Source organism: Micromonospora sp. WMMD882, from assembly GCF_027497255.1.
Taxonomy (GTDB): Bacteria; Actinomycetota; Actinomycetes; order Mycobacteriales; family Micromonosporaceae; genus Micromonospora.
In genome coordinates, this window is the sequence record NZ_CP114903.1 from 1 (window position 1) to 230,686 (window position 230,686).

Annotated in this window: 193 protein-coding genes, 1 other RNA gene and 4 pseudogenes (1 of these 198 cut by a window edge); 94 read left to right on the forward strand and 104 right to left on the reverse strand. The window is 73.8% G+C overall.

Annotated elements, in window-relative coordinates; genetic code table 11:
• Positions 1-27: 27 nt before the first annotated feature.
• A pseudogene (locus O7606_RS00005) lies at positions 28-591 on the reverse strand (bifunctional DNA primase/polymerase); the annotation flags it as partial.
• Positions 592-894: 303 nt separating this feature from the next.
• On the opposite strand from O7606_RS00005, the gene O7606_RS00010 reads away from it, so the two are divergent.
• From O7606_RS00010 to O7606_RS00040, 7 genes are all read left to right on the forward strand, one after another.
• A complete protein-coding gene (locus O7606_RS00010; RefSeq protein ID WP_281596899.1) occupies positions 895-2,124 on the forward strand; it encodes a helix-turn-helix domain-containing protein in 1,230 nt (409 codons plus the stop codon).
• Entirely contained in the window at positions 2,121-2,693 is a 573-nt protein-coding gene (locus O7606_RS00015) for a flavoprotein (RefSeq protein ID WP_281596901.1), read from the forward strand. The genes O7606_RS00010 and O7606_RS00015 overlap by 4 nt, the downstream gene beginning before the upstream one ends.
• 693 nt (positions 2,694-3,386) lie before the next feature.
• Complete coding sequence (locus O7606_RS00020) at positions 3,387-4,370, forward strand: Nif3-like dinuclear metal center hexameric protein (protein WP_281596902.1); 984 nt, start codon at positions 3,387-3,389, stop codon at positions 4,368-4,370.
• A complete protein-coding gene (locus O7606_RS00025; protein ID WP_281596903.1) occupies positions 4,360-5,097 on the forward strand; it encodes a C4-type zinc ribbon domain-containing protein in 738 nt (245 codons plus the stop codon). The genes O7606_RS00020 and O7606_RS00025 overlap by 11 nt, the downstream gene beginning before the upstream one ends.
• Positions 5,094-6,416 carry a bifunctional RNase H/acid phosphatase gene (locus tag O7606_RS00030; protein ID WP_281596904.1) on the forward strand — a complete coding sequence of 441 codons (1,323 nt, stop codon included), beginning with the start codon at positions 5,094-5,096 and terminating at the stop codon, positions 6,414-6,416. The genes O7606_RS00025 and O7606_RS00030 overlap by 4 nt, the downstream gene beginning before the upstream one ends.
• Positions 6,417-6,563: 147 nt before the next feature.
• Complete coding sequence (locus O7606_RS00035) at positions 6,564-6,806, forward strand: DUF3311 domain-containing protein (RefSeq protein ID WP_281596905.1); 243 nt, start codon at positions 6,564-6,566, stop codon at positions 6,804-6,806.
• Positions 6,806-8,467, forward strand: coding sequence for a sodium:solute symporter (locus O7606_RS00040; RefSeq protein ID WP_281596906.1), 1,662 nt, complete (start codon positions 6,806-6,808; stop codon positions 8,465-8,467). The genes O7606_RS00035 and O7606_RS00040 overlap by 1 nt, the downstream gene beginning before the upstream one ends.
• Here O7606_RS00040 and O7606_RS00045 read toward each other — a convergent pair.
• The gene (locus O7606_RS00045) at positions 8,449-9,210 is read right to left on the reverse strand and encodes a sulfite exporter TauE/SafE family protein (RefSeq protein WP_281596907.1); all 762 of its coding nucleotides are present in this window, start codon (positions 9,208-9,210) and stop codon (positions 8,449-8,451) included. The genes O7606_RS00040 and O7606_RS00045 overlap by 19 nt on opposite strands.
• Positions 9,211-9,348: 138 nt before the next feature.
• On the opposite strand from O7606_RS00045, the gene O7606_RS00050 reads away from it, so the two are divergent.
• Together O7606_RS00050 and O7606_RS00055 are read left to right on the forward strand one after the other, a co-directional pair.
• Entirely contained in the window at positions 9,349-10,935 is a 1,587-nt protein-coding gene (locus O7606_RS00050; RefSeq protein ID WP_281596909.1) for a glycosyltransferase family 39 protein, read from the forward strand.
• Between the two features lie 312 nt (positions 10,936-11,247).
• Positions 11,248-12,510: an RHS repeat-associated core domain-containing protein gene (locus O7606_RS00055; protein ID WP_281596910.1), complete on the forward strand. Its 1,263-nt coding sequence runs from the start codon at positions 11,248-11,250 to the stop codon at positions 12,508-12,510.
• 695 nt (positions 12,511-13,205) lie between these two features.
• On the opposite strand, the gene O7606_RS00060 is transcribed toward O7606_RS00055, so the two are convergent.
• Together O7606_RS00060 and O7606_RS00065 are read right to left on the reverse strand one after the other, a co-directional pair.
• Positions 13,206-13,661, reverse strand: a complete 456-nt coding sequence (locus O7606_RS00060) for a hypothetical protein (protein WP_281596911.1) — start codon at positions 13,659-13,661, stop codon at positions 13,206-13,208.
• Between the two features lie 162 nt (positions 13,662-13,823).
• Positions 13,824-14,435 carry a GNAT family N-acetyltransferase gene (locus tag O7606_RS00065; RefSeq protein WP_281596912.1) on the reverse strand — a complete coding sequence of 204 codons (612 nt, stop codon included), beginning with the start codon at positions 14,433-14,435 and terminating at the stop codon, positions 13,824-13,826.
• A 222-nt stretch (positions 14,436-14,657) separates the two neighbouring features.
• On the opposite strand from O7606_RS00065, the gene O7606_RS00070 reads away from it, so the two are divergent.
• Both O7606_RS00070 and O7606_RS00075 read left to right on the forward strand, forming a co-directional pair.
• Complete coding sequence (locus O7606_RS00070; protein ID WP_281596913.1) at positions 14,658-16,304, forward strand: hypothetical protein; 1,647 nt, start codon at positions 14,658-14,660, stop codon at positions 16,302-16,304.
• A gap of 80 nt (positions 16,305-16,384) precedes the next feature.
• Positions 16,385-17,461, forward strand: a complete 1,077-nt coding sequence (locus O7606_RS00075) for a LacI family DNA-binding transcriptional regulator (RefSeq protein WP_281596914.1) — start codon at positions 16,385-16,387, stop codon at positions 17,459-17,461.
• 76 nt (positions 17,462-17,537) lie between these two features.
• On the opposite strand, the gene O7606_RS00080 is transcribed toward O7606_RS00075, so the two are convergent.
• Complete coding sequence (locus tag O7606_RS00080; RefSeq protein ID WP_281596915.1) at positions 17,538-20,000, reverse strand: glycoside hydrolase family 9 protein; 2,463 nt, start codon at positions 19,998-20,000, stop codon at positions 17,538-17,540.
• 481 nt (positions 20,001-20,481) lie between these two features.
• Here O7606_RS00080 and rnpB point away from each other — a divergent pair.
• Positions 20,482-20,899: RNase P RNA component class A (gene rnpB / locus O7606_RS00085), an RNA gene on the forward strand.
• 201 nt (positions 20,900-21,100) lie between these two features.
• Here rnpB and O7606_RS00090 read toward each other — a convergent pair.
• The 6 genes from O7606_RS00090 to O7606_RS00115 all read right to left on the reverse strand — a co-directional run bounded on the left by O7606_RS00090 (position 21,101) and on the right by O7606_RS00115 (position 27,677).
• Positions 21,101-21,361: a hypothetical protein gene (locus tag O7606_RS00090; protein WP_281596916.1), complete on the reverse strand. Its 261-nt coding sequence runs from the start codon at positions 21,359-21,361 to the stop codon at positions 21,101-21,103.
• Between the two features lie 138 nt (positions 21,362-21,499).
• Entirely contained in the window at positions 21,500-23,005 is a 1,506-nt protein-coding gene (locus tag O7606_RS00095) for a hypothetical protein (RefSeq protein ID WP_281596917.1), read from the reverse strand.
• A complete protein-coding gene (locus O7606_RS00100) occupies positions 23,005-24,840 on the reverse strand; it encodes an N-6 DNA methylase (protein ID WP_281596918.1) in 1,836 nt (611 codons plus the stop codon). Before O7606_RS00100 ends, O7606_RS00095 begins: the two co-directional genes overlap by 1 nt.
• Positions 24,841-25,616: 776 nt before the next feature.
• On the reverse strand, positions 25,617-25,826 hold the full coding sequence (locus O7606_RS00105) for a DUF397 domain-containing protein (protein WP_281596919.1): 210 nt from the start codon (positions 25,824-25,826) through the stop codon (positions 25,617-25,619).
• Positions 25,816-26,664 carry a helix-turn-helix transcriptional regulator gene (locus O7606_RS00110; protein ID WP_281596920.1) on the reverse strand — a complete coding sequence of 283 codons (849 nt, stop codon included), beginning with the start codon at positions 26,662-26,664 and terminating at the stop codon, positions 25,816-25,818. The genes O7606_RS00105 and O7606_RS00110 overlap by 11 nt, the downstream gene beginning before the upstream one ends.
• Before the next feature lie 422 nt (positions 26,665-27,086).
• Positions 27,087-27,677, reverse strand: coding sequence for a UTRA domain-containing protein (locus tag O7606_RS00115; RefSeq protein WP_281596921.1), 591 nt, complete (start codon positions 27,675-27,677; stop codon positions 27,087-27,089).
• 138 nt (positions 27,678-27,815) lie between these two features.
• Between O7606_RS00115 and O7606_RS00120 the strand changes: the two genes are divergently transcribed.
• From O7606_RS00120 to O7606_RS00145, 6 genes are all read left to right on the forward strand, one after another.
• Positions 27,816-27,962: a hypothetical protein gene (locus O7606_RS00120; RefSeq protein WP_281596922.1), complete on the forward strand. Its 147-nt coding sequence runs from the start codon at positions 27,816-27,818 to the stop codon at positions 27,960-27,962.
• Positions 27,959-29,185 carry a helix-turn-helix domain-containing protein gene (locus O7606_RS00125; RefSeq protein ID WP_281596923.1) on the forward strand — a complete coding sequence of 409 codons (1,227 nt, stop codon included), beginning with the start codon at positions 27,959-27,961 and terminating at the stop codon, positions 29,183-29,185. Before O7606_RS00120 ends, O7606_RS00125 begins: the two co-directional genes overlap by 4 nt.
• A gap of 160 nt (positions 29,186-29,345) precedes the next feature.
• A complete protein-coding gene (locus O7606_RS00130; RefSeq protein ID WP_281596924.1) occupies positions 29,346-29,636 on the forward strand; it encodes a hypothetical protein in 291 nt (96 codons plus the stop codon).
• A complete protein-coding gene (locus O7606_RS00135; RefSeq protein ID WP_281596925.1) occupies positions 29,633-30,040 on the forward strand; it encodes a hypothetical protein in 408 nt (135 codons plus the stop codon). Before O7606_RS00130 ends, O7606_RS00135 begins: the two co-directional genes overlap by 4 nt.
• A gap of 231 nt (positions 30,041-30,271) precedes the next feature.
• Positions 30,272-31,105: a hypothetical protein gene (locus O7606_RS00140; protein ID WP_348651127.1), complete on the forward strand. Its 834-nt coding sequence runs from the start codon at positions 30,272-30,274 to the stop codon at positions 31,103-31,105.
• A 167-nt stretch (positions 31,106-31,272) separates the two neighbouring features.
• Complete coding sequence (locus O7606_RS00145) at positions 31,273-31,917, forward strand: ElyC/SanA/YdcF family protein (RefSeq protein WP_281596926.1); 645 nt, start codon at positions 31,273-31,275, stop codon at positions 31,915-31,917.
• A 60-nt stretch (positions 31,918-31,977) separates the two neighbouring features.
• Here O7606_RS00145 and O7606_RS00150 read toward each other — a convergent pair whose 3' ends face one another.
• The 4 genes and pseudogenes from O7606_RS00150 to O7606_RS00160 form a co-directional block, all read right to left on the reverse strand.
• The gene (locus O7606_RS00150; protein WP_281596927.1) at positions 31,978-32,571 is read right to left on the reverse strand and encodes a hypothetical protein; all 594 of its coding nucleotides are present in this window, start codon (positions 32,569-32,571) and stop codon (positions 31,978-31,980) included.
• Positions 32,572-32,659: 88 nt separating this feature from the next.
• Positions 32,660-32,767, reverse strand: a pseudogene (locus tag O7606_RS27575) (phosphotransferase); the annotation flags it as partial.
• Positions 32,768-32,846: 79 nt separating this feature from the next.
• The gene (locus O7606_RS00155; RefSeq protein WP_281596929.1) at positions 32,847-33,323 is read right to left on the reverse strand and encodes a hypothetical protein; all 477 of its coding nucleotides are present in this window, start codon (positions 33,321-33,323) and stop codon (positions 32,847-32,849) included.
• Positions 33,324-33,382: 59 nt separating this feature from the next.
• Positions 33,383-33,880, reverse strand: coding sequence for a YcxB family protein (locus O7606_RS00160; RefSeq protein ID WP_281596930.1), 498 nt, complete (start codon positions 33,878-33,880; stop codon positions 33,383-33,385).
• Positions 33,881-34,019: 139 nt separating this feature from the next.
• Here O7606_RS00160 and O7606_RS00165 point away from each other — a divergent pair, with 139 nt between their 5' ends.
• On the forward strand, positions 34,020-34,358 hold the full coding sequence (locus tag O7606_RS00165; protein ID WP_281596931.1) for an immunity 51 family protein: 339 nt from the start codon (positions 34,020-34,022) through the stop codon (positions 34,356-34,358).
• 195 nt (positions 34,359-34,553) lie between these two features.
• Complete coding sequence (locus O7606_RS00170) at positions 34,554-34,742, forward strand: hypothetical protein (protein WP_281596932.1); 189 nt, start codon at positions 34,554-34,556, stop codon at positions 34,740-34,742.
• Positions 34,743-35,182: 440 nt separating this feature from the next.
• On the opposite strand, the gene O7606_RS00175 is transcribed toward O7606_RS00170, so the two are convergent.
• The 13 genes from O7606_RS00175 to O7606_RS00235 form a co-directional block, all read right to left on the reverse strand.
• Positions 35,183-36,472, reverse strand: coding sequence for a glycosyltransferase 87 family protein (locus O7606_RS00175; RefSeq protein WP_281596933.1), 1,290 nt, complete (start codon positions 36,470-36,472; stop codon positions 35,183-35,185).
• A 2-nt stretch (positions 36,473-36,474) separates the two neighbouring features.
• Positions 36,475-37,872, reverse strand: coding sequence for a glycosyltransferase family 4 protein (locus O7606_RS00180; protein WP_281596934.1), 1,398 nt, complete (start codon positions 37,870-37,872; stop codon positions 36,475-36,477).
• A complete protein-coding gene (locus O7606_RS00185; protein ID WP_281596935.1) occupies positions 37,869-38,639 on the reverse strand; it encodes a glycosyltransferase in 771 nt (256 codons plus the stop codon). The genes O7606_RS00180 and O7606_RS00185 overlap by 4 nt, the downstream gene beginning before the upstream one ends.
• Positions 38,639-39,331, reverse strand: coding sequence for a transglutaminase-like domain-containing protein (locus O7606_RS00190; RefSeq protein ID WP_281596936.1), 693 nt, complete (start codon positions 39,329-39,331; stop codon positions 38,639-38,641). Before O7606_RS00190 ends, O7606_RS00185 begins: the two co-directional genes overlap by 1 nt.
• Before the next feature lie 44 nt (positions 39,332-39,375).
• Positions 39,376-40,515: an acyl-CoA dehydrogenase family protein gene (locus O7606_RS00195; protein ID WP_281596937.1), complete on the reverse strand. Its 1,140-nt coding sequence runs from the start codon at positions 40,513-40,515 to the stop codon at positions 39,376-39,378.
• A 14-nt stretch (positions 40,516-40,529) separates the two neighbouring features.
• Positions 40,530-41,972: an AMP-binding protein gene (locus O7606_RS00200; RefSeq protein WP_281596938.1), complete on the reverse strand. Its 1,443-nt coding sequence runs from the start codon at positions 41,970-41,972 to the stop codon at positions 40,530-40,532.
• Positions 41,973-42,041: 69 nt separating this feature from the next.
• Positions 42,042-42,830, reverse strand: coding sequence for a hypothetical protein (locus O7606_RS00205; RefSeq protein WP_281596939.1), 789 nt, complete (start codon positions 42,828-42,830; stop codon positions 42,042-42,044).
• Complete coding sequence (locus O7606_RS00210; RefSeq protein ID WP_281596940.1) at positions 42,827-44,422, reverse strand: MDR family MFS transporter; 1,596 nt, start codon at positions 44,420-44,422, stop codon at positions 42,827-42,829. Before O7606_RS00210 ends, O7606_RS00205 begins: the two co-directional genes overlap by 4 nt.
• Positions 44,423-44,429: 7 nt before the next feature.
• Positions 44,430-45,125 (reverse strand): HAD family hydrolase, encoded by a 696-nt coding sequence (locus O7606_RS00215; protein ID WP_281596941.1) that lies wholly within the window; start codon positions 45,123-45,125, stop codon positions 44,430-44,432.
• Positions 45,122-46,036 (reverse strand): pseudouridine-5'-phosphate glycosidase, encoded by a 915-nt coding sequence (locus O7606_RS00220; RefSeq protein WP_281596942.1) that lies wholly within the window; start codon positions 46,034-46,036, stop codon positions 45,122-45,124. Before O7606_RS00220 ends, O7606_RS00215 begins: the two co-directional genes overlap by 4 nt.
• 86 nt (positions 46,037-46,122) lie before the next feature.
• Entirely contained in the window at positions 46,123-46,494 is a 372-nt protein-coding gene (locus O7606_RS00225; RefSeq protein WP_281596943.1) for an ectoine synthase, read from the reverse strand.
• Positions 46,495-46,590: 96 nt separating this feature from the next.
• Positions 46,591-46,842, reverse strand: a complete 252-nt coding sequence (locus O7606_RS00230; RefSeq protein ID WP_281596944.1) for a phosphopantetheine-binding protein — start codon at positions 46,840-46,842, stop codon at positions 46,591-46,593.
• A 122-nt stretch (positions 46,843-46,964) separates the two neighbouring features.
• A complete protein-coding gene (locus O7606_RS00235) occupies positions 46,965-47,795 on the reverse strand; it encodes a hypothetical protein (protein ID WP_281596945.1) in 831 nt (276 codons plus the stop codon).
• Between the two features lie 187 nt (positions 47,796-47,982).
• Between O7606_RS00235 and O7606_RS00240 the strand changes: the two genes are divergently transcribed.
• Positions 47,983-48,180, forward strand: coding sequence for a hypothetical protein (locus O7606_RS00240; protein WP_281596946.1), 198 nt, complete (start codon positions 47,983-47,985; stop codon positions 48,178-48,180).
• Positions 48,181-48,388: 208 nt separating this feature from the next.
• Here O7606_RS00240 and O7606_RS00245 read toward each other — a convergent pair whose 3' ends face one another.
• The 9 genes from O7606_RS00245 to O7606_RS00285 all read right to left on the reverse strand — a co-directional run bounded on the left by O7606_RS00245 (position 48,389) and on the right by O7606_RS00285 (position 61,798).
• Positions 48,389-51,427, reverse strand: a complete 3,039-nt coding sequence (locus O7606_RS00245) for an AfsR/SARP family transcriptional regulator (RefSeq protein ID WP_281596947.1) — start codon at positions 51,425-51,427, stop codon at positions 48,389-48,391.
• Between the two features lie 630 nt (positions 51,428-52,057).
• The gene (locus O7606_RS00250) at positions 52,058-53,134 is read right to left on the reverse strand and encodes a Gfo/Idh/MocA family oxidoreductase (protein ID WP_281596948.1); all 1,077 of its coding nucleotides are present in this window, start codon (positions 53,132-53,134) and stop codon (positions 52,058-52,060) included.
• Between the two features lies 1 nt (position 53,135).
• The gene (locus tag O7606_RS00255) at positions 53,136-54,197 is read right to left on the reverse strand and encodes a Gfo/Idh/MocA family oxidoreductase (RefSeq protein WP_281596949.1); all 1,062 of its coding nucleotides are present in this window, start codon (positions 54,195-54,197) and stop codon (positions 53,136-53,138) included.
• Positions 54,194-55,159 carry a sugar phosphate isomerase/epimerase family protein gene (locus O7606_RS00260; protein ID WP_281596950.1) on the reverse strand — a complete coding sequence of 322 codons (966 nt, stop codon included), beginning with the start codon at positions 55,157-55,159 and terminating at the stop codon, positions 54,194-54,196. Before O7606_RS00260 ends, O7606_RS00255 begins: the two co-directional genes overlap by 4 nt.
• Positions 55,160-55,189: 30 nt before the next feature.
• On the reverse strand, positions 55,190-56,092 hold the full coding sequence (locus O7606_RS00265; RefSeq protein WP_281596951.1) for an ATP-binding cassette domain-containing protein: 903 nt from the start codon (positions 56,090-56,092) through the stop codon (positions 55,190-55,192).
• Positions 56,089-57,897 (reverse strand): dipeptide/oligopeptide/nickel ABC transporter permease/ATP-binding protein, encoded by a 1,809-nt coding sequence (locus O7606_RS00270; protein WP_281596952.1) that lies wholly within the window; start codon positions 57,895-57,897, stop codon positions 56,089-56,091. Before O7606_RS00270 ends, O7606_RS00265 begins: the two co-directional genes overlap by 4 nt.
• Positions 57,894-58,835 (reverse strand): ABC transporter permease, encoded by a 942-nt coding sequence (locus tag O7606_RS00275; RefSeq protein ID WP_281596953.1) that lies wholly within the window; start codon positions 58,833-58,835, stop codon positions 57,894-57,896. The genes O7606_RS00270 and O7606_RS00275 overlap by 4 nt, the downstream gene beginning before the upstream one ends.
• Positions 58,836-58,907: 72 nt before the next feature.
• Positions 58,908-60,431: an ABC transporter substrate-binding protein gene (locus tag O7606_RS00280; protein ID WP_281596954.1), complete on the reverse strand. Its 1,524-nt coding sequence runs from the start codon at positions 60,429-60,431 to the stop codon at positions 58,908-58,910.
• A gap of 179 nt (positions 60,432-60,610) precedes the next feature.
• Positions 60,611-61,798 carry an ROK family transcriptional regulator gene (locus O7606_RS00285; protein WP_281596955.1) on the reverse strand — a complete coding sequence of 396 codons (1,188 nt, stop codon included), beginning with the start codon at positions 61,796-61,798 and terminating at the stop codon, positions 60,611-60,613.
• A 301-nt stretch (positions 61,799-62,099) separates the two neighbouring features.
• Here O7606_RS00285 and O7606_RS00290 point away from each other — a divergent pair, with 301 nt between their 5' ends.
• A complete protein-coding gene (locus tag O7606_RS00290; RefSeq protein ID WP_281596956.1) occupies positions 62,100-62,288 on the forward strand; it encodes a hypothetical protein in 189 nt (62 codons plus the stop codon).
• Between the two features lie 154 nt (positions 62,289-62,442).
• Positions 62,443-63,495, forward strand: coding sequence for a LacI family DNA-binding transcriptional regulator (locus O7606_RS00295; protein ID WP_281599410.1), 1,053 nt, complete (start codon positions 62,443-62,445; stop codon positions 63,493-63,495).
• Between the two features lie 353 nt (positions 63,496-63,848).
• On the opposite strand, the gene O7606_RS00300 is transcribed toward O7606_RS00295, so the two are convergent.
• From O7606_RS00300 to O7606_RS00310, 3 genes are all read right to left on the reverse strand, one after another.
• Complete coding sequence (locus O7606_RS00300; protein WP_281596957.1) at positions 63,849-64,319, reverse strand: OsmC family protein; 471 nt, start codon at positions 64,317-64,319, stop codon at positions 63,849-63,851.
• Positions 64,320-64,460: 141 nt separating this feature from the next.
• Positions 64,461-64,943 (reverse strand): roadblock/LC7 domain-containing protein, encoded by a 483-nt coding sequence (locus tag O7606_RS00305; RefSeq protein WP_281596958.1) that lies wholly within the window; start codon positions 64,941-64,943, stop codon positions 64,461-64,463.
• The gene (locus tag O7606_RS00310; RefSeq protein WP_281596959.1) at positions 64,940-65,311 is read right to left on the reverse strand and encodes a hypothetical protein; all 372 of its coding nucleotides are present in this window, start codon (positions 65,309-65,311) and stop codon (positions 64,940-64,942) included. The genes O7606_RS00305 and O7606_RS00310 overlap by 4 nt, the downstream gene beginning before the upstream one ends.
• A 379-nt stretch (positions 65,312-65,690) precedes the next feature.
• On the opposite strand from O7606_RS00310, the gene O7606_RS00315 reads away from it, so the two are divergent.
• From O7606_RS00315 to npdG, 5 genes are all read left to right on the forward strand, one after another.
• The gene (locus O7606_RS00315; protein ID WP_281596960.1) at positions 65,691-65,891 is read left to right on the forward strand and encodes a hypothetical protein; all 201 of its coding nucleotides are present in this window, start codon (positions 65,691-65,693) and stop codon (positions 65,889-65,891) included.
• Between the two features lie 80 nt (positions 65,892-65,971).
• The gene (locus O7606_RS00320; RefSeq protein WP_281596961.1) at positions 65,972-66,895 is read left to right on the forward strand and encodes a histone; all 924 of its coding nucleotides are present in this window, start codon (positions 65,972-65,974) and stop codon (positions 66,893-66,895) included.
• Between the two features lie 105 nt (positions 66,896-67,000).
• On the forward strand, positions 67,001-68,425 hold the full coding sequence (locus O7606_RS00325; protein WP_281596962.1) for an RNB domain-containing ribonuclease: 1,425 nt from the start codon (positions 67,001-67,003) through the stop codon (positions 68,423-68,425).
• Positions 68,426-68,813: 388 nt separating this feature from the next.
• Positions 68,814-69,347 (forward strand): hypothetical protein, encoded by a 534-nt coding sequence (locus O7606_RS00330; protein ID WP_281596964.1) that lies wholly within the window; start codon positions 68,814-68,816, stop codon positions 69,345-69,347.
• Positions 69,348-69,471: 124 nt separating this feature from the next.
• Positions 69,472-70,170: an NADPH-dependent F420 reductase gene (gene npdG, locus O7606_RS00335; protein WP_281596965.1), complete on the forward strand. Its 699-nt coding sequence runs from the start codon at positions 69,472-69,474 to the stop codon at positions 70,168-70,170.
• A gap of 79 nt (positions 70,171-70,249) precedes the next feature.
• On the opposite strand, the gene panB is transcribed toward npdG, so the two are convergent.
• Positions 70,250-71,086, reverse strand: a complete 837-nt coding sequence (gene panB, locus O7606_RS00340; protein ID WP_281596966.1) for a 3-methyl-2-oxobutanoate hydroxymethyltransferase — start codon at positions 71,084-71,086, stop codon at positions 70,250-70,252.
• A gap of 120 nt (positions 71,087-71,206) precedes the next feature.
• Positions 71,207-72,970: an NAD+ synthase gene (locus O7606_RS00345; protein ID WP_281596967.1), complete on the reverse strand. Its 1,764-nt coding sequence runs from the start codon at positions 72,968-72,970 to the stop codon at positions 71,207-71,209.
• 276 nt (positions 72,971-73,246) lie between these two features.
• On the opposite strand from O7606_RS00345, the gene glnA (O7606_RS00350) reads away from it, so the two are divergent.
• The 3 genes from glnA (O7606_RS00350) to O7606_RS00360 all read left to right on the forward strand — a co-directional run bounded on the left by glnA (O7606_RS00350) (position 73,247) and on the right by O7606_RS00360 (position 78,560).
• Positions 73,247-74,596: a type I glutamate--ammonia ligase gene (glnA, locus tag O7606_RS00350; protein WP_281599411.1), complete on the forward strand. Its 1,350-nt coding sequence runs from the start codon at positions 73,247-73,249 to the stop codon at positions 74,594-74,596.
• A gap of 79 nt (positions 74,597-74,675) precedes the next feature.
• Positions 74,676-75,101 (forward strand): DUF350 domain-containing protein, encoded by a 426-nt coding sequence (locus O7606_RS00355; protein WP_281596968.1) that lies wholly within the window; start codon positions 74,676-74,678, stop codon positions 75,099-75,101.
• Between the two features lie 108 nt (positions 75,102-75,209).
• Positions 75,210-78,560, forward strand: a complete 3,351-nt coding sequence (locus O7606_RS00360; protein ID WP_281596969.1) for an ATP-binding protein — start codon at positions 75,210-75,212, stop codon at positions 78,558-78,560.
• Positions 78,561-79,320: 760 nt separating this feature from the next.
• Here O7606_RS00360 and O7606_RS00365 read toward each other — a convergent pair.
• Both O7606_RS00365 and O7606_RS00370 read right to left on the reverse strand, forming a co-directional pair.
• Positions 79,321-79,788, reverse strand: a complete 468-nt coding sequence (locus O7606_RS00365) for a hypothetical protein (protein WP_281596970.1) — start codon at positions 79,786-79,788, stop codon at positions 79,321-79,323.
• A 212-nt stretch (positions 79,789-80,000) separates the two neighbouring features.
• Positions 80,001-80,903 carry an LD-carboxypeptidase gene (locus tag O7606_RS00370; protein ID WP_281599412.1) on the reverse strand — a complete coding sequence of 301 codons (903 nt, stop codon included), beginning with the start codon at positions 80,901-80,903 and terminating at the stop codon, positions 80,001-80,003.
• A gap of 243 nt (positions 80,904-81,146) precedes the next feature.
• Here O7606_RS00370 and O7606_RS00375 point away from each other — a divergent pair, with 243 nt between their 5' ends.
• From O7606_RS00375 to O7606_RS00400, 6 genes are all read left to right on the forward strand, one after another.
• Positions 81,147-81,917 (forward strand): type 1 glutamine amidotransferase, encoded by a 771-nt coding sequence (locus O7606_RS00375; protein ID WP_281596971.1) that lies wholly within the window; start codon positions 81,147-81,149, stop codon positions 81,915-81,917.
• A gap of 4 nt (positions 81,918-81,921) precedes the next feature.
• Positions 81,922-84,921 (forward strand): bifunctional [glutamine synthetase] adenylyltransferase/[glutamine synthetase]-adenylyl-L-tyrosine phosphorylase, encoded by a 3,000-nt coding sequence (locus tag O7606_RS00380; RefSeq protein ID WP_281596972.1) that lies wholly within the window; start codon positions 81,922-81,924, stop codon positions 84,919-84,921.
• Positions 84,914-86,587 carry a hypothetical protein gene (locus O7606_RS00385; RefSeq protein WP_281596973.1) on the forward strand — a complete coding sequence of 558 codons (1,674 nt, stop codon included), beginning with the start codon at positions 84,914-84,916 and terminating at the stop codon, positions 86,585-86,587. Before O7606_RS00380 ends, O7606_RS00385 begins: the two co-directional genes overlap by 8 nt.
• Before the next feature lie 4 nt (positions 86,588-86,591).
• A complete protein-coding gene (gene mptB, locus O7606_RS00390) occupies positions 86,592-88,169 on the forward strand; it encodes a polyprenol phosphomannose-dependent alpha 1,6 mannosyltransferase MptB (protein ID WP_281599413.1) in 1,578 nt (525 codons plus the stop codon).
• Positions 88,170-88,355: 186 nt separating this feature from the next.
• The gene (locus tag O7606_RS00395; RefSeq protein ID WP_281596974.1) at positions 88,356-88,865 is read left to right on the forward strand and encodes a SigE family RNA polymerase sigma factor; all 510 of its coding nucleotides are present in this window, start codon (positions 88,356-88,358) and stop codon (positions 88,863-88,865) included.
• Entirely contained in the window at positions 88,862-90,307 is a 1,446-nt protein-coding gene (locus O7606_RS00400; protein ID WP_281596975.1) for a hypothetical protein, read from the forward strand. Before O7606_RS00395 ends, O7606_RS00400 begins: the two co-directional genes overlap by 4 nt.
• A gap of 134 nt (positions 90,308-90,441) precedes the next feature.
• Here O7606_RS00400 and glnA (O7606_RS00405) read toward each other — a convergent pair whose 3' ends face one another.
• Positions 90,442-91,866, reverse strand: a complete 1,425-nt coding sequence (gene glnA / locus O7606_RS00405) for a type I glutamate--ammonia ligase (protein WP_281596976.1) — start codon at positions 91,864-91,866, stop codon at positions 90,442-90,444.
• Between the two features lie 271 nt (positions 91,867-92,137).
• Between glnA (O7606_RS00405) and O7606_RS00410 the strand changes: the two genes are divergently transcribed.
• Positions 92,138-92,533 carry an RDD family protein gene (locus O7606_RS00410; protein ID WP_281596977.1) on the forward strand — a complete coding sequence of 132 codons (396 nt, stop codon included), beginning with the start codon at positions 92,138-92,140 and terminating at the stop codon, positions 92,531-92,533.
• Between the two features lie 20 nt (positions 92,534-92,553).
• On the opposite strand, the gene O7606_RS00415 is transcribed toward O7606_RS00410, so the two are convergent.
• The 3 genes from O7606_RS00415 to lipA all read right to left on the reverse strand — a co-directional run bounded on the left by O7606_RS00415 (position 92,554) and on the right by lipA (position 96,049).
• On the reverse strand, positions 92,554-93,243 hold the full coding sequence (locus tag O7606_RS00415; RefSeq protein ID WP_281596978.1) for a DUF4191 domain-containing protein: 690 nt from the start codon (positions 93,241-93,243) through the stop codon (positions 92,554-92,556).
• 66 nt (positions 93,244-93,309) lie between these two features.
• Positions 93,310-94,776 (reverse strand): NAD(P)/FAD-dependent oxidoreductase, encoded by a 1,467-nt coding sequence (locus tag O7606_RS00420; RefSeq protein ID WP_281596979.1) that lies wholly within the window; start codon positions 94,774-94,776, stop codon positions 93,310-93,312.
• Positions 94,777-94,984: 208 nt separating this feature from the next.
• Positions 94,985-96,049 carry a lipoyl synthase gene (gene lipA, locus O7606_RS00425; protein ID WP_281596980.1) on the reverse strand — a complete coding sequence of 355 codons (1,065 nt, stop codon included), beginning with the start codon at positions 96,047-96,049 and terminating at the stop codon, positions 94,985-94,987.
• 437 nt (positions 96,050-96,486) lie between these two features.
• Here lipA and aspS point away from each other — a divergent pair, with 437 nt between their 5' ends.
• Positions 96,487-97,773, forward strand: coding sequence for an aspartate--tRNA(Asn) ligase (gene aspS / locus O7606_RS00430; protein WP_281596981.1), 1,287 nt, complete (start codon positions 96,487-96,489; stop codon positions 97,771-97,773).
• Positions 97,774-97,951: 178 nt separating this feature from the next.
• On the opposite strand, the gene lipB is transcribed toward aspS, so the two are convergent.
• Complete coding sequence (gene lipB / locus O7606_RS00435) at positions 97,952-98,593, reverse strand: lipoyl(octanoyl) transferase LipB (RefSeq protein ID WP_281599415.1); 642 nt, start codon at positions 98,591-98,593, stop codon at positions 97,952-97,954.
• A gap of 111 nt (positions 98,594-98,704) precedes the next feature.
• Positions 98,705-100,531, reverse strand: coding sequence for a DUF2079 domain-containing protein (locus O7606_RS00440; protein WP_281596982.1), 1,827 nt, complete (start codon positions 100,529-100,531; stop codon positions 98,705-98,707).
• Between the two features lie 203 nt (positions 100,532-100,734).
• Here O7606_RS00440 and O7606_RS00445 point away from each other — a divergent pair, with 203 nt between their 5' ends.
• Complete coding sequence (locus O7606_RS00445) at positions 100,735-101,964, forward strand: PHB depolymerase family esterase (RefSeq protein WP_281596983.1); 1,230 nt, start codon at positions 100,735-100,737, stop codon at positions 101,962-101,964.
• 36 nt (positions 101,965-102,000) lie between these two features.
• Here O7606_RS00445 and O7606_RS00450 read toward each other — a convergent pair whose 3' ends face one another.
• Positions 102,001-102,900: a TIGR01777 family oxidoreductase gene (locus O7606_RS00450; RefSeq protein ID WP_281596984.1), complete on the reverse strand. Its 900-nt coding sequence runs from the start codon at positions 102,898-102,900 to the stop codon at positions 102,001-102,003.
• Between the two features lie 457 nt (positions 102,901-103,357).
• On the opposite strand from O7606_RS00450, the gene O7606_RS00455 reads away from it, so the two are divergent.
• Positions 103,358-103,594, forward strand: coding sequence for a winged helix-turn-helix domain-containing protein (locus tag O7606_RS00455; RefSeq protein WP_281596985.1), 237 nt, complete (start codon positions 103,358-103,360; stop codon positions 103,592-103,594).
• A 491-nt stretch (positions 103,595-104,085) separates the two neighbouring features.
• Here O7606_RS00455 and O7606_RS00460 read toward each other — a convergent pair whose 3' ends face one another.
• The 3 genes from O7606_RS00460 to lpdA all read right to left on the reverse strand — a co-directional run bounded on the left by O7606_RS00460 (position 104,086) and on the right by lpdA (position 108,005).
• A complete protein-coding gene (locus O7606_RS00460) occupies positions 104,086-104,439 on the reverse strand; it encodes an antibiotic biosynthesis monooxygenase family protein (protein ID WP_281596986.1) in 354 nt (117 codons plus the stop codon).
• A 178-nt stretch (positions 104,440-104,617) separates the two neighbouring features.
• Positions 104,618-106,483, reverse strand: a complete 1,866-nt coding sequence (gene sucB / locus O7606_RS00465) for a 2-oxoglutarate dehydrogenase, E2 component, dihydrolipoamide succinyltransferase (protein WP_281596987.1) — start codon at positions 106,481-106,483, stop codon at positions 104,618-104,620.
• A gap of 73 nt (positions 106,484-106,556) precedes the next feature.
• Positions 106,557-108,005, reverse strand: a complete 1,449-nt coding sequence (lpdA, locus tag O7606_RS00470) for a dihydrolipoyl dehydrogenase (protein WP_281596988.1) — start codon at positions 108,003-108,005, stop codon at positions 106,557-106,559.
• Positions 108,006-108,125: 120 nt separating this feature from the next.
• On the opposite strand from lpdA, the gene O7606_RS00475 reads away from it, so the two are divergent.
• A complete protein-coding gene (locus tag O7606_RS00475; RefSeq protein WP_281596989.1) occupies positions 108,126-108,455 on the forward strand; it encodes a hypothetical protein in 330 nt (109 codons plus the stop codon).
• Between the two features lie 102 nt (positions 108,456-108,557).
• On the opposite strand, the gene O7606_RS00480 is transcribed toward O7606_RS00475, so the two are convergent.
• On the reverse strand, positions 108,558-110,207 hold the full coding sequence (locus O7606_RS00480) for a leucyl aminopeptidase (RefSeq protein WP_281596990.1): 1,650 nt from the start codon (positions 110,205-110,207) through the stop codon (positions 108,558-108,560).
• A gap of 159 nt (positions 110,208-110,366) precedes the next feature.
• Between O7606_RS00480 and gcvT the strand changes: the two genes are divergently transcribed.
• Entirely contained in the window at positions 110,367-111,497 is a 1,131-nt protein-coding gene (gene gcvT / locus O7606_RS00485; RefSeq protein ID WP_281596991.1) for a glycine cleavage system aminomethyltransferase GcvT, read from the forward strand.
• Between the two features lie 18 nt (positions 111,498-111,515).
• Here gcvT and O7606_RS00490 read toward each other — a convergent pair whose 3' ends face one another.
• From O7606_RS00490 to O7606_RS00505, 4 genes are all read right to left on the reverse strand, one after another.
• Positions 111,516-112,832 carry a DUF2314 domain-containing protein gene (locus tag O7606_RS00490; protein WP_281596992.1) on the reverse strand — a complete coding sequence of 439 codons (1,317 nt, stop codon included), beginning with the start codon at positions 112,830-112,832 and terminating at the stop codon, positions 111,516-111,518.
• A gap of 42 nt (positions 112,833-112,874) precedes the next feature.
• Positions 112,875-113,672, reverse strand: coding sequence for an adenosylcobinamide-GDP ribazoletransferase (gene cobS, locus O7606_RS00495; RefSeq protein WP_281596993.1), 798 nt, complete (start codon positions 113,670-113,672; stop codon positions 112,875-112,877).
• Positions 113,662-115,794 (reverse strand): bifunctional adenosylcobinamide kinase/adenosylcobinamide-phosphate guanylyltransferase, encoded by a 2,133-nt coding sequence (gene cobU, locus O7606_RS00500; RefSeq protein ID WP_281596994.1) that lies wholly within the window; start codon positions 115,792-115,794, stop codon positions 113,662-113,664. Before cobU ends, cobS begins: the two co-directional genes overlap by 11 nt.
• 62 nt (positions 115,795-115,856) lie before the next feature.
• Positions 115,857-117,749, reverse strand: a complete 1,893-nt coding sequence (locus O7606_RS00505; protein WP_281596995.1) for a long-chain fatty acid--CoA ligase — start codon at positions 117,747-117,749, stop codon at positions 115,857-115,859.
• 270 nt (positions 117,750-118,019) lie between these two features.
• Here O7606_RS00505 and O7606_RS00510 point away from each other — a divergent pair, with 270 nt between their 5' ends.
• Together O7606_RS00510 and O7606_RS00515 are read left to right on the forward strand one after the other, a co-directional pair.
• Complete coding sequence (locus tag O7606_RS00510; RefSeq protein ID WP_281596996.1) at positions 118,020-118,220, forward strand: hypothetical protein; 201 nt, start codon at positions 118,020-118,022, stop codon at positions 118,218-118,220.
• Positions 118,220-119,011, forward strand: a complete 792-nt coding sequence (locus tag O7606_RS00515; RefSeq protein WP_281596997.1) for a site-2 protease family protein — start codon at positions 118,220-118,222, stop codon at positions 119,009-119,011. Before O7606_RS00510 ends, O7606_RS00515 begins: the two co-directional genes overlap by 1 nt.
• A gap of 108 nt (positions 119,012-119,119) precedes the next feature.
• Here the strand turns inward: O7606_RS00515 and O7606_RS00520 are convergent, their stop codons facing one another.
• Both O7606_RS00520 and O7606_RS00525 read right to left on the reverse strand, forming a co-directional pair.
• Positions 119,120-120,118: an aldo/keto reductase family protein gene (locus O7606_RS00520; RefSeq protein WP_281596999.1), complete on the reverse strand. Its 999-nt coding sequence runs from the start codon at positions 120,116-120,118 to the stop codon at positions 119,120-119,122.
• A 115-nt stretch (positions 120,119-120,233) separates the two neighbouring features.
• Positions 120,234-124,910: a WG repeat-containing protein gene (locus O7606_RS00525; RefSeq protein ID WP_281597000.1), complete on the reverse strand. Its 4,677-nt coding sequence runs from the start codon at positions 124,908-124,910 to the stop codon at positions 120,234-120,236.
• A gap of 285 nt (positions 124,911-125,195) precedes the next feature.
• Here O7606_RS00525 and O7606_RS00530 point away from each other — a divergent pair, with 285 nt between their 5' ends.
• The 3 genes from O7606_RS00530 (at position 125,196) to O7606_RS00540 (ending at position 127,824) form a co-directional block, all read left to right on the forward strand.
• Positions 125,196-125,924 (forward strand): ABC-2 family transporter protein, encoded by a 729-nt coding sequence (locus O7606_RS00530; RefSeq protein WP_281597001.1) that lies wholly within the window; start codon positions 125,196-125,198, stop codon positions 125,922-125,924.
• An 89-nt stretch (positions 125,925-126,013) separates the two neighbouring features.
• A complete protein-coding gene (locus O7606_RS00535; RefSeq protein ID WP_281599417.1) occupies positions 126,014-126,805 on the forward strand; it encodes an ABC-2 family transporter protein in 792 nt (263 codons plus the stop codon).
• 2 nt (positions 126,806-126,807) lie between these two features.
• A complete protein-coding gene (locus O7606_RS00540; protein ID WP_281599418.1) occupies positions 126,808-127,824 on the forward strand; it encodes an ATP-binding cassette domain-containing protein in 1,017 nt (338 codons plus the stop codon).
• A 3-nt stretch (positions 127,825-127,827) separates the two neighbouring features.
• Here O7606_RS00540 and O7606_RS00545 read toward each other — a convergent pair whose 3' ends face one another.
• The 3 genes from O7606_RS00545 to nadA form a co-directional block, all read right to left on the reverse strand.
• Positions 127,828-128,427: a DUF3043 domain-containing protein gene (locus O7606_RS00545; RefSeq protein ID WP_281597002.1), complete on the reverse strand. Its 600-nt coding sequence runs from the start codon at positions 128,425-128,427 to the stop codon at positions 127,828-127,830.
• Positions 128,428-128,553: 126 nt separating this feature from the next.
• Positions 128,554-129,909 (reverse strand): UDP-N-acetylglucosamine 1-carboxyvinyltransferase, encoded by a 1,356-nt coding sequence (murA, locus tag O7606_RS00550; protein WP_348651128.1) that lies wholly within the window; start codon positions 129,907-129,909, stop codon positions 128,554-128,556.
• A 206-nt stretch (positions 129,910-130,115) separates the two neighbouring features.
• Positions 130,116-131,291, reverse strand: a complete 1,176-nt coding sequence (gene nadA / locus O7606_RS00555; RefSeq protein ID WP_281597003.1) for a quinolinate synthase NadA — start codon at positions 131,289-131,291, stop codon at positions 130,116-130,118.
• A gap of 94 nt (positions 131,292-131,385) precedes the next feature.
• Here nadA and O7606_RS00560 point away from each other — a divergent pair, with 94 nt between their 5' ends.
• The 3 genes from O7606_RS00560 (at position 131,386) to O7606_RS00570 (ending at position 134,171) form a co-directional block, all read left to right on the forward strand.
• Positions 131,386-132,522 carry a glycerate kinase gene (locus O7606_RS00560; protein ID WP_281597004.1) on the forward strand — a complete coding sequence of 379 codons (1,137 nt, stop codon included), beginning with the start codon at positions 131,386-131,388 and terminating at the stop codon, positions 132,520-132,522.
• 118 nt (positions 132,523-132,640) lie between these two features.
• The gene (gene erpA / locus O7606_RS00565) at positions 132,641-133,009 is read left to right on the forward strand and encodes an iron-sulfur cluster insertion protein ErpA (RefSeq protein WP_275031003.1); all 369 of its coding nucleotides are present in this window, start codon (positions 132,641-132,643) and stop codon (positions 133,007-133,009) included.
• 181 nt (positions 133,010-133,190) lie between these two features.
• Positions 133,191-134,171, forward strand: coding sequence for a carbohydrate kinase family protein (locus O7606_RS00570; protein WP_281597005.1), 981 nt, complete (start codon positions 133,191-133,193; stop codon positions 134,169-134,171).
• A gap of 170 nt (positions 134,172-134,341) precedes the next feature.
• On the opposite strand, the gene O7606_RS00575 is transcribed toward O7606_RS00570, so the two are convergent.
• Positions 134,342-134,566 (reverse strand): sulfurtransferase TusA family protein, encoded by a 225-nt coding sequence (locus tag O7606_RS00575; RefSeq protein ID WP_281599420.1) that lies wholly within the window; start codon positions 134,564-134,566, stop codon positions 134,342-134,344.
• Positions 134,567-134,607: 41 nt separating this feature from the next.
• Positions 134,608-135,759, reverse strand: a complete 1,152-nt coding sequence (locus O7606_RS00580; protein ID WP_281597006.1) for an aminotransferase class V-fold PLP-dependent enzyme — start codon at positions 135,757-135,759, stop codon at positions 134,608-134,610.
• A 193-nt stretch (positions 135,760-135,952) separates the two neighbouring features.
• Here O7606_RS00580 and coxB point away from each other — a divergent pair, with 193 nt between their 5' ends.
• Positions 135,953-136,927, forward strand: coding sequence for a cytochrome c oxidase subunit II (coxB, locus tag O7606_RS00585; RefSeq protein WP_281597007.1), 975 nt, complete (start codon positions 135,953-135,955; stop codon positions 136,925-136,927).
• 10 nt (positions 136,928-136,937) lie between these two features.
• A complete protein-coding gene (locus tag O7606_RS00590) occupies positions 136,938-137,363 on the forward strand; it encodes a cytochrome c oxidase subunit 4 (protein WP_281597008.1) in 426 nt (141 codons plus the stop codon).
• Positions 137,364-137,520: 157 nt separating this feature from the next.
• On the opposite strand, the gene O7606_RS00595 is transcribed toward O7606_RS00590, so the two are convergent.
• From O7606_RS00595 to O7606_RS00610, 4 genes are all read right to left on the reverse strand, one after another.
• Positions 137,521-137,733, reverse strand: a complete 213-nt coding sequence (locus O7606_RS00595) for a hypothetical protein (protein WP_281597009.1) — start codon at positions 137,731-137,733, stop codon at positions 137,521-137,523.
• A 284-nt stretch (positions 137,734-138,017) separates the two neighbouring features.
• A complete protein-coding gene (trpD, locus tag O7606_RS00600; RefSeq protein ID WP_281597010.1) occupies positions 138,018-139,064 on the reverse strand; it encodes an anthranilate phosphoribosyltransferase in 1,047 nt (348 codons plus the stop codon).
• A 114-nt stretch (positions 139,065-139,178) separates the two neighbouring features.
• Positions 139,179-139,589, reverse strand: coding sequence for a hypothetical protein (locus O7606_RS00605; RefSeq protein ID WP_281597011.1), 411 nt, complete (start codon positions 139,587-139,589; stop codon positions 139,179-139,181).
• A gap of 206 nt (positions 139,590-139,795) precedes the next feature.
• Positions 139,796-140,752 (reverse strand): cytochrome c oxidase assembly protein, encoded by a 957-nt coding sequence (locus O7606_RS00610; RefSeq protein WP_348651129.1) that lies wholly within the window; start codon positions 140,750-140,752, stop codon positions 139,796-139,798.
• 165 nt (positions 140,753-140,917) lie between these two features.
• Here O7606_RS00610 and O7606_RS00615 point away from each other — a divergent pair, with 165 nt between their 5' ends.
• The 5 genes from O7606_RS00615 to O7606_RS00635 all read left to right on the forward strand — a co-directional run bounded on the left by O7606_RS00615 (position 140,918) and on the right by O7606_RS00635 (position 146,082).
• Complete coding sequence (locus O7606_RS00615; protein ID WP_281597012.1) at positions 140,918-141,517, forward strand: heme-copper oxidase subunit III; 600 nt, start codon at positions 140,918-140,920, stop codon at positions 141,515-141,517.
• 63 nt (positions 141,518-141,580) lie between these two features.
• Complete coding sequence (locus O7606_RS00620; RefSeq protein ID WP_281597013.1) at positions 141,581-142,417, forward strand: cytochrome c; 837 nt, start codon at positions 141,581-141,583, stop codon at positions 142,415-142,417.
• Between the two features lie 67 nt (positions 142,418-142,484).
• Complete coding sequence (locus O7606_RS00625) at positions 142,485-143,564, forward strand: Rieske 2Fe-2S domain-containing protein (RefSeq protein ID WP_281597014.1); 1,080 nt, start codon at positions 142,485-142,487, stop codon at positions 143,562-143,564.
• Positions 143,561-145,192, forward strand: coding sequence for a ubiquinol-cytochrome c reductase cytochrome b subunit (locus O7606_RS00630; RefSeq protein WP_281597015.1), 1,632 nt, complete (start codon positions 143,561-143,563; stop codon positions 145,190-145,192). Before O7606_RS00625 ends, O7606_RS00630 begins: the two co-directional genes overlap by 4 nt.
• Positions 145,193-145,386: 194 nt before the next feature.
• Positions 145,387-146,082, forward strand: a complete 696-nt coding sequence (locus tag O7606_RS00635) for a DUF4142 domain-containing protein (RefSeq protein WP_281597016.1) — start codon at positions 145,387-145,389, stop codon at positions 146,080-146,082.
• Positions 146,083-146,598: 516 nt separating this feature from the next.
• On the opposite strand, the gene O7606_RS00640 is transcribed toward O7606_RS00635, so the two are convergent.
• The 5 genes from O7606_RS00640 to O7606_RS00660 form a co-directional block, all read right to left on the reverse strand.
• Entirely contained in the window at positions 146,599-146,886 is a 288-nt protein-coding gene (locus O7606_RS00640) for an Lrp/AsnC ligand binding domain-containing protein (protein ID WP_281597017.1), read from the reverse strand.
• 498 nt (positions 146,887-147,384) lie between these two features.
• Entirely contained in the window at positions 147,385-148,236 is an 852-nt protein-coding gene (locus O7606_RS00645; protein ID WP_281597018.1) for a sugar phosphate nucleotidyltransferase, read from the reverse strand.
• Positions 148,233-148,769, reverse strand: coding sequence for an NUDIX domain-containing protein (locus O7606_RS00650; protein WP_281597019.1), 537 nt, complete (start codon positions 148,767-148,769; stop codon positions 148,233-148,235). The genes O7606_RS00645 and O7606_RS00650 overlap by 4 nt, the downstream gene beginning before the upstream one ends.
• A gap of 54 nt (positions 148,770-148,823) precedes the next feature.
• Positions 148,824-150,605 carry an HD domain-containing protein gene (locus O7606_RS00655; protein WP_281599422.1) on the reverse strand — a complete coding sequence of 594 codons (1,782 nt, stop codon included), beginning with the start codon at positions 150,603-150,605 and terminating at the stop codon, positions 148,824-148,826.
• A 129-nt stretch (positions 150,606-150,734) separates the two neighbouring features.
• Positions 150,735-152,489 carry a DEDD exonuclease domain-containing protein gene (locus tag O7606_RS00660; protein WP_281597020.1) on the reverse strand — a complete coding sequence of 585 codons (1,755 nt, stop codon included), beginning with the start codon at positions 152,487-152,489 and terminating at the stop codon, positions 150,735-150,737.
• A gap of 135 nt (positions 152,490-152,624) precedes the next feature.
• Here O7606_RS00660 and O7606_RS00665 point away from each other — a divergent pair, with 135 nt between their 5' ends.
• A complete protein-coding gene (locus O7606_RS00665; RefSeq protein WP_281597021.1) occupies positions 152,625-154,109 on the forward strand; it encodes an NYN domain-containing protein in 1,485 nt (494 codons plus the stop codon).
• A gap of 24 nt (positions 154,110-154,133) precedes the next feature.
• On the opposite strand, the gene O7606_RS00670 is transcribed toward O7606_RS00665, so the two are convergent.
• Positions 154,134-154,979, reverse strand: a complete 846-nt coding sequence (locus O7606_RS00670) for a DUF4097 family beta strand repeat-containing protein (protein ID WP_281597022.1) — start codon at positions 154,977-154,979, stop codon at positions 154,134-154,136.
• Between the two features lie 90 nt (positions 154,980-155,069).
• Positions 155,070-155,579: a hypothetical protein gene (locus O7606_RS00675; protein ID WP_281597023.1), complete on the reverse strand. Its 510-nt coding sequence runs from the start codon at positions 155,577-155,579 to the stop codon at positions 155,070-155,072.
• A gap of 219 nt (positions 155,580-155,798) precedes the next feature.
• Between O7606_RS00675 and O7606_RS00680 the strand changes: the two genes are divergently transcribed.
• Together O7606_RS00680 and O7606_RS00685 are read left to right on the forward strand one after the other, a co-directional pair.
• A complete protein-coding gene (locus O7606_RS00680) occupies positions 155,799-157,058 on the forward strand; it encodes a M48 family metallopeptidase (protein WP_281597024.1) in 1,260 nt (419 codons plus the stop codon).
• Entirely contained in the window at positions 157,055-158,182 is a 1,128-nt protein-coding gene (locus O7606_RS00685; protein ID WP_281597026.1) for a glycosyltransferase family 4 protein, read from the forward strand. Before O7606_RS00680 ends, O7606_RS00685 begins: the two co-directional genes overlap by 4 nt.
• Positions 158,183-158,325: 143 nt before the next feature.
• On the opposite strand, the gene O7606_RS00690 is transcribed toward O7606_RS00685, so the two are convergent.
• From O7606_RS00690 to O7606_RS00710, 5 genes are all read right to left on the reverse strand, one after another.
• A complete protein-coding gene (locus O7606_RS00690) occupies positions 158,326-160,128 on the reverse strand; it encodes a bifunctional diguanylate cyclase/phosphodiesterase (protein ID WP_281597027.1) in 1,803 nt (600 codons plus the stop codon).
• Positions 160,121-160,930, reverse strand: a complete 810-nt coding sequence (locus O7606_RS00695; protein WP_281597028.1) for an SAM-dependent methyltransferase — start codon at positions 160,928-160,930, stop codon at positions 160,121-160,123. The genes O7606_RS00690 and O7606_RS00695 overlap by 8 nt, the downstream gene beginning before the upstream one ends.
• A 216-nt stretch (positions 160,931-161,146) precedes the next feature.
• Positions 161,147-161,815 carry a response regulator transcription factor gene (locus O7606_RS00700; protein ID WP_030337723.1) on the reverse strand — a complete coding sequence of 223 codons (669 nt, stop codon included), beginning with the start codon at positions 161,813-161,815 and terminating at the stop codon, positions 161,147-161,149.
• A 7-nt stretch (positions 161,816-161,822) separates the two neighbouring features.
• Entirely contained in the window at positions 161,823-163,517 is a 1,695-nt protein-coding gene (locus O7606_RS00705; RefSeq protein ID WP_281597029.1) for a GAF domain-containing sensor histidine kinase, read from the reverse strand.
• Between the two features lie 14 nt (positions 163,518-163,531).
• On the reverse strand, positions 163,532-165,343 hold the full coding sequence (locus O7606_RS00710) for a long-chain fatty acid--CoA ligase (RefSeq protein WP_281597030.1): 1,812 nt from the start codon (positions 165,341-165,343) through the stop codon (positions 163,532-163,534).
• Positions 165,344-165,498: 155 nt separating this feature from the next.
• On the opposite strand from O7606_RS00710, the gene O7606_RS00715 reads away from it, so the two are divergent.
• From O7606_RS00715 to O7606_RS00740, 6 genes are all read left to right on the forward strand, one after another.
• Positions 165,499-165,954, forward strand: a complete 456-nt coding sequence (locus O7606_RS00715) for an SRPBCC family protein (RefSeq protein ID WP_281597031.1) — start codon at positions 165,499-165,501, stop codon at positions 165,952-165,954.
• 40 nt (positions 165,955-165,994) lie between these two features.
• The gene (locus O7606_RS00720) at positions 165,995-166,609 is read left to right on the forward strand and encodes a hypothetical protein (protein WP_281597032.1); all 615 of its coding nucleotides are present in this window, start codon (positions 165,995-165,997) and stop codon (positions 166,607-166,609) included.
• A gap of 66 nt (positions 166,610-166,675) precedes the next feature.
• Entirely contained in the window at positions 166,676-167,632 is a 957-nt protein-coding gene (locus O7606_RS00725; RefSeq protein WP_281597033.1) for an ROK family glucokinase, read from the forward strand.
• A 57-nt stretch (positions 167,633-167,689) separates the two neighbouring features.
• Complete coding sequence (locus O7606_RS00730; RefSeq protein WP_281597034.1) at positions 167,690-168,388, forward strand: endonuclease/exonuclease/phosphatase family protein; 699 nt, start codon at positions 167,690-167,692, stop codon at positions 168,386-168,388.
• Between the two features lie 95 nt (positions 168,389-168,483).
• Complete coding sequence (locus O7606_RS00735) at positions 168,484-169,929, forward strand: NAD(P)-binding domain-containing protein (protein WP_281597035.1); 1,446 nt, start codon at positions 168,484-168,486, stop codon at positions 169,927-169,929.
• Positions 169,926-170,753, forward strand: coding sequence for an alpha/beta hydrolase (locus tag O7606_RS00740; protein WP_281597036.1), 828 nt, complete (start codon positions 169,926-169,928; stop codon positions 170,751-170,753). Before O7606_RS00735 ends, O7606_RS00740 begins: the two co-directional genes overlap by 4 nt.
• Positions 170,754-170,900: 147 nt before the next feature.
• On the opposite strand, the gene O7606_RS00745 is transcribed toward O7606_RS00740, so the two are convergent.
• The 3 genes from O7606_RS00745 to O7606_RS00755 all read right to left on the reverse strand — a co-directional run bounded on the left by O7606_RS00745 (position 170,901) and on the right by O7606_RS00755 (position 177,249).
• A complete protein-coding gene (locus tag O7606_RS00745; RefSeq protein WP_281599424.1) occupies positions 170,901-172,313 on the reverse strand; it encodes a trehalose-6-phosphate synthase in 1,413 nt (470 codons plus the stop codon).
• Positions 172,314-172,491: 178 nt separating this feature from the next.
• Complete coding sequence (locus O7606_RS00750; RefSeq protein WP_281597037.1) at positions 172,492-173,319, reverse strand: DUF308 domain-containing protein; 828 nt, start codon at positions 173,317-173,319, stop codon at positions 172,492-172,494.
• A gap of 273 nt (positions 173,320-173,592) precedes the next feature.
• Positions 173,593-177,249: an adenylate/guanylate cyclase domain-containing protein gene (locus O7606_RS00755; protein WP_281597038.1), complete on the reverse strand. Its 3,657-nt coding sequence runs from the start codon at positions 177,247-177,249 to the stop codon at positions 173,593-173,595.
• Between the two features lie 153 nt (positions 177,250-177,402).
• Between O7606_RS00755 and O7606_RS00760 the strand changes: the two genes are divergently transcribed.
• Entirely contained in the window at positions 177,403-177,594 is a 192-nt protein-coding gene (locus tag O7606_RS00760; protein ID WP_281597039.1) for a hypothetical protein, read from the forward strand.
• 162 nt (positions 177,595-177,756) lie between these two features.
• Here the strand turns inward: O7606_RS00760 and O7606_RS00765 are convergent, their stop codons facing one another.
• Entirely contained in the window at positions 177,757-178,449 is a 693-nt protein-coding gene (locus tag O7606_RS00765; RefSeq protein WP_281597040.1) for a Crp/Fnr family transcriptional regulator, read from the reverse strand.
• Positions 178,450-178,831: 382 nt separating this feature from the next.
• On the opposite strand from O7606_RS00765, the gene O7606_RS00770 reads away from it, so the two are divergent.
• The 5 genes from O7606_RS00770 to O7606_RS00790 all read left to right on the forward strand — a co-directional run bounded on the left by O7606_RS00770 (position 178,832) and on the right by O7606_RS00790 (position 183,054).
• Positions 178,832-179,329, forward strand: a complete 498-nt coding sequence (locus O7606_RS00770; RefSeq protein WP_281597041.1) for a polyadenylate-specific 3'-exoribonuclease AS — start codon at positions 178,832-178,834, stop codon at positions 179,327-179,329.
• Between the two features lie 380 nt (positions 179,330-179,709).
• The gene (locus O7606_RS00775; RefSeq protein ID WP_281597042.1) at positions 179,710-180,231 is read left to right on the forward strand and encodes a pyridoxamine 5'-phosphate oxidase family protein; all 522 of its coding nucleotides are present in this window, start codon (positions 179,710-179,712) and stop codon (positions 180,229-180,231) included.
• Positions 180,232-180,385: 154 nt separating this feature from the next.
• A complete protein-coding gene (locus O7606_RS00780) occupies positions 180,386-181,414 on the forward strand; it encodes a 6-phosphofructokinase (RefSeq protein WP_281597043.1) in 1,029 nt (342 codons plus the stop codon).
• Between the two features lie 139 nt (positions 181,415-181,553).
• Positions 181,554-182,372 carry a pyrroline-5-carboxylate reductase gene (proC, locus tag O7606_RS00785; RefSeq protein ID WP_281597044.1) on the forward strand — a complete coding sequence of 273 codons (819 nt, stop codon included), beginning with the start codon at positions 181,554-181,556 and terminating at the stop codon, positions 182,370-182,372.
• 244 nt (positions 182,373-182,616) lie between these two features.
• The gene (locus O7606_RS00790; protein ID WP_281597045.1) at positions 182,617-183,054 is read left to right on the forward strand and encodes a DoxX family protein; all 438 of its coding nucleotides are present in this window, start codon (positions 182,617-182,619) and stop codon (positions 183,052-183,054) included.
• 758 nt (positions 183,055-183,812) lie between these two features.
• On the opposite strand, the gene O7606_RS00795 is transcribed toward O7606_RS00790, so the two are convergent.
• The 3 genes from O7606_RS00795 to O7606_RS00805 all read right to left on the reverse strand — a co-directional run bounded on the left by O7606_RS00795 (position 183,813) and on the right by O7606_RS00805 (position 185,924).
• On the reverse strand, positions 183,813-184,115 hold the full coding sequence (locus O7606_RS00795) for a hypothetical protein (protein ID WP_281597046.1): 303 nt from the start codon (positions 184,113-184,115) through the stop codon (positions 183,813-183,815).
• A 153-nt stretch (positions 184,116-184,268) separates the two neighbouring features.
• Positions 184,269-185,102 carry an exonuclease domain-containing protein gene (locus tag O7606_RS00800; protein WP_281597047.1) on the reverse strand — a complete coding sequence of 278 codons (834 nt, stop codon included), beginning with the start codon at positions 185,100-185,102 and terminating at the stop codon, positions 184,269-184,271.
• 288 nt (positions 185,103-185,390) lie between these two features.
• The gene (locus tag O7606_RS00805) at positions 185,391-185,924 is read right to left on the reverse strand and encodes a hypothetical protein (RefSeq protein WP_281597048.1); all 534 of its coding nucleotides are present in this window, start codon (positions 185,922-185,924) and stop codon (positions 185,391-185,393) included.
• Between the two features lie 529 nt (positions 185,925-186,453).
• Between O7606_RS00805 and O7606_RS00810 the strand changes: the two genes are divergently transcribed.
• Positions 186,454-187,413 (forward strand): cyclase family protein, encoded by a 960-nt coding sequence (locus O7606_RS00810; protein WP_281597049.1) that lies wholly within the window; start codon positions 186,454-186,456, stop codon positions 187,411-187,413.
• A 145-nt stretch (positions 187,414-187,558) separates the two neighbouring features.
• Here the strand turns inward: O7606_RS00810 and O7606_RS00815 are convergent, their stop codons facing one another.
• The gene (locus O7606_RS00815) at positions 187,559-188,371 is read right to left on the reverse strand and encodes an NADPH-dependent F420 reductase (RefSeq protein WP_348651149.1); all 813 of its coding nucleotides are present in this window, start codon (positions 188,369-188,371) and stop codon (positions 187,559-187,561) included.
• A gap of 54 nt (positions 188,372-188,425) precedes the next feature.
• Here O7606_RS00815 and O7606_RS00820 point away from each other — a divergent pair, with 54 nt between their 5' ends.
• Positions 188,426-189,229 carry an SGNH/GDSL hydrolase family protein gene (locus tag O7606_RS00820; protein ID WP_281597050.1) on the forward strand — a complete coding sequence of 268 codons (804 nt, stop codon included), beginning with the start codon at positions 188,426-188,428 and terminating at the stop codon, positions 189,227-189,229.
• 314 nt (positions 189,230-189,543) lie between these two features.
• Complete coding sequence (locus tag O7606_RS00825) at positions 189,544-191,820, forward strand: glycoside hydrolase family 44 protein (protein ID WP_281597051.1); 2,277 nt, start codon at positions 189,544-189,546, stop codon at positions 191,818-191,820.
• Between the two features lie 60 nt (positions 191,821-191,880).
• Here the strand turns inward: O7606_RS00825 and O7606_RS00830 are convergent, their stop codons facing one another.
• Positions 191,881-192,375, reverse strand: coding sequence for a glutathione peroxidase (locus O7606_RS00830; protein WP_281597052.1), 495 nt, complete (start codon positions 192,373-192,375; stop codon positions 191,881-191,883).
• 209 nt (positions 192,376-192,584) lie between these two features.
• On the opposite strand from O7606_RS00830, the gene O7606_RS00835 reads away from it, so the two are divergent.
• The 4 genes from O7606_RS00835 to O7606_RS00850 all read left to right on the forward strand — a co-directional run bounded on the left by O7606_RS00835 (position 192,585) and on the right by O7606_RS00850 (position 197,567).
• Positions 192,585-194,216, forward strand: coding sequence for a glycosyl hydrolase family 18 protein (locus tag O7606_RS00835; RefSeq protein WP_281597053.1), 1,632 nt, complete (start codon positions 192,585-192,587; stop codon positions 194,214-194,216).
• Positions 194,217-194,440: 224 nt separating this feature from the next.
• Complete coding sequence (locus O7606_RS00840) at positions 194,441-194,926, forward strand: hypothetical protein (RefSeq protein WP_281597054.1); 486 nt, start codon at positions 194,441-194,443, stop codon at positions 194,924-194,926.
• A gap of 92 nt (positions 194,927-195,018) precedes the next feature.
• A complete protein-coding gene (locus O7606_RS00845) occupies positions 195,019-196,425 on the forward strand; it encodes a 3-deoxy-7-phosphoheptulonate synthase class II (RefSeq protein WP_281597056.1) in 1,407 nt (468 codons plus the stop codon).
• Positions 196,426-196,547: 122 nt separating this feature from the next.
• On the forward strand, positions 196,548-197,567 hold the full coding sequence (locus tag O7606_RS00850; RefSeq protein WP_281599426.1) for a GntG family PLP-dependent aldolase: 1,020 nt from the start codon (positions 196,548-196,550) through the stop codon (positions 197,565-197,567).
• Between the two features lie 257 nt (positions 197,568-197,824).
• On the opposite strand, the gene O7606_RS00855 is transcribed toward O7606_RS00850, so the two are convergent.
• Positions 197,825-198,745 carry a deoxyribonuclease IV gene (locus tag O7606_RS00855; RefSeq protein WP_281597057.1) on the reverse strand — a complete coding sequence of 307 codons (921 nt, stop codon included), beginning with the start codon at positions 198,743-198,745 and terminating at the stop codon, positions 197,825-197,827.
• A complete protein-coding gene (pknB, locus tag O7606_RS00860; RefSeq protein WP_281597058.1) occupies positions 198,746-200,734 on the reverse strand; it encodes a Stk1 family PASTA domain-containing Ser/Thr kinase in 1,989 nt (662 codons plus the stop codon).
• A gap of 132 nt (positions 200,735-200,866) precedes the next feature.
• Here pknB and O7606_RS00865 point away from each other — a divergent pair, with 132 nt between their 5' ends.
• From O7606_RS00865 to O7606_RS00875, 3 genes are read left to right on the forward strand one after another with little or no spacing between them, the layout of a single operon-like run.
• Positions 200,867-201,241: an Rv2175c family DNA-binding protein gene (locus O7606_RS00865; RefSeq protein WP_281597059.1), complete on the forward strand. Its 375-nt coding sequence runs from the start codon at positions 200,867-200,869 to the stop codon at positions 201,239-201,241.
• Positions 201,242-201,243: 2 nt separating this feature from the next.
• Positions 201,244-201,690, forward strand: coding sequence for a lycopene cyclase domain-containing protein (locus O7606_RS00870; protein ID WP_281597060.1), 447 nt, complete (start codon positions 201,244-201,246; stop codon positions 201,688-201,690).
• Positions 201,687-202,067 (forward strand): lycopene cyclase domain-containing protein, encoded by a 381-nt coding sequence (locus O7606_RS00875; protein WP_281597061.1) that lies wholly within the window; start codon positions 201,687-201,689, stop codon positions 202,065-202,067. The genes O7606_RS00870 and O7606_RS00875 overlap by 4 nt, the downstream gene beginning before the upstream one ends.
• Before the next feature lie 10 nt (positions 202,068-202,077).
• Here O7606_RS00875 and O7606_RS00880 read toward each other — a convergent pair whose 3' ends face one another.
• The gene (locus O7606_RS00880; protein WP_281597062.1) at positions 202,078-203,160 is read right to left on the reverse strand and encodes a polyprenyl synthetase family protein; all 1,083 of its coding nucleotides are present in this window, start codon (positions 203,158-203,160) and stop codon (positions 202,078-202,080) included.
• A gap of 213 nt (positions 203,161-203,373) precedes the next feature.
• On the opposite strand from O7606_RS00880, the gene metF reads away from it, so the two are divergent.
• Together metF and O7606_RS00890 are read left to right on the forward strand one after the other, a co-directional pair.
• Positions 203,374-204,291, forward strand: a complete 918-nt coding sequence (gene metF / locus O7606_RS00885) for a methylenetetrahydrofolate reductase [NAD(P)H] (RefSeq protein ID WP_281597063.1) — start codon at positions 203,374-203,376, stop codon at positions 204,289-204,291.
• Between the two features lie 43 nt (positions 204,292-204,334).
• Positions 204,335-205,024, forward strand: coding sequence for a CDP-alcohol phosphatidyltransferase family protein (locus O7606_RS00890; RefSeq protein WP_281597064.1), 690 nt, complete (start codon positions 204,335-204,337; stop codon positions 205,022-205,024).
• Between the two features lie 111 nt (positions 205,025-205,135).
• On the opposite strand, the gene crtI is transcribed toward O7606_RS00890, so the two are convergent.
• The 6 genes and pseudogenes from crtI to O7606_RS00920 form a co-directional block, all read right to left on the reverse strand.
• Entirely contained in the window at positions 205,136-206,641 is a 1,506-nt protein-coding gene (gene crtI, locus O7606_RS00895) for a phytoene desaturase family protein (protein ID WP_281597065.1), read from the reverse strand.
• A gap of 11 nt (positions 206,642-206,652) precedes the next feature.
• Positions 206,653-207,795: a glycosyltransferase family 2 protein gene (locus tag O7606_RS00900; RefSeq protein ID WP_281597066.1), complete on the reverse strand. Its 1,143-nt coding sequence runs from the start codon at positions 207,793-207,795 to the stop codon at positions 206,653-206,655.
• A gap of 116 nt (positions 207,796-207,911) precedes the next feature.
• A pseudogene (locus O7606_RS00905) lies at positions 207,912-208,676 on the reverse strand (carotenoid biosynthesis protein); the annotation flags it as partial.
• Positions 208,677-208,927: 251 nt separating this feature from the next.
• A pseudogene (locus O7606_RS00910) lies at positions 208,928-209,473 on the reverse strand (GNAT family N-acetyltransferase); the annotation flags it as partial.
• Positions 209,470-210,228: a monooxygenase gene (locus O7606_RS00915; protein ID WP_281597067.1), complete on the reverse strand. Its 759-nt coding sequence runs from the start codon at positions 210,226-210,228 to the stop codon at positions 209,470-209,472. The pseudogene O7606_RS00910 and the gene O7606_RS00915, both read right to left, overlap by 4 nt.
• A 128-nt stretch (positions 210,229-210,356) precedes the next feature.
• Positions 210,357-211,328: an EamA family transporter gene (locus tag O7606_RS00920; RefSeq protein ID WP_281597068.1), complete on the reverse strand. Its 972-nt coding sequence runs from the start codon at positions 211,326-211,328 to the stop codon at positions 210,357-210,359.
• A 430-nt stretch (positions 211,329-211,758) separates the two neighbouring features.
• On the opposite strand from O7606_RS00920, the gene O7606_RS00925 reads away from it, so the two are divergent.
• From O7606_RS00925 to O7606_RS00940, 4 genes are all read left to right on the forward strand, one after another.
• A complete protein-coding gene (locus O7606_RS00925) occupies positions 211,759-212,208 on the forward strand; it encodes an SAV_6107 family HEPN domain-containing protein (protein WP_281597069.1) in 450 nt (149 codons plus the stop codon).
• A 96-nt stretch (positions 212,209-212,304) separates the two neighbouring features.
• Positions 212,305-213,042, forward strand: coding sequence for a hypothetical protein (locus O7606_RS00930; protein ID WP_281597070.1), 738 nt, complete (start codon positions 212,305-212,307; stop codon positions 213,040-213,042).
• Positions 213,039-214,973 (forward strand): DNA polymerase Y family protein, encoded by a 1,935-nt coding sequence (locus O7606_RS00935; protein ID WP_281597071.1) that lies wholly within the window; start codon positions 213,039-213,041, stop codon positions 214,971-214,973. The genes O7606_RS00930 and O7606_RS00935 overlap by 4 nt, the downstream gene beginning before the upstream one ends.
• Before the next feature lie 42 nt (positions 214,974-215,015).
• A complete protein-coding gene (locus O7606_RS00940) occupies positions 215,016-218,369 on the forward strand; it encodes an error-prone DNA polymerase (RefSeq protein ID WP_281597072.1) in 3,354 nt (1,117 codons plus the stop codon).
• A gap of 150 nt (positions 218,370-218,519) precedes the next feature.
• Here O7606_RS00940 and O7606_RS00945 read toward each other — a convergent pair whose 3' ends face one another.
• The gene (locus tag O7606_RS00945; protein WP_281597073.1) at positions 218,520-219,239 is read right to left on the reverse strand and encodes a sulfite exporter TauE/SafE family protein; all 720 of its coding nucleotides are present in this window, start codon (positions 219,237-219,239) and stop codon (positions 218,520-218,522) included.
• Positions 219,240-219,420: 181 nt separating this feature from the next.
• On the opposite strand from O7606_RS00945, the gene O7606_RS00950 reads away from it, so the two are divergent.
• The 4 genes from O7606_RS00950 to O7606_RS00965 all read left to right on the forward strand — a co-directional run bounded on the left by O7606_RS00950 (position 219,421) and on the right by O7606_RS00965 (position 222,360).
• Positions 219,421-219,603: a hypothetical protein gene (locus O7606_RS00950; RefSeq protein ID WP_281597074.1), complete on the forward strand. Its 183-nt coding sequence runs from the start codon at positions 219,421-219,423 to the stop codon at positions 219,601-219,603.
• Positions 219,604-219,694: 91 nt separating this feature from the next.
• Positions 219,695-220,501: a methyltransferase domain-containing protein gene (locus O7606_RS00955; protein ID WP_281597075.1), complete on the forward strand. Its 807-nt coding sequence runs from the start codon at positions 219,695-219,697 to the stop codon at positions 220,499-220,501.
• A 61-nt stretch (positions 220,502-220,562) separates the two neighbouring features.
• Positions 220,563-221,822: a DNA polymerase IV gene (locus O7606_RS00960; protein ID WP_281597076.1), complete on the forward strand. Its 1,260-nt coding sequence runs from the start codon at positions 220,563-220,565 to the stop codon at positions 221,820-221,822.
• A 115-nt stretch (positions 221,823-221,937) separates the two neighbouring features.
• Complete coding sequence (locus tag O7606_RS00965) at positions 221,938-222,360, forward strand: DUF3040 domain-containing protein (RefSeq protein WP_281597077.1); 423 nt, start codon at positions 221,938-221,940, stop codon at positions 222,358-222,360.
• Between the two features lie 706 nt (positions 222,361-223,066).
• Here the strand turns inward: O7606_RS00965 and O7606_RS00970 are convergent.
• From O7606_RS00970 to O7606_RS00980, 3 genes are read right to left on the reverse strand one after another with little or no spacing between them, the layout of a single operon-like run.
• The gene (locus tag O7606_RS00970) at positions 223,067-225,544 is read right to left on the reverse strand and encodes a transglutaminaseTgpA domain-containing protein (RefSeq protein ID WP_281597078.1); all 2,478 of its coding nucleotides are present in this window, start codon (positions 225,542-225,544) and stop codon (positions 223,067-223,069) included.
• Between the two features lie 10 nt (positions 225,545-225,554).
• Positions 225,555-226,853: a DUF58 domain-containing protein gene (locus O7606_RS00975; protein ID WP_281597079.1), complete on the reverse strand. Its 1,299-nt coding sequence runs from the start codon at positions 226,851-226,853 to the stop codon at positions 225,555-225,557.
• A gap of 3 nt (positions 226,854-226,856) precedes the next feature.
• Positions 226,857-227,909 (reverse strand): MoxR family ATPase, encoded by a 1,053-nt coding sequence (locus O7606_RS00980; RefSeq protein ID WP_281597081.1) that lies wholly within the window; start codon positions 227,907-227,909, stop codon positions 226,857-226,859.
• 388 nt (positions 227,910-228,297) lie between these two features.
• On the opposite strand from O7606_RS00980, the gene leuS reads away from it, so the two are divergent.
• Positions 228,298-230,686 carry the 5' portion of a leucine--tRNA ligase gene (gene leuS, locus O7606_RS00985; protein WP_281597082.1) on the forward strand. Its footprint extends 446 nt past the window's final position, so 2,389 of the gene's 2,835 nt are visible here — the first part of the coding sequence; it begins with the start codon at positions 228,298-228,300; its stop codon lies beyond the right edge, outside the window.

Consider the following 230,686-nt stretch of genomic DNA (forward strand, 5'->3'; position numbering starts at 1 on the left):
CAGCAGCTCGACGAGCACCGTCTGCGCCAGGTACGCGTCGGGCAGCCGCCAGCGGGCCTGCTCCGGGGCGAGCGCCCAGCGCACCGGCCCCTCGGGCAGCCGGGTGGGCGGGGCGGGGATCCACGAGCCCAGCCCGTGCCGGATGACGTGGAAGCAGCGTTCCAGCTCCGGCCGCAGCGGCTCACCGGGGCTGACCAGGAACATCCACTGGCCGGTCGGGGTGACCGCGACCGGGCCCCGGGCCACCGGGACCGCGTCGACCGCGGCGCGGGCCGCCCGTCCCAGGTAGGCCGGCACCTCCAGCACGTCGAAGGCGCGGCCGGTGGGCAGCAGCAGCGCGTACGGGCGGCTGCGCCACCAGGTCGCCACCCGGGCCGGGTCGGTGCTGGCGGCGAGCTCCCACTCCGGCAGCGCGGGGTGGCAGCCGACGGTGGGGCAACCGGCCCGCCCGCAGACGAACCTGCTGCGGGCCAGGCAGGCGCCGGGGGTGACCGCCCAGCCGCGCAGCGCGTACCGGACCGCGATCCGGCGTAGCCGGACCCGTTCCAGTGGTGACAGATGGACGACGCGCGGTCCGACGGTCCGCCACATACTCCCTGACTCCTCTCGACACACCCGCCGTGTTCCACCGGCTGTGACGTGCGCTCCGGTCGGCTGGTCGAGACACGTCCGGGTCGTGGACGAAACCTCAGGTCCGCCGACGCCGTCACCGTGGGCCATCGATCGTCGTTGCTCCAGCCGACAACGATTCCATGCAAGTTGCACGAAAGCTACGTCCCGCTCTCGGCTGACCGACGTACTGGCTGTGCGATTAGGACGAACCGGGCGCTGACGGGCAACGCGGACCTGTGGTCCGCTGCCCCGGGAGACGCCCGGTCGGGGAGGAGTTACCAGATGGACGAGTTACCGATCGGACGGCGGGTCGCCTACTGGCGGGGGCGTCGCAAGATGTCACAGCAGGTGTTCGCCGACCGGCTGGGCAAGTCCAAGAGCTGGGTCGACAAGATCGAACGCGGGGTGCGTCGCCTCGACAAGTTCTCCGTCCTCTACGAGATCGCCGACATCCTCCAGTTGGACGTGCAGCTCCTGCTCGGCAAGGACCCGGAGCGCCGCAACGACGCGTTGAACTGCATCGACCAGGTCGAGGTCGACCAGATCCGGGCCGCCCTGGAGCGGTACGACGCGGTCAGCGCGTACTTCGACCAGGTGCCGTACCCGCCGCTGCTCAGCGACATGCGCAAGGCGGTCAACCACGCCTGGCTCACCTACCAGTACGGCCGGTACGGGATGCTCACCCGGGGCCTGCCCAAGCTGCTGCGCGACGCCCAGGCGGCCGACGCCGCGTACGACGGCGACGACCAGCGCCGGGAGGCCGCCCACCTGCTCGGGCAGGTCTACCAGATCGCCTCGTCGGTGCTGCGCAAACTCGGCGAGTGCGAGCTGGCCTGGCTGGCCGGCGACCGGGCGATGGCGGTCAGCCAGCGCGCCGACGACCAACTCCTCGCCGGCATCGCCACCACCCGGGTCGCCAGCGCGCTGCTCGCCATGGGTCGGGCCCGCTCCGCGCTGGAGCTGAACCTCCGCTTCGCCAACCGGCTCGCCCCCGACGGCGTCGACGACGTGCCCCCGCAGCGCCTGTCGGTCTACGGGATGCTGCTGTTGCAGGGCGCGATGGCCGCCGCCCGCACCGGCGACGCCGCCACCGTGGAGGAGCTGTTCCGGGGCGCGCAGGAGGCCGCCCACCGCCTCGGCGGCGACCACAACCACTACTGGACGTGTTTCGGCCCGACCAACGTCCTGCTGCACCGGGCCGCCGCCGCCGTCGAGCTGGGCGACGGCGGGCGGGCCGTGGAGACCCACCTCGCCATCGACCCGGTCGCGTTCGACGCGCTGCTGCCCGAGCGGCGCGCCCACCACATGCTCGACCTGGCCCGGGGCTTCGCCCAGATCGGCGACGTGACCAGCGCCGGCGAGATGCTGCTCAAGGGCGACCGCCTCGCCGCCCCGGAGATCCGCTGCCGACCGATCGCCCACGAGGTGATGTCGGACATCCTGCGGCGCACCCGGGGCGCGCCGTCCTCGTCGGTGGCGGAGCTGGCCGAGCAGATGGGAGTCGGCATATGACCGCGGTCGCGCCCCCGCCGGGCGACCGCCCGGTGCTGTACGTGATCGTCTGCGGCTCGCCGCTGGCCGGGCGGGTGGACCGCCTGGTCGACCTCGCCCACCGGGACGGCTGGCAGGTCTGCGTCGTCGCCACGCCCGACGGGGCGAAGTTCGTGGACCGGGCCGCGCTGGCCCGGCTGACCGGTCATCCGGTACGGACCACCTACAAGCACCCGGGCGACCCGGACGTGCTGCCCCCGGCGGACGCCATGGTGGTCTGCCCGGCCACCGTCAACTCGGTCAACAAGTGGACGGCCGGGATCACCGACACGCTCGCCCTCGGGCTGCTGGTCGAGGCGCAGGGCCGGGGCACGCCGATCGTGGCGGTGCCGTTCACCAACACCGCGATGGCGGCGCACCCGGCGTTCCGCGCCGGGCTGGACCGGCTGCGTGAGTGGGGCGTCACGGTGCTCTTCGGCGACGACGTGTACCCGCTGCACGCGCCCGGCACCGGTGACCGCCACCTGGACGCCTTCCCCTGGCAGCTCGCCCTGCGCGCGCTGCCCGCCCGTCCGCTGCCCACCCGCTGACCCCCGCCGCGGGGGCGTCCGGACGCTCCCGCCCGCCGTCCGGACGCCCCCGCCCGCCGTCCGGCGGGACCGATGGGGCAGCCACCGATCCCGCCCACCCATCTGCTCAGACGCTTTGCTCTGCTCCCATCGACGCGCCACCCACCGGTTGTGGCCTGGCGCGTCGACAGGCGCAGAGCAAAGCGTCGGGTCTGGTGTGCCGGGACGTGTGGCCTACGGGCCCGGTCGACCCGGCCGAGCTACGGGTGGCGTGTCTGGTGTGCCGGGGTTGTGGAGGGAGCTGGCCGCGACGGCGGCCTGCGTTTCCGCAGGGGCGCCTCACGTTCGGCGGGTGAGCCCGGCTCCACGGCGATCGCGGCGCGCCACCGTGAGGACGGCGTTCCGGCGACCGGTGTTTCGTTTCGGTGATAACGGTGGAACGTTCGTGGAGGAAAGGCCGTTTTCCGGGAGACGAAGACGATCTTGGCCCGCAGCCCGCAGCCCGCAGCCCGCAGCCCGCAGCCCGCAGCCGGCAGCCGGCAGCCGGCAGCCGGCAGCCGGCAGCCGGGAGTCGGGAGTCGGGGCCGGGGGCTGGCGGGGCGCAGGCGGGGTGCCCGTCGACCGTGGGCGGGACGTCCGCCGGGCGTCGTCCGGACGCTCCGGCGGGCCGGGTGTCACCGGCGGATCGGGCCGACGCCGGTAAGCTGGCCCGCCGTGAGCACAACCGGAAACCCGCCGCTGACGGTGGCCGACGTGGTGACCGCCCTGGAGCGGCGCTACCCGCCGTCCTGGGCCGAACAGTGGGACCGGGTGGGGCTGGTGCTCGGCGAGCCGACCGCCGAGGTCCGCCGGGTGGCCTGCGTGGTGGACGTGGTCCCGGAGACCGTCGCCGAGGCGCTCGCCGTCGGGGCCGACCTGATCGTCGCGCACCATCCGCTGCTGCTGCGGGGGGTCTCCTCGGTCGCGCCCACCACGTTCAAGGGGCGGATCGTGCACCAGCTCATCAAACGCGACGTCGCTCTGTACGTGGCGCACACCAACGCCGACGTGGCCCACCCGGGCGTCTCCGACGCGCTCGCCGCCCGGCTGGGCCTGACCGACCTGCGCCCGTTGCAGCCGGCCGCCCCGGGCAGCCCCGCGCACGGTGGCGGGCGGGGCATCGGCCGGATCGGCGAGCTGCCCGAGCCGACGACCCTGGCCGGGCTGACCCGGCACGTCGCCGCCGTGCTCCCGCCGACCGTCTGGGGGGTACGCGCGGCCGGCGACCCGGCCCGCGTCGTGCGCACCGTCGCGGTCACCGGCGGCTCCGGTGACGGTTTCCTCGCCGCCGCGACCGCCGCCGGAGTGGACGCCTACCTCACCGCCGACCTGCGTCACCATTCGGCCGGCGAGCACCTCGCCGAGGGCGGGCCGGCGCTGCTGGACGCCGCGCACTGGGCCACCGAACGCCCCTGGCTGGACGACCTGGCCGAGCACCTGCGGGCCACCCTGGGCGTCGAGACGCACGTCTCCGACCTGGACACCGACCCGTGGACCGGGCACGCCGCCAGCCCCACCCCGCCACGGCCCGGCGACGGGTCCGCCCGGCGCCCCGCCCCGCACTCCGCCCCCGCCCCGCACTCCGCCCCGGACGACGACAAGCCGTGGACGACGACCAAGCCGTGGACGACGACTAAGGAGCCCCGACGTGAAGGCTGAACCGGCAGTGCAGCGCCGCCTGCTCGACCTCCAGGCCATCGACACCGCCCTGGCCCAGCTCGCCCACCGTCGTCGTACCCTGCCGGAACACGCCGAGCTGGACGCGCTGGCCCGGGAGTTGTCCGCGTTGGAGGACCAGCGGGTCCGGGCCCAGGTGGCGGTGGACGACCTGGACCGGGACATCGCCCGCCTGGAGAAGGACGTCGACCAGGTCCGCGCCCGTAAGACCCGTAACGAGGACCGGCTGGCCGCCGGCAGCGGCCCGGCCCGCGAGCTGGAGGCGCTCCAGCACGAGCTGGCCTCGTTGCAGCGGCGGCAGAGCGACCTGGAGGACGCCGAGCTGGAGCTGATGGAGCAGCGGGAGGGCGCGCAGTCCGTACTCGACGGGATCGAGCAGCGGCTGACCGAGGCGCGCGACCGGCGCGCGGAGACCGAGCAGCGGCGCGACGGCACCCTCGCCGAGATCGCCAAGGAGGAGGAGTTCAAGCGCTCCGCCCGGCAGCCGCTCGCCGCCGACCTCCCCACCGACCTGGTCGTCCTCTACGACAAGATCCGTGAGTCCACCGGGCTGGGCGCGGCGCTGCTGCGCGGCGGACGCTGCGGCGGCTGCCGGCTCGACCTGTCCGGGGCCGACCGGGCCCGGATCGCCAAGGCCGCGCCGGACGAGGTGGTGCGCTGCGAGGACTGCCGCCGGATCATGGTCCGCACGAACGAATCCGGCCTGTGAGCCTGGCCAGCGTCGTCGTCGAGGCCGACGGGGGCTCCCGGGGCAACCCGGGCCCGGCCGGCTACGGCGCGGTGGTCCGGGAAGCCGACACCGGTGAGGTGCTGCTCGAACGCGCCGAGGCGATCGGCACCGCCACCAACAACGTCGCCGAGTACCGGGGGCTGATCGCCGGGCTCGCCGCCGCCGCCGAGCTGGGCGCGTCCCGGGTCGAGGCGAAGATGGACTCCAAGCTGGTCGTCGAGCAGATGTGCGGCCGGTGGCAGATCAAGAACCCGGGGCTGCGTCCGCTGGCCGCCGAGGCCGCCGCGCTGGTCCGCCGGTTCGACGCGGTGACCTTCACCTGGATTCCCCGGGAACGCAACCGGCACGCCGACGCGCTGGCCAACGCGGCGATGGACGCCGCCGCCGGCCGTACCCCGAAACGGTCGGTCGTCGAGCCGCCGCGGATCGTGGAGCCGCCGCGCGAGCTGGCCGCCCCCGACTCGCCGGCCCGCGCCGCCGCCCGGGAGGCCGCCGCCCGCGCCACCGCCGGCCGGACCGCCACCAGCGCCGACCCGGCCGCCGCGCCCACCGGCCCGGCCCCGGTCGCCGCGCCGACCGCGCCCGGTCCGACCGACGCCGCGCCGACCGCGCCGGGTCCGGCGGCGACCGGCGCCGACCCGACGACCGGGTCGGCCTCCTGGGAGCCGCGCGCCGCCGCCGAGGCGACCCGGCTGATCCTGGTCCGGCACGGCCAGACCGAGTGGACCGCGCAGCGCCGCTACTCCGGCCGGGGCGACGTGCCGCTGTCGCCGCGCGGCCGGGAGCAGGCGCGGGCCACCGCCGCGCGGGTGGCCGCCCTCGCCCCGGCCGTCGCGGCCGTGGTCAGCTCACCGCTGTCCCGGTGTACGGCCACCGCCCGGCCGATCGCCGCCGCGCTCGGCGGCGTCCCGCTGCGTACCTCCGACGACCTGGTCGAATGTGACTTCGGGGCCTGGGAGGGGCGCACCTTCGCCGAGGTACGCCAGGAGTGGCCGGGCGAGCTGGACGCCTGGCTGGCCTCCCCGGCGGTGGCCCCGCCGGACGGGGAGTCGTTCGTCGACGTGGCCGCCCGGGTCGGCCGGGCCCGGGACGCGCTGCTGGCCGGGCACCCCGGGCAGACCGTGGTGGTGGTCTCGCACGTCTCCCCGATCAAGCTGCTGCTGCGGGACGCGCTGGCCGCCGGGGACGCCTTCCTGCACCGCCTCTACCTGGACCCGGCCGGCATCTGCGTGCTGGACGTCTGGCCGGACGGCGGGGTGGCCGTCCGCTCCGTCAACGACACCGCCCACCTGACGTAGCCGTGCCCCCGCCCGCGCCGGGTGACGCCGCTCGGCGCAGGCGGGACGCCGCTGAGCGCAGAGATCCACAATGGTGGGTGACGCCGGTCACCGCGTCGATAACCTCCGGGCTGTTGCTGTCCGTCACGACCTTCCGGAGGTGGGCGCATGGCCGGGACCGGACCGGAGCCGCCGACCACGACGCGTTCCCGGGGCAGGGACCACAGCCCCTGGAACTGGCTGCTCCTCGTGCCGATCGTGGTGCCGTTGATCCCGGCGCTGTTCAACAGTGACGCGCCCCGGATCCTCGGCTTCCCGCGCTTCTACTGGCTTCAGCTGGCGTACATCCTGCTGGGCGTCGGCACCACGACGCTCGTCTACCAAATGACCAAGCGGCGGGGTGGTCGCTGATGTGGCGGGACAACCTCACCGAGATCGTCATCTTCACCGTGCTGTTCCTGCTGGTCAGCGCGATGGGTTTCGTCGCCGCCCGGTGGCGGGCCCCGAAGGACATGGCCCACCTGGACGAGTGGGGGCTGGGCGGGCGCAGCTTCGGCGGCTGGATCACCTGGTTCCTGATCGGCGGGGACCTCTACACCGCGTACACGTTCGTGGCGGTGCCGGCCCTGGTGTTCGGGGCCGGCGCGGCCGGGTTCTTCGCCGTGCCGTACACGATCGTGGTCTATCCGCTGGTGTTCCTGGTGCTGGTCCGGCTCTGGTCGGTGTCGCACCGGCACGGCTTCGTCACCCCGGCCGACTTCGTCCGTAAGCGCTTCGACTCGCCGGTGCTCGCCCTGATCATCGCGATCACCGGGATCGTCGCCACTATGCCGTACATCGCGTTGCAGCTCGTCGGCATCGAGGCGGTGCTCAAGACGATGGGGGTCACCGGGGAGAGCACCCTGGCCCGGCACCTGCCGATCATCGTTGCGTTCGCCATCCTCGCCGCCTACACGTACCAGTCGGGGCTGCGCGCGCCCGCGCTGATCGCGTTCGTCAAGGACACCCTGATCTACGTCGTCATCCTGGTCGTGGTGCTCTGGCTGCCGCAGAAGCTGGGCGGCTGGGGTGAGATCTTCGACGCCGCCGACGCCAAGTTCGCCGCCTCGGCCAACCCCAACGACGGGATCCTGCTGACCGCCAACAACCAGCTCCAGTACGTCACCCTGGCGTTCGGCTCGGCGCTGGCGCTGTTCCTCTACCCGCACAGCCTCACCGGCGTGCTGGCCAGCCGGAACCGGGACGTGATCAAGCGGAACATGTCGGCGCTGCCTGCGTACAGCCTGCTGCTCGGGCTGATCGCGCTGCTCGGGTTCATGGCCATCGCGGCCGACGTGACGCCGCTGCCCGGCGCGAGGGAGGGCACGGTCGACAGCAACACCGTCGTGCCCGTGCTGTTCGACCAGCAGTTCCCGGCCTGGTTCACCGGCGTGGCGTACGCGGCCATCGGCATCGGCGCGCTCGTCCCGGCGGCGATCATGTCGATCGCGGCGGCGAACCTGTTCACCCGCAACATCTACAAGGAGTACCTGCGCCGGGACGCCAGCCCCGCCCAGGAGGCCACCGTATCGAAGGTCACCTCGCTGGTGGTGAAGGTCGGCGCGGTCGCCTGCATCGTCTTCCTCGACCCGCAGTTCTCCATCGACCTGCAACTCATCGGCGGCGTGATCATCCTCCAGACGTTGCCGGCGGTGGCGCTGGGCCTCTACACCCGCTGGTTCCACCGGGGCGCGCTGATCGCCGGCTGGGCCGCCGGCATGGGGTTGGGCATGTGGATGCTCTACCAGATCCCCAACCCGGCGAACGGGCGGAAGCACTTCGGCGGCTCGGCGTTCCCGCTCTCCGAGTTCGGCGTCGACACCAAGAAGACCATCTACGTCGGGATCGTGGCGGTGCTGGTCAACCTGGTCGTCGCCGCGCTCGTCACCCTCGCGCTGCGGGCCGCGAAGGTCGACGAGGGCGTCGACGGCACCGAGCCGGACGACTACTTCGCCGACGAGGGCGACCCCCGGGTCGACCCCCTCCCCGAGCTGACGCCCGACCCGGTCGACCCTCAGCGCAGCGCGCGGTAGAGCAGGTAGCCGCCGATCACCGTGCCGAAGACCACGATCAGGGTCCTCAGCGCCACCGCCGGCAGCCGGCGCACCAGCCGCGCGCCCGCGTACCCGCCGACCAGGGTGGCCGGGGCGACCACCGCCACGGCCACCCAGTCGACCGGCCCGAACACCGCGAAGACCACCAGCGTGGTCACCCCGACCACCGCCGAGAGCAGGTTCTTCAACGCCGTCACCCGCACCAGCGGGTCGTCACGTACCAGCGCCAGTCCGGCGACCAGCATCACCCCGAGCGCCGCGCCGAAGTACCCCCCGTACACCGAGCCGACCAGCACCATCGCCTGGAGGGTGACCACCCGGCGGCGCAGCCCCACGTCGCGCGGATGCCCGACCAGCCGGCGCAGCGGCCCCTGGAACGCCAGCACCGCCGTCGCGCCCAGCACCAGGAACGGCACCACCAGCTCGAACGCCCGCGCCGGGGTGTTCAACAGCAGCAGCGTCCCGCCCACCGTGCCCAGCGCGGCGGTCGGGACCAGCGCCACCACCGTCCGCCGGGGCGGCAGGTCCCGCCAGCTCCCCGCCACGCTGGCCAGGTAGCCGGGGGCGACGGCCACCGAGTTGGAGACGTTCGCCGGCACCGGCGGCAGCCCGGCCGCGAGCAACGCCGGGAACGTGATCAGGGACCCGCCGCCGGCCGCCGCGTTGACCATGCCCGCGGCCAGACCGGCCGCGAGCAGCAGCAGAACAGCGGAAACGTCCATGATCTGCCGAGCCTACCCAGGCTGCCGCCCGGCGCCCCGGCGCCCGCCGCCCACCCGACGACCCCGCACGGCGGGCCGCAGCCGCGAACGATCCGCCCGGTGCGCGCTTCGGCGGCGTGGAAACGGGAAGAGCCCGGCATGCCCGCCCCAGCCCGCCGGGCCGCCCACGCCCGGGCCGCCCACGCCCGGGCCGCCCACGCCCGGGCCGCCCACGCCCGGGGCGTCTCCGCGAGCCCGGCCGGCGTCGGTATCCTGGCCGCCGCCGGGCTCGCCGCCGTGCTCCGGCTGCCGTTCGTCGGCGCCGGCCTCGGCATGGACGAGGGCGGGTACGCGCACGTCGCCCGGGAATGGTCCCGGGGCGTGCCGCTGTACCGCGAGGCGTGGCTGGACCGCCCCCAGGGGCTGCTCCTGACGTACCGGCTGCTGCTCGACCTGGACCCCGACGGCGGCGCGATCCGCCTCGGCGCGGTGGTCGCCGGCACGCTGATCACCCTGGCGGTCGGCGCGGCCGGCTGGCAGCTCGCCGGCCGCCGGGCCGGCGTGGTCGCGGCGGCCCTCTACGCGACCGTCGGGGTGGCCCCCCGACTGGAGGGGTTCACCCTCAACGGCGAGCTGCTGGCCGGCGTCCCGGCGACCGTCGCGGTGGTCGCCGCGCTGCGCTGGCGGCGGCACGGCGGGCCGGGCTGGCTGGTCGCCGCCGGCATCGCCGCCGGGGCCGCGCTCACCATGAAACCCTCGGGCGTCGACGGCCTCACCGCCACCCTGGCCGTCGCGGCCGTGACCACCGGCCGCCGCCTCTCCGGGTACGGCCCGGCGCTGGCCGGCGCGGCCGGGCCGCTCGCCCTGTGCGCCCTGCACGGGGTGACGGTCGGCTGGTCGGAGTACTGGCACGCGCTGGCCGGCTACCAGCTCGCCGCCCTGGGCGGCCCGCAGTCCGGTGACCGGGCCGCCGCCCTGCTGCGCAGCCTCGGCGCCGCCGCCCCGGAACTGGCCGCCCTCGCCCTGCCGGTAACGGTCGCCCTGTCCCTGCCGCGCGCCGGGCTGTCCCCGTCGCGTGCCGCCCCGCCGTCACCGCGCGCCGTCCCGGCCGCCCTGAGCCGGGTACGCCGGCCGGGGCCGACCGGGGTGATCATGGCCGGCTGGCTGGGCGGGGGAGTGGTCGGGGTGAACCTGGGCGGCGCGTACTGGCCGCACTACTGGGTGCAGCTCCTCCCGCCGCTGACCGTGCTCGCCGCCGTCGCGGTGACCCGGGTCGACCGCCCCGCGCTGCGGACCGGCCTGGTCGCCGTGGCGCTCCTGCCGCACCTGGTCTGGCTGGGCGCGCTGGCTCCGGCCACCCCGCAGCAGCGCCGGCAGGCCGTCCCGTACGCGGAGGCGGCCCGCCGGGACGCGGAGATCGCGGCGGTGATCCGCGCCGCGACCGGCCCCGACGACCGGATCTTCGTGCTGGTGTCCCAGGCCGACCTGTACTTCCTGACCGACCGGCGCACCGACTACCCGTACCTGTGGGGCAAGCCGATCGAGAAGATCCCGGCCGCGTTGCCCCGGCTGCGCGCCATGCTCGACGGCCCGGACCGCCCCCGGCTGGTGGTGCTCAACCACGATCCGGCCCGGGTCGACCCCACCGGCGCGACCAGCCGCATCCTCGCCACCCGCTACCGCCTGTGGCGCACCGTCGAGGGCGTGCCCCTGCTGCGTGCCGTGGACGAGCCGCCGGCGGGTTGACCCTGCTCCGGGCGCAACCCGACGGGGCCGCTCCGGCCGTTTCCGCTCCGTTCACATTTTCGGGCCGCATCTCGGTGACCCTGGTGGCACCTCGACGGTTTCCTGGCGAGTGAGTGAACTTTCGCTCCCGCAGGTCCAATGAAACAACGGTGGCGCAGATCACGTTTGAATGCGGCGCACCGGGTGCGAGCTGCCATTTCTTCAATTTGCGATAGTCCCCGAAAACGCTTGCCGTGGCCGACTGTTGACCGACGGCAAGGAAGCCTTATAGCCACGACGTACTACTACAACTCCCGCAACTGGCTGGTCCGGATGGACACCGCCGGCAACACCCGTTACAACTTCCAGTACGACAAGAGCGGCAACCGTACCCACACCTGGTTCGCGACGAACGACACCAACAGCGCGTGGGCGATGCGGACGGTCACCACGTACGACAAGTCCGACCGGGTCCGCCGGATCACCACCACCCGTGACTCGGCCAGCCCGGCGACGGTGTTCGACGTCAGCTACTGCTACGCCGGGTACGTCTCCGGTCAGCCCTGCTCCACCGCGTCAGCGGACGACACCGGTCTGCGGCAGTGGCAGAAGAACGAGGTCAGCGGTGAGATCAGCCGGTATGACTACGACGACGCCAACCGGTTGACCAAGGCCACCGACCACCACGGCAAGACCTACGAGTACACCTACGACGCCAACGGCAACCGCAAGACCGTCAAGGTGGACGGGGTCACCACCCAGACCCTGACCTACAACTCGGCGAACCAGGTCACCACCACCAACAACACGTACGACGGTCGGGGTAACCAGACCCGGGTGAGCGCACCGTCGGTGAACCCGGTGACGTACAACTCGATCAAGCAGATGGTGGGCGCGAACGCGGCCACCTACAGCTATGCCGGCACCGACCAGGTCGAGCTGGTCGGCACCGCCTGGGCCACCCTCCAGTACGGCATGGAGGACCAGCACGGGATGCCGTGGTTGCAGTCCTGGACGTACGGTGGGTCTACTGCCTATGTGGAGCGGGACGGCTTCGGCAGCCCGTTGGGGTTGCGGATCGGCGGTGTCGATCACGCGTACGTGCTCGACGGGTTGGGTTCGGTGGTGGCGATCGTGCGGGCGGACGGGTCGAAGGTCGCGTCGTACCAGTACGACCCGTACGGTACGGCGACGGCGGTGGACGAGTACTCGTTGGGTCAGACCAGTCTGATCCGGTACGCGGGTGGGACGTTCGACGCGACGACCGGGTTCACGAAGTTCGGGCAGCGGTGGTACAACCCGGTGCAGGGTCGCTTCACCCAGCAGGACAACCTCAGCTTCGTAGGCAGCCCGCGGCATGGCAACAGGTACGCGTACGCGGGGGGTAACCCCACCAACAATGTCGACCCGACAGGTATGTGGGGGCCGGACTGGTTGGAATGCGGCTTGGCGGCGGTTGGCCTTGCAGTCGCCATCGGTGCCATCTTCACGCCGATCGGTATGGTCGGCTTCTTCGTGGGGTACGGATTGGCTGCGGCCGGCGTAGTGACGGGCTGCTACGACGACAACGGTGATCCGATCGGCGGCACGTACTAGGCCGTCGCCCTCACAGCGAAAGGGGTTGATTTGCGTGAAGTTCCCACCGCGGCCTGCTCTTGCATTATTTTCTCTCGTTATGGTCTTAGTGTTTCTCAGTCAGGTCGTGGCCGGTTTCGCCGGTCCCGTGAGCATCGTTCTCGCAGTTCTCGCCGGTGTTTTCCTGATCTGGGCAGTCGTCGGTCTTTGGATGCAGCGAAGCTCACCCAGGAACAAGGAATCTTGATCTGGTTGTGAGGCGACAATAGTTCTACGCGGCCCCGTCAGTACCTAAGAACGCTGACGGGGCCGCCCCTGCGCGATGTTCGGCCTCGTCGGCGTCGCCATGCCCGTCGGCTACGTAGCTGCAGTCCTGGACGCGCCGGCCCTGAAGTCGGCTGACCAGTTGGCGGGAGCTCGTGGAGCCGAGGCCGTGCCACGGCCCCGGCTCCACGAGCAGCACCGCATGCCGTGGTTGTAATCGTGGACGTACGGTGGGGTCGTCCGGGCCCACGGGTCGAAGGTCGCGTCGTACCAGTACGACCCGTACGGTACGGCGACAGCGGTGGAGGAGTACCGTCCTTGCCATTCTGAATTTGGCTTTTGCGTTGGATCGAGGACCACACCAGCCTGCGACGCCGGTACCGACCAGCGCTTGTCCGACCGGCCCGGGAAGCGGAGTGAGCCCGCGTGGCCCGCAGGTCGGAGCGGGCCGGCTACTGCTCGACCCGGAGGTTCCAGGTCAGGCCGGGTGGGGCGGCCACCCGGATCCGGTAGGTGGCCGGCGCGTCGACGACGATCTGATGGGTGAACGGCACGCCCCGCAGGTCGTCACACCGTACGGGCAGCACCGCCAGCGGCTCGACGTGCAGCTCCAGGGTGCCGTGGGCGCATCGACCGGTCAGCCACAGATCACCCACGGCGACCCGGGCCTCGCCCACCTGGCGTGTGCCTTCGGTGGCGGCGACGACCAGGAGCGTCGGCCCGTCGCCGGTGGGCGGTGTGCCGACCACGGGCGCCGGCGCGGGCCGGCGGGACGGGCCGGTGGCCGGCACGCTGTCCGCCGTCACCGCCGTGTCCGTCGCCCGGTCACCTGCCGGGGTGCAGCCCACGAGCGTCAGGGCGCAGAGCGCGCCGACGACGAGAAACGGGAAGGAGATCCGCTGGGCCACCAGGACACCCTTTCAGCCGGCCGCGCGAACGGCCAGAGGCCGGGCAGCTCGAACGTCGTACGCCGCGTCGGCACCGGTTCCGCAGATCCGCTGACGGAATGACGGTCTTGCGCCCTGGCCCGCAGGTCGGGGCGGCGACGGTGTCACCCGTAGGGGGCCAGGTCAGCGCCCGCCGTCGGCCGGCACACGCCACATCCGGTGGAACGGCGTGCCGTCGCCGAGCCGGATCGCCGAGGGCGTCAGGTCGACGTAGCCGTGGCGGCGGTACAACCGCCGGTTGTCGTCGCCGGTGGCCTCCAGGTAGGCGGGGAGCCCCGCCCGATCGAGCCGGGCGTGGGTGATCCGCATGAGCGCGCTGCCGAGGCCGCGTTTCCATTGGGTCGGGTCGACCGCGAGGAAGGCCAGGTGCCAGTGCGGCTCGCCCGGGTGGTGGGCCTCGAAGAGGTCGTCGAGTTCGACGAAGCGGTCATGATGGGGTCCGGCGAGCTCGGCGAGGCGTTCCTCGTAGCGCTCCGGCGCGCCCGGCTCGGTCGTACGGTCGAACCACACCGCGGTCGCCGACCGGTCGGCGGTCAGCAGGACCTCGCCGGCCCCGGCCGCGGCGTGCGCGGCGAGCAGGTGGAAGAAGCCCCGCATGGTGGCCAACCGCCGGGCGGGATCCGGCACCAGGTAGTGGTTCGCGGCCAGGTGGTCGAAGGACCGGGCGATCAGGTCGGCGGCGACGGCCACCTCGTCCGCGCTGGTCACCTGCCGGACGCTCCCGGGCGTGGTCATCGTGGTCACCTCTCGTCGTGGGCGGGACCTGAACAGCGCACACCGCCGCTTCTTCCTTCGGCGCCGCGTTGACGCCGCTGGTCGTGGCGGTGGCCGCCGGCCCGGTCCTGCGCTGACCGTACGCCGGAACGGGTTTGTCGGCGTCGACGCCGGGTAGCCGCCGTCGGCCGGTCCGGGTGTTCCCGCCGTCCGATGGTCGCCATCCACCGTGGGAGAGACGTCATGACCGGGGACGAGCCGCCCGCCGAGGACCTCGCCTCGGTACGCGGACTGCTGCGCGGCTACGACCGGGCCCGGGCGGGGGCGGCGGAGCTACGGCCGGTGGTGTGGAGCCGCAGCCGACCGTGCGTGTGGTGGTCGTGGTGGCTGCCCCGGCCGACGCTGCTGACCCGCTTCTATCTGAGCCGGCACATCGAACGCAGCCTCGGCGCGCTGGAACGCGAGTACCACGCCCGCGAGGCGCTGGGCAAGCTGAATGACGCCGAGCGCGGCGACCGTGAGCTGTGCGCCGCCTACCACCGGTCGCTGCGGACGCCGCGTCAGCTCGTCGCGGTCCTCGCCTACGTGGTGGCGGCTCTCGTCGTCGCGCAGATCCTCGTGGTGAAGTCGGAGTACTTCGAGGACCTGGTCTCCAGGATCGTGTGGACGGAAGAGAACGCGGTGCGGGACAGCGAGGAGGACCGGGCGCGGGAGGCGCTCCGGCTGGTCGCGAAGACCTTCAGCGGAAGCCCCGCCACGTCGGTGGACGTCGTCGACCGCACCATGGGGATGACGGGCACGGCGGTGGTTGTCCTGTTCGCCGCGGTCATCTTCGTCGCGTACCTGAGCACCCGGATGCTCGTGCCGGCCTTCCGGCTCAAACGGCAACTGCTGTGTCTGGCCGACCAGACCGGGTGGGGTGTGCGGGACACCGCCGCCGGATGGTTCGTCAACAAGTCGGTAGGGGCCTACGCGCGGGAACGCGCCGTGTTCCAGAAGGCGGGGGCCCGACCGCCCGCCGAGTGGCCGATAGACCTGATCATCCTGGCCGCGCCCCCCGTGCTCCTGGTGAGCATCGCCGTGGGGTACGTCCGCTTCGCCGAAGGGTACGCGTACCCGCTCGCCCTCTCGGTCTGGTTCTTCGCGGCCTTCGCCCTGCGGGTCGGCTGGTTGTACTCGTGCAACAGGCGGCGTCACACGGCTCCCGAGCCGGGCGCGGACGACGGGTCGGACGGCTTCGGGCGGATTCCGCCGTTCGTGGCCCGTGGCGCGGACGGCAGCCGGGTCGAGGGCCGGACCGTTCTCGGGGTGGCCGCCTGGCCGGTGCTCGTGGTGATCCTCGCGCCGTTCCTGGACAACGTGGCCCCCTGGCTCTCCGGGCTGGGAACGGAGGTGATCAGCCTTACCTTCGATCTGGTTCTCGCCGCGTTGCCCTGGCTCGTCATCGGCATCTGGCACTGGCTGACCGTCACCACCGGGCGTATCGAGGAGGCGTTCCGCCGGGACCCGTCCCCTCGGGCGCCTCGACGGGTGTGGGTCTCGATGCTGCTCTTCGCCTCGGTGGTGCTGTCGCCGGTCGCCGTCACGAGGGACCTCCGGCGGCTCGGTGAACTCCTCGAAGACCCGTCGCGGCGGACGCGGCTGCGGCGGCTGGCCGGGCTCAGCGTCGTCGTACCGGTGCTGGTGTTGTCGTTCTGGGCGTCGCTGGGCGTACTGCTGTCCGATCCGGACGGCCCGGCGAGCGGCCTGCTGTACCCGGTCTTCGCGGTGACCGGCACCCTCATGGTGTTCGCGTACGGCGCCATCCTGGGGGCCGTCCAGTGGGCGCAGAACCTCCTGCTGCCCACCTGTGCGACCCTGACGCCCTTCGGCCGGTGCGACGAAGGCTGAGGGCGAGCGGATCCGGCGTACCGGTCGGGTGGTCGTCGATGTCGTAGGCTGCCCTGGTGACGGTGGCCGGGTCCGGTGCGATGACAGACGCCGGGGCGGCGACCGGGGACCGGCGGCGCGGTGACGTCTCGGTCACCCGGATCGCCCAGCTCGCCGGGGTGTCGGTGCCCACCGTCTCCAAGGTCCTCAACGGACGCGCCGGGGTCGCCGACAGCACCCGGCAGCGGGTCGAGGAGGTCATCCGGGAGAACGGCTACCGCCGGCCCGAGGCGGCCGGGCCGACGCCCGTGGTGGAGGTGCTGTTCCCGTCCCTGGACACCCCGTGGGCGCTGGAGATCCTGCGCGGCCTCACCGAGGTCGCCAACCCGCGCGGCCTCGCGGTCGCGGTGACCGAGATGCAGGGGCGCACGGTGCCGCCGCGCGCCTGGGCGCAGGACGTGCTGGCCCGCCGCCCGGTCGGGGTCATCGCCATCACCGCCCGGCTCACCGCCGGCCAGCAGGCCCAACTGGCCAGCCGCCGGATGCCCCTGGTCGCCCTGGACCCCACCGGCGACCCGCAGCACGAGACCCCGTCCGTCGGGGCGATGAACTGGAACGGCGGCCTCGCGGCGGCCCGGCACCTGCTGGAGCTGGGTCACCGGCGGATCGCGGTGCTCACCGGCCCGGCCGACCTGCTGTGCTGCCGGGCCCGCCTGGACGGCTTCCGCGCCGGCCTCGACGCCGCCGGGGTCGAGGCCGATCCGACCCTGGTACGCGCCGGGGAGCTGATCGCCGACGAGGGCGTACGGGTGGCCCGGGAGCTGCTGGCGCTGCCCGACCCACCGACGGCGATCTTCGCCGGCAACGACCTCCAGGCGTTCGGCGTGTACGCCGCCGCGCACGCCGCCGGGGTGCGGATCCCGGCCGACCTGAGCGTGGTCGGCTTCGACGACCTGTCGGTCGCGCAGTGGAGCGTGCCCGCGCTGACCACGGTCCGGCAGCCGCTGCTGCGGATGGGCGCGACCGCGATGGAGCTGCTGCTGACCCTGGCCGCCGGCCGGGAACCCACCTCGGACCGGATCGAGCTGCCGACCGTCCTGATCCCCCGCGCCAGCACCGCCCCGCCCGGCCACAGCGCCGCCCCGGGCGCCGCCGCCCGCGACAGCGCGTCCACCTGAGACACGACGGCAGCTCCGGACACGACGGTCGCCCCGACTCTCAGGAGCCGGGGCGACCGTCGACCTGTGCCCTACGTCAGGAGCAGGCGGCGCCGTTCACGGTGAACGCGCTCGGGTTGGTGTTCGTACCGGTGTGGGTGCCGTTGAAGCCGAAGCTGACCGACGCCCCGGCGGCCACCGTGCCGTTGTAGCTCTCGTTCCGCACGGTCACCTGGCTGCCCGACTGGCTGGCGATGCCGGACCACGCCTGGGCGACGGTCTGCCCGTTGGCGAACGCGAAGCCGACGGTCCAGCCCGACCAGGCGGCGCTGCCGGTGTTGGTGACGGTGACGTTAGCGGTGAACCCGTTGTTCCAGCTGTTGGCCGTGTAGACGACCTTGCAGCCGGCGTCGCCGGGCGGCGGGGTGCTGCCGTTGGCGGTGGTCACCTGCACGCTCGGCGACTGGGCGGAGACCAGCCCCGCGCCGTTCTTCGCCACCACCGCGAACGTGTACGCGGTGGCCGGGCTGAGCCCGGTGAGGGTCGCCGAGGCGGTGCTGGGGGAGGCGACCACGGTGGACGTGCCGCCGCTGATCCGCCGTACCTCGTAGCCGGTGACGCCGCTCTCCGCGTCGCTCGACGCGGCCCAGCTCAGGGTGACCCCGGTGGCGGTGACGTTCGACGCGGTCGGGGCGCCCGGCGTGGACGGGGCGGTGGTGTCCTGCGGGGGCGGCGGGGCGTCGCCGGCCTTCTCGGCGGCCCAGTTCGCCAGCCAGGCCAGCGCCGAGTTCCAGTTGATGGTGACCTCGTTGACCGAGTACGCGTCGATGTGGTCGATGTAGCACTTCTGCGGCCGGCAGCCGGCGAGCTGCGCCTGCGCGTACGGGTCCTGGAGCTCCTGGTTCGGGCCGCCCGCCAGCGAGCCGGGCGGCGCGGTCGGCAGCGACCCGTCGACCTGGTTGGCCCAGAACCGGTGGTGCACGTTACGGACGGCCCGCTCGCCGTACCCGGAGACGTACGACTGGTTGTACGGGTTGCGGCCGAACAGGTAGTCAAGCGTCTGGAACACGCCGACCCGGTACTTCTGCTGGCCGGTGAAGTCGTACGCCAGGGCGAGGACGTTACCGGCGTTGGCGACGATGCCGTTGGAGCCCCACACGAACAGCGGCTGGCTGTGCGTGGCGACCGGGTAGCCCTGCCGGTTGGCCTGCGTCAACAGTTGGTCGGCGTAGCTGGAGATCGCGTTACGGGTGGCGCTGACGTCCGAGGCGTTCAGCCCGTTCGGCACCATGGCCAGGGTGACGTCACCGAGGCCGGCGGTCCACCACCACTCGAAGCCATGCGTGCCGAAGCCGGTGCCCCGGAAGTGCGGGGAGCCGGTCACGTCGCTGCGGTAGTTGCTGGCCCCGGTGGTCGCGTACAGCTCCGCCGCCGCCCAGTAGAACTCGTCGGTGACGTTGTTGTCGGCGTACGTGCCGCTGCCGTTGGTGTCGTTCGCGTCGGCGTACCGGGTCGGGTTGGCCTTGGCCGCCGTGTAGGCCCGGGTCGCGGCGGTCAGCGCGCGGTCGGCGAACGCCGGGTCGATGGTCTTCCACACCCGGGCGGCCTGCGCGGCGGTCGCGGCCAGGTTGAGGGTGGCGGCGGTGCTCGGCGCGGCCAGCACCCGGGGCTGCGCGTCCTGCTCGGGCCGGGTCGGCAGGGCCGTCCAGTTCTCGTCGCTGACCTTGTGCCGCGCCATGCCGGCGTCGGCGCGGCCGGTGGGGATCTGCATCTTCATCAGGAACTCGACGCCCCAGCGGGCCTCGTCGAGGATGTCCGGCACGCCGTTGGCGCGCTCCGGGATCGCCAGGGTGCCGTCCGCCAGCGCGGCCCGGTCCGCGCCCGCCACGTGCAGCGTACGCTCGTACTGGTTGATCAACTGCCAGGCGGCGATGCCGGTGTTCACGCCGTACTTGCCGTGGTCACCGGCGTCGTACCAGCCGCCGCGCACGTCCATCGTGTAGCCGCAGGACACCCGGCAGGGCACGTTGTTGTCGCCCCGGTTCGGCGCGACGTTCAGGTGGGCGGCGGGCCGGGCGTAGGTGGCCCCGACGTACTGCGCCTCGATCGGGGTGCCGCTGCGCTGGTGGTAGAAGAACGCCAGCGAGTCGTACCGCAGCTTGCGCACCGCCGAGGCGGAGATGTCGAACGGGTAGCTCTGCGCCCCGCCGGCCGCCAGGACGTAGCCGGTGCCGACCGTGTCGTAGGCGGAGAAATCGGCGATGTGCACGTTGTCGCCGGAGAGCGAGTCCGCGCCGCGCACCGTGGTCTGCCCGGAGGCGACGGTGGCGCCCGCCGAGTTCCGCAGCGTCCAGGCGATCGGCGAGCCGGAGCCGCTGACGATGGTGGCCTGCTTCGGCAGCCCCGGCACGTAGGCGACCTGGTTGACCTTCACGATCGAACCGGGGTCGGGGGCGGCCTGGGCCGCCGGAGCGAGCACGGCCGTCGCGGCGAGCGCGACGACGACCGCCGCCGCTGCCGTACGGACCGGAGCACGGCGTCTGCCGGCTGGACGGGACACGGTTCCTCCTGGGAGAAGTGGGGCTGGTGGGTCTGGGCGGTGGGCCTGGGCGGGGCGACGGTGGGGGGCCGCGCGGTGCGTTTCGGCGTGGCGTGGCGCGGCCCGCAGGGCGGCGGCGTCCGGCGACGAGCGCCGGCACCGGCGAGGAAAAGATTTCTTCGGTACGCGCAGCGCGCGGACGGCGCTGGCGGATGGCGTGACGCCCGACGGCGGCGGGGTGCCCGGCCCCGCCCAGGGGTCACGCTCGGATGGTGGCCCGGAGCCAGATCCGATGAGCATCCTGCCAGCCACCGGTAACGCCCGTCAATGTTCCTTTCCTGGCCCGGAAACCTTTCCGTCACCCGGCCGCCTGCCGGGGTGCTGTCGGGGTGACCGCCCGGCCACCGCCGCCTGCCCCGGGTGGCGTCCGGCGTCGCCACGGCCGGTGACCGGGCCGGCAATAGCCGGGGAGATCACGTCGTTAGGATGGGGGAGCGACGGACGAGTCGACCGGGCGGTCGCGTCGGCGGGCCGGGTGCCCGCCGCCGAGGAACGTCCGGACTCCACAGGGCAGGGTGGTTGCTAACGGCAACCCGGGGCGACCCGCGGGACAGTGCCACAGAAAACAGACCGCCGTGCCGTAACGGCGCGGTAAGGGTGAAACGGTGGGGTAAGAGCCCACCAGCATCCCGGGTGACCGGGGTGGCTCGGTAAACCCCACCCGGAGCAAGGCCAAGAGGGCCGCCGGCCGAGAGGTCGGCGACCTGCGCAGACGTTCGAGGGCGGCCCGCCCGAGTCTGCGGGTAGGCCGCAGGAGCCTGCCGGCGACGGCAGGCCGAGATGGATGGCCGCCGCCGACGCGGACCCCCGCACGGGGTACGCGTCGGGCACAGAATCCGGCGTACAGGTCGACTCGTCCGTCGCCCACTCCGCGCAGGAGATCTGCAACAGGGCCTCGGAGCAGGGTGGGTGCGTAGGATGTCGCGGGCCCAGTCGACCAGACATTCGGCGAACCCGGAGTCAGCGAAACGCGGGTCGGGGTCGCCGCGTATGCGGCGAGCGGGGTGCTCTTGCCGGCTCTTGCCGCCTCACGGTCCTGCCGTGAGGCGGCCAGGACCCACTCAGAGAACTCGTCGAGGGGCGGTCCAGGAAGGAAGCCCTTCCTTCGTAACGACGCGACCGACGAGCCGTCCGGTGGTTGTGGAAAGGGCTACTACCCCCGTGTGACTCACTTCCACCATCGGCTGGTCCCCGCCGACGCCGGCCTCTATTGCAGCCTGACGGACGGCCTGCTCCGTGGCGCTGATCGCGTAGCTCCAGTTGTCCTCGTTCGAGTCAGCCGGGATCTCGAACACCGCTACCAACTTCTCTTCTTCGGTCACTCTCAGATCCTGCCACGGGAGGGATGGATGGCGCTGCCCTGCACAGCTCCGGTCAGCTTCCTTTCCGCGTAGGGCTTGCTCTGTGGTGTCCATGCTTGCCGTTTGGGCTGCTCGCAGGGGCCCATAGATAAGATGTCTCTAGCTGGACCGCTGGCGAGGAATCTTCTTTCCGAGCAGCTCGTTGCCGAGCTGGCCGACGGCGTACCTTAAGTCGGCTCGCTTCTCAACAAGATCCCGCATTAAGGAGGCAATGCCCGCCCGCACCTCAACACTGCGGGGGATTGGAAGACGCACCTCTTCAAACCGGCGTCCCAGAGTATCGATCACATCCCGGGTGAACTGCTTATTCCGCATTTGCCGTCCGGCGACCTGCGTGTTTAGCAAAGCGAGCAGTAGGTAGGGGTCGAGTGCTTCTGGTCTAGTGACGCGGATTCGATATAGTCCGCCACTGAACAACAATGGAAGATCGTAGCCGGTAACCATGGCGCTCGACCCAACAAGATACGTGCCGTCGCGGACGAGGAGAATATCCTCCGATCGCGCCGATTGCTTTCTGGCAAATTTCTCATAAACCTCAAGTGAGACCCTCTGCTTCGGATCTTGCTTGAGCTCCCAGTTGCCTAGGTCCGAGGTGCGGACGAACGGGATCTTCCCCGTCCCGTACGCCAACTTGCCGACCTCGTCACCCGTCGAAAGCTCCACCACCCCTGACTCGACGAGGTCTCCCATTGATACGAGTTCACATTCGCCGGACAGGTTGCTTAATGCATCTTCGGCAGCAGGGTCATAGTAGCGTGGTAGCAGAATATTGTTCCGCACCTGCCCGTCGGTAATCGTAAAGCTCTCAGCCTTGTAGGAAGACCCAAGGAAGCCAACGATGCCATGGTTGTTGGCGGTTTCAGGCGCCTCCTCCACCTCTTTGCGTAGTCCATTAAGATCTCCTGACTCAAGCGCTGCGTCGAGACCGCGCCTAAAAACAGCGAGTCTCAGCCGAGCCTCAGCTCTATCGCGGAATAGGCTGCGGGCGCGGGTTGTCAGCTCAGCGCGCCGCTGCTGTGACTTCGGGATGGGAATTCGAACTTCAGGAAAACGTCCTACAATGCTGTCGATTACATCTGCCGTAAATTGCTTACTTCGAATCTGGCTTTGAACTACGCTCGAAATTAGCGCGCACATGAGCAGAGGGCCGTTGATTCGAGTATCGTTAATGACCCGCAGGCGCGCAAGGTGGTGCTGATAGAGAATATCGGTGTCGAATTGAGTGATGAGGCATCCAGTGCCAATGAGGTACGTTCCCTCATGCACCAGCAGGACGTCGTCCGACCTAACGTTCTGCTTCTGTCGGAACACCTGAGCCACATTGTCACTGATCCCGTGTTTCGGGGATCCTCGAAGCTCCCAGTTGGCAATGTCCGACGTTCGGATGTATGGCACGCTGCCGGTCCCGTAATGCATCTTAGGGATGTAGTTCCCTTGGCGCATTTCCAGCTCACCGGAGGCCATTAACTCCGAAACGGGCACGAGATAATGCGTTTCGGAGTACGACTCAATCGTGGCTTCGATCTCCGGGTCGTAGTATTTCGGAACAAAAATGTCGTTACGAATTTGTCCTTCGGACACGACGAAGCCCAGTCTGCTCTCCATCACTTCTCCTGCCAGATATCCTGGCCCATTGCCCGCTTGAAGGCCGGTGATACCTTGGGCAGGTCGTCTAGTAGCTCTTCTCGGCCGTCCGGGTGGCGACGGATTGTTTCGTTGCCCCTTGAGTCGTGGCCACACCACTCAACGACCGACATGAAGATTTTACGGTCACGGTTGTTATCAGGGGGAACGTTTTTGATGAAGACGACACAGACCTTGGCATGCGTATGCGGCTGGAACAGCTCCTCCGGCATACTAACGATTCCAACGATTTGGCATCGAGCTCTGAGCCACTGGACGACATGGGTATAGGTAGGCATCCCGAAGATGCTCTCCGGCAGAACAATTCCCATACGGCCGCCCGGCCGAAGCAATTGCAGGCAACGTTCAATAAAGAGCAGCTGTGGGGACTGAGTCTCGACAAGTTTGCTGGACCTTACATAGCGTGCCTTGTCGCTCTTATCGCGGTCGAACTTGTGACCGAGGTCGTACTGCGCGAGCACTTCGCGACCTTTGATTGGGATACGTGTGCCGAAAGGCGGGTTGCTAAAAATTACGTCGACGCTGCCGAACTTGATGTCTTTAGCGAGAACAGGATCCCAACTCGACGGAGGCAGCAGGCTGTTATCGCAATAGATGCCGCTTCGACCGTCACCCACGATTGCCATGTAAGCCTTGGTGACCTTGGCTAAGAAGCGATCCTTCTCGATCCCCTTGAAAAATTGGGTGGCGATGTATCGCCTTTCTGTGTCGATACGGCTAGCGTCCCATCCGCGCTTAGCGCCATCCTCCTCTACGCGCCGCCATACATGCTCCAGCGCGACGAGGAGGAACCCACCGCTACCACAGGCTGGATCCATGATTCGCTCATGGGGCTTTGGCTGCAAGACGTCGACCATCATTCGCACGACATTGCGGGGCGTGAAGAACTGACCCTCCGCACCCTTCAAGCTGGGGCCGATAAAGACCTCGAAGGCATCACCAATCGCGTCGCGAGTTGATTCCGTAATCGAGTAATTTTGCAGTTCGCCGACCACGTATGCGAGGTTAATCGGGTCGATTTCAATCGAATCCGTCTTGGAGAATACGTCGCCGTAACGTTTTTTGACTGCGCTGAATAAGTCCAGGACCCGTTGGTGGATCGTTTCTGGGTCTTCGCCTACACCGGCGCGGAACTCGACGTATTCGTCAGCTCCCTTGTCCATCTCATCGTAAACCTTGCAAAACAGAATATTGATAATCTGTTGTGCAAGGGCCTCATCCCGCGTAATACCAGTGAGGTTTCCAGCGAGGTGGTTTCGGATGTCCCGGAAGACCGCGCGTAGTGCTTGAGTTGCAGCTAGATCGGACCGCTTGTACCGGCCGATATCCTCAACGCGTTGCCCGTGGCGTGGAAGGGCCGGAAGTTCGTGGAAAAGTACCTTGCCGCCTTCGACGTACCTCTTGTGGATATACAGGTGTTCTTCGCCATTGAACCAGACGCCAACATTGGCGTGTGACATAGAAAGATATAGTTCAAGCTGGCGTCGGCCGTCGCGTCGATTCTTTTTCTTGCACTCGACTACGATCGCAAGGTCTTCTTCCAGGCGGTCTGGGCTCGCGAAAACTGCAATGTCGACCGGGTAGGACCGGCCACTGGCGGAAGGGCTGCGCCTGACTGTGTGCTGAGGCCGCGTTTGGATATGACTCTTCGGGTATCCGAGGTCCTCCACCAGGCGTCGCGCAAATACTTGCACGGCGTCTACTTCCTCCGGAGTCGCCCGCACAGGCGTCTCACTGATGTAGTCCTTGATGTATCCGTCGCGGAGGGGCGCTTCGCTCGCCAGCACGTCCGTCATGCGACTCCTTCAGCTCATATCCAGAGGCTGAACCCAGTCCGACCCTAGGGCGGGGCAGCGCGCGCCAGCCGTCGACGCACTGCGGGGCTTCGTGACGGCATAACATATCGCCCTTCAATCACCGGCGCACACCCGGCACACGCAAGTGGGGCAACCGTCATCCCGTAGCCATCGACCCGCCTGTCCGGGGAGCGGGCCGCCGCCCGGCTCGCCACGTCAAGACGGCCTTGACGGCTCACGCGGACGCTGGCGGGTCGGGCGCGATCTGCTCGGCTCGCCAGCGTCGTCCGGCGGCGGGCGAGATGGCTCCCCACGGCCACCCTCAGACCGTGAGCCGCCGACGGTGCCTCAGCCATCCTGGAGCCGGAGGCACTCCCCGGAGGCGCAGTAGCCGCAACCCCGCTCACCACCCGGCAGCCGCCGACGGACCCGGCTTGCGCTCCCCTACGCTGCGCGGACTGCTGGCCGCGCGGCGCGGCGGGCGCCGGCCCACCACCCCACCGGACAACGGCCTCTCGTCATACGGCGGCCTAATGGGCTACCCGCCCTCTGCGTCAGCCGCCGGGCGCATGCCTTGACAGCGGCACGTGCGGCCCGTTCGGGGCCGCCCTGAGGCCTATAAAACGCACAGAAAGTGCTTTTAGTCTCCGGCGGCAGCCGGCTGTCTCCGTCGGCTGATGCGTGGCAACGCGTTCGCCAGGTGATCTGCGTCAGTGGTTCATTTCGGTACTCTGAGCTGGCGTTCTGCGGCGTAAGGCCTGACCTGAGCGTGAGGCCTAAAGGGCAGCGAAGGGACGATCAGATGCAGGGTTGTTTGTCTGCAAGGTTTCGGTGAAGATGGCCCAAGCAACGGGGGAAAAGCTGAGCATCCCCGAGGCGGGGGCCTTGGAGTCGCGTACGTCGACGTGGGTGCCCCGGTCGCGGACCTCGACGCACTGGCCGTTGTTGCCGGAGCGGGTGGAGGTGCGCCAGATGTTACGCTCCATGCTTGATCAGCTCCTTGATGAACTTGAGGGACTCGGCCGGCGACCTGGCGAGCATCCTCAGATTGTCGTACGCGGCGGTCACTCGCGCCAGGTCACGGCTCGACTCCAGGAACAGCTCACCGGCCAAGGTCTCTACGTAGCCCAGGGGCGGCTCGTCCTGCTCGAACGTGAGCAGGGCGAACCCGCTGGTGATCGCCAGGTGGGCGCCGGCCTCGAACCTCAACACCTGGATGGTGATGTTCGGCAGTCGGCTCACCGTGACCAGGTGTTCGAGCTGTTCGCGTAGCACCTCCGGGCCGCCGACCTCGTTGCGTAGCGATGCCTCGGAGAGGATCGCGTGCAGCCGCAGCGGGTTCGGCTGCCGGTGCAGCGCCTCTTGCCGGGTCATCCGGGCGGAAACCCGCTGCTCGATGCTCTCCTGGTCGGTCTCCCGGCCGATAATGTTCACCTCACGGGCGTAGCGCTCGGTTTGAAGTAGGCCGGGCACCAGCATGGGCTCGAAGTTCTTGAGTTCGACGGCTTCGTTCTCGTAGGCGATGTAGGTGGCGTACTTGCCGCCGATGCGTTGCCACCAGCCGTCTTCGCGCAGGTCGCGGGCCTGCTCCAACAACGCGGTGGCCGGCTCCTCGTCGATCCGCAGGCCGTACGCGACCAGCAGCTCCATGACGTCGCCGACGCGGAGCCTGATCTCGCCGGACTCGATCCGGCTGATCCGGGACGTCGAGCAGCGGATGATCTTCGCGGTCTCATCGCCGGTCAGACCCTTGGCTTCGCGGAGTTTGCGCAGCTCTCGGCCGAGGCGGCGGGATCGGGGCGTGGCGGGAAGGAATCGAGACATGCAGGAATTCTGCATCAAGGAACAGCACCGTGTCTGCCCCGGATCAAGTTCTGCCCATGTCGATCATGCGCATCATCTTGCGCTGGTATCACTTGATGCGGGACTCTGGTCGCGGCAAGCTACCGGGCAGCGTCGGAGCGTGCGGTGTGGACCGTCCTCGACGTGTCGCAGGTGGAACGTCTCTTGACCACCCTCGGAGGGGCGAACGGTCGTGGGTCGGGGTGCGGCAACACTCCGGCCTGCGACCTCGCCGAGAAGGTGAGCGTGTTCGTGGTACTCGTACTCGGGGTCTCGTTGATCGTGCTCGGTGGGTCGGCGTTGAGCTTCGCGCTCGGGCTCGGCGTCCAGGTGCGGTCCGCGTGGTGTTCGCGGTGTGGACGGTCCACCGCCGGGCTGCACCGGGCAGGGCGGCGATGACCAGGTCAGTCGGCCCCGGGTTGGTCGGACGGTGGCGTCCACGGGTCGACGGGGACTTCGTACACCAGGCGGTAGCGGTCGCCGGGGAAGGCGATGTCGGCGGTTTCGATGGCGGTCCGCCCGGCGTGGTAGGTGCGTTCGACGGCGATCACCCACCGGCCGCCGCGTCGGTCCAGGCCGAGGGCGTCGACCTCCTCGGGCAGCGCCGGGCGGGTGGTGACCTCCTCGGTAAACCGGTCGATCGCCACGCCGATGAAGTCCATCCGGGCGACGACCCCGACGACCGGCCCCCGCTCGGGATACTCCACGCGCGTGCCGCCGGTGAGGGCCAACGGCTCGTACGAGTCGGCGAGCTGGATCGGGGCGTCGTCGGCCAGGTAGCGGTAGCGGGTGTGCATCACCGGGTCGCCGGGCGGGATGCCCAGCCGGGCCGCCACCTGCGGCGGGGCCGGGATCTTCCGGCTCTCCGCCTCCCAGCTCGGCCGCTTCCCGGCGGCTTCGCTGTCCCGCGCGAACGGCGACGTGCTGCCGACCCGGTCACGCATGCCCCGGGAGTGCGCCCGCCGGATCAGCCGGGGCGGTTCCTCGTCGGTCATCGAATGTCCCTCCAGGGTGGCGCGTCCGCTCGCGTCCCGTCCGAGGATGGCCCGCGCCGAGCCGGGCGCGTCCTCGTCAATCGTCGTTCCGCCGCCCGTACCCATGATGGGTGGCCTGGTCAGAAGGTGGGTGTGTTCGTGGTTTCCGAGGTGGTCGTGTCGATCGTGTTCGGAGGGCTGGTGCCGGGGTTTCTGCTCGGGCTGCTGGCGTTCCGGGTCAAATCCCGGTGGTGTCCGCGCTGCGGCCAGTCCACCGAAAGCCTGCGCCGGGGGGTCGGCCGGTGAGCGTCCCGCCGCCCCGCGACAACCACCGTGAGCTGCCCATCGGCCGGCGGATCGCCCAGCTCCGCGCCCGCCGGGGCATGAACCAGCAGGTCTTCGCCGACCGCATCGGCCGCTCGAAGAGCTGGGTCGACAAGGTCGAACGCGGTGTCCGCCGCCTCGACCGCCTGCCGATGATCGAGGCCGTGGCCGCCGCGCTCGGCGTGACCCCGGCCGTGCTGCTCGGCCGCAACACCCGCCGCGCCCCGGCCGCCGGAGGCACGGCCGCCGCCGTCGAAGCCGTCCGGGAAGCCCTCGCCGACCATGACGCCCCCGCCGGCCGGGACTGGCCGCCGAGCGTCACCGAGCTGGACCGGCAGCTCCGGTACGCCGAGACCACCTACCGGCACGCCCACCACCAGCAGACCCTTCGCGTCCTGCCCGGCTTGCTCACCGCCACCCGCCACGCCCACCACACCGCGCAGATTCTCACCGGCCCGCTCCTGGCGCGGGTGCACCGGCTCACCGCGCTGACCATGGTCAAGCTCGGTGACCCGCACCTGGCCTGGCTCGCCGCCGACCGGGCGATGACCGCCGCTGCCGGCGACCCCCGCCGGGCCGGGTACGCCGCCGTCGCGCTCGCCCAGGCGTTACGCGCCATCGACCGGCCCCGGCTCGCGCTGCTCGCCGCCACCACCGCCGTACGCCCGCTCGACCTGGCCCCGTACCGCGAGCTGCCGGCCGACGGCCTGGCCCTGGCCGGGACGCTGCTCACCGAAGCCGCCATCGCCGCCGCCACCTGCGGCGACACCACCACCTGCGCGGAGTACGCCGACCGCGCGCACCACCTCGCCGTCACCCACGATGCCCGGGGCCACCACGACGACGACGGTTTCGCGCCCGTCACGGTGGACCTGGCCCGCGCGCTGGCCGCCGCCCGCCTCGGCGACCACGCCACCGCCGTCGCCCTGCACCACCGCGCCACCCGGGACGCCGGCTGGCCCCGGCTGCCCGCCGAACATCGGGCCGCCCACCTGATCGACATGGCCCGCGTCCACCTCGACACCGGCGACCATCATGCCGCCGGCCGGGCGCTGCTCGCCGCCGACCAGACCGCCCCCGCCGAGGTACGCCTCCGGCCCGCCGCCCACACCCTGCTCACCACCCTCGTCCGCGCCGGCCGCACCCCCGCCGACCTGACCCGCCTCGCCGCCACCATCGGCCTGACCCGGCCACCCCGGCAATGACGGTCCTGGTCGGCGGCGACGAGACGTTGGACGTGGCCGTCACACTCGCCGACATGCGGGGGCGGGGAGCGCTGGTGACTGTCCCTGGCCTGCGCGATCCTGCGGCGTGTCGCGGGGTCGTCACGCAGCGCTCAGGTATTCCGACGGTATACTGCGTCGCGTGGATACGACGATCAAGGTGGACGCCGCGACCCGGGACCGGCTCAGCCTGGTGGCCCGGGAACGGGGGATCACCATGCGCGAGCTGGTGGCTCGGCTCGCCTCGGAGACGCTGACCCGTGACGAGCTGCGACACCGTGGTGACCAGGCCGAAGAGTACGTGCGAACCAGGATCGCCCCCGACCTCAGTCACCAGGATCTCGCCGACGCCGAAAGTGTCTGGCGGGCCGTCGAGGCAGGGGAGGCCCCCGAGGGCCTGCCGCATCCCGACCGCCGTCCGAGAGCGGCATGAGCCCTGGTCTGCCAGCCGGTGTCGTGTTCGACCACAGCGCACTGCTGACCCTCGGCGTCGGGCATCCGGTGCTCTCCGCCCTGGTGGTGCAGGCCCATCGGGAGTCCGGTCGGCACGTCTTCGTGCCCGCTGTCTGCCTGGCAGCGGCCTCCTCGATGCGACCCGCGCTCGGGGAACATGTCGGCAGGTTGCCCGCCCTTGAGGTCGTGGAGCTGGGCTACGCGGGTGCCCTGTCGGTCGGTCGCCTGGTCGAGCAGGGCGTGGACTGGCAACTTGCCCACGCGGTGACCGTCGCCCGTCCCGACCCGGAGTGGCCCGCCGGGCGACCGGTGGTGACCGAGTCACCCAAGGCGTACGCCGGGCTGGGAGTGGTTACCATCCACATTCCTCCTTACCTGCGCTGAGATACCGCCATGGTCAAGCTTGGTGAACCGCACCTGGCCTGGCTCGTTGCCGACCAGACCGCCCCCGCCGCCACCATCGGCCTGACCCGCCCGCCCCGGGACTGACAGGCGGCCACCGGTACCGCCGGCCGTCCCACGCCCACCAGCTCAGCAGGCTGGCGACCTCCCATGATTCGTTCGTGCGCCGTTTCCGGGGCAACGTCCGGGTCGGTGGACCGATACCGTGGCCCGGTGAACGGGGTTCGGTTGCCGGCGCGTGGACCGTTGGTCAGGGCGGGGCGGCTGGCGGGTGAAGCGGGCGTACGTCGCCGTTTCGGGTTGCTGCGGTTGACCTGCGTGGCGGTGGCGGCGTGTCTGGTGGCCGGCGGTTGCTCGGCCTACCGCGAAGGCGACGCGCTCGCGCGGGACATGGTCGTGACCGCAGCGGCGCAGCTCGGGAAGGACCTCGGTCACCGCAACCGGGTGCGCACGGCGGAGCATGTCGCCGCCACCGAGATCCTCACGGACCCGGACGGGCTCGACTCGACAGTCCGGCGGGAGCCGTTGGCGTGGTCGGGTCGGACGGCCGGTGACGAGCAGGCCACCATCGACGTCCGGTTCGTCGTCACGGTGGACGAGCAGCCGCCGGTTTCCATCGGCGGTCGCGGTCACTCGGCTGGCCAGGCCGCGCGCTGTTACCGCTACGTGCTCGAACTCTATCGCTACACCTCGCACCAGGAGATCGACTGCCCGTCGCTGGTGGTTGCCCGGACGCCCACCGCCTCGCCGATCCCACGTGTGCCGGACGACGGGCGCGAACGGCTCGCCGCCGTGTTGCGCGCCGCCACGCCCGGGACGCTCGCCTGGGCGGTGCGGGCCGCGTTTCCCGAGCGGCACGTCACCGTCGACACGGTCGTCCACGAGGGCGCCCTCGTCGCGGCGGTGGGCGTGCCCGCCGAGCGGGACTGCCTCCTCATGGTCCGCACGCCCGGCGGCGCCATCGAGTCGCCCGGGTACGACCCGATCTGGCTGGAGCCGGGCGAGACGGGCTGCAAGACCGGGCTGTACGTCTCACCGCCGCGTTGAGCGCACGCCGGTCGTGAGCGCCATGCCCTACCAGGTCACACCGCCCGTGGCGGCTGCCGTACCACTGTCCGAAGGGGGTCGGGATGGGCTTCGGGATTCCCCGCGATGCCGCACCTGCGGGTGACCCACCGGAACCCGCTGGCCGTACGGACCGGCGACGCCGACGCGTGCGGCGACTGGTCGTCCTCGTGGGCGTCGCGCTGCTGCTCGTCAGCGCGCCGTGGATCTGGACGACGACCGCCGCGTACGGCCACCGCCACGACGCGGGCGGCGCGCCGACCGCGGAGGTCGTCATCGTCCTGGGTACCGCCGTGGCGGCGGACGGTCGCGAGCCGGGCGACCGCCTCGCGGGTCGACTGCGGACCGCCGCCGCGCTGGTGCACAGCGGGCGGGCGCGGGTGATCCTCGTCTCGGGGGACGGCGGCGGCGCCTCCGGCGACGAGCCCGCCGCGATGACCTCGTATCTGACCGGGCGGCTCGGAATCGATCCGCGCCGCGTCGTCGCCGATCCGTTCGGCTTGGACACCTACGACAGTTGTGCCCGGGCCCACCAGGTGTACGGCGTCGAACGGGCGCTGATCGTGACCCAGTCCTACCACCTGTCCCGGGCGGTGGCCCTGTGCCGACATCTTGGCGTGGCGGTCGACGGCGTCGCGGCCGACTGCGCTGAATGCTCTGCCGCGCTACTCGCCCGGAAGGCGGTCCGCGACTACTTCGCCAGCGGAAAGGCTGCCTGGGACGCGGTGCGACGGCGGCCACCGGCGGTCAGCTCAGCCAGGAGCCCGGCGGTGGACGACGCGCTCCGCGGCTGACTCCCGGTCGGTTCCCGCAGCCTGCTGCGCGAACTCCGGCAGCGACACGCGGATCCGTGCCTATCCGGCGGTGGTGCCTTCTCGCTCAGGCTCGACGTCGTAGGTGGTCCGCCAGTGCCATCGCGGACTGTCCGGCTCGTCGCAGGGACATTCGCCGTTGAAGAACGCCTCGATCCGGATGCCGGGGAACATCCCGCGCAGGACGATCTTCGCAGCTCCCTTCGGCTTGATCGTGCCTCTGGTCGCGAATCGCGCGCTGGGGGAGGGATGGTCGTTGCGGATCTCGTAGTCGTACGGTTGGCTGCCCTCGTTCCTCAGGACGACGGACAACTCGGGCGCCCTGCCGAGGCGTAGCTCGACCTGACGCAGCGTGAGGTCCTTGAGAGCGCCCGCGTTGTGCTGCCGGCGGGCTTCCATCCTTCTCGTCGCGTGCGCTTCGGCGGCGGACGTCTCCGCCGCCGCCTTCGCCTCAGCGGCGATGCTCGCCTGCCTCTCGGCCGCGTCGGCGGAGCGGCGCGCCTCCTCCTTGGCCGCCGCGGCGATGTGGGCCTGTCTGTGGCCGTAGAAGATCGAGACGACCACAGCGGCGACGGACACGAGGAGAGCGAGCACGGCGACGATGACGGCGGCCCGGTCGGCGTTGATCCAGTTCACGCGACTCTCCGGCTTCGACGGGTGGGTCAGTATACGAAGGGTGTCCGCGCGTCGTCGGCGTCGGCGAGGATCGCCTGGAGGCGGTCGCGGCGTGGCGTGCCGCGGGCGGCAGGTCCCACACCGGGGCGTGCTCGGCGTCGGGCAGGCCGATCGACAGCACACCGAAGTCGATGACGGCGTGCAGCCTGCCCGTCGCGTACCGGAGGGTTCGTGGCGAGCCTGCCTTGTCGGCGGTGCGGGGGCGCCGTACCGGCAGGTCGGAGGGCGTCCGGCGGTCAGCCGCCACGGGCGGCGCCGATCACCAGGAAGGTGTTGTCGGGCCACGGGTAGGAGTCGGCGTCGCCGGGCGCGGCCGGCCTGAGGAAGACGATCCGGACCCGGCGGGGCCACCAGCGGGTCGGCTCCGACCAGGAGCAGCGGACCCGCCGGTCGCCGGTGTCGGCGCAGTCCCCGACCTGTCTCCAGCCGTCGAGCTGACCGGCCACCCCGGACCGGACCTGATCCCACGTGGCGGCGGCCGGCAGGGCGTACGTCCGCACCTCCGCGCCGCCGCGCCCGGTGCGCAGGTCGGTGGAGACCTCGGCGGCCCCGTTGTCGACGACGGTCTCGTACGAGCCCTCGGGCAGCGTCGTCGACGAACCCGGCGGCGGCGCGACGGGGACCGGCTCGCCGGCCGTGTGCCAGCGCGCCCCGGCCACCGCCGCCGCGCCCAGCACCATAACCGCGCCGACGCCGGCAAGAAGAACTCGCACAGGCGGGAGTCTATGAACGTACGGCCAGCCGGGCGTCACGGGCCCGGCGGCCGACGCGGTCAACGGGGCGGCAGCAGCCCGCGTCCGGCCATGAAGGCGCGCAGCGTCTCGGCGTCCTCGGCGGACATCAGGGCGCGGGGGATCACCGTCGCCGGCGTGCCGCGGACGTACACGATCCAGAATTCGTGGGTGTCGCGTACCTGGTCGACGCCGTCCCAGGCGATACCGCCGGACTCCACGCCGCTGCGCATCATGATGTTGTCGTCGGTGATCTCGTAGGAGCCGTCGACCGCGTAGCGGCCGGAGCGCCGCCGGGCCCGCCACCGCGCCCACGGCGCGTACAGCATGGCCAGCACGCCACCGACGAGCATCGGGATCCACAGCGGCGTGAGCCGCTCACCCCACCCGAGGCCCCACGCGGCCACGAGCCCGGCCGCGCCGGCCGCCGCCAGCAGCGCGCCGACCTGGCCGTACCGGCGCAGTCGGACCGCGCTGAGCGCGGCGGCCACCCGGCCCGGATAGTCAGGATCAGCCGGTACGTCGAATCGGATGTGCACGTCAGCACGATAGTGCCCACCCCCGCCCCGGGCAGGAGGGGACGAACGGACACGCCCTCTCCTGGGCGGCGCCGGCCACCGGCCGTCGCCACGGGGCCTCGCCTCCGGTCGACCACCGCCCGGATGCCAGACTGTCCGGATGAGACCGCTCAGCCTGATCGAGCTGGACCCCGGAAAGTTCTCCCTGCTGCTGCAGGCGGGCAGCACACCGGTCGAGGCCGTGATCGTGGAGCTCGGTCACGAGCCCCACGGGTACTTCTGGGAAGGGGTCGCCCAGGTGCTGGTCAGCACCGAGGCGCCCGGGCTCGCGGGCCGGTTCTCCTACGACCCGGAAGCCGGCATGTTCTGCGCGTACGGCACCGACCGGGAGGCCCTGGAAGAGCTCGGCGCCCTGATGACCGCGGTCGCCACGGACGCCGAACGGCTCCGGCGGCTCGTCGTCACCGCCGAGGCGGACGGCTTCGAGTTCGACGACTGACCGTCGCCCCCGTCCGCCCCGGTCGGTAGTCACGTAGCCCCCGCGCGGCCCCCCGCCCCCGTCGCTGTGCCCCGTCGACCGCTGTGCCTGGGCGGTAATTTTCTGTACCGGTCAAGGGAAAGCTCTTGACCGGTACAGAACGACGGTTTACTGTAGCGGTACAGAAAAAACGCCGGGAGTGTTGGGAGAAGAGTCATGGAAATGCCCGCCGCCTTCGTCACCGCCATCAACGACGTCGACTTCGAGTTCAACAGCGCCCGCCCCAACGCCCCGGTCGTCCCGCACGTGGAGAAGCCGCAGCGCGGCCGGGTCGTCCGCGAGGCGCTCGCCCGGGGCCTGTCCCGCGCGGCCGTGAAGGTCCGGCCGTCCCGGGCCGCCGTGTGACAGCCTGCCGGGCAGCAATCGACAAATATCGACAACAACCGGCGCCGCCGTCGCTCCCCCGACCGGCCCGCGCCGCACAAACCGACCCGTCCGCCGTCGGCGACCATTCCCCGGTCGCCGACGGCGGACGCAGTTCCAGCGACTGGTGGTGACGTGACGCCACGAGTCAGCATGCCGGCGATCGCTGATCGCGCAGTACCTCTCCCGCCGCAGGCTCCTGCTTGTCCGCCTCGACCAGGATCCGGTCGACGGCATCCCGGCGGTCGACGTGGACGACCGGTCCGGCGCCCGCCCGCCGCCACGACCGTCCGCGATGCCGGCCCGCCACCGGCCCGGCCCGTTACGGGTTCGGCGCGCCACGGGGTCGGCCAGCTACGGGCTGGTCGGGGCACGGCGGTGCGGGGGACGACGGCTCGTCCCCCGCACGAACTCCGTACCGCTCAGGTGGTGGTCAGGGCCGGGGTGGGCGTGGCGACCGGGCGGCGGGTCGCCGGCCGGGCCGCCGGGACCGGGCCGGTCCGCCGTACCCAGAACGGCCCGACCAGGAGCAGCAGCAGGCCGGTCAGCGGGAACAGCGCCGCGATCACCTGCTCCCAGCCGGCCAGGGCCATCGGGGCCGGCGGCGACTCCTCGATGCCCAGCAGCGAGAAGACCCGCACCGAGAAGAGCGTCACCAGGACCGCCGTCGCCACGGCCAGGCCGGCGGACCTGGTCCGGTACGCCCGGACGGCCAGCCAGACCAGCAGCGGGATCACGTACACCCAGTGGTGTTCCCAGCTCACCGGCGAGACCAGCAGGCCGGTGATCGCGGCGGCCGAGAAGCCGAGGAAGTCCGAGCCGTGCCGGTGCACGTACCGGGCCACGGCCAGGCCGACCACGGCCAGCACCGCGAGCACCCCGAGCCACCAGGACGCGAACTGGGTGCTGTCCACCGCCCGGGCCAGCGCCCCGGCCACCGACTGGTTCGGGGTGTCCCAGACCCCGCCCGCCCGCGACGAGTGCAGCACCAGCCCACCCCAGTACCGGGCGGCGTCGGCGGGCATCAGCACGAACCCGGCGAGCACCGTCCCGAGGAAGGCCGCGGTCGCGGTGCCGGCCGCCCGCCACTGCCGGGTCACCACCAGGTACCCGATGAAGATCAACGGAGTGACCTTGAGTCCGGCGGCGATCCCGATGCCGACCCCGCGCCAGCGACCGGTGTACCCCCGGAAGTCCAGCAGCACCAGCAGCAGCAGGAACATGTTGATCTGCCCGGCGATGAGCTGGATCCGGACCGGGAGCAGCCAGGTGGCGAGCAGCAGCACCACCAGGGTGAGCGCGGCCCGCACGCGCGGGGAGCGGACCCCGGCGATGCCGAGCGAGAGCCAGGCCACCCCGCCCAGGGCGATCAGCGACGCGGTGTTCCACACCAGGCTCGCCGCGCCGATCGGCAGCAGCGACAGCGGTACGAAGAACAGGATCGCGGTCAGCGGAGGGTAGAGGTACGGCATCGGCCCGTACATCGGGTTCTGGATCGCCACGTCGTAGAGCGAGGTGCCGGCCCGGACCGCCTCGCCGCTGGCCAGGTAGACCTTCAGGTCCACCGTCCAGCGCAGGGCCCAGTACGGATCTCGGGTGAAGATCGCCTCGGCGAGGACGGCCAGCGCCAGCGCGCCCACCACCACCGCCGCCACCGTGCCGAAGCCGAGGAGCCGGCTCGGGCGGGTCGCCCGGATGTCTGTCGTCTGCATGATCAACTCCTGTCGAACGCGAGTGGACGGTGGTGGGGGGCGCCGGCCAGGGCCGGCGGGAGCGGGTGCGGGCCGACCAGCAGGTCGTCGTGCCCGGCCAGGCGGAGTTCGGCCCCGGTGACGCCGAGACGGGTCAGCACCGCGAACGCGTCGACCTCGTCGCAGCCGTTGAGCAGGACGCTGAGCTGCCCGTCCACCGTGGCCACCTCGTCGGTCGGCCGCAGCGCCCCGGCCGGCACCGACCCGCCCCCGGGCACCCGGACCAGGGTGGCGATGTCGGGGCGGGCCGAGCGGCGGCGGGCCAGATCGGACCCGGCCACCCGGATCTGGTGCTCGACCACCCCGGCCAGCAGCGCGGCGCTGCGCTCCCAGCTGAACCGACCGGCCCAGGCCCGGCAGGCCGCGGCGAACCGGCCGGCGACCTCGTCGTCGCCCAGCTCGGTCAGGTGACCGGTCAGGGTGGCCGCGAGCTGGTCCGGGGAGTCCACGACGTACCCGGTGCGACCGGCGCGGACGAAGTCCAGCACCCCGGGCGCGGCCAGCACGACGCCCGGCACCCCGTACCCGGCGGCGGTCAGCAGCCGGGCGCCGCTGCCGCCGTCGGCGGTGCAGACGGTCACCCAGGCGCGCCGCCACCAGCCGTCCCGGTCGGCGTCGGTGACCCGGCCGTGCAGGGTCACCGTCCCGGCCAGCCGGTCGTGCGCGGCGAGCCGGCGCAGCCGACCCAGCTCGGGCCCGCCGCCGAGGATCTCCACCCGCAGGCCGGGCAGCGCGTCGACGACCGCCGGCAGCGCCCCGAGCAGCAGCTCGATCCGTTCCCCGGCGACCAGGTCGGCGTCGACCACGACGGTCGGCACCACGGCGCGTTCCCCGACCGCCCGTATGGGCGTCGGCGCGCCGGGCGGCACGACGAAGATCGGGCCCTGGAGGCGGTGCCGGCGGCGCAGGTCGTGCCGGGCCGAGGGGGAGAGGGCCACCCGGGCCCGGTCGACCCGGCCCCGCCGGTCGGCGAGGAACCGGCCCCACCGGCCGGCGGGCCGCCGGGGCGCCCGGTGCAGCACCTCGATCACCGGCGCCGACCGGCCGCCGCCCAGCGGCAGCGGGTCGGCCAACCGGCCGGTGGCGTCCAGGACCGCGTCGAACCCGACGCCCCGCCGGACCAGTCGGGCGACCGTGCCGGACAGGCCGCCCCGGTGGACGCGTACCCCGTCGACGGTCTCCTCGGCGGGCACGCCCGGCGCCCCCGGACACACCCAGGTGACCGCGACGCCGCCCGCCACCCAGCGGCGGGTGATCTCGTGCAGGTAGCGCTCCGCGTCGCCGGCGCGGGGACGCCGTACGTCGTACCCGCTCACCACCAGCACCCGGCGGCCGGCCGGGGCCGGGCGGGGCGCGCTCACCGCGCGCCCGCCCGGGCGAGGTCGAGCAGGTCGGCCTGGTAGAGGCGGAACAGGTCGGCGAAGGCCGCCCGCCCGTCCCGCACCGGACGGAACGTGGACCGCTCGTCGTCGGTCCACACCACCGGGACCTCGGCGATCCGCCCACCGGCCCGGTGGATGCGGCGCAGCAGCTCCACGTCGAACGCGAACCCGCTGACCTGGCAGTGGCGCAGCGCCCACTGCACCGCCAACCGGTCGAAGATCTTGAAACCGCACTGGGTGTCGTACACCCCCGGGACGAGCCGCCGGGCGATCGCCCGGAACACCGCGCCGCCGATCCGGCGGGTGACCGGCTGCGGGCGGGCCAACGCGGCCCCGGGGGCGTGCCGGGACGCGATCGCCGCCGTCGCGCCCGCCTCCAGCTCGGCGACCGCCCGGCTCAGGGTCGGCACCGGCGTGGACAGGTCGGCGTCGATGAACCCGACGAACCGGGCCGAGCTGCCGGTGATGCCCCGCCGGACCGCCGCGCCCTTGCCGGGCCGGGAACAACCGACCACCACCACCTCGGCGTCCCAGTCCCGGGCCGCCACGAAGGTGGCCGTGTCGTCGGTGCTGCCGTTGTCGACCACCACCACCCGGGACCGCCACGGCTGACCGGCCAGGTAGCCGGTCACCTCGGCGAGGGTGGCGGGCAGCCGGGCCGCCTCGTTGAACGCCGGCACGACCAGCTCCAGGTCGACCTGGTCCCGGGGGGCCGGAACGGCCCGGCCCCGGGTCAGCGGGCTCATCAGACACCCCCCTGGGTCGCGTCGGCCACCAGGGAACCCCGGGCCGTGGTGTGCTGGCTGGCGAACAGCTTCGGGTGGTTGGCGCGGATGCCACCCACCACCAGGTCGTACGGGACGTCGTCGAACTCGCCGTGCTCGTGCAGGAACTCCATGTGCCGGCGGCCCTCGTCGTCGTACGGGTGGTACATCGAGTCGGTCCGGCCGTCGAACTCCAGCGGCCTGATCCGGTACAGCCGGCAGAGCATCTTGTTGAACACCGGGGTCGCCCGGACCCACCGGCCGTCCAGGTGCACCACGGTCAGGCTGTGGAAGGTGAACAGGTTGCCGCCCATCAGCTCCTCCAGCCGGGGCGAGGCGAGGTGGTTGCGGACGTCGCCGTAGTAGATCCGGCTCGGTACGCCCACCGCCCGCGCCGCGGCGGCGTACACGATGGACTTGTGCACGCAGAAGCCCATCCCCCGGGTGATGGTGGAGCTGGCCTTCAGGCCGTGCCGGGACAGGTCCGCCCCGTACACCTCGTAGTGGATGCCGTCCCGGACGGCGTAGTAGAGGGCGACGGCCCGCTCGGTGGGCGTCATCCCCGCGCCGCCGTCGGGCAGCGTCCGGGCGACGAGGTCGCGCACCACGGGGGAGTCGTGGTCGAGGAACTCGGTCGGGTCGAGCAGGGTGGGGTCGATGACGGTCGTGGACATCGTGACGGTCCTCCTCCGAAAGGGGTGGTGGGGGTGCGGGAAGGTCAGAGGCCGAGCATCCGGGCGATCCGCTGCCGCTGGACGTCCGAGGTGCCGGAGTAGATGGTGCCGGCGACCGCGTTGCGCAGGTCCTTCTCCAGGCCGTACTCGCTGGTGTAGCCGTACCCGCCGAAGATCTGGACGGCGGCCAGCGCGGACGCGACGTTGTTCTCGCTGGTGACCAGCTTGCTGGCGGCGATGTCGAAGGTGACGTTCTCGCCGTTGACGTGCCGCTGCGCGGTGTCGTAGAGCCACTTGCGGGAGGTCTCCACCGAGATGTGCATGTCGGCGAGCCGGTTCGACACCGACTGGAAGGAGCCGATCTTCTGGCCGAACTGGGTACGGGAGCGGCCGTACTCGACGGAGCGTTCCAGCCGGTGCTGCATCTCCCCGACGTTGATCACGAAGGAGCAGAGGATCTCCCACTTCATGACGTGGTCCATCACCAGGAAACCGGCGCCGGGGGAGCCGACCACGTTCGCCGCCGGAACCCGGCAGTCGTCGAGGAACAGCTCCGAGAAGGGCGACGTGCTCAACCCCATCTTCGCCACCGGCGGCCCCACCACCAGGCCGGGCGTGTCCCGGTCCACCAGGAACGCGGTGAGCGCGGCCGGGCTGCCCCGCTTGCCGGTCAGCGCGTACACCACGATCACGTCGGCGATCGGGCCGTTGGTGACGAACGCCTTGCTGCCGTTGAGCACGTACTCGTCGCCGTCGCGGACCGCGGTGGTCCGCATCGACATCACGTCGGAGCCGCCGGACGGCTCGGTGATCGCGTGCGCCCCGATGACCGACCCGTCACAGACCCGGGTCAGGTAGCGCTCCTTCAGGTGGGCGGAGCCGAACCGTTGCAGCGGCACCCCGGTGCTCACCATGTGCGTGGAGACGGAGAAGCTGAAACCCCCGTCCCGGCAGGCGTACCCCAGCCCCTCCAGCACGTACATGGTGGTGAGCAGGTCCTGGCCGAGCCCGCCCCACCGCTCGTCGAACGGCAGGCCGAGCAGGCCGGTCTCCCGGATCAGTTTCCATCCCGCGCTGCCGAACTCGCGGTCGGCGTCGCGTTCCAGGTGCCCCTCGCCCGCCGCCGCGCCCAGCTCCTCGGCCAGGGCCCGCAGGTCGCGTTGCTCCTCGGTCCAGTTGATCATGACGTCAGCCCTCCTCAGGGGGTGGCGGCCAGCGCCGGACGGCGACGCTCGCGCAGGACGGTGCGGTCGACCTTGCCGGTGGACGTCCGGGGCAGCGCCTCGTCGAGCACCTCGAACGCGCCGGGAATCGCGGTACGGGGCAGCGCGGCGGCGCAGTGCAGCCGCAGGTGCAGCCCGTTCAGCTCGGAAGCCGGCGACCGGCGGACCACCGCGTGCAGCACGGCGCCGGCCTCCGGGTGCGGGACGGCCACCACCGCCGCCTCCCGGACCTCCGGGTGGGCGAGCAGCACCTGCTCCACCTCCTGGAGGTTCGTCCGGACGCCCCGCACCTTCACCTGGTGGTCGTTGCGGCCGACGAGGAAGAACAGCCCGTCGGCGTCCCGCCGCACCAGGTCGCCGGTGCGGAACCAGCCGTCCCGCCACCGCTCGCCGTCCAACCGGGCGTCCAGGTAGCCACGGGCCCGGAACGGGGTACGGACCACCAGCTCGCCGACGCCCGCGCCGACCAGCTCCACGCCGTCGGCGTCCACCACGGACACCTCGACCCCGTCGATCGGGTGACCGATCGGCATCACGCCCCGGGCCGCCACCTCGGCCGGGTCCACCCGGTACAGGAAACTGTCGTTGGTCTCCGTGCAGCCGTAGACGTTCCACAACCGGGCGTTGGGGAAGGCCGTCACGATCCGGTCCAGCAGCGCCGCCGGCACCACGTCCCCGGTGAGCAGCACCTCCCGCACCTCGGGGAACCGGTCACCGCCCTCGGTGACCAGCCGGAAGAACAACGGGACGGCCTGCACCACGGTCGGCGCCCGGTCCCGGCAGAACGCCGTCAACCAGGGCCCCTCCACGGCCCGCTCCGGGTCCACCAGCTCCACGCAGGCCCCGCCGGCGAGCGCGGCCCACACGTCCAGCAGACACAGGTCGAAGTTGAGCGGCGCGTAGTTGAGCACCCGCGCCCCGACCTCGATGCCGAACGTGTCGGCCGTCCAGCCGAGGAAGGCGTCCACGCCCCCGGCGGCCAGGTCGACGACCTTCGGCGTGCCGGTCGAGCCGGAGGTGGTGAGCAGCAGCCCGACCCCGGGCAGCGGGCGGCCCCGGGCCCCGCTGGGCCGGACCGTCACGCCGTCGGCGGTGGCCCGCAGGACGTGGGCCGCGCCGACCTCGGCACAGAGCCGGGCCAGCGCCTCCGCGCCCAGCGAGGCCGAGGGCAGCAGCACCCGGCGGTCCGCCGCGAACGCGGCGATCAGCAGGGCGATGGTTTCCGGGGACTTCTCCGCCGGCACGCAGAGCGGGTGCGCCGGGTCGAGCGCGAGGGCGGCCAGCGCCTCCCCGGCGTCCTGGACCCGGCGCGCCAGCTCGCGGTAGCTGAGCTGGCCGCCGGCCCAGGACAACGCCGGGGCGTCGGGCGCGCGGTGGACCTGTTCCGTGAAGGCGGTGCAGAACGATCTGGTGGGCACGGTGCGTCTCCTGTCGTTCGTCGTCGCGTCGGTAGGTCTTTCGTCACGCGGTCGGGGAGGGAGCGAGGGTCAGGCGGCGGCGTCGACCAGTCGGCCGCCGCCCGGCACGGTCCGGTCCAGGCCGGCGATGGTGAACAGCCGGCGCAGGCAGGACTGGTTGGAGGTGACCACCGGCACGCCGAGGGTCTCCTCCAGCCGGGCCACCGCGTCCCAGGAACGGAACCCGCTGCCGGGGATCAGCACCCCGTCGGCGTCGGCCGGGAAGCGGGCGGCCACCTGCCGGCAGACCTCGTCCGGGTCGACCGTCCAGCGCCCGCCCCGGTCGAAGATCCGGTGCGCGGCCACCCCGTCCCAGCCGTCGTCGAGCCGGTAGTGCAGCAACCCGGCCACCTCGAACCCGCCGGCCGCCAGGTACCGCCGGGTGGCGGCGAAGGTCGGCGTGGTGAACCAGGGCGGCACCAGCACCAGCGGGCGACGCGCCCCCACCTCGGTCAGCCCGGCCCGGATCGCCTCCCCGGCCGTGTAGACCGGGGTGCCACCGGCCAGATCGGTCCCGGCGGCGGCGAAGCCGGAGTCGAACTCCAGGCCGCCGAAGAAGCTCGCCGAGGCGAAGCACAGGCAGATCGCGGTCAGGTCCATCTGGCCGAGCTGCGCCAACCCGCGCCGGACGTCCGGCTGGGCGATCAGGTGCTGCCAGGTCTCCTCGGTGTACTCGGCTCCGCCGCTGGTCGGGCTCTCGAACCGGGCGGCGTGCACGGTGACCCCGGCCGGGGCCCGGCCCCACAGCTCCGCCTCCACCACCGGGTCGTTGTGCACCACCAGCACGCCGAGCTGGGCGACCCAGGCCGGGGCCCTCACGACCGGCTCCCCTCGGCCGGCGCGGCCATCGCGTGCGGCAGCCGGGAGGCCCGGCCACCGGACCCGTCGGCCGGGTCCGCCCCGGTGGGTGACGGTCCGGGCGCCCCGGCGGGCGTCGACGGTCCGGGCGCCGCCGCGTCCGTCAGCGGCGTGCCGTCGCCGGTCGTCCGGTCCGGGGCGTCGTCGCCGGTCGGGGTGGCGTCCGGCCTGGCCCGGCGGGGCAGGCCGAACCACGCCAGCGCCGCGCCGGCCGCCGCGGCCAGGGCGGTCGTGACGAACGCCGCGCCGAAGCTGCCCGGCCCCGGGTCCACGCCGAGCACCAGCACCAGCACCGCGATACCGAGCGCGCCGGCCATGTACTGGGCGGTGGTCATCAGGGCGCTGCCGACGCCCTGGTTGCGGTCGTCCACGTCGGCGGTGCCGGCGATGAACATCGACACGTACGTGACGCCGTGCGCGAACCCGGTGATCAGCAGTCCGGGCAGCAGGTGGATCAGGTAGCTCTCGCCGTGCACCTGCGCCGCCAGCAGCAGCAGTCCGGCCGCGTTGCCGATGAACGCCAGGGTCAGGGCCAGCCGGACGCCGAGGCGGGCGACGATCCGGGCCGCCACCGAGTTCGCCACCGCGATCGCCACCGCCATCGGCAGGAACGCCATGCCGGCCGCGATCGGGCCGTACCCGCGCAACTGCTGGAGCAGCAGGGTGAGCACGAAGAACTGGTTGCCGACGCTCGCCATGTACAGCGCGGTCGCCCCGCAACCGACCAGCAGCGACCGGGTCCGACGCAGCAGCGGATCGACAAGCGGTTGGGCGCTGTGCCGCTCCCGCAGGACGAACCCGACCAACCCGACGACGGCGGCGGCGAACGCGCCGAGCGTCCCCGGGTACGTCCAGCCGTGGCTGGAGGCCCAGGTGAGGGCGAGCGCGGTGGCGAGCACGGTGGCGGTGCACAGCACCGCGCTGGGCACGTTGAGCTGGCCGCGTCCGGTGGACGAGGCGCGCAGCCGGGGCAGCAGCCGGGGCGCGCCCATCGCGCAGATCAACGCGAGCGGCAGGTTGATCAGGAAGACCCAGCGCCACGAGACGGTGCTCAGCAGCCCGCCGATCACCACTCCGGCGGCCAGGCCGGACGCGCCGACCGTACCCCAGACCCCCAGCGCCCGGTTGCGGGCCGGCCCGGCGGCGAAGGAGGTGTTGATCAGGGCGATGACCGCCGGCTGGAGGGCGGCGGCGGCGACGCCCTGCACCGCGCGGGCCACCAGCAGCAGCGCCGGCGCGGTGGCGAGCCCGCCGGCCAGCGCGGCGATCCCGAAGGCCGCCATCGCCACCACGAACAGGTTCCGGGGGCCGAACCGGTCGGAGGCCCGGCCGCCGACGATCAGGAACCCGGCGAAGAACACCGCGTACCCGCTGACCACCCACTGGATGGTGCTCTCGGTCAGGCTGAACTCCGCCCCGATCCGGGGCAGCGCGATGTAGACGATGGAGTAGTCGAGGGCGATCAGGAACTGGGCGATCGCCAGGATGGCCAGCGTGGCGGCGGGAGACGCCGACGTACCGGGTACGGGCGCGGACCGGATGGTGCGGGACATGGTCGGATCACCTCTGGCTGAGGTCGAGTGGAACGGAACGGTGAGCAGTGTCGGTGAGCAGGGCCGCGCGGAGCGCGACCGGGCCGGCGAAGACCGCGCGGGCGCCGGCCAGCAGGAGCTCGATCCGGGTGGCCACCCCGGTGGTGACGCCGAACGCGGCCATCCCGGCGGAGTTGGCCATCCGGACGTCGTCCACCGCGTCGCCGACGACGACGCAGCGGGCCGGCGGCGCCCCGAGCGCGTCGGCGGCCAGCAACGCCAGGTCGGCGTGCGGCTTGCCGCGTTCGGCCATGCCGTGACAGGAGAGGGTGTCGAACGCGTCGAGCAGCCCGGTGGCGGCCAGCAGCTCGACGGCGCTGCGCCGTACCTTGCTGGTGACCACCCCCAGCGGATGCCCCCGGTCGCGCAGCTCGGCGAGGAGCTCCGGCACCCCGGGGAAGACCAGCCGGGCGGCGGACGGGATGACCGTCTCGGTGAACAGCTCCCGGACCCGGTCCGCGGCCCGTGCCACGTCGGGGTGGTCGGCGGGGAGCGCGAGCAGGGTGGCGCAGGAGGCGGTCAGCGGACGACCGACCGTCCGGCGGATCTGCTCGTCGGTGGCGCTGCGACCGTGTTCGGTGACCACCGTCCGCAACACGGTGGTCATCCCGGCCGGGGTGTCGACCAGGGTGCCGTCCACGTCGAAGAGGATCGCGGTGGTCACGACCGCTCCTTCAACGCCACCGCGACCTCGGCGGCGACGGCGCTGGTGGACAGCAGCACCGAGCGGTTCGCCGCGGCGGTGCGGCCCCTGGTCGCCGCCGACACCCGGCTGAGGATGTACGGGGTCATCGCCGGTCCCTGCACGCCGGCCGCCTCCGCCTCGGCCTGGACCTCGCGGACCAGCGCGTAGACCTCGTCGGCGGGGAGCGCGTCCAGCTCGCTGATCGGGTGGGTGACCAGGAACCCGCCGCTGTTGCCGACCGCCCAGTGCAGCCGGATCGCCTCGGTCAGCTCGGTCAGGTCGTCGATCCGGCGCGGGTTGCGGACCCCGCTGGAGACGCTGTAGTACGCCGGGAAGTCGTCGCACCGGTAGCCGACCACCGGCACCCCGAGGGTCTCCAGGTACTCCATGGTCAGCGCCGGGTTCAGCAGCGACTTCGCCCCGGCGCAGACCACCGCGATCCGGTGCCTGGTGAACTCCACCAGATCCGCCGAGATGTCGAAGCTGCGTTCGGCGCCGAAGTGCACGCCGCCGATGCCGGCCACCGCGAACACGTCGATGCCGACCTGCGCGGCGGCGACCAGGGCGGCCGAGACGGTGGTGCCGCCGTGCCCGCCGCCGGCCAGCGTCGGGCCGATGTCCCGGGTGCCGACCTTCGGCACGTCCGGCGTGGTGGCGAAGAGCGCGACCTGCTCCTCGGACATGCCGACGACGAACCGGCCGTCCACGATGCCGGTCCGGGCCGGCACCGCGCCCCCCGCCCGGATGGTCTTGTCGATGTCCAACGCGGTGTCCAGGTTGAGCGGGTAGCTCAGGCCGTGGACCACTCCCGAGGATTCCAGGGCCACCACGGGCTGCCCGGCGGCCAGCGCCTCGGCGACCTCCTCGGAGAGCGAGAAGTACTCGTTCATCGGTGCTCCTTCGTCACTAGGTAGGGGTGGCGGGGGACGGGCCGGTCCGGCGCGGGCGGGACCTGCCCGCCCGCGCCGGGGCCGCTTCAGTACTCGGAGAACCCGTTGGCGTCGAAGTTGTGCCGCTCGTCGCCGCGCAGCGGCGGGTTGAACACGCTGATCAGCTCCATGTCCTGCTCCGGGTCGGCGATCAGGAAGTGCTCGTCGTGCTGGTCGAGGGCGTAGATGACGCCCGGCGCGATCTCGTGGGTGACCCCGTCGGCGATGACCCGGCCGCTGCCCGAGATGCAGTAGCAGGCCTCCAGGTGGTTGCGGTACTGCAGCGGGGACTTGGAGCCCGCGGCGACCACGGTGTGGGCGACGGCGAAGCCCAGGTTGTCCTTCTCGACGAGGAGCCGGAAGCTGGTGCCGTTGCCCCAGTCGACGGCCGGAACCTCGGACCTGGTCTTGACGATCATGGTGGTTTCCCTTCTGTCCTGACGCCTGGTGACGGACGTGTGCGCTGCTGTGCACGGGACGTGGACGTGCGGTGGCGGTCGGTCGGGGTGGCGGGATCAGACGAGGCTGTGGGCGCCGTCGACGAAGGAGGCGATCGAGGCCACCGAGCTGAACTGGGCGGGCGAGATGTCCTGGTCCTCGATCGGGATGCGGTAGCGGTCGCCCACCCAGGCGATGAGCCGCAACAACCCGAGGCTGTCGACGATCCCGGTGTCCAGCAGGTCCAGGTCGTCCGGGAGCTGGTCGAGCGGGATGTCGGGGGCGAACGCGCTGACGATGAACTGCCGGATCTCGGCTTCGTGGGACATCGGTGCTCCTTTTCGCCAGGCCGCCGGTCGGCGGTGCTGAGGGGAACCACCGGGGCGGGAGGCCGCGGTGACTGGTGCGGGTGCCCTGGGGGGCGCCAGGGCGGTCCGGGGCGCGCCCGCGGTCAGCGGGGCGCGGGAACGGCGCTGCTCAGTAACTCGACGAGGAGCACCTGCTCCTGGTCGGTCCGTCCGACGTGCTCGCCGCGCACCACCTGACGAAGGTCGCCGACCAGCCGGTAGCACGGCTGGGGGTGGATCCGGGCGTGCGCCGGTCGGGCCAGGCCGTGCGCGGCGGCCGACCCGACCAGGGACAGGTCGTCCACGAACACCTGGTCGATCTGGTTGGCCAGCATCGGCGGCAGGTCGTGGCCGGACGCGTTGACCAGCAGCGCGCCCTTCGCCAGGTGCGGCGGCGGGCCCGGGCACGGGAGCCGGTCGGCCGCCCCGACGACGATCACCAGGTTCGCCCCGAAGACGGCCTCCGCCGGTGAGTCGGCGCGGGTCAGGGTGATGCCGGCCAGGTCCAGCTCGTCGACCGTCCGGGCGTCGAGGGCGTCCCCGTCCGGCGTCGTGGTGGTGCTGGTCGCCCCGTCCGGCGTCGCCACCTGATCGGTGAGGAAGACCGAGACGAGACTGACCCAGGAGACGTACCGGGCGATCACCATGGCGTGGATGTGGACGGCGCGTCCCGGTCCGATGACCGACGCGGTGACCACCTCCGGGCCGAGCAGGTGGCGGGCGGCCAGGGCCGCCAGGACGGCCGTGTGGAACGCGACCCGGTCCCCGGGCGTCTCCGGACGGGCCGGCCGGGGGCATCCCAGCCGGTCCCCGATGTCCGTCGACAGCGGGGACGTCGCGCCGGTCATCAGCCGCTCGGTCACCAGGTCGACAGGGTCCACCGCCTCGGCGTCCGATAGCGGATCGGCGCACAGGCGGGGAATGAGGCTGTCCATCGGACGCTCCCTCCGTGGTGGTCTCGGCTGCGATCCACACGTTGGGCGTCGTTCCTATCGAGCCGCCTTCGAAGGACTATCGATCGCGCACGACGCCCGAACAACGAACGGAGGCCGGGTCGATAGGGGAAGACGGTCTGGTGATGGCACACCGCCACGGCGGAGACCGCATCTGGAGGGAACGAAAATGTCCGTCACCCGCATGTCCTTCGCCACCACCGTCAGGTCCGTCCTCGCCACCGCCGCGCTCGCCGCGATCATCGGTTTCGGCGCCGCCCTCACCGGGGGCGCCGGGTCGGACGCCCCGCTGGCGGGCGGAACCTGCCCCCAGGACACCCACTGGAGCGTCGAGCTGGGCGTCTGCGTGGCGGACACCCACTGGTGAACCGACCCGGCCAGCCCGAGAGGGGCGCCCCCAGTGGGGGCGCCCCTCGGCACGTCCCGGCACGCCCGGGCCGCCGACGGACCCGCGCCCCTCCCCGGGCTGCGCCGACCGCCACCCACCGACCCGGCCGCGCCGAGCGCCGCCGAGCAGGAGCGCCGCCGAGCAGGAGCCCGCCGGTCACCGGCCCGGGCGCGCCGGGCGGCTTGTCTCAGGCGGGGAGCGGGACCTGCCGGGCCAGCCCGGCGGCGCCGTCGCTCGACGGCGGTTCCTCGGGAAGCAGGTCCGCCTCGGCCAGCAGCGAACAGGCCCGCTCGTACCACAGCGTCGAGCCGAGCTGCTGGAACAGGTCACGTGCCGCCCGCAGGTGCGCCACCCCGACGCTCACCCGACCGGTGCCCAGGGCGATCTCGCCGAGGGAGTACCGGGCCCGGGCCTCGATCAGTCGCTCGCCGAGCCGACGGGACCGCTCCAGCGTGTGGGTCAGGATCATCGCGGCGTTGTCCGGCCGACCCTCCCGGTGCCGGAGCAGCCCCAGACCGTACAGGGCGTGCATCTCGCCGATCCGGTCCCCGGTGTCCCGCACGATCCGCAGCACCCGGTGCAGCGCCTGCCGGGCCAGCTCGATCTGGTCGGTGGCCAGGTAGACCTCGGCGAACCGGTGGGTCACCTGCGCCTCCACGCGCAGGCACCCGGTCTCCTGGCAGATGGTCAGCGCCCGGTCGAGCAGCTCGAGCGCGCCCCGGTGGTCGCCGCCGTCCATCCGGTGCTGGGCCAGGCTGCGCATGATGTGCGCCTCGCCGATGCGGTCACCGACCCGGCGCATGATCTCCAGGGACTGCTCGTACCGGGTCAGCATCGACGTGGTGTCCCCGCGCAGCCGGTCGATGTGCGCGGCGTTGCGCAGCACCAGGGCGCCGCCGTACTCCACGCCCTCGGCGGTGAAGATCTCCAGGGCGGTGGTGAAGCAGGCGTCCGCCTCGGCGAGCCGGCCCTGGAACATGTGCAGGGTGCCGAGGGAGTAACGCATCGCCGCCATGCCGGTCCGGTTGCCGGCCCGCTCGGCGGCGGCGTACGCGGTGGTGCCGCACTCCCGCCAGTCGTCGAAGTACCCCTTGGCCTCGAAGAGACTGACCGAGGTCAACGCCAGGTCCCAGCAGAGCTCCGCCAGACCGGCGTCGGCGGACTGCCGGACGGCGACGATCAGCGCCCGCCGTTCCGCCTCCCACCAGTCCGCCGGGTCACCGACGTGCGCCGCGGCGTCGGCCCGGTCCATGCGCCACCGGGGGGCGGTGCCGTGCAGGGTGGTGTAGCTGCCGCCGTAGGTGCTGCGGTGCGCCTCCTCCGCGAGGGCCAGCCAGCCGCTGAGCACCCGGGCCAGCGCCGCCGTACGCTCCTCGTCGGTCTCCACCTCGGCCAGCTTCTCGGCCGCGTACACCCGGACCAGGTCGTGCAGGCGGTAGCGCGGCGCCGCGTCCGGAAACTGCACGATGTCGACGAACTGGGCGTCGACCAGGCTCTCCAGGATGTCCTCGGCCTCGATGGCGCTGCTGCTGTCCAGCAGGGCGGCGGCGGTCCAGCTCGGGAAGTCCGGGGCGCGCATCACCGAGCAGAGCCGGAGCAGTCGTTGCGCCGCGTCGTCCAGCGCCCGGTACGCCAGCTCCATGTTGGAGCGCAGCTCCAGCCCGTGGTGGGTGAACTCGTCGAGTCGTTTGGCCTCGTCCCGGAGCCGGTGCACCAGGCCGCTCAACCGCCAGTGCGGGCGGGAGGCCAGCCGGGCCCCGGTGATCCGCAGGGCCAGCGGCAGGCCACCGCAGAGGTTCGCCAGCTCGGCGGCGTCGTCGTGACCGGCCTCGACGCGCTCCGGGCCGACCATCGCGGTGAGCATCTCCAGTGACTGGGCCAGGTCGAAGACGCCCAGGTCGACCAGGCGCGCGCTGGGCAGGCCGGTGAGGCGTACCCGGCTGGTGACCACGACCGCGCAGGACGAGCTGCCGGGCAGCAGCGGCAGGATCGGGATGTCCGGCGGGACGTCGTCGAGGACCAGGAGCAGCCGCTTGCCGGAGAGCATGCTGCGGTACAGCTCGCCGCGTTCCTCCACCCCGTCGGGGATGGCGGAGCCGTTGACGCCGAGGGCGCGCAGGAACCGGGCGAGCAGCTTCGCGGTGTGGTCCTGCCGGTCCCAGGAGCGCAGGTCGGCGTAGAGCTGACCGTCCGGGTAGTGGTCGCTGAGCTCGTGGGCGGCGCGGATGGCGAGGCTCGACTTACCCACCCCGGCCATCCCGGAGACGACCACGATCGGCATCCCGGGGCCGGCCTGGTCGCCGTCCGGATCCCGGCCGAGGAGCTGGCGGATCCGGTCGAGCTGCCGCTCCCGCCCGACGAAGTCGATGATGCTGGCCGGAAGCTGTCGTGGCAGCACCGCCGGGGCGCTGCGCGGGGGCGGTGGCGTCCACTTCGGGGTGGCCGGCGGCGCGCTGGGTGGCGGCTGTTCGTCGACGGTCCCGAGCGACGGGTCGCGTTGCAGGACGGCCCGCTCCAGGCGTTGCAGCTCCTCGCTCGGGTCGAGTCCGAGCTCGTCGGCGAACACCGTCCGGGCCTGGCGGGCGGCCTTGAGCGCGTCGGCCTGCCGGCCGCACCGGTAGAGCGCGAGCATGAGGAAGGTGTGCAGCCGCTCGCGGAGCGGATGGTCCCCGACGAGGCCCTGCAACTCGCTGACCGCCTCCTGGTGCGCGCCCAGCTCCAGGTCGAGCTGGATGCGTGCCTCGAGGGCGGCGAGCCGCTGCTCGGCCAGGACGGTGGCGGCCCGCTGGACCTGCTCGCTGGGCACTCCGGAGAGCGGGTCGCCGCGCCACAGCGCGAGCGCCGTCCGCAGGCTCCGGACGGCTTCGGTCTTCGCGCCCGCGTCGACCTGCCGGCGGGCGTCGGCGACCAGCGCGGCGAAGTGGAGACTGTCCACCTCGGCGGTTTCCAACTGGAGGAGGTAGCCCGGCGGGCGGGTGCTGATCGCCTGGGCCCGGCCGGCGTCCTCGAAGAGGCGACGTAGCCCGGAGATGCAGATCTGGATCTGGCCGCGGGCGGTGGTGGGTGGGTCGGCCCCCCACACCGCGTCGATGAGCTGGTCCACCGGGACCACCCGGTTGATGTTGAGGCCCAGCACCGCGAGGACGATCCGCTGGCGCGTTCCGCTCAGCTTCAGCGGCCGGTCGCCATTGATCAACTCCACCGGGCCGAGTAGTCGCAGACCCATCCAGTCTCTCCCCCGCCGGCAGTGAGTGATCTGTTGGCCAACAATACGCCATTGGAACGTTTGTATCGACGATTAACGATAGTGAGAACTATCTGTTCGATGGGAATGGATTCGTTGGGTGGTCGGATGCTCTGGTTGTAGGCGCGGCCGTCGCCCGACGCCCGGAGCGGCGACGGGACGGGCCACGTCCACGGGAGCGTGGGTGCGACTTGTCCCTGAAAGACGTATTGCACATGAAAAAGATGGCCGACGGGTCGATCCGGTCCGACAATCACGTCAGAAAAGTAAGCAGGATCGGGACGACGGGAAGAAGCGCCGGTAGTAAAGGAGCGCCGCCGTTTCCCTGTCGCACGTCGTTACCGCTGCCCGGAAGGGTCGTCCCGGTCAGCGGGACTCGGCGGGGCACGCGCGGCGTCACGACCCGCCCTGACCGGATCGGCTGGCGCGCGACGGACGCCGCCCACGAACGCGAACCCCCGGGTCCCGGGCCTTCGCGGAGCGCGTACGGCTGGTCATGGAGCTGACCGCGCGCCTCAACGCGCCGCCCCTCGACGACCTCGACGCCCGCCGGACGCTGACTGCTGCTAGTGGATCTCCACGAACGGCAGTCTGTTGGTGAGGGGGTGGGGGTTAGGGAGCGGTGAGGGTGGAGTGGACGGGGGTGAAGCGGCCGTTGGTGTGGGCGGAGGTGGAGATGGCGGTGAGGATCTCCAGGATGTGGAAGCCGCGGGCGGCGGTGGCTGCGGCGGGGCGGTCGGTGAGGATGGAGCGGGCCAGGTCGACCAGGCCCATGCCCATGAAACCGTCGGCCGCGGTCGGCCCGGCGACCACCTCGGTGAAGTCGGCGTCACCCTTGCCCTTGACCAGCACCGGACCGCCCCACGAGTTGGCCTGGGCGGCGACGATCGTGCCCTCCGTACCGTGGATCTCCAGGTGCGGGGCGCGGGTGGCGGCGACGTCGAAGCTCGTCACCAGCGTGCCCAACGCCCCCGAGGCGAACTCCAGCACGCTGGTGACGTGCGTGAACGTGCCCACCTCGAAGGTGACGCCGGCGCGGGGGCCGGTCAGCACCGTCCGCTCCGCGCGGGGGGTCGCGCCGAGCGCGCCCACCCGGGCCACCGGGCCCATCAGCGCGGTCAACACCGCCAGGTAGTACGGGCCGATGTCGAACAGCGGGCCGGCGCCCTCCTGGTAGAGGAACTCCGGCTCCGGGTGGAAGCGTTCCGGGCCGGCGTTCATCATCGTCGCGTTCACCGACACCGGTACGCCGATCCGGCCCGCCGCGATCAGCTTCGCGCAGGCCCGCGCCCCGGCCCCGAGGAACGTGTCCGGGGCGGCGCCCACCCGCAGCGACCTCGCCTGCGCGGTCTCCACGATGCAGCGGGCGTCGGCCAGCGACGTGGCCAGGGGCTTCTCCGTGTAGACGTGTCGGCCGTGGTCCAACGCCCGCAGGGTCAGGTCGGCGTGCGCCCGGGGCGGCGTCAGGTTGAGCACCAGGTCGACCCCCGGACCGGTCAGCAGCTCGTCGACCGACCGTACCTGCGGCACCTGGTGGGTGGCGGCGAGCGCCCGCGCCCGCGCCGGGTCGGCGTCGGCGCAGGCCACCACGGTGACCTCCGGCTGGCCGGCCAGGTTCGCCACGTACCGGGAGCTGACGTTCCCGCAGCCCAGCACCCCCACCCGTACCGTCTCGCGCTGGTGGACCATGTCAGTCGAGCCTGACCTCTCGGCCGGTGCGCGCCGACTCGTAGACGCCGGAGAGCATCCGCATGACCTCAGCGCCGTGCCACACCGGGGCCACCTGCTCGGCCCCGCCGAGGCAGAGCGCCACGAAGTGGTCGATCTCGGCGGCGAAGCCCGCGGCGAAGTCGAACGACAGGTGGTCGATCTGCGGGTCCACGTTCAGCATGGTGTCGGCCAGCTCGGTGGCGATCCGCAGCTTCGGTTCGAGTTGCGCCCCGCCGCGCTCCCCGAAGACCGCCACCTCCAGCCGGTCCTCCAGCGCGTGCAGGGAGTAGCTGGTCTCCAGGGTCAGCGACGCGCCGTTGTCGAAGCGGACCAGGGCGGCGGCGAAGTCCTCCACGTCGTTGCGGGACGGGTCGTAGTCGGCCACCTTGTACCGGGACAGCGACGTCACGTTCGCCCGGTTGCCCAGCCGGTTGTGGGTGACCGCGCTGACCGTGACCGCCTTCGGGGTGCCCATGAAGTACCAGCACAGGTCCAGCACGTGCACGCCGATGTCGATCAGCGGGCCGCCCCCGGAGCGTCCGCTGTCGGCGAACCAGCCGCCCGGGTTGCCGAGCCGACGGATGTTGGTGGCCCGCGCGTGGTAGACCGGCCCGAGCAGACCGTCGTCCACGAACGACTTGAGCACCCGGGCGTTGGCCCCGAACCGCCTGACGAAACCGACCTCCAGGTGCCGGTCGTTGCGTTCGACCGCCGCCACCAGCGCGTCGGCCTCGACGACCGTACGGCTCAGCGGCTTCTCCACCAGCACGTGCTTGCCGGCGTCCAGGGCCGCGGTGGCGATCTCGGCGTGACTGTCGTTCCAGGTGCAGACGCTCACCGCGTCGACGTCCGGGTCGGCGAGCAGACTGTCCAGGGTCGGATGCGACCGGGCCACGCCGAAGGTCTCCGCCTTCTGCGCGGCGCGGTCCTGGTTGAGGTCGTACACGCCGGCGAGCTGGACCCGGGGGTTCGCGGCGTACGCGGCCAGGTGCATGTCGGCGATGCTGCCGGCCCCGATCACGCCGACGCCGAGCCGGCTCACCGGGCCGCCCCGGCGGCGGTCCCGGCGCTGGCGGCCCCGGCCCCGGCGACCCCGGCGGCGTCGGCCCCGGCGGCGTCGGCCCCGGCCTGGGCCTCGGCGAAGAGGCGCTTGGCGTTGGCCAGGCCGATCGGGTTGGCCATCAGGCACTCCTCGATGCCCTCGAACTCGATGGAGATGAACCCGTCGTAGTCCGCCGCGACGATGCCCCGCACGATCCGCGGCATGTCCAGGTCGCCGTAGCCGACGATCGAGCCGAGCAGGTACACCCCGCCGGGCGTGTGGTGCCAACCCTCACCCGGGTACCGGGTACGGACGTAGAAGTCCTTCAGGTGCACGATGCTGGCGTACCTGGCGTTCTCCGCCACCGACACCACCGGGTTGTCGTCGACCGACATGAAGTTGCCGACGTCCAGCGTGGTCCTGAAGTTCGGCTCGTCGACGAGGTGGATGAGCCGCCGTACCCGCTCGCCGCCGTTCACCAGCAGGCCGTGGTTCTCCACGCTGGTGGTGATGCCGTACTGGGCGGCGTACCGGGCGATCTCCTGACACGCCTCCACCATCCGGGGCATCAGCGCCTCGAAGTCGGCGATGTCCGTCGCCCGGTGCGCCCACCGGGCGACGTCGTGCCGGAACAGCCCGATGCCCAGCTCGGCGGCCACGTCCAGGTGCCGCTTGACCCGCGCCATCTGCCGGGCCGCGTCGTCGCCGAGCAGGTCGGCCGGGACGACCAGGTTGGACAGGGTGACGCCCCGGTCGGCGGCGCGGGCCTTCACCTCGGCCACGAACGCCGGGTCCTGGTCGAGCGTGGAGGTGTCGTTGGAGATCTCCGGCGACAGCGACACCGTCGCGATCTCCATGTGGGTGGCGTCGCTCGCGCCGATCCAGTCGATGACGTCGAACAGGCTCATCCGGCCGGTGCGCAGGTGCTGGTAGAAGGAGTACGAGCTGAATCCGAACTGCACGGAGACGTCCTTTTCTCTGGTCGGGATGGGTCAGGTGAGGGCGGCGTACCGGCGGCGGCGCTCCGCCTGGCGTACCGGATCGGGGATGGGCGAGGCCATCAGCAGCCGCCGCGTGTAGGGGTGCCGCGGCGCGGAGGTGACGGCGTCGCCGTCACCGGTCTCGACGATGCGACCCTTGAGCATCACCGCGACCCGGTGGCAGACGTGACGCACCACCGACAGGTCGTGCGAGACGAACAGGTACGCCACGCCGGTCTGTTCCTGGATGTCGATGAGCAGGTCGAGGATGCGGGCCTGGGTGGAGAGGTCCAGGGCGCTGACCGGCTCGTCGCAGACGATCAGCCGGGGTCGCAGCGCGAGCGCCCGCGCGATGGCGATGCGCTGCCGTTGCCCGCCGGAGAACTCCCGGGGGTAGCGGCGTCCCGCGTCGGCGGTCAGGCCGATCTGCCCGAGCAGCTCCCCGATCCGTACGGCGGCGTCCGCGCGGGACGCGCCCTGCGCCCGCAGCGGCTCGGCGAGGATGCTCGCCACGGACATCGCCGGGTTCAGCGACGAGTACGGGTCCTGGAAGACGACCTGGATGTCGCGGCTGAGCGCCCGGCGGGCCCGCCGACCGGCCCGGGTGATGTCGACGCCGTCGAAGGTGACCGTGCCGCTGCTGACCGGGGCGAGGCCCAGCAGCGCGCGACCGAGCGTGGTCTTGCCCGACCCGGACTCGCCGACCAGGCCGACGGTCTCGCCGGCCCCGATCCGCATCGACACGTCGTGCAGCGCGTGGAACGACGGTCGACGCCAGCCGGACCCCCGGTAGACGACGTTGAGGTCACGCACGTCGAGCAGGGCGGTGTCGGCGCGGTCGGCGGCGGGGCGGTCGGGGCTGTCGGCGGCGGGGGTTTCGCCGGCGGGCTTGTCGGCGCTGTGGTCGGCGGTCACCGGGACGCCTCCTGACGGCGCGGACGCCCCGCCCGGGGCGGGGCGTCCTCGAGGGTCGAGTCCAGCAGCATGCGGGTGTACTCGTGCCGGGGGTCGGCGAACAGGTCGGCGACCGGGCGCTGCTCCACCACCAGGCCGTCGCGCATCACCGCCACCCGGTCGCAGATGTCGGCGACCACGCCCAGGTTGTGGGTGACCAGGATCAGCCCCATGTCGCGTTCCCGTTGCAGGTCCCGCAGCAGCTCCAGCACCTCGGCCTGCACGGTGACGTCGAGCGCGGTGGTGGGCTCGTCGGCGATCAGCAGCTCCGGGTCGCAGGAGACCGCGCCGGCGATCAGGACCCGCTGGGCCATGCCCCCGCTGAGCTGGTGCGGGTACGCGGCCATGGTGCGGGCCGGGTCGGGGATGCCGACCCGGTCGAGCAGGCCCAACGCCCGCTCGGTGGCCTCCCGGCGGGACAGCCGCAGCTTGCGGCGCATCGGCTTGGTCAGTTGCGCGCCGACGGTGAACGACGGATCCAGGTTCGACATCGGCTCCTGCGGGACGTACGCCATCCGCTGGCCGCGCAGCTTCTGCATCTCCCGCTCGGGCAGCCCGACGAGCGACCGGCCGCCGAGGGCGAGCTGCCGGGCCGCGACCTGGGCCTCCGGCGGGAGGAGACCGAGGATCGCGAACGACGTCTGGGACTTGCCGGACCCGGACTCCCCGACCAGGCCGAGCACCTCACCCCGGGCGACGTGCAGGGACACGTCCCGGACGACGGTCTTGGTGGCGCCGTCCTCGGCGACGTACCGCACCGCGAGCTGCTCCACGCGCAGCAGGACGTCGTCGGGGACGTCGGACGGATCCGGCGCGGCCGGGGCGTCGGTGGTGACCGCCGGCAGCGTCGCCGGGGGCGGGGTGGCGGCCGGCAGCGTCGCCGCCGGCAGCGTGGCCCGGCGGGCCCGGCGTCGGCGGCCGGTGCCGAGCGAGTCGGCGAGGGCCGCCCCGACCAGCACCAACGCCATCACGGTGAGGCCGATGGCGACACCCGGGGCGACGACCAGCTCGGGCGCGCGTTGGAAGTTCTGGAAGGCGTTGCTCAGCTCGCCGCCCCAGCTCGGCCGCTCCGGGTCGCCGAAGCCGAGGAACTCCAGGCCGGACTGGACGATGATGGCCATGCCGAAGATGAACGAGCAGCGCACCAGCACCGGCCCCAGCACCACCGACAGCACGTGCCGGAAGATGATCCGCAGGTCGGAGAGGCCGGCGACGCGTGCCGCGTCGAAGTACAACTCCTCGCGTACGCCGATCACGGCGGCCCGGGTGAGCCGGAAGAGGTCCGGCGAGGCCAGCACGCCGAGGGTGATCATCGTCGGGGCGAGGCCGCTGCCCAGCGAAGCGATCACCACGATGATGATCAGGATCTCCGGCAGCGACATGAGCATGTTGGAGAACCAGCTCGCCAGCCCGTCGAACCACTTCGCGTGGTAGCCGGCGAGCAGGCCGGCGGGCACCCCGCACAGGATCGCCGTGACCACCATGATCGTGCCGGCCTGGAGGCTGACCCGGCCACCCCACAGCAGCCGGCTCAGGATGTCGCGGCCGTTGCCGTCGGTGCCCAGCGGATGGTCGCCGCTCGGCGGGCGCAGCGCCTCGGCGAGCACCACCAGGTTCGGGTCCTGCGGGGCGAGCAGGGGCGCGAGGAGGCTTGCCAGGACGATGGCCAGCAGCACGCCGCCGGCGACCACGCCCATCGGGTTGCTGAGGAAGGCGCGAGCTCTCCGGAACGTCAGGCCCGCGCCGGCGGTCACGTCGGCGCTCATGTGGTCCGTACCTTCGGGTTGAGGGCGGCGTAGACGATGTCGACCGCGAGGTTGACCAGGACGACGACGAGCACCGTGAAGAGCAGCACGCCCATGATGACCGGGACGTCGCTGTTGCCGGAGGCGTTGATCGCGACCGCGCCGATGCCCTGGAGGCCGAACACCCGCTCCACGATCGCCGCGCCGCTCATCGCCGCGATGAACTGCAACGACAGCATCGTCAACGCGGGCGGGGCCGCGTTGCGCAGCACGTGGGTGAGCAGGATGTTCCGCGTCGACAGGCCCCGGCTGCGCAGCGTACGGACGTAGTCCTGGTTGTTCACGGTGATCACCGAGTTGCGGAGCTGCTGGGCGATGGCGGCGATCGAGCCGATCGACAGCGCGACGATCGGCAGGGTGATGGACAGCAGCCAGCCGCTCGGCGAGTCCTGCAGGTGCACGTACCCGGTGGCCGGGAACAGCCGCAGTCGCACCGCGAAGACCAGCGCCAGGATGATCGCCACCCAGAAGTTCGGCAGGCTGAACCCGAGCACCATGACCACCTGGAGCACCCGGTCGAAGCTGCCCGGCCGGGTCGCCGCGAGCAGGCCGAGGGCGATGCCCAGCACCGCCGCCACCAGCACCGCGCCCAGCGCGAGCGAGACGGTCACCGGCAGCCGGCTGACGATCAGGTCGATCACCTCGGTGTTCTGCGCCGCGGACGTGCCCAGGTCACCCCGCAGGGCGCTGAACAGCCAGTCCAGGTACTGCTCGACGACCGGCCGGTCCAGGCCGAGCTGCTCGCGCCGGGTCGCGACCTGTTCCTCGGTCGCGTACAGGCCGAGCGCGCCCCGCGCCGGGTCGGACCCGGTCAGCATGAGGAAGAAGAACATCCCCGTGACGACGGTGAACGCCAACAGCAGGCCCATGGCCAGGCGCCGAGTGACGAAGCTCAGCATGCCGGCAACCTCCTAGAAGAGCTGGGGGACCACCGGGCGGGTCGGTTGGCGTCCGACCCGCCCGGCGTGGCGTCACTCGGCCGGGGCGAAGAACCGCAGGCTGGGCATGAGCTGCGCCTGCTGCATGGTCACGTCGATCTCCGGCTTGGAGAGGTAGACGTTCTCCTGCGTGACGATCGGCGCGAACCAGGCCTGCTCCACCAGGTGCGTGTTCAGCTCCTGGTAGAGGGCGGCCTGCTGGTCACCCTGGGCCGCCGGGATCTCCCGCAGCAGCCGGGTCACCGTCTCGTCGGTGTACTGGAAGTTGTTCCACAGCGACGTCGGGGTGAGCTTGTTCAGCACGTCCGTCCAGGCGGGGATGTTCGTGGAGAACGACAGCATGAACGCCGGCTGGCTCTTCAGGGTCTCCAGGCCGCCGTTGGCGAAACCGTTGACCGGCACCTGCTCGACCTTGATGCCCACGTCGGAGAGGTACTGCGCGACGATCGGCACCAGCGGGGACATGAAGCCCTCGCTGAACGAGATCTTGATGGTGAAGCCGTTCGGGAAGCCGGCCGCCGCGATCAGCTCCTTGGCCTTGGCCGGGTCGTACGGGTAGCGCTCGTTCAGGGCCGGCACCCACGCCTCGCTGGCCGGGTTGAAGGTCTGCGTGGAGACCTGGCCGAGGCCGCCGTAGTGCGTGTCGAGGATGGCCTTGCGGTCCAGCGCGTGGTTGATCGCCTGCCGCACCCGCACGTCGCCGAGGGCGGGGGAGACCTTGCCGGCCCGGTCCTGGAGGATGACGCCCTGCCACTCACCGGGCACCGTCTGCACGGTGAGCCCGTCCGCCTCGGCCTTCGGCACCATGTCCGGGGTGCCGTACATGAACTGGATCTGGCCGGTGGTGAGCGCGTTGTACCGGGCGGTGAACTCCTCGTACGGCCGGATCACCACGGACTCGAACGGGAACGCGTCCCGGTTCCAGTAGCCCTCCCGGGCGGTGAACGTGTAGCGCACGCCCTTCTCCGAGTTCCCGGCGTCCAGCAGGTACGGCCCGGAGCCGACCGGGGTGGTGGCGATCCCGCCGGCGGCCAGCGCCGTGGGGCTGGCCATGTAACCCAGGTACGTGGCGAGGCCGGCCAGCAGGCCGGGGCTCGGCTCGCTCAGGTGCAGCCTGACGGTGGTCGGGTCGACCACCTCGACGCGTTCGATCGCCCGGGCCGCCTCGGACGCGCTGCCCGCGCCCTTCTTCCGCGCCTCGATGTTGACCTTCACGGCTTCGGCGTCGAAGGCGGTGTCGTCGCTGAAGGTGACGCCCTCGCGCAGTTTCAGGGTGAGCTCGGTGAGGTCGTCGTTGTACTCGTACCCGGTGGCCAGGTTGGGCTCGATGGTCGACTCGGGTGTCTTGCGCAGCAGCGGGTCGTAGACCGCCTCCGCGTAGTGGATGACCGCGCCTTCCTTCATCTCGGCGGGGTCCCAGGTCAGCAGGTCGCCGTTGTTGCCCAGCACGAGCTGGGACGCAGATCCTTCGGCCGCCTCCCCACCACCACCGCTGCAACCGGCGAGGGCGAGAGCGACCGCGGCGAGCGCTGCGGTCAGCGTACGGTTCAGTTTCACCGTGTTCCCTTCTGGTACGGCAAAGCCACCCCCGGTCGGCGTTGCTCGGAAAGCGAGAAATGTCGACTGATCAGGTGTCGGTCGGTCAGGTTGTCGATCGGTCGGTTCGTGGCTGGTCGGTGTTCGGCCGGTAGGGGGTTCGGCTGCTCGGTGCTCGGCTGGCCAGGTTCCGGTCGGGGTCAGGTCAGGCCCAGCTCGTGGCCCATCACCATGGCGGCGGCGCCGCGCAGGACGATGTCGTCGCCCAGGTCGGACAGCCGCAGGACGATGTCGCCGTGCACCTCGGTCAGGGCACGTCGACGGATGGTCTCCATGACCGCCTCGGCCAGCGGCCCCTCCAGCACCCGGCGAGGTCCGCTGAGCACGATCTCCGAGACGTTGAGCGCCGCCACGATCGGCGCGAGGACGATGCCGAGCGACTCGCCCGCGCCGGCGAGCACCCCGTCCCGTTCGGCGTCGGTACGGGCGTGCGAGAGGTCGTCCTGGATGCGTCGGGTCGACAGCCACGTCTCCAGGCAGCCGGCCTTGCCGCAGACGCACTGCCGCTCGCTGGCGACGTCGACCACCACATGGCCGATCTCGCCGGCGGCGAACCGGCTGCCCAGCACGGGGACGCCGTCGAGCAGCAGCCCGGCGCCCACGCCGACGCCGACCCGGATGAGGAGGGTGTCCGCCGCGCTGCGCCCGTAGCTGCGTTCGGCGAGCGCGGTGGCGTTGGCGTCGTTGGCGACGACGACGGGGCAGGAGAACCGCTCGGCCAGCGCCGCCCGGAGGCCGAGATCCTTCCACCCCAGGTTCGGGGCGCTGAGCACGACGCCGGTGACGTCGACGATGCCGGGCGTGCCGACACCCACCCCGAGCAGCGGGGCCGTCACCTGCTCGCGGAGCGCCCCGACGAGGCCGACGACCTTCGCCAGGGCGTCGTCGCCGGCGCTGCCGGCGATCTCGACGTCCTGCCGGGCCACCACCGTGCCGCCGAGGTCGAGCACGGCGCCCCGGTAGAGCGTCGAGTGGCTGAGGTCCAGGGCGATCGTCTGGTGGCCACGCTCGTGGAACTCCAGCATCATGGCCGGCTTTCCGGGGCGGGTACCGGAGCGGACGCCCACCTCGACCACGAGGTCGTCGGCGAGCAGCTCGCCCACCACGTCGGAGACGGAGACCCGGGTCAACCCGGTCCGCCGCGCCAGGTCCGCCCGGCTGTGCGGGCCTTCCCGGTACAGCGTCCGCAGCAGCAGCTCCCGGTTGTGCACCCGGACCTGCTCCGGGCGCACCTTCTCGCCGGAGCGGACCCGGCCGGGGAGACCACGGCGAGCCGGGGTCTCCGGCCCCTCGACTGCGGTCGTCGCCGCCTCATCAGTGCACGTCACCTGGTTAGTACAGGGGGCTAACAAACCCCTGAACAAGACCAGGCCCCGGCTTGTTGCCAAGTCGTGACATTGTTTCGGACCCTCGCGTCCGCGTCGGGAGTCGACGGACAAAACCCCTGGTCACGCCATTGTGCGGGGGTGTGCTCACCCACCGTAGCCACCCGTCGGGGGCGGACGGCGGCCCGACCGGGGGGCCTGACCACCAAAATCTCTATACCGGTCAAGCGAATCTCTTGACCGGTATAGAAAACGGATTTACTGTATCGGTACAGAAGACAGCGCCGGAAGTCAGGAGATCGCCGTGGAAATGCCCGCCGCCTTCGTCACCGCCATGAACGACCTCGACTTCGAGTTCGCCAGCGCCCGACCCGACGCCCCGGTCGTCCCGCACGTCGAGAAGCCGCGCCGGGTCCGGGCCGCGCGCGAGGCGCTGGCCCGGGGCCTGGCCCGCACCGCGGACGCGGTCCGGCCGGCGCGCTCCGCCGTTTGATACGCTCTGATCAGCAGTCCATGACCAGCCGGCGTCCGCCGCCACGTCCGCGTGGCCCGCGCCGCGACAGCGCAGACCATCCGCCGTCGGCGACCCCTTCCGGTCACCGGCGGCGGTCGTAGATCCAAGGACTGGTGGTGACGTGGCGGCCCGGGTGACCCTCCAGACGATCGCCGATCGCGTCGGCGTCAGCCGAATGACCGTGTCGAATGCGTTCTCCAAGCCTGATCAGCTCTCCGCGGCGCTGCGCGAACGCATTCTCGACGCCGCCCGCGAGGTCGGTTACGTCGGCCCCGACCCCGCCGCCCGGGCCCTGGCCAAGGGCACCACCGGAGCGGTCGGCATCGTCCTGACCTCCTCGCTCCGCTTCGCCTTCACCGACCTGGTCGCCACCAGCTTCCTCGGCGCGATCGCCGAGCAGCTCGGCCCGACCGGGCTGGCGCTGACCCTGTTGACGTCGTCCGACGACGGCGCGGTCATCCCCGCGCGGGACGTCGCGATGGACGGCGCGCTGGTCTACTCCTGCGATCCGACCTCCACCGCCGTGCAGTACCTCACCCGTCGCCGGCTGCCCCTGGTCTACGTCGACCAGGACCCGGTCGAGGGCAGTCCCGCCGTCAACGTCGACGACCGCGCCGGCGCGCGGGCCGCCGCGCAGCACCTCCTCGACCTCGGTCACCGGTCGGTCGGGTTGCTGCTGTCCGGTCTGCACGGCCCGCACGGGCTGGTCAGCCCCCAGGACGTCATCCTCGACGGGCACGCCTCCAAGCAGCGCCTGCTGGGCTGGCGCGACGCGCTCGACGCCGCCGGCGTCACCCCGCTGCTGGCCCGCCAGGCCGGGGCCACCCTGGAGCAGGCGAAAGCCGGCGCGCGACTGCTGCTGGACCGTCCCGACCGGCCCACCGCCATCCTCTGCTTCTCCGACGCGATCGCCTACGGCGTCCTGCAGGCCGCCGAGGAGCTCGGCATCCGCGTCCCCGACGAGCTGTCGGTGGTCGGCTTCGACGACAACCCGTTGGCCGTCCAGGTCCGTCCCGCCCTGACCACCGTCCGGCAGGACGTCCAGGCCAAGGGACGGGTGGCGGCGGCGGCCCTCACCCGGGCCATCGAGGACAGCCGCGCCGGGCGGCCGGTCACCGCCGAGCAGGTCCTGCTCCCCGTCGAGCTGGTCGTCCGGGGCAGCAGCGCCCCGCCGCCACCCCGCTGACCGACCGACGCGTCGAGAGCGCCCCCGCGCTCGGCCATGCCTCTCGTCCAGGCTCTCGGCCCTTCTCCCGGTCGGCTCTCGGCCGGGCCCCTACCACGGTCGCTCGGACGCTCCGCCTGACTCTCCGGTCCTGCGGCGCCCGTCCGCCGGTGCCGCCCTCATCCCGCCGGCGGGTATCCCACAGTCGCCCATGTCGTCACCTACCGTGACGAGCCGCCGACACAACCCCACCCCTTCGTTCCCTTTGCTCTGCACCCGTGTACGCGCCGGTCACCAGTGGTTGTTGGTGCGTCCGGGGGTGCAGAGCAAAGGCGGGCCGCCACAGGGTGTGAGGTCTGATCGGTGATCAGAGTTCAACCACTGACCGTGACGGTCGGCTCGTGGGTGACCGGGAAGTCGACCGAGCTGGCGATGAAGCAGCCCTCGTGCGCGTCGTGGTGCAGGGCGACGGCCTTCTCCACCATCGCGGCCGAGGCCACCCGGACCTCGGGGCGCAGCACCACCGACGTGAACCGGCCGCCACCGCCCTGCGTCGACATCGACCCGCGCGCCCGGTCCAGGTAACCGGTGACCACCACGCCGTGCCGGGCGCACAGCGCCAGGTACGACAGCATGTGGCACTGGGCGAGCGAGGCGACCAGCAGTTGCTCCGGATTCCACCGGGCCGGGTCGCCCCGGAACGTCGGATCGGCGCTGCCGGCGATGGGAGCCGGCCCCTCGGCGGTCAACTCGTGCTCCCGGCCGTAGTCGCGGTACCCGCTGGTGCCGGTGCCCCGGTCGCCGGTCCAGGTCACCACCGTCTCGTACGAGTGCAGTCTCGTCATGCCGCGATCCTGCCGTCTCGCCGGGCGCGGGGCCAGCGGCGGGCGCGCATGGGCGCGGCCGTGGGGTGGCGCGGCCGTCGCGGACGGGACGGGTCCCGCCCGCGACGGCCGGCCGGTGGTGGGGGCAGCGGGAGCAGCGGGTCAGCGGTTGCCGGCCAGCAACGCGGCTAGCCGGTCGGCCACGCCCGGCGCGTGCAGGTGCAGCCGGGCCACGTTGACGGTGTCCTGGCCGACCACGGCCAGCAGGGCCTGGTCGGTGACCGCGTAGACGCTCAGGTAGCCGGTGGCGTTACGGACGGTGGACTGCCGGAACGGGCCCTGCCCGAGACTCAGGCCGATCTGGCGGCCCAGGCCGTACGTGCTCGCGGCGAGCGCGGCCAGATCCTCGGGGCGCGCCCCGTCGGGCATGGTGTGGGTGATGAGCAGGCCGTCCACGCCGCCCAGCACGCAACCGGTCACGCCGGGGATCTGGAGCCGCAGCTCGGCCAGCTCGGTGTCGATCGCCGGGTACGGCAGGGAACGGTTCCCGGCCAGGGACGGCGGGAGACGGTCCAGCGGGGGCAGGACGCCGGTCGACCGGTTCCGCCGCGGAAGGGTCCCCTCGCCCGGGACGCCACTGCTCACAGTTCCAGGCTCTCCTCGACGCCGCGCAACTGGTGCCGGGCGAGGGCCAGGTTGGCCCGGCTCTTGCTCAGCATCAGGTACAGGAAGAGGCCCTTGCCGTTGCGGCCGGTCAGCGGCCGGATCACGTGGTACTGCGCGCCGAGCGTGATGAGGATGTCCTCGATCTCGTCGTTGAGGTTGAGCATCTCGATGGTACGGATCTTGGCGCGTACCACGTCGGTGTTGCCGGCGGCGGCCACCGTCAGGTCCAGCTCGGCGGTGCCCCCGGCCACCCCGAGCGTCATGCCGCTGGTGTAGTCCACCAGCGCGACTCCGATCGCCCCCTCGATCTGCATCGCGTTCTTCAGGGCGACGTCAAGGTTCGCCACGAACTTCCCCCCTGTCGGATGAACTGCGTCGTTCGGCACCGTGCGCAGGTGGATCGTCACGATCCGGGCAACACGTGCGAAACATTGGGAAGAGGTTGGCACACTGGTTCGAGGAAAGCACCCGGCGACCTGCCCAACTGCCTGACCAGCCGACGCCGGGCGCCGGCTGGGCGACGAAGAGGTGCCGTCCGGTGGATGGCCGCGCCCGGCCCGATCTGTTAGTGGGCGTCGACTACGCGGACCGCCCGGTCCCGCCCCGGTGGGGCGACTTTCTTCGCCGTTTCGGCCCGCGCCGCGCCGGACGCCTCTACTGTGGAGGCGACCGGCGGCTTCCCGTGATCCGGTGGCGGCCGGCCGCCACACGGTGCACAGTGATCCCATGAGCGACAGCGGACGTGGCAACCACTACTGGTGCACCCGACACCACCGGGTCGAGACCGTGGCCGACGTGTGTCCGGCCAAGTACGTGCTCGGTCCCTACCCCTCAGCCGACGACGCCGCGAACGCCCTGCAGAAGGTGCAGGAGCGCAACGAGGCGTGGGAGGCCGAGGACGCTCGCTGGGCGGGGGAGGACAGATAGGCGGCGCGGGACGTCCGCGCCGAGGAACTCCGGGCTCCACGTGGAGTCCCGCGAGCGGACGTCCCCAAGGAGGAAACGAGATGGCCGTAGCAACCAGGGCCACGACCCGCCCGGCCACCGGCCGTACCACCGCGAAGAAGACCGCCGCGGCGGAGCGGAACACCGGCGCGAGCCGGACGACCCCGGTCCGGAAGTCCACCTCCGCGGCGTCGGGCACGGCAGCGAAGCGGACGACGACGGCGGCGCGGACGGCGTCCCCGGGCCGGCTCGCCAGCACGACGCGGACGGCCGCCGCGACGACCGCGAAGCCGGCTTCCGCGCCGAAGAAGACCGCCACCGCGAAGCAGACCGGTGCGGGCAAGGCTGGTGGCGGCAAGGCCGCTACCGCGAAGAAGACCGCCACGGCGGCGAAGAAGACCGCCGCGACGAAGACCGCTACGGCGAAGAAGACCAGCCCGGCGGCGAAGAAGGCCCCCGCGAAGAAGGCCCCCGCGAAGAAGGCCCCCGCGAAGAAGGCCCCCGCGAAGAAGGCCCCCGCGAAGAAGGCCCCCGCGAAGAAGACGGCCGCGAAGAAAACCGTCGCCGCGAAGAAGACCAGCGTGAAGAAGGCGGTGGCGACGAAGGCCAGCGCGGCGAAGAAGACGGTGGCGAAGAAGAGCGGCGCGGCGAAGAAGGCCGTCGCGAAGAAGGCCGTCGCGAAGAAGGCGGCGGCCCGACCCGGCAGTCGGAAGGCCACGGCGGCGAAGTCCACCCCGGGTGGCCGCAAGGCCGCCTCGACCCGGCCGACCAAAGCCTCGTCCAGCGCCACGCAGCCGGCCGCGCGCGCCACGAAAGCCGCCTCCACCGGCACCGGCCGGGCCGGCACGTCGACCGCCGCCACCAAGCGGAGCACGGCAGCCCGCAAGACCGCCGGCCGGAAGGCCGCCGCCGGCCGGACCACGGTCGAGCCGCCGGCCGTCCGGGCCCGCGCGGCAGGCGGCGGCAAGCGAGGGGTACGGGGCTGAGCGGCCCGGTTCCCGTCGGGGACCGGGCCGTCGCCGGTCGACCCGGTCCCCGACGACCGTCCGGTGACCGCGCGCAACGGGCGGCGCGCTGCCAGGATTGACCGCGTGGTCCTCCGACGCGTACTCGCACCCCGCATCGACTTCGGCGCGCTCCGGCAGGAGCTGGGGCTGCCCGACCGGTTCCCGCCCGAGGCGCAGCGCGAGGCGGACGGGGCGGCGGCGCGCCCGCTGCCCGCGTACGCCGACCGCAGGGACGTCCCGCTGGTCACCCTCGACCCGGCCGCCTCCCGTGACCTGGACCAGGCGATGTGCCTGACCCGGCGGGCCGGCGGCGGCTACCGGGTGCGGTACGCGATCGCCGACGTCGCCACCCACGTCCGGCCCGGTGGCGCGTTGGAGGCGGAGACCTGGCGGCGTGGGCAGACCGTCTACCTGCCCGACGGCAACGTGCCGCTGCACCCCGAGACGCTCAGCGAGGGCGCGGCGAGCCTGCTGCCCGACGTCGACCGGGCGGCCGTGCTGTGGACCATCGACCTGGACGCCGACGCGGCCACCGTCGGCGTCCACCTGGAACGGGCCGTGGTCCGCAGCCGCGCCAAACTCGACTACGCCGGCGTCCAGGCCGACGCCGACGCCGGCCGGCTGGCCGAGCCGATCGCGCTCCTGCCCGAGCTGGGCGCGCTGCTGACGGCCCGGGGCCTGCGCCGGGGCGCGATCAACCTGCCGCTGCCGGAGCAGGACGTCGAACCCGACGGGGACGGCTGGCGACTGGTGCTGCGCGGGCCGGCGCCGATGGAGGAGCACAACGCCCAGATCTCCCTGCTCACCGGGATGGCCGCCGCCGACCTCATGCTCGCCGGCCGGATCGGACTGCTGCGCGCCATGCCCGCCCCGAAACCGGAGGCGGTGGCCCGGCTGCGCGCGGTCGCCGTACCGCTGGGGGTGAACTGGCCGGACGGCCTGGGCGTCGGCGAGGTGCTGGCCCGGCTCGACCCGACGCGGCCCCGGGCGGCGGCGTTCGTGGACGCCGCCGCCGAGCTGATGCGCGGGGCCGGGTACACCGCGTTCGACGGCGACCCGCCGGCGGAGCCGGGGCACGGCGGGGTGGCCGCCGCGTACGCGCACGTCACCGCGCCGCTGCGCCGGCTCGCCGACCGGTACGCCACCGAGGTCTGCCTGGCCCTGCACGAGGACCGTCCGGTGCCGGAGTGGGCCCGCGCGGCGTTGCCGAAGCTGCCGCAGACGATGGCCGTCACCGACCGGGCCGCCGGAGCGGCCGGCCGGGGCGCGATCGAGCTCGCCGAGGCGGTGCTGCTGGAGCACCGGGTGGGGGAGACGTTCGAGGCGGCCGTGGTCGACGTGGACGCGCCGCCGACCCGGCCGGGCCGGGCGCCGGGCGGCACGGTCGCCCTGGACGCGCCGCCGGTGCGTGCCAGGTGCGCCGGTGAGCTGCCGCTCGGCGAGCGGGTCACCGTCCGGCTGGTCACCGCCGACCCGACCACCCGGACGGTCGCCTTCGCCCGCGCCTGACGCCGCTGCGCCGCTGCGGTGTCAGGAAGAGCACGGCGCAGAAGAAGGCCACCACGCCGAAGCGGAGCACGGCGGCCACGACGGTGAAGCGGGCTGCCTCGGGCGTCGGCGGGCCGCCGGACCGGCCAGCCGGACCGGGCGGGCGAATCCCTCCTGACGGCGGGCCGTCCTGCCGCAAGCCGGCCATCCCGCCGGGGTGGCGGTGATCCGTGGGCTGGCCGCCGCGGCCCTCGCCGACCACAGCGATTCCGACATAACTGTTTATTTCGGTTCTGCTGCATGCGCCCACCATCGTCGTTACGCGCGCCCCGCGCCAAGCGCCGGACTTACCAGCGGGTGATGATCCGACTACGGTGAGGATTATCCAGAAAGAGAAGGAAGGGACGTCATGCCGTTGTCGCTAGCGGATTTCGCCGCGCTCGGGGACACGCCGATCACCATCAAATCGTGGTTCTTTCCGAATGTGTATCTGCGCATGGACGGCGCCGAGGTGACGAGCTTCAGCGGGTCTGGCAGTGGGACGGTCAACTGCCAGTTCGGCGCGGGGCCCCTGGAGAAATACCGGCTCCACCGGCACGCGGACGGCTCATTTTCCTTCGAGTCGGTGACCTGGCCAAACGTGTACCTGCGCATGGATGGCGCCGGGTTGGTGCCCGGGGGGTCCGGCGGTGGGACGGTCAACTGCCAGTTCGGCGCGGACACCCACGAAAAGTTCAAGCTTTTCCCGCAGTCGGGCGATTCGTTCTCCTTCGAGTCGGCGACGGTCTTTCCGGGTGTGTTCCTGCGCATGGTCGCCGACCGGGTGACCGCTGCCACCAACGAGGGCGGCGGGATAGCCAACTGTCAGTACCTTGAGGACGCCACCAGGTTCGGCCCCAACGGCGGCGCCCACGAAAGGTTCATTCTCGACGTGGCCAACTAGCCGCGGTTCCGACAGGGTGGTGGGCCGTCCTGGTCGGGACCTGGACCACCACCAGGTCGCGGCTGGACCGGCTGGCAGCGGTTCAGCGCCCGGCCCCTTCCTCGCGTCGTGCGAGGATGAGGGGATGGGATACGACGCCAGCGCGCTGCCCGACGTGTCCGGGCTGACCGTGGGCATCATCGGCGGCACCGGAGACCAGGGGCGGGGGCTCGCCTACCGGTTCGCCCGGGCCGGGCACACCGTGCTGATCGGCTCCCGGTCGGCCGGGCGGGCGCAGGAGTCGGCGCGGGAGATCGCCGCGCTGCCCGGCGTGGCGGCCGGCGCCACCGTCCGGGGGGCCGACAACGAGGAGGTCGCCCGGGGCAGCGACGTGGTGATCGTCGCGGTGCCGTGGGCCGGGCACGCCGCCACCGTCGCCGCCCTCGCCGGGCCGCTGGCCGGCCGGATCGTGGTGGACTGCGTGAACCCGCTCGGCTTCGACAAGCAGGGCCCGTACGCGCTGCCGGTGGAGGAGGGCAGCGCCGCGCAGCAGGCCGCCGCGCTGCTGCCGGACTCCCGGGTGTGCGCCGCGTTCAACCACGTCAGCGCGCCGCTGCTGGCCGACCCGGAGATCGACCGGATCGACCTGGACGTGCTGATCTGCGCCGAGGACCGGGAGGCCGCCGGAGTGGTCGCCGCGCTGGCCGCCCGGATCCCCGGCATGCGGGGCATCTACGCCGGACGGCTGCGCAACGCCCACCAGATCGAGGCGTTCACCGCCAACCTGATCGCCATCAACCGGCGGTACAAGGCGCACGCCGGGATCCGGGTCACCGACGTGTGAGCCGACGCGCGGCGCGGCCGGTGGCCGGGCCGCGGCGGCGCGACGCGGTCGGAACGCGTGTCGCGCCGCCGGGCGTACGTCAGAAGGTGTGCCCGGCGGCGGGGAACTCGCCGGCGCGTACCTCGTCGGCGAAGCGGCGGGTCGCGTCGGTCAGCACCCCGGCCAGGTCGGCGTAGCGCTTGACGAAGCGGGGCGCCTTCCCGCCGCGCAGGCCGGCCATGTCCTGCCAGACCAGCACCTGCGCGTCGGTGTCCGGGCCCGCGCCGATGCCCACGGTCGGGATGGTCAGCTCGCCGGTCACCCGCTTGGCCACCTCGCCCGGCACCATCTCCAGCACCACCGCGAACGCGCCCGCCCCGGCCACCGCCCGGGCGTCGGCCAGCACGTCGTCGGCGGCCCCGCCGCGCCCCTGCACCCGGTACCCGCCGATGGTGTGCTCGGACTGCGGGGTGAACCCGACGTGCGCCATCACCGGGATGCCCGCGTCGGTGATCGCCCGGATCTGCGGGGCGCAGCGCCGGCCGCCCTCCAGCTTCACCGCGTGGCAGCCGCCCTCCTTCATGAACCGCACCGCCGTGCGCAGCGCCTGCGTCGGCCCCTCCTCGTACGAGCCGAACGGCAGGTCCGCGACGACCAGCGGATGCCGGGTGGCCCGGACCACCGCGCGGACCAGCGGCAGCAGATCGTCGACGGTGACCGGCAGGGTGGTCTCGTACCCGAAGACGTTGTTCGCCGCCGAGTCGCCGACCAGCAGCACCGGGATGCCCGCCTGGTCGAAGATCGCGGCCGTGTACTGGTCGTACGCGGTCAGCATGGGCCACCGCTCGCCGCGTTCCTTGGCGGCCAGCAGGTCCCGGGTCCGGACCCGCCGGGTCGCCGGACCACCGTAGAGCGCGGTCACCTCTGCGTCGGACATGTTCGCTCCTCTCCTCGAGGCCGCGTCCGCGGTCCCCGGGTCGGTTGCGATCGTCCCACCGTCGCCGGGCGCCCCGGCAGGGCGCAGTGCAGGATGTCACAGCCGCCTACGGCGGGCCGCTCAGCTCCGTTCGCGCCAGCGGTTGGTGATCGGCAGCCGGCGGTCCCGGCCGAACGCCTTCATCGAGATCTTCGTGCCCGGGGCGGACTGCCGGCGCTTGTACTCGGCGGTGTCCACCATCCGCAGGACCCGGTCCACGTCCGCCGCGTCGTGCCCGGCCCCGACCAGACCGTCCCGGCCCAGGTCGCCGTCGACGTAGCCGATCAGGATCGGGTCGAGCACCGCGTAGTCGGGCAGCGTGTCGCTGTCGAGCTGGCCGGGGCTCAGCTCCGCGCTCGGCGGCTTGCCGATCGAGTTCTCCGGGATCGGCGGCGTCCCGCCCCGGCGGGCGGCGTCCGCGTTGCGCCACTTCGCCAGCCGCCACACCAGGGTCTTCCAGACGTCCTTGATCGGGTTGTAGCCGCCCACCGAGTCGCCGTAGAGGGTGGAGTAGCCCACCGCCAGCTCGCTCTTGTTGCCGGTGGTGAGGACCAGGTGCCCCTCCTGGTTCGACAACGCCATCAGGATCACCCCCCGGACCCGGGCCTGGAGGTTCTCCACGGTCACCCCGGACAGTGACATGTTCGCCAGGAAGGTGTCCACCATCGGCTGGATCGGCTCGACCCGGTAGTCCAGGCCGGTCCGCTTGGCCAGGTCGGCGGCGTCGGACCGGGAGTGCTCCGAGGAGTGCTGGCTGGGCAGGGAGACCCCGACCACCCGCTGCGGGCCGAGCGCGTCGACCGCGATCGCCGCCACCACCGCCGAGTCGATGCCGCCGGAGAGGCCCAGCACCACCGAGGGGAACCGGTTCTTGTCGACGTAGTCGCGCAGCCCCAGCACCAGGGCCTGCCACACCTCGGCCTCCTCGGCGGCCGGCTCGACGATCCCGCCGACGGCGGCCGGGCCGGCCGGGGCGGGGACGTCACCGCCGACCCGGACCCGGCGGACCCGCATCCCGTCGGCCAGCTCACCGGCCTCGGGGGCGTCCGCGTCGGCCGCCCCCGGCAGGTCGAGGTCGTGCAGCAGCAGGTGCTCGACGAACTGCGGGGCCCGGGCGAGCAGCGTGCCGTCGGCGGCCACCACCATCGAGTCGCCCTCGAAGACCAGCTCGTCCTGCCCGCCGATCATGTTCACGTACGCGATGGCCGCCCCGGCCTCGACGGCCCGCCGGCTGACCAGCGGCCGTCGTACGTCGTCCTTGTTCAGCTCGTACGGCGAGCCGTTGATGGTGACGACCAGCCCGACCCCGGCCTGCCGGGCCACCGCGAACGGGCCCCCGGCCTGCCAGAGGTCCTCGCAGATGGTCAACGCCACGTCCACCCCGCCGACCCGGACCACGGTCAGGGTGTCCCCGGGCACGAAGTAGCGGTCCTCGTCGAAGACGCCGTAGTTGGGCAGGTGGTGCTTGAAGTAGGTGGCCGCGACCCTCCCGCCGTGCAGCAGCGCGGCGGCGTTGCGCGCCCCCCGGCCCGGCTCGGCGTCCGCGCTGACCTGCGGCGGCCCGTCGGCGTCCAGGTAGCCGACCACCACCGGCAGGTCACCGAGGCCGTCGGCGGCCAGGTCGGCGGCGAGCCGGTCCAGCGCGGCCCGCGACGCGGCCACGAACGACCGCCGGAAGACCAGGTCCTCCACCGGGTAGCCGGTCAGCGCCATTTCCGGGAACGCGACCAGGTGGGCGCCGGCGTCCGCCGCCTGCCGGGTCCACCGGCGGACCAGCTCGGCGTTGCCGGCCAGATCGCCGACCGTGGGGTTGACCTGGGCGAGGGCGAGGCGCAGGGTGGGCATGTCCTCATCTTGCCCCAGCCGGGCCGCCTCGACACGGCGGGCCGGCGACCGGCAGGTCCGTCGGGTGGTCGGGGGCGGTCCCGGTGGGCGGGGCCGTCGGGGGCTGCGCCACACTGCCAGTGGAGACGGTGTCGGGACGCGGCCCCAGCGTGGGACACGACAGGACGCCGGCTCTCCGGTCGCGTAACGTCTGCGTAACGAGGTCGGTGAAGACTGGTCGGTCAGTCCGGGTCGGTGTCAATCCGACGACCGGCGGAGATGGTACGAGGGGTGGCAGTGGACCGTCAGCAGGAGTTCGTCCTCCGTACGCTGGAAGAGCGGGACATCCGTTTCGTCCGGCTGTGGTTCACCGACGTGCTCGGCACGCTCAAGAGCGTGTCGGTGGCCCCGGCCGAGCTGGAGGCCGCCTTCGAGGAGGGCATCGGGTTCGACGGCTCGGCGATCGAGGGCTTCGCCCGGGTCTTCGAGTCCGACATGGTGGCCATGCCCGACCCGACCACCTTCCAGGTGTTCCCGTTCGAGGGCGGGGTCAGCGGCGAGAGCGCCCGGATGTTCTGCGACATCCTGCTCCCCGACGGCAGCCCCTCCTGGGCCGATCCGCGGCACGTGCTGCGCCGGATGCTCTCCAAGGCCGCCGACAAGGGCTTCACCTTCTACACCCACCCCGAGATCGAGTTCTTCCTGCTGGAGAACGGCCCGCAGGACGGCTCGGTGCCCGTCCCGGTCGACACCGGCGGCTACTTCGAGCACACCACGCACGCCGTCGCCCGGGACTTCCGCCGGCAGGCGGTGCTGTCGCTGGAGCGGATCGGCATCTCGGTGGAGTTCAGCCACCACGAGGTGGCCCCCGGCCAGCAGGAGATCGACCTGCGCTACGCCGACGCGCTGACCACCGCCGACAACATCATGACCTTCCGGCACGTGGTCAAGGAGGTCGCGCTCTCCACCGGGGTGCAGGCCACCTTCATGCCGAAGCCGTTCACCGACCAGCCGGGCAGCGGCATGCACACCCACCTGTCGCTGTTCGAGGGGGAACGCAACGCCTTCCACGACTCCGACGACCCGATGAAGCTCTCCAAGGTCGCCAAGTCGTTCATCGCCGGGCTGCTCACCCACGCCCGCGAGTACACCGCCGTCACCAACCAGTGGGTCAACTCGTACAAGCGGCTCTTCCCGCAGGCCCTGCCGGACCGGATCACCGAGAGCCCCGCGTACGTCTGCTGGGGGCACCTCAACCGGTCCGCGCTGGTCCGCGTCCCCGCGTACGGCAAGCCGAACTCGGCCCGGGTGGAGGTCCGGTCGCTGGACTCGGCGACCAACCCGTACCTCGCCTTCGCGGTGCTGCTCGGGGCCGGGCTCAAGGGCATCGAGGAGGGCTACGAGCTGCCGCCGGGCGCCGAGGACGACGTGTGGGCGCTGTCCAACGCCGAGCGCCGGGCGATGGGCTACGAGGCCCTCCCGGAGAACCTGTCCGAGGCGATCGACGTGATGGCCGGCTCGGAGCTGGTCGCCGAGGTGCTCGGCGAGCACGTCTTCGACTTCTTCCTCCGCAACAAGCGCTCCGAGTGGGAGCAGTACCGCCGCGAGGTCACCCCGTACGAGCGGCAGCGGTACCTCTCCCTCTGACGTGGGTTGCCGGCTGCCGCTATCGTCTCGACCACGTTGCCGGCGTCCCTGACCGGCACACCCCCGTGGGAGGCAGTCGGTGCTGGAGGATCTGTTCACCGGAGCGGTGCAGAGCGTCGTGTTCGGAATCGTCGGGGTCGCCCTGATGGCGGCCGGGTTCGCGCTGGTCGACGTGTTGACACCCGGCCGCCTGCGGGACCTGATCTGGGCGCGCCGCAACGGCAACGCGGCGCTGCTGCTGGCCGCCAACCAGCTCGGCATCGCCGCGATCGTGTTCACCGCGATCTTCACCAGCTATGACGACTTCGGCCGGGGTCTCGCCTCCACGGTGGTCTTCGGGCTGGTCGGCCTGCTGATCATGGGATTGGCCTTCGTGGTGCTCGACCTGCTCACCCCCGGCAAGCTCGGTGAGATCATCTGCGCCGACGAGCCGCACCCGGCCGGCAGGGTCAGCGCCGCCACCCACTTCGGCGCCGCCCTGATCGTCTGCGCCTGCATCGCCTGACCGCCCACCCCACCCCGCCCCGCGCCGCCCGCCGGCCGGCAGATCTTGGACACTTACCGTCGTATGTGGACGGTAAGTGTCCAAGATCTCGGGTGGGGGTGAGTGGGCGTGGGGGACAGACTCAGCTACGCGGACGCGGTACGGCTGCTCGGCGGCGAGCGCAGCCGCTTCGTCGAGGCGTTCGACAGGCTCGCCGGCTGGGCGCTGCTGGCCGGCTCGGGGCCGGCGCCGGCGCTGCTGGGGCTCTTCGACGCCAAGGCCGAGCTCGTCCGGCTCGGCCGGGACCTGCTGCGCCAGCTCAGCGAGCAGCGCTCCGGCCTGTCCCGGTACGGCCGCACCCAGCGGCTGGAGGCGGCGCACGCGGTCCTCGTGGTGACCGCCTTCTTCGAGGCGCTGCGCTCCGCCGACCTGCCGTTCGCCCTCGCCGACCTGGAGATCGACAGGTCTGAGCAGCTCGCCCTGGCCGGCGGTGGGGCCGCGCCGCTGGCGGTCCCGCCGCTGCGCGGGGCGGTCGCGCAGATGTTCACCCTGCCCGCCCGGGTCCCCGGCGCCCACCTGCCGTACGAGCGGCTGCGCGACACGCTGGCCGGGCACTACCGGGAGCTCGGCGCGCGGCTGGCGGAGCACGTGACCGGCCTGGCCGCCTGGGACCGGCTGCCCGCCCACCACCAACGGGCGTTCCATGAGTCGGTGGCCCGGTTGCCGGCCGACGCGGTGGCCCGGCACCGGGACCTGCTCACCGCGCTGGCCGTGGACTTCCCCGAGGTGGCCTACTGGTCCGGGGTGCACGAGCACACCGCCACCCGGGACGAGGTGCGCCAACTCGCCGCCGGCCTCGGCGACCTGCGCCGGACCCTGGACGCGATCTCCACCGGCCGGCTGCCGGACGAGCAGCGGACCGCCCTGGCCCGGGCGCACCTGGCGAAACTCGACCGGCCGATCGTCGAGTCGGCGGAGGCCCCGGACGGGCTCCGGGTGCCGCTGCTCGGTGAGGCGTACCTGCCGCCCCGGTGCCGGGTGGCGGTCCTCGACCAGAGCGCCCGGCCCGGCGACGAGGAGTGGTGGGCCGGGCAGGACGTCCGGGACGACCTGGCCGGGCTGCTCGCCGGCCACCTGACCGGGTCGGTGGCCACCCGGGCGCCGCTGCTGGTGCTCGGGCAGCCCGGCTCGGGCAAGTCGGTGCTGACCCGGGTGCTCGCCGCCCAGCTTCCCGCCGCCGACTTCCTGGTGGTCCGGGTGCCGCTGCGCGAGGTCAGCGCCGAGGCCGACCTCCAGGACCAGATCGAACAGGCGATCCGGTACGACACCGGGGAACGGTTGGACTGGCCGGCGCTGGTCCGCTCCGCCGGGGACGCGCTGCCGGTGGTGCTCCTCGACGGATTCGACGAGCTGCTCCAGGCCACCGGCGTGACCCAGACCGACTACCTGCTCCGGGTGGCCAGGTTCCAGCGGCGGGAGGCCAGGCAGGGGCGCCCGGTGGCGGTGCTGGTCACCACCCGTACCAGCGTCGCCGACCGGGCCACCCCACCGCCGGAGACCGTCGCGCTGCGGCTGGAGCCGTTCGACGAGACCCGGGTACGCCGCTGGGTCGCCACCTGGAACCGGGCCAACAGTGACCGGTTCGCCCCGCTCGGCGTACCCCCGTTGGACCCGGAAGCGGTGCTCGCCCACCCGGAGCTGGCCGGTCAGCCGCTGCTGCTGCTGATGCTGGCGCTGTACGCCGCCGCCGGCCACGACCTGCCCGCCGCCGGTGAGCTGCGCCGCAGCGAGCTGTACGAGCGGCTACTGGGCAGCTTCGCCCGGCGGGAGGTGACCAAGCACCGGCCGGGCCTGACCGGGCGGGAGTTGGGCCGGGCCACCGAGGACGAGCTGCGCCGGCTGGCGGTGGTGGCGTTCGGCATGTTCAACCGGGGCGTCCAGTGGATCACCGAGGACGACCTGGAGGCGGACCTGTCCGGGCTGCCCTTCCTGGCCGGCGGGCCGGCGTCCGGGCGCGGCGGCGTGGACCTGCGGGCCCCGCTGCGCCCCGCCGAGGTCGTCCTCGGGCGGTTCTTCTTCGTGCACCGCTCCCAGGCGACCCGGGACGACGCCCGGGTCGCCACGTACGAGTTCCTGCACGCCACCTTCGGCGAGTACCTGGTGGCCCGGACGACCGCCCTGGTCCTGGGGGACCTGACCGCCGTGGCCGCCGCCAGCAGCCTGCTGCCGTCCGTCGACGACGATCCGCTCGCCGCGCTGCTGTCCGGCGCCACCCTGACCGAACGCGCGCCGATCGTCACGTTCCTCACCGAGCTGGTCCGGTCCTGGGACGACGACCGACGGGCCGACGCCACCGAGCTCCTGCTCCGGCTGTTCCGGGCGGCGCACGATCCGCGCCCGCCGCGCCGCTTCGAGACGTACCGGCCCCGGGCGCTGTCCGTGCCGGCCCGGCACGCCGCGTACAGCGCGAACCTGCTGGTGCTGCTGCTCTGCGCGGCCGACGAGATCCACGGCCGGGACCTCTACCCGGACGCCACGGACCCCCGGACGCCGTGGCGGTCGCAGGCCCTGCTCTGGCGCTCCCAGCTCGCCGGCGAGCACGAAGGGCTGACCGCCGCGCTCGCCCTCGACCGGAGCGCCGACGGCGACCGGCGCGACATCCGCCTCCGCCTCGCCGATCCGGACTGGCAACCCCAGCCCCCCGACCCGGGCTGGACGTACGGGTTCAGTGGCGAGGCCGTGCGGGTGGGCCTGGAGATCCCGGAGCTGCGCCGTACGGCGAACTTCGAGTGCTGGGAGTGGGGCCCGGACTTCCTGCTGCACGCGTTGGAGCCGTCCGCCGGGGAGGACGGGCTCCCGTTGGCCATGCTGGTCAACCGGGGGCCCGGCTGGCAGTCGGCCCTGCACCTGCTGCTGCGGATGTGGCTGGGGCGGTCGACTGCGACGAGCGGGGCGGACCGGTACCTGCCCGTGGCGCAGGTGGCGACGTCCAGCCCGTTCATGGCCCATCGACAGCTCAACCAGGTGATGACGCTGCTGCTCGGCGTGCTCACCGTGGATCCGGTGATCCGGCCGGACGCGGTGGTCCCGGTGCTCCGGGAGCTCACCTGGCTCGACCCGTGGGACGTCACGAGCGGCTCGGCCTTCTTCCGGTGCTGCCTGACCTTCCTGGGGCGGGACCCGGACACCGACCGGGACCTCGCCGACCTGGTCGACGTCGCCGCCGACCGGCTGCCGGCGGACACCAATCCCCGGCTCGAACTCCTGCTGGCCGAGGCGCATGTCCGGCTCACCGAGCGGGGGTTGGCCCGGTACCGGTACGCGGCGGCGGAGGTCGCCCGGCTGACGCCCTGGCTCGCCGCGAGCCGCCCCGACCTGATCGACCGGCTGCGCCGGCTGGTAGCGCCGGACGAGGAGCTGTCCGGTCGGCCGTGGCGGCGGGGGCCGGACCCGGTCGGCGGTGACCGTCGGGCTCGGTAGCCGACGGTCAGTGGACCATCGGGTCCCGGCCAACTCGCTGCGGTCAGCGCCCGCCCGGGGCCCGGACCTGCGGTTACCGATCTCGGCGCGCCCGGCTCATCCCGCGGCCGGGCGTTGGTCACAGGGTGCGCTCGTCTGGCCCCTGTCGAGCTGCCCCGGATATGGGGCAGCGTCCCCGGAAAAATGGGACAGCGGCTCTGGCTCGGGCGTGGGAGGTGGGCCGAGGCCCTGGGGTCGGGCGTGGGAAGTCGGCCGAGGCCCTGGGTCGGGCACGGGAAGTCGGCCGGGATCCGGCCGGGTCGGACGAGCCTTGGACGAGAACCGGGGAGGGGCGTGCGGGATCTCCGTGCCCCATGTCCGGGGCAGCTCCAGAGGCCGTCGACCGCTGTCTGTGCTGGTACGGGACGGGCTTGTCGACCCCGGCCCGCTCGGCTGTCCTGTCGCCCGCGGTGCGGTGGTGGTCGCCGACGGCGCGGTGGTCGCTCAGGGCACGGTGGTCGCTCAGGGCACGGTGGTCGCTCAGGGCACGGTGGTCGCTCGCGGTGGCCGGACACCCGCCGACGGGCCACGCCACGGAGACGCCGTGCCGCCGCCCGCCCGGCTCAGGGGGACGACGGCGAGAAAGCCGGCCCCGGACCGACCCGCCCAGGTCAGCCGGTCGGCCCGCCCACCTGTTCGGGTCGGCCGGTCGGCCCGCCCACCTGTTCGGGTCAGCCGGTCGGGTCCCGCGCGTCCGGCCCGAGCGCCAGCCAGGACAAGGTCACCGTCCGGGGCGGGCGCCCGGGTGTCCGCCGGGGAAGACCCCGGCCTCGACCGCCGCGGTGATCGCGTCGGCCTGTTCCTGGGTGAGTTTGCCGTCCTCGACGGCCCGGGCCAGCCGCTCCTTCAGCGCGGCCTGCCGGTCGGTGGCGTCGCCGCCGGGCCGGTCGCCGCCGGGCCGGTCGCCGGTGCGCCAGTCACCGGTGCGCCAGTCGCCACGGTGCGGTCGGTCGGCGGCGTGCTCCTCGCGCAGCTCCTCCAGCGCGGTCGCCACCTTGTCGGCAGGCACGCCGAGTTTCTCGGCGAGCGCCTCGGCGAACGCCTGCTTCCGCTCGCTGGCCTTGTCCTGGCTGGCGCTCGGGCGGGGCGCGGGGTCGGTGTCCCCGGCGAAGGCGACCGCCGGCGCGGCGAGTCCCAACCCGAGGGCGCCGGCCGCCACGAGCCCGGCGACCACATGTTTCCTGGCCATCGTTCCTCCTGCTGCTCAGGGTGTGGGTGTCCTCGACGAAGGTGACGGGAAAGTCTGGACCTCACCCGTGCCGAGCCTGTCACCCCGCTGGGAATCCCGACCCGAAAACGACAAATCGCACCTCTCTCTCGCGGAGTGCTCCCGATGGCACGCTCGATGACCGACTCGACTTCCCCGAAAACGGGGGATTCCAGCGCAGGAAAGCCGCGACCTCAGCGAAACGGCGCGTCCGCCTGGCAAGGGCGGACGGCGGGGGTGGTGGTGAGGGCTCCGGTACGGGTGTCGAGGGTGGCGGGGGTGCCTACCGGGACGGTGAGCTGGCCCGGGCCGTGGCCGACGGGAAGGCCGCCGAGGACGGGCACGCCGAGGTCGCCGAGGCGGTCCAGCAGCACGTCGACGACCGTGGTCGACCAGCCGTCGGCGCAGCCGGTGAACTGGCCGACGGCCACTCCGGCGATCCCGTCCAGCGCTCCGGAACGGCGTAACTGGGTCAACATCCGGTCCACCTTGTACGGGGGCTCCTGGACGTCCTCGACCAGCAGGATCGCCCCGGTCAGGTCGGGCAGGTCCGGGGTGCCGACGGAGGCGGCGAGCAGGCAGAGGTTCCCGCCGAGCAGCGTCCCGGTGGCCCGCCCCGGCACCCGTACGCCGTAGGTCTCCTCGGCCTCGTCGGCGAGCACGGTGACCGGTTCGGTGGTCATCAGCGCGGCGTGCAGCGACTCCGTCGACCGCAGCGGGGTGCGTTCGTCCCGCCAGGCGGCCCCCGGCCCGTGCACCCCGGCCAACCGGGCGCCCCGCCACAGGGCGAGCTGGAGCGCGGTGATGTCGGAGAAACCGGCCACCACCTTCGGGTCCCGGCGGACGGCGGCCATGTCGATCGCGTCCACGACGCGCTGCGCGCCGTAGCCCCCCCGGGTGCAGATGATCCCGCGCACCCGCGGGTCGGCGAAGGCGGCGTTCAGGTCGGCGGCGCGCAGCTCGTCCGGGCCGGCCAGGTAGCCGTGCCGGGCGTACGCGTGGGGGGCCGGCACCGGGCGCAGCCCCCAGCCGGTGAGCAGCTCGACGCCCCGGGCCACCCGCTCCGGCCGGGTCGGGCCGGACGGGGAGACCAGCATGACCGTGTCGCCCGGGCGCAGCACGGGCGGCCGGACCACGTCGTCGAGGGTTCCGCTCACAGCGGCCGAGCCTAGTGTCCGGAAGCGGACCCGCTGTGTCCGAGGCGTCGAGGAGACGCCCCTGCGCACGAGCGGGCAGCCGCCAACGCGCTCGGGGTGGCGACCGACAGCAGTGGGCGGCGGGCGGGGCGGCGACCGACAGCCGTGGCGGCGGGCGGGGCGGCAACCGATAGCCTCGGTGGCGTGGCAACCGCGCTGGTGATCGAGAACGACCCGACCGACGACCCCCGACGGCTGGGGGAGTGGCTGACCGAGGCCGGGCTGGAGCTGCGCGTGCTCCGCCCGTACGCCGGTGACGACCTGCCGGCCGACCTGGCCGGGTACGCCGCCCTGGTGGTGCTCGGCGGCGAGCAGTCGGCCTACCCGGCGGCGGACGGCACACCCGGCGCGCCCTGGTTCCCGGTCACCGAGGGGTTGCTGCGCAAGGCGGTCCGGCACCGGGTGCCGACCCTCGGCGTGTGCCTGGGGGCGCAGCTCCTGGCCACCGCGCACGCCGGCGAGGTGGCCCGCAGCGCGTCCGGGCCGGAGGTCGGCCCCGGCGTGGTCGGCAAGCGGGACGCCGCCGACGCCGACCCGCTGTTCCGGTACGTGCCGTTGATCCCCGACGTGCTCCAGTGGCACGTCGACGAGATCACCGAGCTGCCCCGGGGCGCGACCCTGCTGGCCGCGTCCACCCGTTACCCGCATCAGGCGTTCCGGCTCGGCGACCGGGCCTGGGGTCTGCAGTTCCACATCGAGTGCGACACCGCGATGATCGCCGACTGGTCGACCGGCTCGACGCTCCTGGCCGAGCTGGGGTACGACCCGGAGCTGGTGGTGGCGGCCTGCGACGCGGTGATGGTCGACGTGGAGGAGGTCTGGCAGCCGTTCGCCGCCCGGTTCGCCGCGCTGGCCCTAGGCGAGCTGGACGTCGCCACGCCGCCCCGGCCCACCCTTCCCCTGATCGGGCACTGAGCGCATGACCAGATCGACCAGATCCCAGCGGCTGGCCCGGTACGGCTTCGGCGTCACCGACGACGGCGGGGTCGGCGCGGCCGACCTGCTCGGCCCGGACGGGCTCGCGCTGTGGCGGCCCGAGACGCAGGAACCGGCCGACGAGCGGGCCGCCGAGCTGCTCACCGCGCTGTCCCGGGCCGCCGACCCGGACCTGGCCCTGCGTCAACTGCACCGGATCGTCGAGGCGGAACGCCGCGACAGCGGCCGCACGGCGGCCGGCGGGCCGTCGGCGCTGCTGGACGCGTTGCACGCCGACGCGGGGCTGCGGCGTCGGGTGGTGGCCGTGCTGGGCGCCTCGTCGGCGCTCGGCGACCACCTGGTGGCGAACCCGGACCAGTGGCGGGTGCTCGCCACCACGCCCGGGGGCCTGGCCCCGACCGCCGACGGGCGACTCGGGCCGCTCGGCCCGGGCCAGCCGATCCCGGCGCTGCGCTCGGCGTACCGGCTGGCGTTGTTGCGGATCGCGGCGGCGGACCTGACCGGCGGCCGGGGGCTGGAGCAGACCATGGCCGCGCTGTCGGCGCTGGCCGACGCCACCCTGGTCGCCGCCTACGACATCGCGGTGGCCGAGCTGCCCGATGGGGCCCCGTCGCCCGGGCTGGCGGTGGTGGCGATGGGCAAGTGCGGCGGCGGCGAGCTGAACTACGTCTCCGACGTCGACGTGATCTTCGTGGCCGACGACGACGCCGACCTGACCGTCGCCACCACGGTCGCCACCCGGCTGATCCACATCTGTGGGCTGGTCGCCTGGCCGGTGGACGCCGCGTTGCGCCCGGAGGGCAACCGGGGACCGCTGGTGCGGACCATGGCCAGCCACCTCGCCTACTACCGGCGGTGGGCGCGCACCTGGGAGTTCCAGGCCCTGCTGAAGGCCCGCCCGGCCGCCGGTGACCTGGCCCTGGCGCAGGAGTGGATCGACCAGCTCGCGCCGCTGCTGTGGCGGGCGGCCGAGCGGCCGGAGGCGGTCTCCGACGTCCGGTCCATGCGTCGCAAGATCATCGACAACATCCCGCCGAAGGAGCAGGAACGCGAGATCAAGCGCGGTCCGGGCGGGTTGCGCGACATCGAGTTCGCCGTGCAGTTGCTGCAACTGGTGCACGGCCGGGGCGACGAGTCGCTGCGTGAGCCGGGCACCATCCCGGCGCTGCGCGCCCTGGTCGCCGGCGGCTACGTCGGCCGGGCCGACGGCGAGGGGCTGCTGCGCGGGTACCGCTTCCTGCGCGGCGTCGAGCACCGCCTCCAGCTCCAGGGCCTGCGCCGCACCCACACCGTGCCCGCCGACCCGGCCGCGCTGCGCTGGCTGGCCACGTCGCTCGGCTACACGGCCACCCCGGGCCGCAGCGCCGTCGAGGCGTTCCGCGCCGAGTGGGTCACCCACGCCACCGAGGTACGGCGACTGCACGCCAAACTGCTCTACCGTCCGCTGCTGGAGTCGGTCGCCCGGGTGCCCGCCGACGGGTTGCGGCTCACCCCGGAGGCGGCCCGGCACCGGCTGGAGATCCTCGGGTTCGCCGACCCGGCCGGGGCGCTGCGCCACCTCCAGGCCCTCACCGGCGGGGTCAGCCGCACCGCCGCCATCCAGCGCACCCTGCTGCCGGTGCTGCTCAGCGACTTCGCCGACGCCCCGGAGCCGGACCGGGGCCTGCTCAACTACCGGCAGGTCTCCGACAAGCTCGGCAGCACCCCCTGGTACCTGCGGGTGCTGCGGGACGAGGGGCCGGTGGCCCGCCGGCTGGCCCGGGTGCTGTCGCTGTCCCGGTACGCCACCGACCTGCTCGCCCGGGAGCCGGAGGCGCTGCGCATGCTGGCCGAGGAGAGCGACCTCGCGGCGCGCCCGCGCGACGTGCTCTGCGACGGGTTCGTCGCCGCCGCCGCCCGGCACACCGACCCGGTGCAGGCCACCCACGCGGTGCGCGCGCTGCGTCGCCGGGAGCTGGTCCGGATCGCCTGCGCGGACGTGCTCAGCCGGGCCGGCTCGCTGGCCCCGCGCGCCGCCCGGGACACCCCGACCGACGTCACCACCGTCGGCGCGGCCCTCGCGGCGGTCACCGACGCCACCCTCACCGCCGCGCTGCGCACCGCCCGGGCCGCCCGCCCCGGGCCGCCCGGCCTGCGGTTCGCGGTGATCGGCATGGGCCGCCTCGGCGGGTACGAGTCGAACTACCTCTCCGACGCCGACGTGCTGTTCGTCTACGACCCGCCGCCCGGGGCGGAGGAGAGCACGGCCAGCGCCGCCGCGCACGCGGTCGCCGAGGAGCTGCGCCGGCTGCTCGGCATGCCCGCCCCCGACCCGGCGCTCGGCGTGGACGCCGACCTGCGCCCGGAGGGCCGCCAGGGCCCGCTGGTCCGCAGCCTCGCCGCCTACGCCCAGTACTACGCCCGCTGGTCACGGGTGTGGGAGGCGCAGGCGCTGCTGCGGGCCCGGTTCGTCTGCGGGGACGCCGACCTCGGCGCCGAGTTCGAGGCGATGATCGAGCCGGTCCGCTACCCGGCCGGCGGGCTCACCCGGGAACAGGTCGTCGAGATCCGGCGGATCAAGGCGCGGGTGGAGACCGAACGCCTGCCCCGGGGCGCCGACCCGGCCACCCACACCAAACTCGGCCGGGGCGGGCTCGCCGACGTCGAGTGGGCGGTGCAGCTCCTCCAGCTCCGGCACGCCGGGGACACCCCCGAGCTGCGCGGCACCCGTACCCTCGGGGCGCTGGCGGCGGCCCGGGACGCCGGCCTGCTCGACCCGGCCGACGCCGACGCGATGGCCGCCGGGTGGACCATGGCCGCGCAGGTCCGCAACGCGTTGACGCTGGTCCGGGGCCGGGCCGGCGACCAACTGCCCCGGCACGGGGTGGAGCTGGCCGGGGTGGTGCGCCTGCTCGGCGCGGACGACCCGGGGGAGTTCCTCAACGAGTACCTGCACGTCGCCCGACACTCCCGTACCGCGATGGAACACGTCCTCGATGCCTGACCTCGCGGCGGATCCCGCCACCGCCGGGGCCGCCGACGCCGGCCCGGCCCGGGCCGCGCGGGGCGACCGGCGGCGGTGGCCGGCGCTGCCGCTGGTCACCGGCGCGGCGGCGGCGCTGGCGGTGGCGTTCCTGCTGGCCCCGCCGATGGGCACCGACCTGGCCGCCCAGGTGGCCCGCGCGGACTTCGTGGCCCGGCACGGCCTCACCCCGGTCGACCTCGGCTGGTACGGCGGGGTACACCAGCACGGCTACAGCCTGCTCACCGCCGGGCTCGGCGCGCTGATCGGGGTACGCCCGCTCGGCGCGCTCGCCGCGCTGGTCGGCGCGGTGGCGCTGGGCTGGCTGTTCGTCCGGCACCGGGCCCGGCGACCGCTGCTGGCCGGGCTGCTCGGCGCGGTGGTGCTGGTCGGCAACCTGGCCAGCGGGCGGATCACCTTCGCCGTCGGGCTGGCCCTCGGGCTGCTCGCCCTGGTCGCGGTCTCCGCGCGGCGTCCGGCCCGACCCCTCCGGCTGGTCCTGGCCGGGCTGCTCGCCGCCCTCACCACCTGGGCCAGCCCGGTCGCCGGGCTGTTCCTCGGGCTGGCCGGCACGGCCCTGCTGCTGGCCGCCCTGCGTCGTGGCCCCGGCCCCGGTCACCCGTTGCCCGGCGGGTGGCGGACCGACCGGCCGGTGGGCGAGGCGCTGACGCTCTGCCTCGCGCCGGCCGTCGCGCTCGCCCCGATGGCGCTGCTGTTCGGCAACGGCGGTCACCAGCCGTTCACCGCCGAGTCCATGCGGATCAACGTGGCGCTGGCCGTGCTGGCGCTCGCCGTCCTGCCCCGGCGGCGTCGGACGCTGCGGGTCGGGGCCGCGCTGACCGTGCTGCTGCTGGTCGCCGCCTACCACCTGCCCACCCCGATCGGCTCCAACGCGCTGCGGCTGCCGATGCTGTTCGCCCTGCCCCTGCTGGCCGGGTACGCGCCGCTGCCGGCCGGCTGGCTGGCCGCGCTGCTCGCCGCCACCGTCTGGTGGCAGAACCCGGTGATGACCGCCGACCTGGGCCGGGCCGGCTCGCCCGAGTCGTCGGCCGCGTTCTACCGGCCGCTCGCCGCCGAGCTGGCCCGGCGGGCCCCGGTCGGTCGGGTCGAGGTGGTGCCGCTGCGTGACCACTGGGAGTCGGCGTACCTGCCGTCGACCGTGCCGCTGGCCCGGGGCTGGGAACGCCAGGTCGACGCCGACCGCAACGCGGTCTTCTACACCGGCCGGCTGGACGCCGCCGGGTACGCCGACTGGCTGCGCGCCAACGCCGTGGGGTACGTCGCCGTCGCCCCGGACAGCGTCCCCGACCGGTGGGCCCGGGACGAGGCCGCCCTGGTCGCCGGCGGACTGCCGTACCTGCGGCAGGTGTGGTCCGACGACACCTGGCGGCTGTACGCGGTGACCGACCCGACGCCGCTGGTCGCCGCGCCCGGCCGACTGCTCGCCGCCGACCCCGGCGGCGTGCGGTTCACCGCCCCGGCGGACGCCGGTGACCTGCTGGTCCGCGTCCGTTGGTCGAGATGGCTCAGCCTGGACGGGCCGGGCGGCTGCCTCGCCCGGGGGCCGGACGGATTCGTCACGGTCCGGGTCGACGTCGCGGGGGAGTACCTGTTGACCAGCTCGTTGCGCCCCCGGAGAGGATGCTGAGGTGGTGCAGACGACCGACGCCCCGCCCGACGCGGGGCGGCTCCGGCTGGTCCGCTGGGGCGGGTTCACCGGCGCGGCGCTGCTCGCGGTGGCCGGCTGGCTGGGCGGGGTGCGCCCGGAGTTCACCGCCGCCGTCACCCCGGTCAGCATCTGGCGGGGCGGGCACGGCCCGCTGCTGCTGGCCGCCTGGCTGGTCGGCACCGCCGTCCTGGTCGCCGCCTGGTGGGGTGGGCGGCGCGCCGTCGGGTCGACCCGCTGGGCGTACCTGACCGTCGCGCTGTGGGCGCTGCCGCTGCTGGTCACCGTGCCGTTGGGCAGCCGCGACGTCTACTCGTACGCCTGCCAGGGCTGGGTGTACGCCGACGGCGGCGACCCGTACGCCGGTGGGGTGGCCGCCGCCGGCTGCCCCTGGCTGGACGCGATCTCGCCGATCTGGCGGGACACCCCCGCCCCGTACGGGCCGGTGTTCGTGCTGCTCGCCGGGGCTGCCGCCGCCCTCGGCGGCTCGCTTGTCGGCACGGTCGCGCTGCTGCGGGTGGTAGCCGTGGCCGGGGTGCTGCTCGCCGCCGGCTGCCTGCCCGGGCTGGCCCGGGCCGTCGGGGCGTCGCCGGGGCGGGCGGTCTGGCTGGTGCTGGCCTGCCCGCTGGTCGGGGTGCACCTGGTCGCCGGTGCGCACAACGACGCGGTGATGGTCGGCCTGCTGCTGGCCGGTCTGCTGCTGGTGGTCCGGCATCCCGGCCGGCGGCTCCGGCTGCTGGCCGGCGGGGCGCTGCTCGGCCTGGCCGTGGCGGTGAAGGCCACCGCCGTGGTGGCGGTGCCGTTCGCCGCGCTCGCCGCCGTGGCGGGCGTCCTCACGGTACGGGCGCTGCTGCGCGACGGCGGCTGGGTGGCCGGCGGGGCGGCCGGGGCGCTGCTGGGCGTCTCGATGGTCTCCGGGCTCGGCCTCGGCTGGGTCGGCGGGTTGGCCCACAGCGGCGACTCGCAGCAGTGGACCTCCCCGCCGACCGCCGTCGGTTTCACCGTGAACTACGCCGGACGCCTGCTGGGCCGGGACCCGGACGCCGTGCCGATCGCCCGGGCGGTGGCGGTGCTGGCGCTGGTCGGGCTGCTGGTGGCGCTCTGGCTGTGGGCCTGCGCCAGCCTGCGCCGACCCGCCGCGACCCGGCGGGCGGAGACGGCGACCGGGCAGGCGGCGGAGACGGTGGCCGGGCCGGGGACGGTCCGACCGGGGGCGGCCGGAACGGAGGCGGCCCGGCCGACCGGGGTCCGGGCCCGGGTGGCGCTGACCGGGGCCGGGCTGGCGTTGGCCGCCACGGTGGCCCTGGCTCCGGTGTTCCACCCGTGGTACGCGGTCTGGCCGCTGGCCGTGCTGGCGGTCTGCGCCACCCGGACCACCTGGTTCCTGCTGCCCTGCGCGGTGGCGTCCTTCCTCACCCTGCCCGACGGCACCAACCTGGCCCGGTTCAGCAAGGCCCCCGGCGCGCTCCTGATGACCGCCGGTGTCCTCTGGTTGCTGGCGCGGACGGTTCCCCTTCTCGCGTCCCGGGCGCGTCCGGGGCCACCGCCTGCCGCGCGACCCTGAGCCGCCGCAGGACGATCCCGTCGAGGCGTCGGGGGCCTCCCGGGCCGAATTGGCCGGCGCGGCCGGGACCGGGGTGCTGCCAGGCTGGGCGGGTCGACCGGGTGGCCCGCCCCGGTCGGGCCCCGGAAGTCCGGTCCCCTCCGTCGGAGCCGTCGCCGGCGTGAAGGTAGGCGGGAGGTGGCGTGGGTGGATGTCGAGTGGCGGTCGTTCGAGGCGTACGTGCGGGGTCGCACCGTGGCCCTGTCCCGGATCGCGTACCTGCTCACCGGCGACCACCATCTGGCGGAGGACCTGGTGCAGCAGACGTTCCTGAGCGTCGCCGGGCGATGGCAGCGACTGGTGACCGAGGGAGACCCCGACCCGTACGTTCGTCGGGTCCTCTACCACCAGCATGTCTCCTGGTGGCGGCGGGCGCGGCGGATCACGCACGTGTCGTTGGCCGGGGTCGACCCGCCGGCGCCGGACCGCGCCGACCAGGTGGGGGTGACCGTCGCGGTGCAGCGGGCGCTGGCCCGCCTCGGCCCGAGGCAGCGGGCGGCCCTGGTGCTGCGCTACTTCGAGGACCTCACCGAGGTGGAGACCGCGGCGGTCCTCGGCTGCCGGGTGGGCACCGTCAAGAGCCAGGTCCGCGACGGGCTGGCCCGCCTGCGCGTCCTCGCCCCCGAACTGGCCGAGTTGCTGGAGGTGAGGTCATGAGCCGTTCGCCGTTGACCGACGTGTTGACCCGCATCGCCGACCAGGCCCGCCCGGCCCGGATCGCCCCGGACACCTGGCGGCGCGGGGTCCGTCGCCGCCGGGTCCGCGGCGCCGGCGTCGTCGTGCTGGCGGTGGTCGTGCTCGGGGTCACCGCCGCGCTGCTGCCCGGTGGCGGGCCGGTCTCCGTGCCGGCGGACGGGCCCCGCGCGGTCGTGCCGTCCCGGGTGTATGCGCCGGTGACCGGGGAGGGCACCGTCACCGGTCAGCCACCCGGCCCGGCCGCGATAGTCGTCGCCGGTGACCGCGAGCTGCGCGGCAGCGACATCTGGGGCTACGAGGGCCGCAGCCTGGTCGTCGGGCAGAACGGCCGGTACCGGCTGGCCCGTACGGTCGGCGAGTCCGACACCGGCCTGAGCGGCCTGCTGCCCTCCCCGGACGGTCGGTTCCTGGCCGACCTGCCGTCGTTGGAGGGCGGGCGCTGGCCGGACGACGGCCGGGAGCAGACCGCGGTCGTGGACCTGTCCACCGGCCGGGTCACCCAGTACGACGGCGGCGAGCCGGTGGCCTGGTCGCCGGACGGGCGGTCCATCCTGCTCTACTCGTCGTCGCTGCCGGGCGAGCCGAGGCTGGGCGGCGAGCTGCGGCTGCTCGACCTGCGGACAGGTCAGGCCCGCCCGCTGCCCGCGGTGCCCGGTCTGCGGAGGGCGGGCGACTTCGCGGCCTTCTCGCCGGACGGGACGCGGCTGGCGGTGGCGACCGCCAGCACGCTGTACGTCGTCGACGTCGCCGCCAACTCGCTGCGCAGGCTGGCCGATCTCACCGTGGCCGACCGGCTCGTCGGGCCCGGGGCGTGGCTGCCGGACGGCGAGCGGATCGCCGTCTTCGCGGTGGACGGCTGCCAGGGCGACGTCGCCTGCGACGAGGCGGACCTGCGGGCCCGGCTGTTCCGGGTCCGGTACCTGGACGTCGGGACCGGACGGCCGGCCGACGGGCCGGGGCTCGCGCCGGCGCGGGGGCTGGCCGCCCGGGTGCTCGGCTGGCAGCGCGACGGCGCCGCGGTGGTGGCCGTGCACCAACCGGAGCAGGGGCTGGTCAAGGCCGCTGACGACCCGAACTGGTCGGACACCGGCTGGTGGTCCGTCGGCGGGGTCGAGCTGCTGGCCTTCCGGCCCGACGGCAGCCGGCGCCGGTTGGTCGACCTGCCGGCGAGCGCGTTGTTCGTCGCCGTGCCGGCCGACCTGCTGGACAGTTTCGGCGGGCCCGCGCCGTCGCGGGCCGAGGGCGCGGGCCGCTGGCTGCTCGCCCTGTACTGGCCGCTGGGGCAGTTCGTCTGGCTGCTGGTCGCGGTGTTGACCGGGGTCGGCCTGACGGCGCGGTGGCGTCGCCGGCGTCGACTGCGCCGGGCCTGGGAACGGACGCGTCCGCCGTTGCCCGGCGGGTGAGCCGGCGTCCCGCCGTGGTGGGGGTCGCCCGGGACGGGAGGAACCCCCGGGAACAGTCCCGGGGGTTCCTCCGTGCCCGTCGTCCCGCCGCGCCGACGCCCGGCAGACTCAGGTGCTCAGCAGCGCTGGGGTGCTCAGCAGTCGAAGTACATCGCGAACTCGTGCGGGGTCGGGCGCAGCCGCACCGGGTCGACCTCGTTGGCCCGCTTCCAGTCGATCCAGGTGGAGATCAGGTCGGGCGTGAAGACCCCACCCTCCAGCAGGTAGTCGTGGTCGCTCTCCAGCTTGTCGAGCACCGCCGGCAGCGAGCCCGGCACCTGCTTGACGTCGCCCCACTCCTCCGGCGGCAGGTCGTACAGGTCCTTGTCGATCGGCGCCGGCGGCTCGATCTTGCTCTTGATGCCGTCCAGGCCGGCCATCATCATCGCCGAGAAGGCGAGGTAGACGTTCGCCGACGGGTCCGGCACCCGGAACTCGACGCGCTTGGCCTTCGGGTTGCTGCCGGTGACCGGGATCCGGGTGCAGGCGGAGCGGTTGCGCTGCGAGTAGACCAGGTTGACCGGGGCCTCGAAGCCCGGCACCAGCCGGCGGTACGAGTTGACCGTCGGGTTGGTGAAGGCCAGCAGCGACGGGGCGTGGTGCAGCAGACCGCCGATGTACCAGCGGGCGGTGTCCGACAGGCCGGCGTAGCCGGTCTCGTCGTAGAACAGCGGCTCGCCGCCCAGCCAGAGACTCTGGTGGGTGTGCATGCCGGAGCCGTTGTCGCCGAACAGCGGCTTGGGCATGAAGGTGGCGGTCTTGCCGGCGGCCCAGGCGGTGTTCTTCACGATGTACTTGAAGAGCTGGAGCTGGTCACCGGCGTGCAGCAGGGTGGAGAACCGGTAGTTGATCTCGGCCTGGCCGGCGGTGCCGACCTCGTGGTGCGAGCGCTCCACGGTGAAGCCGGTGTCGATCAGCCGGCGGACGATCTGGTCCCGCAGGTCGGCGTAGTGGTCGACCGGCGGCACCGGGAAGTAGCCGCCCTTGTAGGGGGTCTTGTAACCGCGGTTGCCGCCCGGCTCCTCGCGGCCGCTGTTCCACGCGCCCTCGATCGAGTCGATGTAGTAGAACGACTGGTGCGCCGAGGTCTCGTGGCGGATCGAGTCGAAGATGTAGAACTCGGCCTCGGCCCCGAAGTAGGCGGTGTCGGCGATGCCGCTGGCGGCGAGGTACGCCTCGGCCTTCTTCGCCACGTTGCGCGGGTCCCGGGAGTACGCCTCACGGGTGAACGGGTCGTGGATGAAGAAGTTCAGCGCGAGGGTCTTCTCCACGCGGAAGGGGTCGATGAAGGCGGTCGCGACGTCCGGGAGCAGGAGCATGTCCGACTCGTGGATCGCCTGGAAGCCCCGGATCGACGAGCCGTCGAAGGCCAGGCCCTCGGTGAAGAAGTCGTCGTCCACGGACTCGACCGGCAGGTTGAAGTGCTGCATCACGCCGGGCAGGTCACAGAACCGTACGTCGACGAACTTCACGTCCTCGTTCTTGAGGTATCGCAGGAGTTCCTCGGGATTGGCGAACACACGTCCTCCTGGCACGTCCACGGGTGGCTGGCTGATTGGCGACGCTATGGCCGGGCGGTTGCTCGACCATGTCCTTACTGTTTCTGCCGTGTTACGACCCGCTGTGACCGGCCGTTTTCGCGAGTGAAGGCGGCCCTGGCAGCGGAACCGGCAGGCGCGCGCCGTCGCGCTGCCCCCTGAGCTTCGTTCGGACGATACCCGCCCCGGACCAGGGGCGTTCGGTCAACCGCCCCCGGCACGCCGGGTCCCGGCCCGACTAGCCTTGGCTGCCGTGAGCCTGCCACCCGAGCCGACGCCGCCGGCCGCCGATCCCGCCTTCACCCCGCCGAGCCTCGGCCGCCGTTTCGGCGCGCTCGTCGTCGACTGGGTGCTCTGCCTGCTGGTGTCGAACTTCTTCGCCGACCCGGTCCGGGACGGCTGGGCCCCGGTCCTGGTGCTGATCGTCGAGTACGGCTTCTTCATCGGCCTGTTCGCGCAGACCCCGGGCATGTACGTCACCCGGATCCGCTGCCTGGCCTGGGCCGACGGCGGACGGATCGGCGTGCCCCGGGCGCTGCTGCGCGGGCTGCTGCTGGCCCTGGTCGCGCCCGCGCTGATCATGGACGAGCGCCGGCGGGGGATCCACGACCGGCTCGTCGGCTCGGTCGTCACCGCCGCCCCCCGCTGAGGCGGGCGGCGGCGGGCGGGTCAGCGGCCCCGGGTCTGGCGGAACTGGCCCCGGGTGGGGCGCATGTTCTTGGGAATCGCGCCCTTGGGAAGCTGCGGCCGGGCGGTGAGCGCCTTGAGTCGCTTGTCCAGCGAGTTGACGTCCTTGCCGCTGAGGTTGCGGGGCAGCCGCATCAGGGTCATCCGCAGCTTGCGGATCGGCAGCTCGCCCTCGTCGACGCCGATCACGTAGTCGTAGAGCGGGGCCGTGCCGATCACCTTGGCCAGCCGCCGCTTCTCCTGGCCGAGCAGCCCCCGGACCCGCTGCGGGTTCCCCTCGGCCAGCAGGATCACGCCGGGACGGCCGATCACCAGGTGCACCATGTCCATCTGGGTGGTGGAGCTGACCGCCGGGGTGACCCGCCAGTCACCGCGCATGTTCTCCATGATCGAGGCCGCCGCGCCGGGCTGCCCCTCGGCGGCGTTCATCATCGCCCGGTTGGACCGGAGGTTGAGCACGATCAGCACGGCCAGCATGGTGAGCAGGATGCCCAGCGGCAGCCAGAGCCAGCCCCAGTTGAGCACGGCCACCACGGTCAGCGCGAGCGGGATGAGCACGGCCGCGGCGGTCAGTGGCGCGAACCAGCGGTCCTGCTTGGCGGTGAACTTGAACACCATCCCGATCTGCTTCAGCCGCTGGCCGAACGAGACCTTCTCCTGGGGCTTCGCCATGGCGCAAAGTGTAGTGGGCCTCGTACCAGCGGATCATCCGCGTCCGGGCCGGGGCCGGCGCGGCGGTCAGCGGCGGGGCACCACCGGCGCGGCCCGGCCGGTGCCGTGCTGGCCGGAACCCTTCTCCTCGTGGTACTCCTCCTCGACGTTGACCGCCCAGACGTCGTGGTCGGCGCCGTCGAGGATGTTCTCCGCGGCGAGCATCGCGGTCATCATCGAGTGGTCCTGGTTGTTGTACCGGTGCATGCCGTTACGCCCCACCGGGTGCACGTTCGGCGCCGCCTCGGCCAGCCAGCGCCGGATCGTGTCGACCGCCTGCTCGTACCCCTCGTCGTAGACCGGGTACGCCTTCGGCATCCGGACCACGTACCCGTTGCGGACCGCGCCCGGCTGGACCAGGCCGAGCCGCTCCAGCTCGGCGGTGCCCAGGGCGACCAGGTCGGCGTCGGTCGACTCCCACAGGTCGTCACCGACGTTGACGAAGTACTCCAGGCCCAGGCAGGTCGACCCGTCCTGCACCAGGTACGGCGACCAGGAGCCGAAGTTCTGGATCCGGCCGACCCGTACCCCCGGGGTGTGCACGTAGATCCAGTTGTCCGGGAAGCCGGCCTCCGCCGGCACCACCAGGGCCACGGTGAGGAAGTCGCGGTGCCGCAGCGCGTCGGCGGCGGCCCGCACGTGCGCCGGGGCCGGCGGGTCCATCGCCCGCACCAGGTCCGAGATCGGCATGGTGGACACCACGTGGTCGGTGGGGATGCGGCGCTCACCGTCCGGGTCGGCGACGGTGACGGCGACCGCCCGGCCGTCGGCCCGGTGCACCGTACGCGCCCAGGTGTTCGTGGTGACCACCCCGCCGCCCTTGGCGACCAGCTCGGCGCAGCGTTCCCACATCATCCCCGGCCCGTACTTCGGGTACTGGAACTCCTCGATCAGGCTGGTGATGTCGGTCTGGTTGCGTTTGGGCAGCAGCGCGTTGCGGACCGCCCCGGCCAGCGACAGGTTCTTGATCCGCTGGGCCGCCCAGTCGGCCTGCAACTCGGTGGCCGGCATCCCCCAGACCTTCTCGGTGTAGGTCTTGAAGAACATCCGGTAGAGCCGGTTGCCGAAGCGGGCCGCCACCCAGCCCTCGAAGTGGCTCTGGTCCTTCGGCGGGCGCAGCCGCGTCCAGACGTACGAGCCGACGCAGCGCGCCGCCTCGACGACGCCCAGGTTGCCCAGCGCGTTGCCGGCGCGCAGCGGGTAGTCGAACAGCTTGCCCCGGTAGTGGATGCGGCTCATCCGGGGCCGGAGCAGGAAGTCGGAGTCGGGCAGGATCTCGTGCCAGAACGCCTCGACCCGGGGCACCTTGGTGAAGAACCGGTGCCCGCCGATGTCGAAACGCCATCCGTCCCGCTCGACGGTGCGGCTGATCCCGCCCACGACGTCGTCCGCCTCGTAGACCTCGACCGGGGCGTTTCGCCTGGTCAGCTCGTAGGCGGCGGTGAGCCCGGCAGGTCCGGCTCCGATGACGACGGTGTGGGGCGGCGTGGCCATGTTATTAATTCATCACCTTCGACATCTGTACGCAACCGTCGAATCGAAGGGTGGGACGGCACGGGGTTGTGTGGTAAAGGACGGAGGGAACCTAACACGGCCACCCGTCGCAGAGCGTGAACGACCCGGCACGCGTAGGCGTGCCGGGTCGTGGAGAGGAACGGAACGACGAGCGGCGGACAGCCGGTCGCCGAAGCGCCGCCGTGGATCAGCGCGCGGAGCCCACCGGGCTGGCCGCGCGGGCGTCCAGCGCCTGCCGGTAGAGCCGGCCCGCCCGGTACGACGAGCGCACCAGCGGCCCGCTCATCACCCCGGCGAAACCGATCTCCTCGGCCTCGGCGCTCAACTCGACGAACTCCTCCGGCTTGACCCAGCGCTCGACCGGGTGGTGCCGCGGGGTGGGCCGCAGGTACTGGGTGATGGTGATCAGCTCGCAGCCCGCCTCGTGCAGGTCACGCAGCGCCTGCGACACCTCGGCGCGTTCCTCGCCCATGCCCAGGATCAGGTTGCTCTTGGTCACCAGCCCGGCCGCGCGGGCCTGCCGGATCACGTCCAGCGAGCGGTCGTAGCGGAACGCCGGGCGGATCCGTTTGAAGATGCGGGGCACCGTCTCCACGTTGTGCGCGAGCACCTCCGGCCGCGAGCCGAACACCTCGGCCAACTGCTCCGGCACCGCGTTGAAGTCCGGGATCAGCAACTCCACCCCGCAACCGGCCTGCAGGGCGTGGATCTGGCGGACCGTCTCCGCGTACAGCCACGCGCCGCCGTCGGGCAGGTCGTCCCGGGCCACGCCGGTGACGGTCGCGTACCGCAGGCCCATCGCGGCCACCGACTCGGCGACCCGGCGCGGCTCGTCGGCGTCGAACTCGGCCGGCTTGCCGGTGTCGATCTGGCAGAAGTCGCACCGCCGGGTGCACTGGTCGCCGCCGATGAGGAAGGTGGCCTCGCGGTCCTCCCAGCACTCGTAGATGTTGGGGCAGCCGGCCTCCTGACAGACGGTGTGCAGCCCCTCCCGCGAGACCAGCCCGCGCAGTTGGGTGTACTCCGGGCCCATCTTCGCCTTGACCTTGATCCACGGGGGTTTGCGCTCGATCGGCGTCGCCGCGTTGCGCGCCTCGATCCGCAGCAGCCGCCGCCCCTCCGGAGCGGCGGTGGCCGCACGCGGGGTCGCGGGCGCGGCGCGCGGGGTGTCGGCGGCGCTGCGCGGCGCCTCGGTGACGGTGGCGCTGCGCGGCGCCCGGGCGGTGGTCGGCGCGGAGTGGTCGCTGGTCACGTCACCGAGCCTACGCCGGTCAGCGGCCGTCGATGCCGGCCGGCGACCGCCGTCACCCCACGAGTCGCGTGAGCCCACTCACCCCGTACCCGGAAAAAGCGGTGTCGCCGGCGTCGGGCCGGCGGTAGCGTTCCGGCCACGAGCGACGACGGAGCCGAGTAGCGCGCCGCCCCGCCAGTGCAGAGAGCCGTCACCCTGCTGCGAGGCGGTCTGGCGACGGCCCGTGAAGACCCTCCCGAGCTGCGGGAAGAAACGGGCGCGCCCGGTGCCGGACCACCGGCGGTCGGGCGCCGGAGTAGACCCCGCCCGGCTGGCCCCGGTCACCAGGCGACGAACGAGGCCCCCGCGCACGCGGGGGCGAAGGTGTGGTGGCACCGCGAGGACCCGCTCGCCCACACCTCCCGGGGGTTCGCGTTGCGACCGACGAGGAGGCACCCGTGCGACGCACCCTTTCCACCCAACTGTCCGCCCATTTCGGGCACACCGTCCGGATCGCCGGCTGGGCGCACCGCCGCCGACTGCTGCGGTCGGTGGCCTTCCTGATCGTGCGGGACGCCACCGGCCTGACCCAGGTGGTGGTCACCGACCCGGGCGTCCGCGCGGCCGTGGCGGCGCTCACCGAGGAGACCGTGGTCGAGGTGGTCGGCACGGTCACCGAGAACCCGTCCGCCCCCGCCGGGGTCGAGCTGACCGACCCGACGGTACGACCACTCGGCCCGCCCGCCGAACCGACCCCGTTCGACCTTTTCCGGCCGACCCTGACCGCGACCCTGCCGACGCAGCTCGACCACGCCCCGCTGGCCCTGCGGCACCCGCGCCGGTCGGCGGCGCTGCGCGTCTCGGCGGCGGCGGTCGCCGGTTTCCGGGCCGCCCTGGACGCCCGCGGTTTCACCGAGGTGCACACCCCGAAGCTGGTCGGCACGGCCACCGAGAGCGGCGCGGACGTCTTCGCCGTGGACTACTTCGGCCGGCCCGCCTACCTGGCCCAGTCACCGCAGTTCTACAAGCAGCTCCTGGTCGGGGCGCTGGAACGGGTCTACGAGGTGGGGCCGGTGTTCCGCGCCGAGCCGCACGACACCGCCCGGCACCTGGCCCAGTACACCTCCCTCGACGTCGAGCTGGGCTTCGTCACCGACCACCGGGACGTGATGGCGGTGCTCCGGGACACCCTGGCCGACCTGCTCGGCACGGTCGCCGAACGGGCCGGGGCGGCGCTGCGCGCCCTCGACGTGAGCGTCCCCGCCGTGCCGGCGCAGATCCCGGCCGTGCACTTCACCGAGGCGCTGGCCATCGTCGGCGCCCCGGCCGACGAGCCGGACCTCGCCCCGGCCCACGAGCGGGCGCTGGGGGAGTGGGCCCGCCGGGAACACGGCTCGGAACTCGTGTACGTCACCGGGTACCCGATGGCGAAACGTCCCTTCTACACCCACCCCGACCCGGCCCGACCGGCCTACTCCAACGGCTTCGACCTGCTGTTGCGGGGTGTGGAGCTGGTCACCGGCGGGCAGCGGCTGCACCGGCACGCCGACTACCTGGCCGCGCTGGCCGCCCGGGGCGAGCCGACCGGGCCGTACGCGGACTACCTGGCCGCCTTCCGGCACGGGCTGCCCCCGCACGGCGGCTTCGCCATCGGCCTGGAACGTCTGGTCGCCCGGCTGACCGGCGCGGCCAACGTCCGGGAGGTCACGCCGTTCCCACGCGACCTGCGCCGCCTCACCCCGTGACCCGCCCCCCGACGTCCGCCGGACGCGACCCATGATCGACTCCACTTCTCCGAAACCGGGGCATCCCAACCCGCCGACACCGCTACATCGGTGAAACGGCGAGCCGAGCCGGGTGGGGTGGGGCCGAGCCGGGCCGGGTGGGGCCGAGTCGGGTGGGGTCGGGCGGCGGGCGGCGGGGTCAGGTGGCGAGCAGGGTGGGCAGACGGCGCTCGACCACCGGGAGGGCGTCGGCCACGGTGACCGGACGGCCCAGCTCGGCGCTGAGCGAGGTGACGCCGGCGTCCCGGATGCCGCACGGCACGATCCGGTCGAAGTGCGTCAGGTCGCAGTCGCAGTTGAGCGAGAAGCCGTGCTGGGTGACGCCCCGGGACACCCGGATGCCGATGGCGGCGACCTTACGGGCCGGGCCCCGGTCGTCGGCGGGCACCCAGACGCCGCTGCGCCCCTCGACCCGGTCGGCTGCCAGCCCGAACTCGGCGCACACGTCGATCAGGAGCTGCTCGACGCGGCGGACGTAGGCGACCACGTCCACCGGGTCCGGCAGGCGCAGGATCGGGTAGCCGACGAGCTGACCCGGACCGTGCCAGGTGATCTTGCCGCCGCGATCCACGTCGACCACCGGGGTGCCGTCCACCGGGCGGTCCCACGGCTCGGTGCGCTTGCCGGCGGTGTAGACGCTCGGGTGCTCCAGCAGCAGCACCGTGTCCGGGCGCCCGCCGGCCACCACCGCCTCGTGCAGCCGGCGCTGCTCGTCCCAGGCGGCCCGGTAGTCGACCAGACCGGCGCGGACCGGGGTCGGAACGCCGCGGTCGGAGGCCAGGTCGGGGCGGTCGGAGGCCAGGTCGGCGTGCTCCGAGCTCAGGCTGGGCGTCGTCGTGGTCACGCCGTCCAGCGTAGTCCCGCCCCGACCGGTCCGGACCGGTGAGCCGGCTCACCGGGAGATCGGCCAGAGCCACACGTCGCGGACCCGCTGCGGCGGGCCGAGCAGCTCGGTGGCGGTACGCAGCAGCGCCTCCTCGTCGATCTCGTGCTTCGCGCCGTGCACCTCGTCGGCGAGGATCACCGCCTCGACCCGCCAGTACGCCAGGTCGGCCCGGACCAGCTCGCGGGTGCCCTCGGTGACGATCGGCGTCCGCCCGGTCCGTCCGGCCTGGTCCATCAGCGAGTCGAAGGTGCGCGGCACCGGGCCGATCCGCCCCCGGCCGTCCGGCCCGCCGGGGCCGAGGAAGAACCCGGCCGGCAGGGCGAACTCCCCCTGCCGGTGGGCCAACGCGTACGCCTGCCAGCGCTGCCCGTCGGGGGTGACGTCCACGGTCAGCGGGATCGGGGTGAGCACCCCGCCCGGGGAGACGTGCTCCCGCCACGCGCCGGAGGTGACGAACTCGGGGATCGGCTCCCGGGCGCTGGTCAGCAGCGGGGTGGGCAGCAGCGGCAGCAGCGCCGCCGCGTACCCGAGGATCCAGGCGGCCCGGACCGGGCCGGACCGGGGCGGGACGGCGCGCAACCGGTCCACGGCGTACGCCAGCAGCAACCCGATCACCGGGGCGACGACCAGCGCCAACCGGGCCGGCAGCGCGGCGTTGATCACCGGCAGCCGGCCGATCCACTCGAACGGCAGGGTGACGCCGGTCCGGTCCCCGTCGATCACCGCCTGCGGCCCCCAGGAGAGCACGGTGAACACCACGGCGGTGACCCCGAGCGCGGCGAGGGTCCCCCGGCGGGCGGGCCCGGCGTGCCGCCACAGGTAGCCGAAGCAGACCAGCGCGAGCAGCAGCAGCGGCCAGCCGAGGAACGAGTTCTCCTCGGTCGGGTTCGGGGCCAGCGAGGTGCCGAAGCCGGCCTCGCCGGCCAGCGAGCGGCGCGGGAACGCCGGGTACGCGGCCAGGTCCTCGGAGTGCACCACCGGGTCGAAGCCGGTGCCGTGGAATCGTTGCGGCCCGGCGAAGTGCAGCCACAGCGGGTACGCCAGCAGCGCCCCGGCGACCACGGCGGTGACCGCGACGCCGCGCAGGAAGGTCGGCAGGGCGGCCCGGACCGTGGCCCGGTTCGCCGGGTGGGCCGCCCAGACGGCCAGGAAGACCAGCAGGGCGAGCGCGGTGAAGAACAGCCCCTCGGCGGCGATCGAGAACGCCACCGCGACCAACGCCCCGAAGATCACCCCGTTGCGCAGCCAGCGTCCCGGCTCGCGCAGCGCGAACAGCCGCCACACCAGCAACGGCACGAGCCAGCCGGCGGACCAGTTCAGGTGGGCGTTGGCGTGCGACACCATGCCGGGGGAGAAGGCGATCACCAGCGCGCCGACCCCGGCGGCCAGCCAACTGTCCACCAGGTGCCGGGAGAGCAGCCAGTACCAGGCCAGCGCGGTGGCGGCCAGGTTCAGGGTGAGGATCACCAGGAACGTGGCCGGCGGTCCGATCAGGTACGTCAGCGGGGCGAAGACCGCCGCGTACACGGTGATCGAGGTGTTGACCGCGAGGTTGACCCCGTCGGGGACGTTGAGCAGGTACGTGAAGAGCGGGTTGTCGCCGTGGGTGAGCGCGTGCGCGCCGAAGGCCAGCAGCCACTCGAACAGCGCCTGGTCGCTGGAGTTCACCGTGATCGCGCGACCGTTCGGGTCCACCCAGAGGCCGCTGGTCACCCAGATCGCCAGGCCGAACGCGACGAGCGTCAGCGTCAGGTCGGCCCGGCGCCGTCCCCGTCGGCGGGCGGGTGACGGCGCGGGCGGCGGCCCGGCGGCCAGCGAGGGCGAAGTCGGCACGGAGCGGACGTTACCAATCCGGATCCGGCCAACCGCCCGGACCGGCCATGCCGCTCGGGTCGGACCGGCCGGGTCGCGTGCGGCGGTCCGGGCCACACGTCGACGGCAGCGAATATGTGAACCCGGCCCATGTCACGACTCGGACATCCCGCCGTAACGTCGCGGCAAAGCTGGTGACCTAGTTCACAATCGTGGAGGCCGTCGTGCGTCGACCACCGTCCGTCCTCACCCGGCTGGCCGCCGCGCTGGCCGGGGCCGCCCTCGCCGTAACGGCGGCCGTCGTGGCCGCCACCCCCGCCCAGGCCGCCACCCTCACCCCGGTCAGCGGCTTCGGCTCCAACCCCGGCAACCTCGGCATGTACGCGTACCGCCCGGACGGCCTGCCCGGCAACGCGCCCGCCGTGGTGCTGCTGCACGGCTGCGCCCAGAACGCCACCGACTACTTCACCAACTCCGGCTGGCGCAAGTACGCCGACCAGTGGAAGTTCGCGCTGATCCTGCCCGAGCAGAAGTCCGGCAACAACTCCAGCGCCTGCTTCAACTGGTTCGAGAGCGGCGACACCGCCCGGGGCCAGGGCGAGGCGCTGTCGGTCCGGCAGATGGTCGACCACGCGAAGGCCAACTACGGCGTGAACCCCGCCCGGGTGTACGTCAGCGGGCTCTCCGCCGGTGGCGCGATGGCCGCCACCATGCTGGCCGCGTACCCGGAGGTGTTCGCCGGCGGGTCGATCGTCGCCGGCATCCCGTACCGCTGCGCCACCAGCATGGTCACCGCGTTCTCCTGCATGAGCCCGGGCGTCGACAAGTCCCCGGCCGCCTGGGGCGACCTGGTCCGCAACGCGTACCCGGGCTACGCCGGGGCGCGGCCGAAGGTGGCGATCTGGCACGGGGCCGCCGACTACACCGTCGCCACCGCCAACGCCACCGAGTCCCGCGACCAGTGGACCAACGTGGCCGGCGTGTCGCAGACCCCCACCAGCACCACCACCCTGCCCGCCGGCACCACCCAGGAGACCTACGGCAACGACCGGGTACGCGTCTACCGGGTCGCCGGCATGGGCCACGGCACCCCCGTCGACCCGGGCAGCGGAGCCGACCAGTGCGGCACTGCGGCGGCGTACTTCCTGGACACCATCTGCTCGGCGTACCGCGACGCCCTCTGGTTCGGCCTGAACGGCGGCTCGACCACCCCCGGGCCGACGCCGACCGTGACCGCGAGCCCCACGCCCACGCCCACCCGCACGCCCACGCCCACGGTCGCCCCCACCTGCGTCACCGCCAGCAACTACGCCCACGTCACCGCCGGCCGCGCCTACCACTCCCTCGGGTACGCCTACGCGGTCGGCTCCAACCAGCGGATGGGCCTCTACAACGTCTTCGCCAGCACCACCCTCAAGCAGACCGGCCCCGCCCACTGGGTGATCGGCTGCTGATCGGCCCGCCGGGGGAGGGGATCCTTCCCCGGCGGATCAGTCGTGCAGCGCGGCGCGCAGGGCGCCCGGCAGGTCGGGGTGGCGGTAGCCGAAACCGGCCCGACCGAGCACCCCGGGCAGGACCCGGGAACTGGTCAGCGGCTCGGCGGCGAACCCGCCGAGGGCGACCTTCAGCGCCAGGGCCGGGATCGGCATGACCGCCGGACGACGCAACTGCCGGGCGAACTCCTTCGTGAAGTCGGCGTTCGTCACCGGGGCCGGGCCGACCACGTTGACCGGCCCGGCCACGTCCGGCCGGTCGAGCAGGAACACCAGCGCGTCCAGCCAGTCCACCATCGAGATCCACGGCACCCACTGCCGGCCGCTGCCCAGCTTGCCGCCGACGCCCAGCCTGAACGGCAGCAGTTGCGGCTTGAGCAGCCCGCCGTCGCGGTGCAGGGGCAGACCGGTGCGCAACCGGACCACCCGTACCCCGGCGTCCTCGGCGGGCCGGGTCGCCGCCTCCCACACCCGGCACACGTCGGCGAGGAACCCCTCGCCCGCCGGGGACTCCTCGGTGACCGTCCGGTCGCCGGTGTCGCCGTACCAGCCGATCGCCGAGGCGTTCAGCAGCACCTGCGGCCGGTCCGACGCCGGCAGCCCGGCCATGGTGACGGCCAGGGTGCCGGTGGTGTCCACCCGGCTGGACCGGATCAGCGCCTTGTACTCGTCGGTCCAGCGTTTGTCCCCGACGCCGGCCCCGGCCAGGTTCACCACCGCGTCGGCCGCCGCCAGCGCGGCCGGGTCGAGCTGACCGGCGCCCGGATTCCATCGCGCCTCGTCGGGGCCCTTCGGCGGGCGGCGGACCAGCCGGGTGAGCTGGTGCCCGTCGGCGGCGAGCCGGTCGGCGAGCCGGGTGCCCAGGAAGCCGGACGCGCCGGCCAGGAGGATCCGCATGCCCCATCTTCGCCCACCGCCCCCGATCCGGATGCGCTCACCCGGCGGAGTGTGGGGTACCAGTGACCGCCGTTGCGGGGCCGCCGGGCGGGCGTCGGCGGCTCGGTCGGGACCGCGAGCCGGCGGTCCGGGCAGCGCGTCCAGCGCAGGCCGCACGAACACCAGCGCCGCCAGCCGCGCCAGGTCGCGCGGTGTCGTGGAGCCAGCGGTACGGGCTCAGGTCGGGACGGGGCATCGATCCTCCCGGTCATCGGGTACGGCGGTGCGCCCGGCCGACCGACGGGGAGGCGGCCGGCCGGGCCCGTCCTACAGGACGACCAGCTCCGCAGTTGCAGACCAGAGAGCCGGCCATGGCGAACTTGAACTTAGTACTGTTGGTAGGCCAACCACCGAGTACCGCTTACTTGTCGGTAGAAGATGGGCGTGATCAAATGGCGGAGCAGACCAGGGAGCCGCCATGCCCGCCAAACCGAAGTGGGCGCAGCTCGCGGAGCACATCCGTGGGCAGATCGCGTCCGGAGAACTCGCCCCCGGCGACAAACTGCCGTCGACGGCACAGCTGTGCAAGGAGCACGGTGTGTCAGCGGGTGTGGTCAACCACGCCATGATCGTGCTCAAGACCGAAGGACTCGTGGAGGGCGTGCACGGCCTCGGGGTGTTCGTCACCGAGAAGCCGCCCGTGTCGTCGGCATAGCTCCGGCCGGCCACGGACGACACGCCCTGCCGAGGCGGTCGTCGGGCAGGGGTGTACTGGTTCGTAGCCTGTCGAGCTGCCCCAGATATGGGGCACGCCTTCGGGGACCGGCCGCCCGGCGTGACCCTGGCTGATCGGGTGGCCGGCAGCAGCCACTTGCTTCCGCAACCCCACCCGTATCCGCCGGCCCCGGGCTGTCCCGTGCCCGCTGCCGGTCAGCACTGCCGGCTGCGGGCTGTGCCGCCCACTGCCCGCGCTCGCCGGCCGCGATCTGCTGGCGCGCCGTCCGGTCCAGCCCGATCGGCATCCACCCGGCGGGGCCCCGGCGCCCTCGGCGCGCGTTGCCCCATATCTGGGGCAGCTCGACAGGCTGCGCCCACCACACCGTCTTCCCGCGCCGGCGGCCCGGTCCGGCCGCCAGGTGGGCACCGACTCGTCGGTGACCAGGCTGGTCAGGCGAGGACGTCAGCAGATCCCGGCCGGTCGGCGCGTCACCGCCCACCGACCGCGGCGTGGTGGACGGCGCTGACCGAGTACAGCCGGGGGTCGCTGGCCTCGGCCAGCGCGCCGATCTCGGCCAGGCGCGGGCGGGCCTCGGGCAGTCGGAGCATGGCCTGGAAATGCGCCGCGCTGGTCCACTGGGCGTAGTTGACCACCCGGGTGCCGTCCTGGCTGGCGTGCACGTTGGCCGACCGGAAGCCCGGCAGCGTGGCGAAGAACTCTCTGGTCGTCCGGTCGAGCGCCGCGACCAGGTCGGCCTGCCGTCCCGGGGCCACGGTGAACACGTTGATCAACGTGACCAGGTCGGGGTCGGTGGTGATGAGCGTCTGCGGGGTGCTCGACATCGTTCGCCCTTCGCCGGTGGGAAAGCCAGGCGTGGGCACGGTATCCAGAAGCTGGTCGCCCCGGGGGACGGCCTCGACCGGTTGTCGAGCGGGGCTCGGGCGCAACGCCGGAGTGGTCAGGCACGGCGAAGGGGCGCCCCCGGCTCGGCGGGAGCGCCCCTTCGGCGCTACGCGTCGGTCAGAGACCCAGCTCGGCCTCGAAGTTGCCGGCCTCCAGGCGCTCCTTGACCGCGACCAGGAAACGGGCCGCGTCCGCGCCGTCGATCAGGCGGTGGTCGTACGACAGGGCCAGGTAGACCATCGAACGGACCGCGACGACCTCGCCCAGTTCCGGGTTGTTCACCACGACCGGACGCTTGACGACGGCGCCGGTGCCGAGCATCGCCGACTGCGGCGACGGCACGATCGGGGTGTCGAACAGCGCCCCCCGGCTGCCGGTGTTGGTCAGGGTGAAGGTCGCCCCGGCCAGCTCGTCCGGGCTGATCTTGTTGTTCCGGGTACGATCCGCCAGATCGGCGATGCGCTTGGCGACACCGCCCAGGTTCAGGTCACCGGCGTCGTGGATGACCGGCACCATCAGGCCCCGCTCGGTGTCCACCGCGATGCCCAGGTTCTCCGACTTCGGGTACGTGATCGTGCCGGCGTCGAGGTCCATGCTGGCGTTGACGATCGGGTACGTCTGGAGCGCCTCGATGGCGGCCAGGGCGAAGAACGGCAGGAACGACAGCTTCACCCCGTGCCGGGCGAGGAAGGCGTCCTTGGCCCGCGCCCGCAGCTTGGCGACCTTGGTGACGTCCACCTCGACCACCGTGGTGAGCTGCGCCATCTCGTGCAGCGACTCCTGCATCCGCCGGGCGATGACCGCGCGGATGCGGGGGAGCTTCTCGGTGCTGCCGCGCTTGACGCTCGGCTGCGGCTTCGGCTTCGCCGGGGCGCTCGGCGCGGCCGGGGCGGCAGCGGCGGGCGCCTCGGCCGGCGCGGCCTTGGCCGCCTTGGCCTGCTCGGCCGCCTCCAGCACGTCCTGCTTGCGGATCCGGCCACCGACCCCGGTGCCCTTGAGCGCGGCCAGGTCCACGCCGTGCTCGCTGGCCAGCTTGCGGACCAGCGGGGTGACGTAGCCGGCGGCCTCCTCGCCACCCTGCGCCGGGGCGGTCGGCCGCTGCGGGGTCGGCGTCGGGGCGGAGGGCGCGGACTTCTGCTCGGCCTTCGCCGGCTGGGCGGCCGTCTCGGCCTCCGGGGCCGGCTCGTTGTACGACATGCCCGGGGTGGGCTCCTCGACCTTCGGCTCGGGCGCCTTCTCCGCCGCCTTCGGCGCGGGCTCCGGCTCGGCCTCAGGCTCTGCCGGCTTGGCCTCGGCCTTCGGCTCCGGCTGGGCCTCGGCGGGAGCGGCGCCGGCCGCGCCGACCACCGCCAGGGTCGCGCCGACCGGGGCGGTCTCGTCCTCGGCGACCTTGATCTCCAGTACGGTGCCGGCGACCGGGGACGGGATCTCGGTGTCCACCTTGTCGGTGGAGACCTCCAGCAGCGGCTCGTCCACCTCGACGGTGTCGCCGACCTGCTTGAGCCAGCGGGTGATCGTACCCTCGGTGACGCTCTCGCCGAGCGCCGGCAGGGTGACCGGGGTGCCCTCGCCCGACGGCGCGGCGGCCTTCGGCTGCTCCTCGGCGGGCGCGGCCTCGGCCTTCGGCTGCTCCTGCTCCGGCTCGGGGCCGGCGCCCTCGGCGGCGGCGGTCGGCTCGGCGGCGGGCTCGGCCTGCTCGGCCGGGGCCTCCTGCCGGGCGGACTCGCCGCCGCCGGTCTCCTCGCCCTCACCGGCGATCACGGCCAGCTCGCTGCCGACTTCGGCGGTCTCGTCCTCGCCCACCACGATCCGGCTCAGCACACCCGCCGCGGGCGACGGGATCTCCGTGTCGACCTTGTCGGTCGAGACCTCCAGCAGGGGCTCGTCGACCTCGACGGTGTCGCCCTCCTGCTTGAGCCAGCGCGTGACGGTGCCCTCGGTGACGCTCTCGCCGAGCCGGGGCATGGTGACCGATACCGGCATCTTCCAAAACTCCTTCGTGGCCTGGGTGCGGATCCTCGCCCGCTTGCCGCCGGACGTCGCGGATTGGGTGTGCTCAGGCGTGCGCGTGCAGCGGCTTGCCGGCCAGGGCGAGGTGCGCCTCGCCGAGGGCCTCGTTCTGCGTCGGGTGGGCGTGCACGAGCTGGGCCACCTCGGTCGGGTACGCCTCCCAGTTGTAGATGAGCTGCGCCTCGCCGATCAGCTCACCGACCCGGGCGCCGACCATGTGCACGCCGACCACCGGCCCGTCCTCCACCCGCACCAGCTTGACGAAGCCGGCCGTCTTGAGGATCTGGCTCTTGCCGTTGCCGCCCAGGTTGTAGTTGTAGGTCTTGACCTTGTCCGCGCCGTACTTCTCCTTGGCCTTGGCCTCGGTGAGGCCGACCGAGGCCAGCTCCGGGTCGGAGTAGGTGACCCGGGGGATGCCCGCCTCGTCGATCACCGCCGGGTTGCGGCCGGCGATCTCCTCGGCGACGAAGATGCCCTGCTGGAAGCCGCGGTGGGCGAGCTGGAGACCGGGCACGATGTCACCCACGGCGTAGAGGTTCGGCACGCCGGTGCGCAGCCGCTCGTCGGTCAGCACGTACCCCCGGTCGAGCTTGACGCCCTGCTCCTCGTACCCGAGGTCGGCGGTGACCGGGCCACGGCCGACGGCGACGAGCAGCAGCTCGGCCTCGACGGTCTCGCCGCCGGCGATGGTGACCTTGACGCCGTTCTCGGTCTTCTCCACCTTCTCGAACGGCTTGCCGACCTTGAAGTTGATCTTCCGCTTGCGGAACGCCCGCTCCAGGGCCTTCGAGGACTCCTCGTCCTCGGCGGCGACCAGCCGGGGCAGCGCCTCGACGATGGTCACGTCCACCCCGAAGGATTTCCACACGCTGGCGAACTCGACGCCGATCACGCCGCCGCCGAGCACGATCGCCGACGCCGGGACCCGGTCCAGGGTGAGCGCGTGGTCGCTGGTGATCACCCGCTCGCCGTCGACCTCCAGGCCGGGCAGGCTGCGCGCGTACGAGCCGGTGGCCAGCACCACGTTGCGGCCGGTGTAGCGCTTGCCGTCGGCCTCGACCACGTTCGGGCCGACCAGCCTGCCGGCGGCCGAGACGAAGGTGATGTTCTTCGCGCCGCCCACCAGGCCCTGGAGGCCCTTGTACAGGCGGGAGACCACGCCGTCCTTGTACGAGTTGACCCCGGCCATGTCGACGCCCACCAGCTCGGCCTTGATGCCGAACTGCTCCGACTCGCGGGTCTGGTCGGCGATCTCCGCCGCGTGCAGCAGCGCCTTGGTCGGAATGCAGCCGTTGTGCAGGCAGGTGCCGCCGAGCTTGCCCTTCTCGATCAGCGCGACCGACAGGTCGAGTTGGGCGGCGCGCAGCGCTGCCGCGTAGCCGCCGCTGCCTCCCCCGAGGATGACAACATCGAAGGTCGCGTCGTTCGGCTCGCTCACACTCAACTCCCAGGTCGCGTCGCTGCTACGAGGGCCATGCCAGAAACGGGCATACATGCCTCGGTCATCTTGTCACCTGCCGTCGAAGAGCGCGTAGTGAGGTGCGCAATGACACGTCGGGGACACACGTACTCTTGGCGGTGCCTTCTCGTAGACAGCCGGGTGGAGGGGATGGCCGTGGCTCTGTTCCGACGACGCAAGCCCAGCGGCGGGGCGCCCACGGGGCGTCCGGCCAGCCGTGCCGACCTCGACCACCTGGAGGACTTCGTCCGCTCCCGGCGGGGCGTCGAGGCGTTCATCGAGCCGCAGACCACGGTCACCGAGACCACGGTCATCCTGATCGCCGACGACGGCGAGTGGACCCGGCGGCGCATCGACTCCCCGGAGAACGCCCGCCGGTTCGCCCACCGGCTCGCCGTCCCGATCTACGACGTACGCCTGGTCGGCTACCCGCAGCGGATGCGGGACTTCAACGAGCGCCGCAAGCGCCGCCCCGACCGCTACTGACCCGCCCCGACCGCTGCTGAGCCCTGGGCGTCCGCGCGACCGTCCCGCAGGAAGGGCACCCTGTCATGCGCCAGGCGTCAACAGGGGGCCCTTCCTTGCGTCTCAGCCCTCGGCGGCGATCTCCTCGACCAACTGGACCAGGGTACGGACCGGGACGCCGGTGCCGCCCTTCGTCCAGTAGCCGGTCGCCTCGCCCGAGTGGTAGCTCGGCCCGGCGATGTCGATGTGCGCCCAGGCGACCTCGTCGGTGACGAACTCGCGCAGGAAGACGCCCCCCTGGAGCATGTGCCCGGCCCGGTCCATCCCGGCGTTGACCTGCGAGATGTCGGCCACCTCGGAGTCCATGCCCTTGCGCACGTCGTCCGGCAGCGGCATCGGCCAGGCCGGCTCGCCGACCGCGTCACCGACGGCCCGGACCCGCTCGCACAGCTCCGGCGTGCCCATCACCCCGGCGACCCGCTTGCCCAGGGAGACCACCTGACCGCCGGTCAGGGTGGAGGTCTCCAGCAGGTAGTCGCAGCCGTCCGCGCAGGCCCGGGCGATCGCGTCGGCCAGGATCATCCGGCCCTCGGCGTCGGTGTTCAGCACCTCGACCCGCTTGCCGTCGAACATGGTGATCACGTCACCCGGCCGGTACGACGTGCCCGACGGCATGTTCTCCGCCATCGGCAGGTACGCGCTCACCGCCACCGCGGGCTTGAGCGCCGCGACGGCCAGCATGGCCGCGCCGACCGCCGCCGCGCCGGCCATGTCCGACTTCATCTCCCACATGCCCTGGGCCGGCTTGATCGAGATGCCGCCGGTGTCGAACGTGATGCCCTTGCCGACCAGCGCCACCCGCTTGCCGTTCGCCCCGCCCTCGGGCGTGTAGCTGAGCTTCACCAGGCGCGGCGGGGCCTCCGAGCCCTGCCCGACGGCCATGATGCCGCCGTACCCGCCGGCGACCAGGGCGGCCTCGTCGAGCACCTCGACGGTCAGGCCGGCCCGCCGCGCCGCGTCGGCCACCGCGTCGGCGAAGACCGGCGGGCGCTGCTCGTTCGGCGCGGTGTTCACCCAGTCCCGGGTGAGCCGGACCGCGCCGGCCACCACCTGCGCCCGGGTGACCTCCGCCTGCGCGGCGGCGTCGGCGGCGTCCGGCACGGCCAGCAGCACCTCCGCCACCGGCTCCCGTCGGGCCGGCTGCGGCCGGGTCTTGTAACCGGCGAAGCGGTACCCGCCGAGCAGCGCGCCCTCGGCGACCGCGCGCAACGCGGCCGGGGCGTCCGCGTCGTCGGGCAGCGGCAGGCTCAGCGCGACCCGCCGGGCCCCGGCCAGGGCCCGCACGACCGCGCCGGCCGCCCGGCGCAGCACCTCCGGCGCGGGCGCGGCCCCGGTCGGCTCGGGACCGAGCCCGACCGCGACGACGAGCGGCGCCGTGATCGTGCCCAGCGTGGCGAGCTTGATCACCTCACCGGCGCCGCCCGTCGCGCCGAGCAACGCGAGCGTCTCGGTCAGCTTGCCGTCGAACGCGGCGGCGATGCTCTCCGCGCCGCTGCCGAGGAGCAGGGCACCGGCGATGCTCTCCGCGCCGCTGCCGAGGAGCAGGGCACCGGCGATGCTCTCCGCGCCGCTGCCGGGCAGCAGGGCGCCGGCGCGACCGCTGGTGGCGTCCTGCTCTCCGGTCTGGCTGTGCACGCCGATCACGATGGCGTCGACGGCAAGCTCGGCGGGGTCGGTGTCGACCAGGCTCAGGGTGGTGCTGGGCGATGTCACTGAAGCAACTCCGGGCGGGCCGGGCCGGTCGCTGGTGGCGTACCGGCGGTGCGGGTCCCCGGTGGTGGACTGCCACCGGGAGCAGGGCGGTCCCGCCGGTTGATCTGGCGGGTCCCGCCGATGCTAACCAGCAGTTCGATTCCCGGTAAGTTGCCACCCATGACCGACGTGACCTCCGACGCGACCGCGACCCGGCCGCGCCGTTCCCCGCTGCACGCGCGGCACACCGCGCTGGGCGCGAAGTTCGCCCCCTTCGGGGGCTGGGAGATGCCCCTGGAGTACGCCGGGGGCGGCGTGCTCCGGGAGCACGCCGCCGTCCGCGAGGCGGTCGGCGTGTTCGACGTCTCCCACCTCGGCAAGGCCCGGGTGACCGGCCCCGGCGCGGCCGACCTCGTCGACGCCTGCCTCAGCAACGACCTGCGCCGGATCGGTCCCGGCCGGGCGCAGTACACGCTCTGCTGCGACGACGCCACCGGCGGCGTCGTCGACGACGTCATCGCCTACCTGCACGACGACCGGCACGTCTTCCTGGTGCCGAACGCGGCGAACACCGCCGAGGTGGTCCGCCGGCTGCGCGCCGCCGCGCCGGAGTCGGTCACCGTCACCGACGAGCACGAGGCGTACGCGGTGCTGGCCGTGCAGGGGCCCCGCTCGGCGGCGCTGCTCGACGCCCTCGGCCTGCCCACCGACCACGACTACATGAGCTTCTCCACCGCCACCCTCGACGGCGTCGAGCTGACCGTCTGTCGGACCGGCTACACCGGCGAGCTGGGCTACGAGCTGGTCGTTCCGGCGGCCGACGCGGTCGCCGTCTGGGACGCGCTGCACGCCGCCGGGGCGCCGTTCGACCTGCGCGCCTGCGGCCTGGCCGCCCGGGACACGCTGCGCACCGAGATGGGGTACGCGCTGCACGGGCAGGACCTCACCCCGGAGATCACGCCGGTGCAGGCCCGGGTCGGCTGGGCGGTCGGCTGGGACAAGCCGGCCTTCTGGGGCCGGGACGCGCTGCGCGCCGAGAAGGCCGCCGGACCCCGCCGTACGCTGCGCGGGCTGGTCGCCGTCGACCGGGCCATCCCGCGCCCCGGGATGACCGTGCACGTCGGGGACACCGTGGTCGGCACGGTCACCAGCGGCACCTTCTCGCCCACCCGCCGGCAGGGCATCGCCCTCGCCCTGCTCGACACGGCCGCCGACCTGGCCGACGGCGACTCCGTCGAGATCGACGTGCGGGGTCGGCGGGCCCGGATGACCGTGACCCGCCCGCCGTTCGTCCAGCCGTCCGTGCGCTGACCCGCCCGCGCCCCCGGCTCAGCTCGTGGGGGAGTCGCCCCCGGCTCGGCTCGTGGGGGAGTCGCCGGCGTCCAGGACGGCCTGGGTCCAGCCGCCCTCCAGGACGCCACCGGGCCCGAGCAGGGCCCAGTCGACCACGTCGGCGGCGGCCACCTCGACCGGGGCGCCGATCCGGACCCCGGGGTCGGTGGTCGCGTCGGTGGAGCTGGCGCCGGTGATCAGCTCGGCGGCCTCCCAGGACGTCACCGCCGCCCACACGTACTCCGGGCCCTCGTCGCCGGGCAGGCCGTACTTGACCACGAGCTGGCTGTCGGCGGGCAGCGCGTCGGCCAGGAACCGGGCGCGCACGTCCGGCAGCGTGGCCCGCGCCGTGGCGACCGCCCGGGACATCGCGTCGCCGCGCCGGGCGTACCGCGCGTCCGGCGCGATGCCGGAGAAGAGCTGACCGCAGGCCGCGGCGAAGTAGCGCCCGGGCGGCCCGGGGTGCCCGGCCGGCGGGTGCAGGCCGAGGAACGAGTCGGCGTCCGGGTCGGTCGCCGGGTCCAGCTCCAGCCGCAGCAGCACCGGCGCGGTGGCCCCGTGCTGCTCCGGGTTGCCGTACGCCACCGCGATGTCGTGCCCGGTCACCGCGGTCAGCACCGGCAACTGGACGAACGCCGGCACCTCCTCGCCGGCCAGGCCGTCCGTCCAGTCGCGCAGCAGTCGGCGGGCGGCGCCGGTCAGCACCGCCCCCCACGCCCGGGCGAGATGGTCCGGCACGCCCTGGGTCTGCAACTCCAGCAGCCCGAACCGGCGCAGCCCCTTCGTGGTGAACCACAGCCCGTCGGCGTCCGACGAGTAGGGCACCACGATCCAGTCGACCAGGCGGACCCGGCCCTGGGCGTCCGGCAGCGAGCGCAGCGCCGTCGCCGGGTCGAGGAACTGTAACGCGAACACGTCGACCACGTCCCCGTCGACCGTCTCGGCGATCGCGGCGGCCACCGCCCGGGCCGCCCACTCGTGCGCCGGCGGCCAACCCGGCCGGTACTCGGCCCGGACCACCACCACGTGCGTCGCGGCGGCCAGCCGGTCGAGCTGCTCGCGGGTCGCGCCGAACGCGGTGAGCAGGTCCGGCGGCAGGGCGGGGAACTCGGCGATCGGCCGGGTGTCCACGCTCAGCAACGGGCTGTCGAGCATCTGCCGGGCCAGCCCGTGCACCGGCTCGGCGAGCCGGCCGGACAGGGCGGCCACCGCCGTCCGGGCGCCGACCTTCGGCAACCCCACCATCGGCACCAGGTACGTCGCGGTCAGTGTCTCCGGCACCGGTACGGGCAGGAAGTCGTCCGTGATGAGCAAAGTCGTCCCCCATCGCCGCGCCGGTGCAGTCCGGGGAGAACGCTACCCGCCGGACCGGGGCAGGCTCCCTCCGGACAGCACGAGTCCCACGTACACCAGGGTGGTGGTCACCTCGACGACCGCGCCGAGCACGTCGCCGGTGACGCCGCCCAGCCGGCGTACCAGGTGGCGCAGGAGCAGCAGCACGACGGCGAGCGCGGCGAGCACGGCCAGTGGCCCCTGCCACGGGCGGCCCGGCACGGCCGCGACCGCCGGCAGCGCGACGGCGACCACGCCGGCCAGCGCCGCGACCGGCCCGACGGTGCCGGCGACCAACGCGCCCAGCCCGTCCGGGCGGGCCGCCGGCACCCCCCGCCGGCAGGCCACGGTCACCCCCAGCCGGCCGGCGGCGGTGGCGGTGACCACGGCGGCGAACGCCGCCGGCCCCGGCCGGGTCGCCAGCTCCGCGAGCGTCGCGGTCTGGAGCAGCAGGACCAGCGCCAGCGCGACCACCCCGAACGGCCCCACGTCCGGTTTCTTCATGATCTCCAGCGCGGCTGGCCCCCGCCGGTACGAGCCGAGGGCGTCCACGGTGTCGGCGAGCCCGTCCAGGTGCAGGCCCCGGGTGACCAGCGCGCCGCAGGCGATCGTCAGCCCGGCGGCGACCAGCGGCGGCGTGACCTGGGCCAGGCCCAGCAGCACCCCGCCCAGGGCCACCCCGAGCGCCAACCCGACCAGCGGCGCGAGGGTCATCGCCGTGCCGGCGACGGCCCGGTCGATCCGGCCGGTGGGCAGCGGCAGCGTGGTGAACGTGGTCACCGCCAGGCGCAGCCCCGCGCCGAGCCGGGACTCAGCCGGCATGCCACCCGGCGACGCCCGGTCGGCTCGGCTGCCCGCCGTTGGTGGTGGGGCCCGGCCCGGCCGGCTCCGGCTCGGCGAAGTCCGGCTCCGCGTCCTCGGGCCCGCCGGGGCGGCCCGCGTCGTCGTGCCGGTCGTCGCCGTCGCGGCCGTCGCCGTCGCGGTCGTCGCCGTCGTGGTGGCCGCCGTCGCCGTCGTGGCCGCCGTCGTCGTGGTGGCCGTCCGGGCGTACGCCGTCGCCCCGGGGCGGCAGGGTGGCGGCCAACGTCAGCAGCGACCGCAGCAGGGGGAGCGCGGCCAGCGCGTTCGCCCCCTCACCGAGATCGAGGCGGAGGTCCGTCAGCGGGCTCAGACCCAGCACGTCGGCGGCCAACCGGACGGCCGGGTGACCGCCATGGTCGGGCAGCAGGCACCAGTGCCGGGCCTGACCGGCCAGATCCCGGCTGACCAGGCCGGCGGCGACCCCCACCGGCCCGTCCAGCAGCACCGGGATCCGGCGGGCGGTCGCGCCGAGCAGGATGCCGGTGGCCACCGTCAGGTCACCGCCGCCGAACTCGGCCAGCACCGCCTTCGCGTCCCGGGACGAACCCCGGGCGCGGTGCAGCGCGTCCCGCACCGCCGCGCAGCGGATCATCCACGCGGTGTCGTCGATCGCGCCGTCCACGACCACCCGGGCCAGCACGGCGGGCGGCTCCGCGCCGGCCGTCGCGGCCAGCACCGCCGCGGCGGCGGCCTCGGTGCCCGCCCCGCACGCGGCCAGCACCAGCAGGCGTACGCCGGTCTCGGCGGCCTCCTCGGCGAGCCGCCAGCCGTAGCGCAGCGCCGACTCCACCTGCTCGGCGGTCAGCGCCGGCCCGGCCTCGATCGGCGCGGCCGTCGGGGCGTCCACCACCTGGAGGGTCGCGCCGCTCTCGGCGGCGAGCCGGGCCAGCACCCCGATCCCGGCCCGGGCCTGCGCGGCCCGCCGGGCCGACTCACCCGGGGCGGAACCGGCGGACGCCCCGCCCTCGTGGTCACCGTGCAGCAGCAGGACCCGCACCGCGCCCCAGGGCCGCGGCGTCGGGGTGCCCTGGGTGGCGCCGGCGAAGCCCACCGCGCGTTCCAGCACGCCGAGCCCCGCCCCGGGCATGTCCAGCGTGGCCAGGCGCTCCACCGCCTGCTGGCCGGCGTACTCGTCGGGCATGGGCAGCTCCATGCCGCTCTGGATGACCAGGCCGGTGGCGACCACCGGCAGCGCCATGGTCGGCGCGGCCCACGCCGTCGACGGCTGCGGGGCCGGCGGGGCGGTCGGCGTCAGCACGTCCGGCAGGGCCGTCTCGGGCGTGGCGGCGGCCCATGGCGGCGGGGTCCCGGCGCTCGGGGTGGCCAACGGCGTGACCGACCCGGCCGCGCTGGCCGACTGGTCCGGATCGGCCGGGGCGGCCGGCGCGTCGGCGTCGGCCGGGGTGACGAGCGGGTCCGCGCCGGCCGGGCCGGGTTGGGCGGGCACGCCGGCCGGCCGGGCCGCCCCGGCCGGCGGAGTCTCGGCGGCCGGGACGACGCCCGGCGTGGCCGGCAGGGAGGTGGCCGGTAGGGGCGCGCCGGGCTTCAGCCAGCAGGGTTGGCCCGCCACCACCAGCGCGACCGCGTCACAGGCGTCGGCGACCGCCCGGTTGGCCGCGCCCAACGCGTCGGTGAAGGCCCGGCCCAGCGGGGTGGTCGGCACCAGCGACAGCCCCACCTCCGGGCTCACCAGCACCACCCGGGCCGCGCAGTCCCGCACCGCGGCGGCCAGCTCGGCGATGGTGGCGGTGTCGTCTGCCGGCTGGTGCGCCGGATCGAGCAGCACCGTCACCCAGCCGCCCAGATCGTCCACCAGCAGCGTCTCGTGCGGCTGCGCCGAGGCGATCACGTCGGCCAGCCGGCGCGGCTCGTCGGTGGTCTCCTCGACCGTCCAGGTCTCCGGGCGGCGGTTCCGGTGCGCCTCGATCCGGGCCGCCCACTCGGCGTCGCCCGGCTCCGCGCCCGGCGCCGTCGCCAGGTAACGGACCGTGGCCGCCTCGGCCACCAGGGATTCGGCGAACTCGGACTTACCGGACCGGATACCGCCGAGCACCAGGACCGTGTTCCACCCGTCTACGGACATGCCCGTACCTTAGGCCACCGGCCGGATCGCGGTGGCCGCCGCCGGGTGGGGCCGGCGTCGCCTCACCGGCCCGGGTAGAGGGCGGCGACGTCCGCGGCGTACCGGTCGAGCACCGCCTCGCGCCGGACCTTCAGGGTGGGGGTGAGCTCCCCGGCGGCCTCGGTCAGCTCCCGGGGCAGCACCCGGAAGGTCTTCACCGCCTCCGCCCGGGAGACCGACCGGTTGGCCCGGTCCACCGCGGTCTGGAGCTCGGCGCGCAGCTCCGGGTCGTCCCGCAGGCCCGCCACCGGGACGTCCGGCCGCCGACGCCGGGCCAGCCAGCCCCCGCAGGCCTGCGGGTCGACGGCGACCAGCGCGGCCACGTACGGGCGACCGTCACCGACCAGGACCACCTGGCTGACCAGCGGATGGGCCCGGATGCTGTCCTCGATCGGCGCGGGGGCGACGTTCTTGCCCGACGCGGTGACGATGATGTCCTTCTTCCGGCCGGTGATCCGCAGGTAGCCGTCGGAGTCGAGACCGCCCAGGTCGCCGGTGCGCAGCCAACCGTCCGGGGTGAACGTGGCCCGGGTCGCCGCCGGATCGTTCCAGTACCCGCGGAACACCATCGGGCCGCGCGCCAGGACCTCCCCGTCGGCCGCGACCGCGAGCCGCACGCCGGGCAGCGGCCGGCCCACCGTGCCGATCCGCATCGCCGACGGAAGGTTGACCGCCAGCGCCGGTGACGTCTCGGTCAGCCCGTAACCCTCCAGCACGGTGACGCCGACGCCCCGGAAGAAGTGCGTCGACTCCACGCCCAGCGGCGCGCCGCCGACGATGGCCAGCCGGCACCGGCCGCCGAGGGCCGCCCGCAGCCGTCGGTAGACGGCCACGTCGCACAGCAGATGGGCCAGGCGCAGCGCCCGCCCCGGCCCGGCCGCGCGGTCCAGGGCCCGGCTGTACCGGACCGCGACCCGCTCGGCGAGCCCGAACAGCCGCTCCTGTCGGCGTTCGGCGGCCTGCCGTCGGGCCCGGTCGTGCAGCTTCTCGAAGACCCTCGGCACCGCCAGGACGAAGGTGGGCCGGTGCCGCCGGAGCTGGTCCAGCACCCTCGTCGGGTCGGAGCTGTGCGTCATCGTGGCGCGGACCTGCACCATGCCCACCTGGACGAGCCGGGCGAACGCGTGCGCCAGCGGAAGGAACAGGACGGTGGACGCGCCGGGCCGGAACAGCTCCGGCAGCACGGCGACGGCGTTGCCGACGTCCAGCAGGAGATTGCGGTGGGACAGCGCGCAGCCCTTCGGTCGTCCAGTGGTGCCGCTGGTGTAGACGATCGTGGCCAGGTCGTCGCCGCCGACCGCGCGTCGCCGGGCCGCCACCGCGTCCGGGTCGACGCCGCCACCCCGCTCCACCAGCCTGACCAGGTCGCCGGCGTCGATCTGCCAGGCGTGCCGCAGCGCCGGCAGGTCGTCCCGCAGGCCGGCGAGCGTCGCGGCGTGCCCGGCCGTCTCCACCACGCACGCCACCGCCTGCGAGTCGGCGAGGATCCAGGCCGTCTGCTCCGGGCTGGACGTGTCGTAGAGCGGCACGGTCACCGCGCCGACCGCCCAGAGGGCGTAGTCGACGAGCGTCCACTCGTACCGGGTCCGGCTCATCAGGCCGACCCGGTCGCCGGCCGCCACGCCCGCCGCCACCAGGCCCCGGGCCAACGCGACCACCTCGTCCCGGAACTGCCGGCAGGTCACCGGCACGTCCCCGCCGGCCGCGTCCGGCGCGGCGGCCCGGGCGCTGGTCGTCCCGGCTCCGGGCGGCCCGGCCGTCGTGGCGCCCCCGGCCCCGGGCGGCCAGGCCCGCAGGTCCGGGTCCGGACGGACGAACTGCACCGCGTCCGGCTCCTGGCGCGCGTTCTCCCACACCACGTCGGCCAGTCCCGTCGTACCGACGTCGGCGACCGCCGCCACCGCCACGTCCCGCACCCGCCCACCCCCAGCACCGGTGAGACCCTCTCGCCGCCACCGACAGCGGAAGGGACCCTCTCGACGTGTCGGCCGCCCACCGTCCGGGCCGGCCTGCCCGATCGTCGCCGAGCGGCCCGCAGGCGCGCGGGCGAACCGGGGAAACGCCGCGCGGCCGGCCGCCGGCTGCTAGGGCCGGAGAGCAGGACGGGCCATCCTCGTTCGGGCGGGACGCCGCTAGGCTGGCAACGGTCGTCCCGGGCGGGACGCAGCGGCGAGGGGAGACACGGCATGCCGTGGAGCTGGCGGTACGAGGGCGCGAACGGCGAGTCGGCGGAGGGGCCGGCCGAGACGTTCGGCAGCCAGGCGGACGCCGAGTCCTGGATCGGTCAGCAGTGGCGGGAGCTCGCCTCCTCCGGGGTGGCCCTCGTCGAGCTCGTCGAGGACGACCGGGTCGAGTACCGGATGAGCCTGGCCCCCACGGCGGGGTGATGGGTTTCGAACGTCCGGGTGACGAGCGGCTGCTCCTCGGGGTGCCGCGCGCGGCGTTCCGGCCCAGCCCGATCTTTCTGGCCCTGGTCGCGCTCTTCGTCACCAGCGCCGTGCTCACCTGGCAGCGGATCGGCAACGTCCGGCTGGACGTCTTCCTGTTCGTGGTCTCGGGTTGGCTGGTGTCGCTCTGCCTGCACGAGTACGCCCACGCGATCGTGGCCTTCCGGGCCGGTGACCGGGGCGTGGCGCACCGCGGCTACCTGACCCTGAACCCGCTCAGGTACAGCCACCCGCTGCTGTCCATCGTGCTGCCCGTGGTGGTGGTGCTGCTCGGCGGCATCGGCCTGCCCGGCGGCGCGGTCTGGGTGGACCGGCACGAGATCCCCGGGCGGCTGCGGCACACCCTGGTCAGTCTCGCCGGGCCGGCCACCAACGTGCTGTTCACGCTGGTGCTGATCGTGGCGCTGCGACTGATCGGCTCCGCGCCGCTGGAGTTCCTGGCCGCGTTGGCGCTGCTGGCCTTCCTCCAGCTCACCGCGAGCCTGCTCAACCTGCTGCCGGTGCCCGGCCTGGACGGCGGCAACATGATCCAGCCGTGGCTGAGCCCGCAGTGGCGGCGGATGTACGACCTGTTCGCGCCGTACGGGTTCATCCTGCTCTTCGCGCTGCTGTGGAATCCCCGGATCAGCGGCTGGTTCTTCGGCGCGGTGTTCGGCGTGGGCGACGCCCTCGGGCTGCCGGCGCCGCTGTACGCCTACGGCCTCGACCTGATCCGCTTCTGGCAGGGCTGACGCCTCCTCCGCGCCGCCGATCCCGCGCCCGTCGCGCCTGACCCCGCGCCCGTCGGTGGCCGGGAGGTGACCGTCGGGGGCCGGCCGCCCGGCCCCCGACGGTACGGCTCAGGGCCGCTGCTTCGGGCTCTCGGTCTTCGCCGGGTCCCGCTCGACGATCGGATCGACGATCTCGTCGATGGCCTTGAGCAGCTCGGCGTCGAGCTTCACGCCGGCCGCCTTCGCGTTGTCGTGGACCTGCTCCGGCCGGGACGCCCCGATGATCGCCGAGGAGACGTTCGGGTTCTGCAGGACCCAGGCGATCGCGAGCTGCGCCATGTTCAGGCCGGCCTGCTCGGCGAGCGGCTTGAGCCGTTGCACGGTGGCGAGCACCTCGTCGGTGAGGAACCGGGCGATGAACGTCGCCCCGGACTTCTCGTCGGTGGCGCGGGAACCGGCCGGCGGCGGCTGGCCCGGCAGGTACTTGCCGGAGAGCACGCCCTGGGCCATCGGCGACCAGACGATCTGCCCGATGCCCAGCTCCTCGCTGGTGGGGACCACCTCGGCCTCGATCACCCGCCACAGCATCGAGTACTGCGGCTGGCTGGAGACCAACGGGACACGCAGCTCACGGGCGAGCTGGTGGGCCTCGCGTAGCTGCGACGCCTTCCACTCGGAGACGCCGATGTAGTGCGCCTTGCCGGAGCGCACGACGTCGGCGAACGCCTCCATCGTCTCCTCCAGCGGAGTGCTGTAGTCGTACCGGTGGGCCTGGTAGAGGTCCACGTAGTCGGTGCGCAACCGACGCAGCGAGCCGTCGATCGACTCCATGATGTGCTTGCGGGACAGGCCACGGTCGTTGCGGCCGGGCCCGGTCGGCCAGAAGACCTTGGTGAAGATCTCCAGCCCCTCCCGACGCTCACCGCGCAGCGCCCGCCCGAGGACCTCCTCGGCCCGGGTACCGGCGTACACGTCGGCGGTGTCGAACGTGGTGATGCCCACGTCGAGCGCGGCCCGGACGCAGGACAGCGCCGCGTCCTCCTCGACCTGCGACCCGTGGGTGATCCAGTTGCCGTACGAGATCTCACTGACCATCAGGCCCGAACGGCCCAGGTGACGGAATTCCATGCCCCGACCCTAGCCCGACGCCCGGCCGGCCACCGGGTACGCCCGGGCGCCCGCGTGGCCGGCGCCCCGTCCGTGCCGGACCGGCCGCCGGACCTGCCGCCGGCGACCGTACGGCTCAGAGCAGGGGCTCCGCCTCCGCCGACAGCCGGTCCACCTCCGCCGCCACCCGGGCCGGACTGCCGTGCGACGGCTCGACCAGCGGCCCGCCCCGGCGGTCCAACGCGCCCCACCGGCCGGCGTCGGTCCGGAACAGGAACCCCACCGGATGGACGACCAGCGCCGGGTGGACGGGCGGGACGATCAGGTGACCGGAGCGGTCCAGCACGCCCCGCCGGCCACCCAGGCTCACCACGGCCAGACCCTCGTCGCTGAAGCCGTCGACGTACCGGCCGTCGGCCAACGGGGTGCGGATCCCGTCGTACCGGGGCGGCGCCACCATCCGTCCGGTCCGGTCGACCGCGCCCCAGCCGCCGGCCACCCGGACCGCCGCCACCCCGCGCCGGAACGCCCGCACGTCGTCGAAGGCGGCGTCGACGACCACCTGGTTCGCGGTGTCCACGGCCAGCCAACCCCCGGACTCCTGCCGGGCGACCCAGGCCAGGCCGTCGGAGAACGGCCGGACGGCGAGGTAGGACGGCTCGATCAGCGTCCGGCCCGTGTCGTCGATCAGCTCCCAGCCAGCTTCGTCGGGCCGCCGCGCCCAGGCGACGTCCTCCCGGAACGGCTGCGCCTCGGCGTACCGCGCGGCCACCACCCACTCGCCGTCGCCGTCGGCGTACCCCCAGCGTCGCTGCTCGGCGTCCAGGCTGGGCGCCGGCGGGCGGGCCCGCTGGAGGAGCTCCTCCCGGCTGCGCGGGAACGGCCCGAAACCGTCGCGCTCGACCCTCGCGCGGACCGCGTCCAACCCCAGCGCGGTACGGGCGGTCAGCGCGCGGTCCTCGCCCCGGCGCAGGTCCAACGCGTACTCGAAGTGCTGACACGCCTCGATGTGCCGACCCTGGTCGTAGCAGGACCGGGCGAGATGCTCGTGCAGGGCGGCCCGCAACCGGTCGGGTAGCTCCGGCGAGTTCGCCTCGGTCAGCAGCCGGTCCGCCTCGGCGTGCTCGCCCCGCCAGTGCAGCGCCCGGGCCAACCGGGCCTGCACCAGCGCGGTACGCCGTAGCTCCCCGGTGGCCTCGGCGTAGGTCAGCGCCAACCGGCCGTCGTCGACGGCCTCGTCGAGGTCACCGAGCAGCCGGGACACCACCGCCCGCAGACTGAGCAGCCGCGCCCGGGAGCGGTTGTCGATCGCCTGGTCCAGCTTCCCGGTCAGCCCGCGCCGGACCTCCCGCAGCGCGTCCGGCGCGTGGACCACCTCGCGCAGCGTCTCCGGATCGAGCCGCCACCGGAAGTCGGCGAGCACCCGCTCCGGGTCACCACGACCGGCCGGCGGCGCGGAGACGGACGCCACGGGGCCGCCCGGCGGCGCGGAGACGGGTCGGGTCGGTGGTCCGGAGTCGGGCGGGGCGGGTGGCGCGGAGCCGGGTCGGGTCGGTGGCGCGGCAACGGCAGGACGAAGGGTGGTGGGCGCGGGGGGCGGCGCATCGAGGGGCGGCGAAGCGGAATCGACCGTGGCTGTCGGTGGGCTGGGTGACGCGTCGTCCCGCTCGGTGGTCGAGTCGGGCGGCGCCGCCGGGTTCGACGACGGCCCTGCGGCGGCTGCTTCCTCTACCGCGTCCTCCACTGTGCCCGACAGGCCCGACGGCGGCTCGGTGGCGGCTGCCTCGTCCGTACTCGGCAGTGGTGCCGCGGAGGCCGGCGACGGCCCGGTCGTGGTCGCGGTCGGCGTCGAATCCGTGGTGGCCGGGGGTGGTGCCGCGGTGGTGGACGGTGGCTCCACGGTGGCTGACGGCGCCGGCTGCTTCGGTCGGAACCAGGCGTCCGCGCCCGCCGGCTCGTTCTGGGTGGAGGTGGCGCCCCGGTCCGCCGTCGACTCGGCCGGCGGTTCCGGCCCGCTCAGCGGGGCGGTGGGCGGCCCGGAGACCGGGATCGTCGACGTGACCAGGGACGGAATGTCGGCCGGCGGGACGTCAGGTGCCGGATCCGGGTCCCCGGGCAGGCCAGGAGCGGCGGGGGCCGGAGCGGGAGAGCTGAGGACGGGCGCAGGGGACACCGGCGGGACGGAGACCGGGCCGGACTCCTCGGACGACCGCCCGTGGTCGTCGGTGCCCGCCGTGGCGTCAGGTGCCGTTGCTGCGTCGGCCGGCAGCTCGCCCGCCGGTCCGTGGCCCGTGCCCTGCGCGGCGTCGTCGAGGTCGGACCCGGGACGGGTGGACGGGTGATGAACCGGCTCGCCAGGCGGGGACGAGGGGGCGTCGGCGACGATTCCGGTGGCGACGACCTCGCTGGCGGTCGGTTCGGTGCCGGTGGTCTCGACGGCGGTGGTCTCGACGGCGGTGGTCTCGGTGGCGGTGGGTTCGACGGCGTCGGTGGCCGAGTCGGTGTCAGTGGCCGTGTCAGTGTCAGTGTCAGTGTCAGTGGCCGTGTCAGCGTGGATGGCCGTGCCAGTGGTGGTGGTCGGCGGGGCGGAGGGGGCGTCCGGAGGCGTGGGCGGGACGTCACCGCCTCGATCCGGCGTCGGGAGGAACTCCAGCCGTAGCCCGGTGGCCGGGACCGGGCTGGCCGACGGACGTACCGGCCCGCTCGCGACCGGGCCGGTCGTGGCCCCGTCCGCCCCGGCCGGCAGGGCGACCTCACCGGAGGGGACGGCCGCCGCTTCCACGGCCGCCGCTTCCACGGCCGGTTGTGCGGGCGCCGGTGCGGGGGACACCGGTGCTGAGGGCGCCGGCTCCGTGAACACCGACTCCTTGCCGGCGGAGTACGCCGGCGGCTCGGCGTCGTACGGCCCCGGGGTGGCCCCGACCGGTCGCAGGTCCTCGGCGGTCAGGCGATCCTCGTCCGGGATCGGGACGGACCGCGCGTCGGCGGACCACGGTGGGGTGACCGGTCCGGTCGGCGGGGACGACGGTGGCGCTCCGGCGTGCCCGACCGGTTCGGGGGAGGAGCTCCATCCCCGGTACGGGTCCGGTCCGGCCTGCTCCGGCTGCGGGGGCGACCAGGGTCGCGCGACGCGGGCGGTCTCCTCGACCTCCGGCGACCACTGCTGGTGCTCCTGGCGCTGACGTCGCTGCTCCGCCGGTCGGCCGCCTGCCACCTGACCGTCGTCCTCCAACGGTCGCGGCGGCCACTGGTGGGACGGGGGCCGGGTCGCGTCCGGCGTCGCCGACCAGCGTGGACGCGACGACCGTCCTTCGACCCGGTCGGCTCGTCCGTCCTGGCGGTGGTCGGTCCGTCCCTCGACGTGGTCGGTCCTGCCGTCGCGCGGGTGGTCGGCTCGTGCGCCGCCGGGATCGGTGGACCGGTCCCACGGCTGCCCCGCCCGGTCGTCCGGACCGGACCGCCACGGCGGACGGCCGTCCACCGTCGCGCCGTCGCTCGGGCGCGCCGGATCGTGGTCCCAGGCTGGCCGGGGGTGGGCGGCGGCCTCGTCGCGGCCGGTCGACCCCTGTCGCCGGGCGGGACGTTCGTCCGGCGTCGGTGGCCACGGCAGGTCCAGGCCGCCGGTCGGCCGGTCGGGTCGGTCCGGACCGGACGGCCGGCGTGCCGGGGTCACCGGCTGGTCGTACCGGTGGGCCGGCTGGTCGGTGTGGTGCGGTGGGTGGTCGGCGCGGCGCGGTGGGCCGTCCGGCACGTGGTCGGGGCGCTCCCAGGCAGTGGCCGGGGTGCGGGGGGACTCCCATCCGGACGGACGGCGCCCGGCCCGGCCGTCCACGCGGGCCGGTGGCGGCTGGGGGGACGTCCCCGGTCGGTGTCCGTCGACCGGCGGGAACTGGTCCGGTACGCCGTGCCGGCGGTCACCCGGCCGGCGGTGCTCCCCGGGTTCGGACACCCAGCCGGAGCCGCCTGCCGGCGCGGGTGAGACCGGGTGGGCGCGACCGTCGCCGACCGGCCCGGGCGAGACCGGGTAGGGGCGGCCGTCGACGGCTGGCGCGGGTGGGGCCTGGTACGTCCGGCCGGCGGCGGCGGGTGGCGTGCGCCGTCCCTGCTGCGGGCGCTGGTGGCGGTCACCGGACCGGCCGTCGCCTGACTGCCGCTGCCGGTCCCACCCGCGGTCCCGCTCCTGGTCGCGGTGGTCCCACTCCTGGTCCCACCCGCGATCGTGCGGGCGGTCCCGGCCCCATTCGCGGTCGCGGTCGGGTGGACGGTCCCGGTCCCATCCGCGGTCACGGTCACGGTCACGGTCACGGTCGCGCGGGCGGTCGCGGTCCCGGTCCCGGTCCCGGTCCCGTGGATCGTCCGGTCGCAGGCCGGGCGGGTGCCCGGTGTCGTACCGGGCCGCCCCGGTCTGCCACGGGTCGGCCGACGGGTACGCGGCCGGTGGGCGGTCGGCGCCGTGCCAGTCGTCCGGGTCGGCGGCCAACCGGGCGTACCGGGCGTCGACCGGCGGCCGCCCGCCGGGATTCCCCTCCCAGCGGTCGGACCAGCCGGTGGACTCCTGCCCGCCCGCGCCGGCGTCCTGGTCACCCCAGCCGGGCGCGCCCCGGTACCGGCCGTCCGGACCCACCGGCACCAGGGGGACGACCTCGGCCCGGCCGGTGGCGGCGCCCCGGCCACCGGAGGCGCGTGGCGCGACCTGCTGGATGCCGATGTCACCGGGGTAGCGCTGCCCCGGGAACTGGGGATGCCACTCGTTGGTCGGCGCCATCACCCAGGACGGTTCGCCCGGGTCACGCCAGCGGTCGTACCCGCTCACGAGGTGACCTCCGAGCCGCCCGCGCGCCGCGCCCGGGAGGCCGGATCGCGTCGGTCGCTCACGGCGGTCTCACCTCGTCGGAAATTGTCGCGCTGGCTGCCCGGCGGCATCGGTAGAGTCGCCCGGTCCGGCACTGCGTGGCTGCGGAAGGAGGGTAACGGCGTGGGCTCCGTCACCGCCACTGTGGGACCGGCTCCGCACGCAAACGTTATCCTATGGTTTCGGACATTTGGCGCGATAGTCGGATCAGGATTCCGGCGACACGCCACATACCGGCAGGCAGCCGTGGCCGGAGCGGTCACCAACAGCGTCTTCGGTTTCCTGAAGTGCTACGTCCTGCTCGCCGTGGCCCGCGAGGCGGGGACCGTCGCCGGCTACGACCCGGCCCGCCTGGCCACCTTCGTCTGGATGGGACAGGGCCTGCTCGCCGTGGTGCTCCTCTGGGGCTGGACCGAGCTGGCCGACCGGATCCGGACCGGGGACGTGGTCGGCGACCTGCTCCGCCCGGTCCACCCGGTGACCAGCTACCTCGCCACCGACCTGGGCCGGGCCGGGTACGCCGTGCTGGCCCGCCTGCTGCCGCCGGTGCTGGTCGGCCCGCTCTTCTTCGACGTGTACCTGCCGACCCGGTGGACCACCGCGGTGCTCTTCCCGGTCTCCGCGACGCTGGCCGTGCTGATCTCCTTCGGCTGCCGGTACCTGGTCAACGCCGTCGCCTACTGGCTGCACGACGTGCGTGGTCCGATGCTGTTGTGGACGCTCAGCTCCGGCGTGCTGGCCGGGCTCTACTTTCCGCTGCGTTTCCTGCCGGACGGGCTCCACCAGGCGCTGTGGGTCCTCACCCCGTTCCCCGGTCTCTTCCAGGCCCCGCTCGACGTGCTCGTCGAGGTCGACCCGCCGGCGACCCAGCTCGGGCTGGTCGGCGGGCAGCTCGTCTGGGCGGCGCTGATCCTCGCCGGCTGCCGCGCGACCCAACGGCGGGCCGAGCGTCGCCTGGTGGTGCAGGGTGGCTGAGCGTCGCCTGGTGGCGCGGGGTGGCTGAGCGTCGCCTGGTGGCGCGGGACGCTGAGGCCCGACCGGCCGGGTCGGCGGGCGGGAGCGCGCTGGGGGCGTACCGGGCGCTGCTCGGGGCGCAGGCCCGGTCGCAGACCGCGTACCGGGTGTCGTTCGTGGTGGACCTGGTCGGCAACGTCGGGGCGACCGGCTTCGACGTGCTGACCGCCCTGGTGCTCTTCGGCGTCACCCGGGAGCTGGGCGGGTTCACCCTCCGCGAGGTGCTGGTGATGGTGTCGCTCGCCGCGTTCTCCTTCGCCACCGCCGACCTGCTGGTGGGCAACATCGAACGGCTGCCCCGGTACGTCCGCGCCGGACTGTTCGACGCGGTGCTGCTGCGTCCGCTGGGCGCGCTGCCGCAACTGCTGCTGATGGACCTGCCGCTGCGCAAGGCGTCCCGGTCGCTGTTCGGGCTGACCGTGCTGGTGGTGGCGCTCGGCACGGCCCGGATCGACTGGACCCCGGGCCGGGTGGCGCTGGCGCTGCTGGCCCCTGCCGCCGGGGTGGTCTTCTTCGGCGCGGTCTTCGTGGCCACCGCGACCGTCTCGTTCTACTGGGTCGAGTCGGGCGAGCTGGCGAACTCGGTCACCTACGGCGGGCGGGACTTCACCTCGTACCCGGTGACGGTCTACGGTGGCTGGTTCCGCGCGGTGTTCGCGTACGGGACGGGCTTCGCCTTCGTCAGCTACCAGCCGGCGCTGGCCCTGCTCGGCCGGGCCGACCCGCTCGGCCTGCCGGCCTGGACGGGGTGGGCCTCGCCGGGCGTCGCGGCGGTCGCCGCCGGGATTGCCGCCGTGGCGTGGCGGACCGGCATCCGCCACTACCGGAGCACGGGGTCGTGACGTTGAACGTGATCGAGGCGCACGGGCTGCGCAAGGAGTTCACCGTACGGGTGAAGGCCGGCCGGCTGCGCCGGCACAAGCGGGTGGTGACCGCGGTCGACGGGGTCGACCTGACGGTGGCGCGTGGCGAGATGCTCGGCTACATCGGGCCGAACGGGGCCGGCAAGTCCACCACGCTGAAGATGCTCACCGGCGTGCTCACCCCGTCGGCCGGGGTGGTCCGGGTCTGCGGTCTGGAGCCGGTGGCCCGGCGGACCCGGCTGGCCCGGCACATCGGCGTGGTCTTCGGGCAGCGCTCGCAGCTCTGGTGGGATCTGCCGCTGCGGGACTCGTTCGACCTGCTGCGGCACGTCTACCGGGTACCGGCCGACGCGCACGCCGCCCGGCTGCGCCGCTGCCGGGACCTGCTCGACCTGGACGCCTTCCTGGACACCCCGGTCCGGCAGCTCTCCCTCGGGCAGCGGATGCGCGGCGAGCTGACCGCGGCGCTGCTGCACGGCCCGCAGGTGCTCTTCCTCGACGAGCCGACGATCGGGCTGGACGTGGTGAGCCGGCAGGCCGTCCGGGGCTTCCTCGCCGAGCTGGGCCGGGCCGGGGACACCACGCTCGTCCTCACCACCCACGACCTGGCCGACATCGAGCGGCTCTGCCGCCGCCTCGTGGTGATCGACCACGGCCGGGTGGTGCACGACGGCACCATCGCGGCCCTGCACCAGCGGTACGGGTCGCGTCGGCTGGTGGTCGCCGAGCTGGACGTGGCGCTGCCCGAGCCGCCGACGCTGCCGGGCGCGCCGCTGCGCCGGGTGGAGGCCGACGGGCGCCGTCTGGTGTACGCGCTGGAGACGGCGGGGGCGGCCGAGGTGGTCGCCGGGCTGGCCGGCCTGGCCACGTTGCGTGACATCGCCATCGTCGAGCCGGACATCGAGGACGTGGTCGCCCGGATGTACCGGGACGACGCGGGCCGGGGCGGCGCGGCCCAGGAGGGCACGGGCCGGGGCGGCGTTCTGCCGACCCGTTAGGGGTCAGACCGGGTCGCCGAGGTTCACCCGGGGGGCGGGGGCGCGCATCCTGCGGAAGGTGATCGACCGCATGATCGCGTACAGGTAGAGCGAGCCCATCCGCTGGTCGCTCTTCGGGAACCGCTCCCGGACCAGCTTCCTGATCCTGCGGGAGATCAACACCGAGTCGATCACCACGCCGACCGCCAGGGCCGCCCAGAGCAGGTTGGAGGCCAACCGGATGGCCGGCGGCATGGCCGCCGACGAGCCGATCAGCACGACCAGCGCGCCACCGAAGAACCAGGTGCCCACGGTACGCCGGGAGTCGACCACGTTACGGGCCAGCAGCCGCTCCGGCCCCCGGTCACGCGGGCCGCCCTCGCGGCGGAACTCGGCCGCCGCCTCGGCCCGCAACTGTCGCCGCCGCTCCTTGGCCTCTTCCTTGTTCAGCGGCTTGGTGGCCGAGGGCGGCCGGCGACCCGCCGTCGGTCGCTTCGGGGTCTGGCGGCCCTTGGCGGGGGTGTAGCCCCGGGAGCGGGCGGCGGCGGACGACTCGTCCGGCGTCACCTCGGTGGCGGACTCGTCGACGACGGCGGTGGACTTGCGGCGAAACAGCGAGGGCACGAGATGAAGGGTAGCCAAACGCCGGCGGCCGGCGCACATCACGGTGCGCCGGCCGCCGGTCGGGTGAGTCGGGTTACGGGCGGACGGGGCGTCCCGGCCGCCGGCCGGGCCCGTCCGTCACGTTGGTCAGGGCCGCTCGACGTGCGCGCCGAGGTCGGCGAGCTTCGCCTCGAAGTCCTCGTAGCCCCGGTTGATCAGGTCGACGCCGTACACCCGGGAGGTGCCCTCGGCGGCGAGCGCCGCGATCAGGTGGCTGAACCCGGCCCGCAGGTCGGGGATGACCAGGTCGGCGGCGTGCAGCTTGCTCGGCCCGGCGATCACCGCCGAGTGCTTGAAGTTACGCCTGCCGAACCGGCACGGGGTGCCGCCCAGGCAGTCCCGGTAGACCTGGATGTTCGCGCCCATCGTGTTCAGCGCCTCGGTGTAGCCGAGCCGCTGCTCGTACACCGTCTCGTGGACGATGGACAGGCCCCGGGCCTGGGTCAGCGCCACCACCAGCGGCTGCTGCCAGTCGGTCATGAAGCCGGGGTGCACGTCGGTCTCCAGCGCGGTGGCGTGCAGCTCGCCGCCCGGGTGCCAGAACCGGATGCCGCCCTCCTGGCCCGGGTCGCCCAGCCGCGGCGGCCGGGTGTCGGTCACCTCGTACTCGCCGCCGACCGAGCGGAAGACGTTCAGGAAGGTCATCATGTCGGCCTGCTGCGCGCCGAGCACCTCGACGTGCCCCCGGGTCGCCAGCGCCGCCGCCGCCCAGCTCGCCGCCTCGATCCGGTCCGGGATCGGCCGGTGGGTGTAGCCGTGCAGCCTCGGCACGCCCTGGATCTCGATCACCCGGTCGGTGTGCACCTTGATGATCGCGCCCATCTTCTGCAGGATGCAGATCAGGTCGACGATCTCCGGCTCGACGGCGGCGTTGCGCAGCTCGGTGACGCCCTCGGCCATCACCGCGGTCAGCAGCACCTGCTCCGTCGCGCCCACGCTCGGGTACGGCAGGGCGAACTTCGTGCCGTGCAGCCCGTTCGGCGCGGACAGGTGCAGCCCCTCCGGGGTCTTCTCGACCGTCGCGCCGAACTCGCGCAGCGCCTGGAGGTGGAAGTCGATCGGGCGGGGCCCGATGTGGCAGCCGCCCAGGTCGGGGATGAACGCGTGGCCGAGCCGGTGCAGCAGCGGCCCGCAGAACAGGATCGGGATCCGGCTGGAGCCGGCGTGCACGTTGATCTGGTCGGTGCTGGCGCTCTCCACGTTCGCCGGGTCGAAGACGAGCTCGCCGTCCTCCTGACCGTCGCTGACCTTCACGCCGTGCAGGCCGAGCAGTCCCCGGACCACCTCGACGTCCCGGATCCTCGGTACGTCGAAGAGCCGGCTCGGGCTGTCGCCGAGCAGGGCGGCGACCATCGCCTTGGAGACCAGGTTCTTCGCGCCGCGCACGCGGATCCGCCCTTGCAGCGGGGTTCCTCCGTGTACGACCAGGACGTCGTTGGTCAACGCAACCTCCAGCGCGCGTCGATGCTGCCGTGTGGGGTGATTGAGGGGGCCGGCGACTCGTCGCTACCCGGACCGCGACCGTTGCCAGCCGGCACGGTCAGCCGTCGCATCGCACCACCATAGCCCTCGGAGAGCAATCCGACCCGGGCAGACCGGATCGGACGTCATGAAAGGGTGACGGAGGTACGTATCCGCACTTCGGGGGCTCAGGCGCCCGGCAGGGCCAGCATCTGGTCCAGCGCCACCCGGGCGTGGTGCGTGGTGTCGGCGTCGACGGTGATCTGGTTGACCACCCGCCCGGCGACCAGCTCCTCCAGCGCCCAGACCAGGTGCGGCAGGTCGATCCGGTTCATCGTCGAGCAGTAGCAGACCGCCTTGTCGAGGAACATGATCTGCTTGTCCGGGTGGGCCAGCGCGAGCCGGCGGACCAGGTTCAGCTCGGTGCCGACCGCCCAGGCCGACCCGGCCGGGGCAGCCTCGATGGCCTTGATGATGTACTCGGTGGAGCCGACCTGGTCGGCGGCGGTGACCACCTCGTGCCGGCACTCCGGGTGCACCAGCACGTTGACCCCGGGCACCCGGGCCCGGACGTCGTCGACGCTGTCGAGGGTGAACCGGCCGTGCACCGAGCAGTGCCCCCGCCACAGGATCATCTTCGCGGCCCGCAACTGCTCGGCGGTCAACCCGCCGTTCGGCTTGTGCGGGTCGTAGAGCACGCAGTCGTCGAGCGTAAGGCCCATCTCCAGCACGGCGGTGTTCCGGCCCAGGTGCTGGTCGGGTAGGAAGAGCACCTTCCGCCCCTGCTGGTACGCCCAGTCCAGGGCGCGTCTGGCGTTCGACGAGGTGCACACCACGCCCCCGTGCCGGCCGACGAACCCCTTGATGTCGGCCGAGGAGTTCATGTACGTCACCGGGACGGTGTCGGCGGCGACGCCCAACTCGGCCAGGACCTCCCAGGCCGTCTCGACCTGCGACAGGACCGCCATGTCCGCCATCGAGCAGCCGGCGGCCAGGTCGGGCAGGATCACCCGCTGCGCGTCCGAGGTGAGGATGTCGGCGCTCTCGGCCATGAAGTGCACGCCGCAGAAGACGATGTACTCGGCGTCCGGCCGGGCCGCCGCCTCCCGGGCCAGCTTGAACGAGTCGCCCGTCACGTCGGCGAACTGGATCACCTCGTCCCGCTGGTAGTGGTGACCGAGCACGAACACCCGGTCGCCCAGCGCCGCCTTCGCCGCCGCCGCGCGGGCCACCAGATCGGGGTCGCTCGGCGCGGGAAGGTCACCCGGACACTCCACGCCACGCTCCGTGGCAGGATCGCTGCCCCGGCCGAGCAGCAGCAGCGCCGTCGCGGTGTTGGAGGGTTCCACCCAGGTCGAAGTCACGTTCCCATGCTCCCACAACGCGCACCGGATGCCGCTTTCCCGAATGTGGGCTGCCACACTGCCCGGCCCTGATGTGGGCTGCCACACTGCGGGCATGCGCGTGCTGCTCTGCCCGGACAAGTTCGCCGGCACCCTGCCGGCCCAGGAGGTCGCCCAGGCGGTGGCCGCCGGCTGGCGTACCGTCGCCGCCGCCGACGACCTGCTCATCCGCCCGCTCGCCGACGGCGGCCCCGGCTTCGTCGCCGTCCTCGCCGACGCGCTCGGCGGCCGGCGTGTGCCGGTGCCGACAGTCGACCCGTTGGGCCGCCCGGCGCCCGGGGAGATCCTGCTCACCCCGGACGGGACCGCCTACCTTGAGAGCGCCCAGGCGTGCGGGCTGCACCTGCTCGCCGCCGCCGAGCGCGACCCGAAGACCACCACCTCGTACGGGCTGGGCCTGCTGGTCGCCGCGGCGCTGGAGCACGGCGCGCGGACGGTGGTGATCGGCCTGGGCGGCTCCGCCACCAACGACGCCGGGGCGGGCCTGCTCACCGCGCTCGGCGTGACCCCGCTCGACGGGACCGGCCAGGCCCTGCCGTACGGCGGCGCCGCGCTGACCGCCGTCGCCGCCCTGGACGGCGTGCCCCGGCTGCGCGCCGCCACCCTCGTCGCCGCCACCGACGTGGACAACCCGCTGCTCGGGCTGCACGGGGCGAGCAACGTCTACGGGCCGCAGAAGGGGGCGGACCGGGCGGACGTGCTGCTGCTGGACGCCGCGCTGGAACGCTTCGCCGCCGTACTGGAGAAGGATCTGCCGGGGTGCCCGGCCGGCCTGGGCGCGCTGCCCGGCGGCGGCGCGGCCGGCGGGCTCGGGGCGGCGATCCTCGCCCTGGGCGGCCGGTGCGAGTCCGGCATCGGGCTGGTCACCAGGGCCATCGGCCTGGACGCCGCCCTCGACGCCGCCGACCTGGTGATCACCGGCGAGGGCTCGTTCGACCATCAGTCGCTGCGCGGCAAGGTGGTCGCCGGGGTGGCCGGCGCCGCCCGCGACCGCGGCCTGCCCTGCGTGGTGGTGGCCGGTCGGGTCGCCACCGGCCGGCGGGAGGCCGCGACCGCCGGGGTGACCGACACGTACAGCCTGGTCGACCACTACGGCGGCGAGGAGCGGGGTGGGCTGGAGGCGGCGATGACCCGGCCCGCCGAGGGACTGCGGGAGCTGGGCGCGCGGCTGGCCCGGCAGTGGAGCCGCTGACCGGGTCCGTCCCGGCGGGGCGGCCTACAATCGGTTCTGGACCACAGTGGGAATCAACTGGACCGGCGGGGACGTTGGCCAGAGACGACCACACCGACGCGCGCAGGGAGAATTCCACGTGACCACGCCAGCGCAGACCGACTCGACCGAGGCCAAGGCCCCCACGTCCGTCGTCCTCACCGACGTCGCGGCGCAGAAGGTCAAGGCCCTCATCGAGCAGGAGGGCCGCGACGACCTGCGGCTCCGGGTCGCGGTGCAGCCGGGCGGCTGCTCCGGCCTGCGGTACCAGCTCTTCTTCGACGAGCGTTCGCTCGACGGTGACGTCGTCAGCGACTTCGGCGGGGTCGAGGTCGTCGTCGACCGGATGAGCGCCCCCTACCTGGCCGGCGCCACCATCGACTTCGCCGACCGGATCGACGCCCAGGGCTTCACCATCGACAACCCGAACGCCGGCAGCTCCTGCGCCTGCGGCGACTCCTTCAGCTGAGTCGCGGGCGATAGCACGGCCGCCACGGGCGGGCCCGCCCCCTTTCCGACCAGGGGCGCGGTCCCGCCCGTCGCCGTCCCTCGAGCTCCACTCGAACGGAGATGTGCCGACCGAGGGCCGGTGGGAGGATTGCCGGGCCGGTAGGCTGACCGGCGCTCTGCTGCCGACCGCGAGGGATGACATGAAGATCGCCGTGACCGGCTCGATCGCCACCGACCACCTGATGAACTTCCCGGGTCGGTTCTCCGAGCAGCTCATCGCCGACCAGCTCGACAAGGTCTCGCTGTCCTTCCTCGTCGACGACCTGGTCGTCCGGCGGGGCGGCGTCGCCGCGAACATCGCCTTCGGCATGGGGCAGCTCGGACTGCGGCCGGTGCTGGTCGGCGCGGTCGGCGTGGACTTCGCCGACTACCGCTCGTGGCTTCAGCGGCACGGGGTCGACTGTGAGTCGGTGCACGTCAGCGAGATGCGGCACACCGCCCGGTTCGTCTGCACCACCGACACCGAGATGTGCCAGATCGCGTCGTTCTACGCCGGGGCGATGAGCGAGGCCCGCAACATCGAGCTGGCCCCGGTGGCGCAGCGCCTCGGCGGCCGGCTCGACCTCGTCCTGGTCGGCGCGAACGACCCGGAGGCGATGCAGCGGCACTCCGCCGAGTGCCGGGAGCGCGGCTACCCGTTCGCCGCCGACCCGTCCCAGCAGCTCGCCTTCATGGCGGGCGACGAGGTCGCCAGCCTGATCGACGGCGCCGCCTACCTGCTCACCAACGAGTACGAGAAGTCGCTGTTGCAGAGCAAGGCCGGCCTGACCGACGCCCAGCTCCTGGACCGGGTCACCATCCGGGTCACCACCCTCGGCAAGGACGGCGTGGAGATCGTCGGCCGGGACGTCGACCGGATCCACGTGCCGGCTGTCCGGGACGCCCGCCCGGTGGACCCGACCGGGGTCGGCGACGGCTTCCGGGCCGGCTTCTTCGCCGGCTTCTCCTGGGGGCTCAGCCTGGAACGCGCCGCCCAGGTCGGCTGCCTCACCGCCGCGCTGGTGCTGGAGAACAACGGCGCCCAGGAGTACGCCCTCGACGCCGACACCTTCGTCAAGCGCCTCGCCCACTCGTACGGCGACCAGGCCGCCACCGACGTCCGCCCCCACCTCCTCGGCTGACCCACCCCACCTGTCCCGCCCGGTGTCGCCTCGGTGATCAAGAGCTCTTGGTCCTCCGGCGTCGCTGACGCCATCTCCGGCTGACCCCCGAGATCTTGGACACTTGCCGTCGTATTACGACGGCAAGTGTCCAAGATCTCCTTGCCGGCGGGAGATGCCGAGCGGGGCGGTCAGTGGGCGCGGCGGACCTCGTAGGCGGGGGCGTCGCCGGCGGGGTCGGGCAGAGCGCCGAGGAACTCCTGGCCGCGCATCCGGCACCAGGCCGGGATGTCCACCGCCGCCGCCGGGTCGTCGGCGAGCACCCGGACCACCGCGCCGACCGGCAGCTCCGGCAGCCGGCGGGCCAGCGCGATCACCGGCAACGGGCAGCGCTGCCCCAGACAGTCCAGCACCACGACCGAGCCGCCGCCCGCGCCCCGACCCGACCCCACGCCGGTCACAGGCCCACCACGCCGGCCTCGGCGCGCAGGTCGGCGACGATCCCCGGCAGCTCGGCCAGGAAACGCCCGACGTCCGCCTCCGTCGTCTCCCGGTGCAGGCTGACCCGGACGTTGCCGTGCGAGAGCACCCCCATCGCCTCCAGCACGTGCGACGGTCGCAGCGTCGAGGCGGTGCACGACGACCCGGACGACACCGCGAACCCGCGCCGGTCCAGCGCGTGCAGCAGCGCCTCGCCGTCGACGTACAGGCAGGAGAAGGTGACCAGGTGCGGGAGGCGGTCCACCGGATCGCCGACGACCTCGACGTCCGGCACCTCGGCCGCGACCCGGGCGCGGATCCGGTCCACCAGCGGCGCGAGCCGGGCCGCCTCGGCCGCCGCGTCGGCCGCCGCCGCGCGCAGGCTCGCCGCCGCCGCGACCACCGCCGGCAGGTTCACCGACCCCGGGGCACGTCCCGACTCCCGCTCGTCGGTCGGCCACGGCGACTCCCAGCGGACGCCCTTGCGTACCACCAGCAGCCCCACGCCCGCCGGTCCGCCCCACTTGTGCGCGCTGGCGGTCAGCACCGACCAGCCGGCCGGCAGCGGCGCACGGCCGACCACCTGGGCGGCGTCGACGGAGAGCGGCACCCCGGCGGCGGCGCACGCGGCGGCGGCCTCGGCGACCGGTTGGACGGTGCCCACCTCGTGACTGGCGGCGATCAGCGCGGCCCAGGCCACCCCGGGGGCACGTACCGCCGCCGACCACTCGTCGAGGTCGAGTCGGCCCAGCCGGTCGACCGGCACCGACACCGCCGACCCGCCGGCGGACTCGTGCCGCTGGGCCGCGTGCAGCACCGCCGAGTGCTCGACCGCCGAGTGCACCAGCGTCGCCCCGGCCCGGCGTCGCCCGGCCAGCCCGCCCAGCACCGCCCCGTGCGCGGCCGTCGTGCCGTTCGCGGTGAAGGACAGCTCGTCGGGGCGTACGCCGAGGGTTTCCGCGGCGGCGGCCCGGGCCGCGTCGAGGAGCTGGCGGGCCCGGCGGGCCTGGGCGTAGAGCCGCCCCGGGTCGGCCCACCCGTCCGTCAGGGCGACGGCCAGCGCCTGCCGCGCGACCGGGTGCAACGGCGCGGCGGTGGCCGCGTCCAGGTAGACCGGGGGAGCGCTCACGGGTGCCAAGGTAGCGCGTGGGCAGGCCACACCATCCCCCGACGGTGGTGGACACTCGACCCCAGAGCGGTCCGGTCCGTCATGGTCGAGTAATCTGCGACCGTCGGTGACGCCTTTGCCGCCGGTGCCGTCGCTCCGCCCGGCCGGGCGGCAGCCGACCAGGCATCGCGGCGCGCTAGGGAGGCAGGACCAGGTGGTCGCAAGGAGTTCGGAGGTACGGTCGTCGGCCGTACGGCACGGTGCTTCCCGAGGAGCCGGTGGGCGTCGGGGGCGGGGCGCCGGTCGGCTCGCCGGGCTCGGTCTCGGCGCGGTGGCGACGCTGGTCCTGCTGACGGGGTGCGACGTCGGGGCGGCGTTCGACGGGTTCGGCTGGCCGCAGGGCGGCATCTCGGCCGAGTCGCGGCGGATGTACGACCTGTGGATCGCGTCCTGCATCGCGGCGCTCGCCGTCGGGTTCTTCGTCTGGGGCCTGATCTTCTGGTGCATCGTCCGCTACCGCAAGCGCGGCAACGAGCTGCCCGTGCAGACCCGGTTCAACATGCCGATGGAGTTCCTCTACACCATCGCGCCGATCCTCGTCGTCTCGGTGCTCTTCTACTACACCGCGGTCGTGCAGACCGACGTCGAGCGGCGCACGCCGAACCCGGACGTCGTGGTCGAGGTCGTCGCGTTCAAGTGGAACTGGCAGTTCAACTACCGCGACGGGCTGGGCCGGGACGCCAACACGGTCGCCTCGGTGCTGGGCACCAGCGAGGTCATCCCGATCCTGGTGCTGCCGACGGGCCGGTCGATCCGGTTCGAGGAGACCAGCAAGGACGTCATCCACTCCTTCTGGGTGCCGGAGCTGCTGTTCAAGCGGGACGTCATGCCGGGCAACATCCGCAACGAGTTCGAGGTCTCCGAGCTGGTGACCGAGGGCGCGTACGTGGGCCGTTGCGCCGAGCTGTGCGGCAGCTACCACGCCTTCATGAACTTCGAGCTGCGGGTGGTCTCTCCCGACCAGTACGACCAGTTCCTCGCCGCCAAGCGGGACGGCCGGTCGACCCAGGAGGCCCTCCAGTCGATCGGTGAGGACCCGTACGCGACGACCACCCGGCCGTTCGAGACGCGGCGCACCGAGAGCAACTTCAACAACGCGGCCGGCGCGTCGGCCGGCGCGGGACGCTGAGGGGGCGGGCATGCGTACCGAATGGAAGATCTTCTCCATCATCGCGGGTTTCCTGCTGTTCGCCACGGTCCTCTACGGCGCCTGGACGGCCGGTGAGACCGGCCGGGTCGAGTGGGTCGGCACGGTGGCCCTGCTGCTGTCGTTCCTGCTCTGCGCGATGTGCGGCGGCTTCTTCTGGTTCGTCGCCCGCCGGATCGACCTGCGTCCGGAGGACCGGGCCGACGGTGAGATCGCCGACGGCGCGGGCGAGATCGGCTTCTTCAGCCCGGGCAGCTACTGGCCGTTCGGCCTGGCGCTCGCGGCGGCCATCTCCGGCATGGGCCTGGTGCTGTGGCAGTTCTGGCTGCTGGGCGTCGGCCTGGTGGCGGTGATCCTCGCCTCCTCGGGCCTGCTGTTCGAGTACTACACCGGCACCCGGCGCACCGCCGAGCACTGAGCGGCCGGCGCCTGCCGGTCGGACCGTACGTCGAAGGCCGCCTCCCACCGCGGGAGGCGGCCTTCGACGTACCCGGCCAGAGACGGTGCCCGGCCGGCCCGAGACCCGGGCGGGAGCGGGACGACCCGGGGCCCCGGGTGAGGCGGGCCGCCGTGGGTCAGGCGGCGCGACGGCGGGTGGCGCGCCCGGGGAACCGACGTCGGTCGGCCAGCCGGATCGGCCGGAACGTGAAGGTGGCGATCACCAGGGCGGCGCCGCAGCCGGTGCACACCACCTCGGGGCAGTCCGCCCCGTGGCCGTCGACGCAGGGCGGCACCTCGAACGGCTGGACGCCCTGGCACCTGTCGCAGTACAGCTCGCGCTCCGACACGGGCGTCTCCTTTCTCTGCGGTGGCTGCCGGCCGACGGGACGGGCGCGGCCCGGACGCCGGGCACGGCAGCGGCGGAAAACTACTCGGCTGTAGTTTGGCACGCCGGTCCGACAACCTCGCCGACCAGGCCCGTCCGGCGCCGGCCCGGCTCGGGCTCGGCTCGGGCTCGGCCCGGCTCGTGGGGCCGGCTTCCGGCGGGGCCGGGCGGAGCGCCCTGTTCCGGCGGGCCGGTCCCGAGTGGCCGGGTCCGGCGGGGCCGGACCCGGGCGGCTGGCGGGGCCGGTCAGACCGAGCGGGCGACCTCGATCCAGCCGTCGAGAGCGCGGGCCGCCGCGCCGGAGTCGATCGACTCGGCGGCCCGGTCCAGGCCGGCGCGCACCGCCGTGCGCAGGTCCCCGTCGAGCGGGCCCTGGGTGGCGAGCGCGGCGGCGGCGTTGACCAGGACGGCGTCCCGGACCGGCCCGTGCTCGCCGGCCAGCACCCGCCGGGCGATGTCGGCGTTGTACGGCGCGTCCGCGCCGCGCAGGTCGGCCAGGGTGGCCCGGGGCACCCCGAGGTCGGTCGAGTCGAGCAGCGTCTCCCGTACGGCGCCGCCCTGGGCCACCCAGAAGCGGGTGGGCGCCGCGGTGCTGAACTCGTCCAGCCCGTCCTCACCCCGCATCACCAGCACCGAGTCGCCGCGGGCGGCGAAGACGGCCGCCATCACCGGGGCCATCCGGGTGTCGAAGCAGCCCACCGCGCCCGCGCGGGGGCGGGCCGGGTTGCTCAGCGGGCCGAGGAAGTTGAAGAAGGTGGGCACGCCGATCTCGCGGCGGACCGGGCCGGCGTGGCGCATGCCGGGGTGGAAGCGCCCGGCGAAGCAGAACCCGATGCCGGCCTCGGTCACACAGCGGACCACCTGCTCCGGGTCGAGGTCGAGCGGCACGCCGAGGAACTCCAGCAGGTCGGCCGTGCCGCAGGAGGACGAGGCGGCGCGGTTGCCGTGCTTGACCACGCGGACGCCCGCGCCGGCCACGACCAGCGCGGCCATGGTGGAGATGTTGACCGTGTGGGCCAGGTCGCCGCCGGTGCCGACCACGTCCAGCGCGGTGTCCCGGACGTCCGCCGGCAGGTCGACCGGGACGGCGTTGCCGAGCATCGCCTCGACCAGACCGATCACCTCGGTCGGCGTCTCACCCTTGGCGCGCAGCCCGACGGCGAAGCTGGCGATCTGCACGGGGGTGGCCGCGCCCGACATGATCTCGCTCATCGCCCACGCGGTGTCGGCGGTGGAGAGCTCCGCGCCGCGCAGCAGCGAGGCGAGCAGGTGCGGCCAGGTCCGATCGCCCATGGCGGGCCTCCCGAGCAGGGGTGGGATGCGGAGGGGACCCGGCGTCCACGCTGACGGCCCGGGCCGGACGACCACGGAGACCGGGACGGGCCCGGACCGTGCGACGGGGAACGGTCAGCCGACGCGGGTGCCGTCGGTGGCCTGGCGGCGCAGCAGCTCGGCGACGGTGTCGCCGGTGGCCACCGGGTCGAGCGGGTGCACCAGGGTGGCGTCGACCTCGGCGTACGCGGCCAGCCAGCGGTCGGCGGCGCGGGCCAGGACGACGCAGGTCGGCGGGGCGTCCGTGCGGTCGTCCTTGATCTGCCGGGCGATGCCGATGCCCCCGGCGGGGGTGGCCTCGCCGTCGAGCAGCATCAGGTGGATCTCGTAGTCGTCGACCAGTCGGATGCACTCGTCGTAGCTGGCCGCCTCGACGAACTCGACACGCAGGTCGGCGGCGGGACGGGCGCCCACGGCCAGGCGCATGCGGTCACGCACCTGCGGGTCGTCGCTGTAGAGCAGGACGGTGTAAAGACGATCGCTCATCGCTGGCTGGCTCCCACCTCGTAGCTGCGGTGCTGATCGTACCGGTCGGTTCCGGACCGGCGGCGGCCCGCCCGGCCGGACCGGTCACCCCCGCCCGGGCGGCGCGGGTCGGGCCGGCGGGTGCGGGTCGGGTCGGCGGGCCGGCGGGTGCGGGTCGGGCCGGCGTGCCGGGGGCGCTGGTCAGGCCGGCGTGCCGGGGGCGCGGGTCAGGCCGGCGTGCCGGCGGCGCGTTCCCGGGCCTCGCGGGCCTCCTGACGGTCGAGGTCCCGGTCGACCCGGCGGGCCTCCCGCTCGGACTGGCGGACCCACTGCGCCACCAGCACGGCCAGCATGGTGATGCTGACGAACTCGCCGCCGGCCCAGAGGATGCCGCCGGCGACGACCTGGTCGTCGTGGGGGTCGGACCAGCTCAGCCCGAGCGAGGGGTACCAGTCGCCGCCGAACAGGGTGGTGCTCTGCATGATGGTCAGGCCGAGCACCGTGTGGAACGGCACGGAGAGCAGCATCAGCAGCGCCCGGGCCGGGTACGGCCAGCGGCCGGGGAGCGGGTCCAGGCCGAGCAGCGGCCAGAAGAACACGCAGCCGGTCATGATGAAGTGGGCGTGCACCAGCTCGTGGGCCCACCCGTGTTCGAGGGTGTACCGGTAGAGGTCGGTGAAGTACAGCACGAACGGGTTCACCACGAAGATCGTGAAGGCGACCAGGGGGAACGTGTAGATCCGGGCGATCCGGCTGTGCACCACCGCCAGCAGTCGTCGGCGGGGCGCCTTCGGCAGGGTGCGCAGCGCGAGGGTGACCGGCGCGCCGAGCGCCAGGAAGATCGGCGACACCATGGAGAGCACCATGTGCTGGACCATGTGCACCGACAGCAGCGCGGTGTCGTACGCGCCCAGTCCGCTGAGCGTGACCAGGGCGATGCCGCCCAGCCCCGGGCCGAGGAAGAAGACCGTCCGGGCGACCGGCCAGCGGTCGCCGCGCAGCCGCAGCCGGTGCGTTCCGTAGAGGTACAGCCCGGCGGCCAGCACCAGGCCGAGGGTCAACCAGGAGTCCAGCCGGGCCTCGGTGACGACCCGGGTGACCTCGAACGGCGGCGGCGCGGCGGCGAGCCGGGCGCCGGCCCCGCTCGCCGGGCTGGTGGTGAACGTCGGGTCGAGGTGCAGCACGCTTTTCAGGCTAGGCCAGGCGAACCGGACGCCGTCCGTCGGGCCGCCCGGTGGTCACCCGTTCGCCGTCGACCGGGTCGGCCGTCCGCTGTCGCCCGGGTCACCCGGAGGGCGGTTGTGCCACCCCGCTGCTCGCCGGGCCTGATCGGGAGCAATAATGAGCCCGTGACTGCGGCCCCAGCCATTGACAAGAGCCGGATCCATTCTCTGACGCGCCCGAACATGGTCAGCGTCGGGACGATCGTCTGGCTCTCCAGTGAACTCATGTTCTTCGCGGCCCTGTTCGCGATGTACTTCTCCATCCGCGCGGCGGCGCCGGAGCAGTGGGCGGAGCACACCGAGCACCTGAACATCCCGTACGCGACCACCTTCACGGTGATCCTGGTGATGTCCTCGGTGACCTGTCAGCTCGGGGTGTTCGCCGCCGAGAAGGGCGACGTGCACGCGCTGCGGCGCTGGTTCACGATCACCTTCGTGATGGGCCTGATCTTCGTGCTCGGTCAGCTCAACGAGTACCGCGAGCTGGTCCACGAGGGCATCAAGATCAACGCGGACGGGTACGGCTCGATGTTCTACCTGACCACCGGGTTCCACGGCCTGCACGTGACCGGCGGTCTGGTCGCCTTCGTCATCTTCATGATCCGCACCACCATGGGCCGGTTCACTCCCGCCCAGGCCACGTCGGCCATCGTCGTGTCCTACTACTGGCACTTCGTCGACGTGGTGTGGATCGGGCTGTACCTCATGATCTACTGGCTCCAGTGATCTTGGCGCCGTGCGCCGCTCCGTCCCCGAGACACAAGGTCCAACCGGTTAAGGACACAGGTCATGACTTCTGACAACGACCGCCGACGCGGCCTGCTCGCGCGGCTGCGCCGCGAGCGGTCCGCGGCGCCCAGCAGGGGCCGCCGCCGGCTGGGCGCCGCGGTCCGGCTGATCGCCGCGCTCATGCTGGCCGGCGGCGCCTACACCGCCTTCGCCCCGGGCGCCCAGGCGCAGGACAATCCGCCGCTCACCGGCGCCGCCGCCGAGGGCAAGGCGCTGTTCGACGTGAGCTGTGTGACCTGTCACGGCCGTAACGCGCAGGGGGTCGAGGGGCGCGGGCCGAGCCTCGTCGGCGTCGGCGCGGCCTCGGTCGAGTTCCAGGTCGGCTCGGGCCGGATGCCGATGGCCCGGCAGGAGGCGCAGGCGGAGCGGAAGACCCCGGTCTTCACCGACGAGCAGACCCGTCAGCTCGCCCAGTACGTCCAGGAGCTCGGCGGCGGCCCGGTGGTCCCGGACGGGGACCTCCGCGCGGACGCCAACCTCGCCACCGGTGGCGAGCTGTTCCGGATCAACTGCTCCCAGTGCCACGCCTTCGGCGGTGGCGGCGGCGCGCTGTCCTCCGGCAAGTACGCCCCGAGCCTGCACCCCGCCACCGACCGGCAGATCTACGCCGCGATGCTCAGCGGCCCACAGAACATGCCGGTGTTCGGCGACAACCAGATCACTCCGGAGCAGAAGGCGGACATCATCGCCTACATCCAGGAGACCCTGAAGAACGACCAGGACCCGGGCGGGTTCAACCTGGGACGGTACGGCCCCTCCACCGAGGCCCTGGTCGTCTTCCTGGTCGGCATCGTCGCGCTCGTCTTCGCCTCCCTGTGGATCGCGGGCAAGTCGTGACCGAGCGGATCATCCGATTCAGCGCCGTGGTGCCCGCGCTCGGCGCCGCCCGTAGCGAGGTGACGGCATGAGCACCCACACCCAGAACCCGGCCCGCAAGCCGATCGACGTCGGCGACCCCGAGCTGACCCGGTTCGACATCGTCCAGGAGGGCCTGCGCCGGGACGACATCGAGATCGTCCACTACGAGCCGCAGTTCGTCCCGGGCAGCAAGGCCGAACGGCGGACGACCCGGCTGGTCGCCTCGTTCTTCCTGCTCACCGGGCTGGCCGCGACCGCCTTCCTGGTCGTCTACATCTGGTGGCCCTGGGAGTACCGGCCCGGCAGCAGCGGCTACAACTACTACACCCCGCTGCTCGGCGTGACCCTGGGCGTGGCCCTGCTCGGCATCGGCTTCGGCATCCTCACCTGGGGCAAGAAGCTGCTGCCCAAGGAGGTCGCCATCCAGGACCGGCACGAGGGCGAGGTGGACGCCGAGGGTCGCCGGATCACCGGGCAGACCATGCTCTACGTCGCCGACGAGCTGGGCGTGAAGCGCCGTCCGCTGCTCGGCATCTCGTTGCTGGCGGGCCTGGCCCCGGTCGGCGCGATCGCCGCGGCCCCGCTGGTCGGCGGTCTGATCAAGCAGCCGCACGAGAACAACCAGATGTTCGTCACCGGCTTCCACCCCGGCGAGGGCGGCGAGCGGATCCGGCTGGTCCGCGAGGACGGCCGTCCGGTCCGCCCGGCCGACGTCAGCGCCGGCGGTCAGATCACCGTCTTCCCCGGCATCGCCGATGGCGTCAGCAACCGGCACGCCGACTCGGTGACCCTGCTGATCCACCTGCGCGAGTCCGACGCCCAGGAGGCCCGCGCGGCCAACGAGCGGGTCGGGCACGGCGGCTACATGTGGGGCAACTACGCCGCGTACTCCAAGATCTGCACGCACGCGGGCTGCCCGGCCAGCCTCTACGAGCAGCAGACCAACCGGCTGCTCTGCCCCTGCCACCAGTCGCAGTTCCTGATCACCGACAACGCCCGGCCCATCTTCGGCCCGGCCAGCCGGCGTCTGCCCCAGCTGCCCATCGAGGTGGACGACGAGGGCTTCTTCGTGGCAAAGTCCGACTACACCGAGACCGTCGGGCCCGACTTCTGGGAGCGGCCATGAAGCGCCGAAAGTTTGACGTAGCAGCGGTGCCCGGCAAGGCCGCCGTCGGGGTCGACGACCGGTTCGCCGTGTCGACGCCGCTGCGCCGGGTGCTCAACAAGGTCTTCCCCGACCACTGGTCGTTCCTGCTGGGCGAGATCGCGCTCTTCTCGTTCATCGTCCTGCTGCTGACCGGTGTCTTCCTGACCTTCTTCTTCGAGCCGGCGATGACCGAGGTCATCTACAACGGCAGCTACGCCCCGCTGCGGGGCACGCCGATGTCCGCCGCGTACGCCTCCAGCCTGGACATCTCGTTCGACGTCCGGGGCGGCCTGATCATGCGGCAGATGCACCACTGGTCGGCGCTGCTGTTCATGGCGGCGATCGTGGTGCACATGCTCCGGGTCTTCTTCACCGGCGCGTTCCGCAAGCCGCGGGAGACCAACTGGATCATCGGTTCGCTGCTGTTCTGGATCGGCTTCCTGGCCGGTTTCACCGGCTACTCGCTGCCGGACGACGGTCTCTCCGGCACCGGCCTGCGGATCGCCTCGGCGATCATGCTCTCCATCCCGGTGATCGGCTCCTGGGTCACCTCGTCGATCTTCGGCGGCGAGTTCCCGGGCGAGATCATCATCAGCCGCTTCTACATCGCCCACGTGCTGCTCATCCCGGGTCTGCTGCTGGCCCTGATCGGGGTGCACGTCGGTCTGGTCTTCAAGCAGAAGCACACCCAGTGGCCCGGCCCCGGCCGGACCAACGACAACGTGGTCGGCGAGCGGATGTTCCCGCGCTACGTGCTCAAGCAGGGCGGCTTCTTCATGGTCGTCTTCGGCGTCATCGCGCTGCTGGGCGGTCTGTTCCAGATCAACCCGATCTGGCTCTTCGGCCCGTACGAGGCGTGGGTGGTGTCGGCGGCGAGCCAGCCCGACTGGTACGTCATGATGCTCGACGGCTCGACCCGACTCATGCCGGCCTGGGAGATCAACATCCCGATCGGAGACGGGTACGTCATCCCACCGCTGTTCTGGCCGACCGTGGTGCTGCCCGGCATCTTGGTGGGGCTGTCGACGCTCTATCCGTTCGTCGAGGCCCGACAGCTCAAGGACTACCGCGCGCACAACCTGCTCCAGCGCCCGCGTGACGTCCCGAACCGCAGCGGCCTGGGCGCGATGGCCATCGCCTTCTTCCTGGTCCTGACGCTCTCCGGGGCAAACGACGTGATCGCGGACAAGTTCCAGATCAGCCTGAACGCGATGACCTGGGCCGGCCGGATCGGCCTGCTGATCCTGCCCCCGCTGGCCTACTACGTGACGTACCGGATCTGTCTCGGGCTCCAGCAGCACGACCGGGAGGTCCTGGCGCACGGCGTGGAGACCGGCATCATCCGGCGGCTGCCGGACGGCCGGTTCGTCGAGGTGCACCAGCCGCTCAGCGCGGCGGACGGGCACGGCGACGGCCACGGCGAGCTGGAGTACGTCGGCTGGGTGGTGCCCAAGAAGATGAACCGGCTCGGCGCGCTCGGCCCGGCCATCAAGGGCTTCTTCTACCCGATCGAGAAGCCGGTCGAGGCGCCGGTCTCGCCGGGGCATCCTCCGGTGGAGCCCCGCCCCGAGCGGGAGGAGATCGGCAGCGGCCCGAGCCGCCACTGATCCACCCGTACCGCACCGCACGTGGCGCCCGCCGGATCTCCGGCGGGCGCCACGTGCGTTTCCCGCGTACCGTCCGGCGTCGTCCCTGGTCTCGCCGCCCGTGCCGCACGCACGGCCCTGTTGTCGGACGACGCCGGGGGGTTAAACCGGGCCAGCCGGGTATCCGTGCGGTCCAACGACCACGGGGAGGAAACATGTGGGGTATCAAGCGGCTCGGGGTGGTGGCCGCCCTGACGCTGACCGGGCTGGCGCCCGCCGCTGCCACGGCGGGCCAGGCGGCACAGCCGTCGACCCAGGACCGGCAGTACCTGCAGGCGATCCACCAGGTCAACCTGGCCGAGATCGTCACCGGTGAACTGGCCCAGGAGAAGGGCCAGAACCAGCAGGTCAAGGACCTCGGCGCGCAGTTCGTCACCGACCACACCCAACTCGACCAGACGGTGCAGGAGGTCGCGAAGCAGGTGAAGGTCGACCTGCCCGCCGAGCCGACCGCCGACCAGCAGGCCGTGGAGGACCAGCTCAACAACGTCAGCGGCGCGGAGTTCGACAGGGAATGGGTGACCGCCGAGCTGGCCGGGCACGTCCAGGCGATCCAGGCCACCCAGACCGAGATCGCCCAGGGCTCCGAGCAGTCGGTCGTCCAGCTCGCCCAGGACGCCCTGCCGGTGCTGCAGACGCACTACGAGTCACTGGTGGCCCTGGCCGAGGAGCTGGGCGTCCCGGTCCCGCAGGCCAGCGCCAGCGGCACACCCGGCCCGGGGGGCAACGGCGCCCCGACGCCGAACCCGTCGGTGAGCCCGCCCACCGCGCCGCCGGGTGGCCCGGCGACCACGCCGGCCCCGGGCGGCACCGCCCCGGGTGGCGCCACACCGGCGCCCACGGCCAGCTGACCCGGCCTGCTCCACACCGAGGCCGCGTGCGCCGGTCCACCACAGGTGGACCGGCGCACGGGCGCGTACGTCCGGCCGATCCGCCCGTAGCGGTGGGGTGGCCGGCCCCGTCTCCGCCCGTCAAGACGAGCCTCTGCTGACGGCGGCCCGCAGACGGTGGTGTACGGACAGCGGTGCCCGACGGCGGTGCCCGACGGCGGTGGGTTGACGGCGGTCCTCGTGCCGGCGACGCCTCGGTGCGGCGGCGCTGGCGACGGCGGAACTACTACCCCCTGAGTCCCTGTCGAGCTGCCCCGTTCGTGCGCCCGCCCGGCTCTCCGGCCGCCCTGTCCGGCACGGCGTCCCCTGTCCGGCACGGCGTCCCCTGTCCGGCCTTTCCGGCGGGGCGTCCGGAGCTGTCCGGCGGGGCGTCCGGGGCCTGGCCCGGTGCCCTGCGCAGCCTTCGGTCGCTTGCCCGCGCTGCCCGCGGACGCGGGTCGGGGTCCGTCCCCGCCTGGTGAGCGCGAGGGTGGGCGCTCAGTCGGCGTTGGCGAGGCCGATCGCGAACGCCTCCTCCAAGTCGTGCTGCGAGTACGCCCGGAAGGCGATGTGCGACTCGGTGTTGATCACACCGGGCACCTTGGAGATGCTGCCGGCGATCACCTTGGCGATCTGCTCGAACTCGCGGACCCGGACCACGGCGATGAGGTCGACGTGACCGGCCACCGAGTAGACCTCGCTGACGCCGGGCAGGGCGGCCAACGCCTCGGCCACCTCGGGGATCGAGTCGGTGGCGCAGTCGATCAACACGATGGCGGTGATCACGGGGGGCTTCTCCGTTCGTCGACGTCGAGCCCATGCTAGTGCGTCACCCGTCGGGTCACCGGCTGACCGGGACGGCAATGCTGCCGCCAGCCCGCCAGCCCGCCAGCCCGCCAGCCCGCCAGCCCGCCAGCCCGCCAGCCCGCCAGCCCGCAGCTAGGGCGGGTGGGGCAGGCGGGGTAGGCAGGGCGGGGCGGGACCGGCCCAGCTGGGAGGGGCGCGGGCTCACCGTGTTCAGATCATGCTGCCCGCGACCCGACCAGCACGGTCGCGGCCGGACGCACAAACGGGGCAGCTCGAAAGGGGCCCGCGGGCACAGCAGTCGGTCTCGCATTGCGCCGTGCCGGCTTCGCCCCGCCGTGCCGGCTTCGCCGCACGATGTCAGCGCCGTGCCGGGTCCGCCGGACCGTGCCGGCTCCGACGCGCCCGTTCGGCTCGTCGCGCCGTGCCGGCCTCGGACCAGGCGACGGTCGGCGGGAGGAAGCGGGGATGACCTCGGGACTAGGCCGGGACGGTGAGATCGGCGCCGGCGCGGATCGTGTCGTGCAGCGACTCGTCCGGGCGTACCGTCGCCCCGGGCCAGACCACCGTGCGGACGGTGTCACCGGCGACCACCGCGCCGGCCCCGACCACGGTCTCCCGGCACCGGCCGGTCACCGTGGCGTCCGGGGCGACCAGGCAGCCGCCCGCGGCGGCGTGCAGGTTCGCGGCGAGGTAGTCGCGGGGGGTGCCGGTGTCGTAGAAGACGCCGCGGAACGCCGTCACCTCCAGCGCCCCGGCCGCCTCGGCCGGCCGCCAGACCGCCCGGACCAGGTCGCCGAAGGTCGGCGGCAGGTCACGGACCAGCCGCCACGGCAGCAGGGAGAAGCCGACGAACCGGTGCCCGCCGAACGTGCCCGGCTCGGTCGGGTCCGGGGCAGGCTGGCCGAGCAGGCGTACCGTCTCGCCGTTCCAGCCGTCGAGCAGCGCCGCGATGTCGGGCCCGGGGGCGGCGTCCGGGGCGGCCAGGTAGGCGTCGGCGTTACCGACCAGCACTCCCCGGCCGGCGATCCAGGTTCGCAGGTTGCCGACGCCGCCGGCCGTACCCAGCGGGTCGCCCGGCTCGACGGAGAGGTGGGCGCGGGACCCGACGTGGTCGACCACCTGGTCGCCCAGGTAGCAGGCGTTCACCGCGACCTGCCCGGGGCCGCTCAACCCGAGCCCGGCGACCCGGGTCAGCGCCCGGTCCAGCAGAGGGACGTTGCCCACCGGGCAGAGCGCCTTGGGCAGCCGCGCGGTCAGCGGGCGCAGCCGGGTGCCCTCACCGGCGGCGAGGACGACGGCACAGACGTCCGGCGGGGCGCCGCCGCTCACGTCGTCGGCCCGGCCTCGGGGAGCTGCCCGGCGAGCGGACCGATGCCGTAGTAGCCGAGCAGGCGGGCGGTGGCCCGGCTCAGCCGGGGCAGGTCGTCCAGCGGGTGCCAGGCGGCTTCGAAGACCTCCGCGCCGTCGACCACCAGCGCGGTGGTCGAGGCCGGCACCTCCGTCTCGAAGACCACGTCGACCCAGCCCTTCGCGTGCACGATGGCGTTCGGCACGGCCGGGCGCAGCCGGTCGGGGGAGAGCCGGACGCCGGACTCCTCGGCCAGCTCCCGGGCCGCGCCCACCACCGGCGACTCGCCGCGCTGCAGCAGGCCGGCGGGGAGGGTCCAACTGTGGCCGGGCGGCTGGCGCAGCAGCAGCAGCCGTCCGGCCCCGTCCGCCTCGGCGTCCCGCACGAGGGTCACCGCGCCGACGATGTACTTCGGGACGGCGAGCCGGACGAGCCGTCGGCGCAGGCCCACCGGCAGCCGGTAGAACGTCCGGTAACCGACGGCCCGAGCGGTGGCGCGGGAACGGGGGATCATCGTCTCAGGCTAGTGGCTCACGCCCACCGGCCCGGCCACCGGGGGTGAAAACCTTTACTGGCGTTGGTCCACGAGGTCGATGAGCTGCCGGACCAGAGTGTCCGGCTCGACGACCCGGTCGAAGACGGCCACCAGCAGGGTCTCCAGGTCGGGGTAGCCGAGCTCCTCGGACAGCCGTAGCAACGGCAGGTCGCTGGCCAGCCCCCGGTCGTGTTTGCGCAGCGCGAGGCCGATGGTGGCCCGACCGAGCCGCACCTTGTCGGCGATCGAGATGCCCGGCTCGGTGTGGTCGGCGAACCATCTGTTGATCTGCATCTGGGCGTGCGGGGACTTGACGAACTCCAGCCACTCCCGGCGGGGTCCCCGGGGCACGCCGAGCGCGTCGAGGCCGTTGTCGGTGGCGGTCTCGGTGAAGATCTCCACCACGTCGCCCTCCGCCAACTGGGAGGACAGCGGCGCGAGCCGGCCGTTGATCTTCGCGGCGAGGCAGCGGTCGCCCCGGTCGGCGCCCAACTCGTACGCCAGGTCGACCGGGGTGGCTCCGGCCGGCAGCAGGATCTGTCGCCCCTCGGCGAACACCTGGATCTGCGCCTCGGCCAGGTCGCAGCGCAGCGACTGGAGGAACTGGTTCGGGTCCGGCGCGTCCTGCTCCCAGTTCAGCACCCGGCGCAGCCAGTCGAGCTGCTGGCTGGCGGCCGGCCCGCCCGCCCGGGGGAAACGGAAGTCGGCGGCGACGCCGTACTCGGCGGTGCGGTGCATCTCCTCGGTGCGGATCAGCACCTCGACGGCGCGGTCCTGCGGGCCGCGGACGGTGGTGTGCAGCGACCGGTAGAGGTTGTTCTTCGGGGAGGCGATGAAGTCCTTGAAGCGGCCCGGCATCGGCCGCCAGAGCCCGTGCACCGCGCCCAGCGCGGCGTAACAGTCGGTGGCCGGGCCGTCCACCACGATCGCGATCCGGGGCAGGTCGTACGGCATCGCGTGGTTGCCGGCGACGGTGTCCTTCCAGATCGAGTAGAGGTGCCGGGGTCGGGGGGCGACCGTGGCGTCGACCTTGCTGCGGCGCAGCGCGACCCGGGTCCGGGCGACGATCTCCCGCAGGTACGCGTCCCAGCCCGGCCGGTCGTGCAGGTGGCGCTGGATGCGGGCGTGCTCGTCGGGGTGCAGGTGCAGCAGGACGACGTCGTCGAGCTCGCGTTTGAGGGCCTGGATGCCGAGCCGGTCGCAGAGCGGCACCAGCACGTCGAGGGTCTTGGTGGCGATCCGGTTGCGGGAGGCGGCCGAGCGGACCCCGAGGGTACGCATGTTGTGCAGCCGGTCCGCCAGCTTGATGATCAGCACCCGGACGTCCTTGCCGGCCGCGATGATCATCTTTCGGACGGTCTCCGCCTCGGCGGCCTTGCCGTAGAACGCCTTGTCGAACTTGGTCACCCCGTCGACCAGGTGGGCCACCTCGTGGCCGAAGTCCCCGGCGAGCGCCTGGAGGGTGTAGCGGGTGTCCTCCACCGTGTCGTGCAGCAGCGCGGCGACCAGGGTGGTGGTGTCCATGCCGAGCTCGGCGCAGATCTGGGCGACCGCCAGCGGATGCGTGATGTACGGCTCACCGCTCTTGCGGAACTGGCCACGGTGCATGTTCTCCGCGATCGAGTACGCCTTGCGCAGCACCGCCGTGTCGGCGTTCGGGTGCGCCCCGCGGTGGGCGCGGACGAGCTGGGTGACCGGGTCCGGGTCGTGGCTCGGCCAGGACAGCAGGGACCGCAGCCGACGGGCGAGCGGGAGGTCCGCGGGTGTGGGAAGCGCGCCCCCCAGGGCGGCGCCGTGTCCGGCGTCGACGTCCACCTGGGACACCTCCTCACCCTGGCTCCACAGCCACCTCTCGCCGGTAACCGGGAGCAGGCCCACGAAACGGGCAGGACTGCACTTCTCTAACAGCCTATGCGAGGCGGTGTCATCCGTTTGGTCAGTTGCTCATGGGCGTTCGGTCGAGAGTTGGACCGATACCGCCCGCTCGGCCTTCGCCAGCAGCTCACGGAACCGGGCCGCCCCGGCCACCGGCGAGGACCACCCGGCCGACATCTCGACCAGCCGGGTCTCCGGGCGTTCCAACCAGGACAGGATCCGTTCGGTCTCCGCCGCGGTGGCCGCCGGGACCGGACCGTGACCGGGGACCACCGTCTCGGCGGTGGCCCGGATCAGGCGCAGCGTCGGTCCCGGGTGGACCCCCGGCGGGGACACCCCGGCCCCGGCCAGCCGGCCGTGCCGCACCAACGCCAGCTCCCAGCCGCCACCGGCGGCGGGCCGGGCCGCCGCCAGCTCGGCGATCCGGGTCAGCCCGGCCAGGCGTTGCATGCGGACCGTCGCCCGCAGCGCCGCCGCCAGCCGGGACCGGACCACCACCGCCTCCTCGTACCGCTGGTCGGCGCAGAGCGCGGCGATCCGGGCCAGCAGCGCGTCCACCACCGGCTGCGGGTCGCCCGTGGTGGCGGCGCGAAACGGCGACGCCGCGCGGTGGTCGTACTCCTCGGGGGTGATCCGGTGCTCGCAGGGCGCCGGGCAGCGACCCAGCTCGGCCAGCGCGCAGGCCGGCGTGACGACGCGCAGCGACAGGCGGTGGGTGCACTGGCGCAGCGGCAACGCGTCGTGGAACGCCGCCGCGGCCAGCTCCGCCGAACGCCGCGACCCGAACGGCCCGAGGTACCCCCGGTCGGCCGGGCCGATCTCGCGGACCACCGACAGCCGCGGGTACGGCCCGGCGGTGAGCTTGAGCCAGACGGCCCGCTCCGGATACTTCGACCGCCGGTTGTACGGCGGCGCGTGCGCCGCGATCAGCCGCAGCTCGCGTACCTCGGCCTCCAGGGAGTGGGCGCACTCCACCGCCTCCACCCGTTCCGCCGCGGCCAGCATCTCGGACATCCGGGCCCGCTTCTCGGCGGCGGTGAAGTAGCTGCGGACCCGGGTGGCGACGTCGCCGGAGGTGCCGACGTAGAGCGGCCGGTCGTCGGCGGCGCGGAAGACGTAGACCCCGGGCGCCCTGGGCAACCCGTCGGCGAGGTGACGTTTGCGCCGCTGGGTGGGGGTGACCGCCCGGACGAACTCGATCGCCTCGCCCAGGGTGTGCACCCGGTGCCCGCCGAGCCGCCCGATCAGCCCGTGCAGCACGTCGACGGTGGCCCGGGCGTCGTCCAGGGCCCGGTGGGTCGGCGTGGTGGCGGCGCGGAAGTACGCGGCGAGGGTGCCGAGCTTGCGGTTGGGCACCTCGTCGGAGGTGAGCGCCCGGCGGGCCAACGCGGCGGTGTCCAACACCCGGGGGTTGGGCCAGCGGTAGCCGTGCCGGGCGCAGGCGGCCTTGAGGAAACCCACGTCGTACGGGGCGTTGTGGGCGACCAGCACCGCGTCGGAGAGGAACTCCAGGAAGCTGGGCAGCACCCGTTCGATCGGCGGCGCGGGCAGCAGCATCGCCTCGGTGATGCCGGTCAGCACGGTGATGAACGGCGGGATCGGCTGCCCCGGGTTGACCAGGGTGCCGAGCACGCCCAGCTCCTCGCCGCCGCGTACCTTGACCGCGCCGATCTCGGTGATGCCGCCGCCGTCCGGCGAGCCGCCGGTGGTCTCCAGGTCGACCACCACGAAGGTCACCGCGTGCAACGGGAGCTCCGGGTCGACGCCCGGCCCGGCCGGCGTCAGCCCGGCCAGTGTCTGCTGCACGTACTCCCCGCTGGTCACGGCCGGCACGCTAGCGCCCCGGTGCGACACTCCCACACTCGCGTACCAACCGCCCCAGGCGTTACCACGGGCCTAGGATGAGAGATCGGCTCACTCACCGGGCGGTGGGCCCGCTCGCGGTGGGAGACTTGCCACATGCCCCTCTCCGAGCCGCCCGACGACCACCTCCCCGGGCAGGGGGCGGTCGACGCTGGGCTCGACGCGGTCAGCGGCGCGACTGATCCCGCCGACCGTGAGCCGGGCGTTTCCGAGCCCGATGCGGGCGTTCCCGAGGGCAAGCCGGGCGTTTCCGAGCCTGAAGGGGGCGTTCCGGAGCCCGAGCCGGTGCTGCCCGAGCCGGTGCGCCAGCGGATCGTGGCGCTCGCCGCCACGGTGCTGCCCGGCCTGCCCGGCGACGAGGTGCCGGTGCCGCTGCGTCGGATCGCCAAATTCGCGCCCAACCGCCGGGCCCGACTGGGCGCGCCGGCCATCGCCGCGCAGCTCACCGCCGACCCGCTGTTCCGGCAGCGGATCACCGCCCGGGTGCTGGCCGACGCCGGCGACCTCGGCGCCGCCGTCGTCGAGGGCACCGCCCCGGCCGCCGCCGACCCGGTCGAGGTGGCCGCCCTCGCCTACCTCGCCCGGCCGCCGGCCTGGCGGGACCTGATCGAGGCCAGCGGCGCGGCGGTGCGCGCCGAGGCGGACAGCGCGGTCGTCGCCGAGCTGGTCCGGGAGGCCGAGCAGCGGGCCACCCGGGCCGAGCACGACCGGGCGGTGGCCCGGGTGGAGGCGGACAAGCTCCGCGACGAGCTGGCCCGGGTCCGCGACGAGCTGGGTCAGCTCCGTGAGGAGCACCGGGTGCTGGCCCGGACCCTGCGCGAGACCCAGGCCCGGGAGCGCCGGGCCAACGAGCTGCTCGCCACCGAGCGCGGCCGGGCCAGCCGGGCCGCCGCGGACGCTGATGCCGAGCTGCGTCGGGCCCGTGCCAGGCTGGCCGAGGCGGAGTCCGCCGCCGGGGTGGCCCGGGCCAGCGCCAAGGAGGCCCGGTCGGTCGACGACGCGCGGCTGTGGCTGCTGCTGGAGACGATCGGCCAGGCGGCCGTCGGGCTCCGCCGTGAGCTGGCCCTGGACCCGGTGGACCGGTTGCCGGCCGACTTCGTCGCCGACGCGTTCGCCGAGCAGTCCTCCGCCGCCCCGGCCGGCCCCGCCACCCGCGCCCGGGACACCGACGACCCGGCCCGCCTGGACCAGCTCCTCGCCCTGCCCCGGGCGCACCTGGTGGTCGACGGGTACAACGTCACCAAACGCGGTTTCGGGGAGATGTCCCTGGAACAGCAGCGCAAACGGCTGATCAGCGGCCTCGGCGGGATCGCCGCGCAGACCGGCGACGAGGTCACCGTGGTCTTCGACGGCGCGGAGCGGATGCACGGGCTGCCGCCGTCGCCGCGTGGGGTGCGGGTGCTGTTCTCCCGCAAGGGGGAGACCGCCGACGAGCTGATCCGCCGCCTGGTCCGGGCCGAGCCGTCGGGCCGCCCGGTGGTGGTGATCTCCTCCGACCGCGAGGTCGCCGACGGGGTACGCCGGCACGGCGCGTACCCGCTCGGCGCGGACTCGCTGCTGCGCCGGCTGGCCCGCGCCTGAGACCCGGCGGCCGGGCCGGGCCGGTCAGCGCCGCCGGACGACGATGTCGCCGGACGAGGTGCGGGCGGTGAGGCGCACCGCCTCGTCGGGCCGGTCGGGCTCGTCGCAGGGCCGCAACTGGTTGTCCACGTTGCCGTAGCCGGTGTGCAGGTCGAGCAGGGCCGGCGTGCCGTCCCGGACGCCGACGTCGATCCCACCGCAGCCGGTGCGGACCGACACCGACCGGCCGGCGACCTCGCCGATCCGGATGTCGCCGTTGGCGGTGGTGGCCTCGACCGGGCCGCCGGCCCGGGTCAGCACGATGTCGCCGTTGGCGGAGGTGACCCGCGCCTCGCCGTCGACGGCGCCGAGGTGACTGTCGCCGTTGGAGTTCTTGACCACCGCGTCGCCGGTGACCTCCCCGAGGCGTACGTCACCGCTGCCGGTGCTGATCCGGGCGTGGCCGGTGACCTGCTCGACGGTGACGGCGCCGGCGGAGGTGTCCAGCTCCAGGTCGCCGGTGCGCTCCAACCGGAGGTCACCGGCGGAGGTGCGCAACCGGCAACCGCCCAGCCGGCCGGTGCCCTGGAAGGTGCCCGCCGAGGCGGTGCCGCGCACCGCCGCGTCGCTCGGCAGGGCGATCGTGACGTCCACCGAGCCGACCCGGCCGAACAGGCCCAGCGTGCGGGGTCGGGGCCCGCGGACGAGCAGGTTGCCGTCGGCGTACTCGACGTGGGTCTGCTCGGCGGCGCGTACGTCGGTGTCAACGGCGGCGTTGCTGGGTCGGACCTCGACGACGGTGTCGGCGCGGTCGGTGGCGGTGAGCCAGACGTGGCCGGCGGCGAGGTCGACGGTGACGGTGGGCGGCTGGGGCGTGTCGAACGTGGGCACGGTGGGTCCCTCCTGACGGGTGGGCGGGTCGGGTCGCGGGCAGCGCGGGTCGCGGGGCACAGCTCGGGCGGCGGTGGGCCTGCCAGGTGGTCAGCGGGCCCAGCCGGTGTAGCGCTGCCCGCCCCGGGGGGCACGGGGTCGCGGGTCCGGGCGGGCGGCGGTGGTGACCGCGGCGGTGGCCGCGCGGACCAGCCAGGCGTTCACCGACAGGCCCTCCCGACCGGCGGTCTCCTCGATCCGGTTCTTCAGGTGCTCGGGCAGGCGGAAGGTGATCCGGGTGGTCGCCCCCTCCTCCGTCTCGGGCGGTGACGCCACCGGGTCGACGGTGGGCGGTTCGTCCGGGGGCGCCGGGGTGGCCGGCGGTGACGTCACCACGAAGCCGGGCTCCTGACCGCGCAGGCGCAGCTCGACCGCGCCGGGGGCCAGCTCGCGGGTGATCTCCTCGGCTGCGGCGCCCAGGGCGTCCAGCAGGGCCAACCGGAACGCCGACTCCAGCGGCCCGGTCAGTCGTTCGGCGAGCGCCCGGGTGTCGTCGCCGCCGAGCGCGGCGACGGAGGCCAGTTCGGCGCGGAGGTGTTCCACGTACGGAGCAAGCTGCATGACGTCATCATGGCATCATCATGACGTCTCCGACAAGAGGGTGCGGCGTCAGATGACGTCAGTCCGACGTGTCGGCGGGACCGGCCCGCGCCGGCCTGGTCGGCAGGGTCGGCCCGCGCCGGCCTGGCCGGCGGGACCGGCGCGCGCCGGCCATAGGATGGGCGCGCACGGCGGAGGGAGCGGTGGCATGAGGCGGGCACGGCACGGCGAGGTGGCCGGATGAGTCCACGCGCCTGGGCGCTCGGCACGCTCGCCGTCCTGGTGGTCGCCCTGGTGGTCACCGTCGCCCTGGTCACCCCGTGGCAGCGCCCGCCCGCCCCGCGCGCCGACCAGCTCGCCGCCCTGCGGGACTTCCCGGCCGAGCAGCTCACCCGGGCCCGGGCGTTCCGGTCCGCGTTGCGCCCCGGCGGCTGGGCGGCGCTGCTCGTCGGCCTGCTGGTGGCGCTGCTGCTCGGCCTCACCCCGCTGGGCGCGCGCCTGATCGAGCTGGCCGGTCGCCCGTTCGGCGGCCACTGGGTCGCCCGGGCGCTGCTCGGCGGGCTCGCCGTGCTGCTCGTCGCCGACCTGGTCACCCTCCCGTTCGCCGCCTGGCGGCAGCAGGTCCTCCTCCGGTACGGGCTGAGCACCAACACCTGGGGCGCCTGGACGGTCGACCTGCTCAAGTCGTACGCGCTCAGCGCCGTCGTCGGCGTGGTGGCCCTGCTCGGCTTCTGGACCGTGGTCCGGCTCGCCCCGCGCTGGTGGTGGACGTTCGGCGCGGCCGGCGCGGCCGGGCTGGTGGCGCTGCTCTCCTTCGTGCTGCCGGTGCTGGTCGAGCCGGTGTTCAACCGGTTCACCCCGTTGCCGGACGGCCCGCTGCGCGCCGAGGTGATGAGCATGGCCGCCCGCGACGGCGTGCCGGTGCGGGACGTGCTGGTCGCCGACGCGTCCCGGCGGACCCGCGCGGTCAACGCGTACGTCTCCGGCTTCGGCCCCACCCGCCGGGTGGTCGTCTACGACACCCTGCTGCGCGAGGCCACCCCGGCGGAGGTGACGAGCGTGGTCGCCCACGAGCTGTCGCACGCCCGGCACCGGGACGTGCTGGCCGGCACCGTCACCGGCGCGCTCGGCGCGGCGGCGGCCGTGGTGGCCCTCTACCTGGTCGGCTCGGCCGGCCCGCTGCTGCGCCTGGCCGGCGTCGACTCGATCCGTGACCCCCGCGCGTTCGGGCTGCTGGTCGCCCTGGTCACCGTCGTCGGGGCGGTGGCCACGCCGGCCCAGGCGGCGATCTCCCGCCGGGTCGAGGCGCGGGCCGACGCGCACGCGCTGGCGCTCACCGGCGACCCGGCCACCTTCGAGGCGATGCAGCGCCGGCTCGCCGGGGCGAACCTCGCCGACCCCGACCCGCCCCGCTGGGAGTACCTCCACTCGGCGTCGCACCCCTCCACCGTGGAGCGGATCGCCGCCGCCCGCGCGTACGCCAGGAAGGCCGGCAGATGAGCCGCACGCTGCTGATCACCAACGACTTCCCGCCCCGCCCGGGCGGCATCCAGTCGTTCGTGCACAATTTGGCGCTCCGTCAGCCGGCCGGCTCGGTGGTGGTCTACGCCTCGACCTGGCCCGACGCCGGGAAGTTCGACGCCGACCAGCCGTTCGAGGTGGTCCGGGAACCCACGAAGGTGCTGCTGCCGACCCCGCTGGTGGCCCGGCGGGCCGCCGCCCTGGCCCGCCGGCACGACTGCGACACCGTCTGGTTCGGCGCGGCGGCCCCGCTGGGCCTGCTCGCCGCCGGGCTGCGCCGTCGGGCCGGGGTCCGCCGGGTGGTGGCGCTGACCCACGGGCACGAGGTCGGCTGGGCCGCGCTACCGGCCGCCCGCACGGCGCTGCGCCGCATCGGCCGGGGCGCCGACGTGGTCACCTACCTCGGCGACTACACCCGGGTACGGCTGGAGCGGGCGCTGCGCGGGCTGACCGAGCTGCGCCGGCTCGCGCCCGGCGTGGACGTCGACGCGTACCACCCGGGGGTCGACGGGGCGGCGGTGCGGGCCCGACTCGGCCTGACCGACCGGCCGGTGGTGGTCTGCGTGTCCCGGCTGGTCCCGCGCAAGGGGCAGGACGTCCTGATCCGGGCGCTGCCGGCGATCCGCCGCCGGGTGCCGGACGCCGCGCTGCTGGTCGTCGGCGGCGGCCCGTACCGGGGAACGCTGGAGAAGCTGGCCCGGCAGGAGGGGGTGGCCCGGGACGTGGTCTTCACCGGCACCGTCCCCGCCGCCGAGCTGCCCGCCCACTACGCCGCCGGTGACGTGTACGCGATGCCCTGCCGGACCCGCAACCGGGGCCTGGACGTCGAAGGACTCGGCATCGTCTACCTGGAGGCGTCCGCCACCGGCCTGCCGGTGGTCGCCGGCGACTCCGGGGGCGCCCCGGACGCCGTCCGCGAGGACGAGACCGGGTACGTGGTGTCCGGGCGGGACGTGACGCAGGTGGCCGACCGGGTGGCCACCGTGCTCGCCGACCCGGCGCTGGCCCGGCGGCTGGGCGCGGCGGGGCGGGCCTGGGTGGAGCGGGAGTGGCGCTGGGAGACCCAGGCGCAGCGGATGACGGCCCTGCTCGACGGGGCGTGAGGGCCGGCGGCCCGGATCCGGCGGGTTCGTGCGGGCGCGCACGGCTCGGCGGGCGCACGGCTCGGCGGGCGTGCGGGCCGGCGGGCGTGCGGGCGTGCGGGCCGGCGGGCGTGCGGGCCTGCGGGCCGGCGGCCCCGGCCCGCTCAGCGGGGCGTGAAGATCGGCGCGGTCTGGCGTTCCCGGTCCAGCCGGTCGACGATCTGCCCGGCCGGGCCGGGCCGGCCGAAGAACCAGCCCTGCGCCGCGTCGCAGCCGATCGCCCGCAGCCGTTCGGCCTGGGCGGCCGTCTCCACCCCCTCGGCGGTGACGGTCAGCTCCAGCGCGTGCGCCAGGGACACCAGGGAGGCCAGGATCCGCTCGTCGGTACGGGTCTTCGGGTCGGCCGGGGAGCCCCGCAGCCCGGCGACGAAGTTCCCGGCGACCTTCAGCTCGGTCACCGGCAGGTCCCGCAGGTAGGCCAGGTTGGAGTAGCCGGTGCCGAAGTCGTCGATGGCGATCCGGACGCCCACCTCGGCCAGCGCGCGCAGGGCGTGCACCGGCTCCCCGGTGGTGCTCATCATGGCGCTCTCGGTGATCTCCAACTGGAGCCGCTCCGGCGGCAGCCCGGTGCGTTCCAGCAGCCCGAGCACCTGGCGGACCAGCCCCGGCCGGTGCACCTGCCGTACGGCCAGGTTGACGCTGACGAACGGGGCCAGCGGACGGCCGCCGGTCGGCCAGCCCTCGGCCTCCCGGGCCGCGTCGGCGAGCACCCACCCGCCGAGCGGCACGATCAGGCCGGTCTCCTCCGCCAGCCCGATGAAGCGGTCCGGCCGCAGCTCGCCCAGCTCGGGGTGCCGCCACCGCATCAGCGCCTCCACCCCGGTCAGGTGGCCGTCCCGCAGTGAGGTCAGCGGCTGGTAGTCGAGGTAGAACTCGCCGCGCTCCAGGGCGGTCGGGATGGCCGCGGAGAGCGCGTACCGGGCCAGTTCCTGCTGGTTGCGGTCGGCGTCGAACAGCTCCCAGCGGGCCCCGCCGGCCGCTTTGGCCCAGTGCAGGGTGCTGTCGGCGGCGCGCATCAGGTCGCTCGGGGTGGCGTCGGCGACCGGCCGCTCGACGATGCCGATGCTGGCCGACACGGTCAGCTCGTGCCCGTCCACCACGGCCGGCGGGTCGAGCGCGCGCAGGGCCGCCTCGGCGACGCGGACCACGTCGTCGGTGCCCCGGGTCCGCTCGACCAGGACCACGAACTCGTCACCCCCGAGGCGGGCCACCAGGTGCCCGTCCAGGGCCTCCCGCAGCCGCTGGGCGACCGCGACCAGCAGCGCGTCGCCGACGTGGTGCCCGAGCGAGTCGTTGACCACCTTGAACCTGTCCAGGTCGAGGAAGCACAACCCGACCCGCCGGTCGGCCCGCCCCGGGCCGGCGAGGGCGGCGGTGAGCCGGTCGGTGAACAGGGTGCGGTTCGGCAGGTCCGTCAACGGGTCGTGGGTGGCCTGGTGGCGGAACCGCGCCTCACTCTCCCGCAGCGCCCGCTCGGCCTGCGCCCGGGCGACCATGGCCGCCCGGCGCAGGGACTCCTGGGCGTCGAGCGTACGGTCCCGCAGTGCCCGGGCGTACCCGGTCGCGACGGTGGCCAGCAGCCGGGCCAGCCGGTCGTCGACCTCGTCGCCGACCAGGTCGAGGTCGTGGCGCAGCCGGAGCTGGATCACCTCGACGGTGCGGCCGAGCCCCTCGGCCGAGGCGATGTGCGCGGTGACCAGGTCGATGCCGATCTGGTGACCGGCGCGGGGGTCGAACGGCTCGGCCCGCAGCGCCGCGGCGAGCCGGTCGGTGAGCCCCTGGAGGAACGTCTCCAACTGCTCCTGGGTCACCGGCAGATAGCTGGTGCCGGAGACCGCCTTGGCCCAGGCGCGGGCGAAGGAGCCGGGGCAGGGCCGGGACCCCGTGTCCGGGGTCGGGTCAGCCACCGAGCCGCCCCACCCCGCCCAGAAAACCCGACCGCGCGGCGTCCTCGGCCTGGTCCGGCGAGTCCGGGCGCCACTGCGGCACCCAGACCAGACCCGGATCGACGAGGGTGAAGCCGTCGAAGAAGGCGGTCAGCTCCGCGCGGTCACGGAGGAAGAGCGGACTGTCGGTGTCGCGGTAGACCTGCTCGGCGTCGGTCCGGGCGTGGTCGCCGTACTGGCCCTCGTCGCTGGCCTGCGAGAGCACCAGGAAGCTGCCGGGGGCGAGCGCCTGCCGCAGGGTGCGCAGCAGCTCGGTGGGCCGGTCGTGGTCGCCGACGAAGTGCAGCACCGCCACCACCATCAGGGCGACCGGCTGGGACAGGTCGAGCAGGTCGTGCAGCTCGGGATGGGCCAGGATCCGGTCCGGCCGGCGCAGGTCCTCCTGGATGACGGCGGCCCGGGGCTGGCCGCTGAGGATCTCGCGGCTGTGGGCGACCGCCACCGGGTCCACGTCGACGTAGACCACCCGGGAGCCCGGCGCGACCCGGTCGGCGATCTCGTGCACGTTGCCGACGGTGGGGATGCCGGAGCCGACGTCGAGGAACTGGCGTACCCCCGCCTCGGCGAGGAAGTGCACCGCCCGCCGGAGGAAGGCCCGGTTCGCCTGGGCCATCAGCGGCGCCTCCGGCACGGCTGCCATCATCGCCCCGGCGGCGGCCCGGTCGGCGGCGAAATTGTGCGAGCCGCCGAGATAGTAGTCGTACATGCGGGCGACGCTGGGACGTTCGACGTCGATCGTGTCGGGTGCCCAGTCCGGTCGCATTGTCCTACCCCTTTTGACACGTGCGCGGGAACCGTCGCCCCGTGGGCCACCCGGGGTATTCTGCCGGTTCGTCGCCCCACTGACCAGACCGCGCCAAAACGGATTCACCTGCTGAGCCGTTTGGAAGAAATCACCGACGGCGCGCAGTGACCGGATCCGCGGGCCCGTCCGGCGGTCGGCCGGGCCCGCGGATCCGGTGACGAGCACCGGCGCCGGTCAGAACTTCGGCGCGTCCGGGGCCTCCAGCAGCCCCAACCGCAGGGCGGTCATCAGGGCCTGGGCGCGGTTGGCGGCGCCGAGCTTCTCGTAGAGCTTCGAGATGTGCGTCTTGGCCGTGGACTCGCTGACGAAGAGCTGCTTGGCGATGCCGGCCACGCTCATGCCGTCGGCGAGCAACCGCAGCACCTGCCCTTCGCGCGGCGAGAGCTGCGGGCCGGACGGGGCCAGCCGGCGCTTCATCGCCTCGGCCAGGTCGGCGGCCGTGAACGCGCTGGGGGAGGAGGCGGCGTGCCGGGCGGCGGCCACCACCTCGTCGGCCGGCGCGGTCTTCGGCACGAACGCGCTCGCCCCGGCCTCCAGCGCGCCGAAGAGCTGGTCGTCGCCGGCGTACATGGTGAGCACCACGATGCCCATCGAGGCGCTGGACTTGCGCAACGCCCGGGTGGCCTCCAGGCCGCTGCCGTCGGGCAGCCGCAGATCCATGATCACCACGTCGGGCTGGAGCGCGCCGGCCTGGCGCACCCCCTCGGCGGCGGTGGCGGCCTCGCCGACGACCTCGAACTGCCGGTCCCGCTCGAAGGCGTGCCGCAGACCCTTGCGGATCAGGTCGTGATCGTCCACAAGGAGGACCTTGGTCCGGGTGGCCGGTATCGGGCTAGTGGTCATCCTCGGGTTACTCCCCTTCTCCAACGGTCGCGGTACCGCGCACGTTATCGCGTCGGGGCGAGGCGCCGAGAACCACCGCCACCGTCGTCCCGCTCGGTTGTCGCGGACGGATCTCCAACCGGCCCCGGATACGTTCCGCCCTCTCCGCCATGATCGCAAGGCCGTAGCGGCCGTCCGGTCGCTGATCGGCGATTCCCTGACCGTCATCCGACACTTCGATCTGCGCGTACGGCGGATCCACCTCGCAGGTGACCCAGAGATTGGCCGCCCCGGCGTGCTTGCGCGCGTTGGTGACCGCCTCCTGGGCGATCCGCAGCAGCTCGGCCTCGGTGGCGGCGGGCAGCCGGGCGGTCGACTCGTCGAGCGACAGGTGCACCCGCAGCCCGCCGGACGCGCCGACGGTGCGGGCGTACTCGGCGATGGCGGCGGCCAGCCCGCCGTGCCGGTCCACCTCGCTGCGCAGCTCGAACAGGCTCAGCCGCAACTCCTGGATCACCCGGGTCACCTCGCCGCGGAGCGTGCGCAGGCTCTCCGCGGTCTCCTCCGCGTCGTCGTGCACGGTGGCCAGGGCGTTGTCGATGCCGTAGCCGACCATCACCAGCTCCTGCGCCACCCCGTCGTGGATCTCCCGGGCCAACCGCTGCCGTTCCTCGTTGGTGGCCAGCGAGCGCACCTCGTCGAAGAGCAGCGCGGCCTCCAGCCGCAGCGCGGCCGGCCGGGTCAGCGCGGTCACCCGGTCCACCACCGGCGCCGGGTACGCCTGCGCCACGTCCGCCTCCAGGGCCACCAGGCCGACCGTGCGGACCCCGGCGACCAGCGGCACGATCAACGCCGAGACGTCCCCGCCCCGGTGCGAGCGGGCCTGCGACCGGCTCGCGGTCTGCGGTTGCTGGCTGGCCCACGCGTCGGCGATCGCCGAGTCGGCGTCCAGGGTGGTCTCCCAGTCGACCCGGTCCACGCCCACCTGGGCGAGCACCACCAGCCGGCCGCCGCCGCTGGCCGACAGCACCGCCGCCCGGTCCGCCCGGGTGACGGCGCGCAGCTCCTCCAGCAGGTGCTCGGAGATGCCCCCCGGGTCCAGGGTCGCCCCGGGCAACTGCCGGGCGACGCTGCGCAACTGGGTCAGCAGCCGGGTCGCCTCCGCGTACGGCTGGGGCTTGACCTCGGGCCGTACCGCCATCACCCGGTGCAGGGTGCTGGCGGCGTACAGCCCGAGCCCGGCCAGGATCAACCACTGCGCGCAGACCGCGAGGTACCCGAGCTGGCCTAGCTGCCGCCCACTGGCGACCCCGGTGAACGCCCCGCTGACCAGCAGGGTGGCCGCGGTGAGCGCGAGCAGCGCGGCGCCTTCCCGGAACCGGCGGCGCAACGCCGTCACGGTGACCGGCACGGCCAGGTACGGCAGCACGGCCGACGCGCCCATCCCGGCGAGCGAGCCGCCGCCGGCGCCCAGCGCGGCGATCTGGCTGGCGGCCAGCCCCAGGACCACCACCTCGGCGGCCCGGCTCAACGGGCCGAGGATCCGTTGGCCCGGGGCGAGCAGGGTGGGCAACCCGGCCACCGCCAGCAGGAGGACCCAGCGGAGCTGGCCCACGTCCCGGGTGCGGAGCAGGATGAGGACGGCGACCAGCGCGAGCATGACCACGCGGGCGGTGGCGGCCAGCGGATGCGGCTGGACCCGGACGGGTGTGGAGGCGGACACGTGACGGATCGTAGTCAGCGTTGGTAGATCGCGGCGATCTCGGCCGCGTACGTCTCGTGCACGACGTTGCGTTTGATCTTCAACGACGGGGTCAGCTCGCCGGTGGCCTCGGTGAAGTCCCGGGGCAGGATCCGGAACACCCTGATCGCCTCGGCCTTCGACACGGCCTCGTTGGCGGCGTCCACCGCGCCCTGGATCTCGGCCCGTAACGCCTCGTGGTCCCGCAGCTCCTCGACCGGGACGTCGGCCGGCAGCCCGGCCGCCTCCCGCCACTTCGGCAGGGCCTCCTCGTCGAGGGTGACCAGCGCGGCGATGAACGGGCGCCGGTCGCCGACCACCACGCACTGGCTGACCAGCGGGTGCGCCCGGACCCGGTCCTCCAACACCGCCGGGGCGACGTTCTTGCCGCCGGCGGTCACGATGATCTCCTTCTTGCGGCCGGTGATGCTCAGGAAGCCGTCGGCGTCCAGCCGGCCGAGGTCGCCGGTGTGGAACCAACCGTCGGCCAGCACCTCGGCGGTGGCCTGCTCGTTGCGCCAGTACCCCTGGAAGACCAGGTCGCCGGCGATCAGGATCTCGCCGTCGTCGGCGATCCGCACGGTCACCCCGGGCAGCGGCCGGCCCACCGTGCCGATCCGGATGGCGTCCGGCAGGTTGGCGGCGGCGGCCGGGGCGGTCTCGGTGAGGCCGTAGCCCTCCAGGATCGTCACCCCGACGCCCCGGAAGAAGTGCCCGAGGCGGGCGCCCAGCGGCGCGCCACCGGAGATCGCGTCGCGGCACCTGCCGCCCAGGGCGGCCCGCAGCTTCCGGTAGACCAGCCGGTCGAAGACCGCGTGCTGGGCCCGCAGCCGCAGGCCCGGCCCGCCCGGGGTCTCCCGGGCCTGGCTCCAGGCCACCGCGACCGTCTCGGCCCGGTCGAAGATCCGGCCCTTGCCGCCGGCCTCGGCCTTCTGCCGGGCCCCGTTGTAGACCTTCTCGAACACCCGGGGCACGGAGAGGACGAACGTCGGGCGGAACTCCTGCAGCTCCTCGACCAGCCTGGTGGTGTCCGCGCAGTGGGCCATGGTGGCCCGCGCGTGCACCACCCCGATCTGGATGAGCCGGGCGAAGGCGTGCGCCAGGGGCAGGAACAGCAGGGTCGACGCGCCCGGGCGGAAGAGGTTCGGCAGCACCGGCACCGCGTTGGCGATGTCGGCGTACATGTTGCGGTGGGTGAGCACGCAGCCCTTGGGGCGGCCGGTGGTGCCGCTGGTGTAGATGATCGTGGCGACGTCGTCGGCCCGGATCTCCTGCCGGCGGCGCTCGACCTCACCGGGGGCCACCGGCGCGCCGAGGGTGACCAGCTCGTCCACCGCGCCGAGGTCGATCTGCCAGACCCGGTCCAGCTCGGGCAGCCGGTCGGCGACCCCGGCGACCAGCGTGGCGTGCGCGTTGGTCTCCACCACGCAGGCCACCGCGCCGGAGTCGGCCAGGATCCAGGCGGCCTGTTCGGCGCTGGACGTCTCGTAGATCGGCACGGTCACCGCGCCGACCGTCCAGATGGCGTAGTCGAACAGCGTCCACTCGTAGCGGGTACGGCTCATCAGGCCGACCCGGCAGCCCCGGGTCACCCCGGCGGCGACCAGGCCCCGGGCCACCGCGACCACCTCGTCGCGGAACTGGGCGCAGGTCACCTCGACCCAGCTCCGGCCCGCCCCGCCGGCGGCCGGGACGGGTCGCGCGAACTGCGCCGCGTCGGGCGCGTTCTCGGCGTTCGCCCAGACCGGGTCGGTGAGGTTCGCCGCGTCACCCACGGTGACGACGGGCGGGACGGAGAACTCGCGCACCTGCACTCCTCGCGCTCGCACTGGCTCGGGCCGGGACCGTCGGCGCGGACCTGACGGCCTGCTCGAAACCTACCCGCCCGGTCGTCCGCGCACGTGGACCGGGTTGGGCGGGGTGGACCGGGGCGTCGCGGGGCGTGGCCGGGTAGCCTCCCCACATGGCGGACTCCTCCACCCAGTCGATCACCATCGGCGCGCCCCCGGAGCGGGTGGTCGCGGTCATCTGCGACTTTCCCCGTTACCCGGAGTGGACCGGCACCATGCGCCGGGTCGAGGTGCTGGCGCGGGACGAGGACGGTCACGCCAGCCAGGTCCGGTTCACCCTCGACGCCGGCGTGCTGGCCGACGAGTACGTGCTGGCCTACTCGTACGCCGAGGACCTCAGCCGGATCGAGTGGCGCCTGGTCGCGCCGTCGCGGATGCAGCGCGCCCAGCGCGGCGCGTACGACGTGGTCGGCAACCCGGACGGCACCTGCACGGTGACCTACACCCTGGAGGTCGACCTGGCCGTCGGCATGCTCGGCATGTTCCGCCGCAAGGCCGAGAAAATGATCATGGACACCGCGTTGAAGCAGTTGAAGCACCGGGTAGAAGTACCCGGCGCGACGCGCTGACCCGACCGACCGCAGCGTCGCCACGGCAGAGGAGCCGAACATGGGAGGTACCGATCCGGGTTCGGCCCGGGAGGAAGCGGAGCGGTTGGTCGCCACCCTGCTGGCCACCGCGCGGCTGGCCGGGGCCGGCTCGTCCGCCGGATCCTGGGGTCCGCTCGGTGAGATCATCACAGGTGTCCTCGGTCACAGCAGACCGCCCGGCCGGTCCGCCGGGGGCGGTTTCGCCACCGGAACGCCGGAATGCTGCGTCTGCCCGATCTGCCGGGCCATGGTCGCGCTCCGCGACCCCAGCCCCGAGTTCGCCGAGCGGCTGGCGACCGGCGCCGGTGACCTCGCCGCCGGGGTGGCGAGCCTGCTGCGGGCGTTCTCCCCGGAGCCGCCACCGCCCCCGCCGACCACGTCACCGCCCGGCGCTGATGATCAGGTGTGGCGCGAGGCCACCCGTACCGGGCATGATTCTCAGCCGGTACCCGAGCGGGACGTCTGGTCCGCCGCGACCCGAGCGGAGGACTCGGCGACCCCGCCGGCCGGAGCGTCGTCCGTCGACGTCGCCGGCCCGGGCGGGGTGGCCCGGCCAGCGGCCGCGCGTCCCGTGGTGCCCGCGTCACGTCCGCCGGAGGGAGCGGACGGGGACGCGCCAGGCGACGGTGCCTGACCCACGACATCCCGACGCACCCCGGGCCGACCGGTCGGTGCGTGCCGGGCGGCACAGCAGAGGGGAGTGGCAGCGGTGACGCTGACCATCGGAGTCGACGTCGGTGGCACGAAGGTGGCCGCCGGTGTCGTCGACGACACCGGCCAGGTACTCGTGCAGGCCCGACGGGACACCCCCGCCGAGGACGTGGGCAAGACCCGGGACGTCATCATCGAGGTGGTCGGCGAGCTGGCCGCCGGCCGCCGGATCGACGCGGTCGGCATCGGCGCGGCCGGTTGGATCGACGCGACCCGCTCCACCGTGCTGTTCGCCCCCAACCTGGCCTGGCGGGACGAGCCGCTGCGCAGGTACGTCAGCGCCGCGGTGGGGCTGCCGGTGATCGTCGAGAACGACGGCAACGTGGCCGCCTGGGCCGAGTTCCGCTACGGCGCGGCCCGGCACGCCGACGACTCGATGGTCATGTTCACCATCGGCACCGGCGTGGGCGGCGGCATCGTGCTCGGCGGGGACCTCGTCCGGGGCGCGCACGGCATCGCCGCCGAGCTGGGGCACATGCTCACCGTCCCCGACGGCCACCAGTGCGGCTGCGGCCGGCTCGGCTGCATCGAGCAGTACGCCAGCGGCAACGCGCTGGTCCGGTTCGCCCGCGCCGGCGCCCGGCAGGAGCCGCAGCGCGCCACCGGGCTGCTGCGGCTGGCCGGCGGGGACGCGGAGGCGATCACCGGCCCGATGGTCACCGCCGCCGCGCAGGGCGGAGACCCGATCTCCTCCGAGGCGTTCGCCCAGATCGGCCGGTGGCTCGGCACCAGCCTGGCCGACATGGCGCAGATCCTCGACCCGCAGGTGCTGGTCGTCGGCGGCGGCGTGATCGAGGCCGGTGACCTGCTGCTCGGCCCGACCAGGCGGTCGTTCGGCGAGGCGCTGTCCCAGCGCGGCCGGCTGCCGGTGGCCGAGGTGCGGCCCGCCGAGCTGGGCAACACCGCCGGCGTCATCGGCGCCGCCGACCTCGCCCGGCGGCTCTAGGTGAAGCGCGAGGAGCGCAGCGAAGCGGAGCCCCGCAGTCGCGAACGGAAGGAAAGCATGGCAATGGGCGTGCCGTTGCGGGTGTTGTCGTACAACGTCCACACCCAGCGGGACGACACCGCCGCGCTGGCGGAGGTGGTCCGGGCCGCCCGGCCGGACGTGGTGATCGTGCAGGAGGGGCCGCGCCGGTTCCGTTGGCGGGCCAGGTGCGCCGCGCTGGCCGGCTCGTTCGGCATGGTGGTCGGGGTGGGCGGGCTGCCCGCGCTGGGCAACCTGCTCCTGACCAACCTGCGGGTCCGGGTCCTGGACACCCACTGTCAGCGGTTCCCGCTCACGCCCGGCCGGCACCTGCGCGGCGCGGCGTTCGCCGAGTGCGTGGTCGGCGGGGCCCGGTTCGTGGTGGCGGGCTCGCACCTGTCCACCGATCCGGCCGAGCGTCCCGCCCAGGCGCGGCTGTTCCGCGCGGAGATCGACGCGGCCCGCTGGCCGGTGGTCGCCGGGGCGGACCTGAACGAGGGGCCGGACGGGCCGGCGTGGGCCACGGTCGCGGACGGGCTCACCGACGCCGCCGTCGCCGCCGACCGGGCGGACCGGCTCACCTACTCGTGCGCGCAGCCGCGTCGCCGGATCGACGCGATCTTCGTCGATCCCCGGATCACCGTGGTCGACTACGACGTGGTGGACACCGCGCAGACCCGGCGGGCCAGCGACCACTTCCCGGTCCTGGTCGACCTGCTGCTGCCGGCGACGGACTGACCGCCCCGCCGGGTCGGACTGGACAACACCCTCCGAAGTGGAGAGGATGCGGCGGCGACCCGGCACGCGTGCGCGTACCCAAGGAGAGATGCCCGGTGTCCACTCCCACCGACCACGGCGGCCCCGACGACGCCCCGACCGTGCCCGTCCCACGGTCCGGCCCGGCGCCCGGCGGTGACGGCGGGCCCGGCGCCGACGGCGCCGCGGTGGCCGACCGCGGGGAGACCGTCTGCGTGATCGGCGCCGGGGCCAGCGGCCTGACCGCGGTGAAGAACCTGCGCGAGCACGGCTTCGGCGTGGACTGCTACGAGCGGGAGACCGGCGTCGGCGGCGCGTGGAACTGGCGGCACGACCGCAGCCCGGTGTACGCGAGCACGCACCTGATCTCGTCGCTGCCGTTCACCCAGTTCCCCGACTTCCCGATGCCGGACTCCTGGCCGGACTACCCGCACCACAGTCAGCTCCTGAGCTACTTCGAACGGTACGCCGACCACTTCGACCTGCGGCAGCACATCTGGTTCGGCACGGAGGTGGTGCGGGTCGAGCCGGTCGCCGGGGACCGGTGGGACGTGACCACCCGCAGCACCGGCGGGTACGGCCCCGAACGCACCTCCCGGTACGCGGCCGTGGTCGTCGCCAACGGGCACAACTGGTCGCCGAAGCTGCCCGACTACGACGGGCTGGACGGGTTCCGGGGCGAGACCGTCCACGCCAGCGCCTACCAGGACCCGGCGCAGGTGCGCGGCAAGCGGGTGCTGGTGGTGGGCGCCGGCAACACCGGCTGCGACATCGCGGTGGAGGCCGCCCAGCAGGCGTCGGCGTGCTGGCACTCCACCCGGCGCGGCTACTGGTACGCCCCGAAGTACGTCCTCGGTCGTCCCGCCGACCAGGTCAACGACCTGCTGCTGTGGCTGCGGGTGCCGCGCCGCGTCCGGCAGTGGCTCTACCACCGGACGATGCGGCTCACCGTGGGCGACCTGACCCGGTTCGGGCTGCCGAGACCGGACCACCGGGTGTACGAGACGCATCCGATCGCCAACAGCCAGCTCGTCTACTACGTCGGCCACGGCCGGATCACCCCGGTGCCCGACGTGCGGCGCTTCCATGCGTACTCGGTGGAGCTGACCGACGGCCGCGAGATCGAGCCGGACCTGGTCGTCTTCGCCACCGGCTACCTGCCGAGGTTCGAGTTCCTGGACCCGCGGATCCTCGGCGACGACACCGGCGCGGGCCGGCCCACGCTGCACCTGAACGCGTTCCCCAAGGGCCATCCGACGCTCGCCGTGGTCGGCCTGCTGCAACCGGACTCGGGTCTGTTCCCGCTGGCGCACTGGCAGTCGGTGCTGGTGGCCCGGTTGTTGACGGCGCGCCGGCACCGGCCGGAGCGGGCCGCCGCGTTCGCCGCGAAGGTCGCCTCGGCCGCCGGGCAGCGCTACTCCGGGCGGGTCAAGGACAGCAGCCGGCACTGGTTCGAGGTGGGGCACGTGGAGTACCTGCGCGCGGTGCAGCGCGCCCTCGACGAGCTGGAGGCGGTCTCATGACGGAGCGGCTGCGCGTCGTGCGGGGCCGGGAGTGGGCCCGACCGGTCCGCCCGGCCCGCCGGGAGGTGCTCAGCGCGCTGCCGGAGCTGGAGCAGGGGCGTCCGCCGCTGCTGTTCGTGCCCGGCTTCGGGCACGGCGCGTGGGCGTTCGCCGAGCACTGGCTGGAGCACGCCGCCGGCCGGGGCTTCCCCGCGTACGCGGTGAGTGTGCGTGGGCACGGCGGCAGCGAGCCGGCGCCGGGGGCGTCGCTGCGCGGGTACGTGCACGACGTGACCCAGGTGGCCGCGGAGCTGCCCCGGCAGGCGGTGCTGGTGGGGCACGGCGCCGGGGCCCTGGTGGTGGCGCACGCCCTGGCCCGCTATCCGGCCCGGGCCGCGGTGCTGGCCGCGCCGGTGTTCGGCGGCTGGGGCACGCTCGGCGCGGCGTTGCGCCGCAACCCGGCGGGCACGGTCCCGGCGTTCTGGGGTGGCCGGCTGCGGTTGAGCCGGCGGCAGTTGTTCAGCCCGGAGCTGCCCGACGCCGCCGCGCGGGCGTACCTGGCGCGGTTGGGCCGGGCCGGTCGGCGGGCCCAGTGGCGGCTGCTCTTCCCCGGCGCCCCGGAGCCGGCGGTCGGCCGGCCGCCGGTGCTGGTGATCGGCAGCCCGGACGACCGGGTGGTGCCGGCGGCGGCGTTGACCCGCGCCGCCCGGCGGTACGCCTCGGCGCCGCTGCTGTTCCCCGGCATGGGGCACGACCTGATGCTCGACGCGCGCTGGCGGGAGCCGATCGACGCGCTGCTGGACTGGCTGGTCAAGGAGCCGGCCCCGGCCGCCCTGACGCTCTGACCGGCGCCGGCCGCCAAGTCGCTCCGGCCCGCGCGCCGGCTGTGGTGCCGCTCCGGCCCGCACGCCGGGCCGCGACCGGTCGGGGGCGTGGCCCCGGGCCGGGTCGGCCGCCGGACGGTGTCGCCCGCCGACGGCCGACCCGTCCGGTCAGTGGCCGGTCGGGTCGCCCGACCGCGGGCTGTCGTCCAGGGCGTCGAGGTAGGAGCGGACCCAGGACCGGATGTCGTGGCGACGCAGGTGCTCCCGCATCGCCCGCATCCGGGCCGTGGTGTCCGCCGGGTCGGCCCGCAACGCGGTGAGCAGCATCTGCTTGAGCCCCTCCAGGTCGTGCGGGTTGACCAGGTACGCCTGGGACAGCTCGGTGGCGGCGCCGGCGAACTCGCTGAGCAGCAGCGCCCCGGTGTCGTCCACCCGGGCGGCCACGTACTCCTTGGCGACCAGGTTCATCCCGTCGCGCAGCGGGGTCACCGCCATCACGTCGGCCATCCGGTAGAGGGCGGCCAGCTCCGCACGGTCGAACGGTTGGGTGAGGTAGTGGATCGCCGGCTCGCCGACCCGGCCGAACTCGCCGTTGATCCGCCCGACCTCGCGTTCGACCCGGTCCCGCAGGATCTGGTACTGGCCCACCCGTTCCCGGCTGGGCACGGCCACCTGCACCAGCACCGTGTCGCGGACCTTGACGTGCCCGTCGGCGATCAGCTCGCTGTACGCCTTGAGCCGGTGCTCGATGCCCTTGGTGTAGTCCATCCGGTCGACGCTGAGGATCACGTGCTCCGGGTCGCCGAGGTCCTGGCGCAGCCGGGCGGCCCGGGCCGCCACGTCCGGGTGGGCGGCGAGCGCGGCCATCTCGGCGGTGTCGATGGAGACCGGGAAGGCGCCCACCCGGACCGTCCGGCCGTCCACCTCGATCCGCCGGTCGGTGGCGGGCACCCCGAACAGCTTCGCCACCAGTTGGGCGAAGTTGTGCGCCGCCTGGGGCCGCTGGAAGCCGATCAGGTCCGCGCCGAGCATGCCGCGCAGCAGCTCGGCCCGGCGGGGGAGCTGCATGAACAGCTCCGGCGGGGGGAACGGGACGTGCAGGAAGAAGCCGATCCGCAGGTCGGGGCGGAGCTCCCGGAGCAGCGCCGGGACCAGTTGCAGGTGGTAGTCCTGCACCCAGACCACGCCACCGCGTTCGGTCCGTTCCGCGGCGGCTTCGGCGAACCGCCGGTTGACCCGCTGGTACGCCTCCCACCAGCGTCTGTGGTGTTCCGGTTGCTCGACCGCGTCGTGGTACAGCGGCCAGAGGGTCGCGTTCGCGAAACCCTCGTAGTGGTCCCGGAAGTCCTCCGGGGTCAGCGGGACGGTGTGCAGTCGCACCCCGTCCACGTCGGGCAGGGCGGGGGCGGGGCCGGTGCCGCCGGCCCAGCCGATCCAGGTCGCCGGGGTGTGTTGCAGGAGGGGGTGCAGGGCGCTGACCAGCCCGCCTGGGCTGCGGCGCCACTCGCACGCGCCGTCCGGTGCCACGCTGTCGTCGACGGGGAGGCGGTTGGCCACCACCACCAGGGTGCTCTGACGCATCTCGGTCATTCCGATCTGCCGAGGGATGACCACCCGTGCGGGGAGGAACCGGGCAGTCAGCGAGGGAAGTGACGTTACAGCCGTATTCCTACTGACAGTAAGTTACACCACTGTTACTTCCGTCGCTGAGGGTGGTCGACGTCTCGCTATCCGGACCGGACGGGCGGGGCGGGGCGGCTCAGACGACCGCGCCGTCGTCCGGGTCGTGGTCCTCCGGGTCGCCGGGGCGCAGCCGCCAGACCAACGTGACGAAACCGGCCAGGATGCCGGTGAAACCGAAGAGGGTCACCACGGCGCGGTCCACCGGCAGCAGCCACGGGAAGAGGAAGAGCACGAACCCGACCACGATGGCCAGTACGCCGGCCACGGCGTACTTGGAGATCGGCGGCAGCGGCGGCGGCGGGGGCGGGGTGTAGCCCTCCTCGGGGTCGCCGGGGAGGTTCGCGCCGAACGTGTCCAGCCCGTCCAGCAGCGACGGCTCGTCCTGTCGTCGCCCGACCGAGATGCCGGAGACATCGGTGGCCGAGGCCAGCGGGCGGATGCCGGTGGCGGTGGGGCCGGTGCCCTCGTCGGCCCGACCGAACGGGCCGCCGGTCGGCTCCGGCGCGTCGTCGACCTCCTCCGCCGCGGGCCACGGGGTCGGACCGGCCCCCGGCGTCCGGTGGTAGCCGGCCACGATCCGGGCCCACTCCGCCTCGACGTCCGGCTCGCCGGGCCGGGTCTGCCCGCTGATGCCCTCGTCGGAGAGCTGGGTGAGGTAGTCCCGGGCGGTGGTCAGGTGCGAACGGTCGACGTAGAGGCGGTCGACCGGCCGGGGCGGCACGGTGGTCGTCCGGGTGACCGGGTTCAGGTCGGCGGAGGGCTGAAGGTAGGCTGCGATCCCGCCGGCGGCCAGCACGTCGAGCAGGTGCTCACCGACGCGTGGGTCGACGTCGCCCGCGACGGCGTACTCGCTCGCGTCGAGCCCGTTGTCCCGCCGTCCTCGGCGCGCCCCACCCGCTGACACCGGCGTCCTCCTCATCGCGCCTGGCGGCGCAGGTCCTCCGGCGCCCTGCCCGCACGCCGTGTCCTGAATCGTGACACGTCCGCCCCCGGTTCCGGGAGTGCGTTGTGGCGCGTTGCCCAAACTCGACCACGCTACCGCAGGTCGTGGGCTGGGACGTTTGTCTGTTCTTGCGGAACGTGCCAGCACCCGGCGGAGCAGGAAGGGACCGGCCGACCCGGACGTGCCAGCGCCCGGCGGAGCGGGAAGGGACCGGCCGACCCGGCGACGGCCGGCTCAGGAGGCCAGCGTGGGGGAGGACCGTACCGACGGCTCGGGCGCGCCGAGCCGGAGCAGCCCGGGAGCCCGGTTGCGCAGGGCGAACACCCGCACCTCGGCCAGCGCCGTCGCCGCGCGGGCCGACTCCCCGGCCCGCTCCAGCTCCCGCCCCGCCAGCGCCAGCGCCAGCACCCGGTCCGTCACCGCCGGAATCCGCCCGTACCGCTCGGCCGCCGCGCCGTACAGGGCGCCCGCCCGGCCGTGGTCCCCGTCGGCCGCCGCCAACGCCGCCACCACCGTGTGCCGCGCGGCGTCCGTCCACGGGGTGCGGTGCGGCGCCCGGTCCAGGATCCCGTGCACCCGCAGCGCCGCGTCCCGTCCGGCCAGCGCCGCCGCGTACGCCGCCGCGGCGATCCACTCCCCGCTGACCAGCGCCGGCACCGCCGACCACGACCCGTCCAGCTCGGCCAGCAACTCGCCGGCCTCACCGAGACGGCCCTGCAACGCCCGGCACAGCGCGCTGATCCCCAGCGTGGTCCAGTGCAGCCGGCGGAAGCCGCTGCTGCGGGCGGTGTCCAGGGCGTCGCCGATGTCGTCGGCCGGGCGGGCCGGCTCCCCACGCCCGCCCACCGCCGCCAGCACCGGACCGGCCCCGGCCGGCCGGGCCGCCCGTTCGCCCGGCACCGGCTCGTCCCGCAGGATCCGCAGGCAGGCGCGCAGGCCCCGGACCTGCATGTCCCACCGGCCGGTCGGGGTCTCCACGAACGCCTCGGCGGCGGTCAGCAACGCGGCGAACTCACCCTCGAAGTACGCCCGCATCGCCTCCCCGGAGTAGCCGGTGGTCAACCCCGGCGAACCGGACCGCTCGGCCGCCTCGGTCAGCAGCTCGTTCGACCGGACCCAGTCACCCTCCTCGCAGACCACGTACGCGAGGTTCTGCATCGCCCGCGGCAGGGCGAGCAACTGCTGCCCGCGGGCCGTCTCGTACGCCGCGTGCAGCTCGTCCACCCCGGCCCGGTCACCGGCCTGGTAGCGGGCGGTGGCCACGGTGATCTGCGCGTTCACCCGGGCCTCGACCAGCCCCAGCCGCTCGGCGATCCCGGCGGCGACGCCGGCCGCCTCGACCGCCTCGGCGCTCTCGTTGTTGAGCATGTGCAGCCGGCCCAGCTCGGCGTACGCGTCGGCCTTCTGCTCGCTGTCCGGCAGCGCCCCGAACAACTGCACCGCGCGGGCCAGCCGCTCCAGGGCGACGTCCCGGTCGGCGCGCATCGAGGCGGCCCGACCCAGCAGCGTCCAGGCCCGCGCGGCGCAGGCGTCGTCGCCGTGGCCGAGCAGCTCCCCGGCCAGCCGGGTCAGCGTCGCCGTGCCCCCGGCGTCCAGGAACGCGGCGCCGTCCCGGAAGAACGAGATCTCCGCGGCGAGCAGCTCCAGTTGGAGCCGGTCGGCCGGCTCGGCGTCGTCGGCCAGCCGCAACGCCCGGGCCGCGTGGTGGGCCGCCGCGTCCAGGGCGTGCAGCGCGTACGCCCGCCGGGCCGCCCGGTGCAACGCCGCCCGGGCCGCCGGAGCGTACCGGCGGGTGTCCAGGTTGAGGGTGCGGGCGATCTCGTGGGCCGACCAGCGGTGGTTGGCGAGCACCTCGGCCAGGTCGGTGTCCCGGCTGCGGGAGAGCCCGTCGATCCAGTCGGCGGTCCGCTCGTGCCGGGCCACCCGCTCGGTGCGCGGCAACCGTTGGTAGCAGACGTCCCGCACCAGGATGTGCCGGAACTGGAACTCGGCCTGCCCGGCCATGGTCGAGCCGGCCTGCTCGACGACGAAGTCCCGCTGACCGAGCCGGCGCAGCGCCAGCTCGACCGCCTCGACCGGCTGGCCGAGCGCGGCGGCCACCGCCCCCGGCCAGAACTGCGCCCCCACCACGCTGGCGGCGAGCAGGACGGCCCGGTCGGCCGGGTCCAGCAGGTCCACCCGGTTGGCGATCACCGCGTGGACGTTGTCCGGGATCGGCAACGCGCCCTGCTTGCGGAGCTGCCAGCCCCGCCCCGACTGCCGCAGGAAGCCCTGCTCGATCAGCATCCGGACGTACTCGTGGGCGTAGAGCGGGTTGCCGTCGGCGACCTCGACCAGCGGGTTGAGCAGGTCCGGGGAGAACGCCGCCTGGCCGAACAGGTGCGCGTACAGCGAGGTCACCCCGCTGGGACGCAGCGGGGGCAGCGTCACCGTCAGCGACCCGGCGATCGTCCCGGCCCAGGTGGGGTCGCGGCTGACCAGCTCCGGCCGGGCGGTGCAGAGCACCAGCAGCGGCACGTCCCGGGCGGACGCGCCGAGCAGCTCGATCAGCCGCAGCATCTTCTCGTCCGCCCAGTGCAGGTCCTCGAAGACCAGCACGGTCGGCCGGCGCGCCGCCAACGCGAGCAGGAACCGCCGCCAGGCCGACTGGGTCTCCTCCGCCGGCAGCGTCGGCCCGGGCAGGCCGACCAGCGGACGCAGGGCGTCGACCAGCCGGTCCGCCTGACCGGGTCCGACCAGGTCGGCCACCGCGGCCCGCAGCCGCGGCGCGGCGGCGGCGGCCGGGTCGGTGTCCAGGATGCCCGCCTCGGCCTTGACGATGTCGGCCAGCGCGGCGAAGGTGACGTCCTCACCGAACGGCGGGCACCGGCCGGTACGCCAGGTCAGCCCGGTGTCCGCGCCGGCCCGCGCGTGCCGGTACAGCTCCCGTACCAGGCGACTCTTGCCGATGCCGGCCCGCCCGAAGAGCGTCACCAGTTGCGGGGTGCGCTCCCGGGTGACCCGGTGCAGAGCGTTGACCAGCAACCCCAGCTCGTGTTCCCGGTCGATCAACGGGGTCGCGTCGGGCTCCCGGTCGGGCCGGCGCTGCCGGTTCGTGCCGACCGCCAGCCACACCTCGCTGGGCGCGGACCGCCCCTTCAGGGTGACCGTGGGCTGCTGCTCGTACCGGATCGCGCCCCGGGTGAGCGCGTACGTGGCGCCGCACACCAGCACGCCGCCGGGCGGGGCCACCGACTGCATCCGGGACGCGGTGTTGACCACGTCGCCGGCGACGATGGCCTGCCCGCCGTGGTGCGCCGCGGCCACGTCGACAAGCGCCTCACCGGTGGCCACCCCGACCCGGAACCGCAGGTCGTCCGCGCCGGCCGGAGCGAACCGGGTGAGCACCCGTTGCAGCTCCAACCCGGCCCGCACGCAGCGCAGCGCGTCGGTCTCGGTGGCCACGGGCGCGCCGAACAGCGCCATCACCGCGTCGCCGATGTACTTCTCCACCACGCCGCCGTACTGGCCGATCACCCGGCGGGCGGCGGAGAAGAAACCGGTCTGCAGGCCGCGCACCAGCTCCGGGTCGGCCCGTTCCACGTACGGGGTGAAGTCGATCAGGTCGACGAAGAGCACGCTGACCCGGCGGCGGTCCTCCTGCGCGGCCGGGGCGGGCGGGCCGCCGGCGCCGCGGGCCCGGCCGCAGCCGGTGCAGAAGGCCGCGTCCGTGGGCAGCGGCCGGTCGCAGTGGGCGCAGGTGTGGGCCAGCTCCGTGCCGCAGCCCCCGCAGAAACGGTCCGTGGACGCCGCGGCTCGGCCGCACTGGACACAGTGGAGGGCGATGCCAACCTCCCGGAGACGATCCGAGTCGACCGGGCCGGTCGGAGCGTCGGCACGGCGGTGACCCAACGTGGTCGGGGACGACCTGACGGGCGTCCCGGCCAGTATCCAGGCAACCGGCTGCTGTCGGGTACCCGCCTGTTGGCTTACGGACAGGGTCTTTGTCGCCAGTTACGGCTACATTCAGTCAGCCTAGATTCGATCACACAACGGGAGAATTCCATGGTGTACGTCCGGCTGAACGCGGAGTGGACCGATCAGGACGGCGTCGTCCACGACGCGGGGGACACGGTGGACGTCGACAACGCCACCCTCGCCGAGTTGCAGGCGGCGGGGATCGTCACCGACGGCTCGAAGAACGACACGGGCGCCGGCACCACCGAGTGGGTCGGCCCCACCAGCACCAAGCCCTGACACGTCAGGAGAGCCCTGCCTGACGACAGTGACCCCGCCGGCGTGCCGGGCGACTCGGCGACGACCGGGCCGCCGGCGGGGGCCGTCAGCGCCCGGCCGTGCCCGCCCGGCGGCGGACGCCGACCCGGCGTACCGGGGCGTCAGCCGCTGACCGCGGGACCGTCAGCGGTCGGCCATGCCCGCCCGGCGGCGCAGCGCCGACACGTCGGTGACCACGATCCGCCGGCCCTCGGTGCGCAGCCAGCCCCGACTGGCGAACGAGCCGATCGCCTGGTTGACGCTCTGCCGGGAACCACCGGCCATCTCCGCCAACTGCGACTGGTTCAGCTCGATGGTGATCATGGGGGCCTGACTCTCGCCGGCCAACCGGACCAGCGTCTTGGCCACCCGCCCCGGCAGGTCGAGGAAGACATGGTCGGCGTTCTGCTCGGTCAACCGGCGGATCAGACCGCCCAGCGACCGCATCACCGCGTCCAGGATGCGCGGGTTGGAATGCACCAGCTCCATGAAGGCGGGGCGGGACAGCGCCAGGGCGCTGCAGTCCTCGATCGCCTCGGCCGAGGCGGACCGGGTGGAGGCGTCCAGCAGCGAGACCTCGCCGAGCACGTCCGGCGGGCGGATCACCGACAGCACGGCCCGCTCGCCGGTGGGCGCGGTGCGGAAGACGGCGACCGCGCCCCGCCGGAGCACGATCAGCGACTCGCCCGGGTCGTTCTCCACGAAGAGCAACTGCCCCTTGCGGTACGTGCGCGGGACCGCCGCCGCGATGACCCGCTGGCGGACCTCCGGCTCGAGGCCGGCGAACATCTCCACTCCCGTGAGCGCGTCACCCGGCTCCGGCAGCCGCATTTCCACGGGCGCAACCCCTCCCCGGTCAAGGACCACATCTCGCAGCCGGGTGAACCTGACAGCCCCCGGTCTGCGAGGTGAACTGACACCGGTTCGGCGTCCGGTAGCGGTACACATCAGATCATGACGTCCCGGTCGCGTGCTGTACACCCCTCACGACACTTCCGTGACAATCCTGAGCTGCGGCGGATGCCGTTCCGGGTGCCGAATTCGCCCGCCGTTGTCACTCTCCGTGCTCGATCAGACGTCCGGTGCGACCGTTCCTGACGGACCTGGTGTCCGTCGCTCCGGACGGTCGTCGGACCGGGTGTCCGTCGGCCCCCGCCGGACCGGCGTCGGTCGGACCCGCCGGCCGGCGGGTCCGGGCGATAGGCGAGGATGGTCGCCGATGGTCTACCGCTATTTCTACGACTGTGAGTTCATCGAGGACGGCCGCACCATCGACCTCGTGTCGATCGGCGTCGTCGACGAGCACGGCCGGGAGTTCTACGCCGTCTCCACCGAGTTCGACGACTCCCGGGCGGTGCCCTGGGTGCGCCGCAACGTGCTCGACAAGCTGCCGTCGCCCGCCGACCGGGCCTGGCGTTCCCGGGGCCGGATCCGCGACGACCTGCTCGACTTCCTGGTCGAGCCGGTACGCGACCGACCGGACGAGCCGATCGAGCTGTGGGCCTGGTACGCCGCCTACGACCACGTGGTGCTGGCCCAGCTCTGGGGCTCGATGACCGCGCTGCCCCGGGAGATCCCCCGGTTCACCAAGGAGCTGCGCCAGCTCTGGGACGACCGGGGCCGCCCGGCGCTGCCCACCGCCGACTCGGCCCGGCACGACGCGCTCGTCGACGCCCGGCACAACCTGGCCCGCTGGCGGGCCATGACCGGCGGCTGACGGCCACCCCCGTCCCCGTCCCCGTCCCCGTCCGACGCCCGCTTCCGCCGCCGCCGCGCGTCGCGCCCGGCGGCGCGGGCGTCACGTCCCACCCGCCCGGTCCTTCCGACGTCGACGCCCGGGGTCTCCGGGCTGCCCCGGGCCGCGCGCCCGTTAGGAGAGCACTCCGCTCTCCGCTCGGCGTGCCGGCGTCCCCGGCGCGGTCCGCAGCCGCTCCGGCGATTCCTCCGGGGTCGAGGTTTGACCGGTTGCCGCCTGGGCACGGTTGCGGCGCGAACCGCAGGCGGGAATCCGGGGCGGCCCGGGGCGCGGTCGCGGCGCCGGACCGGGGCGGCCCGATCGCCCGGCCCGGCGTGCCACGAGGAGAGAGGGTTACCGCCATGAGCCGTGAGCCGACCACGGAGGCCGACGCCCGGCGCCGGGTCACCGAACTGGTACGTGAGGCGCGGATCTGCATGTTGACCACGATCGGCGTCGACGGCCGGCAGGTCAGTCGCCCGATGGCCCTGCAGGAGGCCGAGTTCGACGGCGACCTGTGGTTCTTCACCCACGCCGAATCGGCGAAGGTCCGCCAGATCCGGGTGAACCCGGAGGTCAACGTCGCCTTCAGCGACCAGCGCCGGCACGCCTGGGTCTCGGTCTCCGGCTCGGCCCGGGAGAGCGTCGACCGGGGGCGGGCCGAGCGACTCTGGCATCCGCTGCTGCGGACCTGGTTCCCGGACGGCCCGGACACCCCGGGGCTGACCCTGCTGCGGGTGCACGCCAGCTCGGCCCAGTACTGGGACTCGCCGGGCGGCGCCGTGGTCCACCTCGTCGGGCTGGCCCGGGCGGCGGTGACCGGACGGCCGCCGGAGCCCGGCGACAACCGGTCGGTCAGTTACGAACGGTCGTCCGATGCGTGAACGCCACCGGGGCACGCTGTCGGGGCGTGGGCCGGGGCGACTACAGTGCGCTCTGACGGCCCGCCCCGGGCCGGCAACGGCGCCGACGGTCTGATCCGACCCATATCCTGGGGCTTTGTTGGGCTTCCCGAGGCTCCAGGAGGATGAGCAGATCATGCGTATCGGCGTGCTCACCGGCGGTGGCGACTGCCCCGGTCTCAACGCGGTGATCCGGGCGGTGGTCCGCAAGGGCGTCGCCAGCTACGGCCACGAGTTCGTGGGCTTCCGAGACGGTTGGAAGGGCCCGCTGGAGGGCCTGTCCAGGCCGCTGGGCATTGCCGAGGTGCGGGGCATCCTGCCGCGCGGCGGCACCATTCTCGGCTCGTCCCGCACCAACCCGTTCAAGATCGAGAACGGGGTGGAGAGGATCAAGCAGAACCTCGCCGACCAGGGCGTGGACGCCCTGATCGCGATCGGCGGCGAGGACACCCTCGGCGTCGCCACCAAGCTGCACGAGCTGGACGTCAAGGTCATCGGCGTGCCGAAGACCATCGACAACGACCTGGGCGCCACCGACTACACCTTCGGCTTCGACACCGCCGTCAACATCGCCATGGAGGCGATCGACCGGCTGCACACCACCGCGGAGAGCCACCACCGCACCCTGGTCGTCGAGGTCATGGGCCGGCACGCCGGCTGGATCGCCCTGCACGCCGGCCTGGCCGGCGGCGCGAACGTGATCCTGCTGCCGGAGCGGCAGTTCGACGTCGAGCAGGTGGCCGGCTACGTCGAGAAGCGCTTCCAGCACCAGTACGCCCCGATCGTCGTCGTCGCCGAGGGCGCGCAGCCGCTCGACGGCCAGATGGTGCTGCACAACCAGGAGCTGGACGCGTTCGGCCACGTCCGCCTCGGCGGCATCGGCCAGTGGCTGGCCGAGCAGCTCGAGGCGAAGACCGGCAAGGAGGCCCGCACGGTCGTGCTCGGGCACATCCAGCGCGGCGGCACCCCGACCGCGTTCGACCGGGTGCTCGCCACCCGGCTCGGCCTCCAGGCGATCGACGCCGCCCACGAGGGCGACTGGGGCAAGATGGTCGCCATGCAGAGCACGGACATCGTCCGGGTCCCGCTGGCCGAGGCCACCCGCGAGCTGAAGACCGTGCCCCTGGAGCGCTACACCGAAGCCGAGGTCTTCTTCGGCAGCTAACCCCCACCCGGCCCCCCGCCCGCGTCGATCTGGGGATGGTTGTCGTCAGATGATCTCCGATCACGACGATGCTCCCTGGATCGACGCGGGGTGGGCGTGGCGGGTGGGGAAGGGCGGGGTGAGGGAAGAAGGGGTTGGGATGGGGGATGTGGTGCACACCGTCGCGGTGATCGGGGCCGGCAAGATCGGTGAGCTGATGCTCTCCGGGCTGCTGCGGTCGGGTTGGCCGGCACAGCGGCTGCTCGCCACCGCGCGTCGTCAGGCGCGCGCCGAGGAGATCGCCACCCGGTACGGAGTCCGCGTCGTCGACAACGCCACCGCCGTGCAGGAGGCGGAGGTCCTCGCGATCGCCGTCAAGCCGCAGGACGCCGGGGCGCTGCTGGACGAGGTCGGCCCGAAGGTGCCCGCCGGCAAGCTGGTCATCTCGCTCTGCGCCGGCCTGCCCACCAGCTTCTTCAGCCGGCGGCTGCCGCCCGGCACCCCGGTGGTGCGGGTGATGACGAACACTCCGGCCCTGGTCGACCAGGCGATGACGGCGATCTCGGCCGGCGCGCACGCCACCGGGGAGCATCTCGCCCTGGCCGAGGAGATGTTCACCCCGCTGGGCGCGACGCTCCGGGTGCCCGAGTCACAGCAGGACGCGGTCACCGCGCTCTCCGGCTCCGGTCCGGCGTACTTCTACCTGCTGGTCGAGGCCATGATCGACGCGGGGATCCTGCTCGGTCTGCCCCGCCAGGTGGCCCACGAGCTGATCGTGCAGACCGCCATCGGGTCGGCGGTGATGCTGCGGGACTCCGGCGAGCACCCGGTCAAGCTCCGCGAGGCGGTCACGTCGCCCGCCGGTACGACCATCTCCGCCGTACGCGAGTTGGAGAAGCACGGGGTACGGGCCGCGCTGCTCGCCGCGCTCGAAGCGGCCCGCGACCGGGCCCGGGAGCTGGCGGCGCAGTCCACTTGACACGTTCCCGTCCACGATGGATCGGGTCGGCTCGGTTACGGTCCTGAGACATCTATTGACTTAAGTTCCGCGATCGGCAATAAAGACCTGAGCGGATTCTTGCGAAGTCAAACTTCCACTCCCGGAGTATCGCGTCGTGGCCGGGTACCACGTCGGGGCGCTCACCCGGGCGGGAGGGAGTCTGCAGGCGCCGGGAGAGGCGACGGCGCCGAGACCAGCCACCCACTTGTGGAAAGGGACGACTGTGCCTATCTCCCGTGTCGCCGATCCGGTGCTCAGCCTCTTCCGGATCGTCGTCGGACTGTTGTTCACGCTACGCGGCGTCGCCTCGGTCTTCGGTGTCCTGGGCGGACACCGGGGCAGTGGCCACGCCGTCGAGTTCGCCGTCTGGCCCACCTGGTGGGCCGCCATGATCCAGCTCGTCGGCGGCCTGCTGGTCCTGGTCGGCCTCTGGAGCCGGGTCGCCGCCATCGTCTGCTCCGGCTCGATGGCGTACGCCTACTTCGTCGTGCACCAGCCGGAGGCGCTGCTGCCGGCGCAGAACGGCGGCGAGTTGTCGGCGCTGTTCTGCTGGGCGTTCTTCCTGGTCGCGATCCTCGGACCGGGTAGCTGGGCGCTGGACACCCTGCTGCGTCAGCGGCGGCAGGGCGTCCCGGCGACCGAGCTGGCCCCGGTGGCCTGACCGGCTCCGGTCGGGGTGGCCCTGGCCGGGGTCACCCCGACCGTCCGCCCCGCCCGCCCGGCTCGCCCCGCCCGCCCGGCTGGGACCGCCCGCCCCGTCCGCCCGGCTGGGACTGGTCGGATGGCTGACGGCTCCGGCGTCGGGCGCCGGTCGACCGGCCGCCCTGCGGGCCGGTCGCGGCTGGTCGCGTACCGGCTGCTGCTGGTGTGGCCGGCGTTCCACCGCCTTCGCTCCGCAGGCGCCGCAGAACCAGCTCCGTTGCCAGCGGTTGCGCTCCCGCTGGTAGCGGGCGACGCCCTGCTGCACCCGCTCCAGGTCGGCGTTCTGCTCGGCCCGGAACGCCCGGAAGCGCCATCCGGCGATCGCCACCAACGCGACAACCGCCACCAGGGCCAGGATGCTGACGTATCCGCCGGTCTCCCCGAGCAGCCCCCCGCACAGCGCCAGCGCCGTGAGGCCCGCGAGCGTCTTCAGGTACGTCCGGACGGGAAACGAGAGGTCCTGTCGACGCGGCCGGCGCGGCGGCGCCACCCGGCGGGCGAGGCCGTTGAGGACCATGGTGCCCCGTTCGACCCGCCGGGTGTTCTCGTCCCACACGATGCTGGTCTGTCGCATCGGCGCCGCGTTGCAGCGGGGACACCGTTTGCCGTTCCGGCCGTCGGCGATGTTGTTGACCACCATGATCGACTCGGCGTTGTACTGGAGGTCGACCTGCTGGCCGCTCTGGTCGAAGACCAGGTCGTGGCCGTACGGATCGCTCACTGGAAGCCCTGCGCCACGGCGACGATGCCGGTCACGATGGTGGCGACCGGCCCGGCCAACTCCGCTGCCCGGCGCAGCAACGTGACCGCCCCGGCCCGGTCACCGCGCGCCGACGCCGTGCGGGCCTCCTCCAGGCAGTGGACCACCGGCGTCAACTCGGCGGCGTCACGCCCGCGGCCGACCTGCGCGATCAGCTCGTCGATCTGCTTCACCAGGCGCAGGTCGTCCCCGTTGACGTGCACCGTCTCGCCGTTGATCTGGTACTGGACCGTCTGGTGCTGCTGATGGAACGTCGCCACAACGTCTCCAGAAGGTGATTCGTCCAATAAGGACGGTACTTCTTCGAGGAGAGGAAGGGTATCAACATTCCGCCGCTGCTCCCGCCCTCGACGAGCGCTTGAGCGCACGCCGTCCGGTCGGAATTCCGCCAACGGGCGGAGGTGCGCCGCCGGCTACCCGCGATCCGCCGTCTCCAGTGGCCACTCCAGCCCCACTGTCCGGGCCTGACCCGTACGGTCGAAGTACGCCTGCAGGTCGCGGCCCTGTTCGGCGTGCCAGCGGACCTGCGCCCGGTGCAGCTCGGCCACCGGCATCCGGGCGATCCGGGGGTGGCGGGCGGCGATGGACCGGGCCAGGTCGGCGGCGGCGCGCGCGTCGTTGGCCGCCTCGTGGGCGGTGACCAGGTCCACCTCGTAGTACGGGCAGAGGTCGCCGAGCTGCCGACCGCCGGACCAGTAGCGTTCCACCTCCCGGCGCAGGACGGACGGGTCGACGACGATCGCCTGGTCCCAGGGGACCGGCGGCAGACCGTGCCGGGCGAGCTCGCTGTGCAGCGCGGTCACGTCGTAGGGGGCGCAGAACGCGACGAGCGGAGCCCCGTCGGCGATCACCTTCGCCACGGCCGTGCCGATCTCGGCGAGCGCCTCCCGGGCCGGTCGACCGTCGGCCCGGACCATCTCGTCGGTGATGCCGTGCCGGGCGGTGGCGTCCGGCGGGATCGGCACGCCCGGGTCGATCAGCCAGGTGTCCTGGCGGCCGTCGGCGTAGGTGAGGGCCGCCGACACGATCCGCGTCCGCATCGGCTGGGGCAGGGTGCCCTCCAGGTCGAAACCGACGAGCGGCAGCTCGTGCCAGCCGCCGTGGCCGCCCCGCGGCGGCGCGATCCGCGCCGGCACACACCCGTCGTGGTACGTGGTCCAGCGGCCACCGACCCTGATCGCCTGACCGGTGCCGGCCTCGACCCGACTCTGGCACGCGCCACACCGGCCGGGGAACTTGTTGATCACCTTGAGCATCCTTTGAGTGAGGACTGCGGAACGTGGCCAGAATGGACCGTGTCCCTTGTGCCTGATCATGATGACCGGGAGCGAAGCGCCCAGCCGACAACCCACCGGTTGTGAAATAGTCCTCAATGGACTGACTGCGGAGACGATCGGCGCAGATCAGGTCGCCTTCAGCGTCGTGGCCGTGAAAGTGGGCGCGTTCTCCCAGCCGGGGCGCAGGTCCGCCGTGTCCCGGTAGCCCCAGCGGGCGTAGGCGCCGCCACAGTGGGGGGCAGGTGGGGGTGCGCTCGATCAGGTCGAGCGTGGTGGGCCGTGCCGCCACTCGACCCGGGTGATGTCGACCGCGCGCAGCGCGATCACCACGGCCACCCGGGCCGCGCCCAGCCCGGCCGGTGAGCTGGTGTCGACGTGGACGGTGTTCTCACGTCCCGGTGGGTCGACCCGGATGGTGGTGCCGTGCTGGTTCGGGTGGTCCGGCTCGTCCACCTGGAGGGTGTCGGCCAGTTGCTGCACCAGCGTGTGGAAGCGGCCCCGGGCGACCAGATCGGTGCAGAGCACGGTCGTGGTGTGCCGGTCGTCCGCTGCCACGATCGTCCACACCCGCGCCTGGCGCCAGTCCGACCGGGCGTTCGCCGACCGCAGCATCGCCAGGCTGAACAGGCCGAACACGGCCACGTTGCCGACCGCGAGAAGCGCCGTGCCGGCCGGGCTCAACCACCGCCAGGGCCGGGTCACCAGAAGGCCGACCAGGGTGACCAGGGTCAGTGAGAGGAAGAGCCGGCCGGCGATCCGCCGGTTCCGGTTCGGGGGGTTCTCGTCGGCCACCCGGTCAGTATCGGCCCGCCGGTCGCCCGGTGACGCCCTGGGAAGTGGACGGTCGCGGATCGCGCCCCATCCGTCCGGGGTCCGCTATTCAGCGACCTTCCGTATCGCTGAAAGCTGCTCACGGTCATGTTTCCTGTTCGGGGCTGCCCGCAAGCTCTCCCGGGTGGCCCGGGACCGGGTCGACGGGCAGGGCCTCGTGTCGGGTCGGTCTTCTCGTTCTCTTCCGCCTTTCTCCTTCCTCCGCGGAGGTGGAGGGAGTCGCGCGCGGCCTTTGCTCTGCACCCGTCCACGCGCCAGGCGCGTTCGGTGACCGGTGCCCCGGCGGGCGCAGAGCAAAGGGGGCTGCCGCACCCACCGGCCGACTCCCAGCCCTCCTTGGGCCGCGCCTGGCGGTCGCGGCCCTGCTCGGCGTGCCGGTGGATCTGGAGGGCGGCGTCAGTGACCGTCCGATCGCCATCCGATGTCAGGGGGTCGGACTAACCTGCCCGGGGCGCCTCGAACGGGCGTGACCGGAGGAGTGGTTACTGAGATGGTGACGGCAGGGCGACCCGTGCCCACGCAGGACGAGGTGCTCGGCTATTTCGACACGCTGTCGAACTGGGGGCGGTGGGGCGACGACGACGAGCGCGGCGCCCTGAACCACATCACCGACGACGTCCGGGTCGCGGCGGCGCGGGCCGTGCGGCACGGCCGGAGCGTGTCGTGCGCGTGGGAGGTGACCGTGCCGGACGGGCTGGAACGCTCGACGACGACGTGCCCGTGCGCCGCCGACATGCCGGGCGCCGAGCACATGCCGGTGCCCGGCTTCCACGCCGACCGGCGCTGGGGCTTCTCGTCCGAGCGGCTCGGCATCGACTTCCACGGCAACACCGTCACCCACCTCGACTCGCCGTGCCACATCTTCTGGGACGGCACCATGTACAACGGGCGGTCGCACTCACTTGTGGACGCCGTGACGGGGTCGGCGTGGGCGGCGGTCACGGCGGCGGCGGACGGGATCGTCACCCGTGGCGTCCTGCTGGACGTCGCACGGGCGCGTGACGTGCCGTGGTTGACGCCGGGTGAGGCCGTGTTCCCCGAGGACCTGGCGGAGGCCGAGCGTCGCCAGGGCGTACGGGTGCGGCCCGGCGACGCGGTGCTGCTGCGGACCGGGCACGGTCGGGCCCGGCGTGCGGGCGGCCCGGCCGGCGGTTTCACGCAGGCCGGCTGGCATGCGTCCTGCCTGCCGTGGCTGCACGAGCGCGAGGTCGCGCTGATCGGCGCCGACACCCCGCAGGACGTCCAACCGTCCGGGTACGACGACGTGCTGATGCCGGTGCACGCCGTCAGTCTGGTCGCGATGGGCCTGTGGCTGCTCGACAACTGCGACCTGGAGGCGTGCGCGACGACCGCCGCCGAGCTGGGCCAGTGGGATTTCCACCTCGCGGTCGCCCCGGTCCGCTTCGCCGGCACGTCCGGCAGCCCGGTCAACCCGATCGCCACCTTCTGACCCCGGCGTCAACCGCGGACGTCGCTGCTCCCACCGCCATTGCCGCTTCTCACCGCCGCGGCCCCGTTGCTCGTACCGCGGGGGCCTCAGGAAGGGCGCCTTCCGGCGCGGGAGACGCCCTTCCCGGCGATCAGCGAGCGGGCGCTCAGCGGTGGGCGGCGGCGAGGGCGGCGCGGACGGTGGCGGCGTCGGCGGTACGCGGCTGGTCCCAGTTCTGCGGGTCGGCCGAGTACAGGCCGGCGTACGCGGTCATGTCCCGCTGGAAGCGCCACCCCTCGGCGAGCGGGCCGGCGTCGACGGTGTCGTAGCCGAGCGTGTCGAGCAGGTCGGTGACGGCCGCCTTGGCGCCGGTGTCGTCACCGGCGATCGGCAGGGCGGTGCGGTCCGGCGCGCCGGCCGGGCGGGCCAGGGCGAGCAGGTGCTTGAAGTAGATGTTGTTGAACCCCTTGGCCACCTTGGCCGTCGGCAGGTGCCGTTGGAGCAGCTCGCTGGTGGTGGTGGAGTCGTCGTCCAGCTCGGGGAAGCGGCCGTCGCGCTCCGGGTAGTAGTTGTTGGTGTCGATCACGATCTTGCCGGCCAGCGGCTCGGCGGGCGTCTCGCGGTAGGCCCGCAGCGGGATCGTGACCACCACGATCTCGCCGACCTCCGCGGCCTCCCGCGCGGTCGCGGCGCGGGCGTTCGGGCCCAGTTCGTCGACCAGGTCCTTGAGGGTCTCGGGTCCCCGCGAGTTGCTGAGCACCACGTGGTGGCCGGCGGCCACCGCCAACCGGGCCACCGTGCCGCCGATGTTGCCGCTGCCGATCAATCCCAGAGTCGTCATGCCGGCACGAACCCCGGCCCGGGGCGCGGCATTCCCGCCGTGGCACATGTCGTGAGTGTTGACAACTGTCTTCGTGCATGTGACAGGATCTGCACAAATCCTGCATGGTTGGTCATCACTGCTTCCCCGTGGGCGTATTTAGTGATATCTATCTCTTGCTGATCTTTCTCCTAGCCCCCGGGAGTGTGTGACGTGCGGAGATCCCGCCTGACCGTCCTCGCCCTGAGCCTGACCGTGGCTCTCGGCGCCGCCCTGACCACAGCCGCGCCGGCCCAGGCCGCGCCCACCGACAGGTACGTCGCCCTCGGCGACTCGTACGCCTCCGGCGTCGGCGCCGGCAGCTACACCAGCGAAAGCGGCTCCTGCAAGCGCAGCACCAAGGCCTACCCCGCGCTGTACGCCGCCAACGTCAAGCCCGCCTCGTACAAGTCGGTCGCCTGCTCGGGGGCCACCACCACGAGCGTCGTCAACAGTCAGCTCTCCGCGCTCAGCTCGACCACCACGCTGGTCAGCGTCCAGGTCGGCGGCAACGACGTCGGCTTCGCCACCATCATGACCACCTGCGTGCTGTACGGCACCAACGAGTGCGTGGCCGCGGTGGACGCCGCCATGGTCAAGGCCCGCAACGACCTGCCCCGCCTGCTGGGCAACGTCTACAACGGCATCAGGACCCGGGCCCCCTCGGCCCGGGTGGTGGTCGTCGGGTACCCCGTGTTCTATCAGCTCAACACGCCCTGCGTCGGGCTGAGCGACACCTCCCGGACGAAGCTCAACCAGGGCATCAACCTGGTGGACGACATCATCCGCAGCACGGCCGCCACGTACGGCTTCACGTTCGCCGACGTCCGCTCCGCCTTCGTCGGCCACCAGTTGTGCAGCTACGGCGAGAAGTGGCTGCACGCGTTGAACGTGCTGGACATCGGCGTGTCGTACCACCCGACGGCCGCCGGCCAGTCCGGTGGCAACTACCCGGTGTTCCGGTCCGTCGCGGGCTGACCGCCGAGTAATCCTCTCCCGCCCGGGTCCGCCGTCGCACACACGGCGGACCCGGGCGCGTCCGTCCTTGTGCCCCCCACCGGCCCCTACCGGGCAGGGGCTTGCGACTTCCGTGAAACGGGGCCGTCCGGCCGCCGCGACGCCCCCATTTCCAGGAAACCGCGCCCGCGGTGGCCGCCGCGCCCGCCGGGTCGGGCGGGTCGGGCGGGTCGGGCGGGTCGGGCGGGTGGGGCGGGATTGACCAGCGTCGTGGAAAGCGTAATCCTCTGGAAGCGCTTCCATCGACAAACCTCGACTCCTGAGAGAGGAAGGCCGTGCGCCCCACCACCGCGTTACTACCCGTCACGCTGGCCGTGGCACTGGGCGGACTCGCCCTGCCGCAGCCGGCCCAGGCCGTCGCCGGCCCGGCGTTGGCCGTCGACGTCACCGCCGGCCGGCACGCCATCAGCCCGTACGTCTACGGGATGAACTTCGCCAGCGAGGCGTTGGCCCGCGACATCCGGCTGCCGCTCAACCGGTACGGCGGCAACGCCACCACCCGCTACAACTTCCGCAACGACACCACCAACCGGGCGTCGGACTGGTACTTCGAGAACATCCCGAACGACAACCCGGACCCGAGCCGCCTGCCGAAGGGCTCGGACAGCGACGAGTTCGTCGCCGCCAACAAGGCCACCGGCACCGGCACGGTGATGACCCTGCCGATGATCGGCTGGGTCGCCAAGGACCGGGCCCGCGCCTGCGGGTTCAGCGTCACCAAGTACGGCCCGCAGGAGTCCACCGACGAGTGGGCCCCGGACTGCGGCAACGGGAAGAAGCCGGACGGCAGCCTGGTCACCGGCAACGACCCGACCGACACCAGCGTCGCCGTCGGCCCGGAGTACGCCGCCGACTTCGTCACCCACCTGAAGACCGAGTTCGGCGGCGCGGCCGACGGCGGCGTGCAGTTCTACAACCTGGACAACGAGCCGGACCTGTGGCACTCCACCCACCGGGACGTCCGCCCCGAGGGGCTCGGCTACGACGAGCTGCGGGACCGCACGTACGCGTACGGGGCGGCGGTCAAGGCGGCCGACCCGGGTGCGAAGACCCTCGGGCCGGTCGGCTGGGGGCTCAACTCGATCCACTTCTCCGGCCTCGACCAGGACGTCTGCTCGCGTACCGGCTGCTGGTCGAACCCGCCGGACCGGGCCGCGCACGGCGGCCAGGAGCTCGGGCCGTGGTACCTCGACCAGATGCGCGCCTACGAGCAGGAGCACGGCACCCGCATCCTGGACTACTTCGACATCCACATCTACCCGCAGCAGGCCGGGGTGCACAGCGACGCGCCGGGTGACGCGGCCACCCAGGAGCGGCGGCTGCGCTCCACCCGCCAGCTCTGGGACCCGACGTACGTCGACGAGAGCTGGATCGACAAGCCGGTCCAGATGATCCCCCGGATGCGGGGGCTGGTCGACCAGCACTACCCGGGCACGAAGCTCGCCATCACCGAGTACAACTGGGGCGCGTACGGGCACCTCAACGGGGCGCTCGCCCAGGCCGACATCCTCGGCATCTTCGGCCGTGAGGGCCTGGACATGGCCAACCTCTGGACCGCCCCGACGGCCGACCAGCCGGTGGCGCACGCCTTCCGGATCTACCGCAACTACGACGGCGAGGGCGGGGCGTTCGGCGAGACCTCGGTCAGGGCCACCAGCGCCGATCAGGGCAAGCTGGCGATCTACGCGGCCGAGCGCGGCAGCGACGAGGCGCTCACCCTGGTCGTGGTGAACAAGACCGGCGAGGAGCTGACCAGCCCGGTGGCGCTCACCGGGACGTCCGCCGGCACGGCCGAGGTCTACCGGTACAGCGCGGCGAACCTCGCCGGCATCGTCCGCGAGGCCGACCAGCCGGTCACCTCGACCGGCTTCACCGCGACCTTCCCGGCCAACTCGGTCACCCACCTGGTGCTGCCGGCCGGCGACGACGAGCCGCCGGTCGACACCGAGGCGCCGACCGCGCCGGGCAAGCCGACCGCCGGCGCGATCACCGGCAACAGCATCGCGCTGAGCTGGGCCGCCTCCACCGACGACACCGGCGTGACCGGGTACGACGTGCACCGGGTCACCGGCGACACGACGGTGAAGGTGGGCAGCGCCACCGGGACCTCGTACACGGTGACCGGGCTGACCGCCGACACGGCGTACACCTTCGTGGTGACCGCCCGCGACGCGGCGGGGAACGTCTCGCCGCCGTCGCCGGGGCTGACCGTGCGGACGGCCGTGCGGCCCGACGGCGGCTGCCGGGTGACCTACGCGGCCAACACCTGGCCCGGCGGGTTCACCGCGAACGTCACCGTCAGCAACCGCGGCGCCACGCCGATCGACGGTTGGACGCTGGCCTTCGACTTCCCGGCCGCCGGGCAGAAGGTCACGCAGGGGTGGTCGGCCACCTGGGAGCAGAGCGGCGCGACGGTGACCGCCCGGAGCCTGGGCTGGAACGCCAGGCTGGCGCCCGGGTCCGCCATCACCATCGGGTTCAACGGCACGCACACCGGCCAGAACCCGTCACCCCTCGGATTCACCCTGAACGGCCAGGCGTGCGGTAACTGAGCCAGGGACGCCCCGGTCGGGTCCGCGCCCGACCGGGGCGTCTTTCGTTTCCGCGGTCGGTCAGGACGTGGCGGGCAGCGTCCGTTGGATCGCCGCGTGCAGCTCGGGCGCGTCCGGCGCGACCGTCGGGGCGAACCGGGCGGCCACCGTGCCGTCCGGCGCGACGAGGAACTTCTCGAAGTTCCACCGGACGTCACCGGTGTGCCCGTCGGCGTCCGCGGCGGGCGTGAGCGCCGTGTAGAGCGGGTGCCGGTCGGCCCCGTTGACCTCGACCTTCTCCGTCAGCGGGAAGGTCACCCCGTAGTTGGCCTGGCAGAAATCGCCGATCTCGGCGGCGGTGCCCGGCTCCTGCCCGGCGAACTGGTTGCACGGCACGCCGAGCACCACCAGGCCGCGCGCCGCGTACGCGTCGTACAGCTTCTGCAGGCCGGCGTACTGCGGGGTGAGGCCGCAGCGGGAGGCGACGTTCACCACGAGCAGCGCCCGCCCCCGGTGGGCGGCGAGGTCGAGCGGACCGCCCGTCAGGGCGTTGATCCCGATGTCGAAGACGCTCATGCCGGCGAGGCTACCGGCGTCGCCGTGGGGCCGCCCGTGCCGGTGACCCGCTGGTCGTCCGGCGCGTCCGGTCACCCGGGGAGCGGGGTGACCAGCCCCGCCACCGGTGAGGAAATCGACGTACGCCCATCTTGACGAAGTGGCGACAGTGTGAGTAGCGTCTCCCTCATCCTTTTGGAAAGTTTCCTAACTGTTTAGGGAGACGCCGCATGAGAAGATCACTCCGCCGGGCCCTGTGGGCGAGCGCCGTGGTCGCCGTGACCGTCGCCGCGGTCCCGATGACCTCGGCCTTCGGCGCCGGCAGTGTGACCACCACCTTCACCAGGGTCCAGGACTGGGGAACCGGCCACGAGACCCGGGTGACCATCACCAACGGCACGAGCGCCACCGTCTCCACCTGGCGCGTCGAGTTCGACCTGCCCTCCGGCACCACCATCAGCAGCTTCTGGGACGCCGACGTCACCCGAAGCGGCAACCACTACGTGGCGGTCAAGAAGAGCTGGGCCGGCGGGCTCGCCCCCGGCGCGGCGTTCAGTTGGGGCTACAACGGCTCCGGGGCGTACAAGGCCCCGCTGAACTGCACCGTCAACGGCGCGCCGTGCGGCGGCGGCACCACCCCGACCACCCCGCCGACCACCACCCCGCCGACCACCGCCCCGCCGACCACCGCGCCCCCGACGACACCGCCCCCGACCACCCCGCCGCCTACCACACCCCCGCCCTCCGGGGACAAGAAGGTGGTCGGCTACTTCGCCCAGTGGGGCGTCTACGGCCGCAACTACCACGTCAGGAACATCCACACCAGCGGGTCCGCGGCCAAGCTCACCCACATCCTGTACGCCTTCGGCAACACCACCGGCGGCCGGTGCACAATCGGCGACAGCTACGCCGACTACGAGAAGGCGTACACCGCGGCGGAGAGCGTGGACGGCGTCGCCGACACCTGGGACCAGCCGCTGCGCGGCAGCTTCAACCAGCTCCGCAAGCTGAAGAAGATGTACCCGCACCTGAAGGTGATCTGGTCCTTCGGCGGCTGGACCTGGTCCGGCGGCTTCACCCAGGCCGCGCAGAACCCGGCCGCCTTCGCCGATAGCTGCTACAGCCTCGTCGAGGACCCGCGCTGGGCCGACGTGTTCGACGGCATCGACGTGGACTGGGAGTACCCGAACGCCTGCGGCCTCACCTGCGACAGCAGCGGCCCGAACGCGTTCAAGAACGTGGTGGGCGCGCTGCGGTCGAAGTTCGGCTCGTCCGCGCTGGTCACCGCCGCCATCACCGCCGACGGCAGCAGCGGCGGCAAGATCGACGCCACCGACTACGCCGGCGGGGCCACCCACCTCAACTGGATCATGCCGATGACGTACGACTACTTCGGCGCGTTCAACGCCCAGGGCCCGACCGCCCCGCACTCGCCGCTGTACTCGTACACCGGCATCCCGCAGCAGGGCTTCTGGTCCGACGCCGCGATCCAGAAGCTCAAGGGCAAGGGCATCCCGGCCAACAAGCTGCTGCTCGGCATCGGCTTCTACGGCCGGGGCTGGACGGGCGTCACCCAGAGCGCCCCGGGCGGCGCCGCCACCGGCCCCGCCCCCGGCACCTACGAGCAGGGCATCGAGGACTACAAGGTGCTCAAGAACACCTGCCCGGCGACCGGCACCGTGGCTGGCACCGCGTACGCCAAGTGCGGCAGCAACTGGTGGAGCTACGACACCCCGTCCACCATCGGCGGCAAGATGACGTACGCGAAGAACCAGGGTCTCGGCGGCGCGTTCTTCTGGGAGCTCTCCGGCGACACCACCAACGGCGAGCTGATCGGCGCCATCCGGGGTGGCCTGGGCTGACGCCCGGAAGCCGACACCGCGCCCGCGCGGGCGGGAAGGGGAGCGCCGGCCCCCTTCCCGCCCGCGTCCGGCGTCCGACGGGAATCCGACCCGGGCCCAGATCCGGCGTCCGGCGGGAATCCCACCCGGGCCCGCGGACGGCGGGAAGGGTCCCCGCCGTCCGCCGGGGGCGGTGTGACAGACTCGCTGTTCGGCCTGGCTGGACAGCGCGCGTGGAGGCTCCGATGGGTGTGACCCGGCGGTACAGGGCGGCCCTGGCCGTGGTGGCCGCGGTGGCGGCGAGCACGCTCGGCGGCTGCGGGCTCGGCGACGACGAGCCGGCCGAGAAGCCCGACCGGGCCCCGGCCGAGGAGGCCGCCACCAAGGCGCGGGAACGGGTGCAGGCGTACCTGGACGCCCTGGTCGCCAAGGACGTCGCCGCCGGTCGCAGCCAGTTCTGCGCCACCGCGCACCAGGCCTTCGACGCCGCGTCGACCAGCCCGAACGGCGACTTCGCCGACCACTTCACAGTGCCCGCGGCGACCGTCACCGACGTCCGTCCCGGCCCGGCCGGCCAGGAGGTCAGCGCCTCCGTCACGGTCACGGCGGGCAGCCAGGACCTCACCCGGGAGCTGCTGTTCACGGTGACCCGCAGCGGCGCCGACTGGTGCATCGCCGACGAGACCCCGGGAGGCAACAGCCCGTCGCCGTCGCCGTCGGTCGCTCCCTGACCGGCGTCGATCCGCTCGGTGACCTCCCAACCACCGGAACCGGGCACCCCCTCGCCGGCGGGCGACCGCGCCGGTCGCCGTACGCTGATTCCATGCGCCATGAGTGGCACCAGCTCAGCTACCCCGCCGTCGGCAGCCCGGCCCTCCAGACCAGCCGCCCCACCGTCGACTCCGCCGAGGACGCCGCGCTCGGCCTGGACACCTGGCGGAGCCTGCCGCGCGCCCAGACCCCGCCCTGGCCCGACCCGGCCGAGGTGGCCGAGGTCTGCCAGGTGCTCGACACGGTCCCGTCGATCGTCGCCCCCTACGAGGTCGACCAGCTCCGGCGGCGGCTGGCCCTGGTCTGCGAGGGCCGGGCGTTCCTGCTCCAGGGCGGTGACTGCGCGGAGACCTTCGTCGACAACACCGAGAGCCACCTGCTCGCCAACGCCCGCACCCTGCTCCAGATGGCGATCGTGCTGACCTACGGCGCGTCACTGCCGGTGGTCAAGGTCGCCCGGGTCGCCGGGCAGTACACCAAGCCCCGGTCGCTGCCGACCGACGCGCGGGGCCTGCCGGCCTACCGCGGTGACATGATCAACTCGCTGGAGGCGACGCCGGAGGCGCGGCTCGCCGACCCGCAGCGCATGATCCGGGCGTACGCGAACTCCGCCGCCGCGATGAACATGCTCCGGGCGTACCTGGTCGGCGGGCTGGCCGACCTGCACGCCGTGCACGACTGGAACAAGGACTTCGTCAAGCACTCCCCGGCCGGCGAGCGCTACGAGGCGATCGCCCGGGAGATCGACCGGGCGCTGGCCTTCATCCGGGCCTGCGGCATGACCGACGAGGAGGCGCTGCGTACCGTCACGCTCTACTGCTCCCACGAGGCCCTCGCCCTGGAGTACGACCGCGCGCTGACCCGGGTCTCCGACTCCCGGGCGTACGGGCTGTCCGGGCACTTCCTCTGGGTCGGCGAGCGGACCCGGCAGCTCGACGGCGCGCACATCGACTTCATCTCCCGCATCGCCAACCCGATCGGCGTGAAGCTCGGCCCCGGCACCACCCCGGACGAGGCGCTGGAGCTCTGCGAGAAGCTCAACCCGGAGAACGTCCCCGGCCGGCTCACCCTGATCAGCCGGATGGGCAACCACAAGGTCCGCGACACGCTCCCGCCGCTGGTCGCCAAGGTCGACGCGGCCGGGGCCAAGGTGGTCTGGCAGTGCGACCCGATGCACGGCAACACGCACGAGTCGTCCAACGGCTACAAGACCCGGCACTTCGACCGGATCGTCGACGAGGTGCTCGGCTACTTCGAGGTGCACCGCGGCCTGGGCACCCACCCCGGCGGCCTGCACGTCGAGCTGACCGGCGAGGACGTCACCGAGTGCCTGGGCGGCGCGCAGAACATCGCCGACCTCGACCTGCCCGGCCGGTACGAGACCGCCTGCGACCCCCGGCTCAACACCCAGCAGTCCCTGGAGCTGGCCTTCCTCGTAGCAGAGATGCTCCGTGGCTGACGCGAGGAGTGAGCTTGCGAGCCCCGCAGTCGGCGGCCTGAAGGTGAGCGCTGTGGCTGACGCGAGGAGTGAGCTTGCGAGCCCCGCAGTCGGCGGCCGGAGGAGGAACCGTGGCTGATTCTCTGGTGGATCTGCGGTCGGACACGCTCACCCGACCCACGCCCGGCATGCGGCAGGCGATGGCCGAGGCCGAGGTCGGCGACGACGTGTACGGCGAGGACCCGACCGTCAACGCGTTGGAGGCCGAGGTCGCCGCGCTCTTCGGGCACGAGGCGGCGCTGTTCGCCCCGACCGGCTCGATGGCCAACCAGATCGCCCTGCAACTGCTGGTCCCGCCGGGCGAGGAGCTGCTCTGCGACGCCGACGCGCACGTGGTCACGTACGAGATGGGGGCCGCCGGGGCGTACGGCGGGATCTCCTCCCGGACCTGGTCGCCGGTCGGCGCGCAGCTCGACCCGGACGTGGTCGCCGCGATGATCCGTCCGGCCGGCTACCACGCGGTGCCGACCCGGGCGGTGGCCGTGGAGCAGACCCACAACCGGGGCGGCGGCGGGGTGGTCCCGCTGGAGGCGCTGCGGACGCTGCGTCGGATCACCGACGACGCCGGGGTGGCGCTGCACTGCGACGGGGCCCGGATCTGGCACGCGGCGGTCGCCGACGACGTGCCGCTGACCGGGTACGGCGCGCTCTTCGACACCCTGTCGGTCTGCCTCTCCAAGGGGCTCGGCGCGCCGGTCGGCTCGCTGGTGGTCGGCAGCGCCGAACGGATCGCCCGGGGGCGGGACGTCCGCAAGCGGATGGGCGGCGGGATGCGGCAGGTCGGGGTGCTGGCCGCCGCCGGCCGGTACGCGTTGCGCCACCACCTGGACCGGCTCGCCGTCGACCATGCCCGGGCCGCCCGGCTCGCCGAGACGGTGGCCCCGTTCGGGGTGCTCGCCACGCCGGTCCGCACCAACATCGTCGCGCTGGACCTGACCAAGTTCCCGCTCGACGCGCCCGCGCTGGCCGCCGCCGCCCGCGCCGACGGGGTGCTCGTCTCGGTGCTCGGTCCCCGGTCGGCGCGGCTGGTCACCCACCTGGACCTCACCGACGCCGACGTCGACCGGGCCGGCGAGGTGCTGACCCGGGCGCTGCGCCACTGAGGAGTCCCCGACACCGTTTCTGGCTCTTCGTGCCCGACTCCGTCTTCGTCTTTCGGGAAAAGGGGGCGTCCCAGCCTGGGAACGCCCCCTTTCCCGGGAAGCCGCGCGGAACACCGCGCCGGGCGGGCGGGCCGCGCGGAACACCGCGCCGGGCGGGCGGGCCGCGCGGAACACCGCGCCGGGCGGGCGGGCCGCGCGGAACACCGCGCCGGGCGGGCGGGCGGCGCGGGAAAAACCGCGCCGGCGGGCGGGGTGGCTCAGGGGGTGGGGGCGGCGGGTGGTGGGCGTAGCCGTTTGAGGGTGGCGATGTCCGCGTCGTGCCCGACGTGCTTCTCGGTGGGGGTCTCCACCACCACCGGCACCCCCGCGGTGGCCGGGTGGGTCATCAGCTCGGCGAACGCCGGCTCGCCGATGGTCCCCTTGCCGACGTTCTCGTGGCGGTCCCGGGTCGAGCCGCACAGGTCCTTCGAGTCGTTGGCGTGCACCAGCCGCAGCCGGCCCGGCCCGACCGTCGCCACCAGCGTGTCCAGCGTGGCGGTCAGTCCGCCCTCGGCGGCCAGGTCGTGCCCGGCCGCCCAGGCGTGGCAGGTGTCGAAGCACACCCCGAGCCGGGGGTGCCCGTCCACCGCGTCCAGGTACGGCCCGAGGTGTTCCATCCGGGACGCCAGCGAGCGCCCTCCGCCGGCGGTCGGCTCGACCAGCAGCATCGGCCCGTCGGCGGCGTCGGTCGCGTCCAGCAACGGCAGCAGCGCCTCGCGTACCTGTCGGCGGGCGGCGGCGTCGTGTGCCGCGTCCACCGAGCTGCCGGCGTGGAACACCACCCCGCGTGCCCCGATCGCCCGGCCCCGCCGCAGCGCGTGCGCCAGGGTCCGCACCGAGTGCGCCACCGTCGCCGGGGTGGGGGAGCCCAGGTTGACCAGCAGCGCCGCGTGAACGTAGACCAGGATGCCCCGGGCCTGGCAACCCTCGACGAACAGCGCGTCCTGGGCCGGGTCACCGGGCGGCAGCGCCCAGCCCCGCGAGTTGGAGACGTAGACCTGCACCACCTCGGCGCCGGTCGCGTCCGCGTACGGCAGGGCCGCCTTCGCCAGCCCGCCGCCGGTGGGGGTGTGCGCGCCGACCGGTCGGCGCGCCGGCCCGACCGGCGCCCCCGACCCGTCGTCCGGCCTGGTCGGCACCTAGAAGCACCCGATGGTGACCGGGGTGCCCGGGGGCACCTGCGCGTTCTCGGGCGGGTTCTGGAACCGGACCACGCCGTTCGGGTTGAACTGCACCACCACCGGGAAGCCCTGGCCCTCCAGCGCCTGTTTGCCCTGCGGGCAGGGCAGGTCGACGACCCGGGGCACGGTCACCGGCGCGGGACCCTTGCTGATCTCCAGCTTGACCTCGGCGCCCTTCTCCACGCCGGAGCCGTCGGCGGGGGACTGGCCGATCACCTCGTCCTTGGGTTTGTCCGAGTCCCGGTACGTCTCCACCGGGGTGAGGCCGAGCTCCTGGAGGCTGCCGCGCGCCTCGTTGACGTTCCTGCCGACCAGGTTCGGCACGGTGATCGGGGCGCGTCCCCGGCTGAGGATCACGCTGATCTTCGTGCCCGGCTTCACCTCGGCCCCGGGCTTCGGGTCGGTGTCCAGCACCACCCCGGTCGGCAGGTTGTCGTCGTAGCGCGCCTTGCCCTTGGCGACCTCCAGACCGGCGTCCCGCAGGTCCGCCTCGGCCAGCTCGAACTCCTTGCCCACCACGTCCGGCACCGGGAACCGCTCCGGGCCGAGGGAGAGGGTCAGGGTGACCGTGCCGCCCTTGACGATGCGGTCGGCCGAGCGGGGCTCCTGCGCCACGACGCTGTCGCGGGGCACCTTCTGGTCGTACCGGGGATCGGCGTAGGTCAGGGCCAGACCGGCCTGGGACGCCCGCGCCTCGGCCTGCGCCCTGGTCAGGCCGGCCAGCTCCGGGGCGACCGTGTAGCGGCCCACCCCGAACCACCAGCCGCCACCGGCGAGCAGCAGGGCGACCACGACGACGGCCGCGATGACCGCGAGCCGGCCCTGCGGGGCGGCGGCGAGCTGACCGCGCCACCGGGCCAGCGGACCGTCACCCCCGGGCGCGGCCCGACGCCGACCCGGTCGGTCCGGCTCCGGCGCCCGGCCCTTCGCCTCCGGCAGCCGGGCCCAGGACGGACGTTCGGCGGGACGGACCGCCGCGACGGCCATGGTCGGCTGGGCGACGGCCGGGGCGGGGTCGTCGGTGATCCGGCGCAGCACCGCGGTGTGCGCGTTGTCGGCCAGGTCCTCCCGGGCGGTCTGCACCTCGGCGAGCAGCGCGCCGGCGTCGGTCGGGCGGGCCCCCGGGTCGCGTCGGGTGGCCCGGCCGACCAGTTCGTCCAGCGCCTTCGGCAGGCCGGGCACCAGCGTGGACGGGGCCGGCACGTCCCGGTCGACGTGCTGCCAGGCGACGTCGACCGGGCGGTCGCCGTCGTACGGCACCCGACCGGTGAGCATCTCGAACAGGACGATCCCGGCCGAGTAGACGTCCGTTCGGGGGTCGGCGTGCCCGTCGGTGACCAGCTCCGGCGCGACGTACGCGACGGTGGCCATCAACTGGTTGCCGGGCTCCTCCTCGGCGGCCTCGACGGCGCGGGCCAGGCCGAAGTCGGCGACCTTCACGACGCTGTCGACCAGGTTCGCCGCGCCGCCGCTGGGCGCCTCGGCGACCAGCACGTTCTCCGGCTTGACGTCCCGGTGCACCAGGCCGGCCCGGTGCGCGGCCCCGATCGCGGCCAGCATCTGCTCGGCGATAGCCAACGCCTCGTCCGGGTTGAGCCGACGGCGCTCGGCGAGCACGTCCCGCAGGGTCCGGCCCCGGACGTACTCCATCACCAGGTACGGCAGGCCACGGTGGGTGCCCTGGTCGTAGACCGCCACCACGTTGGGGTGGGTGAGCCGGGCGATGGTCTTGGCCTCGTCGGTGAACCGCTCGACGAAGCCGGCCAGCCGGGCCCGGAGGTCCGGCGCCTGGGTCGGATGAATGATCTTGACGGCGACGGTGCGTTCGAGCCGCTCGTCGGTGGCGGTGTACACGGTCGCCATGCCGCCACGGGCCACGCGACCGCGAATGCGGTAGCGCCCGTCGATCAGCGAGCCCAGCAACGTGTCGGCGACCTGTGTGTCCATCGGGGGGCAGTCTATGTCTCCTGGAGGCGGCGGCAGAACAGGATGCCACAGCCGGTCCGTCACGTCACCCGGGACACCGCTGCCTGGCCTCCCTGTTGGCCGTGACCGGCCGGGACGTGGCAGGGTGATCGGGTGAGCGAATCCGCACCCGCCGAGCGGGTCGTGCCCGGCCCGGTCGACGACGACGCCTGGCTGACCCTCCCCGACGTCGCCGAGCGTCTCGGCCTGTCGATCAGCAAGGTCCACCAGATGATCCGCGACCGGGAGCTGATCGCGGTCCGCCGCGACGGCGTCCGCCGGATGCCCGTCGACCTGGTCGCCAACAAGACCGTGCTCAAGCACCTGCCGGGTGTGCTCACCCTGCTCGCCGACGCCGGTTACGACGACGAGGCGGCCCTGCGTTGGCTCTACGAGCCGGACGACACCCTGCCCGGCACCCCCGCCGCGGCCCTCGGCGGCGACCGGGCCCGGGAGGTCAAACGCCGGGCCCAGGCGCTCGGGTTCTGACCGTGCGACAGTTCGCCTACCTCGGGGTGCTGCTCGGCTGTCTGGTCTGCGCGCTCTGGCTGGAGCCGGTGCTGCGGGTCAACGTGCTGCGGCGCTGGCGTCGCCTGCTGCTGACCCTGGCGCCGGTGGTGGTGGTCTTCACGCTCTGGGACGTCGCGGCGATCGCGGCCGGGCACTGGACCTTCGACCCGGAGCAGACCACCGGCGTGCTCCTCCCCGGTGACCTCCCGCTGGACGAGCTGCTCTTCTTCGTCGTCGTGCCGTTCTGCGCCATTCTCGGTTTCGAGGCGGTGCGCGCGGTCAACCGCTGGCCGGCGGGCGACGAGCCGCCCGCCGGTCAGGTCGGCCCCGATGCCACCGGCCCGGCCGGTCCTGCGGCTGCCGCCGGCCCGGCCCGGCCCGACGCCGCCGGTCCCGTCGACGCTTCCGCCCGGGAGCGGGCGGTATGACGTACACCGCCGCCGCGTTGCTCGGCGCCGCCTGTGCTCTCCTGGTCGACCTGTTCGTCCTGCGTACCCGGCTGGTGCTGCGCCCGGTCTTCTGGGCCACCTATCCGATCATCATCTTCTTCCAGTTGATCTCCAACGGGATCCTCACCGGCCGGGACATCGTCCGGTACGACCCGTCGGCGATCATCGGCGTCCGACTGGCGTACGCGCCGGTGGAGGATCTGGTCTTCGGGTTCGCGCTGGTGCTGCTGACCCTGTCGGTCTGGGTCTGGCTGGGTCGGCGCGGCGTCCAGCCCACCCCGACCGCCGGCGAGCACAGCCCGCTGCTCCGCCTGCTGCGCCGCCGCGCCGGACGCGGCAGCAGGGACGCAGGGTAGGGGCCCGGGGTCAGTCGGCGCGGCGGGTGGCGGCGATGGCCAGGTCGACCAGGGCCTGCCGGGCCTCGGTCTCCAGGTCCGCCGTGGCCAGCGCGGCCAGCGCGGTCTCGGTGAGGCGGGCGATCCGCTCCTCGGTGCGCGCCAGCGCCCCGCTCGCCGCGATCACCTCGCGGAGCCGCTCGATCCCCGCCTCGTCCAGGTCCGGGGCGCCGAGCAGCCGGCCCACCAGGTCGCGTCCCACCTCGTCGGCGCCGGCCACCGCCGCCGCCACCAGGTAGGTCCGCTTCCCCTCCCGCAGGTCGTCGCCGGCCGGCTTGCCGGTCTGCTTCGGGTCGCCGAAGACCCCCAGCACGTCGTCGCGGAGCTGGAACGCCTCGCCCAGCGGCAACCCGTACGCCGAATAGGCCGCCTGGACCTCCGCGGACGCCTCGGCCAGCGCGGCGCCCAGCAGCAACGGCCGCTCGACGGTGTACTTCGCCGACTTGTACCGGGCCACCTTGCCGGCCCGCTCCAGGGAGGTGTCACCGGTGGCCTGGGTCAGCACGTCGAGGTACTGCCCGACGGTGACCTCGGTGCGCATCTCGTCGAAGACCGGTCGGGCCCGGGCGACCGTCCGGGCGTCCAGCCCCGCGCCGTGCAGCAGCTCGTCCGACCAGACCAGGCAGAGGTCGCCGAGCAGGATCGCCGCGGCGTCCCCGAAGCCGTCCGCGTTGCCCGTCCAGCCGGCGGCCCGGTGCCGGGAGGCGAACCGCCGGTGCACCGCCGGCTCGCCGCGCCGGGTGTCGGAGCGGTCCATCAGGTCGTCGTGGATCAACGCGCTGGCCTGCACGAACTCCAGCGCCGCCAGGGTGGCGACGACCTGGTCGGAGTCGACCCCGCCGGCGCCCCGGTAACCCCAGTACGCGAACGCGGGCCGCAGCCGTTTGCCGCCGCGCAGCACGAACGCCTCCAGCGCCTCGGCGACCGGCGTCAGCGCCTCGTCGACCCCGGTCAACCAGCCGCGCTGGGTGGCGAGGAATCCGGTCAGGGCCTTGTCGACGCGCTGCCGCAGGTCGGCGCGGTCGACGGGGGAGACGGGCGCGGCGTGGGTCACGCCACGACGCTAGCGGGTCGGCGGCCCGGACGCCGCACCACCTGGGGCGCGGCACGCCGGAACGGACGCCGCGAAACCGGACGGGTCCGGTGGTTCCGGACCACGACGGTCGGTCCCGACGCGCCCCGGCGGCTCGTCCGGATCTCGACCGGTGTTCCACCGTGCGCACGGCAGCGGGCTGGCGCGGCGGCCACCGGACGGTAGAGTCGGGGAGTGGCGCTCGGTCTACCCTCGGTTCTCCCCCGGTCCCGCCCGTCGATCGGGGAGCTGATCCGTGACCCCCGGCCGACCTTCTCGTTCGAGTTCTTCCCGCCGAAGACAGCGCAGGGCGAGACCCTGCTCTGGCAGGCCATCCGCGAGCTGGAGTCGCTGCGTCCGTCGTTCGTGTCGATCACCTACGGCGCCGGCGGCACGACCCGGGACACCACCGTGGCGGTGACCGAACGGGTCGCCACGGAGACCACCCTGCTGCCGATGGCGCACCTGACCGCGGTCAACCACTCCGTCGCCGAGCTGCGGCACGTGATCGGCCGGCTGGCCGGCGTGGGGGTGCGCAACGTGCTGGCCGTGCGCGGCGACCCGCCCGGCGACCCCACCGCCGAGTGGGTGCCGCACCCCGAGGGCATCCAGTACGCCGAGGAGCTGGTCCGGCTGATCCGTGACGCCGGCGACTTCAGCGTCGGGGTGGCCGCCTTCCCGTACCGCCACCCGCGTTCGCCGGACGTCGCCGCCGACACCGCGCACTTCGTCCGCAAGTGCCGGGCCGGGGCCGACTTCGCGATCACCCAGATGTTCTTCGACGCCGACGAGTACCTCCGCCTGCGGGACCGGGTGGCCGCGGCGGGCTGCGACACGCCCATCGTGCCCGGGGTGATGCCGGTCACCCAGCTCGCCACCATCGCCCGTTCCGAGCAGCTCTCCGGCGCGCCCTTCCCGGCCGCGCTGGCCGAGCGGTTCGCGCGGGTCGGCGACGACCCGGAGGCCGTCCGCCGGCTCGGCATCGAGCAGGCCAGCGAGATGTGCCGCCGGCTGCTCGACGAGGGCGTGCCGGGCATCCACTTCATCACCCTGAACCGGTCCACCGCGACCCGTGAGGTCTGGCAGAACCTCCAGGTCGGCGCGCGGGCGTGAGGGCGGCGACGCGACACCTGACCCGGCCTCCTACGGTTGATCCGTGGTGGGCACACAGCTGAACTGGGACGACTACGCGACCGCCTGGGCCCGGCTGCACGGTGGCTTCGATCCCCGGGTGGCGGCCCCGGTGGTACGCGGCTGGCTGCGGTTCGCCTACCACGTCGGTTTCGTGCTGGGCCGGCTGCGGGTCGGCCCGACCGCGGTGACCGTCGCCGGGGTGCTGCTCTGCTTCTGCGTGCCGCTGCTGGCCACCCGTCCCGGCGACGGCCCGTTCCTCGGCGCGTTCTTCGTCCTGCTCGCCTCGGTGGCGGACAGCGTGGACGGCGCGGTCGCGGTCGTCACCGGTCGCACCACCCGGCTCGGCTACGTCTACGACTCGGTGGCCGACCGGCTCGGCGAGATCGCCTGGCTACTGGCGTTCTGGCTGCTGGGAGCGCCGGGCGCGCTGGTGGTGGCCGGCGGGGCGTTGTCCTGGCTGCACGAGTACGTCCGCGCCCGCGCGGTCTCCGCCGGCATGCGGGAGATCGGCGCGGTCACCGTGGGGGAGCGGCCCACCCGGGTGAGCGTGGCGCTGGTCGGGCTGCTGGTGGCCGGGCTGGCCGGGCTGATCCGCCCCGAGCTGACCGCCGGCGCCGTCACCCTGGCCACCGCCGTCTGGGTGCTGCTGGCCGGGTTCGGGCTGGGGCAGCTCCTGGCCGCCGTCCGCCGTGCCCTGCTGCACGCCGACTGAGCCGTCGTCCGCCGTGCCCTGCTGCACGCCGACTGAGCCGCCGTCCGCCGTGCCCTGCTGCGCGCGCCACTGAGCGGGCGGCGGCGCGCCAGGGGATCAGCCCGGGCGAGGTCAGGCCGGGCCGACCCGGTCGGCGACGATGCGGGCGGAGAGGGTGACCATGGGCAGGCCGCCGCCCGGGTGGGTGGAGCCGCCCACCAGGTGCACCCCGTGCGCCGGGGCACGGTTCGCCGGCCGGAGCAGCCCGCCGGCCGTCCCGTAGATCGCCCCGCCCGGGGCGGCGGTGGCGGCGGCCAGGTCGGCGGGGGTGTGGATCTCCCGGAACAGCAGCCGGTCCCGTACGTCGACGCCGCGTTCGGCGAGCACGTCGAGGATCCGGTCCGCGTACGCCTCGGCGAGCCCCGGCCGACGCCAGTCCACCGCCGTCGCGGCGGCGCCGTGCCGGGCCGCGTTGACCAGCACGAACCACGCCTCGTGGTCGACGGGGCGCACCAACGGGTCGTCGGCCACGGTGACGAAGACCGTCGGGTCGGCGGCCGGACGGGCCCGTACCCCCCGCCCCGGGTCGCCGAACACCGCGTCGAACTCGGCGTCGTAGTCGTCGGGGAAGAAGACCGTGTGATGGGCCGCCCCGGTCGTGCCGCGCACCCCGAGCAGCAGCACGAACCCGGCCAGGCTGCGGTCGGCGAGCCCGGCCAGCCGGCCCGGGCTGGGCAGCAGGTCCCGGTAGAGGGTCAGCGCGTCCACGTTCGCCACCACCACGTCGGCGGGGACGGGCGCGGCGACGCCGTCGAGGCGTACCCCGTGGACCCGGCCGCCGGCCGCGTCGATCCGGGTGACCGTGACGCCGGTCTGCACCACCACGCCCAGGTCCAGGCAGCGGGACAGCAGCGCGTCGGCGAGCGTGCCCAGCCCGCCGCGCAGGTACCAGCCCCCGAAGGCCAGCTCGGCGTAGGGGACGGCGACCAGCGCGGCCGGGGCGCGACGCGGGTCCGCGCCGGTGTAGGTGGCGTACCGGTCGAGCAGCATCCGCAGCCGCGGGTCGCCCAGGTGCCGCCGGCCCAGCCCGCGCAGGGTACGGCCGGGCGCGATCGCGGCGAGGTCGCCCAGCCGCCAGGCCAGCGACGCCAGGTCCCGGGGCGAGTCGATCGGCCGGCGCAGGATGTCCCGCCAGGAGGCGTCCCAGACCCGGCCGGCGCGCCGCCACAGGCCCCGCCAGTCGGCGGCGGCACGTTCACCGAACGCCGCGCCGATCCGCTCGGCGAACTCCACCGGGTCGGCGCAGGAGTCCAGGGCGACCCCGGCGCGGGCCCCGGCCGGGTCACCCGCCGGGAAGACGTGCCGGACGATCGGGTCGAGCGGGACCACGTCGAGGTACTCGTCGAGTTTCGCGCCGGTGGCCTCGAACAGCTCGGTGAACACCTCGGGGAGGGTGAGCAGGCTCGGCCCGGTGTCGAAGTGGAACGCGCCGGCCGGGGTGTCGCGCACGTGCCGGCCGAGCTTGCCGCCGACCGTGTCGGCGCGTTCGAAGAGGGTGACCTCGTGTCCCGCGGCGGCCAGCCGGGCGGCGGCGGCCAGCCCACCGACCCCGGCGCCGACGACCACAACCCGAGCCATGGCGAGCCCTCCTAGCCGACCGGGCGACCGCGCCAGGAGAGGCGGCGTCGCTTTCGCAGATGGTACGACCGGATAGTCAGCCAACCGAGGACCACGACCGACGCGGGGTGGGCGAGCGCGTCGGGCCACCACCGACCGCCGGTCGCCCGGGCGGTGACCACCCGCCCGGCCACGCCGAGCAGGTAGCCGGCGAACCCGAGCAGCGCCAGCGGCGTCGCCCCGGCGACCAGGGCGGCGACCGCGACCACCACCGGCGCGACGTAGAGCAGGCCCAGCAGGGCGAGCACGGCCGCCGCCGCGGCCGGATGCCCGAACGAGGCCCACAGCGACTTGGTGTAGCCGTCCCGCAGTTGCGGCCAGTCCTCGTACATCCGGCAGGCGGCCAGCCGGGAGCCGTCGGCCAGGGCGATCCGTCCGCCGGCCCGCTTGACCGCACGGGCCAGCTCGACGTCCTCCAGCACCCGGTCCCGCACCGCGGCGTGCCCGCCGGCCGCGTCGTACCCGGCCCGGTCCACCACCAGGAACTGCCCGCCGGCGGCGGCCAGCGACGGCCGCGTCGAGCGCTCCATCGCCCGCAGCGGCAGGAAGGTCAACCACAACCACTGCAACAGCGGCTGCGCCAGCCGGTCGGCCGCCGTCGCCACCAGGATCCTCGGGTACGGCGACAGCAGCGTCACCCGGGCGGCGCGCAGCTCGGCCACGGCCGAGGCCACCGCGTACGGGGCGAGGACCACGTCGGCGTCGACGAAGACCAGGACCCCGGCCGCCGGATCGGCCCGCCGGGCGAGCTGGTGGCAGGCGTGCGGCTTGCCCAGCCAACCCGGCGGCAGGGCGTCCGCCCCGGTCAGCAGGGTGACCCGGGGGTCGCCGCCGGCCACGGCGCGCACCACGTCGGCGGTGCCGTCGCCGGAGCCGTCGTCGAGCACCACGATCCGCAGGCCGGGCACGCCGCGCTGGGCCAGCAGCGCCCGCAGGCACGGGGTGACCCGGGCCGCCTCGTCGCGCAGCGGCAGCAGCGCCGCCACCGGCTCGGTGACGTCGGCCGGGCGCGTGGTGGGGCGGCGCAGCCACCGACCCGCGTTGACCAGGGTGTGCCCGGTCAGCGCGCCGAGCACGGCCAGGACGGCCAGCGCGCCGGCGACCGTCGCGGTCATGCCGTGGTGTCCACCGGCCGGGTCTGCGGTCCCGGGCCGCCGTCCCCGCCCCGGCGGCTGCCGTCGTCCCGGCCGTTCCCGCCGTCGTGTCGGGGGTCGCCGTCGTGCCGGTCGTCGCTCCGGCGTCGGAGGGCGCCGCGCAGCAGGGTGACGGTCAGCGGCGCCGCCGCTACCGCCATGCCGGCCGCCCCCCACAGCGCCGAGGCGGGCAGGTCGAGGAAGACCGCGTGGGCGAGCACGCTGGAGAAGTACGTCCACAGGTACAGCGCGTACATCGGCTGGTCGGCGGGGCCGGTCCCGGCGACGGCCGGACCGGCCAGCGGACGCAGCAGGCTCGTCAGCAGCACCCCGAACAGCAGCCAGCCGAGATAGTTGGTGACCGGGATGCCGGGCAGGCCGGGCAGGGCCGGGACGGCGTCACGCCAACGCCAGTACCCCTCGGCGACCATCTGCGGATCGAGGAAGAGATCCCAGGCGGCCAGGCCGACGGCGGCCAGCGCGATCCGCCCGACGCCGGGGCGGACCAGCCGGACCGCGGTGAGCCACGCCGGCCAGGCCATCCAGGTCCAGGCCAGGGGGATGACCAGCGGCACTCCGGCGAGCTTCGGCCCCAGCTCGCCGGAGTAGTCGTAGGTGCCGAACGGGAAACCGGTCGCCACCCCCAGCGCCTCGATCGCGAAGCCGCCGCCGGTGGCGACCGCGACCAGCGCCGCCGCCGTCCGGGGCCCCCGGGTGAGCAGGGCGTGGCTCACCGAGAGGAGGTACCCGAGGACGACCGTGGCCACGGTCAGCGCGGCTCGGGCGCCCCCGCCGGTCAACGGGTAGCCGATCTGCGCGAGCACCAGCGCCGCGAACAACGCCCAGGGCGTACGGCGGGCCAGCGCCGTGTACCCACGGGGGTGGGCGGCGGCCGGGGCGGGACGGCGCGGGTCGACGCCGGCGGGCCGTTCGCCGGTCACGACGCTGGCGGCCCGGCGACCGCCGGCGGCCCGGCGGTGGCGGCGCTGGCCGGGTCGGCGGTGGCGCTGGCCGGGTCGGCGGTGGCGCTGGCCGGGTCGGCGGTGGCGCTGGCCGGGTCGGCGGTGGCGCGGGTGGCGCTGGCGGGCGCGGCGCCGGCGGGCGGCGGGGTGGTGCTCGGCGGGGGCAGCGGGAGGGTCCGGCCGAGCACGCCGAACGCGCGTTCGTCGCCCGGGAAGTGGAAGTCACGCAGCAGGTCGACGAAGCCGAACCGGCGGTAGAGCCGCCAGGCGCGGGAACGCTGCTCGTCGGCCTCCGGCGTGGACAGCAGGGTGGTGCCCCCCTCGGCCATGGTGAGCAGCGCCCGGAGCTGCCCCGCGCCGAGGCCGTGCCCCTGGGCGGTCGGCCGGACGTGCAGCTCCACCACCTCGAAGCAGTCGGTGAGCCAGATCCGGCGCTGCGCCGGGGCGAGGGCCCGGGCGACCTGGTCGTGCCACCACTGGCCGGGCATGCCGAGGTAGCCGTACCCGAAACCGGCCAGGTGGCCGTCCCGGGTCAGGCTGGCGACCGCGCGGAAGCCCGGCCGGCGGACGTGGGTGGCGATGTAGCCGCGCCGGGACTCCAGCAGGTCCGGGCGGTACCCCATCGCCTCGCCGTAGACGGCGACCACGTCGTCCAACCGCCGGACGAGATCGTCCGGTGTCCACCGCACCAACCTCATGCGCGTCCGCCTTCCACCGTCTCCGTGTCGCCGTCAGCGGTCCAGCCCAGCACCGTCCGGTCACCGACCACGGCGGTCACCTCGAACCGGGCGAACAGCTCCTCCGCGTACCAGCTCTCGGCAGGGGTGCGGGCGATCGCGGCCCGGTGCTCGGGGTGACGGTACGCGAACGCGACCAGGCTCGCCGGGTCACGCCACAGACTGACCGTGCCCTGCCAACCGAGCGGGGCCTCGCCGACCCCGAACCGGGCCAGCAGGCCCGGCGCCTCCCGCAGCGCGGCGGCCACCGGGGGGACCGCCCGCCAGAAGGTGACCGCCCGGCGGGGCCGCAGCCGGGCCCGGGTCAGCGCCAGCACCGGCCCGGCCACCCGACCGCCCGCCGGGTCGCCGAAGGGCCGCCGCCCGGACCACTCGCCCCGGCTGGCCACCGGCCGCAGGTCGAGCCGGACGGCGGACCGGGCCAGCCGGGCCCAGGACCGACCGACCGGTGCGTCGTCGAAGCCGGCCGCCGCGTCCGCCGACTCCCACACGGTCAGCGCCGCCCAGCGGGTCGGGTCGACGTCGTCCGGGCCGAAACCGACGCCCGTGCCGGTGCCGAGCAGCTTGCCGAAACGTACGCCGTCGGTGGCGCGCAGCCGGCGCGGGCCGAACGCCATCCGGGGCAGCACCCGGGGCAGGTCGGCCCGGCGCACCCGCCAGACGTGCAGGGTGACCAGCTCGGGCACGCGCTCCGGGCCGGTGGTCGCCCCGGTCACGCCACCCCGACGGTCGCCTCGACGGCGCTGTGCGCGCCAGGCGTCGCCCGTACGGTGGGATGTGGTCGCATGCCGGCCATTGTTCCTGGTCCGCCTCGGCGGGGCACCCCCGGGCACGCTTGGCGCGCTCAGGTCCGGGAGGGGACCGGTCCCACCACCTCGGGCGGCGCGGGGTGAGCCGTCCCGGCGGGGGCGACCCGGGCGGTCTCGGCCAGGGCCACCCCGACCAGCACCAAAGCGCCGCCGGTGAGCTGGGCGGGGTTGAGGGCCTCGGTCGCGCCCAGGGCCACCCAGGCCACCGCCGAGGCGAGCACCGGCTCGACCATGCCGACGATCCCGACGCTCGTCGCCGGCAGGTGCCGCATCGCCCCGGCCACCAGCAGGTACGGCGCCACCGAGCCGAGCAGCACCACGTACCCGAGCAGCGCCACCACGGGCACGCCCTGACTGGAGTCGCCGAGCGGCGTCCAGTCGCCGACCCCGGTGACCACCCGGGTGAGCAGGCCGGCCACCGCGGCGGCCCCGAACGCCCAGGTGCAGAGCGAGACGGTGTCCCGCTTCTCGACCCCGCGCGCGCCGAGCAGGTAGTACAGCGCGAGGAAGAGCGCCGCGCCGAGCCCGGCCAGCACGCCGAGGCCGTCGAGCTTCGGATCGCCCCAGACCTCGGCGACGCAGGCCAGACCGACCAGGCTCAACGCCAGCCCGGCCCAGAGCCGGGAGCGCACCGGCTGCCGTTGGCCGAAGCGGGCCCAGAGGGCGACCAGCAGCGGAGCGGAGTACTCGAAGAGCAGGCCGATGCCGACCGGCAGTCGGGAGATGGCGACGAAGTAGAGCATCGGCACCAGGAAGAAGCCGGTCAGCCCGTACCCGACCAGCAGCGGGATCTGCCGGGCGGTGACCCGCAGCCGACGCGGCCCGGGGCGCAGCAGCAGGCTCAGCGCCAGCAGGACGCCGAACGCCCCGATCGCCCGCAGCAGGGTGAGCTGTGGCGCGTCGACGCCGGCGCGGAGCACCAGCTTGGAGACGGTGCCGTTGACCGCGAAGAGCGCCCCTGAGGCGAGCACCATGACGATGCCGAGGGCGGGGCGGGGAGAGATCACGCCGGTGAGGGTATCGAGTCGACGGGCCAGGTCACACGTTGCGTTTTTCCCGGCGGCAGGGTGTACTGTCAGCAGTGGTTAGAACGGGTGTTCGATAGATCGGACGCCGGTTCCCACCCAGCCTGGGAGGGTGTTTCGCGGCTCCACTCCCAGCGAGGTGCGGTTCCGCGGACCGCACCGGGCGCCGGGCAGTCGCGAGCCCGGTCCCGTCAGGCGGGTTCGTCGCCCGCCGCCCACGACCCCCGGGCGGCGGGCGACGAACCCGCCGGTCACGCCGGCCGGGTGTGGTGTGGGGAAGCGTCCACACCCGGCCGGCCGCACCGGGTGCGTCTTCCTCCGCACCACCAGACCAGCGGCGGTGTCTCCGGGTGGATCCCCAGATCCGTTCCGGGTCACGCGGCCGTCCCGGCGACGCGGAGGAGACAGTCCCATGCCGTCCCATCCGGCACCGGCACCCACGGTGCCCGCGCACATGCTGCCGCACCGCACCCCCACCCAGTTGCTCGCCGTGGCCCGCCGCGGCCTGGTCGAGGCCGCCCAGACCCGTCCCGACGGGCTGCGTTACGCCGCCGCCCACCTCGCGGCGCTGCGCGCGGCGGCGGCCCTGCTGGCCGCCCGGGCCCGGCCCGCCCCCGCCCGGCGTAACCGGATCACCAGCGTCTGGGTCCTGCTCACCGGCGTCGCCCCCGAGTTGGGCGAGTGGGCGACCTTCTTCGCCGCCGGCGCCGGCCGGCGGGCCGCCGCCGAGGCCGGCATCCCCCGGGTGGTCACCGCCCGCGAGGCCGACGACCTGCTCCGGGCCGCCGAGCAGTTCGTCCTGGTGGTGGAGACGACGCTCGGCCTGCCGCACCAGCCGGCCCTCGACGGGCTCGCCGCCTGACCGCGCCGCGCCCGTCGGGCCCGTCCCGGCCACTCACCACCGATTCCGGTACGACGACACGTGATCCAGGTACGACGACACGACGGGGAGCTGTCCATGGCGGGCCGTATGGTGGTCGGCTCCGCCGCGCTGGCCGGGCTGGTCCGGCCGGCGAGCGCGCCTGACCCGGCGGGCGTCGACCGGGTGCTGCCGGTCCGCTCCGAGCTGACCGGGCTGCTGCCCCACCGGGGGCTGCGCCGGGGCAGCACGATCTCGGTCGCCACCGGTCGACCCCGGCGGGGCGGCGGGACGTCCCTGATGCTGGCGCTGCTCGCCGAGGCGTCCCGGGCCGGCTCCTGGTGCGCCGTGGTGGGAGTGCCGACCTTCGGGGCCGGCGCGGCGGCCGAGGCCGGTCTCGCCCTGGACCGGCTCGCCCTGGTGCCCCATCCCGGCCCGGAGTGGGCCACCGTGGTCGCCGCCCTGATCGACGGGGTGGACGTGGTGGTCGTCGCGGTCCCGGGCACGGTCTCCGCCTCGGTCGCCAGTCGGCTGGCCGCCCGCGCCCGGCAGCGCGGCTGCGTGCTCGTCCCGTACGGCCGGTGGGCGGGCGCGGACGTCACGTTGCAGGTGGTCCGCGGGGCGTGGGAGGGCCTCGGGCCGGGGCGGGGCCGGCTCCGGCGACGCGAGGTCACCGTCTCCGCGCGGGGGCGGGGCGCGGCGGCCCGCCCGAAGGAGGTCACCGTCTGGCTGCCCGGTGACGACCTCACCCGGATCGTTCCCCGGGCGGCGACAGCCGCCCGCCCCGCCGTCGGGGCGCCCCGACGGGCCGCGTTGGCCCTGGTCGGGCCGGCATGACCCGGACCCTGCTGCTCTGGTGCCCGGACTGGCCGGTGATCGCCGCCGAGATCGTCGACGGGGTGCCCGCCGTCGGGCCGGTCGCCGTCCTGCGCGCCAACCGGGTGGTCGCCTGCTCGGCGCGGGCCCGCGCCGACGGGGTCCGTCGTGGCCTGCGCAAACGGGAGGCACAGGGGCGCTGCCCCGACCTGGCTGTGGTCGACTACGACCCGGCCCGGGACGCCCGGGCCTTCGAGCCGGTGGTGGCCGCGGTCGAGGAGCTGGCCGCCGGGGTGGAGGTGGTCCGGCCCGGGGTCTGCGCGGTGGCGGTCCGCGGCCCGGCCCGGTACTTCGGCGGTGAGGAGGCGGCGGCCGAGCGGATCATCGAGCACGTCGCCCAGGAGTGCGCGGTGGAGAGCCAGGTCGGCGTCGCCGACGGTGTCTTCGCCGCCGGGCTGGCCGCGCGTACCGGCCGGGTGGTGCCGCCGGGCGGCACACCGGGGTTCCTGGCCGCGCTGCCGGTCGGGGCGCTCGGCCGTCCCGCCCTGGTCGATCTGCTACGCCGGCTCGGTATCCGGACGCTTGGTGACTTCGCCGGGCTGCCCGTCGGGGACGTGCTGGCCCGGTTCGGGTTCGACGCGGCCCTGGCCCACCGGCTGGCCGCCGGGCGGGACGACCGGCCGCTCGCCGTCCGGCAGCCGCCCGCCGACCTGACCGTCCGCGCCGACTACGACGAGCCGCTCGACCGGGTCGACGCCGCCGCGTTCGCCGCCCGGGTGCTGGCCGAGCGGCTGCACGACCGGTTGACCGGGTACGGCCTGGCCTGCACCCGGCTCGGCGTGGAGGCGGTCACCGCGCACGGCCAGGAGCTGCACCGGGTCTGGCGGCACGACGGGCTGCTCACCGCCGCCGCCATCGCCGACCGGCTCCGCTGGCAGCTCGACGGCTGGCTCACCGGCGTCGCCGGCCGCCCCGGGAGCACCCGACCGGCCCGCCCGACCGCCGGCATCATCCGGTTGCGGCTGATCCCCGACGGGGTGCTCGCCCAGGCCGGCCTGCAACCCGGTCTCTGGGGATCCACCGGCGAGGAACGGGACCGGGCGCACCGGGCGCTGAGCCGGGTGCAGGGCCTGCTCGGCCCGGAGTCGGTGGTGACCGCGGTGCTCGGCGGCGGCCGTTCGCCCGCCGACCAGACGCGCCTGGTGCCGTGGGGCGACGAACGCCTCCCGGCGCGCCCCGGCGACCCGCGTTGGCCCGCCGCCGACCCCTCCCGGCCCGCCGCCGACCCCTCCCGGCCCGCCGCCGACCCCTCCCGGCCCGCCGCCGACCCCTCCCGGCCCGCCGCCGACCCCTCCCGGCCCGCCGCCGACCCCTCCCGGCCCGCCGCCGACCCCTCCCGGCCCGCCGTCGACGCCGCCCGGCCCGTCGCCGACCCCTCCCGGCCCGTCATCGAGCCCGCCCGGCCCGTCGCCGACCACTCCCGACCTGCCGTCGACGCCGCCCGGCCCGCCGTCGACCAGCCGCCGTCGGTCGCGTCATCCGGGCCGGGGCGGCTGTCCCCGTCCGCGCCGTCCGGGGTCGGAGGGTCGTCCGGGTCGGCGCGGAGCCGGGCGTCCCCGCCGTCGCCGCCCTGGCCGGGGCGGCTGCCGCCGCCCGCGCCGGCCGTGGTGCTGCCCGCGCCGCTGGCCGCGACGGTGTGCGACGCCGCCGGCGAGCCGGTCGGGGTCAGCGCCCGCCTCCAGCTCACCGCGCCGCCGGCCCGGCTGGCCGTCGGCGCCGCCGCGCCGGCGGAGATCGTCGGCTGGGCGGGGCCCTGGCCGGTCGACGAACGCTGGTGGGCGCCGGCCGAGGCCTGCCGGCGGGCCCGGTTCCAGGTCGGCCTGGCCGACGGCACCGCCCTGCTGCTGGCCGTCGAGTCCGGCCGGTGGTTGCTGGAGGCGATCTATGACTGAGCCGGTCGGGGTCACGACCATCCCGGGAAGCGGGGCGCGGCGGTGAGTTTCCACAATCCCGGGGTGCCGTGGCGGGAGCTGGAGCAGGTGCTCTCCGGACGGCCCGGCGACGGGCGGCGGCACCTGCACGTGGTGGACCCGCTCACGGTCGACGCCGACGGCGGGGACGCCCCGGCCTGGACCCGTAGCCGTCCCGGCTACACGCCACCCGAGCTGTCCCGCCCCGGCGACGTCGTGCCGTACGCCGAGCTGCACGCGCACACCAACTTCAGCTTCCTCGACGGGGCCAGCCACCCGGAGGAGCTGGCCGAGGAGGCGGCCCGGCTCGGGCTCACCGCGCTGGCCGTCACCGACCACGACGGCTTCTACGGGGTGGTCCGGTTCGCCGAGGCGGCCCGCGCGCTGCGGTTGCCCACCGTGGTCGGCGCGGAGCTCTCCCTCGACCTGCCCGGCCCGCAGGGCGGCGAGCCGGACCCGCTCGGCGCGCACCTGCTGCTGCTCGCGCACGGCCCCGAGGGGTACGCCCGGCTGGCCGCCACCATCTCCCGGGCCCAGTTGCGCGGCGGCGAGAAGGGCCGCCCGGTCTACGGTGAGCTGGAGCAGGTCGCCGAGGAGCTGCGCGACCACGTGCTGGTGCTCACCGGCTGCCGCAAGGGGCACGTGCCGGCGGCGCTGCTCACCGCCGGCGTCGCCGCCGCCGCCCGGGAGCTGGACCGGCTGACCGCCCTGTTCGGCGCGGAGACGGTCGCGGTGGAGCTGACCGACCACGGGCACCCGGTCGACGCCGACCGCAACGACGCGCTCGCCGAGCTGGCCGCCGCCGCCGGGCTGCCCACGGTCGCCACGAACAACGTGCACTACGCGACGCCGGGGCGGCGTCGGCTGGCCACCGCGTTGGCCGCCGTCCGGGCCCGGCGCAGCCTGGACGAGATCGACGGCTGGCTGCCCGCCGCCGGCACGGCGCACCTGCGCGGCGGCGCGGAGATGGCGGCCCGGTTCGCCGGCTACCCGGGGGCGGTGGCCCGGGCCGCCGAGTTCGGCCGGGAGCTGGCCTTCGACCTCCAACTCGTCGCGCCGAGGCTGCCGGCGTACCCGGTGCCGGCCGGGCACACCGAGATGAGCTGGCTGCGGCAGCTCACCGCGCGGGGCGCGCGGGAACGCTACGGCCCGCCGGAGGCGCACCCCGAGGCGTACGCGCAGCTCGACCACGAGCTGGGCATGATCGAGGCGCTGGGCTTCCCCGGCTACTTCCTGGTGGTCTACGACATCGTCGCGTTCTGCCGCGAGCAGGGCATCTACTGCCAGGGCCGGGGGTCGGCGGCCAACTCGGCGGTCTGTTACGCGCTGCGGATCACCAACGTGGACGCCGTCCGGCACCGGCTGCTGTTCGAGCGGTTCCTCGCCCCGGAACGCGACGGCCCGCCCGACATCGACGTGGACATCGAGTCCGGCCGGCGCGAGGAGGTCATCCAGCACGTCTACGCCCGGTACGGCCGGGAGCACACCGCCCAGGTCGCCAACGTCGTCTCGTACCGGCCCCGCTCGGCGGTGCGGGACGTGGCGAAGGCGTTCGGCTACTCCACCGGCCAGCAGGACGCCTGGAGCAAACAGATCGACAGGTGGGGCACGGTCGCCGCGGTCGACGTCGAGGAGATCCCCGAGCAGGTGGTCGCGTACGCCAACGAGCTCCAGACCTTTCCCCGGCACCTGGGCATCCACTCCGGCGGCATGGTGATCTGCGACCGGCCGGTGATCGAGGTGTGCCCGGTGGAGTGGGGGCGGATGCCCGGCCGCAGCGTCCTCCAGTGGGACAAGGACGACTGCGCCGCCGTCGGCCTGGTCAAGTTCGACCTGCTCGGGCTGGGCATGCTGTCGGCCCTGCACCTCGGGTACGACCTGATCGGCGCGACCCTCGACCTGGGCGACATGTCGCTGGACGACCCCGAGGTGTACGACATGCTCTGCCGGGCCGACTCGGTGGGGGTGTTCCAGGTGGAGAGCCGGGCCCAGATGGCCACCCTGCCGAGGCTGAAGCCCCGCGAGTTCTACGACCTGGTGGTGGAGGTGGCGTTGATCCGTCCCGGCCCGATCCAGGGCGGCTCGGTGCACCCGTACATCCGGCGGCGTAACGGCCAGGAGCCGGTCACGTACCCGCATCCGTTGATGCGCAACGCCCTGGAGAAGACCCTCGGCGTGCCGCTGTTCCAGGAGCAGTTGATGCAACTCGCCATCGACCTGGCCGGGTTCGACGCGGCCGGGGCAGACCAGCTGCGCCGGGCGATGGGGGCGAAACGCTCGGCGGAGCGGATGGCCCGGATCGCCGACCGGCTCTACGCCGGGATGGCCGAGCGCGGCATCACCGGCGAGCTGGCCGACGACGTCTACCGCAAGCTCTCCGCCTTCGCCAGCTACGGCTTCCCGGAGAGCCACGCGATGAGCTTCGCCTACCTGGTGTACGCCAGCTCCTGGCTGAAGCGCTACCACCCGGGCCCGTTCCTGGCCGCCCTGCTCAACGCGCAACCGATGGGGTTCTACTCGCCGCAGACCCTGGTCGAGGACGCCCGCCGGCACGGGGTCGAGGTACGCCGTCCGGACGTCAACGCCAGCGGCGCGCAGGCCACCCTGGAGGCCACCCCGGCCACCCGGTGGGGGAGCGGGCCGGGCGAGCCGCCGCACGCCTGGGGACTGGGCGGCCCGGCCGTCCGGCTGGGCCTGTCGGGGGTGCGCACCCTCGGCGACGGGGTGGCCGAGCGGATCGAGGCCGAACGGGCGGCGCGTGGGCCGTACCGGGACATGCCGGACCTGGCCCGGCGGGTGGGTCTCACCGCCGCGCACCTGGAGGCGCTGGCCACCGCGGACGCCTTCGCCTGCTTCGGGCTGACCCGGCGGGAGGCGCTGTGGGCGGCCGGCGCGGCGGCCCAGGAGCGACCCGACCGGCTGCCCGGCACGGTCACCGGCGCGACCGCCCCCACCCTGCCCGGCATGGACGCGCTGGACCGCCTGGTCGCCGACGTGTGGGCGACCGGACTCTCCCCGGAGAGCCACCCGGCCCGGTTCCTGCGGGAGCGGCTGGAGGCCCTCGGCGCGCTGCCGATCGCCCGGCTCGGCCGGGTCGAGCCGGGTCGGCGGGTCCGGGTCGGCGGAATCGTTACCCACCGGCAGCGGCCGGCGACGGCCGGCGGGGTGACCTTCCTGAACCTGGAGGACGAGACCGGCATGCTCAACGTCACCTGCTCGCCGGGGCTGTGGCAACGGCACCGGCGGGTGGCGAAGACCAGCGCCGCCCTGCTGGTCCGGGGCGTCCTGCGCCGGCACGAGGGGGTCACCAGCCTCACCGCCGACCGCCTCGACCCGGTCGACGCCCCGGTAACCCCCACCTCCCGCGACTTCCGCTGACCAGGCCACCGTCGACCAGGCCCACCGCCCGGAGCGGTCACCGGCGCGGCAGTTCCGTGAAGTGGGGGCGTCGCGAGCCGGGAAGAGCCCGTTCTCCAGGATCTGGGGCGGGACCGCCGGTCCGGGGCGGGACCCGCCCCGGACCGGCGGTCAGGCCGTGGCGGCGGCCAGCGCGACGCCCGCGCTGCCCAGCAGTCCGAGCAGGACGATCCGGCGGAACACCGTCGGGCTGAGCCGGTCGAAGACGAGGTTCCCCAGCCACCAGCCCAGCGGCACCGCCGGCAGGGCGACCAGGCTCAGCCGCAGCGCCTGCGCGTCGATCCGGCCGATGGCGGCGAACCCGGCCAGCGCGACCAGACCCACCCCGGAGAAGATCGCGGCGAGGGTGGCCCGGAAGGTCCGCGGGTCGTACCCGAGGGAGTGGAACGCGGCGACCAGCGGCGGCCCGTTGGTGCCGGTGGCGGTGGTGAGCACGCCGACGAGCGCCCCCACCGCGCCGAGCCCGAGCGCGCCGGCGCGGATCCGGATACCGGACCAGACCAGCGCGACGCAGCCCGTCACCACCACCGCGATCACGGCGCTGAGCAGGCGCTCCGGAAAGGTGGCGAGGACCAGCAGGCCGACCGGGAGGCCGAGCAGCGCGGCGCCGGTCAGCACCCCGGCGGTCCGCCACCGGACGTGCGCCCGGTCGCGGGCGGTGGCGGTCAGCGTCAGCCCGATGTCGGTGAGCGCGGTCACCACCACGGCGGTGACCGGATCGGTGGCGGCGGTCAGCAACGGCACGGTGACCATCGCGTACCCGAAGCCGCTGACCGTCTGGGCGAACGAGCCGAGCAGCACGACCCCGAAGGCGATGATCAGCAACAGCACCCGCTGAGGGTGCCGCACCGCCGTCCCCCGGGCAAACCCGTCGGGAGACCGGACTGGGAGACCGGACGCGATGTGAGACGGACAACGGATGTGACGGGAAGAACAGACCGGCCGTGACGCGTTTGCCCTTGGCGAGCCGTGGAGAAACCCCGGCCGCCGATCTCTTCCACGAGGGGGACCAATGACGATCCGCCACGCGTACCAGGCAGTCGCCAACGACCGACGGACCCGGTTGGGCGCGGGCTGGGCGCCCAGCCACCACGACGAGCCGCGTGAGTACCACCTCGTCGACGGGCCGGTGGCGAACGCCCGGCGGGCGCGCGCGAAGGACGACGTCGCTCCGGCCGGGGCCACCGCCGCCTGAGCCTGACCGGGAGGGTCCCGCGTCCGGCGGTGCCCTCCCGGCAGCGCCCCGCGTCCGGCGGTGCCCTCCCGGCAGCGCCCGACGACTGGGCGTGACTAGGCTCGACCGGGTGGAGCAGACACGAGGTCGGTTCGCCGGGCCGCCACTGACCCCCCGTACCGCCGTCATCTGGTCGGTGCTCCGCGCCGAGCTGGCACGTCGCGGCGACGCGGAGCTGACCGTGCTGGACGTTGGCGGCGGCACCGGCGGGTTCGCCGTCCCGCTCGCCCGGGCCGGGCACCGGGTGACCGTGGTCGACGCCAGCCCGGACGCGCTCGCCGCGCTGACCCGCCGGGCCGCCGAAGCCGGCGTCGGCGACCGGGTGCACGCCGTGCAGGGCGACGCCGACGCGCTCGCCGGGCTGGTCCCGCCGGGCAGCGTCGACCTGGCGCTCTGCCACGCCGTCCTGGAGGTGGTGGACGACCCGACGCCCGTGGTGGCCGCGTTGACGGCCGTGCTGCGCCCCGGCGGCGCGGTGAGCGTCCTGGTCGCCGGGCGGGCCGCCGCGGTGCTCGGTCGGGCCATGAACGGCCACCTCACCGCCGCCGCCGCGCTCGCCGCCGACCCGGCCGGGGCCGCCGGGCCCCGGGACACGCTGCGTCGACGCTACGACGCCGACAGCGCCGCCGCGCTGCTGGGCGCCGCCGGCCTCACCGTCGAGGAGACCCACGGGGTACGCGTCCTGGCCGACCTGCTCCCGGCGGCGGTCGCGGACGGCGCGCCGGCCGCCCTGGTGGAGCTGGAACGGGCGCTCGCCGGGCGTCCGCCGTACCGTGACCTGGCCGCCCAGTTGCACCTGTTCGCCCGCCGACCGGCGGGGGAGGGGCCCGCCGACGCGCCCGTGCCGCCGCCGGCCTGACGACCGTCGCGCCGCCGGCGGTCCGGGGCTGACTGTCGTACCCGGCGGTTAGCCTGCGGGGATGGGTCGTAGTCAGTCGTTGCCGCGCGGCGGTGATCCGCGTTTCGGCCCGGACTCCGACGACACCGGCTGTCCGATCCTGCACGTCGACATGGACGCGTTCTTCGCCTCGGTCGAGGTCCGCCGCCGCCCCGAGCTGCGCGGCCGGCCTGTCGTGGTCGGCGGGGTCGGCCCGCGCGGCGTGGTCTCCTCGGCCAGCTACCCCGCCCGCCGGTACGGCGTCCGTAGCGCCATGCCGACCGCGCGGGCCCGGTCGCTCTGCCCGCACGCGGTGTTCCTCCCGCCGGACTTCGCCGCCTACCGGGCCGCCTCCGAGGCGGTGATGCGGATCTTCCGGGACGTCACCCCGCTGGTCGAGCCGCTCTCGTTGGACGAGGCGTTCCTCGACGTGGCGGGCGCGCGGCGGCTGTTCGGCCGGCCCGCCGAGATCGCCCGGTCGATCCGCGACCGGGTGGCCCGCGAGCAGGAGCTGACCTGCTCGGTCGGGGTGGCGTCGACGAAGTTCGTGGCCAAGCTCGGCTCGACCCGGGCCAAACCCGACGGGCTGCTCGTCGTCCCCGCGGCCCGGGTGCTGGAGTTCCTGCGTCCGTTGCCGGTGGCCGCCCTGTGGGGGGTCGGTGACCGGTCCGCCGAGACGCTGCGCCGCCTCGGTCTGACCACCGTCGGCGATCTCGCCGAGGCGCCGCCGGGCATGCTCCGCCGGGCCGTCGGCGAGGCCGCCGCCGCGCACCTGCGGGAGCTGGCCCACGGGCGGGACCCCCGGCGGGTCAGCCCCGAGCACGTCGAGAAGTCGATCGGGGCGGAGGTCACGTTCGACACCGACGTCACCGACCCGCAGGAGATCCGTCGGGCGCTGCTGGCCCTGGCCGAGAAGGTCGGCGTCCGGCTGCGCCGGGCCGGCCAGGTGGGCCGCACGGTGTCGCTCAAGGTGCGGTTGGCCGATTTCACCACGCTCAGCCGGGCCCGCACGGTCGGCGTCCCGACAGACGTGGCCCGGGAGATGTTCGACACGGTCTGGGCGCTCTACTCCGCTCTCGGCCCCGCGCAGCCGGTCCGTCTGGTCGGGGTGCGTGCCGAGGGGCTCAGCGACGCCGGAGCCACGCCGCGGCAGTTGGCGCTGGGCGAGCCGGAGCGCGGGTGGCGCGAGGCGGAGGCGGCGGCGGACGCGGCGGCTGCCCGTTTCGGGCGGTCCGTCATAGGTCCGGCCAGTCTTCTGGAGTGCCGAGACGGCCGTCGACGTGAAAATCCACCCCGGCCATAGGTCGTCCCGCTTTCCGACGCGCGGGGCCCCTCGTAGACTGGCGGGTAAGCAGTCGGTTGGCTGCCACGGTCTGTCGGTCCGAGCGGGCCGACCAACGTGACCGGGGAGGAGTGCCGTGCCGCTCTCGGAGCACGAGCAGCGGCTGTTCGAGCAGATCGAGCGGTCGCTTGCCGAGGACCCCAAATTCGCCTCGGCCGTGCGCGCCAGCGACCCGCGTTTCCATGCGCGGCGTCGTCTGCTCGTCGCTGCTGGGCTGATCATCGCTGGTCTGGCCCTTTTGGTCTACGGTGCGGTGATCAAGACTCCGCCACTCGCGGTGGCGGGTTTCGTGGTGATGTTGGCCTCGGCGGCGTTCGCGGTGCAGTCGCACCGCCGGGCGCAGTCACCCGACCTGCACGTGGTGGGTGGCACCACCAGCGCCGGTGGCGGCAGCGCCCGTCGCCGTTCCCGGGGCGGTGGACGTGGCAGCGGCCGGCGGTCGTCACTGTTCGACCGGCTGGAGGACCGTTGGCGGCAGCGCCCGGAGGGCCATCGCTGACGACAACGCCCGCGCAGACCCACGCCTGCCAACCATGGCGACGCCCGTCGGTAGCGGCGACGCCTGCCGGCCCTGACGACGCCTGCCGCTAGCGGCGACGCCCGCCGGCGATGACGGCCTGCCCGTGCCCGGCCGGCGATGACGGCCTGCCCGTGCCCGGCCGGCGATGACGGCCTGCCCGTGCCCGGCCGGCGATGACGGCCTGCCCGTGCCCGGCCGGCGATGACGGCCTGCCCGTGCCCGGCCGGCGATGACGGCCTGCCCGTGCCCGGCCGGCGATGACGGCCTGCCCGTGCCCGGCCGGCGATGACGGCCTGCCCGTGCCCGGCCGGCGATGACGGCCTGCCCGTGCCCGGCCGGCCATGACGGCCTGCCCGTGCCCGGCTCCGTATCCAGGAAATCGCGCGGTCGCCTGCGGAGGAAAGGCCATCTTCAGGGATGTGGAGCCGGGGCAGGGTCGGGTGGGGCGCCGGCCCGACGGCCAGGTGACCGGCGGACGGGCGCGGCGGGTAGGCGGCCGACGGTGGGTGGGCGGCCGACGGTGGGTGGGCGGCCGACGGTGGGTGGGCGGCCGACGGTGGGCGTTGCGGCCCGGCGGCGTGCGGCCGACGGTGGGCGTTGCGGCCCGGCGGCGTGCGGCCGACGGCGGGTGGGCGGCCGACGGTGTGCCGGCGGTCAGGTCGGGACCGGGCGGGACCGGGGTCGGTCAGCGGGCCGGTCGGCCGGCCAGCAGTCGTCGGGGGTTCCAGCGCAGCAGGCGGGTCCGGAGCCGACCGGTCGCCGTCACCAGGCGGGTCGACGTGTCCGTGAGGGCGGTACGCCAGCGCAGCAGCACCGACGGCGGCAACGTGGTCGCGACGAACCGGGTCCGGCGGTCGGCCTGCGCGCCCAGGGCGCGGCGGACCGTGCCGAGGGCCCCCGGCAGCTCCCCGCCGGCCAACGGATCCCGCGCGTAGCGGGCCCGCTCCTCGGCCCGGCCGAGCAGCCGGGCCGCCGAGGCGGCCGGGTCGTCCTGCGCGAGAGCCTCCCTGGCCAGCCGCTCGGCGGTCGCCCGGGGCGTCTCGGTGCGGTCCACCCGTACCCGGTAGTCGAGCAGGGTGTCGAGCAGCTCGTTCCACGCGGCGTGGGCCAACGCGCGGGCCTGGTCGGCGTCCGCGCCGAGGATCACCATCCGGCCGGCCGAGTCGTCCGAGCCGACGGCCCCGGCCACCGTCGGCGTGACCGGCGCGGCGGGTGGCGGAGCGCTGCGCCGCCGCCGCAGGGCCACCCGTCGCAGCGCCGGCAGGGCCAGCAGCCCCAGCAGGACGAGGATGCCGGCCGCCGTCCACCACGGCCACGCCGGGGCCTGCCGCGTCGGGGCGTCCGCGTTGGGGACCAACCCCTCGTCGATGTTGCGGTCGGGGTCGTCCGGGCCGGTCGGGCCGGACGACGGGTCTGCCCCGCCGGGCAGCGGCGTGGCCCCGGCGGAGGGGGCGCTCGGATCGGGCGCGTCGATGTCCGGCGCCCAGTCCGACCGGGTGTTGCCCGGCACCCCGTACGCCGGGGTGGCGTCGAACGGCACCCAGCCGAACCCGTCGAAGTAGACCTCGGTCCAGGCGTGCAGGTTCCGGTTGGTCAGGACGTAGCTGTCCTCGTCCCGGCTGGTGCCGTTGGTGAAGCCGAACGCCACCCGGGCCGGGATGCCGGCCGCCCGGACCATCCAGGCCATCGCGGCGGCGTACTGCTGGCAGAAGCCGACCTTGTTGGTCAGGAAGTCGACGATGTCCTTGCCGCTGGTGCCGCCCTCGGTGCGCAGCGAGTAGCTGAACCCGTTGGACACCGAAAAGTGGTCGTAGATCGCCCGGACCCGGTCGTAGTCGTTGTCCTCGTCCGCGACGAGGCCGTCGACCAGATCGTCCACCTCGGGGGCCTGCGGGGTGTCGGTGAGCCGCTGCACCAACCCGTCGTCGGGGGGCAGGGACTCCGCCCGGCGCAGCAGCTCGGGGGTGTAGCGGGCGCGCACGTAGTCGAACTCGTACCGCTTGCCCCGGGAGCTCTCCCGCTTGGAGAAGACGACCTGGAGGTTCGAGTCGTAGAGCCAGTTGCCGTTGAGACCGTCGACCCGCACCGGATCGGCGTAGACCGGCATCAACCGCATGTCGAGATCGTCGGTGACCTCCACCCGGGCCTGGTAGCGCCGGTGCCGGACGTCGTCGTCGACCTCGCGGGTCGGGTCGGGCAGGTCCCGGTCGACCGGCCGGCCGGCGGGGTTGCGGACCCGGAACCCGTCCGGGCGCAGCTCGTCGGCCACGCCGAAACGCAGATAGAACGGGTCGGGCTCGTTGGTGGTGACCTTCACCAGGTCGGCCACCTCGGACTGGTTGAGCTGCCCGCTGAGCGCGGCGAACAGGTCCACCCGGCCGGAGTTGCCGCCGACCCCGGTGCCGCCGGCGCCGTTGCCGGTGCCCTGATGCAGGCGGTCCAGCAGCCCGCTGGTCATACCCGGCACGGCCAGCGGCACGAGCACCGCGGCGACCACCCCGACCACGGCCAGCCGCCGGCCGGCGCTGGCCAGCGGGGACGACTCCCACACGTCGACGTCGCGGCCGTCACCGGTGAACCGGCGACCGAACCGGCGCACCCGGTCGATGTTGTCGCTGACCAGCAGCCACAGGTAGCCGGCCGCGCCGATCACGAACGGCACCGGGGGAACGCTGTCGACGTACACGGCGACCGGCACCGAGTAGATGGCGAGCATGGGCAGCCCGGCCAGGGCCGGTCGGCGCAGCCCGACGACGAGCAGGTCGACCAGCACCGCCACCGAGCCGACCCCGAGCACGGTGATGAACAGCAGGGGCTCGGTGTCGGGCACCTTGACCCCGTACGAGCGCATGTCCTGTACCGAGCCGCCGACCAGCTCACCGAAGTAGCCGAGGGTGGTCGGGGTGGGCAGCACGCCGGCGAGCTCGCCGCCGCCGGGGAACATCCAGGTCAGCGCGAGCAGCAGCCCGGCCGTCATGCCCAGCGCCTGCCCCCACAGCGGGGCCCGGACCATCCGCAGCAGCGCGGCCACCCCGGCCACCACCGCGACGGCGATGGTGGCCTGGACCAGCCACGTCCAACGCTGGAAGATCGCCGACAGGGGCGCGGCGGCCAGCAGCGTGGCCACCGCCGCCACCAGCCCGAGACTGCGGTTCGCGATCACTGGAGTCCCCTCATTTGACGCCCCCGGCCACCGTCTCGGCGAGCGCGGCCCGCAGGGCGAAACCCTGCGAGCCGCGGGCGGCCTGCGGCCAGAGCGCCGGAAGCTGGCTGCCGTGGTCGACACCGATCACCCGCCACCCGCTCTGCAGCAGGGCGAGCGCGGCGGTGGCGTGCGCCTGCTCGGCCTCGGCCCGGGCCTTGGCCGGCAGGTTCAGCCAGGTCGAGCTGTCCAACAGGAAGGCCACGCAGGTGGCCCCGTTGGCGCGCAACGCGGCCAGCAATTCGGCCTCGGCGGTGCCCAGCGCGCCGAGCACCGCGATGATCAGCCCGCCGTCGGAGCGCTGGCGGACCCGTTCGACCAGGGAGGCGAGCTCGCCGCGCTGGTCGAGCCGGACCTCGGCGAGGTGGTCGAGGAGGACGCCGTCCCCGGCGACCTCGGTGGCGTCCACGTCCGCCCCGGAGCCGGTGACCAGGCGCAGCTTGTAGCCGGCCTGCCGCAGGTGGGTGGCGATGCTCGCGGTGGCCGACACCGCCCACTCGAAGCTCGCCGTCGGCCCGTCGCCCCGGTGGCCGTACGCGCGGGTGTCCAGCACCACCGTGGCGCGGCTCTCCCACGGCTGCTCCTCGCGGCGCACCATCAGCTCGCCGGTGCGGGCGGTGGACTTCCAGTGCACCCGGCGCAGGTCGTCACCCATCCGGTACTCCCGGGTCGCCGCGTCGTCCTCGCCGTGCACCGCCACCGAGCGGGCCCGGCTGTCGCCGCTGCCGGCGTACTCGCCGGGGAGCCGGATCGACGGCAGGGCGGTGACCTGCGGGATCACCGTGAGCCGGTCGGTGCTGGGGAAGGCCCGGCTCAGCTCGCAGAGCCCGAACGGGTCGGTCATCCGGACGCCGAGCGGCCCCACCTCGTACCGGCCGCGCACGTCGGCGCGGACCGTGTACGCCACCGAGCTGGCCTGGTAGCCGCCGAGGCGCTCCAGCACCACCCGGGGGCGGCTGCCCAGCGCGTAGGGCAGGCGGTCCTCCAGCAGCAGCGTGCCGGTGGGCAGGCGGGACATGTTCTGCAGGCGCAGCACCACCCGGGAGCTGGCCCCGACCGGGGCCCGGTGCGGATCCAGCGAGCGCACGCAGGCCAGCTTGTAGCGGCTGCGCCCGACGTAGGCGGCGGCGAGCAGCGGCAGCACGGCCAGCAGCACCGCCACCCGGAGGAGGTCCCGCTCGCCGAGGATGACCGCCGAGATCGCCGCGGCGACCGCGGCGGCCAGGAACGACCGTCCCCGGGTGGTCAGCCCGCGCAGCCCGTCGCGCACGCCTCACCGCCTCCGGGGCTCGTACGCGGAGTGGCCGTTGTCCGTCGTCGGCCGGGTGTCGTAGGGCGAGCGTCGACGCTCCTGCGGCACGGGCAGCCGGTGCACCAGCTCGGAGACGATCGCGTCGGTGGTGCGCCGGGCCAGTTGGGCGTCGGCGGTCGGGATGATCCGGTGCGCGAGCACCGGCACCGCTAGGGCCTGCAGGTCGTCGGGGAGGACGTAGTCGCGGCCCTCCAGCGCGGCGACCGCGCGGGAGGTGCGCAGCAGTTGCAGCGTGGCCCGGGGGGACGCGCCAAGCCGCAGGTCGGGGGCTTCCCGGGTGGCGGTCACCAGGTCGATCGCGTACTGCTTGACCGCGTCGGCGACGTGCACCTCGCGGACCGTGGCGATGAGTTGCCGGACGATCGCCGCGTCGCAGACCGGACGCAGCTCGCGCAGCGGGTCGACGGCGCCGTGCCCGTCGAGCATGGCCAGCTCGGCGTCGGGGCCGGGGTAACCCATGGCGATCCGGGCGGTGAACCGGTCCCGCTGCGCCTCGGGCAGCGGGTACGTCCCCTCCATCTCGATCGGGTTCTGGGTGGCGATCACCATGAACGGGGTCTGGAGCTGGTAGGTGACGCCGTCGACGGTGACCTGCCGCTCCTCCATGCACTCCAACAGGGCGGACTGGGTCTTCGGGGAGGCCCGGTTGATCTCGTCGCCGACGACCAGGTTGGCGAAGACCGCGCCGGGCCGGAACTCGAAGTCGTGCGTCTCCTGGTTGTAGACGCTGACCCCGGTCACGTCGCTGGGCAGCAGGTCGGGGGTGAACTGGATGCGCCGTACCGAGCAGTCGATGGATCGGGCGAGCGCCTTCGCGAGCTTGGTCTTGCCGACGCCGGGGACGTCCTCGATGAGCAGGTGCCCCTCGGCGAGCAGGACGGCGAGGGCGAGCCGCACGGTCGCCGTCTTACCCTCGATGACCTGCTGGATGTTGGTGACGATGGCTTCGCTGGCGGCGTGGAACTCGTCGTGCGGCAGGACGCCACCCACCTCGTCCCAGGTCTGTTGTGTCAACGGGTCTCCTCCTCGTCGCCTGACGGCCGCCCTGTAGAGAGCACCTGGACCCGCCGTGGGGTTCGCGCCGTGCGAGCCTCGTCCGCCGCAGGAACAACTGCCATCTCAGGCTAACCATGATTCCCGCTTCCGCCGAACGCGGCAGGTAGTCCGCCAGTTACCCCCGATCAGGGCGTGGTGGCCCCACGAACCTGGTTACCGTCGCGGCAGCGGCGGCGGTAGACTGCGGGGCATGTCCGTGGCCGGTCTGCTCCTTACCGAGCCGTGCTGACGCGCTGACGCGACAGCACGGCCGCCCCTCCTGCGCGAGGGGCTTTTTTGTGCCTGCCGGCCGGAACCGACCTGTGACATCCCGTGCGATCCACGCAGCGGAACGAGGAGAGACGCCATGACAGAGGCAGCCGCGAGCGACATCCCCCCGTTCCGGTACACCGCGGCCCTGGCCGGTGAGATCGAGCTGCGTTGGCAGGACGCCTGGGCGCGGGAGGGCACCTTCCACGCCCCGAACCCGACCGGCCCGCTGGCCGACCCGGCGCACCCCCGCTCCGGCGCGGAGAAGCTGTACGTGCTGGACATGTTCCCCTACCCGTCCGGGGCGGGTCTGCACGTCGGGCACCCGCTGGGCTACATCGGCACCGACTGCTACGCCCGCTACCAGCGGATGGCCGGGCGCAACGTGCTGCACGCGATGGGCTTCGACGCGTTCGGGCTGCCCGCCGAGCAGTACGCGGTGCAGACCGGCACCCACCCGCGCGCCACCACCGTGGCCAACATCGAGCGGTACAAGGCGCAACTGCGGCGGCTGGGCCTGGCCCACGACAACCGGCGCTCGGTGGCCACCATCGACACCGACTTCTACCGCTGGACCCAGTGGATCTTCCTGCAGGTCTTCAACTCCTGGTACGACCGACAGGCGCGCCGGGCCCGCCCGATCGCCGAACTGGTCGCCGAGTTCGCCGCCGGCGACCGGCCCACCCCGGACGGCCGCCCCTGGGCCGAGCTGACCGCCGCGCAGCAGCGCCGGATCGTCGACGACCACCGGCTGGCGTACGTGTCGGAGGCCCCGGTGAACTGGTGCCCCGGGCTGGGCACCGTGCTGGCCAACGAGGAGGTCACCGCCGACGGCCGCTCCGAGCGCGGCAACTTCCCGGTCTTCAAGCGCAACCTGAAGCAGTGGATGATGCGGATCACCGCGTACTGCGACCGGCTGGTCGACGACCTGGACACGCTGGACTGGCCCGAGCCGATCAAGCTGATGCAGCGCAACTGGATCGGCCGGTCCACCGGCGCGCACATCGAGTTCCGCGCCGGGCGGGAGCCGATCCGGGTGTTCACCACCCGCCCGGACACCGTCTTCGGGGCCACCTACCTGGTGCTGGCCCCCGAGCACGAGCTGGTCGACGCGCTGGCGCCGGCGGCCTGGCCGGTCGGGACGAAGGACGCCTGGACCGGCGGGCACGCCAGCCCGCGCGCCGCCGTCGAGGCGTACCGGAAGGCGGCGGCGGCCAAGACCGACGTCGAGCGGCAGGCCGACGCGAAGGAGAAGACCGGCGTCTTCGTCGGCGCGTACGCCACCAACCCGGTCACCGGCGCGCAGATCCCGATCTTCGTCGCCGACTACGTGCTGGCCGGCTACGGCACCGGCGCGATCATGGCGGTGCCCGCCCAGGACGAGCGGGACTGGGCCTTCGCCGAGGCGTTCGACCTGCCGATCGTCCGCACCGTGCAGCCACCGGAGGGCTTCGCCGGCACCGCGTACACCGGGGACGGCCCGGCGATCAACAGCGCCGCGCCCGACCGTGGCCTGGACCTGGACGGCCTGGGGGTCGCCGACGCCAAGGCCCGCATCGTCGAGTGGCTGGAGGCCAACGGGCACGGCGCCGGCGCGGTCACCTACCGGCTGCGCGACTGGCTGTTCAGCCGGCAGCGCTACTGGGGCGAGCCGTTCCCCGTCGTGTATGACGCCGACGGCAACGCGGTCGCGCTGCCCGAGTCGATGCTGCCGGTCGAGCTGCCCGAGGTCGACGACTTCTCCCCGCGCACCTTCGACCCCGCCGACGCCGACAGCGACCCGGAGACCCCGCTGTCGCGTCGCCGCGACTGGGTGGAGGTCGAGCTGGACCTGGGTGACGGCCCGAAGCGGTACACCCGGGAGACCAACGTGATGCCGCAGTGGGCCGGCTCCTGCTGGTACGAGCTGCGCTACCTGGACCCGACCAACGCCGACCGGTTCGTCGACCCGGCCAACGAGGCGTACTGGATGGGCCCGCGCGCCGAGGGCGACTGCGGCGGCACCGACCTGTACGTCGGCGGCTCCGAGCACGCCGTGCTGCACCTGCTGTACGCCCGGTTCTGGCACAAGGTGCTGTACGACCTGGGCCACGTGTCGTCGGTCGAGCCGTTCCGGAAGCTGTTCAACCAGGGCTACATCCAGGCGTACGCGTACACCGACCCGCGGGGCGTCTACGTGAACGCCGAGGAGGTCGTCGAGCGCGACGGCCGCTACTTCCACGGCGACACCGAGGTGCGCCGCGAGTACGGCAAGATGGGCAAGTCGCTGCGGAACGTGGTCACCCCGGACGAGATGTGCGCGACGTACGGGGCGGACACCTTCCGGGTGTACGAGATGTCGATGGGTCCGCTGGAGGTGTCCCGCCCCTGGGAGACCCGGGCCGTGGTCGGCTCGTACCGCTTCCTGCAGCGGGTCTGGCGGACGGTGGTGGACGAGCGCACCGGCGCGCCGCGGGTCACCGACGCCCCGGCCGACGAGGCCACCC

Coding starts and splice junctions, on each gene's coding strand:
- O7606_RS00010 (WP_281596899.1), top strand. CDS start 895: ATGGACGAGTTACCGATCGGACGGCGGGTCGCCTACTGGCGGGGGCGT.
- O7606_RS00015 (WP_281596901.1), top strand. CDS start 2,121: ATGACCGCGGTCGCGCCCCCGCCGGGCGACCGCCCGGTGCTGTACGTG.
- O7606_RS00035 (WP_281596905.1), top strand. CDS start 6,564: ATGGCCGGGACCGGACCGGAGCCGCCGACCACGACGCGTTCCCGGGGC.
- O7606_RS00040 (WP_281596906.1), top strand. CDS start 6,806: ATGTGGCGGGACAACCTCACCGAGATCGTCATCTTCACCGTGCTGTTC.
- O7606_RS00045 (WP_281596907.1), bottom strand. CDS start 9,210: ATGGACGTTTCCGCTGTTCTGCTGCTGCTCGCGGCCGGTCTGGCCGCG.
- O7606_RS00050 (WP_281596909.1), top strand. CDS start 9,349: ATGCCCGCCCCAGCCCGCCGGGCCGCCCACGCCCGGGCCGCCCACGCC.
- O7606_RS00055 (WP_281596910.1), top strand. CDS start 11,248: ATGGACACCGCCGGCAACACCCGTTACAACTTCCAGTACGACAAGAGC.
- O7606_RS00065 (WP_281596912.1), bottom strand. CDS start 14,435: ATGACCACGCCCGGGAGCGTCCGGCAGGTGACCAGCGCGGACGAGGTG.
- O7606_RS00070 (WP_281596913.1), top strand. CDS start 14,658: ATGACCGGGGACGAGCCGCCCGCCGAGGACCTCGCCTCGGTACGCGGA.
- O7606_RS00075 (WP_281596914.1), top strand. CDS start 16,385: ATGACAGACGCCGGGGCGGCGACCGGGGACCGGCGGCGCGGTGACGTC.
- O7606_RS00095 (WP_281596917.1), bottom strand. CDS start 23,005: ATGGAGAGCAGACTGGGCTTCGTCGTGTCCGAAGGACAAATTCGTAAC.
- O7606_RS00100 (WP_281596918.1), bottom strand. CDS start 24,840: ATGACGGACGTGCTGGCGAGCGAAGCGCCCCTCCGCGACGGATACATC.
- O7606_RS00105 (WP_281596919.1), bottom strand. CDS start 25,826: ATGGAGCGTAACATCTGGCGCACCTCCACCCGCTCCGGCAACAACGGC.
- O7606_RS00110 (WP_281596920.1), bottom strand. CDS start 26,664: ATGTCTCGATTCCTTCCCGCCACGCCCCGATCCCGCCGCCTCGGCCGA.
- O7606_RS00115 (WP_281596921.1), bottom strand. CDS start 27,677: ATGACCGACGAGGAACCGCCCCGGCTGATCCGGCGGGCGCACTCCCGG.
- O7606_RS00135 (WP_281596925.1), top strand. CDS start 29,633: ATGAGCCCTGGTCTGCCAGCCGGTGTCGTGTTCGACCACAGCGCACTG.
- O7606_RS00165 (WP_281596931.1), top strand. CDS start 34,020: ATGAGACCGCTCAGCCTGATCGAGCTGGACCCCGGAAAGTTCTCCCTG.
- O7606_RS00170 (WP_281596932.1), top strand. CDS start 34,554: ATGGAAATGCCCGCCGCCTTCGTCACCGCCATCAACGACGTCGACTTC.
- O7606_RS00175 (WP_281596933.1), bottom strand. CDS start 36,472: ATGCAGACGACAGACATCCGGGCGACCCGCCCGAGCCGGCTCCTCGGC.
- O7606_RS00185 (WP_281596935.1), bottom strand. CDS start 38,639: ATGAGCCCGCTGACCCGGGGCCGGGCCGTTCCGGCCCCCCGGGACCAG.
- O7606_RS00190 (WP_281596936.1), bottom strand. CDS start 39,331: ATGTCCACGACCGTCATCGACCCCACCCTGCTCGACCCGACCGAGTTC.
- O7606_RS00195 (WP_281596937.1), bottom strand. CDS start 40,515: ATGATCAACTGGACCGAGGAGCAACGCGACCTGCGGGCCCTGGCCGAG.
- O7606_RS00210 (WP_281596940.1), bottom strand. CDS start 44,422: ATGTCCCGCACCATCCGGTCCGCGCCCGTACCCGGTACGTCGGCGTCT.
- O7606_RS00220 (WP_281596942.1), bottom strand. CDS start 46,036: ATGAACGAGTACTTCTCGCTCTCCGAGGAGGTCGCCGAGGCGCTGGCC.
- O7606_RS00225 (WP_281596943.1), bottom strand. CDS start 46,494: ATGATCGTCAAGACCAGGTCCGAGGTTCCGGCCGTCGACTGGGGCAAC.
- O7606_RS00230 (WP_281596944.1), bottom strand. CDS start 46,842: ATGTCCCACGAAGCCGAGATCCGGCAGTTCATCGTCAGCGCGTTCGCC.
- O7606_RS00235 (WP_281596945.1), bottom strand. CDS start 47,795: ATGGACAGCCTCATTCCCCGCCTGTGCGCCGATCCGCTATCGGACGCC.
- O7606_RS00240 (WP_281596946.1), top strand. CDS start 47,983: ATGTCCGTCACCCGCATGTCCTTCGCCACCACCGTCAGGTCCGTCCTC.
- O7606_RS00245 (WP_281596947.1), bottom strand. CDS start 51,427: ATGGGTCTGCGACTACTCGGCCCGGTGGAGTTGATCAATGGCGACCGG.
- O7606_RS00250 (WP_281596948.1), bottom strand. CDS start 53,134: ATGGTCCACCAGCGCGAGACGGTACGGGTGGGGGTGCTGGGCTGCGGG.
- O7606_RS00270 (WP_281596952.1), bottom strand. CDS start 57,897: ATGAGCGCCGACGTGACCGCCGGCGCGGGCCTGACGTTCCGGAGAGCT.
- O7606_RS00275 (WP_281596953.1), bottom strand. CDS start 58,835: ATGCTGAGCTTCGTCACTCGGCGCCTGGCCATGGGCCTGCTGTTGGCG.
- O7606_RS00300 (WP_281596957.1), bottom strand. CDS start 64,319: ATGACGAGACTGCACTCGTACGAGACGGTGGTGACCTGGACCGGCGAC.
- O7606_RS00315 (WP_281596960.1), top strand. CDS start 65,691: ATGAGCGACAGCGGACGTGGCAACCACTACTGGTGCACCCGACACCAC.
- O7606_RS00320 (WP_281596961.1), top strand. CDS start 65,972: ATGGCCGTAGCAACCAGGGCCACGACCCGCCCGGCCACCGGCCGTACC.
- O7606_RS00330 (WP_281596964.1), top strand. CDS start 68,814: ATGCCGTTGTCGCTAGCGGATTTCGCCGCGCTCGGGGACACGCCGATC.
- npdG (WP_281596965.1), top strand. CDS start 69,472: ATGGGATACGACGCCAGCGCGCTGCCCGACGTGTCCGGGCTGACCGTG.
- panB (WP_281596966.1), bottom strand. CDS start 71,086: ATGTCCGACGCAGAGGTGACCGCGCTCTACGGTGGTCCGGCGACCCGG.
- O7606_RS00345 (WP_281596967.1), bottom strand. CDS start 72,970: ATGCCCACCCTGCGCCTCGCCCTCGCCCAGGTCAACCCCACGGTCGGC.
- O7606_RS00365 (WP_281596970.1), bottom strand. CDS start 79,788: ATGGCCAGGAAACATGTGGTCGCCGGGCTCGTGGCGGCCGGCGCCCTC.
- O7606_RS00370 (WP_281599412.1), bottom strand. CDS start 80,903: ATGCTGGTCTCCCCGTCCGGCCCGACCCGGCCGGAGCGGGTGGCCCGG.
- O7606_RS00380 (WP_281596972.1), top strand. CDS start 81,922: ATGACCAGATCGACCAGATCCCAGCGGCTGGCCCGGTACGGCTTCGGC.
- O7606_RS00385 (WP_281596973.1), top strand. CDS start 84,914: ATGCCTGACCTCGCGGCGGATCCCGCCACCGCCGGGGCCGCCGACGCC.
- O7606_RS00400 (WP_281596975.1), top strand. CDS start 88,862: ATGAGCCGTTCGCCGTTGACCGACGTGTTGACCCGCATCGCCGACCAG.
- O7606_RS00415 (WP_281596978.1), bottom strand. CDS start 93,243: ATGGCGAAGCCCCAGGAGAAGGTCTCGTTCGGCCAGCGGCTGAAGCAG.
- O7606_RS00420 (WP_281596979.1), bottom strand. CDS start 94,776: ATGGCCACGCCGCCCCACACCGTCGTCATCGGAGCCGGACCTGCCGGG.
- O7606_RS00450 (WP_281596984.1), bottom strand. CDS start 102,900: ATGCGGATCCTCCTGGCCGGCGCGTCCGGCTTCCTGGGCACCCGGCTC.
- O7606_RS00455 (WP_281596985.1), top strand. CDS start 103,358: ATGCCCGCCAAACCGAAGTGGGCGCAGCTCGCGGAGCACATCCGTGGG.
- O7606_RS00460 (WP_281596986.1), bottom strand. CDS start 104,439: ATGTCGAGCACCCCGCAGACGCTCATCACCACCGACCCCGACCTGGTC.
- sucB (WP_281596987.1), bottom strand. CDS start 106,483: ATGCCGGTATCGGTCACCATGCCCCGGCTCGGCGAGAGCGTCACCGAG.
- lpdA (WP_281596988.1), bottom strand. CDS start 108,005: ATGTATGCCCGTTTCTGGCATGGCCCTCGTAGCAGCGACGCGACCTGG.
- gcvT (WP_281596991.1), top strand. CDS start 110,367: ATGACCGACGTGACCTCCGACGCGACCGCGACCCGGCCGCGCCGTTCC.
- cobS (WP_281596993.1), bottom strand. CDS start 113,672: ATGCCGGCTGAGTCCCGGCTCGGCGCGGGGCTGCGCCTGGCGGTGACC.
- cobU (WP_281596994.1), bottom strand. CDS start 115,794: ATGTCCGTAGACGGGTGGAACACGGTCCTGGTGCTCGGCGGTATCCGG.
- O7606_RS00510 (WP_281596996.1), top strand. CDS start 118,020: ATGCCGTGGAGCTGGCGGTACGAGGGCGCGAACGGCGAGTCGGCGGAG.
- O7606_RS00515 (WP_281596997.1), top strand. CDS start 118,220: ATGGGTTTCGAACGTCCGGGTGACGAGCGGCTGCTCCTCGGGGTGCCG.
- O7606_RS00520 (WP_281596999.1), bottom strand. CDS start 120,118: ATGGAATTCCGTCACCTGGGCCGTTCGGGCCTGATGGTCAGTGAGATC.
- O7606_RS00560 (WP_281597004.1), top strand. CDS start 131,386: ATGCGCGTGCTGCTCTGCCCGGACAAGTTCGCCGGCACCCTGCCGGCC.
- O7606_RS00570 (WP_281597005.1), top strand. CDS start 133,191: ATGAAGATCGCCGTGACCGGCTCGATCGCCACCGACCACCTGATGAAC.
- O7606_RS00590 (WP_281597008.1), top strand. CDS start 136,938: ATGCGTACCGAATGGAAGATCTTCTCCATCATCGCGGGTTTCCTGCTG.
- trpD (WP_281597010.1), bottom strand. CDS start 139,064: ATGGGCGATCGGACCTGGCCGCACCTGCTCGCCTCGCTGCTGCGCGGC.
- O7606_RS00605 (WP_281597011.1), bottom strand. CDS start 139,589: ATGAGCGATCGTCTTTACACCGTCCTGCTCTACAGCGACGACCCGCAG.
- O7606_RS00620 (WP_281597013.1), top strand. CDS start 141,581: ATGACTTCTGACAACGACCGCCGACGCGGCCTGCTCGCGCGGCTGCGC.
- O7606_RS00625 (WP_281597014.1), top strand. CDS start 142,485: ATGAGCACCCACACCCAGAACCCGGCCCGCAAGCCGATCGACGTCGGC.
- O7606_RS00630 (WP_281597015.1), top strand. CDS start 143,561: ATGAAGCGCCGAAAGTTTGACGTAGCAGCGGTGCCCGGCAAGGCCGCC.
- O7606_RS00635 (WP_281597016.1), top strand. CDS start 145,387: ATGTGGGGTATCAAGCGGCTCGGGGTGGTGGCCGCCCTGACGCTGACC.
- O7606_RS00650 (WP_281597019.1), bottom strand. CDS start 148,769: ATGATCCCCCGTTCCCGCGCCACCGCTCGGGCCGTCGGTTACCGGACG.
- O7606_RS00665 (WP_281597021.1), top strand. CDS start 152,625: ATGCCCCTCTCCGAGCCGCCCGACGACCACCTCCCCGGGCAGGGGGCG.
- O7606_RS00675 (WP_281597023.1), bottom strand. CDS start 155,579: ATGCAGCTTGCTCCGTACGTGGAACACCTCCGCGCCGAACTGGCCTCC.
- O7606_RS00680 (WP_281597024.1), top strand. CDS start 155,799: ATGAGTCCACGCGCCTGGGCGCTCGGCACGCTCGCCGTCCTGGTGGTC.
- O7606_RS00685 (WP_281597026.1), top strand. CDS start 157,055: ATGAGCCGCACGCTGCTGATCACCAACGACTTCCCGCCCCGCCCGGGC.
- O7606_RS00695 (WP_281597028.1), bottom strand. CDS start 160,930: ATGCGACCGGACTGGGCACCCGACACGATCGACGTCGAACGTCCCAGC.
- O7606_RS00700 (WP_030337723.1), bottom strand. CDS start 161,815: ATGACCACTAGCCCGATACCGGCCACCCGGACCAAGGTCCTCCTTGTG.
- O7606_RS00715 (WP_281597031.1), top strand. CDS start 165,499: ATGGCGGACTCCTCCACCCAGTCGATCACCATCGGCGCGCCCCCGGAG.
- O7606_RS00720 (WP_281597032.1), top strand. CDS start 165,995: ATGGGAGGTACCGATCCGGGTTCGGCCCGGGAGGAAGCGGAGCGGTTG.
- O7606_RS00730 (WP_281597034.1), top strand. CDS start 167,690: ATGGCAATGGGCGTGCCGTTGCGGGTGTTGTCGTACAACGTCCACACC.
- O7606_RS00740 (WP_281597036.1), top strand. CDS start 169,926: ATGACGGAGCGGCTGCGCGTCGTGCGGGGCCGGGAGTGGGCCCGACCG.
- O7606_RS00745 (WP_281599424.1), bottom strand. CDS start 172,313: ATGCGTCAGAGCACCCTGGTGGTGGTGGCCAACCGCCTCCCCGTCGAC.
- O7606_RS00760 (WP_281597039.1), top strand. CDS start 177,403: ATGGTGTACGTCCGGCTGAACGCGGAGTGGACCGATCAGGACGGCGTC.
- O7606_RS00770 (WP_281597041.1), top strand. CDS start 178,832: ATGGTCTACCGCTATTTCTACGACTGTGAGTTCATCGAGGACGGCCGC.
- O7606_RS00775 (WP_281597042.1), top strand. CDS start 179,710: ATGAGCCGTGAGCCGACCACGGAGGCCGACGCCCGGCGCCGGGTCACC.
- O7606_RS00780 (WP_281597043.1), top strand. CDS start 180,386: ATGCGTATCGGCGTGCTCACCGGCGGTGGCGACTGCCCCGGTCTCAAC.
- proC (WP_281597044.1), top strand. CDS start 181,554: ATGGGGGATGTGGTGCACACCGTCGCGGTGATCGGGGCCGGCAAGATC.
- O7606_RS00810 (WP_281597049.1), top strand. CDS start 186,454: ATGGTGACGGCAGGGCGACCCGTGCCCACGCAGGACGAGGTGCTCGGC.
- O7606_RS00830 (WP_281597052.1), bottom strand. CDS start 192,375: ATGAGCGTCTTCGACATCGGGATCAACGCCCTGACGGGCGGTCCGCTC.
- O7606_RS00835 (WP_281597053.1), top strand. CDS start 192,585: ATGAGAAGATCACTCCGCCGGGCCCTGTGGGCGAGCGCCGTGGTCGCC.
- O7606_RS00840 (WP_281597054.1), top strand. CDS start 194,441: ATGGGTGTGACCCGGCGGTACAGGGCGGCCCTGGCCGTGGTGGCCGCG.
- O7606_RS00845 (WP_281597056.1), top strand. CDS start 195,019: ATGCGCCATGAGTGGCACCAGCTCAGCTACCCCGCCGTCGGCAGCCCG.
- pknB (WP_281597058.1), bottom strand. CDS start 200,734: ATGGACACACAGGTCGCCGACACGTTGCTGGGCTCGCTGATCGACGGG.
- O7606_RS00875 (WP_281597061.1), top strand. CDS start 201,687: ATGACGTACACCGCCGCCGCGTTGCTCGGCGCCGCCTGTGCTCTCCTG.
- crtI (WP_281597065.1), bottom strand. CDS start 206,641: ATGGCTCGGGTTGTGGTCGTCGGCGCCGGGGTCGGTGGGCTGGCCGCC.
- O7606_RS00900 (WP_281597066.1), bottom strand. CDS start 207,795: ATGACCGCGACGGTCGCCGGCGCGCTGGCCGTCCTGGCCGTGCTCGGC.
- O7606_RS00925 (WP_281597069.1), top strand. CDS start 211,759: ATGCCGTCCCATCCGGCACCGGCACCCACGGTGCCCGCGCACATGCTG.
- O7606_RS00930 (WP_281597070.1), top strand. CDS start 212,305: ATGGCGGGCCGTATGGTGGTCGGCTCCGCCGCGCTGGCCGGGCTGGTC.
- O7606_RS00935 (WP_281597071.1), top strand. CDS start 213,039: ATGACCCGGACCCTGCTGCTCTGGTGCCCGGACTGGCCGGTGATCGCC.
- O7606_RS00950 (WP_281597074.1), top strand. CDS start 219,421: ATGACGATCCGCCACGCGTACCAGGCAGTCGCCAACGACCGACGGACC.
- O7606_RS00960 (WP_281597076.1), top strand. CDS start 220,563: ATGGGTCGTAGTCAGTCGTTGCCGCGCGGCGGTGATCCGCGTTTCGGC.